We start from the raw sequence: 230,686 nt of genomic DNA on the forward strand, positions 1-230,686 counted from the left end.
AGTCGCAGTCCGCCAAGCCGCCCGCCTTGGCAAGGGTCGATCCATGCACGGTAGTTCCGCTGGACGAGCTGAAGACCTTCGGCGTGACCGGATCTGGAGAGGTTGTCGATCAAGGCATCGGCGAACCCGGCTGCGATTTCAACGCTGGTGACTTCCTGCTGACCATCTACAAGGCCGACGACAGCGACCTGGCCTACTGGCAAAGCCGGCGTGACAATTTCGGCATCTTTGAGCCGAACAAGGTCGGCTCCCACGACGGTATCAAGGCTGTGACGAGCGGTTCCGTGGGCCAAGGCTTGTGTCGGCAGATCATGGCCGCTGGCGGCGGCTCCGTGTCGGTGGCGATCAAGTACGACGCCGACAAGATCCAGAGCGACGACGCCACCTGCGCGAAGGCGTTGGAGATCGCGCGGGTCGTTGAGCCGAAGTTGCCGAAGTAGGGCCTGGCGAGGGGGAACGGCATGGGGAACTGGTTCACCGATGGGGCCAGGGAGTTAGGGGGCTCCGCCTCCGATCTGTGGGCCGGGATGACCGGCGGCGAGACGCGGGCCGAGCAGGCACAGCGGATGCGCCAGCAACTCTCGACGGCTGTTGGGCAGAAGCAACGCCAGGACCTCGCTCAGCAGCAGGGCCTGCAGATCCAGGGCAACGACCCGGCGTCGATCAGTCAGCACGACAACTGGAACGACTGGGATCAGGCGCGGCTGGCCAACCAGCTCAAGCCGTCGTTGCAGGTCGACCAGATCAACGCGTCCGGTCGTGCCTGGGTGACGCTCGGCGAGCAGATCGCCGAGATCTTCGCCGACCTGGATTCCAGGGCCCGCCAGGCCGCTGGTGACGGGATGCAGGGCCAGGCCGCCGAGGCCGGGCTGAACGCGGCGAAGCCGTTGCAGGACTGGGGGCAGCAGTTCGGCGACTCCGTGCGCGGGACCGGCCTGAAGATCCAGGAAGCCGGGGTCGCCGCCGGGCAGACCAAGTCGCAGCTGCAGCCGCCCGAGGACTACAACGGCACCCGCACCGCGATAGCATCCATGATCACGCCGGCGGGCGGCATCATGGATGCTGGCGCGCAGATGCGCGAGCGTGAGGAAGCCAACAAGCAGGCTCGGCAGATCGTGCAGAGCGTCTACACGCCCGGTTATACCGCCGTGGACTCCAGCACCCCGACGTTCCCGCCGCCGGTCGACCCGCTGAACCCTCCCCCGCCGCCCGACCAGGGCCGCGACACCCAGGGCATCTCCAGCAACACCCCGACCAGCACCGGCCGCACCAACACGGGAATCGGCAGCACGCCGAACATCCCGAACGTCCCCGGACCGTCCAACATGGACCCGCGCGGCATCGGTGACGGCTACCGCCCGCCCGCGCAAAGCGGCTCCCAGTGGGCGAATCCGCCCACCCCGACGATGCCCGGCCCTGGCCTGGCGCCCACTCCGCCCGGTGCGCAACCGCCCGGCGGCGGTTTCATCGGCGCCATGCCGCCCGGCGGTGGCGCGGGCGGCCCTGGCCTAGGCGGTCGCGGTGCCGGTGGCATGGGCGCAGGCGGGCGCGGTGCAGGAGGCTTGGGCGCAGGTGGCCGGGCTGGTGTCGGCGGTCCCGGCATGGGCGCGGGTGGCCGCGCCGGTGTCGGCGGACTGGGCGCTGGCGCGGGTGCTGCCGGTGCCGCCGGTGGTCGCGGCGCGGCCGGTGGCGGAGCGGGCGCAGGTGCCGGTCAACGCGGCAAAGGCAGCGAGGACCAGGAACACGATCGGCCGAGCTGGCTCGAAGAACAAGACGACATCTGGCTCGACAACATGCCCAGGACGGCGCCGCCCGTCTTCGGCGAATAACACTGGGGGTAACGCGTGTCAGAGCGATGGCTGCTGCCACCGCTGTGGTTCGACCTGTGCTGGGAAATCGGGAGATTCGACGAATACCCGTTCCCAATCGCGGTGCGCTCGCACGGCGCGACGCTCGAAGAGCGCGCCGTGCTCCGCCAACGAGCGCTGCCCGAGCTGCAGGCCGCCGGCCTGCTCGCCGGTGAGGGCCTCGCCCCGCGCTTCGCTCAGGTGCTCGCCCAGCTCGCCAAGCCGGGCCTGTGGATCGAAGGGCTCTGGATGCCCGACGACACCACCGAATCCCCGGCCCGGCTGCTGGCGGTGGCCACCGAAGAAGGCGCAGTGCTGCTCGTCCAGGACCCGGGCGAAACCGAGCAACACGGCGGCGACCTGCGAATCTCCGTGCATCCGCGGACCACTGCCGGCGCCGCAGCGGTCCAGGGCATGCCGCCGTCGCCGCCCGGAAAGCGTCCGCGCCTGGCGGTCCCGGTCGCAGATCTCGCGCCGCGCGACAACGCCGACGAAAGCTTCGAGAACGTCGACATGATGCAGTCCGCCGGTCCGAAGCGAGCCGCCCCGGCGGCCACGACGCTGCGCGCGATGACCGAGGAAAACCACCTCCGGGACGGCCAGTTCACCGCGAACCTCCGCGACCGGCTGGGCCGCACGTACCGCTCCCAAGTGCTGAAGTGGTTCGACGCCTTCGAACCGGACGGCCGCTACGGCCTGACCCAACAGCAACGCCCCGGCGTCGGCCCAGAACTCGTCCTCGCCCCACTGGGCCCGGCAGAACTCGGCGCAGCCCTGGAAAACCGGATCGCCGAAGTCCGCGCCGCCGGCTGAAAAGAGCTCCTGAGTGATTGTTCCGGTAAGAACCGGACCAACCGCTCACGAGCACCCTGATCACTTCAAACCGTCTGTGGGAGTCCGCACTCGACCGGGAAGTACGTCGACACCTCGATTCTCGCCGGATCCTCGAGCAATTCCTGCCGGAGCCGCTGCAGGCAGGCCGACGGTTCGCCACCCAGCGCCCGGCTCAGGTCCTCGAACACCTGCAGCGCCCGGGGCAACGCGCCCGACCGGTGGAGCGCGATCATCAGCAACGCGCGGATAGACCTGATCAAGATGGACATAGAGGGAGCGGAAGAGGACTGGCCCCGCATCAAGCAACTAGCAATAGAGGTCCACGAAACAAGGTCCGCACTAGACAAAATCCTGAAAACCCTGACGGCCAGAGGCTTCAAAGCAAGAACCCAAACCCCAGAAGAAGCCCCAAAAGGAATAGACAACAGAATAGTCTACGCAACACGCCCTGACGCCATCGGCCGACAGTCGAAGGCGTGCGGGAAACCGGACAGCGGTCGCGAAGCGATCAGCGGCTCGACAAGAACTGCTCGAACGCGGCCTTTTGAGCATCAGCATCACCGGAGCGGACGAACAGGGTGGAGCCGTCCGCGAAGTCCATCCGCAAGAACCCCGAGTTCGGGATGCTGCGGCCCAGGCGAACGGCGTGCATCCGAGCGATCCGCGCCAAAGGGACCTCGAAGTAGGAGACCGGCGCGTCTCCGGACTGCGACGAGATGCCTTCGGCCGCGCGCTGCACCTGGTGAACAACCGCCCTGGCCCGATCGAAGAATCCTCCGGCGGAGTGCGCTTCCGGCTCTGCCGCTGCGAGCTGCTTCCCCGCCACCACGACGGCCAGCCGGTGCGTGGTGAGGACTACGAACGCCTCACCAGGAACGTTCGCAATGTGGTCGCCGAACAGCGCGGCGTCGAGCTCCGGCGCGGCGGAGAGAACCCACCACATGATCGAGGGGTCATCCGCCCACTCATCGGCCAGGAACGCGCCGCTGGTGACTAGCTCGCTCGGGAGGGGCCAGTTCGGCGCTCCGACCAAAGACCTCCTGACCGCGGACATCGGGGCGTGCGGGACGTTGACCCGCTGAGCCACTACCGATCCCACGTACCCCTGGGACGGAAGCTGGATCCACAGGACGGACTCGCGCTCGGCCACCCAATGCTGTTCCAGAAGCGGCTTCCACTTCTCGCGCAACAGTTGCTGGTCCTGAAGCGTCAGATCAGCCACGATTCCCGCCGTTCGTCGCATCGACCATGGCACGTGCGCCCAGCGCCGAGTTCGCGTTCAGCACGAAGCCAGACCCGTCAGGCAGCAGGAGAGCGCAGTGCCGGACCTGGCCCGGGTACCTGGTGTCCCCAGCCAGCCGGCAGCCGGCGACGTCGCTCCGGGACAGTTCGAACCAGGCGAGCACCTCCTCGCCCCGCAGCGGCTCGCCAGGTTTGTTCTTCCCGAACTCCTCAGGGGCTCTCCCCACCAACGCGCGGCCCACGTCTCCCCAGCCCCGGCTGAGCTGGCGGATTCCGTCCGAAGCCCCTTCATCCTTCGGCTCCACGACGGGTACGAGCACGCCCAGCCGCGTAGGTGTCAGGACCCACAACTGCCGGTACGTTCCACCTCGCTCCGGTGATTCAGAACGGATGAGGCGCATCGCCGAACAATCCGGCATCGACCCGACAACGGTGAGATCCGGTGAACGCTTGGTGCTTCGCGGTCCCCGGTCGTCAGTGCCGCCGAACGCAGCGGTCAGAAGACCTGTGACCGCAGCGTCGCCGGCGGAAGCCACCGCCCGCCCGGCCGCACGGGCGAACCTGCTACCGGTGGTCTTCTTCGGGAACCCGTTCTCGTCGCACCCCGCCACTCGATAGGTCTCACCGACCTGCCACACGGCCCACAGGATCGGCTCACCTGCCTGGCACCACCACTGCCGGGCTACGAGCGCCGCTCCGAGCTTGCCCGACACCGTCACGATTCATCGTCTCCTCAGACCTGGAAGCCGCGTTCTTCCGCCGCCTTGCGGTCTTCATCGCTCGACGGGTCCACTGCCTTGTCGTATCCGTACTTGACGCCCTGCTCAACACCTTCCTGGAACACGGCCTGACTGCCCTGATGGATGACAGCGTCCTGCCACCGCGCTTCACCACCCAAGCCAAGCGTCCCCAGCCCGGCCTGCACGACATTCGCCGCCAGCGCTCGCTCGCCCGTGGCGCTCTCCAATTCCGGCTTCAAGTCACCGCTCAAGGTGGTCTTCAGGTTGCCGTGGCGGTCGGTTTGCGCAACCACCGTACCGTCCTCGCTGCGGACCGCCTGGTGCGAAAAGCGGTTCCCGGTGGTGGAGGCCATCGACGCGTTCTCCCGCGCTTCGTCGACTGCTTGCCGCGCCCTGTTCAACGCAGTCTGAGCGCCGGGTTCACCGCGCTGGACCGCCTCTTCCGCCTGTTTCAGAGCCTTCTGAGCATCACGGAGGTCGCCCGTATCTCCACGGGTGAGCGTCTTCGCCAACGGGTTGGCGTCGATCTTGCGCGCTGCCCATTGCTCGAGCTTGTTGCCGTTGCGCAGGCCGTCCATCTTCTCCACGACCTTGCGGAGCGGGCCTTTTCGCAACATCTGGAGCAGGTCTTCCAGCTTGGTGACAAGTGGCTTCAGCTTGTGCACCAGGTTCGCGACCTTGGTGCCCAACCGAGTTCCGGTGATCGCGACCTGGGAGGCGGTCAGCCCGGAGGCCGCACCGACGGAAGCGCCCGCCGTGATCCACGATGCGGCCAGCGCGGCGATCCACTCGATGATCAGGCCGATGACCAGTTCCTGGATGATGTCGATGACCATCTCGACGAACGCGTCGAACAGGTCCGCAGCGAGATCCAGCATCTGCTTGAGCCCGCGCACGTCGGTGGCGAACGCTTTCGTGCCATCGGTGAACTCGTGAAGCTGCTTGCGGAACGCGTCCCCGGCCTGGCCTTCCCAAACGGGCCGGGTCGCGTCGGCGCGCTGCTTCTCCTGCTCGCCCAGCTTCTCCAACCACTCGGCGACCTGCTCCCAGCCCTTTCCCGTACTGCGCATCTGCTCGGGGTCACCGATAGCCGGTTCCAGGACGAACTCGACGAGCGGGCTGATCACCAGCGAGATCAGGAATCCGAGACCGTTGTCGATGAACGACTGGCCTGGGCTGGTGACCAGCTGCAGCTGCTCCATGCGGGCGTTGACCGTCGCAATTGCGATGTCGGGCGGGTTGTCCGCCTTGGCCAGATCCTGGCCGGCCGAGACGGTGGACATGCCGTACCCGGCTGTCTGAGCCATGAAGCTCCGCTGCGGACCACCGGCGCTGTTGACACCTGCCAACGTGGCGGGTCCCGCGCCGGATGCCGCCATTCCGGCTATATCGATCTTGCCTAAGTTGTCGGCCTCGCCTCGGTCGGTCTCCGCGTAGTCCTTCGCGGATTCGCCCACTGCTTCCGAAATGTGCTGCATGAAGGCACCGGCCTGCTTCGCCAGGTCACGGCACTCCGCCAGCGATTCGAAGTAAGCAGAAGCGAGGAACTCCCCGATGGGCCCGAAGCAGTCGTCGCTGACCCGGGCCTGCTCGAGCACTGCGGAAAGCTGGTCGAGGTGCTGCGCTACACCTGCCGATCCCGTGCTGTGCGCCGAAAGCGCATCCGGCGCCACCTTCATCGTCACGCCGCATCACCGCAAGTACGAGTCGCCGCAATCGTCAGAGCGGACCGCCCGCCGCAGGGCGCCGGAATTGTCCTTTCCACGCGCCGAACCGCTTGCACGGCCCGCCCTTCGAGCCTCCGCACCATCCACGAGATGCGGTCCGATGGCTGTGCCACGATCCTCCCCCATACCTCTTCCGCCCCCATTGCGGACAGTGATGCTATCGATACAGAGGGGCGAACCAGGCGGCTTCGGAGGAAAACATCCTTGTGACACAATGCACCGCCCATGCGCGACTCTTTCGTTCGGCGCGCGGGCTGCGCCGGCCGGAAACCACGACGATCAATGGTCGATGCGCCCAGCTTCCACCCCAGAGGCAAGGCGCCGCGGATCCGCACTCTTCGAAAACAGATCAACCCAAAAGAAGAACCCCAGGCCACCGGCCTGGGGTTTGCGCTCCTCCGACTGGACTCGAACCAGTAACCCTTCGGTTAACTGGCCAGTCTGATTCTCAGTCGCCGTCGGTCGATCTAGCTGGGATGTTTGCAATCGTTCACGCCCTGAATCGGCATGATTCGGCCTGGTTCGGCCACGTTTATGGACCGTAAATGGACCATCGCTGGTGATCTTGACGCCCCAACCGCAAGAATCCCGGGTCTACCTTCGGATCGGCGCCGCACGCAATTAGTCTGCCCGACGACGGTGACGTGCACCGAGAAATCTCAGCGAACCTATACTGCGCCCGCTGTGCTCCACCGGACCCACCAGAATGCACCGGACCCAGGTCAATCTGATCATTCAATCGCCCGTGATGCCCACAGACTAAACAGCCTGGGCCATCACACCTTTTATCCACAGAGTTATCCACAACCGCACACGCAAGAGCCTGTGCAATCTCGGGAATTATCTCCAGCCGGAGCATGGTCAGCTGGAACACCGTCCACCACCGAGCACTCCCGGAGCAAGCTGACAGCCTGCACCGAACCGGCGCGAGCTGGCAGGTTTTCACGTTCCCAGCATCGGGTCCGGGTCGGCCTGCCACTGCACGGCCCGGGGGGGGCGCTGCCCGGTCCGCAGGAACTCGGCAAGGGCATCCTCGACCGCGTTCCGCGGCACCCACGCGTTCGCCGGCGGCTCGATGTTCTCGTCGCCCCAGTCGTCGCCGAGGTCCTCGCCCTGGCTGTAGTGCAGCGAGGTGTCCCGGTCGAAGTAGCTCATGGCCGCGTGCTCGGAGTCCCGGAACGCCACGACGAACTCGTGATCAGGGTTGCCGTTCCGCAGCGGCCGGTCGTGATGCGTAATCGCCGAGGACCCGGCCTCACCGCCGGCCAGTCGCTCCACTAGTGGGTGCACCGACGCAGTCGAGTCGACGTTGACCACGACCTCACCAGTCGGGTATGTCCTGAACGAGACCCCGATGTTCACCAGATTCCGTCCAGATCAGGGTCAGGTGCCCAGGTGACGCAGGTCGGCCGTTGCCTGGTGTGGGCGAACTCGCGCAGTGCCTCCTGAACCCGCGCGATGGGAACCTCGGCACCAGGAGACATCACCATCAAATGGCCGTCCATGGTGAAGTAATCGACGTGCTCAGTATTCGTGCCCTCAGCGGGCACGAGGCCGGACGTGGCGTCGAACCACATGAGCGCTCCGGTCGTGCCGCGTACACCGAGGGTCAAAGTGGGCGTGTCCTCGCCCGGCTCGTGCTTAAAAAACCAGGTCAGGCCAGCTTCAGGACCTTGGCGCTCTTGATCGTGTTCGGCGAGGCCGCGGATAATCTCCTCGATGTCCATGGCCGGCGTGAGCAGAACTTGCCCGTAGTTGAGAACGTCGGCCCCCGAATCGCTCATGCATGCCCCCTGTAGGTCTTGGAGAACGGCCTGCCGGCCTGGGTGGTGCCGTGAACCGTCAACGTAAACCCCTTTGGCAAAAATCGTTCAATCACTTGATCACACCCGGGCGGCTGCGTCGGCTGCGAACCACACGGAACATGGTTGATCACCAGCTCGCTGTGTTGCTTGCCGGTCTGCGTCATCATCGCGGCCACCTTCATCTCGACGTGGCTGCTGACGAACCTCGCAAAATGACGAGAGATCCCCACTTCGCGAGCACGAGCAAGAACCGCCGGCGTCCAGGTCTGATCGATACCCGAGACGAAACTACTAGTCACCAAGCCGTCGACGAAGCCGACTGTCTTCTCCCTGGCCTTCCCCTCCCGGACACGACGGGGTAGGACATCGACCACCGCCCCGGCCTCCGGCGGGTACTGGGACCCGTCCTTCGCTGTGACGTGCCGTGCCCGGCCACCGGCAGCCCCTGCGCTGGTAGCTGGAGCGCTGGGCTCCGCTGCACCAATGCTCTTGAGATACTCCGCGCAGGCATCACGTACCTTCCGGCAGATCTGCCATGCCCGGTCGATTTCCTCCCGCGCATCACCCAACGCGGCGATCACCGCGGCCAACTCGCCGTCGTTGGTCTCCAGAGCGAGTGGATGCAGCCCGGTGCCCGCCTCGTCGATGCACTCGCCGGCCACCTGAAACGCCTCCGGCGGCAGCTTTGCCATCGCCTCGCGAACCTTCGCCGCTACCGCCGCCACGTCGTCGCCCACACTGGCTGATATTCAGCGCGCCCCCTGACAGAACCCCTGCTCCGCGAGCAGGCGTCACCGATTAAGACGAGCGCGGATCACCCGAATAGCCTGCCGAACCTGACGAGGGTGGCGGCGTGGGGCACTAGTCCTACGACGTGGGGCGCTTCCGTCCTGTGCGAGCTTCGTGGATCGATTTCCGTAGCGCTGCTTCGAGGTCCGACACCGGCTCCGCGACCGCCTCAGCCTCCGACGGGCGGCCGGCCAGCTTGTCTGCGATCCGCGCTTCGATGGCGTCCCGGTAGCGGTCCCGCCACTGCTCCGGGTGGAGATCACCCGACATCGCCTCGACCAGCGTCCGGGCCATCTGCCGCTCGGCGGGCTGCGGCGCAGCCCCTGCCGGGGGCACGTGGTCCGAAGCGGGGTTGATCTCGTCCGGCCAGTACAACAGGTGCGCAACCAACAAGCTGCCTTCCGGGCGCAGCATCGTCAGGCGCTCACGTCCGCGCAACGAGACGGTGCCGAGCGCTGCGCGAGAGGTCTCAGCGAGCACGTCGCGCAGCAGGGCGTAGGCGCGTTCGGCCAGCTGCTCGGGGTGGACGTAGTAGGCGCGGCCCACGGCCACTGGATCAACCTGCTTGATCGGTACGAACTGTTGGACTTGCAGCCGGCGGGCGCTGGTGAGCGGGAGGTTGTCGAAGTCTTCGTCGGTCAGCTCGACCAGGCGGCCGGCGTAGTCGTAGGCGCTGGAGATCTCCGCGGGTGGAACTTCGCGGCTTTCGCGCTCGCAGAACTTCCGGTAGCGGATACGCCCGCCGCAGGTATGGACCTGGTGGAAGGTCACCGAGCGGTCCCGGGTTGCTCGGTGAAGAGTGCACGGGATGGTGACCAGCCCGAAGGTGATCGCTCCCGTCCAGACTGCGACCAATGCCCCACAACCTTCAGACGTTCCGGCTGTAATCGAGGGCTTGCCCGGGACGGGTCGTCGTCGATGGCCTTGGACTGACGGACCCATGGGTAGCGCTTCCTGCGGTTGAGCTGGGCCCTTCCGCCCCGGGCAAGCCAGCGCCGGCTTCCCGGCACAGCTGATCCTGAAACACCCCTCGCATGCGTGGCAGGGCACAACGTCACGAGCCCCGGCGCTCGCGGGCCGATCACCAACGACGAACACGCCTCCGCCCCGGTCACCGGGACGCGTCACCATCAATGCGAGGGAGAGGGACTGCCGCCTCGGTGGCTTGTGCCGGTTCAAATTGATGCGAAGCAGCGCGCCTCTCCAGGTCGATCGAGGGCCGTAGCGCTCTTACGGCGTGCGCCCGGCGGCGGGAGGCCCGGAAACCGGTGCTTAGCCTCCGGTGTCGCAACTGCGTCAGCTGACGCAGGGCCACCGGGTTCTCGCTCGTAACTGATCCCACCTCCAAGGGTCGCAACGCGCGGAAAGCGGAAGATCCGCGGCTGCTCGCGCGCGTATTCATCCCACCTCCAAGGTTTCGCCCACGGGTAGCGGGCGACCGGCGGGGCTTGACAGCCCCGCCGCGGTGGGCGAGGGCAGGGCTCGCCAGAAACACACGGCGGGTTGGCCCGGGACCGGTCACCTCTGCTCCATCCCCGCATCCCGGCATACGCGTGAGCTAGCAGGCGCTCTCAACGCGATTGCCGGGTTCCGGGGGCTCAAGGAGGGTTTGGAGTGCGGCGCGGGCGGGGGCTTCTTGTTCAATCGCATATCCGCGCGCGAGGCAGTGGGTTGCGAATTCTCCTACCGTGTCGTGGCGTTGTGCGGTTTTTGCGATGTGGTTTCGCGTCGCGGCGCTGAAGGGGTCTCCTGGATCGTGTTCGCTGCTGCCGATGTCGACGATGACGCGGTGTGTGTCGGGTGGGAGGCAGTCGTGGATGCGGGTGGCGATGCGGATGCCACCGAGGTCGGCGTCGGGGCAGATCAGGACGGTGTTGACGCTGTTGGCGGCTTGGTTGATCAGGTCGAGGAGTGGGTCTGGTGGTTGGCCGTGGCACCAGATCACGGCGGTGTCGGGGTGGGTGTCGCAGATGGTTTCGGCTGCTTGCCGGTTTTCGATGACTGCGAGAACACGGGTGCCTGGGGTGACTTCGAGGCTGACGGTTCGGTGGGCGGGGAGCCTGATGTCGTGTGGGCCAGGCCAGCCTGTCCAGTCGAGGGTGCGTCCGTCGTGGTGGGCTCGGATTGGGCCGCCGACACCGATGTAAGGGTTGCGGTTGACGCCGAGCAGAACCAGGGCTTCGGATTCGAATCCGGCATCGGCGAGGAGGCGGGGCAGGTCTTCGCGGGCTTTGGTGTTGTTGGCGTGGTGCTGGACGAACGCGCGAGGCCCGTCGTAGCTCCGTTCAGCGAGGAGGTCTTCGGCGGCGCGGACCAACCACACCAGCCGGGTCTCGGTCACGTGTGCAGCCAGGGCTGCGGCTGCGCCGGGCCATTCGCCGATCAGCGCGTCATGCAGTTCACCGGCGCGTTCCCGCAGTGTGTGTCGTGTGGCTTGCCGGGTTTGTTTGCCGGTGGCGTGGTGGTCGGTGAGAGCGGGGTGTGGGATCCATCGTCGGGGAGGTTGCTGGATGGCGCCGTTGCGGTAGTCATGTTCGACTGCGATGCATCCAGCGCGGGCCAGCGCGAAGGCAATGTCGTCGGTTCGGTCGCCGAATCTGCTGGTGATGGTGTTCCTGCGGCGGGGTGCGCTGGTGGCCCAGTTCCAGTCCGTGTCGCTGACAAGCCCCTCTGGTCGGTGTGGCGGGGCGGTGGGATGGGCGCGTAGGTGCACTCGCCGTACTTTGGGGCGGCCGGCGCGGTCGTGATCGAAGGTCCCGTCGGAACGGGTGGGCTGGGCGTAGGCGCGAAGACCGTCGGGCACGCCGGGGTGGCCGGGCAGGGGGAATTCGCCTTTGGGCTGTGGGGTTTCGGTCACGCCACGTTCTCACCGGATTCGTCGTCGATGTCGGTCGGGGTGTTGTTGGGCCGGTAGGAGGCAAGCCATTCGCGGAGGAGTTCGACGCGGGCGTGGTGGGTGTCGTCTCCGACGATGACGGGTGCCTCGTTGTAGGCCATGCTGTCGGAGCGTCGGCGTAGTTTGATGTAGAGGCCCGATGCTTCGATGGCGTAGCGCTCCATGTCGTCCTGCAGGGCACCGATGACGGTGATGTTGCGGTCGGCCCCGATTTGTTCGAAGAGAGCGACGGCTTCGCGGCGATGTTGTTTGCCGAGGTTGCGGCCGAGTTCGTCGAGGATGAGCAGCAAGGGCCGTTCTCCTCCGCCGGCGAGGGCGGCGGCGCAGACGAGTTTGACGGCTTTTTCGTCCATTTGGGCGGTGTTGCCCCGGAGGTTGTAGCCGGCCATGCGTTTGCCTTCGTCGCGCCGCCACTTCGGTGTGACGGTCCACCGCCAGGGCCGGTCGGGTTCGGAGGGTGGCTCGGGTTCGGGGTAGTCCAGTCCGGCGCCGTATCCGCCGTACTTCTGGTCGAGGCGGTCGAATTCGTCGCTGACTTTCTTCAGTTTCGCTTTGATTCCCTGGGCGAGCGAGGCGCGGTGTGCCCGCGAGGTCTGCTCGGCTTCCGCCAGTCCCCCGCGTGCGGCCTCGAGGTCGCCGGTGCGCTGGATGCGCTGGGTGGCGATCTGCTGCCGTTCGTAGCTGTCCTGCTTCTCGAATAGGGCGAGGTGGGTGCGTAGCGCGCGGATCAGGCTTGGCACCAAACGGATCCGTGTATCCAGGCCGCCGCGGTACCAGCGTTGTCCGATGAGCAGTTCCCGGATCTCCGATGGCATCTGTTCAGGTGGCGTGCCGTCGGGGAAGCAGCGGCGCACGACTTCGTTGACCTGGTGGCCGGCTTCTTCGTTCCAGGACGGCGTGGTGCGCTGTTGCTGCTCGGCGTCGAGAGACAGCAGGTACGTTTCCGCGGCCTGAGGCGAGTCGCCCCAGGCCGCCTGCCGATTGGGCAAGTCCAGGGCGAGTCGCTCGTCGGTGAGCGCGGTTGTACTTTCCGCGTTTCCGGTCAACTGGCGGTTGAGTCTGCCTTTTTCGCCAGTCAGATTCCCGATCAGCATGTCGCGTGATGTCCGGTCGCCGAGCGCTGTGGTGTAGGCGGCATACGCGGCATCCAGCAGCGGCTTCAGCCTGTTGCGGCGTTCCTCCCGGTCAGCGTTGACTTCCCGCTTTTCGGAGATGGCCTGTTCGATGTCGTGTGCCTGTTCGCCGGCTTGGGCTGCGTTGGTGCGTTCTCGTGCGCGTTCCAGCGTGCGGCGTGCTGTGGTGAGGGCTTCCTCGGCTTGGGTGAGGAGGTCGGCTTTCTCCTGGTGTTCGGTGCGGGCGGCGTCGATGCGGGCGGCTCGTCCGGTGATCGGTTCACGGAAGTCGCCGAGCACGATCACCCCTGCCGTCGCGTCGACGACGTCGGAGGTGTCCCCGGCCCGATCGGCGATCGCGGTCAGGAAGGCGGTGAGGTCGAAGCGTGGATCGGCGCACGTGGGGCCACCGGCGTCTACGGCGGGTGCCTGTTCTGGAGGCGAGTCGGCGATGACCAGCATCGTGCCCGGTCGGTTCACGAGTTTCTGCTGGGCGCGCATGGCGTGGGCGCGGGTGACGACGACGGCGCCTCGGTAGGGCGCGAGGCGGGGTTCCCAGCTGCGTCGCTGGCTGGTGGTGAGCTGGATGATGTCCAGGAGCGCGGCGGAGGGGATGTCGTCGTCGCGGAGGATGGCCAGCTCATGTGCGGCGAGGTCGTCGCCGGATTCGGCTGCTTTCAGCCGGGAGCGTGCTTGTTTCTCGGCGTCCTCAGCGACGCCCAGGGCCGTGAGCGCGTGCTCGACGGCGGTGTGGGCGCCGGTTTCTTCTTGCTGGGCCTGGGTAAGGGTGCGGCCGTCGGCGGCCCGTGCTTTCGCCACGAAGTCTCGGTGTTTGCTGGTCAGACCGTCCAGTTCCTGGGTGGTGACCCGCATGTCGGTGTCCAGTTGCCGGTCGCGTTCGCTGAGTTGATTCCAGCGGTTCTCCGCGTCCTGGAATCGGCGCTCGAACTCCGCATCGTCTTTCAGCGCGGCAAGGTCCCTTTCCACCTTCTCCAGCTGGGAGCGCAGCTGTCCGGCGCCGGTGTTGAGTTCTTCGAGCTCGACGCCGATGTCGTTGGCTCGGGCGACGCCGTCGACAAGATGACGGGCACAGCGGCCATGCCAGGCCGCCTCAGCGGCGCCGAGCAGGTGGCGTGCCTGATCGCGTTTGGCGATGCCGTCCTCGACCAGCGCCATGTCGTCTTCCCATTGCTTCAGGTCTTCTTCAGCGTCGCTGACCTGCCTGCGGTGGGTGTGTTCGGCGGACCTGAGTCGTTGTTCGTGTTCGAGTTCGCGGTCGAGCCCGGTGAGGGTGGCGATGGCGTCGAAGATCCTGCGGGGGTCCAGGTCGTTGAGGGGTTGTGCGAGCAGGTTGGCTGCCGGGCTGGAGCGCACCGAGGTCGACAGGAACGACACGCATCGCACATGCCCGCCGTAGAGGACCGTGGCAAGCCGGTTGGCGTGGAAATCGGTGCGCCCGTTGCTGGTGGGCAGGGCATCCCAGAGCTCGTCGACGCGGGCGGCACGTTCGGATTCGGTTGTGCCGTAGGGGACATGGAGTCCTTCCCTCCACCGCAGATGCAGGTGGGAGGCTTTGCGGTTGATCCGCAACCACACGCTCAGGGCGCTGGCCGACAGTTCATCGAAGGTGGCCGCGCGGGGGTCGGTGAACACGCCGATCACATATCCCCAGTCGACGTTGGACCAGCGGCCTTCCTGAGCGGCGAGTTCGGCGGTGAACAGCAGCTCGGCGGCACCACTAGCGCCGGTGGTCAGCCGCCATTGCTCGTCGGCGTGCAGCAGGCTGATCGCGGCGATCAGCGAGGATTTCCCGGCGCCGTTGGAATCTTTCGGGCCCTGGCCGGCGACGGTGATCAGCCCTTGGGGAACGACTGGGATGGGGTGGGTCGACAAGCGGGAGATGTTGACCATTTGCACGCCCGCGAGGACGCGCTCGCCGACGATGTCGAATGGGCCGGAGTCGCTGCCCGTCGTGGACCAGGTGTTGGGCGTCGTCACTGTTCTCCTCGGAAATGGGCGCGGCGGGTTCGGATCGTCGCTGCCAGAGGGCTCTCGGGCGCCGCGGCGAGGATCAGCTCCTCCTGCAGCCTGCGGCGCGCCACGGGTGTGAGCCGGTGCAACTGGGGGCCAGGCAGGTAAGCGGTTCCACCGGCCGAGCCGCGACCGCGGGTCGGTGCGAGCTGCACGAGCCCGGCTGCACGCAACCGCTGGAGAGCGCCCCGGACGTCGCCTTTGCCGAGCCGGGTGTAGCGCAGCAGCTCCTCCGCCGGCGTCGGCTGGGCCGAGGTCCAGGTGTCGCCGCTGATGACGCCTTGACTGCGTGGGATCGCCACCGAGTGGATCAGCACCAGCACCAGGACGGCGCGGTCGGTGACCGCAAGCGCATTCCATCCCGCCGCGGTGAGCTCGTCGGCGATGTCGTCGCGGTAACCCGAGGTCCATGCCGTGCCCACGGCGACCAGGGTCCGTCCGATCTGGTGTAGCAAGTCCTGCAGGGTGCGGCGCAGTGTCGCATCACGCAGCGCCAGCATCTGCGCTTCCGGCACCGGGTTGGCGCCGTATTCGACGGCGGCGAACGCGGCGAGGACCTCGTCGCGGTGTTGCTCGCTCAGCTCGGCCAGGAGGGGATCGAATAGCGGGTGCGGCCCGTCGGTGGTCATCGTGGTTCGTCGGCCTCCTGTCCGGCTGTGGCGGGCGGCAGCATGCGCCACAGTTCGCGTAATGCGCTCAGTTCCACCGTGTTCCAGGACGCGACGCGCGGTCCGAGCCGTATTGTCCGGGCCGGTTCGCCCCACAGCAGCCACCCGGCGGCGGCCAGGCGCCGGAGGGCCCCGATCACTGCCCGGTGAGCGGTGGTGTCGTCCCGGTTGGTGATCTGCGCGAAGACCGAGATCACGTCGTCTCTGGAGGCCGTGGCTCCTGGCCACACCGGCCCGGCTGGTTCGCGCCAGCAGCAGCGCACGCACGCGGCCAGCACGCGGGCGGTGTCGTTGGGCTGCTCGACGGCCGCCATTGGAATGCCCAGTTCCTCCGGGGCACCGGGGCGCGCGCCCTCGGGGAGCTCCGGGAGCAGCCACACCGCACTGACACCGGGTTCCACGAGCCGGACCATGCCCGACGGGAAGGCGCTGCTCGGGTCGACACGTTGTGGGCCGGCGGCGCGCACTCGTGCCCACCACAATGCGGTGTCGTTCACGCCTGCCCTCCCTGCACCGTCCGGGTCCGGCGGAAATGCCCATGGGAGGTCCACGATGGACTGTTTTCGGTGTCGATGCGTAGCCCGTCCTGCCACACGAGCTCGTAGTCCAGATCCGGATGGTGGTGGATCGCGGTGACACCGGCGAGGACCCGGCGCGCCGTCATCCAGTCGCCGGCGTCGTCGACGACCTCGGTCACGCTCACCAAGTCCTCTCCGCCAAGAAGCCGCTCGGCAAGCGTCTTGAGCTCCTCGATGTCATCGACAACACCTATGTCCGGATCAGGTGGGGTTTCGGTGTCATCCGGGCGTGGAGGCGGCACCCGAGTGGTGCTGACCTGACGCCCGGACTCCACCGCATCGAGCAAGGCGTGCGGCGAGAACCACGGGGCAGGCGCGTCGAAGACGAACTCGTCAAGTACGGCCGCCAGCATGTCGGGCCCGGAGTCACGGGCGAAGGTGCGCCACGTCTCCACCGGCAACAGCCCCAACCCCCTGGTCGTGCCGGCCTGCGCGAGCAAGCGGACCGCCGCCGCATCGACCGCATCGGCATACGCGGCAAGCGCGGTGCGCAACTCGGCGCAGTAACGGTCAAGTTCGGACCACCGGCGCAAGACGACGGCGTGCACGTCTTTGGCCTGGCCAATCAGGGACTCATTGCCCCACAGCAGCTGAGCGTTATCGCCGAGGGTCTCGGCGGTGCTGCTCGCAACTAGGATGGCCAGCTCATTACCCATCAGCCGGAACATCTTCGTGAGCCGCCGCACCGAGTCCAAACCGGTATCGGCCGTAGCGTTAGCACTCTTGACGTTCAGCTGCTCCAGACTGAGCAACTGGTGCAGCTCCGACTGCCCGCCCCGGGCAGCCATCCGCCGCAGGAACAGCAACATCACATACGGAGCCGACGCCGCCCGGTGGTGTCGCTCATTCGGGCGGTCGTTCACCCGGCTGATCGCGCCGTAGGTACGCAGCACCTCGAACCGGCGCGTCACCGTCTGCGCCTCCCACCGCCGGCACGCGGCGACCGCGTGTTCCACGGTCAGCCCGTCACTCCCGGCGTCGGCGAAAGCGTCCAAGATCGCTTCGTCGACGTCGAGGGTCGACGGGTCCACGATCATCGCGCCGGCCTCCCGCGCGAGTACCGCGAACACCTGCCGATACACCCGAAGCACTGCGGCCTCACCAGAAACATCATCCAGCGTCAGCTCCGCCGGCTCGCTCAACGCCACCCCCTCGGGTTCCGCACAGTCACACGCATTCCTTCTTCTCCGCCCTACAACAATGACTACCGGTCGTGCGCGCATTTGATGCTGACGACCGACTGTAGAAAGACTTCCCGACAAACCCAAGAAGAGAACAGATGCCCGAGCAGTAGTTCATGGCGCCAAAATGCGCCATATGGGCGATCAATACCAGACATAATTCATCCAAATAGAGCAACGTCTGTCTTCGGTCGGGAATTCGAGTACCCAGCCCTGTGTCCGACCCTGCCGTAGACGTGCAGCTCGCGGCCTGGTGTTACCGCGTAACTGGCTGGGATCGAGCACTATCGAGCATTTCCAGTACACGCCCTCCTTCCTCCCGTTCCGACCAGGGGGCACCGTAAGTGCGGACTGCCGCCCACCCGATGGCGGCGCTTTTCATTCAGGAGTACCGATGCCGCGGACCATCGAGCCCCAAAGCCTGACCTCGTGCACCGCTGGCATCATTCCCGCAGTTTCACGACGCCTGTATCTCAGTGCTAAGGACTGCTCGGGGTCGGGCGGGGCACGCCACTATTCGGACCAGGGCTCCGAAGCTACAGCCAGGCACAAAGGTAGAGCGTTGTAGCTGGTCACAGGGGTTCAGATTTGCTTATCCGCGCTGGGCGAGGGTGGGTGACCACAGCTGAATCGACCAGTGCGCCGATGTATGGACTGATCACCTCGGGATCGTGCACGAACGCGAGCCCGGTGAGCGTCACCGCACGCTCGCTGTGCGATCGCAAGGCCGGCGAGTCGAACCCGATAGTTGGCGCACCCGCGTGCCGCTGCTGCGTGGCGGAGCACTTGCGATCGAATCCGCTGGCGATGCTGTGTCAGCCGTGGCCTGGCTCAGGTTCCCCATTGGGCAGGCCTGAGCCGCCAGCGCGTCCGCTGTTCCTGGTTATTGAACCGATCCGAACCAGATGACATCGAGGTATCCCATGTCGACAGTGCTCATGGCCGGCTCAAGCGCCACGCGTAGCGCCATCCACGATGCATGTGGCGGTACGAATCCGATGCGGCGGGTGGTAGTTACCGGTGCTGCTGGGTTTATCGGTGGGCATCTCGTGGAACGGTTGGTCGATGCCGGGGTGCTGGTGATCGGCGTTGACCGGCGAGATCCGGACCGCGATGTCGCTGCCGCGGCGAACGTAGAGGCTGTCCGGGCGGCGCCGAACTTCGTGTTCGTCCCGGCTGATCTGGCCCACTGCGCGGCGGAATCGCTGGTGTTGGGCGCCGACGTGGTGTTTCACCTGGCCGGTGTGCCGGGGGTTCGGCCCTCGTGGGGGCCGGGGTTCGCGGAGTACGCCGAAAGCAACATCATGGCGACCCAGCGTCTGATGGAAGCGGCCGTGCGGTTGAAGGTCCCGCGAGTGGTGCTCGCGTCCTCATCGAGCGTGTACGGCCGGACCGGTGGTGCCGCGTCACCGGAGACCGCTGCGACGGCGCCGTTGTCGCCGTACGGGGTGAGCAAGCTGGCCGCCGAAACGCTGTGCCTGGCATACGCGCGGCGAAGCGACTCGGCGACAAGAGTGTCGGCGCTGCGCTACTTCACCGTGTACGGGCCGCGCCAGCGTCCGGACATGCTGATCGGTCGGGTGCTCTCGGCTGCAATGGGGGGCCCGCCCGTGCGGTTGTTCGGTGCGGGCGACCAGCGACGCGACTTCACCTTCGTCGACGATGCGGTGGCGGCCACGCTCACGGCCGCCACCGCCCCGGTAGCGGGCGTGTTCAACATCGGCGGCGGCCGAGCGGCCAGCGTCGTTGATGTTGTGCGCATCGCCGAAGACATCACAGGTACCCGCATCCCAACCCGCCCCGTCGCCGCCCGGGACGGTGATGTGCCCGCCACCTTGGCTGACCCGACCCGCGCTCGTGAGGAGCTGGGGTGGCAACCGCGGGTGAATCTGGTCGAGGGCATGACCCGGCACTGGCAGTGGCTCAACTCCGAAGCCGGGCGCGCCGAAGCCGCTTCCTGACGAAAGGACCTGATCAGTGCACACATTGTCAGCAGGCTCGGCCACCGAACTGTTCACCGTGGCCTGCCGTTGCCTTCGTACGCACGGTTCAGCGGTGGCGCCCCGTGGATTGGCCACCACTGAACTTCTCGGCACGCACCTGCACTTGACGCGGCCGCGGTACCGGTTCGTTGATGCGGCCCCGGCAAGGGTGATCAACGCCGCGTTCGCGGCCGCCGAGGCGGTCTGGATCCTGTCCGGATCCGACGAGCCGTGGATCTTCGACTTCAACAAGCGGCTGCGCCGTTTCACAGACCACGGCCGCCTGCAGGGAGCCTACGGGCCACGGCTTCGGAACTGGCAGGGACGGGATCAGCTGGACACGGTGCGGCGGGTGCTGGAAGAGGACGACCAGTCGCGGCAGGCGGTGATCCAGCTGTTCAACCCCGCTCGTGATTTCTCCGGCCACCGCGATGTGCCGTGCACCTTGGGCTATCGCTTCTACATCCGGTCCGGGCGGCTGGTCATGTTCACCACGATGCGCAGCCAGGACACGTGGCTGGGTTTTCCCTACGACATCTTCACCACGACCTTGCTGCAGGAGCTGCTGGCTGGATGGCTGGACGTCGACCTCGGCGAGTATCACCACCTGGTCGACTCGCTGCACCTCTATGACGACCACCTGACCTTGGCCGAAGCACTCGACATCCAGCCCGTCGACGGCCAGGCCGAGGCCGGGGCGCAGCTGGATCTGCGGGTGCCGTGGGAGGACTTCGACACGCTGCTGGCCCAGATCACCGCAGGGGAACTCGTGGGCCACGCTGGTTGGGATGACTTCGCGATCGTGCTGGCCAGCTACCGCCGCTGGAAGGCCGGTGATCGCGACAATGCCCGAGCGCTGCTGACCAGCTCGGATCAGCTGCTGTCGGCCGCGCTGCGCCGGTGGTACGAGCTGCTGGAATCCGAGCCGCACCGGATCGCGTCCGCACCGGCCACACCCAACGCACGCGAGAGGCTGGCATGAGCCGATCGGTTCCGAGCGTGGTGCTGGGGCTGTGCGCGTTCACGCACGACTCGGCCGCCGCGCTGCTGATCGACGGGCACCTGGTGGGTTTTGTTGAGGAAGAACGGCTTTCCGGCGTCAAACACGACCGTTCGTTTCCCCGGCACGCGGTGCAGTGGCTGCTGGGCGAGCAGGGCTTGAGCGTCGCCGATGTCGATGAGGTCGCCTACAACTTCGTGCCGGTCCGCTACCTGCCCGCCGCGCTCCCGGCCCCGGCGCGACTGGTCCGCGACCCTCGTCGGGCGATGGCGCGGTCGCGGTCGTTCGTCAAGGTCGCCGCCCGCACCCACGCCCGGCTGGGCGAGTTGCGCGCATGGTTCCCTCGCGCCGGGGTGCGGGCGATTCCGCATCACCGTGCCCACGGGCTGTACGCCTTCGCCGCATCCGGTGCCGACGACGCGGCCGTGCTCATCGTCGACAGCCTCGGCGAGACCGAGACCACCACGATCGCCTCCGCACACCACTCCGACGGTCGGCTGGTCTTCCGGCAGCGTGAGGCGCTCACCGACCCTGCCTCGCTGGGATACGTCTACGGCGCGGTGACCGAGCACCTGGGATGGCGCCGTGGTGATGAGGAAGGCACCGTCATGGCTCTGGCCGCACTGGGCGACCCGACCCGGTTCCGGCCGCTGCTCGCCGACGCGGTGCGCATGACCAGCCGCGGGTTCACCGTCGACCCGCGGCTGATCGCGCTGCGAGTGCTCTCCGGGCGCGCGCAGCGGCTGACTCCGGAATTCATCGCCCGCACCTGTCCACCTCGGCACAGTGACGAGCCGGTGACCGACGTGCACCAGGATCTGGCTGCGGCTCTGCAGGAGCGCACGGAGCAGATCATGCTGCGCCTGGCCCGGCGGGCGCGGCAGGCCACCGGAGCCTCCACGCTGTGCGTCGGCGGAGGTGTGGCGATGAACTGCGTGAGCATCGGCCGAATCGCCGACGCTGGAATCTTCGAGGCCGTGACCGTCCCGCCCGCACCCGGTGATTCCGGCACCGCCATCGGGGCCGCGCTGGCTTCCTGGCACCACCACAGCGGGCACATGGCCACCGGAGCCGGAAACGCCTGCTACCTCGGCCCAGCCTTCGGCGGCCTCACTCTGCCCACCACGCCACGGCCCGGCGCCCGCGCCCGACGGCTGCACCACCGAGCCCGCTACCTCGCCGAACAACTCGCCGCCGGCCGCATCATCGGGGTATTCACCGGAGCACTCGAAGCCGGTCCCCGGGCACTGGGCCACCGGTCCATCCTGGCCTCACCGCTGGATTCGTCGGTCGTCGACCGGCTCAACAGCACCGTGAAATACCGCGAGCCGTTCCGGCCGTTCGCGCCGGTCATCCTCGCCGACAAGGCATCCGACTACGTCCGCCTCGACGCACCCTCGCCGTTCATGTCACGAGCGCACCCCGTCACCGACTTGGCGCGGGAGCGGATCCCCAGCATCGTGCATGCCAACGGCACCGCTCGTGCGCAAACTGTCGATGCGGCCCAGAACCAGTTCCTGACCGAGGTGCTCACCGAGTTCGCCGCACTCACCGGCACCCCGGTGCTGATCAACACCTCGCTGAACGTCAAAGGCAAACCCATCTGCGGCACCCCGGAGATGGCGCTGGACTGCTTGGCTGAATCCGGAATCGATGCGCTGCTCCTGGAGGACTGGTGGGTGGTGCGCCAGTGAAGATCGGCTACAGCTTCTGGGGATTCCTCGGCGCCGGGATCACCGACACCCCAGACGGCGGGCGCAGCCACCGCCGCACCCTCATCGACGGACTGCGCGAGGCCGGGCACGACATCGTGTTCCTGCAAACCAACCGCGACCTCACCGAAGCCGGTACCGACCTGCGGCAGACCTACCGCTGGGACACCGGGTTCCCCGAGATCGACGCGCTGTTTCTGGAGTGGCGCTGGCCCATCGCGGGCCGCAACACCACCCCATGCGGCGCACCCGGGCACACCTGCGACCTGCACCGGCAACAGCAGCTGGTCGAGCATTACACGCAGCACGGTCTGCCGACCCTGCTCTGGGATAAAGACCAGCAACTCTCCGCCGACGACCCGTTACGCGGCCATTCCGCGGTACGGGTGTGTGAGCCAGCGCTGTACCCGAGTCCGGGGGCACACAGCCTGCTGTTCCCGGTCGCCGACGACGCGCTGGACACGGTTGACCCCTCCGAACTCGCGCGAGGCCGGAGGCCATGGCCGCTGTTGTATATCGGTAACCAGTACGGCCGTGACGAGGCGTTCGACACCTACTTCGCGCCAGCCGCCGCCGAGCACCACCACCAGGTCGCCGGGAAATGGACAGACACCGACCGGTGGCCGCACGTGCATTTCATCGGCCGGATCCCGTTCACCGCGGTGGACCCGATGTATCGCGACGCGTTGGCGACGGTGCTGCTGTTGCCGCCGCGCTACGCCGCCAACGGCCACATGACCCAGCGGCTGTTTGAAGCCGTCCTCGCCGGATGCCTGCCGCTAGCCCCGGCCACCATCCGCGGGGGCGAACGCTACGTGCCCGCCGACCTGCACATCACCAGCGGCCAGCACGCCACCGAGCTGATCAGCGAACTGCGCCTCACCGGGACATCTCGGCGCGCCGATCTCCTGGCCGAGTGCCTGCACCACCTGAAGATCTTCCGGCTACACCACCAGCTGGACGTGATCGACACGCTGCTGAGCCAGTCCCGACGGACACCGCCGTGACCGCCACGGTAAACACCGGGCAGAGAGCCCGACCAACCGGAACGGAGGACCATGCGCAAGATCATGATCTGCGGGTGCGGCGGCAGCGGCAAATCCGAACTGGCGCGCCAACTCAGCCAGCGACTCGGGCTGCCGGTGACGCACCTGGACACGGTGTTCTACGACGCCGACTGGAAACCCCTGGGCCAGGAGGCCTTCTCCGACAGGCAACGCACGTTGGTAGCCCGGCCAGGGTGGATTATTGATGGCAACTACGCCAGCACCATGCCGATCCGGCTTACCGCCGCCGACACCGTGATCTTCCTCGATCTCCCCGCGCTGACATGTCTATGGGGCATCCTGCAGCGCCGCCTCCAGCACCGCGGCGACGACGAACTGTCGCGTCACCTGCGTGGCCGGATCACCTGGGGATTCATCAAGTACATCCTCGGCTACCGGCGCACGATGCGTCCGAAGGTCGAAACCCTGATCGCCGAGCATGCCCGCGGCACGGCGATCACCCTGCGCTCCCGCCGCGAGATGCGCCGGTTCCTGCGCTCGGTGCCCAGCAACGGCGGACACTCCGACTCGGCGCGCGCATGAGCGCTAACCCGTTCCTGAGTGGGCAGCAGGAGCTGTACGGCACGAGCCAGCGGCTGGCCAGGCGCACTGGCGCGCTGCATGGCGCCAAAATCCAGGGCCGACCGGTGCCCGAAGTCATCAGCGAACTACCCGACCCCGAGCGAGCCCGTGCAACCGTGGTCGACGTTGGCTGCGGCCGCGGTTCCACCACCGCGCACTTGGCCCAGCGGTGGAACCCCGTGCTTCTGGCCGGCATCGACCTCTCCCACGCGTTGCTGGTCGACGCCCGCCGACGCCTTCCACAGCAGGCCCGTGCGCGGTTCTTACGTGCTGACTTTCACGCACTGCCCCTGGCCGAAGCCAGCGTGGACGTTGTGGTGGCGGCGTTCTGCCTCTACCACGCACCCCAGCCTCAGCGGGTCATCGCTGAGTTCGCCCGCTGCCTGCGACCTGGTGGCCAGGCAGTGCTGGTCACCAAGTCCGCCGACAGCTACCGCGAACTCGACGAGCTCGTCACCGCAGCAGGACTCGACCCACACGCCACGCGCCGGCCCAGCTTGTACGAGACGTTCCACAGCGGCAACGCCGAGCACATCACGACACACCACCTCGCCGTGCGCAAGACGGTCAACCACCAGCATGTGTTCCGCTTCCGCGATGCCGCGCACGCGGCGCGCTATTTGACCACCACCCCGAAATACGACCTCGCCGCGGACGAACAAGCCATCGCTACCGCACTTCATCCCCTTGTCGGCCAGTCCGGGGTGACCGCGACCTCGAGAGTTACTTACGTCCTGGCGGAGCGGCGATGACCACCCGGCGATTCATCAAGACCTACCGCGACGCCCACGCTGCGGACACCGCGCGCGAGCACTACCGATGGCTGACCGGCCTCAACGCCGGGATCGAGTACCCGGAAATGATCAGCGGGACCGACACGACCCTGGGCTTCGCCCACGTCACCGGACGGGCCGCCGAACTCGACGATCTCCCTGCTGTCGCCGCTGTACTGGGGCGTCTGCACCACGCCGCCCGCCGGGCAGGAATAGACCGGGCGCAGGTCAACTCCCGCTACATCACCCCTGGTGAGCTGTGGCTCGCCCCGTTCGCCGGACCCCGCCGCAAGCGGCTGCACCATCAACGCGATCAGACCCCGGACTCGCCACTGGATCATCAGGACATCGACGCATGGCTAGACCACGCCGCGCTGCTCCCTGCCGCGATCTACAAAGACTCCAACCCCCGTAACTTCCTCATCACCCCCGACCGCGGTCCCGTCCTGGTGGACTTCGACTCCCTGACGCTGGCGCCCGCCGGCTATGACCTGGCCAAACTCCTGGTCACCACCGGGATGACCTACGGCCGGCTCCCCCGCAGCGCCGCCGATGACGCGGTGGCCGCCTACACCCACGAACTCGGCGAACCCTGCTCCCACACCGAAATCGCTGTCTGGGCGGAGTTTCACGACCTCCTGACTCGCCGCTACCTCGGCCGCCACGGCTACCACCATCCGTGGTCGGCCGTACGCCCCTGGCCCGCGCACCACGTGACCAGCACACCTACCGAACGGAGCCGCTGATGCCCGTCACCACCGAACTGGTCCTTGCACGCCACGGCGAAGCCGCCTGCAACGTCGCCGGACTCGTCGGAGGCCCCCGCACCTGCACCGGGCTCACCGACCACGGCCGCGAGCAAGTCGCCCGCCTGGCCACCCGTCTCACGGGCGAACCCGCCTTCGACGCGCTCTACACCAGCCCCCGCCAGCGCACCCAAGACACCGCCGCCGCACTGGCCCACGCACTGAACCTCACCATCCGCACCGACGACGAACTACGGGGACTCGACCACGGCGCGGCCGACGGCTGCGACTGGACCAGTATCAAAACCCGCTTCGGTGGCCGCCCCCAGCGCTATCCGCACCAGCCGATCGCCGAAGACGCCGAAGCTTGGAACACCTACCTCGACCGCACCAGCCGAATCCTGGCCAGCCTCACCCACCGCCATGAGGGCCAGCGCATCCTCATCGCCGCCCACGGCGAGACCATCGAAGCCAGCTTCGCATTCCTTCTCGGCCTCCCGCACTCAGAAGCCGAACAACCCGGCATCGTCACCAGCCACGCGAGCCTGACCCGCTGGCAGCAACACCGCAACCGCTTCGGCCACACCGTGTGGATGCTGGCCGCCCACAACGACACTCAGCACCTCGCCGCTACCGCAGCGGAAACCGCGACCGGATGAACGACCAGAACCTTGAGCGTCTGCGCGCCCTCGCACGCTCCGCCGGCTACGACCCGGCCGACATCACCTCACCACCGCAGACGCATGCCACCGGCACAGTCGTGCGGATACGCAGCACCGAAACAAGCCTCATCGGCAAGATCCACCGATCCCGCACGCTCCACCAACGCGAGGTGAGCGCCTACCGCGAATGGACCCCGCACCTCGCCGACGCCGCGCCCCGGCTCCTGGCCGTCGATCCGGACCTGCCCGGGATCGTGATCACCGCAGTCCCCGGTCGGCCACTGGACGAACTCGACCTTCCCCAAGAAGCCGAACGCGCCGCATTCCGCCAAGCCGGGCACCTTCTCCGCCGCCTGCACCAGATCCCCGTCACCGGCCACGCCCCACAGATCACGTCCTACCTTGCTGAGCGTGCCGAACACTGGATCGCTCGCACCACGCTGCATCTCACCCGCCACGACACCCAGCGCATCCGGCACCACATGCAGCGACTCATGAAGATCACCACAGCACGCGTGACCGCATGCCACCTTGATTTCCAGCCCCGCAACCTGCTCTGGCATCCCGGCCAAGGACTCCGGCTCATCGACTTCGAACACGCACGCATCGACCTCGCGGCACGAGACCTCGTCCGCATGACCACCCGCCACTTCGCCCAGCGCCCCGACCTGAAAGCCGCCTTCTTCGCCGGATATGGGCCACTCAACGAATCCGATGCCGCAGTACTGGCCCACTGCACCGTCCTCGACGGCCTCACCACACTGGCGTACGGACACCGAAACTCTGACCCCGCCTTCATTCAGCACGGCCGCGCCTTGCTCAGCCCACTGCACCAGCCAACGCCCAGATGATTTCCGCTGGCAATCCCCTGGAACCGTAGAGACCTGGCGTGTAGAGATCTTGTGTTGAGCGCCGCGCCTTGGGACGGGCAGGGCCGCTGGTTCTGCCCGTGCCGCTGCCTGGTGCGAGGCCCCAGAGACGCCGAGGTCAAGGGCGGGCCGTGAGCCCGTCGCGTCAGCGATCGCGCAGCAACCCTTGAGGCCGGAGAAGCGGCTCCGTAACCTGCGGCGGACGACGTTGTACTCAGCGATGAACGTGGCGACCGCTCCGCTCGCCTGCTGGCGGATAGCGAAGCGCTGCTGGGAAGCAATCACCAGTGGGCAAGGGCAGAAACTCGACGCCGTGCTCGCCGAGTCAGGGCTCGGTACGGGAACGGTCTCAACTGCACACATGTTCGCTCTCACCGCAGCCGTGGACAAGGCCGAAGTCGCACTTCGCGGGCTTCTGTGACCTCAGTGGCCGGCAGACAGCCTCATCCCGATGTCAGGCCCCGTCGATCCCGGTCACGCTGGTCAGAGGCCAGGAGCCTCGATTAGCGGTAGTTCGTAGACGGCACGGTGTTTGCCTGGGCCTTTGTAGTTGGAGATGACTTCGATGCCGTTGATGGTGTGGTCGCCGGCAATGTTGGTGAATCCGATGCGTGTCCAGGTGCGGTGGGCAGCGGTGTTATCGGGTTCCGAGGTCAGGTAGAGCCGGTGGCACCCGAACCGATGTCCGGCATCGCGGACCGCTGTGATGAGCGCGGTGGAGATACCGCGTCGGCGGTGACCGGGGTTGGTGATGACGTCCTGGACGTAGAGATCGTCCGGGTGGTCTTGGCTGCGGAATGCGATCACGGCGCCGAGGAGTTGGCCGTTGTCGTCGGCAACGGGGCATGTGGTGGAGAAGAGGTTGGCGTAGAGCCAGTAGTCCGAAGCGGTGCGGGCCCGGACATAGGGCTCGCCCTGCTCCATCAGCTCCAGGATCGCGGGAATGTCGTCTTGGTGCAGCGGCCGAATCTTCATGATTGCCTTTCGGTCCGGTGAGCGAGTTGGACGATGCGTGCGGCGGCGCCGACCGGGTCGACGGCGTCAGCGACACTGCGCCCGACGATGAGGATGTCCCAGTCAGGACTGGTGAATACAGCGTGGTCGGTTGTGCTGAAGCCGCCGCTGACGGCGACGGGCAGCTGGGTCCAGGATCGGAGCGTGCGTGCGGCGTCGAGGGCAGTGGTGTTGCCGATGCCGAGATCGATGTTGGTGGTGATGGTGAACCCGTCAACTCCGGCGCGTTCCATCTCGGTGACCCATCGTTGGCTGGTGGCGTTCGGCGTATCGAGCAGGATGGGCACGCCGAGGCGTTGTCCGGCCTCGACGGCGGCGCTCACGCTGGCGATGGTGGCCGGGCCGATGAGCAGGACAACGTCTGCTCCGGCTTGGGCAGCGAGCACGACTTGATCGCGTCCCCAGTCGGCGGACATCATTTCGGCCACGATGGTGGCTTCGGGTACGGCAGCCTTGATCTGCTCGATACCGCCCACACCGACTTCCTTGATGAGGGGGTCACCAATCTCGATGTAGTCGGCTCCGGCCACGACAGCGGCTCGCGCAACCGTGATGGCGTCGTTGATGTCGCGCATGTCGAGGGCGATCTGCACCGCTCGGTGGTTCCGCGTTCGGCGGAACCGTTCCCGGCTGAGGCGGGGATCGCCATCGTTGTCGGAGTGGCCGCTACCAGCTGTGATACCTGCGGCTTCGTGCTGCACGAGCCAGCTGCCACTGCGCTGGGCGCGGTCTACGACGGCTTGCCTGATCTGAGGCGGCAGGGCCAGGTAGCCGGTGCGGGTTTCTCTCAGCACCATCAGGAGCGCGCGATGATCGTCACCGTCGTGTGTGGTGGGCACGTCGGCAAGGTCGGGCATGTGCAGGATTTCGAGCCGCTGCCAGCTGGGGCGGATATGGCGGGGGCAGCGGCGCCAGGCAGAGTCGGCTCTGATAGTCGCGAGCGCCGCGTGCACCAGTTCCTGCCTCGAGTGTCCCGGTCCGAGGTGGTCGAGGCCGCGGAGGGCACATTCACGAACGTGCCAGTTGTCATCGTTCAACAGTGTGGTGAGGTGTCGCTCGGCGAGTGGTTGGGGTGCGCGGGTGACGGCGGGTGCGACGGCGGCACGCACCTTGTAGTCAGCGTCGCGGACCAGTTGTTCCATGATGTTCAATCCGGGCGCACTCGCCGGGGCGTGATCGTCGCGGATTCCTTCGGCGAGTGCCGCCCGGACGCGCCAGTTCGGATGGCTCAGGAACGCTTCCATGGCGTTGCTGGTGGTGTCGGAGAAGAACAGGTAGAAGTGCCGTGCGAAGAAGGTCGCTTCGTCGCTTTCGCTCAGGTCGGCTGCATCCAGCAAGGCATAGGTGTCGGCGACATCGAAGGTGCGCTCGATGAATCCGGTGATCTCCGGCCAAAGTTCGGTGCCGAACTGACGCAGGAGTGCCAGCAGCCATGTGGTGCGTCCGTGGCCGAGCGCGGGGTGGAGTGCCCTGCTTTCGAGCAGGGCACGGCTCAGGCTGATCGAGCTTTCCTTGCTTGCTCGGTTCGCCACGGCGCGGAGGACTTCGGAGGTGGCGAAGTGGGAGCCGTCGGCCATGGCGAGCAGCAGTGGCACTGTCGTGGTCGTGGCGGTCGGAGCGGTGGCGACGTATTCCAGTAGTTCGGGCGCGCGGCCATCGAGGCGCTGGACGATCAGTTCGAAGATGCTGCGCGCTGCTCCAGAGACACTGGCCTGGGTCGCGAGTTCGTTGAGGAGCGCAACGGCCGCAACCGAACGTCCATGGTCCTGGAGTACGTCAGCGATGTAGGTACTGAGAAAGAATTCGCTCAGCACATCGTGGGTGAACTCGATGCGTCCGTGGGACAGGGTCCGCACAATGCCGGTCGCCGCACCTGGCGGCAGCGACGGTGGGCTCGTGCGGTGAGCGGGCTGCGGTATCGAGCTGAGCCTGATGTGAAGCTGACTCTGGCTCCATGCCAGTTCCGTCAGTGCGGCCATGACCGGCTGAGGGTCAGAGACGCCACTACCGATGATCGCACGCACGCAGCGGTCGAGAAGGGTGTAGGCGTTGAGGTCGTGTCCGGTTTTCTCCAGCGATGCGGCCAGCGCGAGTCGCATGTATACCGGGGTTCGCACCAGATGCCGGATTCCGGCCGGAAGACGTTCGAAGTCAGGAACCTCGGCCGAGCGTGCCTGGTCCCACCGGTTCTGAGCCTCGGCCGACGTCCACGGAGTCAGCTCGGTCCGGTGCGTGTCGCCTGTCTTGCCGGGCGCGGTGAACAGGGTCGCATGCAGTAGCGGGTACGCGGTGGTCTCGGGAACCGGCGGTGTGCGGACGGTGATCAGGAACCGCAGTGACGACGCGGGGACCTGCCGGAGTATCGCGTCGACCTGGCGTCCGATGACAGCGAATTCGTGGTGGCTGGAGATCCCGTCGATGACGACGACGCAGGGCCGAGATAGCGATTGACAGCTCGTCTCCAGGGTGAGCAGGGCGTCGTCTCCGCGCGGGATCGACGCGTAGCGCAGAATCTCGACGGCGACGTCCACAACGGTGAGATCCCAGCTCTCCGCCGTCAGCAGCTGGAAGTCGGCCTGCTCCGCGAAATGCCGCCCCAGGTAGTGGGTCAGCTGCGACTTGCCGGTTCCGGCAGCGCCCTTGAGCAGCAACACCCGCGCGGAGGAGTTGAGGAACGCTCGGACACCGCCGACGGCGTCCAGAGGCGGGCGATACAGCAGTGGTGACGCGGTGTCACCACTGAGCGAATCCAGCAGCATCGCGGTACGGGCCGTCGAACCTGCGTCGAGCTTGCCTGCGGCATGGCCCAGGCGACGATCGAAACGATCCCGGACTTCATCGGAAAGGCCGTCGAGTTCGCGGTTGAGCACTTCACGGGTCTCGTGATGCAGAGCTTTGCGGTGGGGGTTTTCCCAGTTCGCCACCGTGCTGTGAGCGAACCCGAGGTGCTCGGCGAAAGCACGCTGGCTGAGGTGTTGGACCTCCCGTAAAGCCTTTACCTCGCGTGGCGTCCATGCGATGTCGTGGGTCACGCAGGCGTCCTCCCAGTGGCCGAGCGAGGCGATCAGGCAGAACTCCAGCGTAACGGGGTGGCTACCAGCCGAGGTCGAGCAGTATCGAGCAGTTCCGGTACACCAGCTTCTTCCTCCCGCCCAGCCCAGCAGGCACGGTAAAAGCGGTCCGGCTGCCCACTTACGGCGGTGCTGCAGATCCAGGAGAACGGGTACACAGAAAACGGCGTCACCCATTATGAAATGAACGTCGTCTTCGATGCGACGCTGGTCGCCGAGGAGATCACGAGATGGGAAGAGCATCTGGAATTCTCCTGGCTGTCCACGGATTCACTGCCCGATACGGACCTGCGTCCCGGACCGTTCAAGCACGCACTCACGTCGGTATCAGCCGCCGTTCCGTTCTGGCGTCCCTGGCGACGCTGACCCCGACCTGCGCAGCGCGCATCGCCGGCCGCCGTGGGGGTGGTGGGCTGTTCTCGGTACGACAACCGTTTTGCCAGGGGGTTCTTCCGTCTTGCCGACCGTGACCCCCCCGCCTGGGGGAGCACATGAAACAGCGTTCACGCCGCTGTTCTGTGAGACCGTGGGCCGCCGACCGAGCCTCACTGTCCTTGTACGCCAAGCCGGGGATCTTCTGAATGAGCGGTGAGCGAATGCAGCAGCACAACGTCGCGCTGCCGGTTGTTGATCTAGTCCGTATCGGGGCCAGCGCGGGACGCGCGGTCGATGCGACATGCCCCTCGTCGTTGGCGTGGAAAGCACGGCCACGGTCACAGTCGGCGAGACGCTTTCCTGATGAGTACTGGGATGGTTTCGTTCTTCGCCCGGTGATGGACGCCGTGGACAGGGTCGAGTTCGATGGGGTCACCGCAGAGCAGGCCATCGCGGAAATCCGACATCAGAAGGAACGAAGGCACCCCGGGGTCATCGGCTATGCCGAACATGCGGCGCGCGTGTATCTGGAGTCGCACCAGCACGATGGGGTCGGCTTGAGGCCGGTCCGTGAGTTATGGGTGTCTCAGCGGATCACGCAGTCGGTGGTGTGGGAGCTGTATGCGTGGGGGCGCCGGTATGAATCGGTGGATGGCCGGTTGCGGGAGTTCCGGTTCCTGCGGCAAGGCGACGCACTGGTTGATGGGCGGGACGAGGCGACCGCGATTGCGATCGCTGCCTATGTCACCGCATTCGGTACCCCAGCGGTGTGGCCGAAGCCGTGGTCGGAACCGTTTCACCCGAGCGGCCGGACCGGTGCCGAGCACGTCCGCGTAGTCAGCGTGGGGTTGGCCGATGGTTCTGTGGAGCCGCTGTTCGAGGGGACCGCGGCCGATGTCGAGAACTATTTCGCTGAGCACGGCCGCAACCAGGTCGGCGAGATCGCCGCCGGCGGCGATGTGGTTCCGGGGTTCGGATGTGTGGGGTGCAAACGGGTCGCGGTGTGTGAAGGGCCGAGCCGGACCCCGGGGCTGCTGGGGCTCGAGGCCTCGCAGGGGCCGTTGCGGACGGTGTCGGTCTCCGGTCTCCGTTATTACCGCCGATGCCCGGCTCAGGCCTATCTGCGCTCCGTGCATCTGCCGCGCGCCTACGAATACAGCGGCGAAGCGGAACTCGGGCAGGCAGTGCACGCCTGGCTGGAAGAGGCGCACGAGGCCGGTCCGGACGCGTGCAGGTCGCGGCCTCTGCCGCCGCTGGGGACGGGCTGGTCCGCCGGGACATGGCAGGTCACCGGGGATCTGGCTGACGCCGGGGTCCGGATGCTGGCCCACCACGCTGAGGTGTGTCCCTTCCGTGAGGCACCGGAGATCGAAAGCGTCTGGCCAGAGCGGCGGTTGACGTTTTTCGATACCACCGCGCGGGCGATGGTGTTGGCGAAGCCGGATCTGGTGTACCAGGAAGCCGGGCAGTGGGTCTGGCGTGAGCTGAAGACGACCCAGAAGGCCAAGAGGTCTTTCACCGATCCGTTGTGGGAATTCCCGCAACTGGCACTCGGTGTGCTGGTTCTGGCCGCCGGGGCGCTCGGCCCTGGCGGAGCGGGCCGTGTCGAGCTGGAGATCCTGCGGCCGACGGGCGCGGACGTCGTGCTGATCGACCCCGGCGACGACGAGCGGGTGGAAACGGCCCGCACGGTGCTGCGTGAGCTGGCCGCGCCGTGGCGGGCGGATCGCACGTTCGAAGCGCGACCAGACGATCACTGTCAGTGGTGTCCGGTATCACGGTGGTGCCCCAGCTATCCCGGCCCAGATGCCGAGGGAAAGGATCATGACAGCGGTGCCAAGTCGGCAACAGCATTCGAACAATGAGTCCATTTTCGACGGTGAACCCCTGTTGAAGATGGTGGCCAGCGCGCTCGTGCGGCTCTCGCAGCAACCTGGCCCTTCCGAAGGTGTCTACGACGCCACCGTGCAGAGCACCTACAACCAGCTGGTGCTGCTGTGTGTGCGGAAACACCGCACTCCGCCGGGCAGTGTGCCGGACATGGTGCGGTGGGCTGCCACGCACCCGATCGGCGACGGCACATGGCCATGGACGCTGCCGGAGGACTTCGATCCGGCAGCCACGCTGGTCGACGCCCGGACACAGACCCCGACGCAGCAGTGCTGGGAATGGCGGATCCCTGCGCGCGACGTCGCCGCCGAGCACATCGAGAACCAGCTGATGCTCACGGCGATCGCCGAATGCCGGGCCGCTGGCGCACCGGAGTCCTACACCGCGTTCCGACGGCTTCTGATCGAACGGCCGGTGCTCACCGATGCGCAACGCGCCGCGTTCGCTGACGACTTGGACCTGGAACTGCTCCACCCCGTGATCAGCCGCTGCTACGAGCCGGCGCCCGCGTCGTATCTGCGTGACGGCGCGTATGCGGTGTGCGCGCGGTGCGGATGCTTGCTGGTGCCGGTGGGCCGGGACCGCTACGTCTGCGAGCTGGACCGGTGCCGGCGCGATCAGCATCCCCGTGTCGGTGCGACGCTGCAGGCCCGCAGGGGTGGTGGTGTGTTCCAGCTCAGCCGGCCGATGCGGATGTTCATCACCGGACCCGGCCTGGCGGAAACCGATCTGGAAGCCGCGCTGATCGAGCGCGGACTCCGGCCGCAGATGTGGCCCAACTTCGACGCCTATGACCTTCGGATCACTCTCCCGCGCGGGCGGGTGTGGGCGATCGATGTGAAAGACCGTGCCAATCCCGCGCTGCTGGGCCGCGGTGCGGGGCCGTTGCGGCCCGATCCGCCCTACGACGAAGGGTTTCTGGTCGTGCCGCAGTACCGGTTTGACGAGCGAGAGGACTACGCCCGGGTGTTCGCCCACCACCGCCCCGACACGGCCGGGCAGATCGGCCTGATCTCCGACACCGAGCTCCTGGCGCGGGTGGACCGGGAACTGCGCCGCACCGGCACCGACGAGGTCACCGCTGAGGGCACGGGGGTGGCGCATGCGTGAACGCAGTGGCTGGCACGCCCGGTTGCTGGGCCAGCTCACCCCGGTCTGGCCGGACACCCTCCCGGACTTTTCTGCGGGGCAGATGCTCGATGTGGAGCTCGGGCTCTACCTGCTGCGCTCGGCGATGCCGGGACACACCGCGCAGGACGCGTGGACGTTGTTCGGCGGCTACCCCTACAGCGAGGTGTTCGGGGCCCAGGCCGCCGACACGTCGCTGCGGGTGATGCGCGGTCGGCACTACCTGTGGGACATGCGGCGCCGCCGGGCATGGACCCGCGCGGTCGAGGCCTACCTGCGCGTTCCCGAGGAGCTGCGCGGATATCTCCTCGCCAGTGTCGACAGTGAGCCGACGCCGCGTGAACCAAGCCGCGCGCCGCACCGCTTCAAGGAATACGAAGCGCTGCTGACCACGCCGCCGAAGTTCGCCCGGCAACCGCTGCCGATGGCCGAGCCGGGTGAGTACGAGTTCTATGTGCGCGACCGGCGCTACTCGGTGGAGATCCCGGCGGAGCTGTTGGAGGGCATACCGGCGCCGGTCGGGCACGACCTCGACGGCTCCGTAGCCCGTGGCGGGGATCCGGTGGAGGTCACTTGGGCCGAGCTGGAACAGGCTGCGGCCTCGATGGATGCGATCGAGCAGAAGCTGCCCGGCAAACCCAACGAATGGGCACGCCGGCTGGGCCGGGTGCAGCTGCTGATCCGCGACGACGCCGCCGGTGAATTCACCGAGTCCGGGCGGCTGCGGATCGACCGGTTGATGAACCTGGTCGGCATGGTGGGCGCCGGGAAGTCGACGTTGCGCGACATCCTCGCGTTCTGGGCCGCCACCACGTCCGGGCGGCGCATCACCATCGTCGTCGGCGACGTCGCCGAAACCCTGGCAATCGTCGACCAGTTCACCCGCCTCGGCATCGATGCCGCCCCGGTGATCGGGCACTCGACACGCGAGCGCAACCTCGAACGCCTGCACCGGCGCATGGCCTCGGCCGGAGCCGACACGATGCTCGGCCACGACCACCCCAGCTTCGACTACCTCAGCAGTGCCTGCCCGCTGGACGCGCTACGCGGACTGGAAGCACGCCGTCCCCTGCGCATCGCTGAGGCCCCCTGCACCGCGCTCTACCCGGTGCAACCTCTCCCCTCGGACACCGACGATCTCCTCGGCGGGACCGGCACCACCGCCGGTTCGCGTGGGACGGGACGCCGGACACGGTACGGGTGCCCGTTGTGGTCGGTGTGTCCGCGTCATCATGCGGCGCGTCGTCTCGTCGATGCCCAGATCTGGGTCGCGACCCCGGCCAGCCTTGTCCACAGTGGCCTGCCACTGGCGTTGCAGTCCGAACGTCTCCGGCACCTGGAGGCGGCCTGCCGCCTTAGCGACCTGGTGATCGTCGACGAGGCCGACCGTGTCCAGATGCAGCTGGACCGCGCGTTCGCCCCGGCCACCACACTGGCGGGACAATCACCGAACTCGTGGCTGGACGAAGTCGCCGGCCACAAGGTCGCCGAGCTGGCGCGGAGGGGCCGGCTGCAGCTGTCGGCCGAGGACGTCGATGACTGGACCGGCGCCGTCGACACCGTGTCCGCGGCCACCGACCGCCTGTACTCCCTGCTCATCGGCACACCGCCGCTGCGCAGCTGGATCAGCGTGGACTACTTCAACGCGTGGACGCTGCAGGAATGGCTGATCCGGTCCTGGTTTCCCGACCTCACCCCACCCGACGGCCCCGACATCACGGGCTCAGCGTCACCGCAGCGGCAGGCCCGGATGAACCACATTCAGGCCGTGCTCGACCAGTTCCGCGACGATCCGCTGGAGGAGAAAACGCCCCGCGATGATGCCGATCGCATCACGCCGGCCGCGAACACCTTGGTGCATCTGACGTTGCAGCTGCTGCACGCCGACCGCGGCTCGCAGGTCCGCCAGCGGCTACGCACGGTGCTGCTCGACCTCATCGAGCACGACCCGGACATCGAAAAGGACCTGGAAACCCACGCCTCGCGCTTCGAGCTCACCCTCATCCTGGCCGCACTGCACCACCGGCTGGACCGGATGACGACGCTGTGGCCCCGGGTGGAGGCCGCGCTCAACCTCGAGGCCACGTCCAACGTCCTGTCCCGCCGGCCGCCCAAGGACTACGAGCCGGTCATCCCCGAATCCCCCATGGGCAACGTCCTCGGGTTCCAGTTCCAGCTCGGGGAACGCACCAGCGACGGCGACCAGAGCGGCGAGCTGCGGTTCTTCCGCTGCAGCGGCGTCGGCCGCGAACTGCTGCTGGCCCTGCCCGGTATTCCTGCCGTGGATGACCGGCCCGGACCGAACGTGCTGCTGATGTCGGCGACCAGCTGGGCCGGCACCTCGACCCGCTACCACGTCCATGCCCCTGTCGATGCCGTCCTGCGCCCGCACGGCGACGAGGTCGCCGCGATCCTCGGCACCACGATGCGCCCGCACTTCCTGTACTGGCCGGGCACCACAAGACCGTTGAAGCTGTCGGGAAGCGGTGTGGAGGATCGCGAGAAAGTCCTCGAGCAGATGCTCAACCAGCTCGCGATCCCCGACCGCAGCCTCGGCGATGCCCCGAGCATGCTCGACGCGGAACTGGCCGACATCGACGATGGCCAGCGACGCCGGATCCTGCTGCTCGTCGGTAGCTACGCCGAGGCCAAGCACGCGGCACGGCACCTCGATGCCATCCCGGAATGGAGCGGGCGGGTCACCCAACTCGTCTCCGACGACGCCGACCTCGACAACAGCTGGATGGTGCTCCGCCGCGGCGAGCTGACCAAATTCCCCGACACCGGCAGCGAAATCCTCGTGGCTCCCCTGCTGGCAGTGGAGCGCGGCCACAACATTGTCCTGCCGGGCGGCAAGGCCGCCATCGGCAGCGTCTTCTTCCTCGCCCGGCCGCACCCCCGCCCCGACGACATCGCGCTGGCCATTCACGCGATCAACGACTGGGCGGTCCGGCAGATCCGTGACCCCGCCCACCGCTTCCACGCCGACGCCCGAACCGCAGGCACCCCCAACCTGGCCGCCCTGGCCTTCCGCAAGCACGCAGGCCAGGAATGGAACCGGTTCCTCACCCGCCGGATGGCGTGGAGCAGCCTGACCCCGCAGGAGAAGATCAGCTTCACCTGGGACCAGCTGGTGGTCATGTGGCAGGTGATCGGCCGCCTGGTCCGCGGCGGAGTTCCGGCACGGGTGGTGTTCGTCGACGCCGCCTTCGCGCCCCGCCAGGCCGGTTTCCAGGCCGTGGACACCCCCGAGACCAGCCTGCTGGCCAGCATGCGCGCCGTCCTCGCCCCGTACTTCACCGGCGCCCCGGACACCACGCCGCTGGACCGCTCGCTCGTGAAAGCCCTCTACGAGCCGCTCTACCAGGCGCTCGCCGACCTCGACTGACCCGCGACCACGAAGGACACGCATTCCTATGGTGTTCAACGAAATCCAGCCCGCCACGTTCATTCCCGACCCCGGCAACGGAGCCTTCGAGGCCGATCTGCACACCCTGGCCTTCCCCGCGTCCTGGCGGGAACCGATCGTGGAGCTGTACAAGTCCGGCAAGGCCGAGGCAGCGCAGGCCAGGATCAAAGAAGTGCCGATCAGGTCGCTGAACTCGCTGATCCGCACTGTCGCACCGGATCTGGTCACCGTCGACGCCAACGCCTCGTTCGACGCGACCCAGCCGTGGCTCTACAGCCGTACCGACTACCCGCCCCGCCTGCTGTCCCGCCTGGTCTATGCATGGCTGCGCAGCCTGCAACCCAGCACGGAGGCCTTCCAGCGATTCCGGGACACCGCACGGACGCTCGATGTCGACAAGCTGCGCTGGCAGCCGGAAACGGTGAATCTGCTGGAGCACGAGATCTCACCGGGCGGGACCTGCATGCCGGCGTCCCGGCTGTACCGGCTCCTGCCGGAGATCCTCGCCGACCGCATCGCCGCGCAGGCGCCGTATGAATTCTGCGGTGAATACGTGCGCTTCCACCGCGTCGCAGTCGACACCCGCGCCGGTGGCGCCGAACTGATGTCCTGGCCGCCGCTGAAGCACACCACCAAGGTCACGGGCGCCGAGTCCCGCAAACGCTACGGCACGCACCGGGACTGGTACTACTCCGCAGTGATCGCGGTCTCGCTGCGCACCGTGCCGTTCTCCCCCATCCCCCGGATTCACCTGAGCACCCGGATCCGCCGGTGGGTGTCGGGCCCGGTGTCGATGTCCGGGACGCAACGCGTGTCCGCCTACCTGCTCACCCGTGAACCGTTGCTCACCGACAGCCCACAACCCGGCCGGTTCGCTGTCGCCCAGTTCGCCTGGAACCCCCGCACCCGCCAGATCGAATGGGCCCAAGGCGGCCCCGAAGGGATGCTCGCCCGCGTCAGTGCCATCGACGAGCTGCCCGCCGCCGACGTCTTTGCGAAAGAACCCGACACCTGGATCCCGGGCCGGGACGGAATCCAGGGTGCCGCCAGCCACCACACGATGATGGGCTGGCACGGCATCGGCGCCGGGCTCATGCCCGCCGAACGACGCCGCCTGACCGAATGGGCCGGTGCCGCGCTCGAGCCTGAATTCATCCCGGCACCCGTACTGACCCGCAGCACCATCAAGCAGAAACCGGCGAAGGTCCTGACCCCGAAGGTTTCCGTCCCGAAAAAGGACGCGACCGACGAGGAGATCGACGACGCCCTCGCCACCAATCGACTCATCGACCTCGACAACGCGGTCCTGCGTCGCGAGTACACGGCACGGGCACTCGACGGCCGGGACCTGACCGCGGTCCTGCTGTATCAGTCCGGGCACATGCGCCAGCAGCTCATCACCGCCGCCGAAGCCAGCCTGGGCCTTGCCGACTACCGGGAGGAAACCGGCCCAGAGGTGTGGAGCTGGGACACTCCCGATCTGCGCGTGCGCATTCACGCCCGTGAGCTCGGAGCCCTGGGCGCTCCACTGGGCAACGGCGAACAAACCCCGCGCAAAGGTCAAGAACACTTCGACGCCATCGGCTCCCGCCGGTCGGCGGTCGCCTCTCGCCTAGGTGACCTCGCCACCGAACTCGGAGAAGCAACGATCATCACCTTCGTGGAACTCGACGGCCGGAAGAAGTTCACACGGCGACGGAGCGACCCCAAATTCGCCATCCGGCTCGGCTGCGCCGATACCGGCATGGTCAGCCAGTTCCTCACACCTCGGGACCCGAACGATCCCGAGGATGACTCGGAGTTCCGCGCCGCTGCGGCATGGGCCGACGGGCTGCGCCAGCTGGGAATGCGGCTCGTCCCCGAGCACACGCTGGGCAACGACACGATCCCCGAGGGGCTCAACCAGCTCGCGTTCTGGCTCGTCAAACGGCAAGCCGCAGGCGAGATGGGCCGGGCGCAATTCACCCCGGTCGCGATCCTCATCCGCCCCGGGCACAAGTCCATCCTCGGCCGGACACCGGACACGGCCGGGTGGGTTCCCTACCCCCAGCTCCTCGTCGCACTCACCGGCCACATCCGCCCCGAGGACCTCGCCACCGCCGATCAGCAGACCAAAGCCGTCGCTGCCTTCGTCCAGAACACCCTCTACACCCTGCGCGGGACCCCGACACTCGTGGTCACACACGCACAGAACACCCGGACCCGGTGGCCGTGGCTGACCAACAGCGGCCTGCTCCCCAACCGCATCCAGCTCGGAAATGGCCCCGCCCAACGCCTCCGGCTGTTCGGCCAGAACCTCCGCATCGCCCGCATCGCCACCAGCGACCGCGATGAAACCCCGCAGTGGTGGGCACCCAAGACCGACCCATCAGGCGGCAAGTCGGGTGGCATCAGCAAGGGCTTGTGGAAACCGGCCGGCCACGATGAGAGCAACCGGATCTTCTACAGCACCAGCGACAAGCCCGGAACCCACACGCTCTCCGTGGAATCAACGAAACTCACCCACCGGATCACCCCGAAAGAGAAGGCGGAGATCCGCCCCGATAAGAACGCCTGGAACCCCGAACTCCTTCAGTTCGCCATGCTCGGCTTCCCTGATGCCACCGAAGCCGAGCAATGGGCCATGTTCCTTCACCAGCAACGATTCGCCGAAGACTACCGCGAGGCCCTCGGGCTGCCGCTGATCCAGCATCTCGCCGAACTCACCGACCAGTACGGACTCCCGCACGACGATGAGCCCGATGACGGCCCCGCCGGCAACGAGACCGAATCAGCCGCAGAGACCGCCTGAAACCACGCCCGGCGACGGCCGGCCTCCGGCAGAGCCGGACGTCGTGCGGTCACCTTCGGCATCCAGCAGGGGCCGGTTCGCGACACACCACTCGCGTGCCGGTCTCGACGGCATCCTGTCATTGCGAACGGGAGGATCAGAACCGCTGATGTCTCAGCAGCAGGCCCAGGCCACAGCCCCGACAAAATCCTCGGCAACCGATGATCGCGCCGCAGGGCGCCCGGGAACGCTGATCGGTGTCGATGACCTCGAACCCCCCCGGTGGGCTTCGGTCGATGAGCAGGTCGCCGACGCAAGCCTGTGGCAGACGCTGCGGGAATTGCCCGCCACGGCCTCGATCATCGTGCGCTTGTCCTGGGCCACCGCGCCGCGTTTGACGCTGCTGGCCGGCATCGTCCAGTTGCTGTCCGGATGCACGACCGCCTTCGGGCTGTTCGCCACCGCCAATGCACTGACCGTACTGCTGGAATCCGGCCCCACCCCGCAGCGGGTCATCGAATCGCTTCCGGCCATCGCAGTCGTAGTCGCCTCGTTCGCGCTGCGCGGGCTGCTGGACACCGCCGTCAGCGCCGTGCAGGGCACGCTGACTCCCCGGGTACGGCACGCCGCCCAAGATGAGATCAACACCGCCGTCGCCGGCGTCGCCCTGATCACGTGGGAAGACGCCGATTTCCGCGAGCTCGCCCGTCAGGGCGGCTATCACGGTGTGATGGCTACGGAAAACAGTGTCCGCAACATCGCCGAAGTCACCGCCTCCCTGGTGTCCCTGACCGCAGCTATGGTCACGACCGGGCTTCTCAGCCCCTGGCTGGTTCCGGTCCTGCTGCTAGCCACCGCCGCCGACGCCTGGGCAGCCATGACCAGCGCCAAACTCGGCTACCGCTCGTTTCTGAGCATGGTCTCCCGCCGGATGCGGCTGCACGTCGTCGAAAACCTCCTCGTCGCCCGCGATGTGGCCGCCGAACGCACAGCATTGACCCTGCACGATGTCCTGCTGACCGAGCACCGGCGCGTCGCCACCGACGTCACCAACGAAGCGATCCGCCTGGAACACCGCAAAAGCCTCGTCCGCCTACTCGGGCGCACTCTGTCCGGTACCGGCACCGCACTCGCCTACATCGTGCTAGGAATCCTGCTGTATCTGACGGTGATGCCACTGGCACTGGCCGGCGCCGCCGTAATGGCGATGCGCACCGCCACCTCCGCACTGAACAGCACCATGGTCGCGATCAACCGGCTCTACGAACACTCCTTCTACCTTCGCTTCTACGAAAAACTGCTCCACGAGGCACTCCAACACCACCCGCCGGTCTCGGAAATCACCGCACCACGCGACCCCGAAACCATCCGCCTGGACAACGTCTCCTTCACCTACCCCGGCCAAGACCAGCCGGCACTGCACAACATCAACCTGACCCTGCGCCGAGGCGAAGTAATCGCCCTGGTCGGCGAAAACGGCTCCGGCAAAACAACCCTCGGCAAAATCCTCACCGGCCTCTACCCACCCACACACGGCACCGTCTGGTGGGATGACGTCGACCTGGCCACCGCCGACACCCGCTCGGTCTACGAGCAGATCGCTGTGATCGCCCAGGAACCCGCACGCTGGCCCATGATCGCCGGAACCAACATCCGCATCGGGCGCCTGGACTGCGCCACACATGACGCAGCATGGCATGCAGCCGTTTCAAAGTCAGGAGCCGACGAAGTGCTCAACTCCCTACCACACGGCGAAAAAACGGTGGTATCCAAACAGTTCCGGCAAGGCCAAGACCTCTCCGGCGGCCAATGGCAACGCATCGGCGTCGCCCGCGGCATCTACCGTGACGCCGCTATCCTCGTCGCTGACGAGCCCACCGCCGCACTCGATGCGAAAGCCGAGGCACGCGTATTCGCTGGGCTGCAACACGCCACCAACATCAGCCGCTCAGCCAACAGTGACCGCGCCACCAGAACCACCGTGCTGGTCACACACCGCCTCGCCAACGTATCCCGCGCCGACCGCATCCTCGTTCTCAATCAAGGCCGCATCGTCGAGTCCGGCACACATCAGGAACTAATGGCGCTCGGCAGCCAAGGCCAGTATCACCAGCTGTACTCACTCCAAGCGCAGGCCTATCGAAACGCCGCCGATACCCAATGAAGTCGATCGCACCAACACACCACGGCCTCTCCAGGGTCGCCGCAAAAGCGACGCTCGTGGCGGCGAGCCAACACCACTACTAACGCCACAAGATCAGCGTCTAGTCGCGCCGCAGTTGTCCGTACGTATTGGTGGTGAGCTCTTGTGTCTGCGGAATATTCCGTACTTGCCAGACATCGAGCCCACCATGCTGGGCGGCGTAGTACTCCGCCGTTGCCGATCGCCGAACCGCACTTCGTGTGACGTGTGATGTGCACGATCTTGACTGCCACCGGGACTGCCGACATCGCTCAGGTCGAAGGTTGAGGAACTGTCGATGCGGCAGCGCTCGCACCGGAGTCGCTGGAAGGGGTACCGAGCAGTTGCCCCGGTACGCGACCCCGCACGATCAAGTCACAGGTAGGTCGAGGCCCTTGCGTAGCTCGTCGACTGCCAATCTGCGGTGCGAAATCGTGTTCTTGTACTCGGGAGTCATTTCAGCGTAGGTGAGCTTCTCCCCGTCGGGGATGAAGACTGAGTCGTAGCCGAAGCCGTTGGCGCCGCGGGGTTCGGTCGCCAACGTTCCGTGCAGCGCGCCGGTAAAGATTCGAACTCCCTCGGCGTCGGCGTAGCCGATCGCGGTGGTGACCGTTGTCCGACGGTCAGTCAGCGTTGCGGCCCACTCAAGAATGCCGGCCACACCACGTGCCTTGAGCAACCAGGCGATCAGGGCACCAGGGAACCCGTTCCAGGCATGGACGGTCAGCCCAGTGTCGTCGACGAGAACGGCGGTACCGAGTTTGCTGTGGGCGTTGGTGGCTTTGTGGAGCACAACGGCGACCACGTCGAGTTCCTGGATCTCTTCGAGGTCTATCTTGACTGCAGCGACGTCAATGCCGAGAAGGGCGCTGTATTCCCGAGCTTTTCCTTCATTGCCCGTGATGAGGGTTAGGGTGGTGCTGGTGCTCACGACGACTTCTCTCGGTTTCGATGATTTTCAGCCAGTGATTCCCAAAATGGGTCAAGCGGGCGACACGGTGTCGGGTTTGAGAAGGCGAGAGACTACCAGAGAGCGTTGTAGCCGCCGGAGCCGATTTCCAGCACACGCATGCCACGGATGATCTGGGCCTGCTCGAGCATCATCGCTTGGCTGTGCGGTGCGGACACCGAGCTGATCGTCGTGCCGTGTTCATCGAACTTGGTCCGTACGACGTCCAGAGCGTAGGCGGCCTCCAGCGACACCTCCGGCGCGAACTCGTGCCGCGGGACCGCGAGAAACGCCTGGGCGATCTCATCGCTGTGGAGAAAACCCCGTTCTCGCATCTCTGCGACCATCGCGACGCGGAGTTCGTCGACGGCGGGCAGGTCTGACACGGTGCTCACCCTGGTCACCTTGTCAGAGTGAGCCGACAACTCTGTCGCCTTCATCGCTTCCTGCTTCGTAGCTTCACCTCATCGGAGGTGTCGTGCGTCCGCTGAGCAGCGAATCGTGCTAGCGAACGCCACCGCCATTTTCGGAAGACGGTGCGCCAGCTGGGGTTGCCCACGGCGGTCCGAGCTGAAGTTCGCGTTGCTATACCTCGCTCGGCGATACGGACCATGTGCCTGGGCTAGCCGCATCTCGCCAGTCCGGTTGCTGCTGGTGTGCTGAGGCAATCCGGTTGGTCTTGTTGGGTGATGTCGTGCGGAACTTGATCGGATCGGTTGTGGTGGCGTGCTCGCCTGTGTGAGGCTCGTCCGCTGGTTGACCGAGTGTTTTGATGTCTGCTGGGGGTTGCGGGGTGGGTCAGATCGCGGTGGATTTCCGCGCTCTGGAGGAAGGCGAAGACGCGCTCCGGCGGGCGGTCGATGAGATCGATTTCCAGCTGACCGAGCTCGAGGGCGTCGTGGCACGGCTCCTGGGTTCGTGGAATGGTGAGGCGGCAGACGCTTACCAGGCCGCTCAGACTGAGTGGGATCAGGCCGTGGCGGCGATGCGGGAGACCGTGCGCGAGATGCACCAGCTCCTGGTGACCGCCCATGGCAATCAAGCCTCAGCGGTGCGTGCGAACGCCCACGTCTGGGAGGTCTGAAGCGTCGTGTCCGCACCTCTGCCTCCGCTGGCGCCGGCACCGGAGCCAGGTCCGGGGATCCCGGTTGATGTGCGTCCCGAGGACTACTACCGGGTCGCCCAGGATTTCGTCGACGGCCAGAACCAGGTCATGCGCAGCTACGAGGCCCTCACCCGTAGCCTTGGGGAGCTCAGTGGCGCGGCGGGCAATGACGAGCCCGCACAGAAGTTCTCCGAGTCCTACACCCCCGCAGTGCGCACCCTCTTCGCCGGGTTCGTGCGGATTCACGAGCTCCTGGGTGGAATCGCCCGAGGTCTCGCGATCTCTGCCGACAATCACCGCCGGGCCGACGCCGAGGCTGCCAGTGTCGACACAGGCGAGGGTTTCGCTCCACTTTGGCCGGACAAGTGTCCCGCCGCCAGCGAGCCTCCTCCGATTCTGGGCGATGGGGACACGAACCTGCTGGCCACGATCTCGGACTGGGTCAACCCCTACTACCCCAACGGCCACGTCGACAAAATGCACGACGTCGCCGCCGCGTTCGCCGCAGCACGTGACAGCCTCACTGACATAGCCAATGACCTACACGCCCGATTGCAGTCGCTGGCCAGCAACAACATCGCCGAAGACCTCGATGCGCTGGAGTCGTTCTGGCAGAAGGTCGCCGCCGGCGATAGCACACTCATCTCCGCACTACCCGCCACGTGTGATGCGCTGGCGAACAGTTGCAGCGACTATGCCATCTCGGTCGAACGCACCCGCAACACCATCGGCGACATCGTTGAGGAAACAAGCCTGGAGCTCGCCGTCGTCACAGGCATCGCGTTCGTCGCTTCCCTGCTGACCACACCGGTCGGGGGTTTTGCGGTGGAAGGCGGTGCCGGGGCTGCGGTCCTGGACGCCGCGGGTGTGCGGATGGCCGCAGTCGCCACGGAGTTCGTGATCGCCCTCGGTGGCGCGGTCACGACCGTGGTCGCAGTCGAAGCCAACGCCACTCTGGCCATGGCCATCAACAACACCCCCGACCCCAACGTCACCCAGACTGAAACCACCCAGGTCGGCGAGCGGGTCGGCACCGGTGAGACGAGCGCGCCGGAACTCAAGATCGACCGCAAGCAGATCGAGAAGAAATACGACCGGCATGCACCCGACTTCGGCGTCGACAAGCCACGCAGTAAAGAAGCATTCGACGAGTTCGAGAACGCCATCCGCGACTTCACTCAACGACCCGACCTCGAGCGCATGTCCGGCACCTACCGCGGAGACCCGGTGTTCTTCCAAGTCGACAAGACCACCGGACTGTTCGTCATGCAAAAACCCACCGGCGAGTTCCTCAGCGGCTGGCGACTCAACCCTGACCAGCTCACCAACGTCCTGACCAGAGGAAAGCTATGATGCCGCCAACACGGTGCGCCCACCAATGCAACCAGCCAGGAGCGAGAGCATGAGCAACGACGTCGCCGACTACGTTGGGCTCATCCGCGCGTTCACGTCGGGCAAGATCTCAGCGCCCCGGTTCGAGGAACAGTATATGGCGATGTTCAAGGCAGCGACCCGCCACTTCCCCGAACCCGTCTACGAGATCCTCAACGACCTGTTCCTCGACTGCGACGAATACGTCGCCGACCCTGACCTGCGCGACGAAGACGACCTCGACGACCAGCAACTCCACGAACGTGCGACCGAGGCCCTGACCAAACTGGAAACCGGCCGCACCACGAACTGAAGCCGATGCCGGGCACCGCTTGAACACGAAACGGGTTGGAGCACCAGCTCCGGTGGGGCCAGCAAGCGATCGACGGCAACGGCGACCTGACCGAGGACGACGTAGCCGCCTGCACCCTTCCCAGCATTTCGGCGGGCATGATCGGGAAAATAGCGGGTGATCTCCTACGGCACACTGGGCCGATTGGGGGAGAGCAGGGAGATGTGAACCACGTGCCCGAGATGAGAATCGAGCTACCCACCGTGCGTGCTGGCGATCTCGTGCGCGCCGGCCAGTGCTCGCCGCAGTGCCTTGTCGCAGCGGGGCAGGATCCGAACGAATGTGAGTGCACCTGTGCCGGCGCATTCCATGGCGTTCTGGCGAACGCCGAGGTCTCGACTGATCGAGACGTTCGTCCGTGGTGGGTCCGGTGCGACAACTGTGGTTGGTCCGACGCCGCGCTCCGCGAGGTCGTACCGGAGGTTCGAGCGGTGAAGTCAGGCAACGAGGTGTGGCAGCGGTGCCAAGCAGCAGGGATGCCCTACACGGTGATTAGACGATCAGGAAGGAGCTGGGTGTTCGAACTGGACCTCGCGCCACTCGGCTTCTCTGACGAGAAGATCGAGGCGCTTTGGGCACAGAGGCACGCAAACATCGTTGACAGACTTCTCCACCAGCTGCTCAGTACCGGCCGGATGACCAGCGCGACGCTCCCACCCGCCAGCTACGTGCACGGCAGCGGCATCCAGGACGAACCAGAAGCGCGTTTGATCGCAGGACTTGTCAATGACGGCTTCCTCGGTAATGACAGCACTATTCGCCGGGCGCTCACGATCCTGGACAACGACGCCGGGTGTTGACACTGCAGGACGACATCACCCGACGCCCCTTCAACACCAGCCACCCGCCGAGCTGCCAGATCCGTGGCCATTTGCTGGTCTGGCTCTGCGGAGTCCGCGGTTGGAGCTTCGCCCGGACGGCGACGGCAGGCTGCGCGAGTTGGCTGCTCGGCGCTCAGGATGCGCACCTCGGAGAGGAGATGCAAATGGGTTCCCCATGGACGGAAGAATGCCCCGATGAACTGTGCCACAACACGATGCAGTCGTATTGGCAACGACGGACCGAATTGCACCCCGACAACTGACGGCTCATGCTGCGTCCTTGGGCGACAGACGAGCTGAAGCCCCGTTTCCCGGATCAGGGCAACGGGGCTTCAGGCTTGCGAAAGGCTTACGACTTAAGGGAGTTGGGCGTTCTGAACGCCTGCCCACGCGGCTAGGCGCGCCACCGGATCTGCACGACGGCGTGCTGTCGCGAGGTTTCGGATCGTCTCGTGAACCATCGGGTGGTACTTGGCTTGCTGCGGAGCGATTTCCTTTGCTTTGTACAGGCTCTGGGTGGCCTTCTCATGATCGCCGTGCAGTAAAAAGCCTCGCGCTACGTCGATCCAGTGATGCCCGGATCGTTCACGCTGGGTATTCGTGGGGATCTCGAAGCGCTCGGAACGCTTCACCGCTTCAGTGCCGTCGAGCGCTTCAACTGCGAGTCCCACTGACCAGATGTTGACGTTCGTCGGCCCGAAGCACAGGCGGTAGTCATCGCGGTCGATTCCGAGCCGCTGGGCGGCTTCCTGGGCTTCCTGCCAATGGGCGTCAGCGCTGGCGAGGTTTCCGGATCGGGCAGCGGCCAGGCCGGACTTGAGGTGCAGGCTGCCCCACACGGCTATCGCCGGCGCATCGTCACCGCGGACTCGGTCTTCGATTCGCGCACGACTCTGTTCAAGCAGTCGGAGGGCGCTGCCCCAGTCGGCTGCACCTATCATCTCGCCTGCGCGTTGGTAGTGTCCAACTAGGACAGCGAGTTCGTCACCGCTGCGTTCGGCCGCCCACTCATAACGGTCAACCGCAAGCGACGACAGGTCGATGTAGCCGAGCTTGTATGCGGCCTGACTTGCCGCGTAGTACGCCTCGGCAAGCAGCCAGTACGCCTGCTCTTGATCGGTACCTGAACTACTCCAGGCCTTCGCCCGTAGTTCGGCCAGTAGGCCGGGAAGTTCAGCGCCGAGGGCGTCCAGATTGACTGCGTGACGGTGGCCGGATGCATGGGCGACAGCGGCGGCCAACTGATCCATTGGCCGGGGGCGAACCGACTCATCCGGTGGAATGTTGTAGGCCGCAAGCTCCCGCCTCAACGGCGGAATCGTGGAATGCACTCGGTGTTCGGCCCGGCTATGGCGGTGCTCAAAGGGTTGTCCGAGTAGGTCGGCGACCCCGGTATTCAGAGCCCGTGCCACTGCCGAGACGAAGGCTGGCGATGCTGGAGCCCTGCCCTGCTCAACCTTGCGAACAAGGGATGCGGAGAGGTTGGCCCTCTCGGCCAGGCGCTCCTGTGTAAGCCCTGCCAGCTTCCGTGATTGGGCGACTCGTCGTCCTATGCCGTCTTCTGGCTGGTCCATCACGCTGCCCTCCGGCTGTCGGTCGCGTGCTTACACGGCATTTTACCGCCTCCACCCCGGTCTCGATCTTTGTCAATTTTTTGTCAGTTCACGCCCGTGAGTAGTCATAACGTCACGGTTTGTATCTGCACGGTAGACCCACGGGGAGGTCGCCATGAACACAACGGAGCTGATCAGCACGCCAGCCGTTGGTCAGGATCGCGTGCTCCATCGGTAACAGGACCGCCGGCCGCGTTGTACCCCCAGGTGGCGTGGCCGGGCGATGAGGCGGGCGGCGCAGCGTCGAGTCCAACGGAGCTTCCAGGACTCCCAGACTCCGCGCGCCGCCCGCCGCCCCTCAAACAGATCGAGGTGAGCGATGACTCTGCAATCCCAACGCCTGTTCATCACGTGGTTCACGAGCGGCGCCGACGGCCGCAGCCATGCGGTCACCGACGAGGAGGCGACACAGGCATGCCACGGCGGGCGGGACGCCCGGGCAGTCTGCGGTCACTCGGTCACGCCGGTCTCGCTGATCGTCCCCCCAGGCGGACGTTGCCCTCGGTGCGAACTCTACGTTCGGGCCCGCGCCACGATGACCGGCTTCGATCTCCAGTCGGACCGGCGTCGTCATAGCCACCGCAAGTCGCTCTGGTGCGGCGTCTGCTCCACAGACGTTCTGGTCGGTCCGTCACTCCGTGTGCCCCCCGAACGGACTGGCCAGAGCCCGGCCACGGTGGGCCTGTCGCGGTGAACCCCCCGACACCGGCAGGCCCGCCGTGTACCACCACCCCAAGGAATGCTCATGCCGCCGACTCCATTCACCAGCGAAGAAGCCCCCCACCACGACGCCCTCCTGCGGGCGATTGACGCAGGGTTCCAATTCCTGCACCTGAGCGATGGCGAAGGCCAGGAGCTCGCCGCGATCTACGCCGAGCGGTGGTGCAGCTACGGCGTGGTCGAAAGCTTCACGATCCGCGGGATGAACGAAGCCAGCTCGGCGCGGATCAGAACCGAGGACTATCCGGACGGCGACCCGTTGTGGCAGCACACTGGGAGCGTCGAGGCGGTCATCACCGAGCTGCTGGCATTGCCGCCGCACGGTTTTCCCGGAGCGCCGACGATCAGCCGACGTAGGTTCAGTGGCCTGTTGCTGCTGCCCGGACCTCTCTGATGCCCGGTAGGCCGGTGGTCATCGTGGGTAGGCATGCGGCCGATCGGGCACCCGACGGCTTGGTAAGTGCCTGGTCCGGTGACCTCAGTGGCGACCTGCCGACGCAGGTCTTGCCGCAGGTGGAGGAACGCCCACTCCACCGGAGTTTTGCGGCGGCGACTCGACCGCAGCTGATGCAGATCTTCGAAGGACTGCGGCGGATTCTCTGAGCCAGCAGTCCGGGACTTCCTCCGGGCAGGCAACGGCGCCTGAACGGAGGTAGGCAGCGCTGGCAACTCGCGCCGGCGTGAACAACGAGCAACGAAAGGAGGGAAGCAGATGGGCGAGCAGAGCAACCTGGTGCTCGGCGTGAAGAACGTGTCGGTCGTACGTGACCGCGTGGACCTTTCGCACGGGGACCCGTCCAAGTCCGGCGGTGGCGACGGGCACGGCGATCAGGGCGGAGACGGGCTGAACATCCCGGAGTAACCGCGAAGTGACGGTGGGCAGACCGAGGCGCGCTCGTCGGTCTGCCCACCTTTCTTACAACTGGAGGGATTTGTGCACCACATTCTGATCGAGTCGATCGAGAAAGCATTGGGATGGAACGATTCTCGACCGCTCGGAACCGGGTTCGCTCATGGCCGCATGTGCGATCCCAAGGTGTGCCAACGGATACTGACGCCGACGCGTCTGCTGGATGTCATCATGCGCCGGGCGTTGGCATTTCCCCAATTCCGGGTGTTCCAGCACGGTGAAGAACTGCACCCGGACCGGTACCTGCGCAACACGGTGACCCGCCGTGGGCAGAGCTTGTCGATGGCGCGCATGGAACGTCTCTCGCGGTTCCTCACCGACGGCTGCACCGTCGTGCTGGACACGCTCGACTCGTTCGACCCCACGATGGAGATCGCCTGCCAGGCGTTGCAGTGGTGGTCCCGCGAGCTGGTGCAGGTCAACACCTACCTGACCACCGCCGACGCTGCGGGGTTCAATCTGCACTGGGACGACCATGACGTCCTGATCGTGCAGCTCGGCGGCGAGAAGTCCTGGGAGGTGCGCGGCACCAGCCGCGTTGCTCCGATGTACCGAGACACCAAACACTCCGGTGAGCCGCCCGAGGAAATCGTGTGGTCCGGCACTATGCGGGCCGGGGACGTCATGCACATCCCGCGCGGCTACTGGCACCAGGCCACCCGCACCGACCGGGCCGGCGACAGTGCGGGCTACAGCCTGCACGCCACGTTCGGCTTCGTGAAGCGCACCGGGGTGGACTGGCTGTCGTGGGTCGCAGACCGATCCCGCACCGACGAAGCGTTCCGGCACGACCTGGACCGCGACGGCGGCTCGGCCGCGCTCGCCGCGCGCGTTCCGCAGTTCCTGGCCGAGTACCCGCAGGAGGTGTTCCTCGCTACCCGCGAACAGGAGCGCCCATCGAGGCGGCACGTCAGGACGGGCGGGATGTTCGGGCCAATCACCGACGTCGTGTGCGTGACCGACTTTCCACCGCGCATCGACGTCACTGACTCCGCGGTCGAGGTCTTCGCGGTGGGCAAGCAACTGACCTTCGCTGCCAGGGCCGAACCGGCGCTGCGCCGGCTGCTGTCAGGTAACCCAGTGAACGTTCAGCAGGTCGCTGAGGCAACGGGAGTCGACGCCGCAGTGCTCGCCAGGACCCTCCTCGATGAGGGGCTGTGCGGCGAGTTGACCGACGAACTGGCAGCGGGCTACATCGGCGCGGGTTCACGCACCCCGTAGCTCAGCAAGGAGAACGTCCGCAGCCGCCCGTGCGGGTTCCGACAGGGGGGTCGGCGCTCCGCGACGGGCGGCAACCCGGATCGCGTTCGCGCACTGCAACAGTTTCGCGAGCTTGCCCGAACGGGTCTCCAAATCAGCGGCGAATTCGTGTTGAACCCGCGCAGCCAACTGGGGATCAGGCAGTGCCGACTGCCACAGAGTCGCGGCATCGTGCCCACGCGGAGCCGCGCCCCAGTCCTCCCAGTCGATGATGTGGCCCTCAACGGAGAGGTTTCCCCAATGCAGGTCCGTGTGCGCGGTCGTCCACTCGTCCACGACGGTATCGACGCCATCGAAGACTTCGTTGATCCTCTTGGTGAGGTGAGCTTGGCTCATACCGACCCGTTCGGTCGGGTGCGCCCCCAGCGCGGCCAGCGACTCACGCAAGCCCATCCACCATGGATCCGGAAGCGTCGTGGCCGTCGCAAGATCGCCCACCACAGGGGCGGTGATCAGCTCGACCTCGTCCACGCGCCACACGACATCCCTAGCCGGATCGGACCACGTAGCGCTCTGGAACCACTCGGGCTTCTTGACCCCACGAATCGTGGCCGCGGCTTCCAAGCCGATCCACACCGCGCTATTGATCCGCCACCGCTGTCGGCGTTCCACTCTCGCCCAAGTGCCGTTGCTGGTGCGGAACCCCTCCGTGGCCCCGTGTTCTCCGTACACCACGGACGACCGATCGAGCCGCACGTCCAACGCTCGTTCGGCACGGTCAAGCACGTCTTCGTGCCGGTTCTCACGTACGTCGAAAACCGCAGACGACTGCGTAGCCGTGACGACAGGGGCGGTGGTGTCGGCCATGCAGGTCAACGTACCAACGCAACACCACAACCGTCGCCCTCGGTTCTGACCAGCAGTAGTCCTTCAACTGCGGAGCGGCGTCAGGGGCCTCCGGCATGATCCCGCCCATGTCTGCCGTGGAGGACGTGGGCCAGGCACTTGGCATGGTGCTTGCCAAGCTCGCCGACGCGGCGGAACAAATCAACTTCGCTCTGCTCGCCTGGGACGAGGCCGAAGCTGGCCTCGCGGTGCTGGACGGAACCAACGACGTCGAGGCACAACAGGTTCTGGCGGAATACGGCGTGGCCTGTGACCAGCTCATGCAGGCGCAGCAGGTGCTTGGCCGCTGCTCTGATCAGATCAGGACGTACGGGAGCAGCATCGGAGCGAGCCCAGCGCCCACGACGGGTACTTCCTCCGGTAGTGCGCGTGCCAAACCTGACGGCCGTGCGCGTTCGGCCCCTCCTCGCCCCTCCGCCGATCTTCCTCGTGAGCAGCCTGCCGCGGCCGGTGCGTGGGACCATGTTGTCGGGGATGCGCCGAATCCGGCAGACATCCATCTCCCGGAACTTGAGGGAATTCACATCCTCGACGGCGGAGCTGATGATACGGGTGGTCATTTTTACGGCACGGGAATCCCGTTTAAGACCGAGTTCCCCGAGTCCTGGGACGACGCCAAGATCCTCGAATCGGTCGAGGATGTAGCCAAGAACCCGGACAGCCCGCCAGTGCTGTCCGATAGGAGCGGGAACTACAGAGTCCGCGGAACCAGGGATGGTGTGGAGATCGAGGGCTATGTGACCCCCGGTGGACAGGTCAAAACTGGTTTCCCCGTACGTGGCGAGGGCGTCGTTCAGAACGATAAGTTCGGCAACCCGCACCCGGTACTCTGAAAAAGTGAGCGGAGACCACACGACGATGGACACAGCCCAGCAGGCGGCCCTCGGGCTACTGGAACAGCTCTCCGATCGCCTCCCCAAGCGTCGGCTGGCCCCGTACCGCGCACTCGGTGAAGCCGGCGAGACGGCTCAGCTGCTCAACGAAATTTGCAAAATGCTGGTCGCTCGCCACACTGAAGTGACACCTGCAGAGAAGGAGGCGCTGACGCGGCTGCTGGATACCGTCCCTACCGGCGACTATGACTACCTCCGTAACCGTGACAAGACCTTGGCGGCGATCGAGGTCGCCGATCAGCCGCGGGTCGTCACCCATGAGGACCTGCGCAAGCTCAGTGCGGATTCGCATGCCCTTCTGGAGCGTCTGGCCGATCGCCTCCCACCAGACCGGCTGGAGGAGTACCGCACCCTGAGTCATGTCGGTGAGTGGTCGATGCTGGTCGACTTGTTGTCGGCGAGCCTGGTTACCCGGCAGATCCCGGTCAGCCCTTCCGAACGGGACGCACTCGCCGCTCTGCTGAACTGGTTCCGCCCGGCCGCGGTTACCGATCTCGCATACATCCGCGACCGCGAGAACACCCTCGCCTCGTTGAACGTCACCGACCAGCCCTGAGCGGCTTGGCAGCGACCTGCCGCGAGCCCGTTCTGGAAGCACCGCGAAAAGATCCCTGCCGAAGATTCCGGCCCGAATCTCTGCGTCAACAGCCAACTTTGAATGAATCAGCAACGTAGGTTCATTACGGAGTTGATCGCCGCTCGCTGGTCCTTGATGCGGACGTTGTAGCCCTCGGCGGCACGCCACGCAACCCCTAAGCCCGCCGAGAGCATCAAGAAGCCGAGGGAAGGAACCGCACCGTATTAGATCATCACAGGCAAAAAGGGCCCAACAGAGCTACCGGCCGCCGTTGGCGCACACCGCACTAACCCAACCTGATCAGCTGGTCATGCGGGCAGCATTCACGCCGTTCACCGACACCAAGGCTCCTGCAAGCCGCCCCTGGGAGGCTGCCGAGATCAGCGCGGCACGAAACCTAGCTTCATCATCACCGTAGCTGGCCAACCTAGCTCCTGTAACCAGCAGTACGACTCGGCGCCTGTCCCGCGCGGCCGACAACCACTCCTCCCCCAGCGGAACAGGTTTGGTTGCTTCCTGCCATGACCACCAAGTCCGACCAGGGCGTGTGATCGTCACCATTTGACTCTGCTTGACCCGCACCATCCACCGCAGTCGCTGCACCGGCGCCGGCCCAGGCAATTCGACCAGTGAAAACCCGCTTTCCCGCATCTCCGCCACACAGGAATCAGCCGGAGTTGCCGTTCCCTCTGACCACACCCTGAAATTCGCGCTCGGAACCACAATCACGGCCGGATACAGCACTCCATCGAGTTCAAGGCAGGTCGTGAACACCTCATCAGGCAGACCCGAACCACGAGCCTTGCCCGCCCGAGCCCATTCCTCGACCTCGCGTCGGCTATGTATCGCGCTAGGGCCGCACGCTGCGTGTACCCGCCCCAAAGCACCCAGCGTCCCCTCATTGTTGGCCAAGAGCACCACGGCCGAGGTCTCATCACGGCCCATGTCACCGGGCTGCCCGCACCGCAGACATTGATACATCGGGTGCTCGAACAACTCGCCGGAGCGCAACAGCGCCCGCTCATGATCGCTAAGCCACTCAGCGACCTCACCTGATACAAACGGCTCCACCCGCAAGATGGTGCCAGACCCCGACAGCCCAGCCATAGCGCGACGGCCATGCGGCACCTCGAAGGTGAGATCGGCCAGCGGATCGGATCGCCGGGAACTACCAGGCGGTGTCGCGACGGAATCCGCTGCTCCAGCACACGCGGTGTCGTCGTCGCGCTCACCATTGCTGCCTGTCAGCAACCGCGACCATCAGGTCGTTCATAAAGGCTCGGCCAAGCAGGCGAACCGAACCTGGGATTTCTTGGCGAGAACACACGTTGGTGCCCGGGAAGCATCCGCGCCAGGCACCAACAACGTGCGAATCTTAGTTTTGGTTCTCGTAGGCTTCGACGACCTCGGCAGGAATGCGGCCCCGGCCGGAAACCTGCATCCCCCGATTCCGGGCCCAATCTCGGATATCCTGGTTTCGTTCGCGGTCGGCCGCGGTCGGCCGCGGTCGGCGTCGTAGAGGGGTTGCCGGCCTTGGCGGCGGCGCTTGCGGCCACCGGTCTTCTGTGCGTTGGCCACGAAAGACGCCAGCGAGTCGCGGAGTTTGGCGGCGTTTTCGATGGACAGGTCAATTCGCGAAGATTCCCGGGTGCGTCTGTGCATGTCGGTGACCGGGTCGGCGAACCTCGTGGTGAACGCGTGGACGGCGGACATGGCAGACCTGATGAACATGCAGGACAGCCTCGAACGCCTGCTGCCCCAGGGCGGCATCCTGAACAGCTCGGTGATCCTGCGGACGCGCAAGCGGGTCGGTTGGCTGATGCACCCGGACGGCCGCTGCACCGGCGAGGTCATCCCGCTTTCCGGGCCGCTGACCGAGCTCCCGAGCTGAAAGCCGGGCGCGGGCGCGGAAAACGCCCCTGCGCCCGGGCGGTCAGACCTGGCCAGCGCCGGGGCGGCCGTTCTCGATCACGAAGCGGGCGCGGTCGCGGATGGGCGAACCGGGGGTCTCGACGTAGTCAATGACGCGGAAGTCGGCCTTCCACTCGGAATGCGTGATGGTGTTGCGGACGTAGCCGCGATTGCGGTTGATGAACTTGATGTGCGGGTTCTCCTGGAGCTGGACCGCGTCGGTGGGGTTCTGGTCGACGCCGTTGCCGTTGGAGGTGATCGAGGTGCCGACCAGCTCGGTGGCCACGGTCGCCGAAGCCGGGTCATCGAAGTCGGCCTTGATGTCGGCGACGTAGTTGGCGTGCACGTCGCCGGTGATCACGACCGGGTTGGAAGCCTTGGCCAGCTGGTCGCGCACGAGGTTGCGCTCCACCACGTAGTTGTCCCAGGCGTCGTCGCTGAAGGAGTCGTCGTCGCCCGCGGTGAAGTCGCGCTGCGAGAAGAAGACCTGCTGCGCCAGCACGTTCCAGCGGGCGGTCTGGCCGCCCAGGTTGCGCAGCAGCCAATCGCGCTGGTCGGCGCCCAGGATCGTGCGCTCGGGGTCCAGTCGCTTGGCCTGGTCCTGGAAGTCACGATACTGACGGGTGTCCAGCAGGTGGAAGTCCACCAGGTCGCCGAAGGCCAGCCGGCGGTGGATGCGGATGTTCGGGCCCGACGGGCGCTGCGTCGAGCGCAGCGGCATGTTCTCGTAGTAGGCCTGGAACGCCTCGGCGCGGCGCTGACGGAAGACCGCCGGGTCCTGGTCGGGCTCGCTGTCCGGCTGGGAACGGTCGCCGGCCCAGTTGTTCTCCACCTCGTGGTCGTCGAAGACGACCACCCACGGGAAGGCGGCGTGCGCGGCCTGCAGGTCCGGGTCGGTCTTGTACTGGGCGAGCCGCGTGCGGTAGTCGGCGAGGCCGAAGATCTCGCGCGCGGGTACGTGCGCGCGGCCGATGGTGCCCTTGGCGCCGCTCTCGTAGATGTAGTCGCCGAGGAAGGCGACCAGGTCGAGGTCCTCCTCGACCATGTGGGAGTAGGCGCTGAAGTGGCCGACGGGGTAGTTCTGGCAGCTGGCGAAGGCGAACGCGAACCGGTCGAGCCGCGCGCCGAAGCGCGGCGCGGTCTTCGTGCGGCCGACCGGGCTGAGCTCGCCGTCGACCCGGAAGCGGTAGAAGTAGTCGGTGGCGGGCTCGAGGCGGTCGAGCTCGACGTGCACCGAGTGGGCGGATTCCGGCCGAGCCATCTCGGTGCCGGCGGCCACGACGTGGCGGAACTGCTCATCGGTGGCGACCTGCCACTGCACCGGCACGATCCGGTCGGACATGCCGCCGAGCCCGTCCTCGGCGAGCGGGTTCGGGGCCAGTCGGGTCCACAGCACGACGCCGGAGGGCAGCGGGTCACCGGAAGCGACGCCGAGCGAGAACGGGGAGCGGATCGGCCTGACTCCCGCGCCGGGGGAGGCGCTGGCGACGGCACCTAGACCGGTGCTGCCCAGCGCTGCCGCGCCGAGGGCTGCCGTGCCGGCTAACAGGACCTTGCGGCGGGACGGGGTTGCTTGGCTGGGGCCGGGATTCTCTGACATGTGCCACCTGTTCGGCAGTGCGCGGTCCGCACGGCGTGCGTCCACGCATGATCGGGAAATTCGGACGAACGGTAGTTCCGCCAGATGGCCGACAGACGAACCAGCGTTGTCCCCCCGATGTACCTGAGGGGTAGGGACTGACGTCCCGCAGCGGGCAACCCCCAAGATCGCTGGCGGCTCATCCGCTGACGGGCGCGTCGACGTCCAGCGAGATGCCTGGCGTCGAGGGAGCAGGTGAACGCGTCCACTGAACGCCCGTGTCGTCCGTCTTCTGGTCCACTCCCGCCCCGGTTGACGGCTGCTTTCGCGCCGTTGACCGCGCCACCAAGTAACAGGGCGGCCGTCAGAAGGGCGATCCCCACGATCGCGCAGCGCGCTCCCCGGTGGTCAGGTTCGCAAGCGGGGTAACCGGGACAATCTCCCTAGTACTCCCACTCCTCGTACCTTTCGTCGTCTGCTGCCTGCTGCCATGCCCTTTCGATTTCGTTGATCACGTCGCCAATGCAGGCCCCGTTCAGCCACCACCAATGCATGAGCTCGATGTGCTCGGTTTTGGTGAAGAAGTGGACGAGGCGTTCGACGCCGTCGCCGATCCAGAGCGGACGCGCCCACGGCTTCAACTTCTCGACGGAACGTACCGCGCGCTCCTCGTGCGGATCAGCGACCGGGACTACCACGCCCGGACGCCTCTGGAGCGCCGAGTGCGTCCGGATCGCCGCGAGTGCCCGGCGATCGTGCTCATCCAATGCCGCCGTGCTCCCTCACCGATCGTTCCCAGCGGGCGCGGGAGTTCGCCCGCCAGCGCCGGATCAGCTTCCGGATTCGGCGGATCACCGCCGTCCCCGCACGAAGCTGAGGTGCTTGACGTGGGTCCGGGTCCCGGTCCGCTCGAACGCCTTGGCCAATCGGAGCGCGATGGACACCGACCGGTCGTGGCCGCCCTGGCAGCCAAGTGCGACCGTCACCAAGGGATGCCCTCGGGTCTCAGCGGCTGCGACCATCGGCCCGAGGACATCGAGCAGCGCGTCGAACCACACCGCAACGCCGTCCTGGGCGAACACCCACTCCTTCACCGGGGCGTCCAAACCGGACAGATCGTGGAACTCCGGCAGGTGCCAGGGGTTGGGAATCCAGCGGACGTCGACCGCGAGGTTCGCCTGCGGAACCGGCGTGCGGTTGAACCCCCAGGTGAGTACCTGCAACACGACTGGGATTTCTTCGCTCACCGGGTGCCGTCCACAACCATCACACCGGGGCAGCCCTCGTACTGGCATTTCCCCCGGCAGGGCAGCGTCCCGCCGTAGATCTCGGAGAACCCCAGATCGGCCAGCCAGTCACACCAAGTGTCGACCTCGTAGTCCCAGCGGGGCACATCGAACTCGCGGAAGCCGGGCGCGAGGTGGGAGAACACCAGCCGCCCGCCGGGGCGCAACCGGTCGGCGATGGCTGGGAGGAGCTGGTCAGGGTTGGTGAACCAGATTTCCCTATTGAATGTGCATGTTGATGCTGTTCGAGAAGGGAACTCAGTGGCGAGTTGGCGGGTGTTTTGGGTACCGCAGAATGCGACACGAGCCGGAGTGCGGCGGCGGTTGCTGAAGGGATGGGACGACTTGCCTGCCAGGGAAGAGCAGGTTGGGGTTCGGGCAGGAGACCCGGTTTTCCTGTCACCGGACCACCAGGTCGATCCTCTACTCACCCTGTACGGACAATCACGCAAGTTCCGTAGATACACCACGGAAACCCGCCGAAACTACGTCACGGATATCAGCTTGTTTCTCACGTTCCTGTGGAGCCGTGACCGAGCATGGACCGACGCCACACAGCGCGATCTGGAGGACTACGAGCACTGGCGCCGATTCGCCGAGAACAACCCCATCCAGATCGGCGGATCGAAGTGGGATCGAGAACTGGCGGCCTTGACCAATCTGTACCGGTGGGCGGTGGCGAATCGGCATGTCGCGCGCAACCCGGTTGCGATGAAACAAGTACTCGGTCGCGATGGGACGGTGTCGACCATGCCGCTGGCGAGGGCCAAGGATGCCCGGCGCAGCAACGTGCACTGGCTGACGCCACGAACCTGGCGGCGGTGGATCGACGTCGGGCTCCGGGGTCACACCCGCGACGGTGTGCCGGAACCGGGATGGATCGGTCGCCTGGAGGACCGAAACGTGGCGTTCGTGCGGCTGCTGACCAGCTCGGGCCTGCGCCGGGCCGAGGCCGGGTCGTTGCTGGCCTTCGAAGTGCCGACACGACGACTGGATGGTGGCCGGTACTACCGAGGGCAGGTCGCCGCTGAGGTGACGCGCTCGAAAAAGCCCAGGACGTTCTACGTTGCTGCGGACGCGATCGGCGACATCGAGACATACGTGGACTCAACGAGGGCCTGGGCCGTGAAGCAGGCCCAGAAGAAGGGCCGTTACGACCACCTGCCCGAGATACGAGTGGTTACCGAGGTCACCCGGCGGATCAAGCCGGTCGTGCGTTGGCGCAGCCGAGACGGCGTCGCCGGTGAGAGGGCACTCGACGACCTTACGGCCCGAGAGCGCATGGTGCTGTTCACCGAGGGCCCGCGGGGACCGGAGCCGCTGTGGCTATGGCTCAACGAGCAGGGCATGCCCTTCCAGATCCATTCGTGGGATGGGGTCTTCACCACGGCGAACCAGCGCTGTGCGCGGATCCTGACCCCACCGCGCCAGCAAGGCTTCGACCCGCACAAGGTCTATGCCCCGTATGCGACACCCCATTCGGCACGTCACAGCTTCGCCCTCTACATGTTGGTCGTGCTGAACACGCTCATGGACGAGAAATACGGGCTGACGCCGGAGGAACGCCGCGACTTCCGGCAGCTCTACGGGGACCCGTGGTTCATGGTGCAGAACCTGTTAGGACATGCCTCCAGAGAAACGACCGTGGACCGATATTTAGCTCCCGTGGCGGACTTGCAACTGCGGTCGATGCTGACCGGCGCCACCGAGACGATCACGGCACCAATGCCTGAACTGGATGCGGTGTTTGCCCGCATCGCGCGGGAATCGGTGGGCATCCAAGATCTTGACGACCGACTGCACCCCTCGGCTGGCGGCGCCGAGTGAGCCCCCGTGGACACAAGGCGTCCCTGCCGCCAGCCGACCACACCCGCCCCGAATATCTAGCTCCAGACGGGCTGGTCGTGCATCACTACAATCGCGACGGCCGGATCAAGGACTACGACTTCTCCACGCTACAGGCCGCCGGGCCGATGCAACGCTCGTTGGCCGCGCTGTTTGCTTCCCGCTGCGTCCCGCATCGCTGGTCTACCCACAGCACGTCCAGAACGTACTGGTTCTCTCTGGTGCCGTTCGTCGAGTTCTTGGCACGACAGAAACATCCGCCTCGCGACCTGGATGAACTCACCGTGGCCCAGGTGCGACAGTGGCGCGAGAACGCACTGAAGTCGGGCAGCACCTTCGCATTCCGCGTGATCGCCGGCCTGCTGCAGACGGATCCCCGGTTGCAGACGGGTCCGGTGGCCGACGAGCTCGCCAGGCGCGTGCTGAGGTTGCCGAGCACGACGCAGTCCTACAGCGAAGCGGAGTTCGACCGGATCGTGGTGGCAGCCCGTCGGACGTTTCGTACCGCACTGCTGCGGATCGAGGAGAACGCCCACCACCTGGCCCAATGGCACAATGGCGCCTTCACCGAAGGCAGTCTTGACTGGGTGCTGGGTGAAGGACTGGATACCCTGGCTCGCACCGCGGACCTCCCCAAATACACTGGGAAATCCAGTAGCCGAACCCTCATTGCCAAGTACGCCAAGGCATTCGACGGAAGCAACGCCATACGCACCTGGCAACGGCTGTTTCTTTCACGGACGGAAGCGACTGCGCTGGGAGTGCTGCTGCTGGCGGAGTACGGGTGGAACCTGTCGGTGATCAACAGCGCCAAAGTGCCTCGTGCGTCCCCAGACCCGGGAGAAGACGGCACCCCGACCTACCGCATCCCGCTGGAAAAGGCTCGTCGCGGCCCAGGCGAACACTATGAAACCCGGAACGTCACTGACGACGCCGCCGCCTCACGGGGACGCCTGATCACGCAGGCTTTAAGCGCTACCCGCTTCGCCCGCGCCATCGTCGAAACCCTCGCTCCTGGAACCGACCGCATGATCGTCTGGCGGTCCAATCGGGTTAGTCAGGAGAGCACAGATCAGGATCATCATCCACCAGTGGGCCCCTTCCGCTTCGGCGTCGCCGCCGCTTCCGGTGCAGATTGGGCACGGCTGGAGGGGTTCAGCGGCTCCCCGTTTCGCCGGGGGCGGCGAACGGTGATCGCACTGGACCGCAGGGAGGCGAGCCAGCATTCCCAGGACACCCACGACCGCGACTACGCCTTGGTTGACAAGCGAGTCCAAGCCGATTCAATCGAGGTCATCGCGGCCGGCGCTCAGGACGCCGCCGACCGCGCCCGCAGCGCTTTCCTGGTCGCCGAACTGCGCGAGGAGGTCAGTGCGACGGACGTGGAGACCGCCACAGCGGACTGCTCGGATTTCAACAACAGTCCCTACCCAGCGCCCGGTGGTGGCTGTGGCGCGTCGTTCCTAATGTGTCTGGCCTGCACGAACGCACACGTTCACCCGGGCCATCACGCCCGCTTGGCCCACTTGCACCGCGCACTGTCCAACCTCCGATCGGTCCTGGAGCCCGCAGCATGGGATGCCGACTGGGGCGACGCCCACGCCCGCCTTGAGGACCTCAAGGACAGGCTCGGGGAGGGCATCTGGGCCCAGGCGCTGTCCAAGGTCACCGATGCCGACCGCGACCTCATCGACCACCTGCTGACCGGAGCCCTCGACACGTGAGCACCGCACTGGAACCCGATCCCTACCGCCTACCCCTGCCCGCTCCGCACAGCCCGGTCGTCCTGCCTCACCTGGTCGCCCCGGTGCACGCTCACCTCAACGTCCGCTATTCCGACCCAGCCTGGTCGCTTGCCCCACTCACCGAGAACCCCAGCGCCAGTAAGAAGTCGATTCACTGGCGTCGCTGTCCTGACGTGTTCCGGGACGAGCTCCGCCTGGCGGCCTGGACTCTGATCAATGGCCAGCTGCGGCCGACGTTCCTCAAAGGCCGCGGTTCGAACCTGCGAGCTCGTCTGAGTCTCGGCGAAGTCCGCAGCACGATCGCGGAGTGGATACGCCTAGCGAGGTGGTTGGAGTCCCAGGGCATCCACAGCCTCATCCAGTGCGATACCGATGTCCTGCACGACTACGGACAACACCTTCTCGAGTCGTCCATCAGTCGGGCACGCGCACATTCGATCTTGATCGCAGTGACGCGGTTGTGGGCGTTCGACCAGATCAGCGCTCGCCCCAGCGGACTCGGACGACCACCGTGGGAAGAGCGCGGCGCCGACGACTACCTACCTGCGGCGACGCCCGCCGGCGGGGAGAATGCGACCGAACCGCTGGTCGAGCAGACCATGGGACCACTGCTGATCTGGGCGATGCGGGTCGTCGACGATCTCGCCGACGACATCCTCGCAGCCTGGACCGAGCGACAGCGCCTCATCCAGGCTTCCCGCACCAACCCCTCCACCCCTGCCGGGCTGGCCGCCCTGCACTCCTACCTCGACCCCCTGATCGCCGCCGGCGCCGCTCTGCCCACCACGATGCACCAGGGCAAGCACAAGCTGGCCCGCTCTTACATTGGCGGCGTCACCGGCGCATCGGTCAATCAGATGATGGTGTTCGTCAAAAAGGCAGGGCTGGTAGCCACGGCGAGACAACACCCAGGACCGTGTCCGCTGGACGTCCCAGTGACAGGCCGGATCGCAGGGAAGCCGTGGTGCGACGCGCTCGACTTCGGCGAAGCACCCGAGCTGCTGCGACACCTGGGAACAGCCGCGTTCATAGTCTGCGCATATTTGACCGGAATGCGCCCGGGCGAGGTCCTGGGCCTGCGGACCGGGTGCTGCCCCGATCCGGAACCCGACGCGGACGGCAAGGTCGGACGGCACCTGATCCGCAGCCACGAATACAAAACCGCCACCGACGAGCATGGCAATCACCAGTCCGCTGGCGCGGAACGCGAGGTCCCGTGGGTGGCCATCACCCCCGTGGTCAACGCCATCCGCGTCCTGGAACGCATGGTCCCTAACGGAGACCTCCTGTTCGACCACAACGCCCACGACCGGGCGAAGCCCGACACCGGCTCTATCAAGCCAGCCGCACTCCGGATACGGACCGACGACTTTGTGGCCTGGGCAAATAAGCAAGCAGCCGCACTCGGGTTGACCAGTGAGACCATTCCCGCCGATCCCCACGGCACCATCGGTACCGCCCGATTTCGCAGGTCTCTGGCCTGGCACATCGCTCGGCGTCCCAACGGCTTGGTGGCTCTCGCTATCCAGTACGGGCACCTGCGCACGATGGCCGTTACCGAGGGATACGGGTCGCGCAGCCGCCGCGGCATCCACGAGCTTATCGACATCGAGACCGCCCGCGCAGTTGCCGACACCGTGGCCAACCTCCACAACCACCTCGACACCGGCGGCGGTATCTCCGGGCCCGCGGCTCGACGCGCCATCAAAGCGGCAAACACCGCGCCGCGCTTCGCCGGCACGACCATGACCGCTACCACCGCCCGCCGCTTGCTGGCCAACGAAGACGCCATGATCTACGACAATCCACACGCCTTGCTGCTCTGCCACTACAAACGGGCACAAGCGCTGTGCCACCGCGAAGAAGTCAAGGACACCCCCAGCCTCGACCGCTGTGTCCCCGGCTGCGGCAACATCATCCGCACCGACCAGCACGCAACCCAGCTCCGCGCCCGCGCTGATGTCTTCGACGCGCGCGCCGCCCACACTCCCAAACCGGTCGGCGACCGGCTCCGCGCCAATGCCCGCAAGCTAAGCGCGTACGCCGACACCCACGACCGAACGCGAACCAGCCTCAATGGAGACGCCGATGACTCCCGTACCCGATGAACGTGACCGCATCCGCACTGCGATCCAGCGCATCTTGAGCGGTACACCTGAACGCTCCAACGGTGCACTCACCATCGTCGCCCTCGCACTGGAAGCCGACGTCCCCCGAAACGCTCTTACGCAACGACATCCCGATCTGAAAAGCGAGTTCTACACGAGAGTTCAGGAGCGCGGCGCCACATCTGATGTCGAAATCCGCCTACGAGCAGAGATTGCCAAGCTCAAGGAAACAATCTCCAACAAGAACAAAGAACTTGGTCAGCTCCGCGCCGATGTTCCCGCCCTCGTTCGAGTTGTCAACCAGCTCACGCTGGAGAACCAGCAGCTCCGGGACGCACTCGCGGGCTCCCGGTCCAACATCCTCCCGTTCATCAACCGGCAAACATCCCGTTCGAACGACTGACCATATCGCTGATCAGATGAAGGGCAGGCAAGGCATCACGGGAAGTGTCAGCTCGATCGACGGGCCTGGACAACCAGGGTACCCACGTGGTCTTTTGCAGGAGCAGGATCCACACGAGGCTGAACACTGACGAAACCTGTGCGGGGGTTTGCTCCCGCTCTGGCTGCCGCTGTCGACCTTGTTGTCAGCCTCCCGCGTGTTTCTTGCCGCGCCGGTGGCGCGCCGAGGCTCTACGGGTTCATGTCATCGTGGATCACTACTCGCGACAATTCGATCAAGCCGCCAGCTGCTTTCCAGTAGTGCAGGCGGCGTGCCGCTGGCGCGTTGCGCTGGACAGCCGCCCGCTGGCAGATTGCCCCATCGCCTCGGATTACGGGCCGTCCGCCGACGTCGCGCAGCGGGTGCGTGCCGTGGTCGTCTCGCCCGGTAAGGAGATCGACGACGACGTCAACGATCTTGGACGGATCCAGGCCTTCGATGCTCTGCAGCGTTTGCAGGAAGTCCGGCCCGATACTGTATGCGGGCAGCGGTCGACTCGGCTTCTCTGGTGCGGGAACTCGCCGTGCCCAGGAGAGGTAGACGTCATGGCGGAATTGCTCTGATGGGTCGGAGAAGAGCGCGCCCTCATCATGACGGTCGCCGCGGTGCCGTGCCCGCATCGAGTTGAGCTGTTTTTTCAGGCTTTGCTGGCGCTTCTCCCCGGTGCGAACTTGGGCACGAAGACGGTCCCGTTCCGCTTCGGCCTCAGCCAGCCGCGTTTCCAGCGTCTGGTTTCGCTGTTCGGGCTGGGCAGGCGCGGCTGCCTGGCCGCCGGGGATGTGGTCATGATCGCCGACGCAGGCCGCTGTGTGTACGTCGTTGATCAGGGCCTCGGTGGTTCGCGCGGCGTCGGCCGGCGTCCAGCACACCCGCAGTGCCGATCGGTACGGATCTTCGGCCCAGGCCAGATCGGTCGGGTACAGCCGTGCGGCAGCGCCGTAGATCTCGGTTCGTGTGGGCAGCAGCCGCGCGAGCTCCCACGTGACGGGACCGGTGGGAATAAGGTAGAGCTCTGCCAGATTCCCGATTTCGGCTGCTAAGAGCGCGAGGTCGGTCCACGGCTTGCAGTGGCCAGCGGGGGTGGAGACCACAACGACCGGCTTTGGCCGGTGGGCGGTCAGCAGCCATTCGCCGAGTCCGGCAGCCTGTTCGGTCGTGGCGACCGTGTGGATGGCCGGGTGGTGGCGTTGCTGGGCATCGCCCACCGGGTGTCCGGTAACGCGCGATGCCGGTGCGGCTGCTGGGGGTTCGGTGCTCTCGTGGGCCACCCGATGCTGGGTGGCCCACTGCGACTGGGTCGTGTTCGTGTTACTCATCGGAGGACGCCTGCTCGATGCCGTTCAGTTCGACCAACATCACGAACTTGCCGACGAGGTACTCCACCATCATGATCGCGCGGGGCAGCACGGCGGTGAGATGGTCAATGGTCGGCAGGCAGTCCGGGGCCGCCACGAGCATGTCGAGGCTGGCGCTGACCACGTCGTCGTCGCTAACGAGCAGGGCAGCACCCTTGCACGTGCTGGTGGTCTCGTTGCAGAGCTCCAGCAGCACGGCACGGTCCATGTCGCACGCGGCGAAGAACCGGGGAAGGGTCAGGTGAAGAAACTCGGGGTCGTCCTCGCAGAGGCCGATGGCGAACCAGAAGGGCTCCCGCTGGAAGGTCATCGCATGTTCGGTTGCCTCGGTCTCCAGCCCCAGGCGGTCGTGCAGGACGGTGCGGTAGCGATCAGCGAGCTGCTGCAGGGTCACGGTGTTGTGTCTCCTTGTTGATCCCGGCCGGGAAGTCCCGCGGCCTGCTTCCCAGCATCGACGGGTTTTTGGTCGGGCATCGGGAGACTTTCCCGCGGTTGGGGCCCCGCGGGTTGGGAAAACCAACGTGCGCCGCCGGGCGGCAGCGCCGTCCGGGTGCCCGTGCGGCGGATAGTGGTTGCCGGGAGCCTTGCTGGGATAGGTGGTTCGGCCGGTTCAACAGCGGTGGTCCACGGCGGTGGTCCACGGGACGTTGCCTTGCTGCGGGCGCGAGAACAGGGCTGAGGGCCCTGTCGCCCGGTGGCCGAGCAGAGGTATGAATTTCCTACCGCGGGGCACGCGGCTCCAACGGTGCTCCTGTGGATACACCAGGCACACCCGCTTCTGGAAGTGATGGGGCGGTGGTCGTATGCCGACCCTACGAGACCTCGCCGACAACCCGGTTCTGGATCTCACGGTGCGGTGTGGATCGGACGCTGCGCTGGACCGCGGCGTCGGTGTTGCGTATGGCAGCGATCTCCTTGACCCGACACCATTTCTGACGCGTGGCGAAGAGTTGCTGTTGCTCACCACTGGCGCGCACATTCCACGAAGCCGGTCCCCGAAGGCTAGAAAGCTTGTGCGGGACTACGTGCAGCGACTCAGAGACTTTGGTGTGGTCGGGCTGGGTTTCGGCATCTGCCTGTATCACCCAAGTATTCCGCAGGAGTTGTGCAGACAGGCCGAAGAGCGAAATTTCCCGGTGCTGGCGGTGCCCTACGATACGCCCTTCCAGGCCATTATTAAGACAGTGTCGCATGCGACCACCTCTGCCACCGACCACCTCGATACCAGTGATAGCCTGGCGGGCTCCTTGCATATTCTTACGAGGGAGGCGCTCAAGGGGGTCAACGCGCTGGCCGAGAGACTCCGCACGCTTCTTAACGAAGCCTCTGTTAACAAAGCCTCGGTGGTAGCCCTCGGGCCGGAAATGAACGTCTTGGCGAACTGTTCGCCGCGAACCGACGCGCAAATTGAGGAGGCGCTCAGGAGGGCTGCCATAAATTTGGAGCAGAATCCTGGCGGGCCGTGCCTCACTTGTATCGATGGCGACGAGTTCAGCACGGTGAAGTTGCGCAATCGCGATCAGACGTTCGGCTATCTCGCCATAGGGCGAGCTGTGCCCTTCACAGGTCCAGAATTCAAGGCCCGTGACCACGCCGTGTCCCTGCTTACGCTTAGGCTTGCGCAGGACGATGTCCTCAAAAACGCATACAATCAACTGCGCACGGCCGTGTTCCGGATGCTTCTTGCGGGTCAGCATGACGCCGCCCGCGACGTCGCGCAGGCGGCGTGGCGTAAGGATGTCCTACCAAGTGTTCGGGAGACATTCGTTCTCTATCTGGTCGCCGGGGACATACGAACGCGAGCCAATGTGTGCAAGAAGCTGCGCACAGTCGCGCTCGAGGGAAACCCGGTTTTCTTTGTCGATCGCCCTGATGAGGGGCGACTCTTGGTCGTCATCCGCAAGAGCCACACTTTCGCGCGCTCACGGTTGGAGGATTACGCCCGGAAACCTCAGGAGTACATGAGAGACCTCGGCGGGAAGATCACGCTTGGTATTTCGCAGCCGTGCCGATACCATGATTTCACGGAAGGGTACCGGCAGGCCGTACGCGCTGTGGAGTCCGGGCTTCATCTCGGAGTCCCGGTCACTCTTTTTTGTGATCTCGGCGCCCGATTCTTGACTGATTTGGTCAGGAAAGACAGTAAGGCGCAAGAAATGCGCGCTACGGCACGACGTCTTATTGAGCCTCTTATTCAGTACGACGAAGATCATCAGGTGGATTTGGTTAATTGCGTTCGGGTGTGGCTGGAACATAACTGCAGGACGTCAGCCGCGGCGAGGGCCTTGGGCTTGATCGAGCAGACGCTGGATCGGCGACTGCACTCGGCGAGCAACTCCCTGCGCGGCGTCGGGCTCGACCTGTACTCCCCGGCTGTGCGGGCGGAGTTGTGGTTCGCTTTCCAAATCTGCGACGGCGCTCCGGCTCCCTCAGATGGCTTCCTCCACCAGCTGATGGCCGCGCCGCGCGCAGCGAACAACCGCCAGTCCAGGCCGTAGAGGATGTAACTGCCACGGGGCACCGTTATCCATGGTGTCGGCCCGAGCTCCGTGGACAAGACGAGGAGCTCGGGCCGAGCGTATGCGAACCGGGGCCGTTGCGGCCGAGGGCTGCTACGAGATCGGTTCGACGATCACTTTCCGGTTGGCCGCCGCCCGCACGGGATCAAGCACACCAGTGGCGGAGTCCCGGTCAGCGAGGTAGCCGGGAAAGGCCGAGCCGACGCCGCGGGCCTCGACCCGATCGGCAGGCACCCGTAGGTGGGCAACCAGCAGGTCCCGCACCGCGGCCGCGCGGGTCTCGCTGAGGGCCCGTTGGCCCGCGTGGTCACCGACGTTCGCGCACGTGCCGGTAAGGCGCATGCGAGCACCGCTGTCGTTGATCGTCTGCGCGTACGGCGCCAGCACCTCCACCGCCAGCTGGGGGTCGCGGAACGCAGCCGAGTCCGGCCGGAAGCCGATTTCGCTATCGGCGATAGGCGGCAGAGCACGCGGATCCTGCGGGAACGACACCGGACGCGGAACGTCGACGACGGTCACGTGGGGCAGCTCACCAGAGAGGGCTCGATCGAGCGGGGGCGCCTGGATGAGGCGCGGGGTTCCGCCCCCGCGTTGGATGAGCTCGGTCCAGGTTTCCACGAGCGTCTCCCGATCGGGGCGCCGCAGACTCTCCTGCGGCGACCGGGTCTCTCCGAGCCCGATCAAGGTAACCGTGACGCCGTGCAGGCGGGGCAGCTGGTGCGCGCGTTCGAGCTTGTCGACCGTGTCCCTTGGGTGACTGGCGAGCACGCCGTCCTGCATGCGCAGTGCACCGGATGTCGACAGACCGGAGTCGATGACGACGATGCGTTTGTCGCCGGGCGCATCGGCCACAGCGCGGGCGCCCGTGTCCAGAGCCGCCAGGGCGTCGACTTCGGGGACCGCAGCGCGCACGGTCTCGATGCTCCGTCTCACCTCCGCCAGAGCGGCGGCTTTCGCCCTGTCGCGGACCCACTGGTTCTCGCCCGTGGCCTGCAGCTTGACGACCTTGGTGACCTTGGGAGCACCGTCGGCGACGATCACCGTGCCGGTGGATTCCGTGTCGATCGCCGCGGCGAGTTCGCTGCGGACGGCTTCGGTGACGCTAGGGGCCACGGTGTTGGCGTGGGCTCCGACGATGATCGCCAGCGCGCCGTTACGTGCGGGCTGCGGTGCTGGGGTGGCCCACGGGCCGACACCGCAGGCGGTCAGGCCGACGCCGAAGCAGCCAGCGAGGGCCACCGCAGTCAGGCGAGTAAGCCAGGTGGATGTCTTGTAACTCGTCACAGTTGTACCTCCTGCGCCGCCCAGACGCGGCGCCGGTCGTTAGGGGCTGGACGAGTTCCACATAAGCCGCACGGTGACGTGGCCGCCACGACGGTTTTCCCAACTCGATCCCGTAGGCAGTGGGGAACCACAACCCCCGTGTCGCCTTGTCTTTTGGCCTGATGGAGCTCGTACCCACCCGGTGGAACTGGAAGGAGATCCAGGTGGAAAGCAATGCACAGGTGCCACGGCCACCGAAGGCCCGCTGGGCCGCGGAGATAGGGGTGTGGTTCGCTGCCCGGCGCGCGGCCCGCTGCGGCGCGGACCCGGTGCGGGCGGCGGTGGATGCCAGCCTGGAGCGTGCGGCCGCAGATGGCCATCGCCGGGTCGGTCTCTGGCTGGCCGAGCGGAGCGCACCCCTGCACAGCGAACTGAGCACGGTGCGCGCAGACCTCGAAGCATGCCCGCAGCCGCCGAGTGATCGCCCGCCCCTGCCGGCCAAGCCCACCGAGACCGGCGACTGGGTGGGGTGGTCCGACCGATACCGCGAGGCGATCGAGCACCGGGCCGAACACGACCGGCTCGCCGCGCAGCGCCGGGAACTGCAACAGCGCGCGCACCGGATCGCCCAGGACCTCGATGCCCTGCGGATGATCGCCGAAAGGGCCTGCGAGGCGTTCACCGCGCGGGCCGAGGTGCTCAAGCAACGGGTTGCTACCGCTGTGGCGAGCCGTCGACCCGGTAAGAACACCAACCCGGCGCCGATGGAGGCGTGCCCGCTGACCAACGGGAACGGGCACCACGCGGGCCGCGGTCTCCGGCCGCTGGACTCGGCGGTATCGGAGTGACCTCTCCCGGTACCGGGGTCGCCGCCGGAATGACCGGGGCGACATTCACAGCGTCCCGCCGCCGGATCTGGCCGCGGGACGCCAACCACCTCGTCGACCGAAACCACTGGCAGCGGAACCACCGGCACGTTCCCGTAACCGTCGCACATCGAAAGGACGTGACATGACACGCAAGAACACCACCAACAGCCACGACTTTGATCCCTCCAATGTGGAGCTCGTGGCCGGTCCACCGGAAACCGACTACGAGATCGACCCCGCCAAGAAGCTTGATGAGATCACCCAGGTCGCCATCCAGGACACGGCGGTGCGCGACGTGGCGGGCCTGGCGCATGGTCACCCCACACTCGTCGACCGGATCATCGATGCGTGGGCTAACCGGCATCGCCACTATGTCGTGATCGCCGAGCAACGAGACGCCGAGCTGCTCGCCGGAGTGGAACGCGGCGCAGCAGCCCATGCGGCGGCCGCTGAGGTGCGCGCGGCGGCGCGCCGCGCTGACTTGGACGAACGGCACCGCCGTTTGGACCGTATGCGGGAGCTCGCCGGAATCGAAGCCGACCCACCCGACCGGGGACCTCGGTGGCGAAGCCGACTCGGAGACTGGGCGCTCTACCTTGCAGCTGCGGGCGCAGAAGTCGCGTTCAACACCTCCGCGTTCCAGATCATGCGGTCAGGCCCGCTGGAAACGTTCATGTATGCCGCGGCAGTGGTGTTGATCAGCATCCTGCTTCCGAAGATGATCGGGCACCTGATCGCGCGACTGCGGGAAGGCGGCCGCGGCCCCAAGATCGCGGCGATCCTCGGTCTCGGCGCAATGTGGGTGGGCACCGTGACGTTCGTAGCCGCGGTGCGCACCGCGTTCCTCCTGGCTCCCGCCCCCAGCGCCGACGGCGAAGCCGCCTCGTCGCTGGGGGCCCAGACAAACCTGGACGCAACGGTGCTGACCATCGGATGGATCATCACGGTGTGCGCGGTAGGCTTCGCCGTGATGGCCCATGTGGTCCGTCGTCACTGGCCCACCAAGCTGGCCGCTGAACAGGCTGGGCTCTTTGCGGTGCAGCAGCGCCTTGCCGACGAGACCGCCGAACTCGTCTTGTCCCAGAGGGCACATCGCGACGTGATGCAGCACCGCGCTGGCCTGGCAACGCAATACGCGGTGTACCGCGCGGCGATCACTGCCCTGGCCGTGCACATGAAGGCGGTTTTCCGCAGGACCCTGGCGCAGCAGGCACGGGACCCCAAGATCACCGAGATGCTCGAAATCCGGTTCCCTGCAACGGAGGGGGCGACATGATCTACTGGGTGTGGTCTTGGGTACGACGCGCCCGGCGCGGCGAGTGCGCCCATTGCGAGGCACCGTTGATGCCGTGCCGACGTTGTCGAGGAAACTGGCAGTCCGGATGCGAAATCTGTTGCCTGGGCAGAACGTGCCCAACACACCGCTCCTACTGGCTGGCCTAACCCCCACCAGCAGCACCGTCATTGTGGTGGTGGACACCGTCATCAACGGCAAGGTCGTCGAGACCGATGACGAAGTCCGCCGGATCGAACGCCTGCACCACCGCGCTAACGTGTTCCGGAAACTCGCAGACCAGCGCGACAGGCAGGAACACATTATGACAGCCAACGACCACGAAGACTTGGGAGCGATTCGCCACCGCCCCGGCCGTGCTGCTGACCGCGGTGCCGGACGGCGTCGACGCGGCCGCCGCGGCCACGATCGCCCGCAAGGACCTGGTCGCGCTGGGCATGCTGCGGACCGCCCGACTCGCACCGGATGAGATCGTCCGGCATCCGTCGGGGCCGAACGGCCGGCAGACGGCACCCCCGACGCCGGGGCACTGCTGCCCGGGATCCGCACGGTGACCGGGTTCTGTGGGTCTTCGCCGCGAGTGGCCCACTCGTCCGCAAACTCCTCTGCCATGCGCACCGCGCGTCGGCGTTAGTGCGGAAGACCGCAGCAAGCGACTCCCCTTCGATTATTGCGGTCCTCAAGATCTCAACACGCCGACTTGACAGGGAACCAGATCGCCCCGAACCTGGAGTAGATCGCGTCCACAGCGGCCGAATCGCGCTGGAGCCACGCGCGGGCCTCGTCCTGGACGAACTGGGCGGTATCGCCCTGGAAGTGGTGGTGGGCACTGGCCACCAGCTCTTGATCGCGATCGACGCCGATGCCGTGGACCTGGTAGGCCTGGCACAGGTACGCCAGGTGCGTGCCCCGGCCGCATCCGAGATCCACGATCTGTTGGCCAGGTTGGAGTCTCAGCAGCCGTTCGTCGACGTGGCTGGGCAGGTGGGTCCAGGAGAACTTGAATTGCATCACCGCGCCGCCTCCAGCATCAGGTCCCGGTAGGGCAGAGTCACAATGCGCAGCTCGTCCACGCCGAGCTGCCGCTCGATTTTCGCGAGCAGCGTGTTGGCGGCCTGGTGATCGATCGAGGTCACTTCGACCTCGACGAAGGTGCCAAGGCCCGTGATCTGATCGATCGCCACCACGATGTCGTTGCGCTCCGGGTGCCGGTAGAGGGTGCGAACCTTGGTCACCCGCACCAGTTCTCTCATGCCGATCAGGCGCAGCAGATCGTTGGCGTTCCCGGTCTGCCGGGCGGCGAGGGTCACGTTCGTCTCGCGCTTGGCGATGATGTCGTCGGCCGAATGGGTCTCGATGGTGGACGCGGGCTTGAAGGTGATCTCGCCGAATCCGTCCCGTTGGCGCACCCGCAGGCATTCGACGGTGGTCATGAAGTTCACGTCCGGCCGGGAGTAGTAGACGTCGGTCTCGGCCGTCGTCTGGGCCGGGCAGTAGTAGCGCAGCCCGGCCAGGCGCATTCGCAGCGCTTCCTCGGCTCCGTTGATCAGTACGCGTTTCCGTTCAATTTCGATCATGCGTTGGGTCCTTCGGTGATAAATACGGCGTGCCGGACCTGGATGGGGCGCTCGGCGGGCTGCTCAGGCCTGGAATGGGTGGCGGTGACGCTGATCGCCGCCCCAAACAGCGCCAGCACGAGCAGCCACAGCACCAGCCACACTGGGCGGCGCTCGTCGTACTCGGCGCGGACCATGCGGCGCGGCTTCACGGCTGCCTCGCCCGCGTCTCGATCAGCGCCAGCAACGTCGCGCGATGTCGGGGTCCTCTGGGGTCCACCAGCACGTTCTGGGAGCGGTTCAGCCCACATCAGCGGCCTGCTGCTTGATCTGCTCCTCGCCCTCAACGATGGCAGCGGCGGGTTGCCGCTGGTGTTCGTGGCCGGCGGTGCTCATTTCGCCACTTCTACGGAGTGGCTCGGGGCAACGATGCCGTCGGCAAGCGGACATCCTCGGGAGTGGACCTGAAATTCTGAAGAAAAGCCCAGTCGTGCAGCTGTCGACTTCACCGCCAGTTCGGTGCGGTCGACGACCAAAAGCCACTCCCGGCCCTCCTGGTTGCGCAATTCAAGCGTGGAATGAGCCAACTGGTATCGGATTCCATCCGTATCCGAGTGCGGCCAGCTTCGAAAACCATTCAGCAGCCGTACTCCTCTCGCCAGCCACGCAGGATCGATGTCGGGAATGGCTGCCCAGTAAAGGTCTCTGCCCAATGCGGACGTGATGGGTTCAGGCGGTACGTCACGATCGTCGATCTGGCTGGTCATCGCGATTCGTATCCTCCGTCGTGGTTGTCAGGATCTTGTGGGGCTTAGCGGCAAAGGAGCCCGGAGAAGAAGTGGAAGCTCGCGTCCCGTTCGCCCGCCTGTGACACGCTCGTCGCGGTGCGAGTCGGGCACGTGCGGTGCCCCGTCCACCGCCCTGGTTGCCAGTGCCCGGCTCAGAACAAGCGAGGAGGGCCTGAGGCGGGACTGCTGCGGTGGCCCGCTTGCCGTGCGCTCGGCGTGAGCCGCGCCGTGGTGCCGGATCGCGGTCACATGTTGGTCGGCAGTGAAGGCGAAGGCTCGTCCCGGTGCCCGTGCGGGGATCACGACGCCGGGGCTGGGCGCTCGACTCTGATCGTTGATCACGTGTTGGGTGCCACTCGCCAGATCGCGGTGGCGGCCACAGCGTTGGAGCGGCGGGCGACGTGCACAGACGGCAGCAGCTTTCCCGGCAGCCCACTACTGGTCGCTTGCCCACGCACGGCAGGCTCGCGGGGGTGCTGTTCGTTGCGGCGGAAGGCGGCGTGGGCGTGCGGGTCAGCACGCCGTGGCCAGAGGCCGCTCGGCGACCTGGAGTTCCGCGACGCACACGCTGCAACTCTGCTGCGCGCCGCAGTCGTCGCCAGGAGGCACCAAGTACTCCCCGCACATTCCGAGAATCACAGTTCTCGGAACTCCACTAGGCCCGTGGTCCAGGTACGGCATCGTCACGACATGGCCAGCGATGGTCTTCGGGTAATGCCGTCTCCGGCCTCCCAGCACGCTTGGGCACCTGATGAAGGCAGTGATAGCCGAGATAGGAAAACGCACGGGTCTCCTCGGGATCGGTTGGTTGAAGCCGACCGATATGGATTGCGCCGCAGCCGTAGTGATCAGGACTGCGTGCTGGAATCGGCGCGGGGCCTCTACCGCAGCTTTGGCAGAGCCACCTGGAAAACACCATGCCGTCAAGAGACCGCTACCGTAAGTGGCATCGTATGTAGCAACTTGTAACACCGGCTTGCTACAGGCTTGGGATTCTCTGGATGAACCCGCAAGCTGGAGTAGGAAACGGACGGATGGCCAGGGTCGGCAGTCGGAGAGCACCAGGTGGGGCTGTGCGCATCAGGGAGTTAAGACGCCACCGGCGTTGGACGCAGCAGCGTCTCGTCGACGAGTTGTACAAGTGCGCTCGTGAGCTGGGCATCCGTCTTCCCGAGCCTGACTCCATGCGTGTGAAGATCAGTCGCTGGGAGACCGGTCGCAACGTCCCCGAGGAGCTCTCCCGCGAACTGTTGTGCGCGGCCTTCGGGTGCAGTGAGCAGGATCTCGGATTTGACGAGAGCGCTGCACCGCTCGAAGGGCTTGGGCATCCGCCTGCCACCCACCGCGGCATCATTACGCCGGAGTCGTTGAGCATCTACGACTCTCTCCTTGAGCAGTATGCCCGGCTTGATGCCCTGGCTGGCCCCCGAGCGGCCATCGGGCCCGTACGAGAGCATCTGCGCAACCTCGAAGGGCTACTCGTGCAAGCCGACACGGCGCTGAAGGGCGCGGTAGCCAGGCTCGGCGCACGCTACACCGAGATGGCCGGATGGCTCGCCCAGGATTCCGGAGATCACGTAGCTGCGGCGAGCTGGTCGGCGAAGGCCGCCGGCCTCGCCAGCCAGGTCGATGACCCGTTGCTCACGAGCTATGTGTGGATGCGGAGGAGCAACGTCGCGACCGACGCCGGGTACAGCAGCCACGCCCGTCACGCCGCCGAAGGTCACGCCGCCGAAGGACTCCTGTTCGCCGAAGGAGCGCTCTCCCGCCCCGAACACCTTCCGGCCAACCTCCAGGCGCTGGCCTACCGGCAACGCGCCCACGCGCACGCACTCGCTGGCCAGGACAAGGAGGCGGACCGCGCCATCGACCACGCACTGGCGATCGCCGACCAGAGCGGCGAGGAGTCCGGCCTTGCGCCGTACTGCAGCTTGTCGTACGTGCGCTCCGAAGCCGCCTCCGCGATGGTGCGCCTGGGACGCCCGGACCGTGCGGTCGAGCTGCTCACTGACGCCCTGCTGGCCTGGCCGGCAGATCAAGCACGAGACCGAGGTATCGGCCTTGCCCGACTAGCACGCGCGCAGCTGCTTGCCGGGGAGCTCGATCACGCTTGCGCTCTTGGGCACGACGCGACCTCTGCCATCGAGTCCGCCGTGTCGGCCAGAGCTTTGTCCGAACTGGAAAGGCTCCGCGTCGCGCTCACACCGAAGCGCGACCGTGCCGCGGCGCAACTGTCCGACCGGCTCCGCCCCGTTCTATTGCGCTAAGGAGATCAACGGCGTGCACCTGCTCCCCACCACCACCGCGGCCGACGAACAGCGCCGCAAGGCCGATGTCGCGCTGCTCCCTATTGGCAGTTTCGAGCAGCACGGCGCGCACCTACCGCTGGCGACCGACTCGATGATCGCCCACTTCATCGCTACCCGGCTGTGCGACGCCTACGATCTGTTGCTCCTGCCGCCAATCACCATTTCCTGCAGCCACGAGCATGAAGGCCTACTGGCCGGCACTGTCTCGATCCGCGCCACTACGCTGCACGCCGCCATCACCGACATCGCCGTTTCTCTGGAACGCCAAGGGATTCGACGCCTTGCGCTCATCTCGGGCCACGGCGGCAACTACATCCTGTCGAACATCGCGCAGGAAGCTTCCGTATCCAGGTCGCGGCGAATAATCGTCTACCCCGGCAGCAGCGCCTGGCAAACCGCCCGCCAGGCCGCAGGCTGTGAGCTCACCGCGTCCCAAGATATGCACGCAGGCGAAGGTGAGACGAGCATCCTGTTGCACGCTGCCCCCTCACTCGTCCGCGATGGATACGAAACGGCCGACCACCGCGCCGACGAGCGTCCCGACCTGCTCCTGCACGGGCTTCGCGCCTACACCTCCACAGGCGTGGTCGGCCAACCCTCGCTGGCCAGCGCTCAGAAGGGCGCCGCCCTTCTCGACGCGTTCGTGAGCCAATTCGCCCCTCGCCTCGAGGAGTTGCGTAAGCCTATCCCCTGAGCAACGCCTGAGACTGCTTCAGCGTCGAACAAGACGACGGACATCCTCATCGCCCTACAGGATTGTGGGAGCACGGACGACTGCGCAGGAGGGCCGACATCGCTGCTGGCGTATCGGGCGCGCGCTGCGCACGCCGGCCAAGCGTGGGCGACCTACCGCATGCTAGATGTGACGTCGTGCCCCGGCGCGAACGGCATCACCCCGAACGCCGGGGACCTCAATGGCCCCGCCCATCGAACGATCCGCACCGCGGCAACCACACTGCCGATGTCCCAGCGCAGTTCCTGCCAGCTGAACGACGTCGGCTCTGAGCCGACGAACTCCGTCGCCACCTTGTCGCACCGGACGGAACCTCTGTCCAGGTGAGCTGCCAGCCTCGACCTTGGGGCTTCGGTGGCCCACGAGCCGCCATGGTTGCTCACCGGTTCGAGCGAATACGGTGATCGTCATTGTCGTGGCCGGTAGCTCTGAAGCGCAGCAACCACTTGCCGATCGTTGATCACCGCTGGACGAAGACTCGGCGCGATCGTCGCTCTTACCGAGACGATCTCGGTAAGACCGACTGCAGGTAGCACAAACGTGTGCTGCCGTCGTTGCGTGGACGCGGGCACACGACCGTCCGCATCAGTGACGGGCCAGGACAGGCCGCCATCGAATGGCCGCGCATACGGAACAAGCCGGGACACCCCGGCGTCGAAACCACGGACCAGGACGAGTGGCAGCTCAACACAATGACGACCAGCACGAGCAACCAGGAAAAAGGAGTATCCCACGCAATACCAAACACAGCCCCGTCTGGCACCTGCTCGACCAGGCCTTAGGCGACTGGGGGACAACCTGCCGCTCGATCGCCCTCATCCTCGGCACGCTCCTCCCCGTACTGATCACCCTGGTCCTCGTGCACGGAAGCCTGGCGACCATTGCGCCATGGCTGGCCGGGATCGGCACCATGCTCGGCATGTGCCGCTACACCAACAACCGATCAAGCAAGAAAGCAGGACCTCCTCCTGATCAACCGCCATAGAGCACATCTGTCGCACCGGGTTGTGAGCGCAATCCACCCGCCGTTGTCGGCGTACGCGGTCGACGCGGATCAGCCAGCCGGCACAGTCACGCTGCTTTGTTGGATCGGAGGACTCCTACGCGGCGGTGGCGCGCCCGCTGACCGAAGGGGACATTCGGATTCTCGTGGGTTCTCTCAGCCGCTACGGGAACCGGGACACGGTCAACTTCCCGCCATGACTTGGGATCGGCATGGAAAAACGCCCCGAATACCGGTGGATTCTCTCCCCGACGGCGCCGATACCGTGCCCCTGCTACTGCCAGCGGCGCTCGTTCACACACGGCTTCCCGCATCGCCGCACGCAACTGCCCGACCGCTGACTCAGTCAACGTCAGCGATCCCTGCACGGTCGGGGTCAGCCGGACGCCGTCCGGTGCGATGCCGATTTCGAGGTGCGCCCGGCGCCCATGCTGGTCACGGCAGGGCACCGACCAGATCCTCGGGTCCCGCTGTCACCGAAACCGGGCCAGCAACTCCAACACCGCACGCACGCTTGCCCTTTTCCTCATTGGGATCACACACCTTCACATCGAACGTGCTTCGTAGAGCGGTATGCGCGGCACTCTGAGCGATATCGGGGAGGCGGGTGTACCCGTGCGCCTCGGGGGGCGTCGACGCTCGGGACACCCGCCAGTTCAGGAGGCGCCTGCTGATGGCGGGCGCTGCTCTCCGGCGGCCCTGGCGTTGCCGCAACGGTGCGCGTGTACTCGTCGGTCGTCGGGTCGTTGGTCGGCCAGAGGATGTCCTGACGTCGCTCGTGCACCTCGTCGCCAATGTCGATCATTGCGCCGGAGCGGCGTACCGTCGCTTCCGGGGCCGGGGCTATACCAGGGCAAGCCATGCGTCAGATGCCTCCCCGGACAGCTCGCTTCCCCGCTCCACGACAGCCGCGGCCTCCTGGGCGAGCACCGCGAGAACCGCGACCGGCAACGCACGTGCCCGATCGAGGGCCGCGCCGAACCGGCGATCATCGCGGAGCGCGGCGCTGGTCAGGATCTCCGTCGTGATGTCGATCGCGGCCGCGAAGAGTCGCCGCTGGTCATTGGCGACATCGCGGAGGTTGAGCTGTGGACGGATCACCGCGTCGTCGCGCAGTTGCTCACGCGGCACGTGGCGCAGGACGACGTCGGCGAGGACACACGCAGCTTTACCCATTCCTACCGGCCCGTAGGTGAGCGTGACCTGGTGGAGCAGATCCACAGCCCGCGTGATGTCACCGGTGAGATATCCCCAGACCGCGGCGCGGACATGGGTATGGATGTTGCGTTCGGCCGCGGTCTCGTTCGCGTCTCTTCCGCCGGGAAAGTCCACAATGGTCACACTCTGGCAGCTCACGAGGCTCGGCAGTTCGCTGATGTCGTCGTTGGTCGCGTTGCTCATGACTGATCAGTTCTCCCGGTGACGGGCTTGCTTGCTGGGCTGGCCCACACGGCCTCGGCGGCGCTGGGGGTAGTCGCCTTGGCCGCGTGGGCCAGCAGGAGGTGCGCGGAGCGGTCGGATCGGCTCGCGTACGGGCTGGGACGCGAGCGGTTCCGCCTCAGACGTCGCGCACCGGGCGATCACACGGCGTTCTCACGTCGCGCCGTGTCGTGCTGCCACCTTCGCCGGAACGTGGTGACGAGCACCGTGGAACCCGGTGGCCCGCCCCGTGTCGGGGGGTACGGGGCGGACCACCGGAGACCTTGAGCCAGTACGAGGCGAGAGGGCTCGGCAATGGAAGACCTGGCGGGCAGCATGGCCCACGTACTGACGCTGACGCCGTCCCCTCGTCGCCAACGCCAGCGACGACTCTCGAATGCGGGAGTCATGTAGGCGTCCGCATTCCCGAGCCGTGTGGCGCATCTCGCCGGTCCCTGCCGACGTCGCCGGACACGCCTGCTGTAGCCTCCCGCCAACCATAGCTGACTCCTAAAATCGGCAATGTTTGATGTAGGATTAGTCTAAAATAGAATCTCCTAAGTTGCGAGTGATCCGATTGGGTGGTTCGCATCGACCGCTGCGCGTGACCGATACTGATGGGGCGACAGGCCACCCGCGGAGGCAGCTTCAGATGGCAATCACCAAGACAGTCCCGTTGCTGATGCTGAGCAACGAACTGAACCGGTTGAAGGCGGAGTCCAAGGTCAGCGACCCCGAGGCCGCACAGCATCTCGGCTGCGCCGCCACCAAGATCAACCGGATTCTGACGATGACGTCGAAGCCAACCGTGGGCGACGTCAAGCTCCTCGCCGAGAAATACGGCGCCAGCCCCGAGCTGGTCGAGGTGCTAATGGATCTTGCCCGCAACCTCGGAAGGAAGGGCGACTGGACCAGCTACCGTGCCGTGTACTCCGAATCGATGCGGCTTCTGGTTGACCTTGAACGCAGCAGCAGCCGAATCCGCCAGGTCCAGCCGGAGATCATTCCCGGGCTTCTCCAGACCGACGACTACATCCGCGCACTGCACGAGGCTCCAACACCGTTCGGAGTCAAATCGAACGTGGACGATGTCATCCAGGCTCGACGCGAACGTCAGTCAATCCTGACGCGTGACCACAACCCACCCATGCTGAGCTTCGTCCTGTCTGAATCATGCCTTCGGCGGGTTTACGGCGGACGGGACGTGATGCGCGGACAGATGCAACGGCTCCTCGAGACCGAGGAACGTCCGAACGTCCAGCTGCAGGTCTTGCCGTTCGACAACGTCAACCCGGTTGTATACACATCGTTGAATTTCTTGCTCTTCCACGTTCCGGGACGAGGGATCGCGTCACCGTTGAACTTCGCCTACGTCGAGCAGTACGACGACGCGCGCTACCTGGATGATCACGAGCGGGTCGACACCTACGAACAGCTGTGGAGCTACCTTCAAGCCGCTGCGCTGGGCCCGGTGGAATCAGCCGATTTCATCAGGAAAGTGACGGACGAGTACAAGTAACCCTCTACAGGAAAGGACACAACCACGCATGTACAAGCACGAGTACCTGCCCGACAGCGCGTTCGACGGCGCGCAGTGGCAAAAGGCGTCTGCGAGCGAGCCGGACAAGGGCTGCGTGGAGTTCACCAAGGTGGACAACGTCATCGCCATGCGCGACTCCAAAGTGGCCGACGGTCCGATTCTCCAGTTCACGGAGCACGAGATCGCAGCCATGCTCACCGGCGCCAAGGACGGCGAGTTCGACCACTTAATCTGACCCAGCATTCTGCGCCGAGGCGGTCACCGAGCAGACCAGCCCGGTGGGCTGGCGGCGGCCAGGAGCTCGACCTCTGCTGAGCCGATCGTCTCGGTGCAGAGCGGCGTGGTCGAGCATGTCTATGCCGACTCGCCGCGCAATCGCCGCCACCTGCTGACGCAGGCGACCAACAAGCTGTTGGCCGACTGGCACGGCTACCGGTGGAGCACGTCGCCGATCGACAGCCAAGGAGCACCAGTTCGGCCACGGGCTCATCGGATGTGTTGTTGGTTCCGCTGACGAGGCGGTACACCTGTCATGATGCCCGGCGCGTTGCCGTGTAGCTGTTGACGTAGCGTTGGTCGCGTTTGGCGCCGTACCAACGCGTGCTCGTACTCCTTAACCCCGCTCTGTGTCGATGAGGCCGTGTCGTCCCTCCGGCATGGCCGGGAGAATATGGCCAGGTGCAACCGGTTTGTCCGCTAGTTGCGGACAACCGGCCATGATCAACCGATTGGCCCTAGCCGGTCGGCGCCAAACCCATCCGGAACGCCAAGCCGCGCAATTCACGGCCGCCGGCATCACGTCGCGAACGCCGCAGCAAGTCCCCCACGGCTTCGCGGACAAACACGTCATTGCGCACCCGCTGAGGCGCCAAATCTTCGGCGCGCAGGATCGAGGCCAATCCGTCCTCGCGCGAAGCCGGGCCACTAGCCAGTTGCGCGCGCCCGAGATCGGCCCAGTACTCCGCTTGCCGGGATGGTGACGGGATCAGTTCCGGGTGGACGTCGCGGGCCACCTCCGCGACCCGGGGCCCGTCGCCGAGTTCGGTGGACAACGCGACGCGCCAAATCCCGACGTTCACCGTCCCGAACCACATGTACGCGAAGTTCCCCACCGGGCCGTCCAGGCGGTTCGCCATCGCCTCAGCCTCGGCGAGATGGGTGTTCATCGTGGCCCGATCGGCTTGAGCTGCCGAAGCCAGGGCAGCCGACAGGTGCAGCATTCCGGATGCCTGGAGGACGTCGGGGGCATCCAACGCACTGGAGATCTCCTCCGCGGCGAGCACACTGCGCTGGTACTGCTTTGAACGGCTCAGGCCGCCGGCAGCGTCACCACGCAGCCACGTCACATACCCCAGCCACTCCGGGGCCTCCAACTCCTCTGCGCACTTTTGGGCCTCGCGTGCCGCCAGCAGCGGCAACCCTCTGCCGCCGAGCCGTTTGGTCGTCCACGTGCACGAGCTGTAGCAGTGCAACAACCCCAACAGCGCCTCGCGTCGGTGCTGCGGTTCGCGAACGTACGCCGCGTGGAGCTCCCCCAGCAGTTGCGGCGCCAGCCGACCTTGGGCGGCGTAATCCGCGTGGACATGCATCAATTCCCGCAATCGCTGGACCTCGGCCGCCAATTCGGGCCACGGCCGAGCGGCCACGCCCGGATCATGTCCCAGCTCGTACTCCTCCAGCGCGGCCTCAATCGCTGTCAGCGCCTCGTGCGCCTCAGCGTCCAGCGGATCACTACGCGTCCAGGGCCGGCCAGTGAGTTCGGTGGGGCTGACTCTCAGCGCTGCCGCCAGCCGTTCCAATACGGCCCGCTTGCTGACCGGCTTCTCCCCGCGCTCGATCTCGGACAGATACGAACGAGATATGCCCGCAAGATCCGCCGTGGCTCGAAGAGTTATCTGACGCCAGCTGCGGATCTCACGAATCCGTGCACCAATAGCATCCTGCGGCTCCTCCACCGGTGCCACCTCCCCAACATTGCTGATCACTCCGACGGTACCGGTCCGAGGTAAATATCCGAGGTCGTCGGGGTCCCTAAACCATCGAGCTGCGCACGTGGGCGTGCATCACTGCCCTCATCCCACCCGTCGCTGGCCACCCGCACTCGCAGCTACTTCGGCCCCGGTGCTCGCTGACGAGACGAGTCTTCCACTGCGGCAGCTCGAACGCGTCCCGCAGTGACGTGTTCGTCCTTGCTGCAACGTTTGCGACGTGATGCCGACGGCCGTGAATTGCGCGGCTTGGCGTTCCGGATGGGTTTGGCGCCGACCGGCTAGGGCCAATCGGGTGATCACGACCGGTTGTCCGCAACTAGCGGACAAACCGGCTGCACCTGGCCATATCCTCCCGGCCATGCCGGAGGGACAACACGGCCTCATCGACACAGAGCGGGGTTAAGGAGTACGAGCACGCGGTAGATGTCCAGGTCCGGCGAGCCGGTACTTGATAACGAGATGGGGCTGTGCTCGGCATCCGTTCGGGACAGCTGAGCTGCGCGCTCTCAGCTGTTCCGAATTCCCCACCGCTGGGGAATGTGTAGCGCTGGTTCCTGTTGGTACCGACGCTACTCCATCTGGATTCGGAATGGAATTTTGGCTAAGGAGATCAGGATGTCAGCACCCCAGGACGGCCCCGAGTCTATTGGGGTGGACTTGAGTATCGCCAGTGTGGCGCGGATGTACGACTATCTCCTCGGCGGCAAGGACAATTACGCGGCCGACCGCGAGGCTGTGGTCAAGTTGAGGCTCGCCACTCCCGACATCGACGACGTCGCGCATCGGAACCGGATGTGGTTGCAGCGCGTGGTGTACTTCGCAGCCGCGGAGTTGGGGATTCGCCAGTTCCTGGATTTTGGAACCGGGTTGCCGACCCAGCGCACTGTGCATGAGGTGGCTCAGGAAATCCACCCGGATGTCCGAGTGGTCTACGTCGACAACGATCCTATTGTGCTGGCGCACGGCCGGGCGCTGCTGGAGGACAACGATCGGACGATCATGTTGGATGCCGACATGGCCCAGCCGGACACCGTCCTACGGGCTCCGGAGGTTCTGGATCTCATCGACTTCGGCGAGCCGGTCGCCGCGATCTACGCATCCGTGTTGCACTGCTTGCCCGATGAGGCGCACCCCTACGAGGTGGTGAAGCGCGTTCGCGATGCTCTCCCCTCGGGCAGCTGCCTGGGTCTGTCGCACTTGGAAAGTGAGGATCAGGCTGCTGCGGAGGCTCTGACGGAGAGCATGCGTAAGAGCACTCCCTACTGGGGACGGGTGCGGGACCGCAGCGAGATCGGCCGGTTCTTCGATGGTTTCGACGTCGTGGAGCCGGGGCTAGGGGACATCTCCGAGTGGTGGCTGGACATCCCGGCCGTCGAGCTGCCTCTGGCCTCGGATTACGTGCGCCCGTCCACTGCTAGCCCAGTCATCGAGTTCGGCGGTGCGGGCATCAAACGATGATGACGAACCGTTCCGACCGGCGGCGCCGGTCACGCTCTTACTCCGAGGACCAGACGAGTGTGGACGACGTTGTGGGCGCGGGTGTGCGCAGCGAGCGCGAACGCGACCGAGGTGGCGCGCATTCGAAGTTATCCGAGCCGGCACCGGGTGAGCGTGCTGATGTTGCTGCCGATGTACAGCGCCGGGCGCGGTGGGCGGCGGCGGTATCTGCGGTGGTCGTGGCAGGGCTGGGTTCGGGCTGTGCTCTCTACCTTCACCTTGCACATGGTTTGGTCGGGCCTGGTATCGGCGTTGGGATCGGCACCGCTGTGGCTGTCGGGGTGTTGGTGATTGTCCCGATCAAGGTGACTGCGGCCGTCGCCGCCGTTCAGTCTCGTCAGGACGCCGAGGCGATCGCACCGTCGCTTTTAGGCACGTCTGATCAGCAGCGATCGGTGCTGATCAATCTGTCGGTTCGACAGCAAGCGTGGATCGATCGGATTCGTGAGCTGTTGAACGAGTTGGTCGAGAAGACCGAAGAACCCAACGATCTAGACATGCTCTTCCGGCTCGACCACTTCATCAATCTGTACAGCCGTAACGCCGAAAATCTCGGGGCGCTTTTCGGCGAGCCGCCTCAGCGGCAGACGGATTCGCCGGAGGTCATGTATACGGTGCTGCGCTCCGCGGTGTGCGAAATCGAGCACTATGCCCGGATCAAGGTGGCTCCCCCGGATGATCGGCTCACCGTGCACGGTCATGCCTTTGTCGAGCTGGTGCACCTGCTGTCGGCGCTACTGGAGAACGCCACCGCGTTCTCCAAGGACGACGAGCCGGTCGGTCTGTCGGCCCGCGCCTGTCGGGCCGGTGTCGCGATCGAGGTGGAAGACAGGGGAGACGGCCTACACGACGACGACTACTCGCGGCTGAACGCATTGCTCGCTGATCCCGGTCAGATTGACTTGGGACAGCAACTCGGCGAGGACGGGCGCACAGGTCTGGCGATCGTGGCGGTCTACGCTCACCGCTTGGAGGCGCGGGTCGAGCTGCGCCGCAACAACTTCGGTGGCACCACCGCCGTCGTCGTGGTGCCGCAGCGTTTGCTCGGCACTCCGCAGCGTCCACAGCAGGCTCCTGCTCCCGCGGCCGGAAGCATTCGCCCCAGTGCGCCTCCCCCTGTTGACACGCCGCAGCCGGTGAAGCACGCGGCGGTGACCGAAGGCCACCGTGCGCCGAGGCCCGGCAGGCAACAGCAGGGGCCACCGTTGCCCAAGCGGATCCCGGATCGGGCGAACAGGGCAGGCGAGGAAGGCCGGCATCACTACTTCGAGGGGGATCTCCACAACGGAGGTCGGCCTGCTCTCCCCGTGCGCACGGGCACCTATTTGCCTGCTGCCCTGCACGAACCGGCCGCTGCAGACCGCAGGCATGTCAAAGAGCTGGATCCGGATCTGCTTGCCGATCTCACCGACGGCACGGACTGAGTCGACGGGGCCAACACCTCACCGGTCACACGCGAAGGAACCCGATGATGGACCACGACACGACATCACCCGCCAACTACGTGCACGAGCTTCTCCGGAAGGTGCCCAAAGCCCGCTGCGGGCTGGTGGCGTCCCGAGACGGACTGGCCATCACGGCCGTGAATCTGGACACCACTTCCGCGGCTCGGTTGTCGGCGACCGTGTCCGCGATCTTCTCGCTGGTCGGCCAGGCCGCCGTGGAGGCCGGTGATGGTGGCGGCGGCGACGTCCACCAGCTTCACGCCGAGGTCAGTAACAGCATCCTGTCCATCGTCGGGGCCGAGGGCAGTGTGCTGGCCGTGCTCTCTGACCTGGAGGTGAACCGGAAGGTGCTGGGCTTCGAGATGAGGAAGCTCGTGAAGGCCCTGCCGGAGCAGATGTCGACCCCGCCCCGGATGACCACGCCACCGACCACGTTGAGTGCCGGGTGACGATTGCGGTGCCCGAGGACAACCTGAGTGCGAGCGCCGGTGCGCGGGTGCGCCCCTACATCCGCACCGGTGGCCGGACCCGGCCCTCGGAGGACGCCATCGTAAGCCTTGATCTCGAAGCGAAGGTGTTCTCCACCCACCGAATCCCTCCGCAGCGCGTGGCGCCAGACCACCGTGAGGCGTTGCAGATCTGTGACCGTCCGCGCACGGTCGCGGAAGTCGCGGCGCGGCTACGCCTTCCCGTGGCGCTGGCGAAAGTACTGCTGCGGGGGCTCATCGACGTGGGAGCGGTGGCGGTGCGCGCGTCGACCACCTCGCGCTTCGCCCGTGACCGAGAGACCCTGGAGCGCCTTCATGCGGCCCTGCAGCAACTCTGATCCGAGCCCGCAGGCGACCGTCCAGTGCAAGATCATCATCTCGGGCGGGCTCGGTGCCGGCAAAACCACCTTCGTCTCAACGATCAGCGACATCCCGCCCCTGATCACCGAAGAGCGGTTCACGACCGCCAGCGAAGGCACTGACGACCTCGCCGGCTTGGAACGCAAGGTCACGACGACCGTCGCGATGGACTTCGGCCTTCTGGCCTGGCCAGAGCACAACATGGAGCTGTACCTGTTCGGCACGCCGGGCCAGCACCGGTTCTGGTTCATGTGGGACGAGCTGATCCGCGGCGCGGCCGGCGCGGTCGTGCTCGCTGACACCCGCAGGCTTGAGGATTGTTTCGGGCCCGTGGAGTTCTTCCTGCGACGCGGCCTGCCGTTCATCCTCGCCGTGAACGTCTTCGACGATGCCTACCGCTACGAGCCGGGCGAACTGCGGGATGCGCTCCGGCTCGATCCTGGCGTCCCGATCCTGTTCTGCGATGCACGCGAGCGCCACTCCGTCACAGGTGTCCTCGGCGGCGTGGTCGCACATGTCCTGAAACTGCTGACGTAGTCGGTGAAAGACTAAAGGAGTCCATGGTGAAGACCATGTCCATACGCGGTCTGGGCGCCTCGCCGGATGACCCCGAGAAGGCAGCAGGGGAGGAGGCAGCACGGCAGCACCGGCTGCGCGCGTTGGGGATCACTGCGCAGCCCGATCGCGAATTCGACGAGATTGCGCAAGGGCTGGCGCGCGCGCTGGGCACGCCCCACGCGATGGTCAACGTGTTTCTGGACCAGACGCAGGTCTTCATTGGGCTGCATACGCCGTCGATGCAGCACAGCTTGGTCCTACACGACACTGCGCGCATGTCGCGGATCATGTCCCGGGACAAGGGGTTTTGCCCGCTCACAGTGCGGCGCCGCGTGCCGCTGGCCATCAAGAATGTCTTCGGGGTCCCGCTGTTCGCCAGCAACGACGTGGTGGACCGATTCCAGGTCCAGACGTATCTCGGCGCCCCGTTGATCGATCACACCGGAACCGCCTTGGGCACGACCTGCGTCGTCGGCAACGAACCGCGCGACTGGCAGCAAAGCCACGTCGAGCTCATCAAATCAACGGCTCGCGACGTGCTGGATCTGATGTACCAACGGCGGCAGCGCTGACAGGCGGAGCGGCCTGACACCCCTGGTCGACCGCCCATGAACCGTTTCGCAGAACCGTGTCGTCGAGGTGATCAACACGGCGCCGCCCACCGGGTGGCCGTCGCGAGAAGTGAGGACGCTGATGCAGGACGTTGACGTGATTGCCCAGATTGACGCGTATTTCTGCACTCCCCGACACCGCCAGCTCCGCGACGATGTCCGGCGGTTCGCCCAGACCGAAATCGCACCCCATGTCCCCGCGATGGAAACGGACCAGCAGATCCAGTACGAGCTGGCGCACCGGATCGCAGCGCAGGGATGGCTTGGTCCCACCATCAGCGGAGAGTACGGAGGGATGGGCGAAGGACACGTCGCCAAGACCATCATTGACGAGGAAGTGTCCACCGTCAGCGCCCCGATGGGCGCGATGGTGCAAGCCTCCCAGCTCGGCACCGCCAAAATCATCCACTACGGCACCCCGGAACAGCGGCGGCGTTGGCTGCCCGCGATCGCCCGCGGAGACGTTCTGCCCACGATCGCTGTTACCGAGCCCACAAGCGGTGGCCATGTGCTGGGCATGACTACCTCAGCCCGGCGGGATGGTGACGACTACATCCTCAACGGCCGCAAGGTTTACGTGGGCAACTCCCATGTCGGCACCCTGCACGGCGTGGTCGCGCGTACCGGCGCCGGCAAGAACCTCACCGCGTTCCTCGTGGAAGCCGACCGCCCTGGGCTGACCGTCGCAGGCCTCGAACCCACGCTCGGACTGCACGGGTTCTCCTTCGGCGAACTGATCTTCGACGACTGCCGCGTTCCCACAGCGAACCGGATTGGCAGAGAAGGCGACGGCTGGAAGGTCGCCTACAGCAGCAGCATCACCTACGGGCGCCCCAACCTGACGGCGGTCTCACTGGGGATCCACCGAGCACTCCTGAAGGACACCGTCGCCTACGTGAAGAAGCAGCACCGGTACGGGCGACGGCTGGCCGATCTGTCGATCATCAAGGACAAAATCGGCAAAATGCGGTCCCACCTCATGACGTCGGCCGCAAACGCGTACCTCGCCGTGTCCATGCTGGACCGAGGCCTGCCTTGCGACACCGAGCTGATCAATGCCAAATATAAAGGCGTGGAATTGCTGCTGGAGTCAGTCCGCATCGCGGTCGACGCACACGGAGCAGCCGCACTGCTACGCCGAAATCACATCGAACGGTACCTCCGCGATGCCTTTCACATGCTCACCCCCGCTGGGACCCCTGAGATTCAACTACTACGCCTGGCTGAGGCCGAACTCGGCACAATGGCAGGACAGTGGTCAGAACAACTGGCCGACCGTATCGCCACTACACCTTCAGCTACTTTCTGACCACGCGCATGCACAGGTGGCGCGCTGCCCTTGCTGACGTACATGATTCTGCACCCCCACAGATCGCGACACAGCTGGTCCACGGTTCGGGCGGTAGCTCATTGATTATCCCGATGACCTCAGCACGCAAGACGATCCTAAATAATAACATTGATGCGATCGGAGCCCGAAAAGCTGCGGCCAGAGCCTGTGCAGTAGCTGTGACCCTGTCGGCCATTGACGTCATTGGCATGATTGCAAGCTTGGTTGCTCCGCCGCTGATCGAGAGCGAACCAAAGATCTGCATCGGGATCATTGCGATACCAGCGGGAATCATATCGATACTCGCCTCGTGGACTTCTTACTTCGTGGTCGCAAAGCGAACCCCGAGATAGAGGCGGCGATCGAGATCCTCGAACGCGCGGCCGCGCGCATGGACAGCATCGGCGCCCGGGCCCTGGAGGGCTACGCCGACGTCCTGATGCAGTTGTCCGACGCGCGTGACGCAGTCGGCCAGCACACCGTCGCGGTCGAGGATCTGGAGATCGCGCTCTCCATCATGCGCCGCGCGGCATCGCCGGCGTACGTCACTGATGTCCTCGCCCGCTTGGGGCGAGCCGCGGCAGCACTGGGTCACACCAGCGACGCGCGAACCCACTACCGCGAGGCCCTTGAGCTTTTCCTCGCGGTCGGCGACCACGCCAACCCCGACCGCATATCCACCGCCCTGGACGCTCTGGACGCCCTCCAACCCCCTCGCAATCACCATCGAGAAAGGCCATACCTTCATGACCATCCGTCTGCTGTCCGTTGATGTCGGCAAAGTCGTCGCCGCCGGCCGCAGCCTCCGCGCCGATCTGCGCGCAGCCTCGGACCTGCCAGCGGAGACCGTCGCGCACTGCGTGCGCTCGCGATTGCACGCCGCCCCGGAGATCACCCGTGACGTGATCGCCGCGGTGGCAGGCGATCTCTGCCTGTCTCCTGAGACGGTGGATCGGATCGTGCACGGCCAGGGCGACCTGCGTGTCGACCCGGCCGCCGTCACCGCACTGCGCGCGCTGCGGCGTTGGCGCCCGGAGCTGAAAATCGTGCTCAACAGTAACGTCTGCTCTGCGAGCGCACATCAAACAGAAGTTGTTGCCGAACGCTTTAAGGCTGTCATCGACGGCTACTACCGCTCCTACCAGACGGGGTATGTCAAGGGCCTGCATTACCAGGCTTTCACCCAGATCGCCCGCGACTTCAGGGTCAATGTCGACGAGATCGTCCACCTCGACGACAAGCCCTCCGAGGTGGACGCGGCCCTCAAAGCCGGCTGCCGGGGCATGCTGGTTAACCCTCGCCACACCCGCTCGCTTGCGAACCCTCCGGCGGCCGATGACCGGTTCCGCTCGGCAGCAACCATCCGCGATGCCGAACCGCTCCTACGGAAGTGGATCACTAAGGAGGACGACAAAAACCCGACTCTTGCGGTTCGGGGCCAGATGCTTATCCGGGATCAGGACGAGCGGATTCTGACCGTCAGAGCCCGCGGGCAGAAGAAGTCCTTCCTGCCTGGTGGGCGGTGCCACGACTACTTTCCGGAGGACCCAGCCCGCACCGCGATGCGGGAGGTCAAGGAGGAGCTCGGGATCATCCTGCACGCCGCCGTCAAGGACGTGCGTAATGTCGCGTGGTCGCCCGGGGACTCCCGCCGCGACGGGAGGAACAAGATCGTGTACACGGTCGATGGCGGGTACGTCGACCAGGATGAGATCACGATCGTCCCCAAACGCGACGAGGTCGAGGAATACCAGTGGGTCACGCTTGCTGAAGCAGAACAGCTGCTGCACCCACGTGAGCACGAACGGGTCCTAGACGTCCTTGAGCACAAGCGGCTCATCACCTTTCAGCAGTGAGAACCAGGGTGATGAGTAGCTTCGAACAGCACGTCGCCTTCCGACGGTCGGCCGCCGCTGACAACCCTTCTGCAGCACATCGCGGTGCTGGCGCTGACGGTCCTGCTCGCAACGGGGTGTGCAGAGGCTCCTGGTCCCGCAGACGACCGCTTCACGGCCCTGCCTCGCGTCTGCGACCTGATCTCGCCGGAGACGGCACGCCAGGTCCGCGGCGAGCCGGTGCAGATCAAGACGCTGCGCGTCGGGACCACCGGCTACTGCCTCTGGACGTTTCGGGACATGGCCACGGAAGGACCGCATCCGCTCGAGCGGGTCGCGTCACTACACGTGAGCCTGCACCGCAGCGCCGGTAGCCGTCTCGACGGCATCGCGTCTCGCGCGTGAAGTCGCAGCGAGAGCCGGCGGCGTCTGAAAGGCGCCGTCCTGGTCTCCCCTGGACCCTGCGTCACGCAGGGGTACTGCCTGCCCGATGACGATATTGGCGGTCGATCGCGCCGCCATGAAAGGTAGTCCGTAGTGGACAGTGTCGTGATTTTTATGGTTGCTGACGACGGCAGCGTCAAGCCTGGGTGTCGAGGCTGCGCGATCGGGTGCACAACTGCGCTGATCATGTACGCGCTCGCGGCCATGATCGCCGTGTATCTCTCCACGCGTTAACACAGCGCGGTACGCCGCTGCCACGCCGTCCGCTGGGCCCACGCCATCAGCGTCGCGTCCCGAGTGAGGATCCCGGCGTGGTCTACGTCGAGACCCAGATCAAGGCAGTGTGGTTCGAAGAGAAAGCTGAGATCGACCAGCACACGCAGGTCATGAACCACCTGCGTGCTCCCGCACTCCACCCGGAAAAATCAAGCGTGCTGATCGCAGACAAGCAGAAGGAGGTGTGACGATGCAGTGCTTCACCGTCTGGCGAAAGTTCAGCCGGTCGGCTCGATACCGTGACCGAACGTGAATCGAGTGGAGGCGACGAGGATGATCGACGCGGTGACATCACTGAGCAGGTCCAGTGATCGATCAGGACGGTGACGTGACGACCGTGCCAATCGACGTGGCAGCAAGGGCTTGACGGCGAAGAGCCAGGGGTGACAGTGGCAGATATCGATTTCGAACGACTTTTTGATGAGGTTCCGCGACACACTGACGCATTGATGGCTGCCTGGGGTTCCGACGGCGAGTTCGATGGAGCCTCGTATGAGCAGGCGCTGGTTGCGATGGGTGCGGAGGGACAGACTGGTTTCGTGCTCCTGGCCTGGGCTAGGTTGATTTTCTGCGCCTACGCCTCCAGCGAGATGCCGTTCCAGGGGTTCCGCGAGGACGGCACGATCGCGGAGGACGTCCTCGATCACGGTGTGCGGTTGGTCGAGGTAGCGCGCAGCGCTGACCTGAAACAGATGCTGCAACAGATGCAGGACACCTCCGCCGAGCTCGGCGACATGCGAATTCAGCCCTTGATCTACGCGATGGCCTGGAACGTCCAGCACCTGCTGACGCTAGCGGGCGGCCGGGAAAACGAGGCCCGAATCCTCGCGCTGGTTGAGCCGTGTGCGCGAATGGTCGACGTCGACGCTGTGATCGCTGCCGAGCCGATCACTTTCGCCCTAGCCTGCCTGTCACAGGGCCACTTCGCCCCCGCTAGGCAAGCTTTGGGCGCGTTGGCAGATGCGACCCCGCTGCCGCTGGTCATGACCACGCTCATCGCGATCGCGAGCAGAATCATGACCAACCCCGGCCCGCAGCTGATCGTCGACGAACACGGGGTTCCACTCTCGGTAGCCGGCCGTGGCGATCCGGGTACATCTCACGAGAACCGGCTGCTCCGCATGGCCACCGAAGGGATCCGTGCGGTGCAGGCTGGCGACAACGGCCGGGTCCGAGAGCTCGCGAGCTACGTCGGCACGCATTCCATCGGCGAGCAGGCTCAGCTGGTCTGGCAGCTCGCCGTCTCGCTGGGCTACAAGCTCGCGTCCCTGGACCGACCCGCAACCGACGTGAAAGGCCACCGGTGACAACGACGAACGCAGTCCGATTCGGAACCTATAATCTGCTCAACTACGCCGAATCCGACACAGCGGAAGCCATCGCCCGCTACGAACGCGTCCACGACGTTATCCGCGGCGCCAGCGTGGATGTGCTGGCGGTACAGGAGATCATCGCCGACGATCCTGCCAACGAGGATGACGGGCCGGGCAAAGCAGGGCTGGCAGGTAAGCGCCTGGCGCAGCTAGCTGAGGCCACCGGTATGGAGTACCAGCATTCCCCCGGCAAGCCGGCAATCGCGGTGGGCAACCACCGCTTCCACGTCGCTTTGCTGTGGAAGCCGGGTATCTCCCCTGCGGGTGGCTTCCGGGCATTCTCCGGCACCAACGTGTGGCATTCACTGGTCGCGCTGAACCTAGATGTCGGCGCTGCACGGCCGATCCAGCACGCCTCCTTCCATGCCACACCATTCGGCCGCTACCGCCGATCCGACGAATTCGAGCGAGTACTGTCGATCATGACCCGCCCGGACAATCGTCCTCCAGGGCTGATCGGGGCTGACTGGAACTCCGTCAGTGCCGACAGAGTGTTTCGACCGGGATGGATATCCGAAGACGACGGCGAACCGGACCGCTGGGTGTACTACGACCACGACCCCTACACCGGTCGCGGCCCCGACGGTCGCCGCAAGGAGTGGCATCACGACCTGGTGTACCAGACGAAATGGGAATACACCGCGACCGGCGAGCTCCGCTGGTGGGCCGACCGCGAACCCGGCGAGGTCCTCTACGCGGGTGGTCTTGGTCTGCGTGATGTTGCGGCCGCGCTCGACGCACCATGGCAGGCCACGGGCGGTCACTGGCCCGAAGGAGACCCGTTCGGCGAACGGCGCATAGACGCAATCCGGGTGACCCAGGATGTGATTCCAGCATTGCGGGCGTACAAAATCGCCGGCACCGACCTGGCATTCGATGCCTCGGATCATCTGCCGGTACTGGTGGATTACGACCCGACCGCGATCGAGTTGGAGGCATGAGTTCGGGTGGTCTGAGCGGGGTTGTTTCACCAGCCACTGTACGGAGGGCGTGGCTCGAGTCCGGTTCCGCGGCATCGAGTGCTCGATCACATCAGAGGCACCGTTGTCGCTAACTGGCATGAGCCGCAAAGAACACTGGCGCCATTGAGATCACCCACGTGAACTTCCCGAGACACCAAAGAAATAAGGAAGGGATACATGGACTGCTTCTTCGAACGATTTCCGGGCGCAACCTGGAAAACCCAGCAGCGCTTACACGTCTACGCGCTGCCCAACCAGGCAGTTCGTGACGCCGTGACGGAATACCACGCTCTCCTCGGCGACGACCCTATCAGCCAATACGGGCTCGGCCTCCAACCGGCCGATTTCCTACATTTCACCGTCCAGATGCTGTACAAGCATCGCAGCGAGGTCACCAACACCGACCTGGACGAACTCGTCACCCATCTCACCAAGCAGCTACGCCAGTTCGATCCGTTCACCCTGCGGATCGGGCCTCCTCAGGCCGGCGTCCACGCCGTCGAGCTCTGGATCGCCCCTGACGCCGACAAGACCTGGGGCGAGCTCGTCGACCACACCCGCACGGCCGTGACCACCGTATTCGGCTCCGACGCCCTTCCACCGCTAGGCCCCAACGCAGTCCCCCACTCGTCCTTGGGCTACGGGATCCGTTCCGGTGACTCCGGCGCAATCACCAACGCTCTGAAGAATATCCGTCGGCCGCTGACCGAGATCACCATCGACCAGGTACACCTCCTCGCCGTCACGCAGCATCCCGATCGCGGCTGCTACACCTGGGAACCGATCGCGGCGATCCCATTCGGGCAGTAGCTCGCCCCGCCATACACCGACGCGAAGGTATGATCAGCCGTCGTTCGCCTGTATGAACGAGGCAGCGGCGGCTGATTCAGCCAGAGCAGGAAGACACCCGCCGGGGTCTTTTCTGGCACGCCGACACAACGTTCGGCGAAAATGGTTGGCTTAACCGCTCGAGCAGATCTCAGTACCGCGCGGCGCGGCCCACGCCAACCTAGCGGCAGGACCGGTGGGCTGGGTCGTTCCAACCACACCAAGGGGCACACGGATAGGGACTGATACAGAGCCGAAGCTCAATGAGGGCGACACCTAACGCGGATCCCAACGCTGCGCCGGTATGGCCGGTTTATGGGTCTGGCCATGGCGGCGTTGTACCGTGGCCGAATGTCCGACCCGAAGTTTCGCGATGTCGTTGGCTGGCTGGCGTCGACCTTGCAGCTGCGCCCCGCGATCCTGGCGGGGTTTCCTCTGGAGTACACGAGCCACGCTGGCATTCTCTTCGTGTCCTGGCGCGGAGGGCCTACCGCCGACATGGTCGCCGCCGAGCTGGTCAAGTCGGCAGACCCGGATCTACCCGTGACGGTGAAACCGGTTCGGTCATCGGCTGCGTCGCTACACCTCTCCGTCGGCGACATGACGGTGTGCTTGAGTCCCCACGATCCCACGCCAGATCGGCTCTGGGCGCCTCGCGTCGGACAGCATCCCAACGACCGTCCGTGGCCGTGGCCGTGGACGCTGCGCGACGGTGGAGCTGCTTACGACACCGTGCTGTGGACCACGGGCAACGTGGAATCCGGCGGTGATGAAGTCGCGGTGGTGGTGCGTGTTTCCCCGTCAGCTGCCACTGCCGCTCATTCGTCCTGGTCCGAGAGCGGATTTTGTGTCATCGATGCCGACTATGACGTCCCGGACCATGCATCCACAGAAACGAAGCGCCTCTGGCGGCAGCGAACGACGAACGCCCACATTCGGCTGCGCTATGCCGCCACAGGCTGGAGCGACGCGGAAGCCGACGAATGGCTCGCGGGCGACGGTCCTCATCAACGCCGTCCCATGATCAGCGCCGTGCTGCTCGACAAGCGATGCATCATCCGGGTCGACGCAGGGCTCCGGATCGTAGCCGCCGTCGCCGACGGAAGTCCGTGGGTGTCCGCGCCCTGGGATGTGCTCCCTTCCGCCCTCTACAGCGCACTGAGCACCCGGGTCGCTGATCACCTAAACCCGCCCGAATTCTTGAATGTCCGGCGATACGGAGACGCCTGGAGCCAGGTGCGGTTCCAGCTTTCAAGCCAGCTTGTCCCCCCGGGCGAACACTCCTACGGCCCACCAAGGGTTTTCGAGTAACCCCAGGGACACCAGAAGCAGCGACCGGCGGTTATGACCCGGCGAACCCGACTGACCCGCGGCCGCGGAAGATGTCCAAGGACAGCCACCGCTCGACGTTGGGGTTCTCACCCGGCACCAGCCACGCTGGAACGCCGCGAAGCAGGCCCCGCAACGCCATGTCCGACGTTCTGCCCGAGGCCGGATCGAAGTGATCGTGGCAGGTGATGATCGGCATCACGTCATCGCTCCCGCCCACGAGACAACCTGCCAGCAGCCTCCCCGAGCCGGATCACGATTCCCGCGCACCACCCCTTCAGCGCCACGGCTGGTGCAATAACCACCACTTCGAGAGCTGACCACTGGACGCACATTTGTTGTGGCGTGGCAGGTTCAGGAGCACCAGGCGCGACGCGGCCGTGGCATTCCGGCCCGGGTACGGGCTGGTCGGATCCATGACTCAACTTTGATTTGCACTGAAATAATCGTGACAATAGAATATCGCCCGTCTTCCGGCGTCCCAACTTCCCGTCGTGCTGGCTATCCGTGATCAACACGTTGCATGAGCCAGGGATGTAAGCCATCGAATCATGCTGCCGTCCACTTCGATGCTTGATCTTCGTCGCCGTCGTGAAGGAGTTCCAGAAGGCGCGGTCGACCCTCACCTGAATCGACCGCGCCTGGTTCTCAGGCACTCGCTGCCTGGAAATGTTGGTTCACCAGGTTCTCGACCTCGGAGCTGACGGGAGGCGCATCATCAGCGGCCGCCCAAGCATGGGCGTCGTGTTCAGTGAGCCGTACGGCACCGGCGTTGACGACGGTGACAGACCAGGTGTGCTGGCGAGATCGTTTTCCACTGCCAGAAACGTAGTCGAAAGCACCGAGGTAACCCGTGATCTCGGCGATCTGGAGACCAGTTTCCTCCTGAACCTCGCGATGCAAGCCGGCGATGAGGCCTTCACCGGGCTCGACTTTGCCCGAGGGCAGCTCCCAGGTACCACCACGCCAGTCATCATCTGGACGTTGCAGGAACAGGACCTCTCCACCACGATCGATGACAGCACCGACGACTTGTTGCTGGATTCCGTCAGCATCGTCTCGTTCCGAGAGGGCGTTGATGTCAGGCAGGGTCATGTCGGCCGGTCCTCCATGAGGTAGTGGTAGTTGGTGATCACTTTCTCGAATGCGCGGATGTAGTCGTCGGCCAGGTGGTCATCGGCGTGCGGCACTGGGAGCTTGAGGGTGTTGCGATGCAGTCTCTCGGCGCGGGGGAACTGACCGGGCCCGTAGCGTGGCCACCCTTCAGGCAAGATCGGAAACAGCTCGTTGGGCGCATCGAAAATCGGGTGCTCGTTGAGGGGGCGCGTCGAGCCGGGCTGGTCGACTTCAACGCAACCTTCAGCGTGAAGCGCGGCGACCACCGCGCTGGCCGGCAGACCATCCAGTTCGTCCGGCCGAAAGACCAGAGCGAGTGAGTACCAGGACGGTTCGGTTTCGAGTGGGATATCCGGGACAGTAATGCCGGGCAGATCGCGGAGGGCGGCGATGATCCGGGTCGCGATCTTGCGCCGACCGGCCAGCCGCTGGTCGAGGTCCTCGAGCTGGTTGAGTGCTAGGGCGGCGGCCAGTGGGTGGATGCGGAGCTTGAGACCCATTCCGGTCACGGCGAATCGCCGAAGCGGGTGGTCAAGCGGGATTTCAGTGCGGCACCGCTTGTTGTATTGGCCGTGCAGCAGAACGCGGTAGTAGGTCTCGTCGTCGTCGGTGAGGACGAAACCACCTTCGCCCGCGGAGAGGGGTTTGGGACCGTTCATACTGAAGGCCGCGACAACGCCGTAGGCCCCGACCTTGCGCCCGTGAACGGTGGCGCCGTGTGCGTGGGAGCCGTCTTCGACCAAAGCAAGACCGTACCTGTCGGTGATCTCCTGGAGCTTGTCGATCTGGGCCGGCACGCCCCACATGTGCGTCACTGCGATGGCTTTGGTGTGTGGCGTGATGGCCGCTTCGATCTGTGCCGGGTCGATGTTGCCGAGCTCATCGCAGTCCACGAGCACTGGCTTGAGACGAAGGTGAAAGAGCGGGCTACATGTGGCGTGGAAGGTGTAAGCCGGGACGATCACCTCGTGACCATCGACAGCTCCGAGCGCGGCGAAGGATGAGTGCAGCGCTGCGGTCCCGGAACTGGTCAAGATAGCGTGGCGAACACCGAAGTACGCGGCAAGCCGCTCTTCCAGCTCTGCGATGACTCCGGAGCGGTCCGGAATCGAGACCGCTGTGTTGAGCTGGGCCACAACGGATTCTGCAGTCCTGCTGTCGATGGGTGGCCAGGGCACATGCGGGCCTGGACGGGTGACGGCTGGTGTTCCTCCGTGGATGGCCAGTGGGCTGTTCATGCGATCAGCTCCTTCGGGTTGACGAACCCTCGCGACGTCGCGGAGGCGTAGCAGGCTTCGATGAATGCGGCGTGGGCGAGGTGGTTTGCCGGGCCGGAGGTGTTGAAGCGCTCGCCGCGGAGGATGCGGCAAAAGTGATCAACCTGCGCTCGTGCGGCGGAAGGCCACGACTGCTCGCGGGCCAGTGACTCCACGACGTCGCCGTCCGGGGAAAGGCGGCGGACGCGACCGCGTTCGAGGACAACCGCGCCGCGTGTGCCGATCGCGCGGATGGTTTCGGTTTTCGGTGCTACGCACCGGGACAGCAGCGCATGGCCGAATAGCCCGGATTCGAAGCCGAATGCAATGGAGGCTGTGTCTTCGGCGTCGTAGTGCTGCTCGGGCCGGGCGGATGCCGAGTACTGGGCGAGGACCCTGTCGGGCATGCCGAAGTACCACAGCAGCATGTCGACCAGGTGGTATCCCATATCGATGATGCAGCCGCCGCCAGCCAGGCGCGATTGCCCGCGCCATCCAGAGGACGGGTCCACGCTCATGGTGTAGGCGGCATCGATCAGAAACGGTCGGCCGATCTGGTCGAAGAGCTGGAGAAAGCTCGTGTAGACCGGGTTGAACCGTCGCTGCAGCGTCACCATCAGCTCGATGCCGCCCTCTTCGCACACCGCGGCCAGTTCGCGTGCTTCACCGAGAGTCGGCGCGAAGGGCTTCTCCTTGAGCACGTGGACTCGGCGAGCCGCGGCGGCTCGGATGACCTCTCCGCCAGCGTGGTGCGGCACGGCGACCACAACGAAGTCCAGTGACTCCGCAGCCAGCATGTCGTTGACGTCCCCGTAGCCTGGTACGCCGTACTCGTCGACAACCTGGTCGACGCTGGTTTGATCAACATCGCACACCGCGACAAGCCCGGCCAGATCGCTAGCAGCGACAGCAGGCAAGTGGTCCTCCTGGGCTTGCTTGCCGAGCCCGACAACGCCGACACGAAGCCGCCTGCCAGCGTCGATTGCACGTGCGGCTCGCGCCTCCGGAATGGCCATTGTGGAGGATTGGTAGGACTCGGTGGGTTGGTCCTGATGAGCCAACCTGGGCATCACTCACCTCCATGACGTTGGTACAAAGAACTGCCATGACCAGACCGTGCAGCCAGGGTGTTCGCGTACCCTGAGTTCCGACTCACGGCGCATTCACGCACACGCACACCTCTCGCATGTTGGGACTTCTGGATGGCCAGGCACGAAGAAGCAGAGGCCGCGGCTGCACCCTGCGACGACGTTTTCGTTGCTGAATTTCGCCACTGGCGCGACGTACGCGGCTTGTCCCTATCCGCACTGGCTCGGCAGATGGGATACAGCCGCTCATACGTGTCGAAGGTTGAAAGCGGTAGCGAACACGCCTCACGCGAGTTCGCCCGCGCGGCCGAAGGCGCGCTCAACGCCGGCGGCGCTCTTACGAGGGCATGGCGAGAGCAGCACAGCAGGCAGACAGCCACGCCTCGCATAAAGGGCGGGTCTGTAGCATCCCCGCTCGCCTCCGACACTGCGGGCGAACTGGTCGTGGAGCACGACCACGCAGAGCTCTACTACGACCAGGGCGTCTACCGCGCGACGATGCGCCGGCGCTTGGTCAACAACGGCCAGCAGCCCATCACGCGCTACCTGGTTCGGATCTCGGTCGACCGGTTCCCCGGAGCCCCGGAACGCTCAAACCAGCTTTATCGTGACGATCCACTGACCTGGGACGAAATCGACCTCAAGGCGTGGCACGGCGACGACCGCGCCGAGCCCATGCGGTGGAGCGTCCAACACGATCGCGATGCCTTCAAAGAAGTCTGGTTGCAGTTCGCCAACGACACCGGCCATTTTCCGCTGTATCCCGGGGAAAGCACCTGGATCGAATACACCTACACCGTCAACGACATCAAGTGGGGCAACTGGTTCCGGCGCGCTGTGCGCCTCCCTACTCAGCGGTTGTCGGTCATGCTCAACTTCCCGGCAGAGCTCGATCCCGCGGTCTGGGGCCTGCACACCTCCATGACAGCGGAATCCATGCCGTTTCAGACGGCGATCGACACGCGGCACGACGGCGACCGCATGATCTACTCATGGTCTACAGAGGACCCGCCATTGCACGCCCGGTACCGGCTTGAATGGCACTTCCGCATCGATGTCCACGCCACACAGCCGCCGCCGCAGCCGAAGCCCAGCGAAACGATGGCAGCCCTGGGCATAGTGCAGGACAAAGACCCGATGCTGCGCCGACCCGCCCGCCCGTTCACGCTGCCTGACGAAGCCGAGGACGCAAGGCGCGTAGTCTCAGAGCTGCACTCAGCGACGCAGCGGGTCGCCAAAGCGCACACGTTCAGCAAAGGCATGGGCATCGCCGCACCCCAGATAGGCATCGAACGGGCCGCAGCCCTCGTCCGACCGCCTGGTAGCGATGACGCCATCACACTGCTCAATCCCCGGATTATCGAAACCAGCGATGACCGCGATCACCAGTACGAAGGCTGCCTAAGCTTCTTCGACGTCCGCTGCCTTGTCCCCCGCCCCCTCCAGATTCACGTCGAGCACCAAGACATCACAGGCGAACGGCGCATCACGATCTTCGAACGCGGCATCGCGCGCCTGGTAGCCCACGAAGTCGACCACCTCCACGGCGTCCTCTGCCGCGACCACCTCGAACCCGGAACCCAACCCATCACCATCGAGCAATACCGAGGTACCGGAACAAGCTGGCATTACCAAACTCCTGGCACCGGAAACTGATCCCGCCGCTTCAGGCAATTCGATCGACACGGGGATCGTGGTATCCCTTCTCCGGTACAAGTCGAGCCGGCGGCCAAGCTTGGCTTCGCTCCAGGTGCGCGAGAAGTTCGCACGCTAGGCATCGGATATCCGGCGTGCGCCAGAGACGCCTGGGCTCACGATCGATTGCCGCTCGGCGATCGCGTGCGCATACACCTCCCCAGATCCCCCAACTCACACCTTCGTCCACCTCGTGACAAAGGGCGATCATGAGGCATTCAGTGCGGACCGGGCAGCCAGCGCAAGCTTCGACCGCCTGGCGGCGCTGATGGGCGAGCCCGTCGGCACCGCGGGCGGGCTCAGGGAACCATGCGTCCTGGGCGGTGGACGTGGTGCAGCGCCCATAGCTGCGGACTCTCCATTCTTGTTCGCGAAACACAAGCGACCCCCGAAATAGTGACCATCGAGAACGAGCTGGCTCCCGTGGGACGGCAGTTCGGTGACGAGGCGAGCGGCGCTCGGCTTCGTGTGAACCACCGGTGCGTGAGTACGGGATCCGGGCAACCTCAGTCAGACGCCGACCCGGGTTGTCCGCTATTGAGGACTTGGAAGGTCGAAAGTACGCCGCCCCAGCCAGTGGGTCAACTCGAATGGTCTAAGGGCTTGCGCTTGTCCACTAAAGGGGACACCCTTGTAGGCCTGGAAGGGAGGTGTCCGATGCCGGAGGCCGAGTCGGGCAAGACGTTCGGGGAACAGCTGGAGCTGTTGTTCGACGCTGTCCGGCGTGAGGACGGCTCGGTGTACTCGAAACGCGAGGTCGCTGCCGCTGTCGGGTTGTCGAAGACCCACTTGTACAACCTGATCAACGGTGAGCGCGAGCCCAGTCACGCCACGGTCAAGGCATTGGCGGAGTTCTTCGGAGTGCAGCTGGACTACTTCTCAGACACTGAGCGTGGACGAGAGCTGGCCCAGCAGTACTCGCTGCTAGCGAAGTTCGGCGAAGGTAAGCTGCGCGCTCTCGCGCGAGGCGCGGAGAAGTTGTCGCCCGAGCAGTTAACCAGCGTGATCGAGTACATCGAGTTCCAGGCGAGCAGAGACCACCCTTCTCGGTGACAAGACGTTCTTGTCGCTGTCAGACCCAGCACCACGTAGGGACACTGGATCTCCGCGCTGCGCAGCAGCTGGCGTCGCTGCAGGTTCTTCGCACACCGCGACGAGCGACCACCCAGCAGCTTCGCTCGGTGGTAGTGCAGCCGATGCCTCCACCGTTGCGCACGGACGGAGGAAGCGCCCGGCGGCGATATGAGGTGATGCGCTGTGGAAGACCCTCAGGGCAAGGGCACAACAGCACGTAGATCTCGGCGTCGGCTGTTTGATCTGCGTACGCGCCGCGCTGGGGGTGAGGCCCGGCTTCGGCGCGCGCTTCGCAAGGAACTCGACGAGCTTGGCATCGTGGGCCCGACCGACATGGCTGAGGTCTGCCGACGTCTAGGAGCTCGCCGGGGAAAGCCGCTCAAGTTGTCGCCCTACCCGTTGGACGTACCCGGGCCGTTCGGCTTGTGGATCGCAACCCCCGTGGTCGACTTCATCCTCTACCAGCAGGAAACGACGAACGCCCACCAGCAGCACATCATCGCCCACGAACTTGGGCATATCATCAGCGGTCATTCCTCGGACGACGGTGACGAGGCCGGTTGGTACGAGTCCTTCCCCGACATCCCTCCGGACCACGTCCGCCGTGCGCTGCGACGTACGCACTACGAGACCGACCAGGAACGTGAAGCCGAAACCGTGGCGACCTTGCTGCTGGAACGCGCCGCAGTGCTCGAGCAGGTCTCTCTTCCTCCTCGAACGCCTCGAGCGCGGCGTGCTCAACAGGCGCTAGGCGAGCAACAGGACTGGCTGTGAGCCTGACGAAACTGGCCATCATCGTCGCCCTCGCGTGGTTCAGCTATCGGCTAGCCCGCTCGCCACGGGACCTCGCACTGCGCGCTGTGGTCGCATGCTTGTTCTGCCGCTTGTTCGCCGCGCCTTCGACCATTGCCGCTCTTCGCGAGCTCACAGGTGGTGCCCTGACGCCCAGTCTCGGCAAGCTGGTCATGAACATCGCGCTGAACGCCTCATGGTTCTTCCTGCTGCTCTTCTTCCTCTTCGCCGCTGCAGGAGGCACTGCTCGCGCGCGGCGGGAAACAACTCTGATGCTCGGCGCCTCGGCCTGCATGGCCTTAGCCGTTCTTGTCACTCCTGACGCAGACAACGCGTTCCCGACGCGCGGTGCGTTGCCGGTGACCTTCCAAGCACCGAGCGTTGCAGTCTTCTATCTCGTAGGCACGACCTACGTCGCCTACGCGACCGGATCAGCCGCAATGTGGGCGTGGCGCTACGCCGCTGAGTCCGGTCGCCGCACACGGGTTGGCCTTCAGCTCGCGGCCGTCGCCCTGGCTGGTGAAGCAGGCATCGCGGTGATCCGTGCCGGCATCGTCGTCGTCCGCTGGACAGGCGGCAACGTGCCGCCACCGTTCGCAAGTGCTGTCGACAGCCTGGTTCCCGTGGAGCTGCTGATCTTCGTGGTTGGCGTCTGTTGGGCTGGATTGGCAACCCGCATTTCGGCGTTCCGCGTCTGGGCCCGCCACCGGCGCATCTACCACCAGCTGTATCCGTTGTGGGCAAGGCTGCATGAAGTCTTCCCTGAAGACGCACTCGAGCGCAGCCCCAGGAGCCTGTGGCTCGATCGGCTTTCACCACGGCGCATACATCGCCGCTTCTGGCGCCGGCTGATCGAGATTCGTGACGGTCTGGTCCAGCTTGGCCCGCACCTTGCAGACTCCGGCTTCGATACCGATCGGCCCGCGCATCAACAAGTCGGCGTCTTCAAGGAGGCATTGCGTCGCCAGCGCGAGGGGGCACGCCCCAGCGGCCGGTCTGCGGTACTCATCGCTGCTCCCGACGGCCCCGACCTCGGTGCCGACATCGAGCAGCTCGTCGCCCTCGCCCAAGCACTGTCCAAGCAGACCATGCCCACATGACCCCCTTGACCAGAGAGACGGCACGATGAGACTTCTGATCACGGCTGAGCGCGTCTTGCTTGGTCCAGCCGGCCATCAGGTCGACGATGGCGCCATCCTGATCGACGAGAACACGATTCTCGCCGTCGGCCCTCGCCCCGAAGTCGAGGCACAAGCTGGCGGCGACGTTCGCCGGTGTGACTACCCGAACCACACCATCGTGCCAGGTTTGATCAACTGTCACGTGCACCTGGCGCTCGACGCTGGTCCTGCTCCCTTGGAGCAATACCTCGTCACCGAGGACCCCGATCTCTTGCTCGGCATGGCAGGTCGTGCGCAACAAGCTGCTCGGAATGGGGTCACGACCATCCGAGACCTCGGAGACCGCGGGGGCCTTGTCTTCCGTTTGCGGGATGCGATCGCTCGCGGCGAGCTAAGCGGGCCCCGCATCCTGGCGTCCGGTGCGCCACTGACCATTCCTCGTGGTCACTGCCATTTCTTCGGCGGTGAGGTCTCCGGCGAACACGAGATCCGCCAGCATGTCCGGGACATGGCCGACCGTGGGGCAGACCTCATCAAGGTCATGGCAAGCGGCGGCCACATCACCCCGGAATCGCCCCCGATGTGGGCGACTCAGTTCTCCGCGGCTGAGCTTCGGACCATCGTTGAAGAATCATCCAATGCGGGCCTGCCCGTCGCGGCACACGCCCACGGTTCAGATGCGATCGCTGCCGCGGTCGATGCGGGCGTCTCGACCATCGAGCACTGCACGTGGCTTCGAAGCGGAGGCGGCGGATACGACCAACGTGACGAGGTGGCCAAGCGCATGGCCAGCCAAGGCGTCTACGCCTGTATCGCATGGCCGCCGGACTGGCGGGGATTCATGGAACGCCTCGGAGCGGAACGCGCCGAGCAGATCGTCGAGCGGTTCCTATGGATGGACGAGCTGGGCATCCGCCTTGTGCCCGGCACCGATGCTGGCCTGCGAGGCTCAGGATTCGGCGACTACGTCGACGCCCTCGAACTGTATGCCCACATTGGATTCTCGAACGCCCAGATCATCGAGATGGCCACGGTAACAAGTGCTCAAGCTCTAGGAATAGGAGCGAGCGTGGGGCAGCTACAGCCCGGATACTCCGCAGACCTGACCGTGGTCGACGGCGACCCCCTCGTCTCTCTCGAACACCTCCGACACCCCCAGCTCGTGCTCGCCCGCGGACACGAGTTCCACTCCCCCATCCCCACCTGATCAGCTTCCAGCCGCCACAGACTCCGCCGACGGCGCTTCTGTTCTGACGTGCACATACCTTCGTTGCCACGTGTCAATCCTGTAGTGGGTGGACGTAGGTATCCTTCAGGCGCGTTTCGGCATTGCACGGTGTCTCGACGGGCTGGGTGGGGCGGTATGGCTGATCGTTCGATGGACGAGCTCATCCGTTTCTTGGAAGTGATGGCCCAGTTCGGCCGGAGGGCTTCCCAACGACATGTACAGCAATTCCGGTTCCTCACCATCGCCGAGCTGCTACTCGCTGAGGGACGCTTGTGGCACACGACCGTCGAACCCGAGCAGTTCGGTGTCACCCGCGGGCCAGAACGGGAGTGCTACGCCAATGCCATCCACGCCGCCGAAAGCAATCACGACCTCGTCTACGTCGAGGGCTTTGGTCTGCCGGCGGTGATGCCGCTGGGCACCGAGCACGCCTGGTGCGTCCCACGAAGCGACGATGGCGTTATCGACATGACATGGCCCGCCAACGACGGGCGCGCCTATATCGGCCTGCCCTTCACCGATGAGTTCCGCCGCAAGCTCCAGCACGAGACCGACCGCCTCCCCATCCTCTTACCGCATACCGAGGCTGGACGATCACTACTTCAGGACGGGCCGCCAGCCGACGCGATCATCGACATAGGCCGGCCCATCGCCGAGGTCTACGACGCTCGCTGCTGACACCTCCACATGTTCCGGAAGGTGCCGGTATGCTCGTTCGGGCGATCACGCGAGAGCCAGCCGAACGGGCGCGGAGTTGAGTATGGAGCCGGAGTTCCCGTGCCCTACCTGCGGGAAAACGCTGGCGTGGGACGAGATCGACCCTGACCTTGGCTTGGCGTGCGTGAATCCGCAGTGCGCGGCGCTGGGACTTACGCTGCCCGTCTCCCGAGTTCACGCCCATCAGGTGCGACGCGGTCGTGATGTCCCGGCGCCCGGTGCGGGCTGGCCACGCCCACGCCTCCCCGGGCATGGCGTCGACGGCGACATCGAACCGTTGCCGCATCCCTACGTGGCACCGGTCAGCCATGGGCGGGTCTGGCACAGGCTCGTCGACAGCGACCGAGTCCGGGAAATCCAGGAATCATGGGCATGCCAGGTATGCGGGCTGGCGCTAGACGAGGCCGCGTGGGTGTTCTGCAGCGAAACCGGCGAGGTTCTCACCGACGCCGCACTACACCGTCGGTGCCTCGTCTTGGCCCGCACCATGTGCCCACACTTGGCTGCCACTGGTTACCGAGAACTCGAGGTGCGACGCGGCGACCTTCTCGTCGACGACCACCATCCCAGCTCACGTGCCGCATGGACGGTCACGGCAGTGCCGAAGACCGCAACGCCTGGGTATGAACGTGTGGGACGAGCCTCGTCAGATGGCCGAGGCTCGTCCCAGGACTGAGAACCTCCAGCCCTCGTAGACCTTTCCGGGTTTCACGTGCCGGCTGTGACGTGGTGCTTCTGCCCTGCTTTCCTACGAGGAGGGTGGGGTCAGGCCGAGGCAGGCAGCGACGCTGCCGTGCACCCAGCCGGTGACTCCGTTGGTGTCGTCGGTCAGGTTGACCCACTCAGGAGTCGTGGGAGCCCCGCCGACGAACTGGTGCACACGGTAGGCGTGGGCCTTGTAGTAGACGCCGTCGACGGGCGACTTCAGATCCGCGGCACGATGAATGCGGGCACCATCCTGAATGGACAACGCTGTGCCGGGCGGGCAGGCACCTTCCGCGTGAGCTGTGCCGGTGAGTCCCAGCATCAGGATTCCCGCAGTCGCTGCCAGGTTCACCGCAGCGCTATACGTCTTTCGCATCGAACAGTCCTTTCCTAATCAGACCTGCGATCGGGAAATTTCGGCAATACAGAGGAGAAACGTCGCTGACAGGGATGCCTTGAAGGCGGATCCCAGCGGAAGGATTCCGCTGGAGCCGAGGGATTCAGCGGTGCGTCACAGCACGTGCAGGTGCGGGAATCCTTGGCGCGGCTCTTCCAAGTGCGGCAGCCCGCATGACCCGGCGATACAGTCGTCGCCGGGGGCGGCTTCGGCTGCGAGTGCTGTTCCGGCAGTAGACAGCGCGGCCACGGCTACGGCGATAAAAGCGGCTCGCACCCTGTTCGTGGCCGCCTTGTGACGACGCTGGTTTTCTTGGTTCATTTCGTTCTCCCTCTCTCATTTTTGGGCGCAGTTCTCCCCGGGCGAGAATTCGCCCTGGGCAGGTATGTGTTGGACGACCGGCGGTCGCTAGTTGGTGATGCGGAGGATGGCCGCGGACCAGGTCATGCCGACGCCGATGCCCAGCAAGGCGATGTGATCCCCGGCGGCGACGAGGCGTCGGATGAGGAGGTGGTGCAGGCCGACGATGTGGTCGCAGGCGCCCATGTGGCCGTAGCGGCGAGCAAGGAAGGCGCTGCTGCGTTCTTCGGGGATCCCGAGCGGCGCGAGGCAGTGCCGGTGAGTCAGCGGGGCGCCGTAGTGCGGGCAGAGCAGGAAGCGGATGTCGTCGAGTTCGATTTCGGCGTCATACAGCGCTTGCTTGACGACGGTGCTGACGGCGGCGGCGTTGAGGGTCTCGAGGCTGCCGGGGCCGCCGTGGGTGGCCAGCCAGTGGGCTTTTCGCTGGCGAAGCTGGATCGGTGGCCTGTAGGTATTTCCGTCGTACCAGCCGGTGTTTCCGCGGTGGAGACCTTCCAGCTGCGGTTGCGCGCAGGAGGCGGTGGAGATCAGCTCGGCCACGGCATCGTCCCGGGAGTCGCGTTGGAGTAGGACCGCGGCTCCGGCGTCGCCGTAGGTGATGCCAGGATCGGTTTGCCACCGGTCGAACAGCGGCGCATGGAAGGTGTCGCCGGCGGTGAGCAGCGCCGACCGGCCGGGCTGGCCTTTGATGACGTTGGTAGCCAATTCGAGACCGGCGACCATGCTGTTGGACATGCCGTTGACCGCCAGGGTCATGGTGGTGTTGAGCCCGAGCTGGTCGGCGACGAAGCAGTGGGGCGACCAGAAGTCGATGCCCGGGTCGTGGATCGTGGAGTGCAGATGTAGGTCCAGGCGGCGGTGGAAGCCACGGAGGGCTTGGCGTCCTGCGCGTATAGCGAGCTCCGGCCCGGTGCACTCTGGTGCGACAGCGAGAGAATCCTGGTGGTTCCGCTGCGCCTGCTGCGCGCTGTAGCGGCCGGCGCGGATGGCGTCGGCGGTGGGCATGAGGTCGCCGGTGACTGCTCCGATGCCGTTGATCGTGATCCCGTGGTGCCGCATACCCGATCACCTCGCCAGACGGGTCGCACTGGAGAGGCGCCCGGTAAACCACACTTCGCGGAACCCGTCGGCGCCGATCGAGCAGTCACGGCTGAGCGTATGAAAGACGGGATCGAGGGCCCGGTTGACGAAACCCAGGAAGACAGGCTTGGACGCGTCGGTGACAGCAGACAGGTGGCCCCAGTCCTCGCCGTCTTGCCACCGCAAGATAAACAGCGTTCGGGACCTGCTGGTTTCTCGCATGGTTCGCATGAGGGATCACTCCATTCCACGCACAGCGCGGCAGAAAAAAGAGAAACGGGGAGCCCGTTCAGGAAATCGCCTTCGCAGTGGAGGGATTTTCCGGGTTGTGGGTCTCGCCACCGTGACACTGGATCAAGCCTCGTGTCAGTTTTTGGCCCCACCCAGCCAACAGATACACCCATCCGAGTGAGCCCGACGCCCAGCACCTTGGGGCTTTCAACATCGAAAACCCCTGACACAGAACAAGATCACGACGAAACCTTGCTCCCCGGGACGTTGCGAACAGGCACCAGTAAATGGTTGCCCCGCCTGAGTCTTCACTCGAACGGGCGCATGATCCGGTTGACGGGGGCCAAAACCTGACACGAGGCGCGATCCAATGCCAGGCTCACTCGTCCCCGGACCGCCGCGACAAAACCGGCTCCCCTCGGACTTTCTCGCAGCCTGGTCCCCAGTTTCGGAGGTGACATTGTGGTGCCGACCCTTTCTTCCTCGCCTCACATCAGCAGTGGGCGGTGTCGTTCACGCGCCGACACTTTCCTGCCCTGTGCCGGTGGTGGCGGTTCTCGTCCTCGCAGGCATCGTGGTGGGCCCGCTGCTGGCGCGGGCGGTGCGGCCGTGGGTGGTGTGGTCGACACGGCCCTGGCCGGTCGCTGGGTTCAGCGCTGCCGGCGGCGCCGTCTCCTTCGCCGTGGGGTGCCGCTTCGCCACCGATCCCGTGCTCGTCGCTTGGTGGTGGTGGGCGATCTGCAGCGTGGTGCTGGCCTGGATCGACCTGTCCTGTCACCGATTGCCCCGCCCGTGGGTGATCACGCTGGCCGCAGGCGGCATCGCCGTGTTCACCGTCCACGCCATCACCGTCTCCTCCTCGACGGCGCTGCTGCGGTCGTTTTCCGCCGGTGTCCTGGTTCTGGCCGTTGGTTCGCTCGCCTACTGGCTCGCTCCGGGTGGGCTGGGCTACGGCGACATCACGTTGCTCGCCGCGATCGCGCTGTACACCGGATGGATCGGGTGGCGCACTGTGCTGGTGGGCATCGTCGCGTCGCTGCTGGTGCTCGGCGGGCTCGGCGGCCTGGCATGGGCGACCACGCTGCGTGGCCGGACCGCGCGCATCGCCGCCGGTCCCAGCCTGATTCTCGGCGGCTGGCTCGCCGTCCTGCTCTGACGTCGCTACCGCGAAAGGCCATCCCCATGAGCACCACGACACCCCTCGCACTCCGCCGCACGGTGAGCGTGGCGGTCTGCGCCGCAGGTGTTCTCGCGGCCGGGTGTGCGGCCACTCCGCCGCCCACCGCAACGCCCCCAGCTTCGAACATCGCTCCCCTTCCGGAGCAGGGCAGCGATGAGCAGGCAATCGAGCGCGCGTACAAGGATTTCTGGCGTGTGTCGTGGGTATCTGGCGGCGAACCCGACTCTGCGTGGGAAAACCGGCTGCGGGAGGTCACGGTGGGTTCGTTTGCCGACCACATCGCCTCGCGGGTGCGGCAGAAGCGTTCCGAGGGGACCGGGTTCTATGGCGCCATCACGCCCCGCCTGACCGACGTTCGTGTCGAGGGTGACCGGGCCACGGTCGTCGACTGCCAGGACACCAGCCATGCCGGCCAATCCGACCTGGCCACCGGCACTCCCAGGACGGTAGGCATTGAGCGCAATGCGACGCGGGCAACGATGGTCGAGGAAGCCCAGGGCATGTGGCGGGTGTCGCAGGTCGAGTTTCCCGAGGGTGAATGCTGATGCTCACCCGCACCCATCTCAAGCGCCTGACCATCACCACTCTGCTGGGTTTTGCTTATACGCCAGTTGTTGTCGCACAAGGCGATGTGAACGTGCAGCCTGATGACCTCGGGGATGATCTGTATGCCCACCCGGTGATCGAGATGGAAGCGACCAGTCCGGGGAAGCCGTCTGGCTCGAAGCCTTGGGGAACCGGCAGTTCCCGCCCAGGGTCTGTCGCTGCTGTGGCGCCGCCGGTCCCGATGTGCCCGACGTTGTTGTGCGATGCTCCGAATCAATCTGAGGATCCCGCGTTCCTGCTGGATTCCCAGCCGTTGTCGACGTGGTGCCTGGGTCCGTTGGACGAAGGGCATTGCCCCAGACCGCAACCTGCGGCAACCCCCTCCTCTGCCGGGGCTTCGCCGAACCCAGCTCACTTGGCGCAGCAGGCGGTACAGCGGTTGCGGCTGCCCTTGCCGGTACCGCGGCATTCGCCGGATCTGCGGTTGCGGGATGGCCGTTCTGCGACCGTGGTCGGTGAGCACACCTGGTTCTGGACTGACCGCGCGGACTGGCGTCCACAGCGTGAGCGGGTGCAGGCGGGGGCGGTGTGGGCGGAGGTCACGGCAGTTCCGGTCCGGTTGTCGATGTCACCGGGCGGTGGCCAGCCGGTGGAATCGTGTCCAGGCCCGGGAACACCGTATGACCGGTCCTTCGGGGTGCATGCGCCCTCCCCGGACTGCGATGTCATATACATGCGCTCCTCGATTGATCAACCCGGTGAGCAGGTCACCGCCGAGGTCTCGATCACGTGGCGAGTGGTGTGGCGGGGCTGGACTGGCAGTTCCCCCACTGGCGGTGAACTGCCCGCGATGACCTCCCGTGCTCAGTCCCGTTTCGCGGTGGTCGAGGCGCAGGCGCTCCGCGCTCACTGAATTCGTCTTACCGGCATCAATTTCTTTGTTCCGTGAATTCCTTGTTAGGGAGAGGTCTATGTCCAGCACCGGTACTTTCGGCATCACCACGTCGTACTCGCCCGGCCAGGGTGAGGCCACGACTGTTCCGGATGGGTCGCCGCGGATTCCGCGACGGCGACGCTGGTGGCTCCTGGCAACATCACTGGTTCTGGTGGTTGGCTCGGTGGGCGGAATGCTGACGGCCATTGCCATCGCCAGGGAGCGCGAGTCGATGCTGGTGCTCGCCCGTGATGTCGCGTGGGGTCAGCCGATTACGGACACTGATGTGACCACTGTGGAGCTTCCACCGGACGCACGCCGCTATGTGATTCCTGATTCCGACCGTGCTCGCGTCCTCGGCCGTGTCGCCGCGAGCAACCTGCGTGCCGGCCGGCTGCTGTCCCCCACGGATGTCACGACGCAGGCTGTGCCCGCTGCAGGTCAGCACGTGTTCGGGATTCGCTTGGAACCGGGGCACTTCCCGGCACGGGGTCTCGCCCCGAACGACCCGGTCGCCGTCCTCGCCCTCACACCGTCGGCCGACGCAACGGGCGACACGGTCGCGGCCGGTGGTGGGTTTCGCGCGCGGGTGGTGCAGGTGTCGCCTCCGGATGCCGACGGCGCGATTGTCGCGGACCTGCTCATTCCCGCCGAGGCCGCGGAGCGAGCCGGCGCTGCTGCAGCAGGTGGGGCGCTGGTGATGCTGCTGGGACCGAACCGCTAACGCTGAGGTTGTCACGTCGAGGGATGGGAGTTGTGTGATGGCTGTGATCACGATGTTGTCCGCGAAAGGATCGCCAGGGGTCACCACAGCGGTCGCTGCCTTGGCAACGGTGTGGCCGGGTCCGGGTCTGGTGGTGGATGCGGACCCGGATGGTGGTGATCTGCTGCCGGGGTGGGCCGGCCAGTGGTGGGTCGACGGGCGGTTGACGGCGGAGCGGGGCGTGGTGAGTTTCGCTGCCTCCACCCGGCATCTCACCTCGGTTCCCGCCGAGGGGCTCGTGGGTCATGTGCAGGAGATCCCCGACTCCGGCCATCTGCGGCTGCTGTCGGGCGTGACCAGCCGCGCCCAGGCCGGTGCCATCGGTGAGGACGGCTGGCGGCGGCTGGCCGGCGCGGTCCGTGACGTCACCACCGAGAACGGCCCGGACGTGTTGGTGGATGCGGGCCGGTGGGTGCCTGAGACACCGTGGCCGCTGATCACCGAGGCCGATCTCGTGCTGGTGGGGGTGCGGCCGAGCCTGCGGCACGTCTCGGCGACCCATCCGCTGCTCACAGTTTTGCGGGAGTTGGTGCCGTTGCACCGGTTGGGGGCGGCGGTGTCCGCGACCACGAGCCGGGAAGCCGACAGTGTCGCACGCGCGTTGGGCATCCCGGTCGGGCTGGAGTTGCCGGACGATCCGGCCGCCGCGCGTGCACTCTCGGACGGGTTCACGCAGTACCGCGAACCCCGCCCTTCGGGGCTGCTGCGTACCAGTCGCACCGCGGCTCGCCGCCTCCACCTTCGCCTCAACCCGCCGCCAGCCGGCACCACGGCACCGGCCTCCGCGGTGACGCTCGTGCGGGGTGATGCGGCATGAACGCGGAGAGCAACGGCCACCACGCCCCGCTAGGTAGGGAGCGGTCTGGGTTCGTTCCCGATCACCAAACGGTGCGGGCATTGCGCGCGAGGGTCGCTGGGCGCCTCCAGGCAGCGGGCGACACCGGGTCGCGGGAGCAGGCGGAGCTGGTCTCCGAGGAGATCACCGCCTGGTCCGTGCACCGTGCCTCTCGTGGGGATCCGCCGTTGTCCGAACAGGACGAGCGGGCGCTCGCGGCTGCGGTGCTGGCCGCGCTGGCGGGTTTGGGTGGGCTGCAACCGTTGCTGGAACGCGACGATGTGGAGAACATCCACCTCCACGGCCACGACCGCGTGTTCCTGGAACTGGCCGACGGCAGCCTGCAACGCTGGCCCCACCCGGTCGCCGCCTCGGATGCGGAGTTGCTGGCGCTGCTGGAAGCGATGTTCGCCCGGCTGGGGCAAACCAGCCGGGAGTTCTCCCCGGCACGGCCGATCGGGAACCTGCGGCTGCCCGCAGGCGGGCCCTTGGGAGCACGGTTGGCGGCGGTACGGGAGGTCACCGATCGGCCGCGGGTGGCCATCCGCCGCCACCGCCTCGCCCACACCACCCTCACCGACCTGCACCACCAGGGCAGCCTGGACACCAGGCTGCGGCATTTCCTGCAGGTCGCCGTCGCCGCCGGGCTCAACCTGCTGGTCACCGGTGGCCCGTCGACGGGCAAGACCACACTGTTGCGGGCGTTGTGCGACGAAATCCCGAATCACGAGCACGTCGTCACCGTCGAGGACGACTACGAACTCGGCCTGCACCTCAACCCGGCACGGCATCCGGTGGTCACGCCATTGGAGGCACGCACCGCCAACGCCGAAGGCGTCGGCGAGATCAGCCTCGACGACTTGCTCAAACAGACGTTGCGTCATTCCCCGGCGCGGGTGGTGGTCGGCGAGGTGCGGGGCGGGGAGATCACCGCCCTGCTGCGGGCGCTGGGCAACGGCGCCGCCGGCGGCATGGGCACGCTGCACGCGGTCTCAGCGCGGGTGGTGCCCGACCGGATCGCCGCGCTCGGCCAGCTCGCCACACCACCGCTGCCGGTGGAGGCCGCGCACCGGTGGACCGCCTCGGCGTTGGATCTCATCGTGCACCTCACCCGCCGCGACCAGGACGGCCGGCGGGAGCGGTTCGTCACCGAGATCGCCGAAGTCGGCCACGTCGGCGACGCCGCCATCCCCGATCTCACCACCCTGTTCGGGCCCCGCCCCGGTGACGCGCGCGCCATACCGGTGTGTCCGCCCAGCCCCGTATTGCTGACACGGCTGGAAGCCCACGGGCTCGACCGCAGCATCTTCGGGCACGCAGGCGGCTGCTGGGAGCACGACCAGGGTGGTGAGCGACCGTGATGGCAACATCAGCGACGGTCCTGTGTGGACTCTTGTTGTGTGTGGGAATTCTGCTCGGCGTCATCGCCGTCATCCCGCACACACCGAACCGGGACTCCCGCCGAGTAGCTCATCTCCGGGTTCTCCGGTGGCTACGGGTGAGCCGGCGTCGGCTGCTGATCGCGGTGACGGCGACGGGGGTGGTGTGGTGGGCGACCGGGTGGCCCGTGGCCGCAGGAGCCGCGATCGCCGCCGTCTACGGTCTGCCCCGGCTGCTGGCGCCGCGCAGCGACCGCGACGCGATCGCGCTGCAGGAGGCGCTGGCGGTGTGGACTCGCCGTGTCGGGGATCTGCTGGCTTCCGGTGCCGGCAGCTTGCACCAGGCGCTGGCCCGCTCCGCCGACACCGCACCCGACCTGCTCGCCGCCCCGCTGCGCCGGCTGGCCGCGCGGCTGTCGACTGACGGGCCAGAGCAGGCGCTGCGGGCTTTCGCCGACGAGTTCGCCGATCCCACGGTGGATGAAGTCGTGCTCGCATTGCTGCTGCGGCTACGGACCGGTGGGCGTGGCGTGGTGGAGATCCTGCACGCCCAAGCCGCTGCGCTGGACGCTCGCGCGGGGCTGCGGCGGGAGATTGAAGCCGACCGGGCGAAACCCCGCACCACCGTGCGCACCCTCGTCGGGATCACGGCTGTCATGGTCGCCGGTCTGCTGCTGGTTTCCCGCGGCTACCTCGCCCCGTTCGACAGCTGGACCGGCCAAGGTGTCCTGGCGATCGTGGTCGGGATCTTCGCACTCGCGTTGTGGCGGATGCACCGCTTGTCCACCACACCGCGCGGTACCCGCTACCTGGCTGCAGGTGAAGCACCATGACCACGATCCTCGTTGTCCTCGCAGCCGTGTTGGGTGTGGGACTGGCGGTCGGGGTACGTGCGGTCGCCGGGCCGGCGCCGATGGACCTCGCCGCAGCCTGGCACCACATCTGCACCCGCGCCCCCGGCGCCGGTCCCACAGTCGGCTGGCACGCCCACCGCAGGCGGCTTCTCGCCTGGCTCACCCGGCGCGCCGAACGGACACAGCACCGGTGGCTGGCGCTTCCGGTGCGCGACCTCAACCTCCTCGACACCACACCCGCGTCCTATATGGCGACGCGCCTGCGCTGGACGGCCTGCAGCATCGCCGCCGCGGCACTGTTCACCGCCGCGCCAGCAGCGGTGGGGATGGCGCTACCGCTGGGAATGTCGGTGGTGATCGTGCTCGCTGCTGGTGTGGTGGGGGCGATGGTGCCGGCCTGGCGACTCCGGGAGCAGGCGAGGGCGGCGCGGGAGGACTGCCGGCGGGTCCTGGCCGTCTATCTCGACCTCGTCGCTCACGAGCGCGCTGCGGGCCACGCTCCCGCACAGGCGTTGCGGGAGGCCGCCGGTGTGGGTGGGCACTGGCTGTTCCTTCGCCTGCGCCGCACGCTCGTCCACGCCGAGCACAGTGGACGCTCTGCGTGGGATGCGCTGCGTGATCTCGGTGACCGTATCGGGTTGCGCGACCTCGTCGCCGTCGCTGATCTGGCGGCCACCGCCGCCGACGGGGCCGCGATCTACACCAGCGTGACCGCCCACGCCGCCAGTCTGCGCTCCGCTGCGGTCAGCACCGACAAAGCCGACGCCAACGCCCGCACCGAACGGCTCACGTTGCCGGTCACCGCGCTCATGCTCGGCTTCCTGCTCCTCGTCCTCTACCCGACCATCGGCCGTCTCATCGCCGGATAAGACAGTATTTCGTTACGCATCAACCGGATTGACAGGAAAGAAGGCTCGTCATGTTCCTCTCGCGGCTTCATCACCACACCACCACCGCCGGCATGTTGCTGCTGGCCGTCTGGGTCGCCCTGGCCGGTCGCCTCACCTGCGACCGTGAGCGGGCGGCCCACTTCGACGACGAGGGGTCGGAAAGCACGGAGAAAGCCGTGCTCACCGCGATCGGGCTCACCATCGCTCTCGGTCTCGGCGCCGCGATCACGGCCGTTGTCTCGAAATATCAAGGCCAACTCCACTAACCCCTGGGCGCCCACCATGAGTACACGCCGTCGAGTCCCGACGTCACCACCCACGCTGAGACCGGATCGCGGCTCGGTTGCGGTCGAGTTCGCGGTGCTCGCTCCCCTGGCGCTGATCCTGCTCATGTCGGTCCTGCAGGCGGGGTTGTGGTGGCACACCCGCGCCCTGTGCCTGTCGGCCGCCCAGCACGGTGTCCACGCCGCCCGCACCGTCACCGGCACCGCCGGCCACGCCCATGCCGCCGCCACCGGCTTCCTCACCCGCGCAGCACCCCTGGCCGCACAACCGGCGGTGACCGCCGACGTCGACACCCGGTCCGTGACAGTGCGGGTCTCTGCCACCGCGCCCCAGGTCCTGCCCATTCCCGGCCTTGCCTGGCGCGTGGAGCAGGAAGCCCGCGCCAGCAAAGAACTGTTCACCACACCCAGGAGCCAGCCATGAACCACCACCGACGCGATGCGGGGTCCGCGAGCGTGGAACTCGCAGTCCTCACCCCGATGCTGCTCGCGCTGCTGGTGCTGGTCATCGCCGCCGGTCGCGTCGTCAGCGCCGACAACGCCCTCGAACACGCCACGACCGCCGCCGCCCGCTCGGCGTCCCTGGCCCGCACCCCCACCGCCGCGCACACCGCAGCCGCCGACACCGGAACACACGCGATGGCCGAGCAACACCTGGCGTGCGCGAAAACGCGACTGCACGTGGACACCAGCATGTTCGGCAACCGCGCGGGGCAACCCGGCCGCGTCACGGTCACCCTGAGCTGCGCCGTCCGGCTGTCCGATCTCACCGGCCTGCCCGGACTCCCCGGCACCATTGCCCTCCAGGCGAGGTTCGCAAGCCCAGTCGACCCGTACCGGACACGCTCATGACCCGCCACACCAAGCGGTCCCGGGAGGACGGGTCGGTCAGCGTGCTGGTCGCGGTGCTCGTGCCGTGCCTGCTGCTGATCGTCGCAATCGTGGTCGATGGTGCCGACCGGCTGCGGGTGCTGGCCCGCGCCGACGCGGTGGCCGCCGAAGCCGCCCGCGCCGCACTCACCGCGCTCGACACCCGCGGCGCCACCATCACCCTCGACACCCGCGCCGCCCTCGGCGCCGCCCGCCGCTACCTCGGCGCCACCGGCCACACCGGATCAGTCGTACTGGCAGGCGGCAGCACCGTGCACGTCACCGTGCACTATGCCGAGCCCGCCACGATCGGGCTGCTCTGGGACACCCACACCGTCACCGGCGACGCCACCGCCGGACTCGGCGTCGGCACCAGCACCCCCGGCGGCCTGCCATGACCACCCACACCTTCGCGGACCGGATTAGGGCGGTCGCGGCCGTGCTCGGACTCGCCGCCCTCCTCGCCGGGCTCCCCGTGATCCTGGCGTTCGCCGGCGACGTCCTCATCACCCTGCCGAACCTGACCTGGCCGGCCCTTGACAACTCGACGCTGGCACCAACACTTGCCGAACAACTGCGCCCCTGGCTGGAAAACACCTGGCACACCCTGCGTCTCGACCTCGGCGTCGACGGCGCCCTCACCCTCGCCCTGCTCGGCACCGGGTGGGTCAGCTGGTTCGTGATGCTCTGGTGGAGCGTGTGCGATCTCCTGCTCCTCATCCGCTTCGGCGCCGACGCCGCCCGGCAGAGGCTGGCGAGGGTCGGGCCTCGTGGGTGGATCACCGGCCTGGTAGCAGCCGCGATCGTCACCGGCACCCCGTCGAACGTCTCCGCCACACCGGTATCCCCTCCGGTGGCGGTCACCGCGCCCCAGTACCCCGGTGGTGTCGGGCCGGCGCCCCACGGCCCCGACACCACCATGCGGCTGGGTTCGGGCGGGTACCCCGACCTGCCCGAACCCAGCACCCCCGACACCATCGACGACGACATCCGCCCGGACTGCCCCCGCTACCGTGTCACCCGCGGCGACACCCTCTGGGGTCTGGCCGCACGCCACCTCGGCGACCCCCACCGCTGGCACGAGATCCTTGATCTCAATGCCGGCCGCATCGGCGACGGCGAGGACCTCCTCACCGGCTGGATCCTCCTGCTGCCGCCGGATGCCACCCACCTCCCCGCCCCCGTGGCCATCCCCGACGACGCGCGCTGGATCACCGTCCACCCGGACGACACCCTCACCACCATCGCCGAACGGGAACTCGGCGACCCCGATCGGTGGCGTGAGATCGCTGACCTCAACACCCACCACACCCAGGCGGACGGCCGAGTCCTGCGCGACCCGGACATCCTCTTTCCCGGCTGGCGACTCGCCCTGCCACCCACAACCGACCACGCGCCCCAGCCGGCACGTTCGGACAATGCGCCGGCTGAACCACCCACCAGAGACGACCTGGCATCGTCGCTGGAGAGCCTGGGGCCATCCGTCCCCGATGCGGCTGTTGGTCCAGTGCGCGGCCCAGGCGTGGAGATCGCGCCGGGTGTGTTCCTCGGTTTGGGGCTCGCCGCGGCCGCCAGCGCTGCGCTGATCATCGCGCGCCAGCGGCACCGCCGTACCCACCGTCCCGGAACCACTCCCCCGCCGGACTATCCGGTTCCACCCACGGTGTACCAACTCAAACTCGCCCATTCACTCGCCACCCAACCCAGCCTCGACACTGCCGAGCCCGTCGATGCCGGTCTCCCCGCGTGCGAGGAATCCGAAGAAACCACAACGGAACCCAGCGATGTGGACGTCGAGCTCGGCGTCGGCGAGACCGGTGACACCGTGCAGGTGAACGTGGCTGCGACCGGCGGCCTTGGCCTCACGGGACCAGGAGCCAAGGGGGCGATACGGGCTGTCGTCCTCGGCCTCCAGAACCACCGGCAGCGGGTGGTCGTGCAGCGAACCGTCGCGGATGCACTGTTCCCGAACCAGGCGGCGCTACCGCCGCCATTCGAGGTGACCGAGGATCTCGACACCGCCCTCGACGACCTCACCGCGAGCGACGGCCGACGGGGCGTGCTCGTGGTGTCCTCGCCCCTGCAACCTTCGAACGCGGGCCTGCGTGCCCGAGTGCACGCCGCGGCCAGCAACGGTGACCCCGTGGTGCTCGCCCTCGGGCGGTGGGATGCGGGAACGACACTCACCATCGACGCCAACGGAATCGTGGACTCAACGACCCCGGAAGCCGCAGCGGAGCATTTGCTGGGCGTTCGGATGTTCACCGCTACCCCGCACGCTGCCGACGACCTACTCACCCTCGCCCACCACGCCGGCCCCCACCCGCATCAGGCCACCGCGACAGCCCCGAGAACACCTGTGACTCCCGGATCACACGCGGCCGGTCACGACACGCCCCAACCCGCAGCTTTCCCACCAGAATCCACACCGGACACTGAAGAGAACAACCCATCCCCCGGCGACGGGGCCGCTGCCCGCCCAAGCACAGAGCACTCCGGGATCGGCAGGACACCGGACCCGAACGATGACGTATCCGACGCCGGTAGCGCGGTGCTGGCGTTGCGGGTCCTCGGGGATTTCGCCTTGTCCTGCAACGACGAGCCTGGCATCTGGCGGGACCTCTCCGCCGAGCTCGCGCCACGCCAGCGCGAGCTCCTCACCTACCTCGCCGTGCATCCCGATGGTGTTGCCCGCGACAGCCTCATCACCGACCTGTGGCACACCAGTCCCCCGGCACGCCCCACCAACGCACTCAATACCGCCCTCTCCCGGCTCCGCGCCACGCTCACGCACGTCACCCGCGGCAGGGCCGGCGACATCGTCGACACCCACAACCGGCACCTGCGATTGAACCCGGACTTCGTCAAAGTCGACTACCACCGGTTCGCCCACGCCGAACACAGCCTCCGCCGCACACAGAACACGACACAGCGCCTCGCCGCGCTACGCGAAATCGTGGATTCCTACCGCGGCGAACTCGGCGTAGGCATCGATTCCGAATGGATCCACGCCACCAGGCACGCCACGCAACGCACCGCGATCAACGCCATCAGCGAACTCGCCCGCCACCACGTCGCCGACGCTCCCCGACACACCCTGGAACTGCTGGAAACCGCCACCGGGTTCGACCCCTACAACGAACATCTCTACCGCGACATCATGCGACTGCAAGACCGTCTCGGCATCCACGACGGCATCCCCCGCACCCTCGCGCTCCTCGAAGCGCGGTTGCGGGACATCGACTGCGCACCCACACCAGAAACCCAAGCCCTTGCCACCGCACTGCAACACCGCCAGGCCCAGCACGTGATCCGGTCAGTTCCCCAACCGCCGACCGCCGACACGGGGATACGCCACGCCGGTCCAGTTCACCCCGCCGCACCACACCCCGGTTGACAACACCCCTGACCGGAGCGTCCATACCACTGGCCCTGGAAATCGAATTCACCAAGGAGGTAAACGGAAATGTCCCCAGTTGACCGTTCACTGCTTCACACACCACCGACACAGGAACTGCGCGCTCCCGGCCCACGGCCGCACCGGGCGCCGGCCCCGCCGTGCCCCTCACCTGCCGCGCGTACCCGGGTGACCTGCACCCTCGGTCCTCCGCCGCCGATGCGCATGCCCCGCAACACCGGCGGCATCGTCATCACCTCCACCGACCGAGACCCCCACCAGGCCCTCACCGGCTTCACCGGGGCCTGGAAGCCGAACCTCAGCCCCGCCGACCTCCCCGCAGGAACCGTTGTCCTGCAACTCCTGCCACCCGCCGACGGCGACGACCCCGATCTGGTCGACGTCTGGTTGTGGCTCACCCGCCGCGGACGCTGGCTGATGCTGGGCTGCTGGAAAAACGCAGGACCGGGATGGACCTACCGCGCCGCACCCCTGATCCACGCCGCCCTTCCCGCACCACAGGCCGGCACTGCACGCCAGGACACTACAAGCTCACCACGACTGCACGCCGTGCCTTCCCGCCGCACATAAAAGCCCGTCGCCATGATGAACCCGGCCAGCAGTGCCGACGGTCAGACCACCCCCCTGTGTCGAGGGGCGCTCTGACCGTCGGCAGAACAACAAGTCCACCTGGCTACGGCAGCGCCCTACTCGGCCAAGCAGGGCAGCTTGTCGAGCTGCTAGATCGATGAAAACTGCGGCGGCGCCAACTCAGGGGCACGCGTGGAATTCCGCGGTTCTTTCGGGGTGTGCGGTTCCACCACCGTGATCTCAGCCGGGGGCTCTGGATCGGTGTGGTCTGTCTGCTCCGAGGCAGGCTTGTGGCTGAGGTGCTCGCGGGTACGCTGGGCTGCCTCTCGAATCTGCGCTGTCAGGCCCCTGTTGGTCTCGCGGGCCCGGCGTTGATCGCGCTCGGCGCGCCGGTTCCCGCTGTGAGCCGGTTTCGGACGTGCGTGGGTGATGTAGCGCTGAAGCAGGGACCGAAGGTGCTGCGCGTGGTGGGCGTTGAGGTCGATCTCATAGACCACGCCATCCAAAGAGAACGTCGTGGTCTGCTCGGCGGGCGAGCCGTCGATGTCATCAACGAACTCGACCACGGTCTTTTCAGCCACAGCACCATCCAAACAGCAAGTCCAGAGATCCATTACAGGAGCCCCGAAGTCAGCAGGTGCTCCTTGCTGCGGAAGCATAGAACATCGCCTCCCGCAACAGCCAGCACATGTGACACACCGGAGAATGCCGCGACCGTAATCCACCCGGACGCGGCGCTCCGTGGTTTTCATCTCGGACGGTTGCCCTACAATCCGTTTCCGTACACGCGTCCGGAATTCGCGATACCGGACAAACGAAAGGAACCGCATGGCCGAGAAAGTCACCGTTCAGCTCGTCGACGACATCGACGGCACGCCCGCCGATGCCACCGTCGAGTTCGGGCTGGATGGAGTTGGTTACGCGATCGATCTGTCTCAGGACAACGCCGCCAGACTTCGGGACGCCCTGGCACGTTATGTTTCTAATGCCCGCCGGACCGGCGGACGTAAGCGCGCATCCGTCAAGTCCGGCACTACTGCCGCACCGCAAGCCCTGGACAAAGAACGCAATCAGGCCATTCGCACGTGGGCTCGCGAACAAGGTTTTCAGGTGTCCGACCGAGGCCGTATCCCCGCGGAGATCGTCGAAGCCTACGACAACGCTCGATAATCGAAGGCGGGGCCGCCGGCTGGCACGCCCGCGGCCCCGCCTCGCACCACGCGGCGGACGGCGGTGCCGCAGACCTGCGCCGGGGATATGGGGGTACATAGGGAGGATCACCAGGGGGATCCGCAGGAGGCGGCGCTTAGACAACCATCCCCTCAACGGCGGTCCCGCGCTGTGTAGCGTGCCTCACGGGGGATCAGCAGGTATCCCCGACTGGCCTGGCCACAGGCCGGGAGAAACATCGAGGCGGGCTGCCGGCCAGGCATCACGTCACGACACTCCAACCTCGCCTCCCACTGCCCAGTTCCCGATAAATATCCCCTCCTATCATTGTCTTTCATCTACTGTCATTAGATGCATTTCATGCCACCGCCTTCATTGATTCCACCGGCCGGCACATTGCAAATCGAATAACAATGCAGTGCGATTTCAAAATACCGACAGTTCGGCCCCTATTGGGTGATTCGAAAAGAGTCTTTAAAACGGGGCGTTATTTGTTGAATCGTGCGCGGCACAGAGCTATCTTTGAGCCATCACCGGGGGAACCGGGAAATCACCGAAATGCCGCCCCTGGCGGAGCTATGTTCACCGAGGGAGCTACCGTGCTGATGGCCGCGATCCAACCTGCCGCCGAATCCTGCGAACCGGACGATGCCGCCGAAACCGAGAAGCCGATTGTGTGGCCAACCGCCTTCGAAGGGGAATTGCACATGACACCGCCCGCCGGTTCGCCAGGAACCCCCACGCCCACTCCGGCACCCCCGGGTACGTCGGGGGGTGTGCGGTTGCGCAGTGGCGAGCTGCGGCGGATTGTCGCCGAATGCCTGGCCGATCACGCGGGAACGGAATTTACGCCGCGCGACATAGCTAAAAAGTTGGGCCGCTCGGCGGGGGCGGTCGGGAACGCGTTGCAGGTGCTCACCGATCGTGGCGAGGCCGAAAGGACCTCGTGGGCGCCGCTACGGTACCGGGCGACGGCCGCGACCGCCGGTGCCGCGACCGCCCCGAGCGCACCGGCGGCGAGCCCCGCCAAGGCCCCGCGCCGCCCCCGGAAAGCCGCACCCACGCCAGCCGCGCCGGAACCAGAAGCTCCACACCCGACTCCCGTGCCCCCGGAAGAGGAGCCCGTGTCGGGTCCGGTGACCCGCCCGAACGGGCAGACCTACCACCCCAGGCAATTGTCGGGGTTGCCGGATGTCACCGCGTTGCGCAAGCTACGCGCCGCAGGTGTGTCATCCCTGCTGTACGGGCCCCCCGGAACGGGGAAGACCTCGGTCGTCGAGGCCGCCTTCCCGGACCTGATCACCGTGCAGGGCGACGGTGACACGACGGTCGCGGACTTCGTGGGCGAATACACCCAGACCCCCGACGGCCGCTACGTTTTCGTCCACGGCCCCCTGGTCACCGCGATGCGGGAAGGCCGGTGCCTGTTCATCGACGACGCCACCCTGATCCCGCCCACCGTCCTGGCCGTGGTGTACCCCGCGATGGACGGACGCCGCCAGATCACCGTGAAAGCCAACGGCGGCGAAGTGGTGACCGCCGAGCCCGGTTTCTACGTCGTCGCCGGACACAACCCCGGCGTGCACGGCGCGGTCCTCACCGACGCCCTGTCGTCACGGTTCTCCGCGCAGATCCAGGTCTCCACGGACTTCGATTTGGCTAAACAACTGAAAATCGACCGCCGCGCGGTGCGCGTGGCGCGGAATCTCGCGACGCGCCAACGCAAAGGCGAGGTCCGCTGGGCCCCGCAGCTTCGCGAACTGATCGCGTTCGAACGGATCTCCGCCGTACTCGGCGCAGACGCTGCCGCCGCGAACCTCGTGGGTATCGCGCCGGAAGAGGACCGCGACACCGTCGCGGCGGCCGTGCGCGACGCGTTCGGCGCCGTGATCGAGCCGCTCGCACTCGGCGCACGGGTCTAACCAACACATTCCGCCACTTCGAAAGTCCTGGAAGGACGATCCCCATGAGTACGCATCTGATCACCGACACTGCTGTCGACAAGACCCGCCTCGATTCGTCCCGCGACGCCGTGTGGTTGCGCCTGTCCGCCACACTCACCGACGAGGTTCCGGTCATAGCCGACCGGGAAGACCTCCTCGTCACCATCGCGCCCGGGGCGGGGCACGGGTCGCCCGCCTGCTACTTCCCGCACCACGCCACGATCGAGATCGACGGCACCCACCTCGGCACAGTGGACCCCGCCACCATGACCCCCGACCGCCTCGGCGACCGCACCCGCTACGCCACCGCCTGGGGCCTGCTCACCCACGAATGCGCCCACGCCCGCCATTCCGTCTGGGAACCGCCCCGCGACGCGCCGCCCGGCGCGGTCGCCGCCGCGATGCTGCTGGAAGAATCCCGCATCGAGTCCGCCCAGATCCGCCGCCGCCCCGACGACCGGCACTGGCTGCGCGCGTCGGCCACCAACCTCATTCTCGCCGACACCCACGCGAACGACCCCACCCGCGCCCCCGGCATGACGCCGCACGCGGCCGCCCACGCGGCCGCCCTGCTGCTGGCCCGCACGGACGCCGGAATCCTCACCCCCGACGAAACAAAGATCGTCGGCGACGTTGTCGACTCGCTCCTGGGCACGTCAACGTTGGACGAGCTACGGGACGTGTGGCTGGCCGCCCACCATGTCGACGACGGCGACGCCGACACCATGATCGACCTCGGCCGCCGCTGGTGTGAAGCCCTCGGCACCGACCCAGATCTTCCCTCCCCCACAACCGGGGCAGGCGGCGAGGAAGCCACCCCGGGCAACATAGGGACTTCATCGCCTTTGGCCAGCGCCATCGCCGTGGCCGCCCGGAAAACCGCCGCAGCCGTCGCCGCCGAAGAGGCTCCCGCCGACCCCGCGACGGCCGAAGCGGACGCGGCAAACGCCGAACGACAGGCACAAGAAGACGCCGCGAAAGCCGCGCGGAAGGTCTTCTCCGCAATCGGCGGACCGCGTGCCGGGAAGACCACAATCACCGGGACACGGCCCCCCACAGGGCAGGAACGCGCTGCCGCGCGCCGCCTCGGTCGCGCACTGAGCACGGCCGGAATCCGCGACCGTGTGGCGACAAAGACAACCTCGCCCACACCACCCGGGCGGTTGCGGATGCGCGGCGCACTGGCCGCCGACGCGCAACGCGCCGCCGGTGCGCTGCCGACCGCCGAACCGTTCACCCGGACCACCCGACGTATCGCGCCCAGCCCACCACTGCGGCTCGGCGTCGCCTGTGACGTGTCCGGATCCATGCGGGCCTTCGCCGGGCCTGTCGCCTCCGCCGCCTGGATCCTCGGCCACGCCACCCACCACGCCCAGATTCCGGCCGCCGCCGCGACCGTGATCTTCGGGAACCGGGTGCGCGCCATCACCCACCCCGACTCCGCCCCCACACGCGTGACCGAGTTCGACGCCGACGACAACTACGAGGACATCCCGCGCGCCATCGACGCCCTCGACGGAGCCCTGAACCTCTACCGCCCCGGATCCGCGCGGCTGCTGGTCATCGTCTCCGACGGTCAGTTTCGGGACGACCCACGCGCAGAAGGACAGCGCCGCGTCGATCGGTTGCGCGCCAACGGATGCGCCGTGCTGTGGCTCGCACCCGACAGCCCCTGTGTGAGCCCACTGCACGGCGTCAGCGTTCACCCACTCGCCGATCCCACCGCCACCGCGCACGCCATCGGCCAAGCCGCCACCGCAGCCCTACGCGCCGCCCGATAGCCGCCCCGCCAGGTGGCCGGATACCCGGCCACCTGGCACCCGGTAGCCACTCCAAGCGAAAGCCAGCCCACGGCACCAACTGACCACAGTGGAAGCACCAGAACAGGAGAGAGCGTGACCGAGAACCATTTCAACAGCACCGACAAGATCCTGACCGAAGTCGCGGATATTACCTGCGCAGAACTCGACAACACCCACCCCGTCGACATCGTACTGAAGGTTATCGCAGAGAACCTCGCCCACCATCAGGACGCGGCCAAGTGCTTCGCCGCCAGCATCTCCCGCTACCTGCACGGCGTCGCCGACGGCAACCGTCACCTCTTCAGCCTCGCATCGTGTTCGGACTCGGGAAACTACGACGCGGCCATCGCGAGCATGCAGGCCCTGCGAGAACCTCTCTCGGCCGCGGTCTACGCCTACCGGCAGGCGCACCGCACCAGGCCCCGGGGAACCAACACCGCGACCTGAACCGAACACACTACGAATCCAAAGCGGAGAACCAGCCGTGTCGCACACCATCATTGTTGAAACCTGCCGTAGTACATGGGACTTCTACGAATACCAACGAATCGCACGCATCGCAGACCGGACGGTCCGCGTACGTATCCATCGCTATCTCGACACCTCTCAGAGCTACGCCGTCGCCGAAGTGCGAACCGACAATGTGACGTGGACCCACCTCACCGACGACGCCCCGGAGAACTGGCTGACAGCCACCAGACACCCCCGAACAAGCTGTATCTCTCCCACAGACGAGCTCGGCCACGCAGCCGACCGGCTTGTCCATCGTGCAGAAGCTATCCTCGCCAACCCTCCCGGAGTCAACCTCTCCACTACCGAGCTGGTTGCCACGCTGGACGCACTGTTCGCCACCACCTACGGCTACAACGGGGAGATCACGATCGAGTCCGACGACATTCAATGAGGTGATCTCAGTGAAATGGGGCGGGGTGTGGGAGGCGTGTGAGCAGGGGGTTGTGAAGACAGGACGTGGGGTCCTGGTAGAAGAAGGTCTCGCTACAAGATCATCTTCATTACCAAGGACCCCACGTGACTACCTATACTGCCACGCTCGATGTCGACGACGAACTCTGCCACTACCTCACGCGGCTGCTGGCCGCCGAACGCTCCCGGCGCCTCACCCCGCGCGGGCGGCGGGCGTTGACCCCGTTCAAACAAGCGGTTTTGGGGTTGCGGTGGTTCCTCGACCGCACCCCGATCCCGAAACTGGCCAGGGACAACAACATTGGCCGCGCCACCGGGTACCGCTATATCGACGAGGTCATCGACGTCCTCGCCGATCAGGCCCCTGACCTGCACGAAGCGCTCGAAGACGCCGCCGGGCAGGGGGTGGCCTACGTCATGGTGGACGGCAAACTGTTCAACACCGACCGCCTCGGCGAAACCACCGAGAACAAAAACGGCACCCTCATCGACCGGTGGTTTTCCGGCAAACACCACACCCAGGGCGGCAACGTCCTGATGATCACCGACCCCACCGGATTTCCACTGTGGACCTCACCGGTGGAACCCGGCAGTGTCCACGACAGCACCAGCGCCCAAGAGCACGTCCTGGGCGCCCTGTGCTGGGCCTATTCCGAACTCGACCTACCGGCCCTCGGTGACGGCGGATTCCAAGGCTCCGGAATCGGGGTGTTCACCCCGATCAAACACAGCAAAAGCGCCCCCCAGGGCTGCCCACTGGATATCGACAACAAAACCTACAACGCCCTGCTCAGAGGCCTACGCGCACTCTGCGAACGCGGCTTCGCCCTGCTCACCCAACGCTGGCACACCCTCCAACACATCACCGCCAGCCCCCGCAAAATCACCGCGATCGTCCAAGCCGCACTCACCCTCACCCGCCACGAACACGGCAAAATCCACTGAGATCACCTCAATGGGCACAGGCAAACGGGCATCCCCTTCGGTTTATCCCGCACACGGACGGCTCGATCACACTCACCAAAGCACACGAGAAGCAGTGCGCCTTCATCACCAGCTTCGGCCGCGAAGAATGCAGCGACTGCCCCACACCCTTGCTCAACGACAGGAACACCAGCGGCGGTCTTGTCCCATAAAATGTCCGACTACACCAGCCGGGGAGCCACGAGATGCCCGACACAGCCACATCCCCCGCACGCGCCCGTTCCGGGCTTGCCCTGCGCGCAGTCAACCTCGCACGGTCTCTGCGCGCAGCCGATCCAGACGGCTTCAACCACCGCCACGATGGCCCACCACAGTGGACTCGGTGGAAACGGCGCGCACGCGTGGCCCGTACGATCTCGGCCGCGCTGCAAGTCCCGGTGGCATGGGTGACCGTCACCGACGATGCCCACCGCACCTACCGCGCCCGAAGCGGCCCCGTCCCCGGTGACCTGATCACCGTCACCGACACATCACGCTCATGGCGGTTCATCCCCGACCTCACCACCACCGGCGACGGATGGCTCCTGATCGACGCCTGCCCCAGCTGCGGCGCGGACGTTCCGGCCGCCCGCATAGCCACCCTCGCCGACCTCGGCGACCACCTCGACCCCGATCACAACAAGGGACCCGTCGACGAGTTCTACACCGACCCCGGCCACCTACCAGGCTGCCAAAACATCCCACTACGGCACTAAAACCACGACCCCGGATCACCGCCCGCAACGCTGGACGCTCCCCGCGCACGTCGAATCCACGATCAGCGCCTCCAGTCTTCTACCGGGGATCCCGACGAATCCGCTGTGCCGAATCACCGGCGATCCAGCCCATGCGGATGCCACCGGGACGTCGCCGAGCACAGCGCACCCAGTCGGGCATAACCCTTCGGGGTCGCCTTGCTCTATCGGCCGGAAAGGCAGCGCTCATGCCAGTCCACGGTTCCCCATCATTCACTGCCCCAAATTCGACCGTGGCGCCAAGCTCAACGACCAACGCACCACAGGGCCAGGCTCCCTTCCGGGGGACTGTAAGTTCTGCGGTGTAACTGTCCACAGTGGAGGATGGTGCACCATGAGTGATCAGAGCAAGGACGCGTCGCTGCAGGTCTCGCCGGCGGTGGACCGGCAGGTGGTGGCCGAGCTGGTCAAGCGTGCCCAGGCCGATGGGGTGGCCATCGGTGGCGAGGGTGGGCTGATGCAGCAGCTGACCAAGATCGTGCTGGAGTCGTCGCTGGAGGGCGAGATGGACGCCCATCTGGGTTACGGCAAGCACGATCCGGCCGGTCGTGACGGCGGGAACTCACGGAACGGGACGCGGTCGAAGACGGTCCTGACCGAGGCCGGTCCAGTCGAGATCACCGTGCCCCGGGACCGGGATGCCTCGTTCGAGCCGAAGATCGTGCGTAAACGGCAACGCAGGCTGTCCGGGGTGGACGGGATCGTGGTGTCGCTGACCGCGAAGGGCCTGACCACCGGAGAGATCTCGGCGCATCTGGCCGAGGTGTACGGGGCGGAGGTGTCCAAGGAGACGATCTCGGTGATCACCGACCGGGTCCTCGACGGGATGGCGCAGTGGCAGAACCGACCACTGGAGCGGGTGTACGCGGTCGTGTTCATCGACGCGATCCACGTCAAGATCCGGGAAGGACAGGTCGCGAACCGGCCCGTCTACCTCGCGCTGGGTGTCACCGCGAGCGGGGAACGCGACATCCTCGGGCTCTGGGCCGGCGAGCACGGCGACGGCGAAGGCGCCAAGTACTGGCTGCGGGTGCTCACCGAGATCAAGAACCGCGGCACCTCCGACGTGCTGATGGTCATCTGCGACGGCCTGAAAGGCCTGCCCGAGGCGGTGACCACGGTGTGGGAGAAAGCGATCGTGCAGACCTGTGTCGTCCATTTGCTGCGCAACAGCTTCCGGTACGCCTCACGCAAGGACTGGCCGGCGCTGGCCAAGGACCTCAAGCCCGTCTACACCGCCCCCAGCGAGCAGGCCGCACTGGACCGCTTCGCCGAGTTCTGCGAGAAATGGGAGAAGAAGTATCCCGCGATCGTGCGGTTGTGGACCGCCGCATGGGCCGAGTTCGTGCCGTTCTTGCAGTTCGACGTCGAGATCCGCAAGATCATCTGCACCACCAACGCCATCGAGAGCATCAACTCCCGGCTCCGCCGCGCGATCAACGCCCGAGGGCATTTCCCCACCGAACAGGCCGCCCTCAAATGCCTCTACCTCGCCCTGATGGGCCTGGACCCCACAGGCAGGGGCCGAGGACGCTGGACCATGCGCTGGAAAGCCGCCCTCAACGCCTTCGACCTCGCCTTCGACGGACGCCTGTCCGCCGCACGCAACTAACCCAGATCATCAAACCCAGTTACACCCAAAACTGGACAGGCCCCCTTCCGGGGGCCTGGCCCTGCTACGTGATTCTTCCGTCGGTGAGTGGTTTAGCTGGCGGGCGCGTCGGTTTGTTTGGCGGCGAAGCGCTTGGGCTTGTCCTGCGTTTGCACTGCGTAGCCGTCGGCGACGAGCTTTTCGAGCGCGTTGTTGACCGCCCCGGAGGAGCGGTTGAGTGCTGTGCCGATGGCGTTGGGGCTGAATTCTTCGCCAGGGCGTTCGGTGAGGTAGTCCTCGACCATGCCGCGCAATTCACCCTTACTCAGGCGGGGCGCCTTGATGATTGGCCTAGGAGCATCGTCGACGCCGCCGGCCTCTCGTGCGTCTTCCGGGGATTCCTGTCCCTCTGCCTTAGATTCGTCGTTCAGCTCGAGGCTTTGCGACTGGCCTGCCTCGTCCGCGACGGCCGGTTCTGCCGGGGCGTCGTCGTGTGTGGGGGAAGCTACTCCAGGCAGTGGCGTGATCTGGTCGGTGTGGGTCATTGTCCAGCAGTCGGCGCTGCGTCGTCCGCCGTCGCCGATGCCGGAGATGCGGGTGACACTGCCGTCTTTGGCCCACGTTGCCAGGATCTTTCCGGCTGTGGAACGGCCGACTCCGGCAACTTCGGCGATGTCGGCGGTGGTGGCGCCCGGGTTGCCGTGGAGTGCGGCCCACACCTTGTCCTGGGATTCGGTGCGCGCGGGCACCGGGTTGCTATCGGTGTCGGCTGTGGGAACGGCTTTTAGGGGGCGCTGCTTGCCCGGGGTGCGGGCGTTGTCGTTCTTGCTGGGCATGACGGTTCCCTCCTGTGTGGGATGGGTGGTGGGTCATGCCCCCGGGGGCGGTGCAGCCCCCGGTGCGCTGCCGGTCGAGTGGGCTACACAGACATGGACGCTCCGTCGCCCCGGTTCTGTCAAGTTGGTTCCGCGCCAGGATAAACGTCTTATGTAGACATTCCTCCTATCGAGCATGCGGCCGCCGATCGCCGTCCCTTGGCCACGGTGTTGATCTGGTCCGGTGTCATGTCATTGGTTACAGAGGGACGGCGCTCCGTTCCGCTGGAAGAATTCGACCGGATCGGTTGGCTGCTCATGTTGTTCGATCTGGAAGTGCAGATGTGGTCCGGTTGATTCGCCTCGGTTTCCGACCTCGGCGATGAGTTGTCCTATCTGGACTTCTTGGCCTGGTTGGGCGTGGTTGCGGTTGTTGTGGCCGTAGATGGTGATCGTGCCGTCGGGGTGCTGGATACGGATCCACAGCCCGTAGCCGGTGGCAGGTCCTGAGTCGATGACGGTGCCGCCGCCGGCGGCGAGGATCGGGGTGCCGAGTGGTGCGGCGATGTCCAGTCCGCGGTGGAAGCCGGTGCCGCGTGGCCCGAAGCGTGAGGTGCATTGTCCGTGCACAGGCACAGCCCACTGTCCTGCTGCTGGTGTTCCGGTGCAGGTGTGTCCGTGGAGGGCGGTGGCGAGTTGTCGTGCTGCGGTTTCGTGGCGGGCGTAGGCGTGTGGGAATCCGGAGCGCTGGACTGTTTGTACGGCGTCGTTGATGTTCATCGCCGTCCAGTTGGGGACGGCGAGCAGGTGCCGGTAGAACTGTGTGGCGCTGTAGGTGGGGTTCAGGATTTGTTCTCGTGTGCCCCAGCCTTGGGAGGGGCGTTGCTGGAATAGGCCCAGGCTGTCGCGGTCGCCGTGGTCGAGGTTGCGCAGCCGGGATTCCTGGATGGCGGTGACCAGCGCGATGATCCATCCGCGTTCGGGGACGTTGAGCTGTTTGCCGACGGCGATGATGGTTGCGGCGTTGACGAGCTGGTCAGGCGTGTAGCCGGGCACGGCGGGTGTCTCGTTCCCGGCGAGTGTGCAGCGTGTGTTGTGGGTGCCGCCGAGGACCGTGGTTACGACGCCGGCGACCGCAGCAGCCATGAACACGATGAACAGGACAAGTCCGGCCACAACGGAGAGCACGGCCTTGACGAGGGCAGACAGGGCTGATCACCTCGACACTTGTCGAGGCTGGGATGGCGGGGGCATGGGCGCGGGCGGCGGCAGCACTCCTGGTGGAGCTGTGCCGGCCGCAGGGTCGGTCACCGTGCTGGCAGCGGGGAGGTTCCACACACTGGCGAGGTCGTGCAGCGGGTACCGGGCCTCGTCTCTGGTGGCAGTAAGCGGTGCCCAGACGGGTTCGGCGGGGCTGGGATGGCTGGTATCGGGGTTGAGGTGGTCGGCTGCGGCGGTGGCGACAGGAACAAGGCAGGGTTGGTCGAGGTCGCGCCAGGTGCGGTGGAGTTGGCGACGGACGGTGACTTCGCGGCGGCTGGTGGGCAGCCACACCAGGACGGGGGTGGTGATGGCTGTCGCGTTGGCGAGATGCGCGTAGCCGTGGATTTTGCGGGCGACGCGGGGCACGGTCTCGGTGCCGAGGTCGAATTCGAGGAAGAACTCGGCCTCGCCGGTGGGGGTGTGCCAGCGGCCGTAGGCGTCGGGGCGGACGAGGTCGCCGAAGTGGCGGGCGCAGCGGACCTCCGACCACCACGCGTGCAGGGTTTCCTCGGGGTGGTGGTGGGTGCGGGCGATGAGGGTGGTGAACCACTCGCTGATGCCGACGGTGTGGGCCAGGCGTTGGTGGTGGGCGATGCTCATGGTCCGGTCGCGGCGGTAGCCGAGGTCTTTGACGTCCAGGCCGTGTTCGCCGGCGAGGACGGCGGCGCCAGCGGGGCCGAGGACGTAGTGCATGGGTGCGGTGCCGAGAGCGATCGCGGGTTGGAAGCGGTCGAGGACCGACCATTGGAACAGCTCGCGCAGGCGCTGGCGGCCGGAGCGGAATGATGGGAACGCGCATGCGGTGATCTGGGTGGCGGTGAGCACGCGGTGTTCGTGCAGCATCCGGATGATCCATTTGTCGCGGGGTGTCAGCCGCCAGGCCAACGTGGCTTGATGTTCAACGGAGTTGGCGACGCGCGGGGTCGAGCGTGCGGGTTTGAGTCCGTGCAGCGCGCGCTGCCGAGTGGGTTTGGTGATCACGGGAAAGGCACCTCCAGACCAGAGATCATGGGCAGGCTGATATTTGCCACGACGAGCGCAGAGTCGCTTCGAAGGCTCATGTGGTGGTCAGGTGTTGCGGCGTGGATCCGAGCTGCGCGCCGGATGCTCGCCCGCGTCGGCTGGTTGTGGTGCCGGTGGGTGATGGGTGTGCCGGGCGATGCGGCGGATCTCTCGGGCACGTCCAGGGATCGGGGGCGGGAGGGGTTGGGTGACCAGGGTGAAGGGTTCGGCTTCGGCGCCGTGCAGGACCAGTCGCGCGGCGGCGTGGTAGACGTCCAGGTGCGCGAGGTCGTGGTCGGACAGGCGTGGTGTGGTGTGGCGGGCGAGTTCGCGGGCGTCTTCTGGGCTGGCGTTGAAGAAGATCTTGCTGCGGGCGTTGGTGGAGATTCCTTCCTTCAGCTCGCGTGGGAGTTGGCCGAGGTGCTGGTGGGCCAGGGTCATGGCGAGCCGGAAGCCGCGGGCTTCGGCGAGCATGTCTTCCATGGGGTAGGGCAGGTTGAGGAAGTTGTGGCATTCGTCGATGACCATGCCCGCGTCCCGCCGCTGGGCTTGCGGGATGGCGGCGCGGGCGGTGGTGGTCTGCCAGGTTCGTGCCACCACCAGTGATCCGATCAGCCGGGTGGTTTCCTCGCCGAGCGTGCCTTTCGGGATCCGCAGCAAACAGATTCCGCCGTCGAGGACCTGTGTCATGTCGATGGTGGACGGGCCGGCAGCGATGGCGTCGCGCACGAACGGCCGCAGCAGGAACGCGCGGAGTTTGTTCATCAGCGGCGAGATGACCTGGCTGCGAGAGGCGTCGGTGAGGTCCTCGTACCAGGACCAGAATCCTTTGAGGACCGGGTCGGTGACCGCGGCCGTGGCCCGGGCGCGGAAGGCGGGTTCGGCCAGCAGGGTGGGCAGGTCGGCGAGGGTGGCGGTGCCGTCCTGGGCGCGCAGGGTGAGGCACGCGGCGCGCATGACGTCGTCGGTGCGCGGGCCCCAGAACGCGGAGTACACCCGGCGGAACACCGACACCAGGTTGTCGACAGTGAGGTCGGTTTCACCACCATCCAAGGGGTTCAGGCAGGGTGGGCGGCTGCGGGCGTCGGCGTCGAAGAGCACCACCCGGTCGGCCGCGGTGCGGGGTAGTCGGGAGAGGACGTCGGTGACCAGGTCGCCTTTGGGGTCGATCACCACGAGGCCGCGTCCGGCTTCGGCGTCAGCGAGGATCATGGTGGCCAGCAGGGTGGATTTCCCTGAGCCGGTGGCGCCGAGGACGTGCAGGTGGTGCCGGGCATCAGCCACGCGCAGCGCCACGGGGCGGGACTGGCCGGTATCGGTGCTGCCCAGCGGCTTGGCCTGCGCCCCGGGGGTGACGATCCCCGGTGGAGGTGCGATGGCTTTCGCCCCAGCACGCTGAATCCCCGGAATCGACTCATCCGTCGGCACGTGCGCTAAGGCCGCGAGCTCCGGAACCGACAGCAGATCTCCTCGCCGCAGGCTCCGCTGGGCCATGGCGGAGTCGGGGTGCCGGAGGCGGCAGCGGGTGTAGTAGTTGTGGTCGGTGTAGGACGCGAAGGACGCTGCCAGGGCATGTGCCCGACCCCGCGCCGCGGCCTGTGTCGCGTCGACCTGGCTTGTGCTGGCGTCTCCGGGGAGGAGGGTGGCGACGGCGTAGCGGATGACGGTCTCGTACTGGCTGCCGCGTTGTTTGGCCACGATCGCGCGGTTGGCAGCGGAGTGCTCCAGCGTCACCTGCGGATCACGACTCGTCACGTCCCGGACGCTGCGGCCGCGGGTGGTGGCGCCGGGTGTGACGAGGTCCAGGATCCCGCCGGCGATGTGCGCCGCGGTGCTGCCGGTGTGGGTTTGCCGGGCTGTGCGACGGGCTTGTATGAGGCGGCGTCCGGTCACGGGGCGAGCGAGGATCTGCACGCAGGCATGCTCATCGCGATTCAGGCCGACGGGCGCCCCGATCAGCGCCCGGATCGGGTCGGCGTCGAAATCGGTCCGGATCGGCAGCGCATCGGGTCGCGCGAGACGAAGCTCGCCGCCGACAACGACGCTGCGCTGGCCAGTCTCGGCCGTGGGCAGGGGCGGCTCGGTGGGGTGGGTGCGAGTGTGCGCGCCAGGCCAGGCCGCCTCCACCGCCCGCTCGACCAACCCCGGGGGAATGACGCCGGGAACCCACAGCCGAATCTCTACGCCGGTGTGGGAGAACACGTACTCGCAGGCCACGTGCGGCTGCCCAGTAAACAGGCGTTTCCACCGTGGGCGCAGCACTCCGACGAGATGCGACCACAACGCCACTCCGCCGGCTGGATCGACTGTGGGTGGTGCCAGCACGGTCACGACGCGAGCGTTCTCAAGCAGGCGCTGGACGCAGCGACCGCGCCACCAGCGCCGCAGGACCATCACACCCACGAGCCCGACCACGACGCTGGGCACGGCGATGGGAGCGACGGCGCCGGCCCACTCGCGAACGTGGCCGAGGACAAAGCGCAAGGCGCCCCACGGGTCCCGCAGATAATCGTCGATCAATCCACCGGCAACGCTGGCCGGTACAGGCGGCAAGGCACGCATGCCGCACCTCCTCGAAGTGGCACGTCCGAATCACCCGACGCTGGTCCAGGTGTCAGAGTGGAAGGTGGATGTTGCCGGCATCGGCGCCGAACTCGTCACCTGTCAGCGGCGCCGTCGCGTCACCGACCTCGAAACTCGATGAGTCCATAGTGGAGTCTGTGTCGGCGAGTTCGGCCGGGTTGCTGGTGACCAACGCGTGTTCGGCGGGTGAGGCGACGGCGTGGAAGGCCACGCGTTGGGTTCCGGCGGCGAGCAGCCCTTGACCTTGGTCGGCCGCCAGCAGGAAGTGGCGTTCTCCCGCGGAGAGGTCGAAGGTGCGGGTGATCTCGTCGATAGCTTGCGGTGCCTGCCGCAGCAGGATCTGGGTGGCGGCGTTGGCGACGACGGCTTTGCCGAGATCGCTGCCGAGGACGTCGGCGGTGTCCTGAGTCGCCACGGTCAGCCCGGCCCAGTGTTTCCGGGATGCCTTGGCCATGCGGAACAAGAACTCCGCGCCCGCGGGTTGGCGCATCAGCAGCCAGGCTTCGTCGACGACGACCAGCCGTGGCCGGCGGAGCACGGGGTTGGCGACCCGTCGCCACACCGCGTCCAGCGTGAGCAGGGTGCCGATCGGTTTGAGTTCGTCGGGCAGGTCCCGTAGCGAGAACACCACGAGGTGCCCTTCGGGGCGGTTTGTGGTGGGCCCGTTGAGGAGGTCTTTGAACGCTCCGTCGACGTAGGGGTGCAGCCGCGCGGCCAGCTCTGCCGAAACCGGGTCACCGTGGGTGGTGAGGGTGTCGCGGAGGTCGCGGAGGATGGGTGCAGGGCGGGTCCAGGTGCGGGCGTCAGCGGTGATTCCGGCCCGGCGATAGGTGGCGGTGATCGCTTGGTCCAGCACGGCCCGTTCCCCCGCGCTCAGTGGCGCGTCGAGCAGGACGCTGATCACGGTGTGCAGGAACAGGCTGCGGCGCACGAGCGCGTCTTTCGGCGCGGTGCGCCTGCCGTCGGGCCCGGTGGTGATGGGGAGGTCGAAAGGGTTGAGGCGCACCCTGTCGGCGCCGAGGTGGAGGTAGGTGCCGCCGACGGCGTCGGCGAGGCGCCGGTATTCGTCTTCGGGGTCGATGACGGCGACCTCGATCCCGCGGTAGAGCGAGCGCAGTGTCTCTAGTTTGACGAGGTAGCTTTTTCCGGCGCCGCTGCGGCCGAGGATCACGCTGTTGTGGTTGTCGGCGTCGAAGCGATCCCAGTGCACCAGTCCTTGGCTGCCCACGTTGAACCCGTAGAGCACCCCGGTCGGCGCGGACACCGACGTCGGGTCGGCTGGGGGGAGGTCGGCTGAGGTGAAGGGGAATGCCGCGGCGAGGGCGCTGGTGTCGAAGGTGCGGCGCATCCCCAGTAGATCGAGTCCCATGGGGAGGGTGGACACCCAGCCTTGCAGGCTGCGGTAGGTGGCGGGCTTGGCGTCCAGCAGCAGCGACGCCGCCAATGCCCGGACCGCGGCGACCTCGTTGGTGAGCGCTTCTTCGGTGGTGGCGTGGACGGTGAGGTAGAGGCCGAGGCGGAACAGTCGGCCTTCGCCGCGGGCGATCCGGGCGGAGAGCTCGTAGGCGTCTTCGGTGGCCGCGTCCACCTGCGGGTCGGCGAGGCGGCCGTGTTCGGCGGTGTGCCGGCGGCCGGATTCCAGTTTCGCCAACTGGTTTCGCAGGCGGGTTGCGGCGGTCGTGGGGTCGATCGGCTCGACGTGCAGCGACACATCCAGCCGGCCCGGGTAGGTCAGCAGGGGCTGCAGCCACCCAGGGTGGACCTCGCGCGGGTATCCGGTGATCGCGAAGGATGAGACCCAGTCCCCGCCGACCTCCACATGCCGAGCCCCGATGCTCAACGCCTCCGGAGCGAACACCTCGGAACCTGCCGCGCCCCGCGGAGCGCGGTGCTGCGTGCGGGCCCTCATGCCGCTTGCCCCCACTCGTCCTCGTCGGCGACGGCATCGGTGTGCCGCGATGTCTCCGGGTGGACAGAGATGACGTCCTCCGCACCGGCCACACCAGTGAGGGCCGGCAGGACACGGTCGGGGTTGCAGGCGGCGGCCAGCACACAGGTCGCCTGCCCCGCATCCAGGGCCGTCACCACGATCCCGGCCGGCGCCAGCAGGTCCACGGCTTCGGTCAGCCGTCGCACCAGGCGTGCCTCGGCGGCCCGCCGCGCCGCCTCCCCGGCAGGGACGGTCCGCGTGGTGCGCTTGTGGCGCCGCCAGAGAGGAAAGGCCGGTTTCGTGGTGGCGTGTTCCAGAGGTTCACGCAGGACGAGCAGGACCTGGCGGCGCAGCAGGTCGGCGTGCTCGGCAAGATAGTTGAGGTAGTCGGCGTGTTCGGCCGCGGCGGCTTCCAGCGCGGGATGCGGCAATCCCCCGGCACGGTCGCGAAGATCGGCGATCTGCGCGGTCAGATCGAGACGTTCGGCGCGGACGAGGATCTGGATCGGGGCGGTCAGGGAATGCAAGTAGCGCCCGAAACCGGCTACCAGACTGCTTTGTTCGGCCGGAGTGCGGAGCGCGAAGTTGACCGTGGAGGCTACGGCCACGACCGCCAGACCGTCAGCGCCAAGATCCACCACACCGGTCTCCGCGACCGACGCGGAACGCACGCCGGTCGTGGGCAGCTCCACCTCCCCTAGTCGGGAAGCGTCCAGGTCCGGGCCGGAGGTGTGGTGCGCGCGGGCGGTCAGCCAGTTCGGGGCGGGCTGCACGCCTTCCGGGGCGGTGACGCGTCGGGCGGGGGCCATACGTTGGCGGAGGGCGGCCACGGCGAGCCGGTCCAGTGACACGCCGTCGCGCTGCCCGAGCACCAGGGCGAGGACGAGGGCTGCGATCGGCAGCGCCAGCGCCACAAAGACCGGGAGCGCCACCACGGTTCGCGTCGCCAGCCATCCGAGATACAGCGCCACGCCGGTGACGGCGAGGATGGCCAGTTGCCGCGCGGTCAGGTTCGCCAGGATCCGGTCTTCTCTGTCCACATCAGACGGAATACGGATGGGCTCGGTCATGTGGGATCACCTTCCGCGGGTGCCGGTGAAGCGGGCAGGTCGAGAGCAAGTTCAGGCTGGTCCGGGTCCGCTCCCGCAGGGCTCGCGCCGGCGACGGTGGTTGCGGGCCGGGGCCGGCTGCGGGTGGGACGCGGAAGGTCCAGCGGCAGGGCGTACTGGCCGTGTTTGTCGGGGCGAATGCCCTTGTAGGCCGAGGGCGCCGTGGGCTTCGGATCCGGTCGGCTTGGCCGGCGGGCGCGTGCCTGCGGGTGTACCTCACCGTTGGGTGTGAACAACGGGCGCTGCCCCGGCACCTGCACCGTCCGGGCGTCCTGCTGGGCAGGAGGCGGGGTGGGTGGTGTGGGAACGGATTGCGTGGTGAACGGTCCCACCAGCGGCAGCGGGTACTGCCCGCCCGGCGGGATCCGGGTGGGCATCGCGCCGGGGTTGCCCGGTTTCGATGGCAAAGCCTGCGGCCGCGGTCGGCCCGAGCGGGTGAACAGCGGCAGCTGCCCCGCGCCGGGCTGCGGTCCGGCCTCTGGACTGGGCGAGGGATCGGGGACGGCTCGGCCGGGATCGTGGCGGGCGTGGATCGGCAGCATGTGCTGCTCACCCGGGCGCGGATTCAGACGCATCGCGGACGGCCCCAACTCCGGCGGCAATGCCGAACCCACCGGCTTGCCATCGAGAGAAAACAGAGCCCCTTGCCGTCCCCCGGGCGTTCGCGGAGAGCGTGTCCTCGGGGCGGCTGCGGTGCGGTGCGGGAATGGCTGCCGCAGACGGCCCCGTGTGAGTCCGGTGAGCGGCAACAGGTATTGCCCGTCCGCGCCGGCACGCGGGTTCGCATAAGGATCCGGCGCAGACGACGAGGCAGCGCCGCGAGAACGCTGGTGTCCGGTCATGCTCGCCATGCCGCCCCGGATCAGCCCGAAGGTTTTGTAGGCGAGGAATCCTTTGATCAGCGAGCCGACGCGGGACCGGCCGCCGCCGCGAACGGAACTCAGGACCCAAAATGGGATCTTGATCAGGATGTAGCACATCGCGATAGCGACGAGAAAACTCGACATGCCCAACCACCCTTTATTCGGAGGGGGTGTTAGAACAGTGTGACTCCGCCGGGGAGGTAGAAGATCTTGATAGTGGCGATGAACGCCAGCGACTGACAGATCTGAATGGCCAGCAGCCCGCCGTAGACTTTCCACCACCAGAACGCGATCGATTCCAGCGGCGCCAGCGCATGACACATCAACACCAACGGCGCACCCACCAGAAGAATGACAGTCAACGCGACCCGGACAACATAGGACAGCAACACCACAATGATCATGACCACGAGCACCAGTGCCGTGAAAATGGCATACAGGTCGCTGTACTGCGCCTCTTCAATCGGCAGGTTTCCCCGGAGCGTGTCAGTGAATGCTTGCGCGGTCTGATCGATGCCCGCCTGATCACCACCGAGCACAGCCACCGAGAGGGCGTTGGCGAGTTCGATTCCTTTCCCACCGAAAAACAGCGACAAGTTCGCGGTGGTGAATCCCACAATCAGCCGGGGCAGGGTTTCTTTCAGCGAAGTGCGGGTCTGCACCGATTGGTATGCCATCACCACCAGCCCGGCGATCATCACCACCAGCACGGAACAGGCAATCATGATGCGTTGCGAGCTTCCCCAGACCTGCCCGACGACGGGAATCTCATCCAGCCTGGGCGTGACCAACAGTGAGGTGCCGAGCCAATCCAGCACGCTGTTGAGCGCGGAGGTGGCGAGGTCAGAAAAGAAGTCCCAGAACCAATCCGTGAGAAAGTGCTGCAGCCACGTGCCGTGATCCTCACTCTCCCCTGCGGGAACAGCAGGTGCCGTCGGCGCTACGGGAATGCAGTACTCCCCGTCACACGGTCGCGTCTCTACGGCCGGCGGTCTAGGAACTGGCGGAGGTGATTCCGTTGGTGGCGCGGTGGAGCTCGGGCTCGGGGGCTCACCCGCTGACGGTTGTGCGTGTGCGGTGATGGGGCTGCCGATCAGCGCGGACCACAACACCGCATTCGCCACGACAATGCGCCCGATGGCCAGGGGTGGGATCGACACGGTCGATCACATTCCCAGGATCTGCCGCAGGATCTCGACCACGACCGGGGCCAACGCGGTGAGCCCGAAGCCGATGCCGGCGCTTTTGAAAGCCTGCTTGGCCTTTTCCACTTCGCCGGGATTCCCGCCGGCCATCAAGTAGCGCAAGCCGCCAACGGTTAGGAACACCGTCGCCACCAACGCGAGAATGCCCATGATCCAGTTCCGGGCGTTGGTGAGCACAACCTCCAACGTGGGCGCCACAGCGAGCACATGTGTGGTCTCGGCCCATGCCGCCGACCCAGGCAGCAGCAGCCCGACAGCCACGATCTCGCCGACCAGAAGCCATCGGTGCTCCGATGGCCAGTGGGCACGCCGACGGCATAGGCGCCGGTGCAGTAGGGCGCGCGGGCTGGGCCGGAACTGGTGGGAGCGTGAAGGGATGGTCAGGCGCATCGGGGAGCCTCCTGCGTCGACGGAGCCGGCGACGAGATCGCGGAGGACGCGGCTGGTTGTCCCCCGCATCCCTGAACTCCGCTATCGCTGCCCCGCCGGGACACTCGTGCCCGGGATTTCTGCGCCGGCATGCCGCCACGACGGGAAATGCCAGCGGGCAGCTCTGCGGCGGTTCGTGCGGCCGAAGTGACGGCCAGGGTGTCCGCGACCTGCACGACGACGTCCCCTCCGGCGTCCCCGTCGGCGTTCTCTGCGCACAGGTAGGCCAGGAGTCGAAGCTCGGCACGTCGCCGGGTCTTCTTCACGGCCTCGTAGGTGACGCCGCGTTGCTGGGCAGCCTCCGCCAGCGGCAGGCCTTCCAGCCGAGTGGAGCCGATCAGCTCGGCTTCCTCCGCGGTGAGCACCGCGTCGGCGACGGCCCGGGCGAGCACGAAGTCCGGATGCCCCCACGGCTGGCTCGGCGGCGCCGACCGGAAACCACTCCCCGCCGGAACCGGCGCATCCAGAGCCTCACGAACAGTGGCGTGCCCGGCCCGGTAGGCCGCCCACCGCAACCGCAACATGATCCGCGGCCGACGCAGATCAATACGAGGGAGTTCGGCGAGAAACCCGGCGAGCACAGCAGCGTGAACGTCGGTGACATCGCCGGCGAACCGAGCCGACAAGCGCGCGGCGATCCGGGTCAACCCCGGCAACGCCACACCCACACAGCCGACCGTCCACGTCGCACCCTCGGTACGTGAGCGCAGCACCAGATGCGCCCACACCGCATCCCGCGTGCCCTGCCCGCAGCGACGGCGCAGCAACAGATCCCGCACCTCGTTCAACGGCAGCAGACGATCAGGCAACCCGCCGAACAAACGCCCATCCACGCAGACCGGATGCGGCCCCGTTACCAACCACGCGAACGCGGTCCGCGCCGTATCCAGCGGCATCCGGTCACGCCCGAAACCGTCACCCTTGAGAAGTTGACGCTCTCTGCCTCTGGCCATGTCGTGACTCCTTGCTGCGAGCCGAAACAACAACACAGCAAAGGACGCCACAGACACTGCTACCGAATTTCTACGGCGCTACTACCCAATTCACACGACACTACTACCGCCGATCTCCGCCGATTCCTTATCCGACCAGGCCACTGGCCGAGTCGCACCGTGAAGTCGATCAGACAGCGGTGTGCGACTTGATCACGCCTGCATGCCGGTAGTAGCCGGTACGCTGGGACAACGCCCTGCGGTAGTAGCCGTGTAGCAGCGCGATGACCATCCCCCGGCGCCGAGACCGTGCGGGCATCTCACGACGTTGAAGACCACGAACATGCTTGGACGGTTGCGGCGAAACGCACCGCACGCTAGCCCATTGCTGCACGCCTGCCGTAAGACCGCGGTGCGTATTCGTTACCACGCTAGACGTCCGTTTTCTCTGGGAGGAATACGGCGATGGCTTGTTTTTTGAGAAATCCTGCAGGCGCTGTCCCCAGCAGGCTTGTATTGCGGAGTTCAGGGATGTCACCAGCACCTCGGAGGCCTTCCATGAACCCACCCCACCAAACCCCACCGCCCGACCCTCGGCGGCCACACTCCCCGCGCTCGCCTCAGCCCGCGCACCCACGTGGCCGCGAGTCGGCCACCGACAGCACTACCCGGCCGCCGGCATCGCGGCGACGCAGCCCACGCACCCGCGCCGGTTCGAGCACGCCCGCCACCGTGTGGGCGTGCGTGCCGTCCCCGATCGCGGCCGACACCCCCTGGCCCACACCCATTCTGGAAAAGATCGTCACCTCCTTCACCACACGGCACGCAGAGGTCGTCCTGCTCGACCTCCAGACGGCCGCACAGACCGGCGACCGCATGGAGGGGCCCCGCTCTGGGCTCGGCGACGCGGCAGCAGCGCGGGATGCCCTTGACGATCTCGACCGCAACACACTCGTCGTCCACACCGTCGAGGTGAATACCGGCACCGCGGCGAACGGCTGGGCCGATCCTCCCGCCGCCCTGCCCGATGGGGAGGTCATTCGCCACGCGCCGCTCCTCGATGACCGCCTCGGTGGCGAGGGGCGCCGGGCGGACTTGGTCATCGCGACTCTGGCGCCGGAAGACGGGACGACGCGCCGTTGTGATCACCTCGCCCGAAGTGCAGCCCGCCTGCTGCGCACCGGTGGAATCCTCGCTGTGCTCACCCACACCGACACCACTGGCGGACGGCTCGTCGACCCAAGCGGGTCAGTCGTCTCCGCGGCACAAAACGCCGACCTGCTCTACCTCCAGCACATCGTCGCCCTGCTCACGCCGATCCAGGACGGACGCCTCCGCATCGACGCCGGCGACCGCCGTACCTCGTCCGCCCAGACGCCCGTGCACCTGGTGCCGCATCGCCGTGTTCACGCCGACGTCCTGATCTTCGCCCAACCACACGAGCACCCCAGCCCAACTCCACCGCACGACGGCTACGGCGCGGGAGCTCTCCGGTGACCCACGCCCGCCCTGCCGACCTTGGAAACCGCGTTGAGAAAGGCATCCCCGTGCGCGACACCCCCGATTACCACCGCGTCCCGCCCATGTCGCATCGCCTGCCCAGCACCACCCCGACCGGTCAGGCACCATCCGCGGTGTCGGTCTGGGCGACCGCCCAGTCCTCTCCAGCAGCGCAACGCAAGGGCCGCTACAGCCCCGAGTCCACCGCGCATCCCGCCAAAATGCTGCCGGCCGTGGCCGCCCACGCCATCGCCCACTACACCCAGCCCGGCGATCTCGTCCTCGATCCCATGTGCGGGATCGGCACCACCCTCGTCGAAGCCCTCCGCCTCGGGCGCCGTTCGATCGGCGTCGAATACGAACCCCACTGGGTCAAGGTCACCCAAACCAACCTCGACCTCGCCCACCACAACGGCGCCACCACCGTCGGCCGTGTCGTGCACGGCGACGCCCGCCAGCTCACTACCCTGCTGCCGCCCGAGCTTCACGGCCAGGTCGCGCTGGTCGTGACGTCACCTCCGTACGGGCCCTCCACTCACGGCCAGGTCACCACCGGTGCCGGTGGTGTCCATAAACATCACCACCGCTACGGCAACACCCTCGACCGGGGAAACCTCGCCAATATCGGCCACGCCCGACTCCTCGCCGGCTTCACCCGGATCCTCACCCACGCCGCCGTCTTCCTCCGCCCCGGCGGACACGTCGCGGTCACGCTGCGTCCCTGGCGCGAGCACGCCGAACTCATCGACCTGCCTGCCCACATCCTGACCTGCGGCCACCACGCCGGGCTCATCCCCACCGAACGCTGCGTCGCACTGCTGGCCCGCATCGCCGACCACGACCTCGTCGCCCGCGGCAGCTTCTTCCAACGCGACTTCATCCGCAAACAACGCGACGCAGGACTGCCCCTGCACCTCATCGCCCACGAAGACGTCCTCATCTTCACCAAACCGACGAACTCCTTGAGTTCGGGAAAACTGAATTCATTTCAGCCGGAACCTAAGCACTCGTTGGCGTCGATGCCGGGATCGCACACTTGGGCACACACGGAACCCATGGGCGTGGCGGCATGATCACCTCCGGAGCACCGGAAACACACAAAAAGCCAACTTCGGAACCGACGGGCCAGCTACCTCGACGCGCATGGAAACCTAAAGAGGTCGCCCAGCAACTCGGCATTCCGTACGAGACGGTACTCGACCTAATACACGCAAACAAACTCGGTGCCGTCACAGCTGGCCGCTACTACCTAGTGCCGGATTTTGAACTCGAAAGATTTCTTCGCACTACACAAAAGTCAGTGTAATATCGCGTCGACCGTTTCAACCTACCCCAAAAGGCGGCTCGACGATGGGGCGACCTCCGCTGCCAATCGCAACCTTCGGCAACATTAGATGCAAAAGGCTATCCGGCAACAAGTGGGAAGCGAGCACACGATTTCGCTTGCCCGATGGCAGCCAGAAACGCGTGCGACGCATCGGACAGACCAAAACGGCCACAGAAAACAAGCTCAAAGAGGCCCTATCGAAGCTCATCGATGAGGCCCGACGAGACGAACTCTCGCCTGACAGCCGCTTGACCTTCGTCGCAAAAAAGTGGCTGGAGGAAATCGAACATGAGGCCCAGATCGGAACACGTTCCACCAACGGTGCCAGAATTTATCGCAGTCACACGCACAACTGGATCATCCCGGCACTGGGAGAATTGCGTATGCGCCGCGAACTCACAGTGATGTCCTGCGAACGACTCATCGAAAAAGCTCGAAGCACAAACAGCTACGAGACAGCGAAGGGCGTGCGCGCCGTGCTCTCCGCGATCTGCGGATACGCCGTCCGACATAAGGTAATTGACTCCAATCCGGTCCGGTCCGCAAAGAGACTGGCACGAGGCGACGACGATGAAGCCAAGGAAGTACGAGCGCTTACCCTCCAGGAGCGGGAAGACCTCCTCGCAAAACTGGAGCAGCTGGCCGAACGCAAGTCGAAAGACACCCTCGGCCGAAGCCTCGGGGGCAGAGCCAAAGTCTGGCGAGATCTTCCCGACGTAGTGCGAGCGATGCTCGCCACCGGCGTACGCATCGGCGAGCTACTGGCATTGTCAGGGAAAGAAACAGATCCGAGCGGCCCAACCGTCGCAATTGACTACCACATCGTCCGCGTCACCGGCCAGGGGCTCGTTCGGGCAAGAAACCGAAAAGGAAACAAAGGTGGACTACTGCTGCAAGTACCGCTGTGGTCAGTGCCGATGTGGCAGCGCCGCATGAGTACCGATCCCAAAAATCCTCTATTTCCAGCCTGGGACGGCGGCTGGCTTGACCCAAGCAACATGAGCAAGCGAATCAAGGAAGCATTTACAGAATGCGGCTACGACTGGATCACCAGCCACACGTTCCGTAAGACAGTGGCCTCGGTTCTCGACGACGCTGGCCTGCCGATCGGCGATATCGCCGACCAACTCGGCAACACCCGCACCATCACCGAACAACATTACGTGCAACGCAAGGTGTCCAACAAGCGAACCGCAGCCGCACTGGAGCATGTAATCAGCAAGACGGCATGCTGAGTCTTGAGCAAGCCCGGGCGCCGGTCGTGGTGGGTCCCCCAAGTTGCTACCCCTCGTAGGGGCGATGCGGGCCTGCCACTCCCAGGCGCACCAGCGGACGCGTTCGCGTTGCTACCCTCATTACATCAGGATGCGGGCACGATGGCTGGCGGCCCGCATCCGCAGTTCGCGCCTGCTGTTGCTACCCCTCGTAGGGGCGATGCGGGCGTGAATTCCGGAGCGTAGACAGGCCCTTCCGTGACGTTGCTACCCCTCGCAGGGGCCGATGCGGGCCCGCCAACCAGTGAGGTCATGCCCGCCGGATATCTGTTGCTACCCCTCGCAGGTGCGATGCGGGCCGGGTACGCCGCGGAAGCTTTGACGGCTGTATTGATGTTGTTCGCGTTGCTAGCCCTCGTAGGGGCGACGCGGGCGATCAGCCGCAGGGCGCCGATGCCGGAGTCCTCGGCTTGTTGCTACCCCTCGTCAGGGCGATGCGGGCCCGGAAGCGGACAGAGGAGGAGAACCGGCGCATTGAGTCGCTACCCCTCGCAGGGGCGATGCAGGCCACCGGCTGGACCACCACCACCGCCCAACACCTCCTGTTGCTATCCCTCGTAGGGGCGATGCGGGCGTTGCCCGCGATGGCCTGGTGGACCACGGTGGCGTTGCTACCCCCTCGTAGGGGCGATGCGGGCCCTACGGGCTACCCCGCCGCGCTTGCACTCCGGACGTTGCTACCCCTCGTAGGGGCGATGCGGGCTTCCCCAAGCCTGGAGGCGCTATGCAGTCGTGACGCGTTGCTATCCCTCGTAGGGGCGACGCCGAAGAATTCGTGTTGCCACCCCTCGTAGGGGCGATGCGGGCACGACTTCGCCGACGCGATGTCCGGCCGCTACACCACGTTGCTACCCCTCGTAGGGGCGATGCGGGCGGGCCTGACCGTCGATCCCGTCGTGGGGGGCACCGAGTTGCTACCCCTCGTAGGGGCGATGCGGGCGTGATGACGTTCCCTCGGCGTATGTCGCCCGTGAAGTTGCTACCCCTCGTAGGGGCGATGCGGGCCGCTGGCGGCTGTCCCAGCCCAACACCTCTGCCTGCAGTTGCTACCCCTCGTAGGGGCGATGCGGGCCGTGCCATTGGACTGGCCGAACTTGACGCTGATCTGTTGCTACCCCTCGTAGGGGCGATGCGGGCCCGAGGGTAAATCTGCTGGTCGCAGCGCTGTTGATGTTTTCAAGGATCGGGTGGGTGCGGCGTTCCTGGGGTTTGACGGTTGGCGTGGGTGAGTTTCTGTTGCGCTTAAAGGATGTTGTGCGGCCGGTCGTCGGGTTTGCCCCAGGCTTGGCGTTGGGGTGTGGTGCCGGGTGGGAAGGTGTAGACGAGGATGTGGTCGTAGTCGGGGTCGATGTGCTGGCGGAGTTCCGATTCGAGGTAGACGATCTGGGCTTGGCTGAGTTCTCCTTCGAAGACGCTGTTTTGCATGTGGTGCAGGTATTTTCGGCAGGTTCGGAGGACTGCGGCGTTGCGTTCTGCGGCGGTGTCGTAGACGAGGATCGTGTACATCGTCGTCACCACCAGACACGGAAGGGCTTGTAGGGCTTGCCTTCCAGGCAGTGTCGGGTGAGGGCGAGTGCGTCGAGGTAGATGAGTTCGTCGTAGGTGACGTTTCGGCCGAGTTCGCGGTGTTTCACGGTGGTGGCAAGGTCGTCGCGGATGGTGGTGATGACGAGTGTGCGGCCGGCGTCGCTGAGCATGGCGTGTTTGGTGCCGCTGTCGAAGTGGTGTGGTTTGAGTTGGTTGCGTCCGGCGAGGCGCAGGAGGACGCGTTCCGCGAAGAGGGGTTTGAACAGTTCGGCGAGGTCGAGGGCGAGTGAGTGCCGGTGGCGTTCGAGGGTGCTGTGCAGGAACGCGACGCCGGTGTGTAGGGGTGTCAGGCGCAGGGCGGTGAGGACGCGCGCGTAGATCAGGCCGTTGGCGTAGCTGATCAACGCGTTTCCGGCGTTGGCTGGGGGGTGGCGGTGGCGTCCGGCGAGTTGGAGCCAGTCGGGGAGCTTGGTGTCGAGGGTTTCCCAGGCGCTGCGGCGGAAGTTGCCTTCGGCGGCCATGAGTTGTTCGCGGCTGGTGGCGGTTTTCAGTGTTGTTTTGAGGGTTTGGTAGGGCTCGTGGAGCAGGCGCCGGTCGATGGTCCAGCGGATGTTGAAGGCGGCTGCATCGACGATGGAGGCGGCGATGCGTAGCGACGCACCGTGGTCGGTCGCGAGGCGTGTTTGGCCAAGGACGGTCTGGCTGGAGGTGGCGGTGTCGGCCGGGAGCAGGGAGCCGGCGTAGTCGCCGTAGTAGGACAGGAAGTGGATGTTGATGCGGTATTTGTTGAGCAGGCTGATAATCGACGTGTTGAGGTCGACGTCGGCGGCAGCGATGATGTCGCGGACGTCGGTGATGGGGACGTAGGTGTGGTCGTGGCCCTCGCGTTCGATGCGGAGGCTGTTGTCGTGACGGCGGATTCGGCAGGGCGTGGTCAGCCAGTAGGTGCGTGCGGTCGCGGGCATGGTCAGGAGTTCCAGCAGTAGTCGCGGTAGGAGCAGCCGTGGCAGCGGGTGCGCTCAGATTTAGGAGGTGACGTTGGGGCGGTGATGACTTCGACGGCCCGGTCGATGTCGGTTTCGGCTCGGGTGTGTTCCTCTGGTGTGTACGGCAGGCGTTGAGTGCGGCGCGAGGCGTGGTAGTGCAGGATCGCGCCTTCGACGGTGATGCCGATGCGGTCGAGTTGGTGGCAGTAGTGGCGTGCTTGGGCGCGGTCGGCTGCGGTGGGTCGTGCTGAGTGTTTGATTTCGTGAACCCAGGCTTGCCCGTCGAAGTGGTCCAGGCGTGCGGAGCCGAGGTCGACCGGGCTGAACCGGCTGTAGGTGGTGTCGTGGAGCGCGGTGCCGAGTTCGACTGATTCGTTGAGGTGTTCGGGGCGGAATCCTCTTGCGTACAGCCATAGTTGCCGGGGGCAGTGGTAGAGGTACTTGATGTGGACTCCGCCGATGTCCTCGCGGGTGATCACAGGATTTCTCCTGGCTGGTAGTCGGTTGTGCCGAGGATCTCGGTCAGGCCCGTTGTCTGGTCGTAGACGCCGTCGATGACGTGGATGCCGAGGGCTTTGCTGAACTCGGCGTGGCGGCGGCAGTGGTCCGGCAGTGGGATGTGGAAGCGGCTGGCCAGCAGCCGGCCCTCGCGGGACTTGCCTTCCCGCAGTGCTTGAAGGTAGTCGTCCACGCGGTCGCTGAGGATCGCTTCGAACCCGTCGAACTGCTCGAAGAAGTCCTCTTTCAGGCGTGAGCGATCAGTGAAGGGCTCAGTGAAGGTCAGGAAGTCCTGGGTGAACTTGTCCCGGAATTCCCGGACCTTGTTCTCCCAGATGTCGCCCCAGGCGCTGGTGTAGAGCTTGTTGAGCCAATCTTGGGTTTCAGACTCGTCCAGGACCGTGCCGTCGCCGTGGGCGGAGAGCAACTCCCAGGTGTTTTGGGTCGGTTCCAGGTTGTAGACGCCGTCGGCACGTATCTGGTTTCCGCGGGCGGTGCGGTAGTCGGGTTCGTAGACCCACACCGATGCCGGTGGGCGCAGTCCGCGGCGGTTGATGCGTCCGAACCGCTGGAGAAGCGCCTCGAGTGTCGCCCCTGAGGTGTGCAGGACGGTGAGGTCGACATCCAGGGAGACTTCGGCGGCCTGCGTGGCCACCAGCAGTCCTGGGCGGGGTGCGGCGCCGGTCGAGGCGAACCATTCCGTGATCTCGGTTTCGACGCGGGCGCGGTCTCCGTTTTCGAACCGTGCGTGCAGCAACCATGCCGCTCGGGTGCCGTTCTCGTCCCGTACCGGGGCCAGATCCCGGAGCTGCTCGTAGATCGTGATGGCATCGGCGATGTTGTTGGCGACCACGAGCACCGCGTGGCCGCTCTCCAGGTCGTCGGCGATGCGCTCGAGGGTGTTCGGCGAGGTGAGGTGCTCGTCGCCGAGCTTCAGTCGGTGTCGTGGTGGGGCGGTGGTTGTGGCGAAGCCGTCGATTTCCTCGACAGTGCCGTGTCCCAGGGTGTCCTCCAGCAGCCCGGCGAAGCGGTCCGGAAGGGTCGCGCTGAGCACCCCGATACGTCCGCCGAGGTCGTGGGACCACAGTCTCATCATCGCCAGGATCATGCCCAGCCGCTGGGGTTCGTAGGCGTGCAGTTCGTCGAAGAGAAACACGCTGTTGGCGGAATCGAGCAGGGTGGCGGAGTCGGTTACGCCGGCGAATGCGGCGCGCAGGAGCTGGTACGGGGTGGTGACGCGCATCAGCTGCCGGTGCAGACGCGTGGCGTCAACCGCCTCCAGCGCCCTGGCCGGTGCGTCGTCGACGTCCTCGCCGAGCCGGTGGAGGTGGTAGACCCCGGCTTTGGAATGCAGGACACCGACCTCCCCTGGGCATACGGCACGAAAGCGGTCGGCCATGGCGTTGATCGAGGCGAGATACGGCAGCACATACATCAGCCGTGGCCGCCCGCCGCGCGTCTGCGCAATCTGCCGGACGGCTTCTTCCGCCCACATTGTTCCTGCTTCGGTCTTGCCGCTTCCCGTAGGAGCCCGCAGCAGCAGATGCGCCCGTTTCGCTGTACGGGCGTGCTGCTGGTGGGGGTGGAGAACGCGCATCTCATCGACGATGTCGGCACCAGTGGTGAGGGAGCGTAGGAAGGTGGCGGTGAACCCGTCGAGGGGGTGTGCGGTGAGCAGTTCGCCGTGTGCGGAGGCGACGTGATCGGCCAGGGTCACCGCGCCCTGCAGCAACACCAGCGGCAGGCCTGGTGGCGCAGTTGCCGGTGTCGGAGACGAATACGGGCCCCAGCGTGTGTTCAGCTCTGCCAGGAGCTCACCGACGGCGGCGAGCACATCCTCAGACGTCACCGCAGCAAGATCCGGCACCTCGTGGAGCAGCCCGTGGGCAGCGGCGCGCGCTGCGAACCAACGCAGTACCGCTCGCAGCACGTCGCGGTCGTCGGTGACGGTGAACCGGCTCTCCAGCTGCTCTCCTTCCTCGGCCACGTGAGGTTCCAGGATCTCCCGCTCGGGCTTGTCATGGTTCGTCAGCGGCCGGTGGTGGGTGGCCACGGCGGCTGCCACCCACAGCCGAAGCTCCGACGGCTCAGGCAGCAGCAAACCCACGGCACCGAGGGAGAGCACTTCATGCCTTTGCCGCCACGCATACTTCTTGCTTCCCGGATGCCGCACCTGCAGTTGGAATCCGGGATCGATCTTGCCGAAGTCGTGCAGCAACGCCGCCAGGACAACGGCGTGCCAGAACCAGTCCGGCACACCACGCAACCGTCCCACGCGATCCGCCACCGTCACTGCCGCTCCCAGTGTGGTGTCGCTGTGGACCGTCAGCGCCTCTCCCACCCCGGCCGGATCATCGGTGTCCGGGCTTTTCGCCCATATATCAGGGAACTCCGGCGACTCCTCGTCACGAAGGCCGGTCACGCGACTTCCTCCGCCAGGCTGGGGTGAATCTCGGGCAGCAGCACTACTCCACGACCATCCTCTGTAGACATTCCGGTGGGCAGGTGAGCGCGGCTGCCGTTGCGGTCGTAGCGGTAGGTGCCCCACTTGGTGCGGGAGCGGTCGAGGCTGATCGCAGTCGGAAGCCGCAGCATCGTGCCGTCGCCGCCAAGATCGCCTGAGACCACGGCGTGTCCCTGTGTGCCGGGCGTTTCATGCAGATCGATGTAGCGGGGGCGGGCTTCCGCGAGGTCCTGGCTGCGGCCGAGTTTCAACGGCCAGACCGGCCGCCGCAACGCCCGGTACCAGAAGTCGCAGTCCTCCACGAGCCACACCGTGAGCTCCACGCCCCACAGGTAGTCCCGGTCCTTCGGGGTTGCCTCAGTCCGCCGGCCCCGTTTGTCCAACGGGTGGAATGTTTCCAGGTCGGTGCCCGAGGACTGAGCGTGAAACGCCATCGCGAACCGCGTGGAGGGCTTGACCTTGTGCCAGCCGCCGGCCGCGGCGGCGAGCATCCCACCGACAGTGGACGGAGGTGGACACGGCAGGCCTACCTGCATCCCGAAGTACAGAGGATTACGGAAGGAGGCCACCGGCGCGGTGACGGTGACCTCCAACGCCTCACGACTCATACCGCATCCTCGAACCACACGTCGTGTTCGCCCTGCTCGATCTTGTCCGCCAAGCCCCGCAGCAGGACCCGCGGGTGGTCGAAACGCACGGTGCCGTCGGTGATGAGGTCGGCGAGTTCCTCCCGCGCCAGCTCGCGCTTCTCCCGCAGGAAGCCCGGTGCCCATCCGAGGAGGACAGGGCCGTCGAGCTCGTCGGCCCACGCCGTGATCTCTTCCCGCAGCACCCCGGTGTCCACCACCGTCAAGCCCGCCTCGGCGGCGATGACCCGGGTGAAGGGGTTGTTGCCGCCCTTCATCGGAGCCACCACGAACAGCGCCGGAGACCGCTCTCCGTAGTGGAGAGACTGTTTCGCTCCCCCACGCAGCTGCGCCAAGGTACGCAGCAGTACCGCGACTCGCCGACGCCGCTCAGCCAAAGGCAGCTGGATCGCCTTGGTGTCACGGAACTCCACCTCGACCGCCCCCTCGGCGCGCGCTTCCTCCAACGCCGCTACCGACAGGTCGGGGCGGTTCCCGCGGCCTTCGTATTCGAACGTCCCCACCCGCGGCAGGTCCAGCAGAATCGGGCTGGCCACGTCGGCGGTGTAGTGCTGGTGCTCGTGAAGCACCGGGTTGGCACCGATCTCGAAACCCCGGTTCATCGTGCCGAAATCCCGGGTGATCACCCGGGGCGCCACCGCCACCGCGGTCCCCACCGCCAGCACGGTGTCGCGGTTAAACGACTCGTTCTTCTCCGCGATCATGTAGCCGAACAGGTCGTCATCGAGGAACCGGTCCCCACGACCAGCCGTGTAGGCCTGCTGGTTCGTGCCCTTCCCCGACCGGTACACCGGCGACCGGGACTCGTCCGTAGGCAGACTGTCGCGCCACCACCGACGCAACGCCTGCGCCGACACATACGGGTACGTTTGGTTACCGACACGGGTGGACTTGACCATCGCGACGTTGTCCTCGCCACGGCCGTTGTTCGGTGCGCCGGCTTTGATCTCGATCGCCAGCATGCCTGCCAAGAAGGTCATTCTTCCTTGTCTCCATCCTCGGTCGGGGTGTTCTCAACGGTGTCGCGGGCGTCGGCAGCGTCTTCGTCGTCGGTGGCGTACCCGCGTTTATGCAGCTCGGCGATCACAGCGGTAAAGAACAGGTTCCGGTACAGCCACGCCTGATCGCCGTACTCGAAGAGCAGCTTGATCTGCCGCGGCTCGATGAACGGCTCACGCTGCTTGGCGAATTCCGCGGTCAACCACGCCACCGACTGCGTGTTGATCCAGCGCCGCAGCTCCCCTGTCCGGCGGTAGGCCACCGTGAACTTCTTCAACGACAGCGACTGCTCGTGGATCAGCTCAGCCGCACGGGCCCCCAACTGCTCGATCTCACGCAAATGTTGCTCTGGCATCCTCATCACCTCGGTGAGATAACTCGACAACAGGTCGAACAGGCCGCCGACAGAAGCGGGCACCCGCGGTGGCTTCGCCCCATCCACAGCCCCATGTACCGCAGCGGCGATGGTGTACGGGAACCTGGCCGGTTCGGTCAGCAGAAGCCGCGCCAAGCGCGCAGCCCCACTGACCTTGCGCGTGGTGCAGGCACGCTCAAGCTCGGCGTACGCCGCGGACCAGCGCGGTCTCAACGAGACGGTGCGCACCCACCGCGTCATCGACTGGCTGAGCTGGTACTCGGTGAACTCTTGCTCCTTGTTGGAGTTGGTGAATACCAGCAGCGACACATCCGAGGTCACCGTCGCTCGAGGCCGGTACCGGCGGATCCCTTCCAGCACAAGCTGTTCACGCTCGAACCCACCCGACGGCAACGCTGGTGGCCGGCCCCACGCCTGCTTCTGCGTGTACTCAACCTGCCGATATGTACTGGCAGCCAGGAAGTCATCATCCCAGCTGTGTACGACGGACAACCGTCCACGATGCACAAGGCACCCATGCGGAAGCGCGTAGAAACTCGCCAAACAGCCCACGCACAACGCCAATCCATCGTGTCCGGGAACCGTGGTGTTGCGGTACTCCGCCGACGCGGCCAGCACCACGTCGACCTTGCCGAAAAAGCCGCACGCCCGGCGCGCGCACAGCACACACGGCGCCTGCGGCCACTCCTCCGAACCCGGCGGCGTCCGCCACGCCTTCGTCGCCTCGGCACGCTCTTCGACAGACAGCTTCTTACGATTCGTCGTGTTCATCTTGCTGTTCGGCCAGAGCATGTAGCTCAGCGACAACCAGAAGGCACCCGGCTCCTTGGCATCGGGCATCCCGGCCATCTTCACCAGCGTGGCCGTCATCTCCTGCCACACCCCGCGAAACAGCGCCTCGTCGACCTCGCGCGGATGCGTCACTTGGGCCATCGCCGCCATCGCGAACGCGCCACACCGCTGCAGGGGGTGTGCTGTCAGCACCACCGGCTCGTCAACGAAGTCCTCCGGCAGGCGCGCCGGCACCCCGACCGCGCTCGTCCCGCTCACGGCAGCACCGCCCCGAACCCCGCGCTGGTCGCGACACCCAGCCCCCACGACCACAACGCCTGCAGCGTGGGCGGAGGGCCCGAGAGCTCTACATCGACCTCGGCGCCGACTTTCGCTCCCGCACCGACAGCAAACGACCGCTTCGGTCCCACCCGCGTCACCGACTCCAACTCCACAGCCGGATCCAGTCCCAGTGTTTCGGCCTTTCGCCGCAGGTTCTGCACGAAATAGACGTCCCACTCCGGCTCTCCCGGCAGCAACCACCGCTGACTCCGCACCCGGTTGCCGTCGTCGTCCCGGTCAGGCGGGCCCTTCACCACCACCGGAGTCACCGCGCGCAACACGGCAGAGCCGCCAGAAAACAGCGGCGGGAACACAGGAACCACCCGCCCGACCTGCAGGGCCACGCCACCCCAGTCCAGCATCCGTTCGCCGGCCAGACCCGCAGCCAGGGCATGCGCCACCTCGGTGAGCGGGCTGGAGAACTCCACCGTCCCCGCGCCCCCAGCTGCATACACACCGCGTCGTCCCCGAACCGCAGGAAACCGGGGAGCGCTATGACCGAACGGAACCATCCCGTACCGGCCCCATCCTTGGTCGTGAAGCGACGCCCCCAACTCCGGCGCGGTTTCCGACAAGACTCGATAAACAATGCCTCGCCCAGGACGCAACACCTCCCGCCACGGAATCTCCCGAGCCCGAGTCGTCACCTCCACCTGCAACCGCACACCACACCTCCCTTCAATCTCGATCACGTGTAATCCATCCCTACCACATGCTCGGTAGGAGTGATCTTTAGTTAAACATCTCGGAGATGCCTTCTGTGGACTCGGCCACGCAGCACCGCCGCGCGCTTCCTCCGGATAGCAGAAGGGGGCGACATCCATGTGGATGCCGCCCCTTCACAAACGCCCCTACTAGGGCCAATGAAGGCAACGCTAGATCAACGACGAGTCGAAATAACCCCTACGTTGCTACCCCTCACCAGGGACTCAGCCGATACCAGGCCACTGCCCAACTAACGCACGCGCGCTCACGCAGCAGCCTGCAGCCGACACCACTCTAAGCCAACATTCACCCGTTCAGCCCAGCCTGCACGCGAACATCTCGGTGGACGCCGCCACCAGTTTTCAGAGAACCTGCCCGACACACAACACAACCGGCCGACCGCTGAAACTCCCACGACGGTCGCGAAGCCACCGTGGAGAGACTCCGCCACAGCCAGCCTGTCAGTTGATCCACCTTCAAGTGCGCACCCGCACAGTGCCCGACGGGATGAAAGCCGCCAAGCTCCCCTCCGGCTGCCGTGGCGGCAGTCCCTCCGTACACGCCATCGCGACGAGCGTCCAGCGACTGCCGCTCCAGGGGCCTGCCAGACTCGGGTGAATGTCCGCACCCCGATCCGCTGGATAACGACCGGCTCCCGCTCGTCGGCGAGCGGCCATGGATCCCGCGCCCGCAGGTGGTGTAGCTGGCATGAGGTGATCGCGGGTTTCCGCAGTCGTGCCGTTCTGCAACGCCTGCGTCCTCGTGAGGACGTCAGAACACCAGCGCGCTGGCGCGGCCGGTCGCCGCTCACCCCGTCCACTGGTCCGGACGAACTTCCGGCACGAGCCGTTACAACCCCTCGTAGGGGCGATGCGTACCGCGGTGTTGGGCATCGGCGACGCCGTGGTGCTCAAGTTGCGACCCCTCGTAGGGGCGATGCGCACGCCAAGCATCTCGCCGCGTTCAGCCTGGCCGACATCCGATTGCGACCCCTCGTAGGGGCGATGCGCACCTCGTCCTAGTCGGCGTCCCGCTGTACCGGGATCTGTTGCGACCCCTCGTAGGGGCGATGCGCACCCGATCACGGCATGGGGGCAACGCGGTGAGCAACAGGTTGCGACCCCTCGTAGGGGCGATGCGCACGAGACCACGCTCGTCGTGTCCGAGCTGAAGGTGTTGGGGTTGCGACCCCTCGTAGGGGCGATGCGCACAGGATCACCGCCCCGGCGTGGCGCGGGCCGGTGAAGCGTTGCGACCCCTCGTAGGGGCGATGCGCACTGCACATGTCCACAGAGGTCCGGCCCATCGTGCTGGTTGCGACCCCTCGTAGGGGCGATGCGCACCGGGGGTCCTTCCGTCCGGTGCCTGGTACGTATGTGGTTGCGACCCCTCGTAGGGGCGATGCGCACTGCCCACCCCGGCCGAAACCATCGATCGCAGCTATCTGTTGCGACCCCTCGTAGGGGCGATGCGCACGCCGCGAGCCCGGACGCCTGGCTGGCCGAGCTCGCGTTGCGACCCCTCGTAGGGGCGATGCGCACCCGAGAGTAAAGCGTGATCGTTGCAGTTACACCCTCCAGTCGCAATGGGGCGGGCGCCGTTGAGTTAGAACCGTTCCGCACTCCTGTGGAGTTGCGTCGGCAGCTCGGTTGAAAATGGAGCGTTTTTGGACTGTTGATCTTGAAATCGGATACAAAAAGAAGAAGCCCAGGTCGTTGACCTGGGCTTTTGCTCCTCCGACTGGACTCGAACCAGTAACCCTTCGGTTAACAGCCGAATGCTCTGCCAATTGAGCTACGGAGGAATGTTTCGTTGTTGTCAGCCCTTGTCGCGCTGACATGACTACTCTAGCCCATGCCTCCCGAGCCCTTCACCGGACCCCCCACTTATTGATCCTTCTCCCGAAATCGCAGGTCAGCGGCGGTGCGCCACGACGAAGATGCGGCGGAACGGGAACCAGGTCGTGCCGTCGTCCCGCCTCGGGTACGCCGCCGCCAGGCGCGGCGCCAGCTCCGCCCGGAATTCCGCCCACTCCGCGTCGTCGAGCGCCGTCCGGACCGGCCGCAGGGCCGTGCCCGTGACCCACTCCAGCACCGGGTCCGCTCCGGTCAGCGCGTGGACGTAGGTCGTCTCCCAGGCGTCGACCTCCGCGCCGAGGTCGGAGAGCACGTCCGCATAGCCGGTCGGCGGCAGCACCGCGTCCGGGCGCAACACGCCTCTCACCTGGTCACGCCAGCGCGGCTCGGCGGCAAGCTCCCGGATCGTCACGTGCGACGGTGATTCGAAGTTGCCCGGCACCTGGAAGGCGAACCAGGCTCCGGCCGGCAGCTGGGGCAGCCAGCGCTGCAGCAGCTCCACGTGCTCCGGCACCCATTGCAGGACGGCGTTGCAGAGCACGACATCCGTGTCCGGCAACGGTTTCCAGTCCCGCACGTCCTCCTGCCTCGCGGCCACGCCGCGGGCTTGGGCCGCCGCGACCATCTCCGGCGATGCGTCCGTCGCCTCGACCGCCGCTTCGGGCCACCGGTCGGTCAGCAGCGAGGTCAGGTTTCCAGCACCGCAGCCGAGATCCACCACCCGACGCGCCTGGGACGCGCCGACCCTGGCCATCAGGTCGTGGGCCGGGCGGTCGCGGTGGTCACTGAACGACAGGTACTTCTGCGGATCCCACACGTCCACACCTCCGTAAACAGTACGCCCGTACTGTATATCCGAGGTGTGGTCGGTGTCGAGGGAAAGTCAGTCCCGCTCAGGGCCTTTCGCCTGCTGCAAGCGCTCCGCGACGGTCGCGGCGAACTCGGCCACCGCCGCTTCGTCCGCTCCCCGATCCGGCCGGACCTGCAACAGGATCCCGTCCCGGCCGGGCACCTTGCGCTGCACGAACCACGCTCCCCCGCCGGGCAGGTCCCGGTGGTGGCGGGAGCGGATGGACTGGTTGACGCGCTCGTGCACGACGTCGGGCAACCGGCTCGATCCCGTCAGTTCGAGCCGGCGACCCGGCAGGTCGCGCAGCAGCACCGCGTCGCCCGCCGCCCCGGCTTCCTCCGCCTCGATCACGGTGAGCACGCCGTTGTTCCAGGTCGCCTTGCTGAGCAGGTGCCAGCCGAGGCGGCGACCCTCCGGCAGCCACAACCCCAGGTGCGTGGCGACCAGCGCGCCATCGGCCGTCTTCGCCACCGCGAGGACCTGCTCCTCGGCGTCGAGCGTGCCGGGGAAGTCCGCCGGCACGTCGGCCGTGCCGCTCAGCCGCGCGACGAGCTGCCGCAGCCAGGCGATCACAGCGTCCCCATGGCCTGGTCCAGCAGCGCCTTGCGGTAGCCCTCCAGCGCGACCATGTCGCCGAACAGCGCGTTGTACTCCTCGGCGTCCTCCAGCGGCGACATCCGCTGCACCTTGGACTTGATGTCCGCGATCTGCCTGCTGACCAGCCGCTCCTGCAACCGGGCGATCAAGGCCGCGACGTAGCGCGGGTCCTCCTCCGACTGGTTCTCCAGCTTCTCCACCGAGAGCAGCGTGAGCAGACTGCGCGTGGCCTCGTTCTCGCACTGCTGCGACACCGCGTCCACGTACGCCGCGCCGGAGAGCCCGGACACCGTGCCGCCTGCGGCCAGCAACGCCCGGTGCAGCTCGGCGTACGCGGGCTCGGTGAACGCTTCCTCCGGCAGAGCGTCGTACAGCGGGCCTGCCAACGAGGGCACCTGAAGCGCCGCCTTCAGCGCCTCCCGCTGCAGGAACCGCGGGTCGTGCCGGGGCGGGCGCTTCGGGAGGTCGACGTCCATGCCCAGTGACTGCTGCGCCTCGTCCTGCCTCGGACGGCGCCGCGTCTGGCGCACTGGGGCGCCGGAGCTCTGCCGCACCCGGCGCACCACCTGGTTCTCGTCGTTCCAGCCGGCCCACCAGGCCAGCTTCGCGGCGTAACCGTCGCGGCGGGCCGGGTCCTTGATCTGCGCGACCAGCGGGACCGTGCGCTTCAGCGCCGCGACCCGGCCGTCGACGGAGTCCAGGTCGTATTCGGTGAGCAGGCTGCGGATGGCGAACTCGAACAGCGGCCGCCGGCGGGCGACCAGGTCGCGCACCGCCGCGTCGCCCTTGGCCTCCCGCAGCTCGCACGGGTCCATGCCGTCCGGGGTGATCGCCACGTAGGTCTGGCTGGCGAACTGCTGCTCGCCGTCGAAGGCCTTCAACGCGGCCTTCTGCCCGGCCTCGTCGCCGTCGAAGGTGAAGATGACCTCGCCGCGGAACGCGTCGTCGTCCATCATCAGCCGGCGCAGCACCGAGATGTGGTCGTCGCCGAACGCCGTGCCGCAGGACGCCACCGCCGTCGGCACGCCGGCCAGGTGCATCGCCATCACGTCGGTGTAGCCCTCGACCACCACCGCCTGGCGGCGCTTGGCGATCTCCCGCTTGGCCAGGTCGATGCCGAAGAGCACCTGCGACTTGTTGAAGATCGGGGTGGCCGAGGTGTTGACGTACTTGGCCTCGATCGGATCGTCGTCGAAGATCCGCCGCGCGCCGAAGCCGACCACGTCGCCGCTGAGGTCCTTCAGCGGCCACAGCAGGCGCCGGTGGAACCGGTCGATCGGGCCGCGGCGCCCCTCCTTGGACAGGCCCCCCTTGATCAGCTCGTCGAGCTCGAAGCCCTTCATCAGAAGGATCTTGGTGAGCTTGTCCCAGCCGGCCGGCGCGAATCCGCAACCGAAGCGCGCGGCCGCCGCCTCGTCGAAACCGCGCTGCGTCAGGTACTCCCGCGCCTTCAGCGCCTCCGGGGAGCGGAGCTGTTCCGCGTAGAACTCGGCGGCGATGCGGTGCGCCTCGACCATCCGGGCGCGCGTGCCGCGATCCCGCTTCGGGCCCGGCGTGCCGCCTTCGTACTGCAGCTGCAGGCCCACCCGGTCGGCCAGCCGCTCGACGGATTCGACGAAGCCGAGGTGCTCGATCTTCATCAAGAAGGCGATGACGTCGCCGCCCTCGCCGCAGCCGAAGCAGTGGAACGTGCCGTGGCTGGGCCGGACGTTGAACGACGGAGTCTTCTCGTCGTGGAACGGGCACAGGCCCTTCTGCGCGCCGCCGCCGGCGTTGCGCAGGGCGACGTATTCCCCGACCACATCGTCGATCCGGTTGCGATCGCGCACTTCGGCGATGTCGCTTTCCCGGATCCTGCCTGCCACGCACCCAGTCTAGGGGCATTGTGATCGTCACGTTCGAGGTGGCTTGCCGGTGCGGCAGAATCTCGGCTGTGCCCGCAACGAACACCGACCTGGCCACGGAATTCGACCAGCACCGGAGCCGGCTGATCGGCATCGGCTACCGGCTCACGGGCCGGATCGCCGACGCCGAGGACGCGGTCCAGGACGCGTGGCTGCGGCTGGCGTCGACCGACCGCGAGACGATCCGCGACCTGACCGGCTGGCTGACCACCGTGGTCAGCAGGCTGTGCCTGGACCGGATGCGCTCGGCCGCCGTCCGGCGCGAGCAGTACGTCGGGCCGTGGCTGCCGGAACCGCTGGTGACCTCGCTCGACGCGGACCCGGGCGACATCGTGGCGACCCAGGACGACCTGCGGATGGCGGCGATGCGGGTGCTGCACGAGCTGCCGCCGGACCAGCGGCTGGCGTTCGTGCTGCACGACGGCTTCGACGTGCCGTTCGCCGAGATCGCCGAGGTGGTCGGGTGCAGCGTGGCGGCCGCGCGGCAGCACGCGTCGCGGGCGCGGCGGGCGATGGCCGACGCCGACCCGCCGGAGCGGGTTCCGCTGCCCGAGCAGCAGCAGGTGCTGGAGGAATTCCTCACCGCGGTGGCGTCGAAGGACCTCGAAGCGATCACCCGGGTGCTGCACCCGGCGGTGGCGGTCTACGGCGACAGCGGCGGCAAGGCCCGCACCGCGCGGCGCCCGGTGGTGGGCATCGACAAGGTCGCCCGGTTCATCGTGGGGCTCATGGAGAAGTACGGCGACGGCCTGGTCGAGAACATCCGGCCGGTGATGGTGAACGGCGACCTCGGCGTGATGTTCATGGGCAACGACGCCGAGACGGCCGCCCCGCGGGTGTTCACCATGGCGGTGCGGGACGGCCGCCCGGCGGCGATCTTCGACATCGTCAACCCGGACAAGCTCACCCGCGTCCCCTGGTGACCAGCAAGCCGTGCGTGTTTTGGGGCGTTATAGCGCCCCAAAACACGCACGGCCTGGGTGACCAGGGGAAACGACCGGATCAGCTCGGGTCGGTGACGCGGGCCAGGAAGTAGAGGGCGCCCGTGGCCTGGTGGCGCACCAGGAACAGGAACGGCCGGTCCACCTCGACCCGGATCGGGTCCGGTTCCCGGACGATCGCGGTCAGCCGCATCATCACCGCCGTCGCGGCGGCGCCTTCGAGGCCGCTCTCATCGACTTCGAGCACTGCCTGGTGCACGACCGTCGAAACCCGCAACGGCTGATCGGTCAGCGGCGAGAAGTCCGCGTCGGGGGTGAAGAGCTCCTGCACACCGAGCGCGCCGAGCGACCTGGTCAGCTCGGCGTCGCCGGTGACGTCGAACTTCGGCAGGAACAACTCCACCCGCTGCTGCTCGACGGCCGAAAGGAGCCGGCGCAGTTGCTTGGCGTCGAGTTCCGGCTCCGCCGTCGCCAGGTCGGCGTCCGGCAGCAGCACCACGGCCTCGACGCCACCGGCCGCCGGCAGGCTTACGACCTGCCAGCCTTCGGTGGCGGCGTAGCCGAGGCGACGGGTGGCGCGCATGGTCGGCACGTCGCGGTCGCCCGCAGGGGCGTGGAACGGCCGCCGGTCGGTGGCCTTCTCATCGAACGCCTCCCGCCACGAAACCTTCAGGTAGAGGGCGTTGACCAGGGCAGCGACCGTGTCCGCGACCACCGAACCCGGGCTCAGCAGCTCGGGGATCAGATCTCGCGTCGTCTCCGCGACGTCGGCGTTGATCAGCTTCCGGGCATCCTCCGGGGCGGTCCGGAAGGGCGCGTTGCGCACCGCGCTACCCGGCCAGTCCTCCAGCGCGGTCAGGTAGGACTGGTGGATCGGGAGATCCGCGTGCGCCCACAGGGTGTTGGCCACCGCCAGCACGGGCGGCTCGGCGGACGGGCCGCCGGAGAGCTCGGCGGCGCCGCCGAGCAGCTTCAGCAGCCCCGCCGGGTCGTCGCGCAGCGCGGTCACCAGTTCGTCCCTGGTCTGACCGCCGGTCGCGGTCGCGGCCAGGCCGAGCGCGCTGGCCACCGAGTACGGCGACCAGCAGAACGGGGTGTTCGCCGGCGGAGCGAGCCGCCGGTGCAGGGACAGGCTGAAGTCGAGGTGTTCGCTCACGGCCGCTGGGCTCCGTTTCCGCGTCGGCTGGCTCGGGGCTGATCCCGAGTCTGCCAGCCGAACGGCCGACGGTGGGCGCGAGCGATTGGCGGGTTCTCGCCCGTTACGCCCTAACGGACGGATTCCTCGATGTCGGACAGGCCCATCAGGCGGAGTTCCTGGGCGATGTAGTGGGCCGCGCGCTGGGCCGCCGGGTCCTGCCACCGCAGATCCCGGACCCAGTCGGCCAGGTTGTCGGTGTTCACGTACGGCTCGCCGCCGACGACGAGCTTCTGGATGTAGTGCCGGTTGCGCATCGGGGTCTCCTTGCGACCCGGGTTTCGGGGCCGGGCCGCGGGCTGCACCGAACGGTCTCGGATCAGCCGGACGGGGATCGGGGGCGGTGCCGTCGGCGTTCGGGGCTCGCCGAGCAACACACTGAGTAAGAATTCTGGGGGCGAATCCCAGATCAACTCTCCCCTTTCGGATTAACGTCACATCTATTTGGACACGTTCCGTACATGCTTTCGATGCCAGGAGATCGCCTGCGCGTCCGTCAGCGACGAGACCTGGTCCAGCACCACCCGCAGCCGGGCCCGGTCGTCACCCGCCCGGTGCCAGGCCGGGGCCATCGCCGGATCCAGCGACTCCGGGGCCCGCTCGGCCAGCGCCCACACCAGCTCGGTCAGCAGCGCCCGCTGCCGCTCCTGCATGCGCAACCGCTGCGGGTCGCTCATCACGTACCGCAGCGCGACGGCCTTGAGCACCGCGACCTCCGCCACCACCGGCTCCGGCACGACCAGCTCCGCGCGGTAGCGGGTCAACGGCCCGGGCCCGAAGCGCTCCACCGTCCCGGTCACCGCCGCGGCCACGAACCGCCCGACCAGCTCGCTGGTGAGCCGCTTCAGCGCGATCTGCGCGCGGAACGTGCCGTCGTAGTCCAGCACCGCGTCCACCACCGGCCACCGCACCAGCTCCGCCGCCGCGTGGTCGAGCAGCCCCGCGGTGTCGCCCAAGCCGTTGCCCCAGAAGTGCTTCGCGGCCATCCGGACGATCTCCGCGCGCTCCTCGCCGCTGGTCAGCGAGCGCAGCGAGATCCGCCCCGACAGCACCCCGTCCTCGACGTCGTGCACCGAGTAGGCGACGTCGTCGGACCAGTCCATCACCTGGGCCTCCAGGCACCGGCGACCCTCTGGCGCGCCGTCGCGCAGCCACTCGAACACCGCCAGGTCGTCCGGGTAGGCACCGAACTTGGCCTCGCCCGGGCGCTTCGGCCACGGGTATTTCGTCGCCGCGTCCAGGCACGCGCGGGTCAGGTTCAGGCCGCGGCCGACGTCGTCCGAGCCGGCCAGCTTCGGCTCCAACCGGGTGAGGATGCGGAGGGTTTGCGCGTTGCCCTCGAAGCCGCCGCAGCCATCGGCCAAGTCGTTCAGCGCCCGCTCGCCGTTGTGCCCGAACGGCGGATGCCCGATGTCGTGCGCGAGGCCGGCGGTGTCCACCAGGTCCGGATCGGCGCCCAGCGCGGCGGCGATGCCCCGCCCGATCTGCGCCACTTCCAGCGAGTGCGTCAGCCGGGTGCGCGGCACATCGCCCTCTTCCGGGCCCACGACCTGCGTCTTCCCCGCCAGCCGGCGCAGCGCCGCCGAATGCAGGACCCGCGCCCGGTCCCGCGCGAACGGGTTTCGGTCGTCCGAACGGGCCTCGGCGGGCACGGCCGACTTCGGCGGCTCGGGCAGCAGCCGCCGCAGGTCGTGCGCGTCGTAGCCGGGCATGGCGCCCGTGGGGTCTCCGGAGCTCATCCCGCTCAGATTACGGTGCGAACCCGACGGACCACCGCATTCCGGCGGCGGTGCCGCGGCGTCGACCCACCCGGGTCATCAGCCCAGGCCGTCGCCGGCGATCTCCGCCGGCGCGTGCGTGAGCCGGTAGTACAGCAACGCGCCGGTTTCCCGGACGATGTACTTGAACTGGACCTCGCGGGTCTGCACCACGGGCCCGGACCGGGCCGGGGACGCCCACGCGTCGAGCCCGAAGTCGCTGGCCATCGTCCGCGCCCGCAGCGAGTGCCAGGGGTCGCTCACGATGAGGGCGCTCGTCCAGCCCCGCTGCTGGGAGATGTCGGCGACCGCCTGCAGGCTGCCCAGCGTGTCGCTGCCGACGTCGACGTCGACGATCTTGTCCGCGGGTACCCCGTTCCCGGTCAGCCACTTCTTGCTGGCCTGCGCCTCGGTGAAGGCGTCGCCGGGCAGCCGGCCGCCGACCGTGACGATGTACTGGGTCAGGCCGTCCTGGTAGAGCTCCAGGGCCTGTTCGAGCCGCGCGGCGAGCACGTCCGAGGGCTTGCCGTGGTACTGGGCGGCGCCGAGCACGACCACGATGTCCACCGGCCGCCGGTCGTCGGAGCGAGCCACCTGCCACACCCGGAACGCGGTGCCGCCGATCACCAGCAGCACCACCAGCACGGCACCGACCAGGACGCGTCCGAACACCCGGCCTGCGGGCCGGCGCCGGTGGGCGGCTCGATGGGGGCTCACGTTGGCATCCTCGCAGATCTTCGGGTCCGCCGGGGCAGGCCGGGCGCGGGAAATCCAACCGGCCCAACCACTTTCGAAAAAAACGGGCCGGTGGCGTCCGAGAACACCACCGGCCCGAGCCCGGATCAGCAGCCGAGGAGGCGAACCGCCAGGTACTCCTCCAGCTTGTCCATCGCCACCCGCTCCTGCGACATCGTGTCGCGCTCGCGGACGGTGACGGCGTGGTCGGACAGCGAGTCGAAGTCGATGGTCACGCAGAACGGCGTGCCGACCTCGTCCTGCCGGCGGTAGCGGCGGCCGATCGCGCCGGCGTCGTCGAAGTCGACGTTCCAGTTGCGGCGCAACTGCGCGGCGATGTCGCGGGCCTTCGGCGACAGCTCGGCGTTGCGCGACAGCGGCAGCACGGCCACCTTCACCGGCGCCAGTCGGCGGTCCAGCTTCAGCACCACGCGCTTGTCCACGCCGCCCTTGGCGTTCGGCGCCTCGTCCTCGTGGTAGGCGTCGATCAGGAACGCCATCATCGGCCGGCCGACGCCCGCGGCGGGCTCGATCACGTACGGCCGGTACCGCGAGTTGCTGGCCTGGTCGAAGTACGACAGGTCGATGCCGGAGTGGTTCGAGTGCGTGGTGAGGTCGAAGTCGGTGCGGTTGGCGATGCCCTCCAGCTCGCCCCACTCCTGACCGCCGAAGCGGAACCGGTACTCGATGTCGACGGTGCGCTTCGCGTAGTGCGAGAGCTTCTCCTTCGGGTGCTCGAACTCCCGCAGGTTGTCGCGGCTGATGCCCAGGTCGGCGTACCAGTTCATGCGCTGGTCGATCCAGTACTGGTGCCACTGCTCGTCCTCGCCGGGCTCGACGAAGAACTCCATCTCCATCTGCTCGAACTCGCGGGTCCGGAAGATGAAGTTGCCGGGCGTGATCTCGTTGCGGAACGACTTGCCGATCTGGCCGATGCCGAACGGCGGCTTCTTCCGCGCGGTGGTCATCACGTTGGCGAAGTTGACGAAGATGCCCTGCGCGGTCTCCGGCCGCAGGTAGTGCATCCCCTCCTCGCTCTCCACCGGGCCGAGGAAGGTCTTGAGCATCATGTTGAACTCGCGCGGCTCGGTGTACTGGCCGCGGGTACCGCAGTTGGGGCACGGGACGTCGGAGAGGTCGTCCTCGGCGATCTCCTTGCCGGTGCGCTCGGAGTACTCCTCGGCGAGCTGGTCGGCGCGGAAGCGGTGGTGGCAGGAGGTGCACTCCACCAGCGGGTCGTGGAAGGCGGTGACGTGGCCGGACGCCTCCCAGACCGGGCGGGGCAGGATCACCGACGAGTCGAGGCCGACGACGTCGTCGCGGCCCTGCACCATCGACTTCCACCACTGGCGCTTGATGTTGTCCTTGAGCTCGACGCCGAGCGGACCGTAGTCCCAGGCCGACCGCGTACCGCCGTAGATCTCGCCGGACGGGTAGACGAAACCACGGCGCTTGCAGAGATTGACGATCGTGTCGATCTGGTCGGCGGGCACGTTCACTCCGGAATCATCGCTGGACTGCATCGAACCAGCTGGTCGGGCTGGAGTTTCCCAGCGTACCGATCCCGGACCGGGTGACGTTCGCCCGGGCTGGCCACCCGGGCGACGCGGTGGCGCCGACGGGGCGCGCGGTATTGATGTGACAGGTCAGGCCGGGCGTACCCGTAGGATGGAGGGCGCGAAGCGTCCCCGCGCGCAGGTCACCGTTCGAGTGGCCTGCCCGACCGACGCCACCGCAGGCAGGCGACGCCGTGTGGAGGCCTCGCCGGAAAGGAAGCGATGCCCGCCGTCAGCCCGCAATCCGAGCCGACCCGGTCGACCGCGGGCTTGGACGGCCTCGACGACCACGTGCACTCCCCGGATCGGGACGCGCACCCGGTCCCGATGCGGGACCAGCGGATCCTGGTCGAGGCCGGCGAGCTGCTGCGGGCGCTGGCCGCCCCGGTGCGCATCGCGATCGTCCTGCAGCTGCGGGAGTCGGAACGCTGCGTGCACGAGCTGGTCGACGCGCTCGGCGTCGCCCAGCCGCTGATCAGCCAGCACCTCCGGGTGCTGAAGTCCGCCGGGGTCGTGCACGGCGAGCGGCACGGCCGCGAGGTCGTTTACCGCCTCGTGGACGAACACCTGGCGCACATCGTGGTGGATGCCGCAGCGCACGCGGAGGAGATCTCCGGCGTGCGGTCGCGCGGTTCGGCGCCACGTTCCATCGCACCCAACTCCCGACAGGAGACGGAGACAGCGTGACCACCGGCGAGGGTCCCACGGTCGGCGTACCGGGACTGCGGGCCACCAAGCAGCGAGCGGCGGTTTCGAACCTGCTGGACCAGGTCGACGACTTCCGCTCCGCCCAGGAACTGCACGAGGAGCTGCGGCGGCAGGGCGAGGGCATCGGCCTGACCACGGTCTACCGCACGCTGCAAACCCTGGCCGACGCGGGCGAGGTCGACGTGCTGCGCACGCCGACCGGCGAGGCCGTCTACCGGCGTTGCTCCAGCCACCACCACCATCACCTGGTGTGCCGGCACTGCGGGCGGACCGTGGAGGTGGCCGACCCGCCGGTGGAGAACTGGGCCGAGCGGATCGGCCAGGAACACGGCTTCTCCGACGTCAGCCACACGGTCGAGATCATCGGCACCTGCCCCGACTGCACCGCCCGCGGCCTCTGACGCCCTTCCAGACTCGTTCCGCGCAGCGGTGCGGGTAGTGGAACCTCGGAGGCGGCGCCCAGCCTGCGGGGTTGACCCGATCGTGCGATCCGGTCAGTACTCGTAGGTGTCCTGCGGAGCCGGGATCGGGCGGATCAGGATCGTCTCCAGCGTCGGGACGTAGTCGTTGGCTTCGGTGGCCGAGCCCGGCCGCAGCCTGCCGGTCACCTCGATCCACGTGTCCGCCGGGAGCTCCGCCGCCTGCGGCGGGGCCGCGAGCTCGACCTTCACCGGCGCCGCGTCCGCCGCGCAGCAGCTGATCCGCATCCTGGCGAGCTGCGTCGTCCCCGGCGTCAGGTGCACGACGAAGCCCTGCAGGCGCACCGCCCGGCCGTTGAGGGCGCCGCTTCCGTCCCAGATGGCGCGGGTGACGAACTCCGACACGCCCAGCAGCGGCGCCTGCTCGGGCGGCAGGTCCGGGAACAGGGATTCCCTCGGGGCCGCCGGCGCCGCCATCCGGTCGCGGGTCACCGAGTCCGAGCCGAGGGCCGGCGGCGCGATCAGGAAGATCGCGAACACCGGCAGCAGGAGCATCCACGGGCTGCGCGAACCGTGCTCGTGCTGCCCGGCCCCACCGGCCCGGATGTCGCGGACGATCGCGAAGATCGACAGCCCGATCATGACCACCCCGGCGATCACCAGCCACGGGAACAGCGCGGGCTTGACGTAGCGGAGGTAGCTGCCGCCCAGCGCGATCTTGAGCAGCGCGCCGCCCAGCAGCAGCAACAGCAGGTTCTGGGTTTCCCGGCGCATCACGAACCTCCCAGCAGCAGGGCGCCGACACCGACCGCGCAGCCGATCGCCACCACGAACGTGGCGGGCGCGAACCGGGCGGCGAAGCGGCGGCCGAAGGCGCCGGACTGCAGCGCGATCAGCTTGAGGTCGACGGCCGGGCCGACGACGAGGAAGACCAGCTTCGGGATCAGCGGCAGGCCCGGCATCGACGCGACCACGAAGGCGTCGGCCTCGCTGCACAGCGCGAGGACCACCGCGAGCACCGCCATCACCAGCACGCCCAGCACCAGCTGGCCGCCGAGCGACTCCAGCCAGGACGCGGGCACGACGACGTTGAACACCGCCGACGTCAGGCCGCCGAGCACCAGGAATCCGCCCGCCTCGACCAGGTCGTGCCGGGCCGACTCGGCGAAGACCACCCACCGGCTGCCGGAACCGTGGTGCGCCTCGACCCGGTGCAGCGCGCGCTCGGCGAGCCATTCCGCCTTGCCCAGCCGGGCCCAGAGCCAGCCCATCACGCACGCCGTCAGCAGCGAACCGAGGAACCTGGCCAGCACCATCAGCGGCTCGTCCGGGAACGCGACCACGGTGGACACCAGGACGATCGGGTTCACCGCCGGCGCGGCCAGCAGGAACGCGAGCGCCGCGGCCGGCGCGACGCCCTGCTGCATCAGCCGCCGCGCCACCGGCACCGAGGCGCACTCGCAGCCGGGCAGCGCCACCCCGGCGACACCGGCCACCGGCACCGCGGCGGCGGGGTTGGCGGGCAACCAGCGGCGCAGCGCTCCCGGCGGGACGAACGCCGCGATCAGACCGCTGACCAGCACGCCGAGCACCAGGAACGGCATGGCCTGGACGCAGACGGCGACGAACACCGTCGAGCCGGTGCGCAGCGCGGGGACGTCCAGCAAGGCGCTCAGCTGCCCCTGGAACACCGCTGCCACGACCAGCAGGCCGCAGAGCACCTCCAACGAGGTGATGACGGGGCGCCGCGGGCGCGGCGGGTCGGCGATCTCGGTCACCGGATCATCGTGCCAGTTCGAACTGATAATCGTTCGCACTAGGGGGTGAATCCACGCCCGCGCCCACTCGCCCCGAACCCATCACCCCTGCTCAAGCAGGGCATCGGCCACCGGGCCGCAAGCCCGGACCGACACACCGACGCGTCCCCCGGTCCCGTGACGGACCGCAATTTCAATGGAAATCGGACCTTCGATTTCCATTGAAATTGCGGTCCCCCGGTCCGGCGCCGCTAGTTGGTGGTGCCCTCGGGCTCGGCGAGGAGTTCGGTGCGCAGCTGGGACGCCGTCGCCACCACCAGCATCAGCAGGGTGCCCAGCGGCGCCGCCGCCATCCCCTCCGCCGGGAACGCGTAGCGCAAGGTCACGTCCATGCCGCGCTCGGTGCGGACCACCCCGAGCGTGCCGAACAGGCCCTGCCCCGCGCGCTCGGCGACCGACTGCGCGAGCTCGTCGGTCGGCGGCAGGTCCCAGGCGACCACGCAGGTCAGGCTCAGCACCGTCAGCCCGTCCGCGAGCTGCATCGCCTGCACCGCGCACGGGACATCGGCGTGCCGGAACGTGAGCGCGCCGTCGTCGTCGACGTGCACGTCGTGGTAGTTCTCCAGCGCTTCCTTCGCCGCGGTCAGCAACCGCGCGGTGGCTGCGGCCTCCTGGGTCATCAATTGCCCTCCTGGGCGGTTTCGGCAGACGCACCGGCCGCCGCCCGATCGATGGCCCCGCCGAACCGCCGGTCCCGGCGCGCGTACTGCTCGCACGCGCGCCACAGGTGCCGTCGATCCACGTCGGGGAACAGGGTGTCCTGGAAGACGAGTTCGGCGTAGGCCGACTGCCAGAGCATGAAGTTCGAGGTCCGCTGCTCGCCGGAAGGCCGGATGAACAGGTCCACGTCCGGCATGTCCGGCTGGTACAGGTAGCGGGCGATGGTGCGCTCGTCCACCCGGTCCGGGTTGATCTTCCCGGCCGCCACCAGCCGCGCGACCTCGCGCGCGGCGTCGCCGATCTCGGCCCGGCCGCCGTAGTTGACGCACATGGTCAGGTTCATGACCTCGTTGTTCTGCGTGCGGACCTCCGCGGCCTGCAGTTCGTTCACCACGCTGCGCCACAGCCGCGGCTTCCGGCCCGCCCAGCGCACCCGCACGCCCAACCCGTCGAGCTCGTCGACGCGGCGCCGGATCACGTCGCGGTTGAAGCCCATCAGGAACCGGACCTCGTCGGGGCTGCGCTTCCAGTTCTCGGTGGAGAAGGCGTACAGCGACAGCCACTTGACGCCGAGCTCGATCGCGCCGCGGGCCAGCTCCAGCACGACCGCCTCGCCGCGCTTGTGCCCCTCGATGCGCGGCAGCCCGCGCTCGTTGGCCCAGCGGCCGTTGCCGTCCATCACGATGGCGACGTGCTTGGGCACGAACTCCGGCGGCAACGCCGGCGGCTTCTCGCCGGAGGCGTGCGGTTCCGGCGTCCGCACGGTCGGGTCGTCCTTGCCCCGCCCACGGCGTCGCAACATAACTGGATTCTCCTTAGGACTGCTGGACGTGAGGGTTTCATTGTCCTCGCCCGGGTCGATCAGTGGCTCAGCGCCCGTCCTCGGCGGCGGCTACCAGCGCGGCATCGGCGGCCCGCTCCCGGATGAGCTCCGGCACGGTCCGCTCCACCAGCGGCAACGACCGCAACTGCCGTTCCATGTGCCACTGCAGGTGCGCCGCGATGAGGCCGCTGGCCTCCCGGCGGACCGGATTCGCGGTCGCCTCGGCGGAGGACCAGTCGCCGTGCAGCAGCGACTCCATCAACGGCAACGTGTGCACCGATGGCCGCACCGAACCGGCGGGCCTGCACTGGACGCACACCGCGCCGCCCGCCTGCACGTTGAAGGCGGCATGCGGGCCCGCCTCGCCGCAGCGCGCGCACTCGGTGAGCGCCGGCGCCCAGCCCGCGAAGGACATCGCCCGCAGCAGGAAGGCGTCCAGCACCTGCGAGGAGTCGCGCTCCCGCCCCGACAGCGCGCGCAGCGCGCCGATGGCCAACAAGTAGAGGCGCAGCACCGGCTCGCCCTCCTCCGCGGCCAGCCGGTCAACGGTCTCCAGCACCGCGCAGGCCGCGGTGTAGCGCTGGTAGTCGTCGACGATGTGAGCGCCGAAGGCGTCCACGGTCTGCACCTGGGTGATCACGTCGAGCGTGCGTCCTGTGTAGAGCTGCACGTCGACGTGGCAGAACGGCTCGACCCTGGCGCCGAACCGCGACGTCGTGCGGCGCACTCCCTTGGCAACTGCCCGAACTTTGCCGTAGCGCCGGGTCAGCAAGGTTATGATCCGGTCTGCCTCACCCAGCTTCTGCACCCGCAGGACGACTGCGGTATCGCGGTAGAGGCTCACCCACCCATCATCACACCCGTGGGCGACGGCATCGAAGCCGCGCGGAAGAATCACCGGGCATTCCGCGTCGAAAGGACGTCATGACCTACCCGTACGACCAGAACCCCTACCAGCAGGCGCCGATGCCGTACGGGCCGGGTTATCCGATGATGCCGCGGAACAACGGCATGGCGATCGCCTCGATGTGCGTCTCGCTGGCCGCGATCTTCACCTGCTACGGCGCCATCCTCATCGGACCGGTCGGCGCGATCCTGGGCCACGTCTCGCTGCGCGAGATCAACCGGAACCCGACGGCCTACACCAACCGCAGCATGGCGCTGACGGGCATCATCGTCGGATGGGTCGTGCCCGGCCTCTGGGCGCTGTTCATCACGTTCATGATCCTGGCCGCCACGGGAGTCCTCGGCACCGGCATCCAGAGCTCGTTCGACAACTAGACGTAGAGCGCGTCGAAGGGCGGGAACGGCAGGTTCCTGATCACCGACCAGACGGCGATCAGGACCAGCGCCACCAGCGGGGACCAGCGCCACTGCTCCCAGGTCGGGATCCGCCGGCCGCGCCAGCGGCCCAGCACCCAGGCGCCCCAGGTCCACAGGAAGAACGGGATGAACGCGACCGCCGCCGCGTTGAAGTGCAGCGCCGCCAGCACGTCGCCGTGCAGCAGGCTGTAGAACATCCGAGTCGCGCCGCAGCCGGGGCAGTCGAGCCCGGTCAGCCACTTGACCGGGCAGGGCGGCAGCGGGAATCCGGCGTCGGAGGTGGGATCGGCGGCGAGCACGATCCCGGCCGCCGCGCAGCCGAGCAGCGCGGTCGCGGCCGGGAAAGCCATCGTTCGAAGGCGCGCGGCGACCATCAGTCCACTTGCGCGGCGGCGAAGCCGAACACCGCGATCATGATCACGAAGTAGGCCACGAGCGCCAAGATGTAGAGGCCCAACAGGCTGGCGCCGACGATGACGGCGACCTTGCCCCACTTCTTGGCCTCGTTGGCGGACATCTGCGCCTGGTCGGGCAGGCCCTGGTACCAGAGCGAGTTGACCTGCAGCGCCTTGATCAGCGCCGGGATCCCGAAGGGCCAGCACACCAGGATTCCGGCGATGGCCCAGCCCAGGTTGTTGTTCATCGGCACGGGGGCGACGCCGAACTGCGCGGCGTAGGGGTTCGGCGCCATCGGCACCGGGTGGTGGACCGGCTGCTGAACCGCCGGTTGGTGAGCCATCGGCTGCTGGACCGGCTGGTCGAACTGCTGCTGGACCGGCTGGTCGACGGGCTGCTGCGCGATCGGCTGCTGTACCGGCTGGTCAGCAGGCTGCTGCGCGATCGGCTGGTCAGCAGGCTGCTGAACCGCCGGCTGCTCGGCCGGCTGCTGCGGGACACCGGTCGAGTCGGACGGTTCCGTCATTGTTCCCCCGGAGAAGTTGGCGCGCGTCGTTGCGGCCGGCGCTCACGCCGGCCGCAACGGCACGACTAGATCAGTACGAGGAGCTCACCGAGGCGGCGATGATCACGAAGAAGATCACGTAGATCAGGATGATCAGGACCCACCAGGCGGCGCCGGCGATGATGCCGATCTTGCCCCACTTCTTGGCGTCGTCCGCCGCGGCCTGGGCCTGCTGGTACTGGCCCTGGGCCCACAGGTTCTGCACCGAGGTGGCCTTGATCAGCGACGGGATCGCGAACGGCCAGCACAGGAAGATCGAACCGATGCCCCAGCCGATGTTGTTGTTCGGCGGGGCGCCGCCGGGCTGCTGCCCGTAGGGGTTCGGCTGGCCGTAGGGGTTCTGCTGTCCGTAGGGGTCGGGCTGGCCGTACGGCTGCTGGGGCATCGGCCCCGACGGCGGACCGTATCCGCCCGGCTGCTGACCGTACGGCTGCTGCGGGTTGGGCCCCGAAGGCGGGCCGCCATAGGGATTAGTCACGATTGATCCTTTAATTGTCGAACAAAAAGCCAGGTGTCCTTGCCCGTACGCAAAGAGTCCGGCCAGCAACGTACCTGAGACGTACTCAGGTCAGGGTCGGTTCCACGCATTCCGCGCCGAAGTTGTGATCAGAACCCCAGCTTGCGCAGTTGCTTCGGGTCGCGCTGCCAGTCCTTGGCGACCTTGACGTGCAGATCCAGGTAGATCTTGGTGCCCAGCAGCGCCTGGATGTGCTTGCGCGCCTGGGTGCCGACGGCGCGCAAGCGCTCCCCGCCGCGGCCGATGACGATCGACTTCTGGCTGGAGCGCTCGACGTAGAGCACCGCGTGCACGTCGATCAGGTCCTTGCGGCCCTCGCGGGGGATCATCTCCTCGATGGTGACGGCCAGCGAGTGCGGCAGTTCGTCGCGCACGCCTTCCAGCGCCGCCTCCCGGATCAGCTCCGCGATGAGCGTCGTCTCCGGTTCGTCGGTGAGCTCGCCGTCCGGGTACAGCTGCGGGCCCTCCGGCATCTGCGCCACCAGCAGATCGGCCAGCACGTCGACCTGGAAGGAATCCACCGCGGAAACCGGCACCAGGTCGGCGAAGTCCATCACCTGCTGCAGGTCCAGCAGCTGCTGCGCGACCTGCTCCTTGCTGACCAGGTCGGTCTTGGTGACGATGCCCAGCACCGGGGTGCGGCGGGCCACCTTCTTCAGCTGCTCGGCGATGAACCGGTCTCCCGGGCCGACCTTCTGGTCGGCGGGCACGCAGAACCCGACCACGTCCACTTCGGACCATGTCTCGTAGACCAGGTCGTTGAGCCGCCGCCCGAGCAGGGTGCGCGGCCGGTGCAGGCCGGGGGTGTCGACGATGATCAGCTGCGCGTCGGGCCGGTGCACGATGCCGCGGATGGCGTGCCGGGTGGTCTGCGGCTTGCTGGAGGTGATCGCCACCTTCGAGCCGACCAGACGGTTCGTCAGCGTCGACTTCCCGGCGTTGGGCCGGCCGACGAAGCAGGCGAATCCGGAGCGGTGCACATCTGCGGAGCTGGTCACCGCACCATTGTGACCGGCCCGCCCCGGCCACAGCACAGAGGGCGTCCACCCTCGGGGATCCCGAGGCCCGCGAGGCACCCGGTGACGCAATTTCAATGGAAATCGAAGGTCCGATTTCCATTGAAATTGCGGAAGTTGTCCACAGCCTCCGGCGTGTCGAGGCACGACACGCCGGAGGTCCGCAGTTTCCATTGAAACTGCGGACCAGGGCCGGAGGCCCGACGCCCTGGACCGGTGTCCGAGTGCCTCGGGGTGGCGAGGTTCCGGGGGAAGCCGGGTTACGCCTGGAGAACGCCTGCGACGGTGCCGGTGGCGTCCGCGCGGAGGATCTGCGCAGTGCGGGTGAAGTCGTGGACCGCCGCGACCGAGTCGGCGTCGACCGCGTCGGCGTCGGTGACGACCGCGGCCGCTTCGAGGCCCTCCGCGCCGCTGGCGACGGCTGCCGCCACCGCCGCCTGCAGGGCGGTCAGCCGCAGGGACGGCAGGGCGACCGTGCACGCCGCGTAGGTGCGGCCGTCGGTGTCGCGCACCGCCGCGCCCTCGGCCGCTCCGGTGCGGGCTCGGGACGACCGCGCGAGCGTGACGATCTTGGCGTCCTCCGGGTCGATCTCCTGCGGGGCCACCGCTTCGACGTGCTCAGCCACGGGCGTTGCTTCCCTCCTGGTCGGCACCGCGCAGCGGTGCTTGATCTGCGTTCACCGGGCGGACGAGCAGCGCGTTGATGCGAATCCGCCCGCGGTGGTCCTTGCCGCCCTCGGCGCGCAGCCGCAGGCCGGCGATCTCGGTCTCCGCGCCGGGCAGCGGCACGCGGCCGAGCCGCTGCGCCAGCAGCCCGCCGACGGTCTCCACGTCGGAGTCGTCGAGCTCCACGCCGAACAGCTCGCCGAGGTCCTCCACGGGCAGCCGCGAGCTGACCCGGACGGTGCCGTCGTCGAGCCGTTCGATCGGGCGGTGCTCCTCCAGGTCCGACTCGTCGGTGATCTCGCCGACGATCTCCTCGATGATGTCCTCGATGGTCAGCAGACCCGCGGTGCCGCCGTACTCGTCGACGGCGATGGCCAGGTGGCTGCGGGAGAGCTGCATCTCGCCGAGCAGCTCGTCGAGCCGCTTGGTGTCCGGCACGAAGCTGGCCGGGCGCATCAGCTCCGCCACCGTCGACCCGGTCTGGTCGCGGCCGGCGAGCACGGCGCTGGTCAGGTCCTTCAGGGTCACCACGCCGACGATGTCGTCGATGCTCTCGCCGATCACCGGGACGCGGGAGAAACCGGAGCGCAGGCACAGCGCCACCGCCTGCCGGGCGGACTTGGTCTGCTCGATCCAGATGATCTCGGTGCGCGGCACCATCACCTCGCGGGCGAGGGTGTCGCCGAGCTCGAAGACCGAGTGGATCATCTCCCGCTCGCCCGCGGCCACCACGCCGCGTTCGCCGGCGAGGTCGACCAGCTCGCGCAGCTCCACCTCGGTGGAGAACGGGCCCTCGCGGAAGCCCTTGCCGGGGGTGATCATGTTGCCGATCAGGATCAGCAGCCTGGTCAGCGGGTTGAGCAACCTGGCCAGCACCCGCACCGGCGCGGCCACCTTGAGCCCGATGCCGTACGGGTGCTGCCGGCCGAGGGTGCGCGGGCCGACGCCGACCAGCACGTAGGACGCCACCAGCATGATCAGCCCGGCGATCACGACCGCCCACGCCTCGGAGTCGGCCAGCCGCAGGGCCACCACGGTGACCAGCACCGTCGCGCCCATCTCGCACGCCAGCCGCAGCAACAGCAGCAGGTTGACGTGGCGGGGCCGGTCGGCGAGCAGCTGCGCGAACTGCTTGGCGCCGCCGCGGCCCTCGCGGACGAGTTCGTCGACGCGGGCCCGGGAGGCCACGGTGATGGCGGATTCGGAGGCCGCGAAGACCCCGGCCGCCAGCACCAGCAGCACCGCGATGATCAAGAACGCAGTGGAACCGGTCAAGTCCACCGCCGGCTCCCCTAGTTGGCGTTGGCCGGGCCGCCCTGCGGCGACTCCGGCTCGTCCAGCCCGACGGCGCCCAGCACCCGGGCGTCCGCGCTGCGCTGCGCCTCGGCCCGCTCGGCCTCGTCGCGTGCCTCGCGGTACTCGGCGAGGATGCGGTTCTGCAGGCCGAACATCTCCCGCTCCTCCTCCGGCTCGGCGTGGTCGTAGCCGAGCAGGTGCAGCACCCCGTGCACGGTGAGCAGGTGCAGCTCGTCCAGCAGGCTGTGCCCGGCCTTGCGGGCCTGGTCCTTGGCGAACGCCGGGCAGAGCACGATGTCGCCCAGCAGCGCCGGGCCGGAGCCCGCGGAGTCCGGGCGGCGGGCCGAGTCGTACTCGTCCATCGGGAACGACATCACGTCGGTGGGACCGGGCAGGTCCATCCACCGCTCGTGCAGGTCGGCCATCACGTCGAGCTCCACCAGCACGATGGACAGCTCGGCGAGCTGGCTGACGCTCATCTTGTCGAGGGCGAACCGGGCGACCGAGACGATGGTCGCCTCGGGCACTGCGACGCCGGATTCGTTGGCGATCTCGATGCTCATGCTCGTCCTCGTCGTTGCCCGTTGCGCCGGCCCGACCGGGCGTGGTCGTCGGCGTCTTCCAGGGCGTGCCAGCGGTCGTACGCGTTGACGATGTCGGTGACCAGCCGGTGCCGCACCACGTCGTGGCTGTCCAGCAGCGCGAAGTGCACGTCGTCGACATCGCCCAGGATGTTCTGCACGATCTTCAGCCCGCTGCGCTGGCCGCCGGGCAGGTCGATCTGCGTGACGTCCCCGGTGACCACGATCTTGGAGCCGAAGCCCAGCCGGGTCAGGAACATCTTCATCTGCTCGGGCGTGGTGTTCTGCGCCTCGTCCAAGATGATGAACGCGTCGTTGAGGGTGCGGCCGCGCATGTAGGCCAGCGGCGCGATCTCGATCGTGCCGGCCTGCGTCAGCCGCGGCACCGACTCCGGGTCGACCATGTCGTGCAGCGCGTCGTACAGCGGCCGCAGGTACGGGTCGATCTTCTCGTAGAGGGTGCCCGGCAGGAACCCGAGCCGCTCGCCGGCCTCGACGGCGGGGCGGGTGAGGATGATCCGGTTGACCTGCTTCGCCTGCAGCGCCTGCACGGCCTTGGCCATCGCCAGGTACGTCTTGCCGGTACCGGCGGGGCCGATGCCGAACACCACGGTGTGGTGGTCGATGGCGTCGACGTAGCGCTTCTGGTTGAGCGTCTTGGGGCGGATCGTCCGGCCGCGCCGGGACACGATGTCCAGGCTGAGCACGTCGGCGGGCGACTCGCCGTGGTCGGCCGAGAGCATCGCGACGCTGCGGCGGACGATGTCCGGCGTGAGTTGGCTGCCCTTGGCGATCAGCGCGATCAGCTCGGCGAACACCCGTTCGGCGAACGCGACCTCCGCGGGATCCCCGGACAGCGTCACCTCGTTGCCCCGGACATGGACATCGGCGGTGAGCAGGTCCTCCACGACCCGAAGGTTCTCGTCCCTGGATCCGACCAGCGTCAGCACGACGTTGTCGGGAACGGTCACCTTCGACTGCGCTGTCGCCTCTTGGGCTGCGGTCTGGGGGTGCTCTCCGGACTGGGCGGCGGCTCCACCCGCTGCAATACCGGCCACGTGTTTTCGGGCCTGCTTTCTGCGCGTTCGCGCGGGTCGTTCGGTCAGTTCTCCCTGGCGTCGATGGTAGTCCACCCGGCAATCAGATTGCCGCCGTCACCGCCACCTCGACGCGGCGGGGATCAGCCCCTGAGCGGCCCGCCGGTGAGCCCGCCGAGCGGTTCGCCGCCGAGGAGGTGCAGGTGCACGTGGAAGATCGTCTGGCCCGCGTCGGCGTTGGTGTTGAACAGCAGCCGGTAGCCGGATTCCGCGATGCCCTCCTGCTCGGCGATGTCGCGGGCGACGGTGATCAGCTCGGCCAGCAGCTCCGGGTCGGCGACGGCGAGCTCGGCGGCGTTGCGGTAGCGCTTCTTCGGCACGACGAGCACGTGCGTGGCGGCCTGCGGGTTGATGTCGCGGATGGCGATGACGCGGTCGTTCTCGCGAACGACGTCCGCCGGGATTTCGCGCGCGATGATCCGCAGGAAAAGGGAGTCCATGTCGCTCATGCCCGGAAGATTAGCCGAGCGGTCCGGCGCGGTTCGATCATCGCGGGGCCGGTTCCGGTCACATCCCCGGCACGCTGCGCCGCAACCGGGTCTGGGGGTTGTCCCGTTTGCGGCGCAGCTCTCGCCGGACCGAGGGGGGAGGTGTCCGGCGAGTGCTGGGGTCCGATGCCCCGTGCGGCACCGGTCGCGGCAAAACCTCACCGCGATCTTTCGCACACGAAGCGTATCGCTGCGTCAGCCGTTCGCGCTACGGATAGCCCAAAGTTTTTGATCTTCTTAGCGGTACGTGACCGCCGATCGCGCGGGATGACAATTTCGCGGGAAATTGATCTTCACCCGAATGAGCGTGGAATTCTCGCGAAATTGCACCCCGCGCAATCAGGACCAGCGGTCGGTGCGGGCGCCGAGGGCGCCGAGGGCGACCGCCGCGGCCGTGGAGGCGCGCAGGACCGTCGGGCCGAGGCGGACGACGTGCGCGCCGGCGTCGGCCAGGGCCGCGAGCTCGTCGCCGGTCACGCCGCCTTCCGGACCGACGATCAGGACGAGTTCGCCGGTTTCGGGCAGCTCAATGGACGCCAGCGGCGCGGTAGCCGACTCGTGCAGCACCAACGCCGCGTCGGCCCCGCGCACCAGCTCCGCGAGCTGCTTGGTGCTCACCGGCTCGTCGACCGGCGGCGTCCACGCCCGCCGCGCCTGCTTGGCCGCCTGCGCGGCCGTGCTGCGCCACCGCGCCAGCGCCTTCGCGCCGCGCGGGCCGTCGTCCCACTTCGCCACGCACCGGGCAGCGCGCCACGGCACCACCGCGTCCACGCCCGCCTCGGTGGCCAGCTCCACCGCTAGTTCCCCGCGGTCACCCTTGACCAGCGCCTGCGCCAGCCGGACCCGCAGACCCGGCTGCGGAACCTGCCAGGTCTCGGACACCGCGAGCTGCAGCGAGTCCTTCGCCGCGGCAAGCACTTCGCAGCGCGCCATGCCGCCCTGCCCGTCCGAGAGCAGCAGCTGCTCACCGACTCGCAGGCGGCGCACGGTGGCCGCGTGCTTGCCCTCCGGGCCGTCCAGCGTGGTCGCGCCGACGGCGGGCAGCCGGTCGACGGAGAACACCGGCAGCGAGGATTCCGACACTTCCGGCCTCAGCTCTCGTCTTCGCGGCGAACCGTGTGCGAAACCACTCGGTCAGCGGTGGCCGAACGAGCGGAAGCGGGAGAACAGCCCGTGCCGGCTGCCGTTGCCGTTGGCGGTCACCGTCGGCTCCGGCTGCTCCTCGCCGCGCAGCGTGGCGAGCTGGCGCAGCAGCTCGGACTGCGCGTCGTCGAGCCGCGTCGGCACCACGACGTCGAGGTGCACGTGCAGGTCGCCGTGCCCGCTGACCTTGCCGTTGGACCGCAGCTTGGGCAGGCCCCGGCCGGCGAGCACGTGCTCGGTGCCGGGCTGCGTGCCCGGCTCGACCGTGAGCTCCTCCTGGCCGCCGTCGAGCGTCTCCAGGGTGAGCACGGTGCCCAGCGCGGCCGCCGTCATCGGCAGCTCGACGGTGCAGTGCAGGTCCGCGCCGTCGCGGGTGAACCGCTCGTGCGGCAGCTCCTCGACCTCGACGAACAGGTCACCGGCCGGCCCGCCGCCGGGCCCGACCTCGCCCTCGCCGGCCAGCCGCACCCGCATCCCGTCGCCGACCCCGGCCGGGATCTTGACGGTGATGGTGCGCCGCGCGCGGACCCGTCCGTCGCCGCCGCACTGCTGGCACGGGTCGGTGATGACCTCGCCGAAACCGCGGCACACCGGGCACGGCCTGGACGTCATGACCTGCCCCAGGAACGACCGCTGCACGGACTGCACCTCGCCGCGGCCACCACAGGTGTCGCAGGTCGACGGGGCGCTGCCGACGCGCGAGCCGCCGCCGTCGCAGGAGTCGCAGAGCACCGCCGTGTCCACGGTGATGTCGCGGTTCACGCCGCTGGCGCACTCCTCCAGCGTCAGCTCCAGCCGCAGCAGCGCGTCCGAGCCGGGCTGGACCCTGCTGCGCGGCCCGCGGCCGCCGCCACCGGCGCCGCCGCCGAAGAAGGCGTCCATGATGTCGCCCAGCCCGCCGAACCCGGCGAAGGGATCTCCCATGCCGCCGCCGGCACCGCCGCCGTTGCCCAGCGGATCCCCGCCGAGGTCGACCACCTGCCGCTTCTTGGGGTCGGAAAGCACCTCGTAGGCGGTCGTCACCTCCCGGAACCGCTCCTGCGCGGCCTCGTCGGGGTTGACGTCCGGGTGCAGTTCCCGCGCGAGCTTGCGGTACGCCCGCTTGATCTGCTCGGGTGTCGCGTCCCTGGCCACCCCGAGGGTCGCGTAGTAGTCCCTGGCCACCTTCTCAGTACTTCCTCTGCTCGATCAACGAGTTCTCGCCGGTCAGACGTCGGTGAACAGTCACCGACCGACCAGGATCTCACCCACGTAAGCGGCGACGGCCCGCACGGCCGCCATGGTCCCCGGGTAGTCCATCCGCGTCGGACCGACCACCCCCAGGCCTCCCAGCACCATGCCATCCGAACCGTATCCGGTCGAAATCACCGAGGTCGTCTGCATCTCCTTGGCCTCGTTCTCCATCCCGATGCTGACCCGCACGGTCCCCGAGTCGCGGGCCGCGGCGAGCAGCTTGAGCACCACGACCTGCTCTTCGAGCGCCTCCAGGACCTGGCGCAGCGAGTTGGGGAAGTCGGCGACGTTGCGGGTCAGGTTGGGCGTGCCGCCGAGCAGCATCCGCTCCTCGGGGTGCTCTACCAGCGATTCGATGAGCACGCTGCACACCCGGATCAGCGCGTCGCGCAGCTCCGGCGGCGCCTGGTCGGGCAGCTCGGCCACCGCGGCGGAGGCGTCGGCGAGCCGCTTCTCGGCCATCGAGGCGTTGAGCACGTTGCGCAGCCGGGCCACGTCGTCGTCGGTGATCACGTCGCCGAGGTCGACCATCCGCTGGTCGACGCGCCCGGTGTTGGTGATCAGCACCAGCATCAGCCGCGCCGGGGTGATGGTGACGACCTCGACGTGCCGGACGGTCGACCGGGTCAGCGTGGGGTACTGCACCACGGCGACCTGCTGGGTGAGCTGGGCCAGCAGCCGCACGCTGCGGCGCATCACGTCGTCGAGGTCCAGCGCGCCTTCGAGGAACTTGTGGATGGCCCGGCGCTCGGCCTCCGTCAGCGGCTTGACCTCGTGCAGCCGGTCCACGAACAGCCGGTAGCCCTTGTCGGTGGGCACCCGGCCGGCACTGGTGTGCGGCTGGACGATGAAGCCGTCCTCCTCGAGCACGGCCATGTCGTTGCGGACCGTGGCGCTGGACACACCGAGGTTGTGGCGGTCGACGAGGGACTTCGAACCGACCGGTTCCTTGGTCGACACGTAGTCGGCCACGATCGCCCTCAGCACCTCGAACCGGCGTTCATCCGCGTTCACACGCCACCTCCTCCGCACCTCGGCAGCGGCCCGAAGACCGCAGCGCACGCGCTCAGCGCTCATACCCAGCGCTCATGCTCAGCGCCCGGGCGGCGCCCGGGTACCACCATCGAGTTTACGGTGTTCGTGCACCGGAGCCGAGAGCCGCGGGCGCGCGGCGGTAGCCTGCGGCCACGACGACGGGCGCCGGTCCGATCCGCCGGACCGGGCGGAGCACTCCCGCCGCGGCGGGGGTACCCGCAGGTGGACCAACCTCGGTGGGCGCCGGACTCGGCCGTTCGCCAGGAGGTGGCGTGATCTTCAAGGACGTCCGGGAGGGGCAGCCGTACCCCGACCACGGGCTGTCGCTGCGGGACTGGGCGAACGTGCCGCCGCGCCCGGTGCGGATGGAAGAGCTGGTCACCACGACGAAGGTGCTGCACCTGGACCGGCTGCTGAGCCCGGACTCGACGTTCTTCGGCGACCTGTTCCCGCACGTAGTCCGCTGGCACGGCGAGCTCTTCCTGGAAGACGGCCTGCACCGAGCGCTGCGATCGGCCCTCCACCAGCGCACGGTCCTGCACGCCCGGGTCTTCGACCTCGACGCCCTCCGCTGACCCGTTCTGCCGCAATTTCAATGGAAATCGAAGGTCCGATTTCCATTGAAATTGCGGAAATGGAAACCAGGTTCCGCCACGTGGAAGCATTGGTCGGACGGCCAGGACGGGCGGGGTGACTAGGTGGTCGGGTCGAGTCGGTGGGCTGGTCGGGTGGGTGGGCTGGTCGGGTGGGTGGGCTGGCCGGGTGGGTGGGCTGGCCGGGTGCATGGCCTGGTCGGCTGGTGGGCTGGTCGGGCTGGTCGGGGTGGATGGGCTGGTCTGGCCGGTTGGGCTGGTCGGGCTGGTGGGTGGGCTGGGCTGGCCGGGTGGGCGGGGCTTCTTCAGGCGAGCAGGCGTTGGACCACTCCGTCCGCGAGGAGGCGGCCTCGGTCCGTCAGGACGCAGCGGCCCGCCGTCAGCTCTTCGCGCTCCAGGAGGCCGTCCGCCGCCGCTTGCTTCGCCGCCACCCCGCCATGCTCGTCCAGCACTTCCACCGGAAGGCCCGTCGCCAGGCGGAGTTCCAGCATGATCCGCTCGATGCGCTGGTCTTCGGCGTCGAGGCGCTCCCGCCCCGCCGCCGGCGAGGCGCCCTCCGCCAGCACCGCCGCGTAGCGGGCCGGGTGCTTGACGTTCCACCAGCGGACGCCGCCGACGTGGCTGTGCGCGCCCGGCCCGGCGCCCCACCAGTCGCCGCCCTGCCAGTAGCCGAGGTTGTGGCGGCAGCGCGCAACGTCGTCGCGGGCCCAGTTCGACACCTCGTACCAGCCCAGGCCCGCCTCGCCGAGCACGCCGTCGATCAGCTCGTAGCGGTCGGCGAGCACGTCGTCGTCGGGCATCGGCAGCTCGCCGCGGCGGACCTTGCGGGCCATCGCGGTGCCGTCCTCCACGATCAGCGCGTACGCCGAGACGTGGTCGACCCCGGTGGACAGCACCGCGTCCAGCGAGGCCCGCAGGTCGTCGTCGGTCTCCCCCGGCGTGCCGTAGATCAGGTCCAGGTTGACGTGCTCGAAGCCGGCCGCGCGCGCCTCGCCGACCGCCGCGACCGCGCGGCCCGGCGTGTGCCGCCGCTCCAGCACCCGCAGCACGTGCTCGGCGGCGGACTGCATGCCCAGCGACACCCGGTTGTAGCCGGCCTCGCGGATTCCGGCGAAGAACTCCGGCGACGTCGATTCCGGGTTGGATTCCGTGGTGACTTCCGCCTCATCGGCGAGCCCGAACGACTCGCGGATCGCGGTCAGCACCTCGCCCAGCCGCTGCGCGCCGAGCAAGGATGGCGTGCCGCCGCCGACGAACACCGTCTCCGCCGCGGGCACCGCCTGACCGCCCGCCGCGAGCACCCCCGCGCCCAGCTCCAGCTCCGCGCGCAGACCGTCCAGCCAGCTGCCGAAACCCGCTGCTGAGCCCAGCTCGTCGGCGGTGTAGGTGTTGAAGTCGCAGTAGCCGCAGCGGGTGGCGCAGAACGGCACGTGCACGTACACCCCGAACGGCCGCGAACCCAGTCCGGTCAGGGCCTCGGGCGGGAGCGTTCCGTCGGCCGGGGCGGGTTCGCCGACAGGCAGTTGAGCAGGCACTCCACCACTGTCTCACCATGCGGATGGGGATGGACCGCCCGGTGAGCGCGTGGCACGCTGCGACCCATGGGTGCGACCTTGCCGAGGCTCTTGCTGGTCACACGCCGCTACGTGGACCTGCGGCGCGTGTCCAGCGCGCTGTGCCGCGCCATGGGTTGATTCCCGCTGCCGCGTTCTGCTTTGTCCAGTCGGCGCCGGGAGCGCCGAGCAGTGAGAACCGTCACCGACGACGGGAATTCCACGCGGCGCTGCCGCGCCCGAATCCCGGAGGTCGGACATGGTCCCCCCGACGGAAGCCCCTGCTCGCCCCGCCCGCAAGCGCAAGACGCGCGGCGAGGGCCAGTGGGCGCTCGGTTACCGCGAGCCGCTCAACGCCAACGAGCGCTCCAAGAAGGACGACAACCCGCTGAACGTCCGGCAGCGCATCGAGACGATCTACGCCCACGGCGGCTTCGACTCGATCGACCCGGCCGATCTGCGTGGCCGTTTCCGCTGGTGGGGGCTGTACACCCAGCGCGCACCGGGCATTCCCGGCGCGCGTACCGGCACGATCGAGCCCGAGGAGCTCGACGACCGCTACTTCATGCTGCGGGTCCGCATCGACGGCGGCGCGCTGACCACCGAGCAGCTGCGCACCATCGGTGAGATCTCGCAGACCTACGCGCGCGACACCGCCGACATCACCGACCGGCAGAACATCCAGCTGCACTGGGTGCGCGTGGAGGACATGCCGACGATCTGGCAGAGGCTGGAGGGCGTCGGGCTGTCCACCACCGAGGCCTGCGGCGACTGCCCCCGCGTCGTGCTGGGCTCGCCGGTGGCGGGCATCGCCGCGGACGAGATCATCGACGCCACCCCGGCGATCGACGAGATCGCCGAGCGGTTCATCGGCGACAAGTCGCTGTCGAACCTGCCGCGGAAGTTCAAGAGCGCGATCAGCGGCTCGCCGCGCTGGGACACCGTGCCGGAGATCAACGACATCTCGCTGGTCGGCGTCGTGCACCCGGAGCACGGGCCCGGCTTCGACCTGTGGGTCGGCGGCGGCCTGTCCACGAACCCGAAGCTGGCCGTGCGGCTGGGGGCCTGGGTGCCGCTGGGCGAGGTCGCCGAGGTGTGGCAGGCCGTGGTGCAGATCTTCCGCGACTACGGCTACCGGCGGCTGCGGCACCGCGCCCGGCTGAAGTTCCTGCTCGCCGACTGGGGCCCGGAGAAGTTCCGGCAGGTGCTGGAGGACGAGTACCTGGGCCGCGAGCTGGTCGACGGGCCCGCGCCGGAGACGCCGACCGGGCACCGCGACCACGTCGGCGTGCACCCGCAGGTGGACGGCAACTTCTACGTCGGCGCGAAGTCCGCGGCGGGCCGGGTCAGCGGCTCCACGCTGGTGGAGGTCGCCAAGGCCGCCGAGCGGGTCGGTTCGCGGCGCGTCCGCACCACCGTCGAGCAGAACCTGCTCGTCCTCGACGTGCCGCAGTCCGAAGTGGACGGTCTGGTCGCGGATCTGGGCGCGCTGGGCCTGCAGGCCGACCCGTCGCCGTGGCGGCGGAACGTGCTGGCCTGCACCGGCATCGAGTTCTGCAAGCTGGCCATCGTCGAGACCAAGGAGCGGGCGATCGCGCTGGTCGACGAGCTGGAGCAGCGGCTGGCCGACATCCAGGGCGACGTGACCGACCCGGTGACGATCAACCTCAACGGCTGCCCGAACGCCTGCGCCCGCACCCAGGTCGCCGACATCGGCCTGAAGGGCCAGATGGTGCCGGACGGCAACGGCAACCAGGTCGAGGGCTTCCAGGTGCACCTCGGCGGCGGCCTCGGCCAGGACGCCGGGTTCGGCCGCAAGATCCGCGGCCACAAGGTCACCTCCGCGGAACTCGGCGACTACGTGGAACGCCTCGTCCGCAACTACCTGGCGCAGCGCGGCACCGGCGAGCGCTTCGCTCAGTGGGTGGCGCGGGCCGAGGAGGACGACCTCAAGTGAGCCGGGCGACACCGTTCTACTGCCCGTACTGCGGGGACGAGGACCTCACGCCCGAGGCCGAGCCCGCGGGCGCGTGGCAGTGCGGCTCGTGCCTGCGGGTGTTCACCGTTCGGCTCGTGGGGTTGTCGCTCGGCGACCCGGCTGGAGGAAACGGAGACCGATGACTGCCGACACCACCACGAAAATCGGCGCGCGACGCGGCGACGAGGAGCTCCGCGCACTGGTCGAGGAGGCCGCGCCGCGGCTGGCCGAGGCCAGTGCGGAGGAAGCGCTGCGCTGGGCCGCCGACACCTTCGGCGACGGCCTGATCGTCGCGTCGAACATGCAGGACGCGGTGCTGGTCGACCTGGCGGCCAAGGCCAAGCCGGGCGTGGACGTGCTGTTCCTGGAGACCGGCTACCACTTCGCCGAGACCATCGGCACCCGCGACGCCGTGGCGCAGGTCTACGACGTCAGCATCGTCAACGCCGTCGCCGAGCAGACCGTCGCCGAGCAGGATGCCGCCGAGGGGCCCCGGCTGTTCGAGCGGGACCCGAACCGCTGCTGCTTCCTGCGCAAGGTGGTACCGCTGCGCAACACCCTGGCCCGCTACGAGGCGTGGGTGACCGGCGTACGCCGGGTGGAGGCCCCGACGCGGGCGAACACGCCGATCGCGACCTGGGACGAGCGCAACGGCCTGGTCAAGATCAATCCGCTCGCGGCGTGGTCCGACGACGACATGCAGCACTACATCGACGAGCACGGCGTGCTGGTCAACCCGCTGGTGGCGGCCGGCTACCCGTCGATCGGGTGCCAGCCCTGCACCGCCAAGCCCGCCCCGGGCGCCGACCCGCGCAGCGGGCGCTGGGCGGGCAGCGGCAAGACCGAGTGCGGACTGCACGGCTAACACATGTTTCCGGACTCGTTTCGCGTAGCGGTGCAAGTAGCGGAACCTCAGCGTCCGCCTGAACTGCGGGATCCCGGACTTATGTATGCCAATACACGGCGTGCGGGCTGTCCTCGCCAGGCGAACGCTGAGAACCCGCGGCGGTGCCAGCGCCGAGGGTGGGCTAAGCGGCTACGCCGCTTCAAGGACAAAGACAAAGCAGCCCCAGAACCCTGGGAGGGGACATGAGTGCAACCGATACCGAGGTCGAGTTGCCGAGCGATCCGGCCGAAGCGCCGCCGCAGGTGGACAACCTGGACGCGCTGGAGTCCGAGGCGATCCACATCTTCCGCGAGGTGGCCGGGGAGTTCGACCGGCCGGTGATCCTGTTCTCCGGCGGCAAGGACTCCACGGTGCTGGTGCACCTGGCGCTGAAGGCGTTCTGGCCGGCTCCGGTACCGTTCCCGCTGCTGCACGTCGACACCGGGCACAACTTCCCGGAGGTGCTGGCGTTCCGCGACGAGCTGGCGGAGCGGCACGACCTGCGGCTGGTGGTGGCGTCGGTGCAGGACTACATCGACGACGGCCGGCTGCAGGAGCGGCCCGACGGCACCCGCAACCCGCTGCAGACCACGCCGCTGCTGGACGGCATCAGCGAGAACCGGTTCGACGCGGTCTTCGGCGGCGGGCGGCGCGACGAGGAGCGGGCGCGCGCCAAGGAGCGCATCTTCAGCCTGCGCAACGCCTTCGGGCAGTGGGACCCGCGCCGCCAGCGCCCCGAGCTGTGGAACCTGTACAACGGCAAGCACCGGCCGGGCGAGCACGTCCGGGTGTTCCCGCTGTCGAACTGGACCGAGCTGGACATCTGGCGCTACATCCAGCGGGAGAAGATCGAGCTGCCGGAGATCTACTACGCGCACCGCCGCGAGGTGTACCTGCGCGACGGCATGTGGCTGACCTCGGGGCCGTGGGGCGGCCCGCGCGAGGGCGAGGTCCCGGCTTCCAAGATGGTGCGCTACCGCACCGTCGGCGACGGCTCCTGCACCGGCGCGGTGGAATCCGAGGCGTACACGGTCGACGACGTGATCGCCGAGGTCGCCGCCAGCCGCCTCACCGAGCGCGGCGCGACCCGAGCCGACGACCGCCTGTCCGAAGCGGCGATGGAAGACCGCAAGCGCGAGGGCTACTTCTGAGAAGAGCCGTCCGTGGACTCCCTTTGCGTAGCGGTGCGGGTAGCGGCCCCCCTGCGGGAATTGCAGACGCCGCCTCGGCTGTGGGATCCCCGACTCACGTATGACCAATACGCGGCATCGGGGCTGTCCTCGCCGAGAGCCCCTTCGGGCGGACGCAGTCTGAGAACCCGCGGCGGTGCAAGTTGCGAGAGCGGACTAAGCGGCTTCGCCGCTTCACAGAAAAAGATCGAACCGAAGTCAAAGCAGTCCGATGTTGTGAGCAGACGAACCAGCTGATCTGCGCTCACGACTCCAGCTTTCCGAGCCGAGCACTCCAAAGCCAGGAATGGGTTCTTCAATGACCGAGACGACCACCCGCACCGCACCGGACAGCGGCACCGAGGTGACCCTGCCGGTGCACAGCGATCTGCTGCGGTTGGCCACCGCCGGCTCCGTCGACGACGGCAAGAGCACCCTGGTCGGGCGGCTGCTGCACGACACCAAGTCGGTGCTGGCCGACCAGCTCGACGCGGTGCACCGGGCCAGCGCCGACCGCGGCCTGGCCACCCCGGACCTGTCGCTGCTGGTGGACGGCCTGCGCGCGGAGCGCGAGCAGGGCATCACGATCGACGTGGCCTACCGCTACTTCGCCACGCCGAAGCGCACTTTCGTGCTCGCCGACACCCCGGGGCACGTGCAGTACACCCGCAACACCGTCACCGGCGCGTCGACCGCGCAGCTGGCCGTGCTGCTGGTGGACGCGCGGAAGGGCGTCATCGAGCAGACCCGGCGGCACGCCGCGGTGCTGGCGCTGCTGGGCGTGCCGCAGCTGGTGCTGGCGGTCAACAAGATCGACATGGTGGACTTCGACGAGGCGGTGTTCACCCGCATCGCCGCCGAGTTCACCGAGCACGCCCGGGCCCTGGGCTACGGGGACGACACCGTGGTGACCATCCCGGTGTCCGCGCTGCTCGGCGACAACGTGGTCGAGCGTTCCGCGAACACCCCCTGGTACAGCGGGCCTTCGCTGCTGGAGCACCTGGAGAGCGTGCCGGTGGCGCCGGACCCGCACGATGCGCCGTTCCGGATGCCGGTGCAGTACGTGATCCGGCCGCGCACCGCCGAACACCCGGACTACCGCGGCTACGCTGGCCAGGTGGCGGCCGGTGTCGTCGCCGAGGGCGACGAGGTGGTCGTGCTCCCGGCCGGGCTGCGCACCCGGGTGTCCAAGGTGGACACCCCGAACGGCGCGAAGCCGCGCGCCGCCGCCGGGCACTCCGTCACGCTGCTGCTGGCCGACGACGTGGACATCTCGCGCGGCGACCTGATCGCCGCCGCGGACGCGCCACCGCGGGTGACCGACGAGCTCGACGCCACGGTCTGCTGGCTGGCGGAGAAGCCGCTGAACCCGGGCGCCAAGGTGCTGGTCAAGCACGGCACCCGCACGGTGCAGGCCATCGTCACCGAGCTGTCCGCCCGCTTCGACGAGCAGCAGCTGTCGAGTGTGGACGGTCCGGATTCGTTGCAGCTCAACGAGATCGGCCGCGTTCAGCTGCGCACCTCGGAGCCGCTGCCGGTGGACGACTACGCCGCGAGCCGGCGCACCGGCTCGTTCCTGGTGATCGACCAGTCCGACGGCACCACGCTGGCCGCCGGACTGATCGGCGTGCCGCTGGCACCGCTGGCCGCCGCATCGGAATGAGCCGCTCATGACCGCTCCACTGGTGGCCGTCGCGCACGGTAGCCGGGATCCGCGTTCGGCCGCGACGATCCACGCCCTGCTGGACGTGGTGCGCGCGGCGCGCCCGGACCTGGACCTGCGCGTGGCGTTCCTGGACCTCTCGGCGCCGCGGGTCGGCGACGTGCTCAACGCGGTGCACGGCGACGGGCACTCCGCCGCGGTGGTCGTGCCGCTGCTGCTCGGCCGGGCGTTCCACGCCCGCGTCGACGTGCCCGCGGCGGTGGCCGACGTGCAACGGCGCTATCCGCGGTTCCAGGTGCACGTTTCCGACGTGCTGGGGCCGGATCCGAGGCTGGACGGGGCGGCGTGGCGCCGGCTGGTGGACGAGGGCGCCGATCCGGAAGATCCGGAGCTGGGCGTGGTCCTGGCGGGCGCGGGCTCGTCGCACGCAGCGGCGAACCGTCTGGTGGCGGACGTCGCCGAGCGCTGGCAGGCGAGGGCAGCCTGGGCGGGCGTCGTCCCGGCCTTCGCAGCGGCCGCCGAACCGGACGTACCGGCGGCGATCGAGGCCCTGCGCGCCCGCGGCGCGCGCCGCTTCGCGGTCGCCTCGTGGTTCCTGGCCCCGGGCCTGCTCCCGGACCGGATCACCGGCCTGGCCCGCGAGCACGCGACCGACCCGCTGATCGCGGCCCCGATGGCCGACGACGAGGGCGTGGCGGACCTGATCCTCCACCGCTACGCCGAAACCCTCAGCGCCGCGCCCCTGCAACTCCCCGCAGCCCTGTGAGCCGAGAGCCCGAACGCCCAGCGGGGGGCCGCAACTCGGCCGTCCACTCGTAGACAAGATTAAAGGATCTCCTGACCCAGGCTTACATTCTGGGCGACCGCCTCGCCCAGCTGCGCAAAGCGGCCGGGCTGTCCCAGTCGGAGGTAGCCGCGCGGATGCAGGTCGGCCAGCCCCGCGTGAGCAAACTCGAACAAGGAGATCTGGCGCAGATCGAGGTCGGCACGGTCGAGCGCTACGTCGCTGCCCTCGGAGGACGCCTCAGACTCGTGGCGGACTTCGAAGATCACGACATCACCGTCTCGACGAACGAGCTCGACCACTCCGAAGGCGTGCTCGACTGCACCGAAAAGGCATGCATCTGAGCAAAAGTCGACAACTGGGTTGGCAGGGGCAACCTGCGGGGCATGATGTGGCCGTGTCATCCAGCTGGGTACACGAAAACCGGCAGCGACCCGGACACCCCCGACAGCCCAGGTCGCTGCCGGACCCGACTTGGCGGTGCGACCGATGAACCCGCAGCCGCACTTCATGGCGCGGGTCCGCGCCGAGTTCGCCCGCAGCGAGCAGGACAAGTCCTGCCACTTCTTCCCGCTGCCCGCCGACGGCCCGCTGCCGCCGATGCTCTACGCCTACTGCGGTTTCGGCATCCTCCCCGGCGAAGCCGAGGCGCTCGACGGCCCGGCGGGCATGCCCTGCCTGCAATGCCTGATGGCGGCCGCGCTCACCGACACCACCGCGTGAGCCGCCCGGCCACGCGACCAGCGGCGGGAGCGAAAATCAACACCTGACTCTGAGTTGTTCTTCCGAACACTAAGCTTCACCCCATGTGGTCATGAGAGAGTTGCTTGCCAGCGTCTGGACGGGGAACCGGCCGCTCCCTGTGTCCGTCGTACCCGCCAGGCCCGCGCTATCGAGTGACCGCCGGTGGGTGGGGGCGATCAATGCAAGGCTGGACGAGGAGTCGGGGACAACAGCGCGAGATGAACACGCAGCAGCCGAATCGACCGGTCATCACGCCGACCATGCGAGAACAGGCCATGAAGCAGCCGAACACCTGGCTGTACGTGGTCGACCCGATCTTCACCGATCCGAACGCCGAGGTGCCGCCGTGGGGCTTCATCGGCGGCTACCGGGTCGATGAGCAGGGCGAGATCACCGACGACTTCTCCCCCAACCCGAACTACCGGCCCTCGCCGGTCGCGCTGCGGCTGCCCGCGCCGACCAACGACGTCGAGCGGGCGCTGCAGCTGACCACCACCGGCTACGCCCAGGGGCACGCGCTGCTGACCGCGATGCTGGACGCCGAGCTGATCCTGTTCGCGCAGCCGCAGGGCAACGGGCTGTTCACGATGGAGCACGAGTCCGGCCGCCGGCAGCTGCAGGTGTTCACCTCCGAGGGTTTCCTGCCGCCGAACTGGACGACCTGGCAGCGGATGACCGGCCGCCAGCTGGCGACGCACCCCCTCACCGGCATCGACGTGCAGGTGAACCCGACCAGCCCGGTCAAGGCCCGGCTCCCCGCCGAGGACCTGGCCAAGGCCGCGGCCGCCGTGCCGCCGAAGGCGCCGGGCGTGCCGGTGCACTCCCCCGCCACCGGCACTCCGGTGGTCACGCCGCCGGGAGCCGCGCCGCAGCCGCCCGCGGCGCCGGCGCCGCCCGTCGAGCAGGCCCCGAAGCCGGCGGTGGATCCGGCCGAAACCGAGTACGGCCGCCGGTTCGTCGGCTCGATGCTGGCCGGCGCGATCGGCGACGCGCTCGGCGCGCCGGTGGAGTTCTACCCGGTGGACCAGATCCGCAGCCGGTTCGGCGCGATGGGCGTCACCGAGTACGACCGCGCCGGTGAGCAGCCGGGCGAGTTCACCGACGACACCCAGATGACGCTGTTCACGCTGGAAGGCCTGATCCGCGGGCACATCGCGACGCGCTCGACCGGCGCGGACAGCCCGCTGTCGGCGATCCAGCTCGCCTACCAGCGCTGGCTGCACACCCAGGGCTACGCGTGGATGCGCGCGGCCGGGCCGTTCACGATGAGTCACCCCAAGCCCAACGGCTGGCTGATCGACCAGCGCGACCTGTTCGTCGTGCGCTCGCCGAACAGCAGCTGCATCACCGCGCTGCGGGAGTTCGCCTCGGTCGGCGCGCCCGGCACGTTCGAGCGGCCGATCAACGATTCGCAGGACTGCGGCGGCGTCGTCCGGGCCGCCCCGGTCGCGCTGTGGTCGGACGACCCCAAGCAGGTCTTCGAGCTCGCCGCCGCGACCGCGGCCCTGACCTACTCGCAGCCCAACGGCTACCTGCCCGCCGGCGTGCTGGCCGTCGTGGTGCACCGGTTGCTGCGCGAGGAGACGCTGGAAGAGGCGGTGCGGCAGGCCCGCGAACTGCTCGTGCAGTACCACGGCCACGAGGACACCGACCGCGCGTTGCAGGCCGCCGAGGAGCTCGCCAAGCAGGGCAAGCCGAGCCCGGAGGAGCTCAAGGACACGCTGGGCGGCGGCTGGGCCGGGCACGAGGCGCTGGCCATCGCGGTGTGCGCGGCGTTGAGCACCGACACCGTCGCCGCCGCGCTGATGGTGGCCGTCAACCACTCCGGCGACAGCGACTCCACCGCCGCGATCTGCGGGAACATCGTCGGCGCCCGCTACGGTTCGACCGCCTTGCCCGGGGTGTGGCTGCGCGACCTCAAGCAGCGCGAGATCGTCGAGACGCTGGCCAAGGACGCGCTGCTGGAGTTCAGCGCGGCGCCGCCGACCGGCGACGCGTGGGCCTCGCGGTACCCGGCCGCGAAGGACATCTCCGACCTGATCTTCACCTCCGACCTCCCGCTGGTGGGTTCGGAACCGGTCGCCAAGCCGGCGGAAGCGGCGCCGGCGCCGGCCGCCGACGAAGCACCGGCCGAACCCGAAGCCGAACCGGACGTCCCCGCAGTTTCAATTGAAACTGCGGACCAACCGGAGGCCGAGGCTCCGCCGGAGGACACCGCACCCGCCGAACCCGAGGTGCCTGCGGTTTCAATTGAAACCGACGACCAGCCGGAGGCCGAGGTCACCGCGGTCGTCGACGTCGCCGCGGCGATCGAGGCTGTCGAGGCGGTGGAGGAACCGGTCGAAGCTGTCGTCGACCCCGCCGAACTCCGGCCGCACCGCATCCTGGGCTTCCTGCTCGGCGGCGCCGCCGGCGACGCGCTCGGCTACCCGATCGAGGACGACTCGCTGCAGGACATCCGCCGCAAGTACGGCGTGGCGGGGCTGACCGACTTCGTCGACGCCCACCGGCCCGGCGGCTCGATCAGCGACGAGACCCAGATGACGCTGTTCACGCTGGACGGTCTCATCCGGGCCAGCATCCGCCGCCGGCTCTTCGGCGAGAACGAGCCCACCACCCAGGTGCAGCACGCCTACCAGCGCTGGCTGCACACCCAGGGCTTCGACTGGCGGGAGGCCGGCGGGCCGCTGGCCGCGAACCCGCCGGACGGCTGGCTGATCAAGCAGAAGGGCCTGTTCGTCCGCCGCGCGCCCGGCACCACCTGCATACAGGCGTTGCACGGCTACGCCAACGGCAACAAGCAGGGCTCGTTCGCCAACCGCCTCAACGACTCGAAGGGCTGCGGCGGCGTCATGCGGGCCGCCCCGGCCGGGTTGTGGTCCGCCGACGCGGCCGAGGTGTTCCAGGTCGGCGCGATGACCGCGGTGCTGACCCACGGCCACCCCAGCGGCTACCTGCCCGCGGGGGCGCTCGCGGTGATCGTCCAGCAGCTGCTGGCGGGCCGGTCGCTGCCCGAGGCGGTGGACCGCGCGCTCACCGAACTGTCCACGTGGGACGGTCACGAGGAGACCAGCACCGCGCTGCGCCGGGCCATCGAGCTGGCCACCGCGGGCACCCCGACGCCGGAGCAGATCCACGAGGCCCTCGGCGAGGGCTGGTTCGGCGAGCAGGCCCTGGCGATCGCGGTGTGCGCGGCGCTGACGTACCCGGAGTCGTTCGCCGATGCCGTGATCCTGGCCGCCAACCACTCCGGTGACAGCGACTCCACCGCCGCGATCTGCGGGAACATCATGGGCGCGGCGCACACGGCGGACGCGATCCCGCAGACCTGGCGGGACAAGCTGGAGCTGCGCGAGGTCATCGAGGCGGTGGCCGGCGACGCGATCCAGGAGTTCGGCCCGACCCCGCCGACGGGCGCGGAGTGGCTGGAGCGCTACCCGATCGGCGACGTCGAGCCCGCCGCCGAGCCAGCGGTCGTGGAGCCCGCCGAAGCGGTCGAAGAGCCCGTGCCGGCAGCGGACACGCCCGAGCCGGTCGTGGAGGAGCCGGTCCAGGAAGTGCCGGAAGCCCCGGCCGTCGAGCCCCTGGCGGCCGAAATTCCCGCCGCCGAGCCCGCGGCCGAAGTTCCCGCCATCGATGTGCCCGCTGCCCAAGCCCCGGTCGTCGAAGCCGCCGCCGTCGAAGCCCCGGCTGCGGAAGTCGCCGTCGCGGAGGCGCCGGTCGATGCCGACGACGAGGCCGACGACGGCCTGTCGGACGAGGAACAGCAGCTGCTCAGCGTGTGGCGCAAGTTCCGCGACAACGGCGAGGGGAGTTCCGCCGACCTCACGCAGAGCCTGCAGAAACTGCTCGTCGAGGCCTTCGGCGCCGAACGCGCCGCCCAGCTGATCGGCGAGGCCGCGGCGGAGCCCGAAGCCGAGGTCGAGCCCGCCGCCGAAACGCAGGTGGAGCTCAGCCGGAGCGAGCGGCTCGAAGGCTGCGTGCTGGGCTCCGCGGTCGGCGACGCCCTAGGTGCGCCGTGGATGTTCACCGACCTGCGCAAGATCCTGCGCGAGAACCCCGAAGGCGTCCGGGAGCTCACCGAGCTCTTCGGCCGTCGCGGCTCGGCCACGGTGTACACGCAGCAGACCGCGTTCGTGCTGGACGCGCTGATCAGCTCGCACATCCGCTCGGCGCTGCGCGGGATCGCCGCGCACCGGCCGTCGATGGTGCGCCTGGCCCTGCTGCACTGGATGCACACGCAGGGCGCGCAGGTGTCGAACGAGGAGGTCGACGGTGTGCTCGTCGGGACCGAAGCCCTTCGTGCACAACGGTTCCCGGACGAGGCGACGCTGACGGCGTTGGCCCGCTTCGCCGACCGGCGCGACGTCCCCACCCCGGCCAGCCCGCCGAACGCGGCCCGGACAGCGGCCGCCACGGTGCGCGGGGCGGTGGTCGGCTTCGACGCCGCCGACGTGCCGCACGCCATCTCGCTGGGCGCGGAGATCGCCGTGATCACCCATGGCCACCCGGACGGCTTCCTGCCCGCGGGCGCGCTGGCCGGCCTGGTGTGCGCGCTGAACAGCGGCCAGACGCTCGTCGACGCCGTGCACGTGGTGCTGGCCGAGCTGGACCAGGTGGAAGGCGCCGAGAACACCGCGCAGGGCTTGCGCGCGGCGGTCCAGATCGCCGGCGGCGGACCGGCCTCTCCCACCAGCTTCGACGAGCTGGGCCTGGGCTGGAACGCGCCGGAGGCCCTGGCCATCGCGGTCGCGGCGGCGCTGTCGCATCCGAACTCCATCTCCGACGCGGTCTCGCTGGCCGCCACCCACGCCGGGAACACCGCGGCCACCGCAGCCATCTGCGGCAGCCTGCTCGGCGCCGCCCGGGGCGCCGCGGAGATCCCCGCGGACTGGGTCGGCGAGCTGGAGCTGCGGGAGGTCCTCGCCCAGCTGGTCGCCGACGAACACCGCGCCAGGACGGAGATCTTCACCGACGCGCCGGCGCCCGACTGGGCCGGGCGCTACCTCGGATAATCCATAGTGGACGAAATAGGTCTCGACGAGACGGAACGAGCGCTGCTGGCGGCGTGGCGGGAGGCGCGCGCGGCCAGCCGCCGCGACCCGGTGGAGCAGCAGCTGCTGGACACCTGGCGGCAGTGGCGGCGGCATCCCGCCACCAGGCCGCTGTGGGCGACGGCCCTGCAACACCGGCTCGCCGCGGAGACCCCGCCGGCACCCGCCACCGGCCTGGCCGATCGGGACGGCGCGCTGCCCGAGGCGCCGGGCCGGTTGCTCGGCATGCTGCTGGGCGGCGCGGTCGGCGAGTTCGTCGCGCTCGGGCGGGTCGGCGAGCGCACCACCGCCGTGCTCTTCGTCCTGGAGGGCTTGATCCGCGCGCACACCAACGCGCGGTCGACGGGCGACGGTGACCCGGTCGGTTCCGCCCTCGCCGGGCTCCAGCGCTGGCTGCACACCCGGGGCGTGCCGTGGCGCGACTGCGGAGCCGACACCGCCCAGCCGGGCGGCTGGCTGGTCACCGAGCCCGCGCTGCGCGGCACCGGCAGCGACGACCCGGCGATGCTCACCGCGCTCGCCCGGGTCGCCGCCGGGCACGCCGCCGGCTCCCGGCAGCAGCCGATCAACTCCTCGGACACGGCATCCGCCGTGCCGCTCGGCGCGCTCGCCGCGCTGTGGTCGGGCGATCCCGGCACGGTGTTCGCGCTCGGCGGCGATCTCGCCGCGCTCACCCACGGCCATCCCAACGGCCACAGCCCGGCCAGCGTGCTCGGCGTGGCGATGCTGTGGCTGCTGCGCGGGAACTCGCTGCAAACCTCGCTGCGGCAAGGGCTTTCCGGCTGGCAGACGGGACGCACGGCGCTGACCCGGGCCCTGCGGCTCGGCCGGCTCAGCCCTGCCGGATTCCGCCCCGGCCGGACCCACCTCGACGCGATGTCCACCGGGCGCAGCGGCCTGGACGCGCTGGCGATCGCCGCCCGGGTCGCCACGGCCTGCGAGGACGACTTCGCCGGCGCCGTCGAGTCGGCGAGCCTGCACAGCGCCGACGCGGCCGCGCTGTGCGGGCAGCTGCTCGGCGCTCTGCACGGCCCGACGGCGATTCCCCCGCGATGGCGGGAGGAACTGCCGATCATCGAGCTCGTCGAACGGATTTCCGGGGACGCGGCAACGGAATTCGGCCCGTACCCGGACGAGTCCGACCGGTGGCAGCGCCGCTATCCGACCACCGAATCCGCCGAACCCCAGGCACCGTCCACAACGGACTACCGCACCGGGCTGACCGCAGTGCCCCGGCTGGCCGCGTCCCGCGACCGGTTCCTCGGAGCGGTGCTCGGCTGCGCGATCGGCGAGGCGCTCGGCATGCCCATCGCCGCGGACAGCTGGGACGAGATCCGGGCCCGGCACGGCGCGGACGGCCTCACCGACTACATCCCGGCCGGCCACCCGTCGGGACGGCTCGGCAGCGACACCCAGCTCCTGCTGTTCTCGCTGGAGGGCACGATCCGGGCCAACGTCGCGCGCCGCACCACCGGCGCCGAGGACCCGGCCCGGCACATCCAGCACGCCTACCAGCGGTGGCTGCACACCCAGCACCTGAGCTGGCCGCGCGCGGCAGGCGAGTTCCTGGGCGGCACCCCGGAGCCGGACGGCTGGCTGGTGCGCCAGCGGGCGCTGTTCCAGACCCGCAACCCGGGCCGCACCATGATGCGCACGCTGATCGCGTTCGCCAAGGGCCAGCAGCGGATGGGCTCCCCGGACCACCCGGTCAGCGACTCGCAGGGCAGCAGCGCGATCATGCGGGCGGTGCCGGCGGCGCTGTGGAGCAACGACCCGGCGGAGGTCTTCCACGTCGGCATGCGAACCGCGGCGCTCACCCACGGCCACCCGGCGGCCTGGCTGAGCGCGGGCGCGCTGGCGTTCCTGGTGTCGCGGCTGATGAACGGCGAGCCGCTGGCCACAGCGGTCGATGCGGCGCTGGAGCAGCTCACCCCGCACACCGGGCACGAGGACGTCAGCCGCCGCATCTCCGCTGCGGTCCGGCTGGCCCGCAGCGGCCGCGTGCCGCCAGGTGATCTCGAACGCGCCCTGGGCGCCGGCTCGACCGCGGCCGAAGCGCTGGGCATCGGGCTGTACGCGGCGCTGGCCTGCGACGGGGACTTCGACGCGGCGTTGCCGGTAGCGGTGAACCACTCGGGCAACAGCGCCACGACGGGAGCGGTCTGCGGCAGCCTGATCGGCGCGGCGTCCGGCGCGGAGCGGATCCCGGAGCGCTGGACGGTGGAACTGGAGCTCTACGAGGTGATCGAGCGCCTCGCCCACGACGCGGTCCTGGAGTTCGGCCCCCGGCCGCCCGAGTGGGCCGACCGCTATCCCTCGACCTGATGGCCGCGCGGGCGGTGGACCCGAAGTGCGACGTTGCTCACTCGCCCGCCGCGGCTAACGACGGTTAACGTGCCTGTCATGGATGAGCTTGTGCACCTCGCCGTGGCCGACGGCATCGCCACGATCACGCTGGATTCGCCCCACAACCGCAACGCGCTGTCCGCGCAGCTGCGGCGTGAACTGCGGGACCACCTGAGCGCGGCGATCGCCGACGACGCGGTGCGCGTGATCGTCCTGGACCACACCGGCAAGGTGTTCTGCGCCGGGATGGACCTCAAGGAGTCGCGCTCGGCCGATTCCGAGAAGCAGGGCGTCAACGAGTTCCCGGCGATCCTGGAGCAGATCTGGACCAGCCCGAAGCCGGTGGTCGCCAAGCTCGCCGGCCCGGCCCGCGCGGGCGGCGTCGGCATCGTGGCGGCCTGCGACATCGCGGTCGCGGTGGACGCGGCGACCTTCGCGTTCTCCGAGGTGCGCATCGGTGTCGTGCCCGCGGTGATCTCGGTGACCGTGCTGCCGCGCCTCGACGCCCGCCAGGCGCACGAGCTGTTCCTGACCGGCGAGACCTTCGACGCCCGCCGCGCCGCCGAGATCGGCCTGCTCAACTCCGCCGTCGCCGCCGACGAGCTGGACGCGGAGGTCAAGCGCTACACCGACATGCTCGCCCTGGGCGCCCCGGGCGCGATGGCGGCCACGAAGGAGATGCTCATCGGCCAGCGCCCGTCGAGCATGGGCGAGGCGTTCGCCCAGATGCTGGAGCTGTCGGCGAAGCACTTCGCGGGCGAGGAAGGCCAGGAGGGCATGCGGGCCTTCGCGGAGAAGCGCAAGCCCGCCTGGGTGCCCGACGCCCTGAAGTGACGCTCAGGCGCCTTCGCCGCCGATCCGCTCGCGCCACGGCCCGCCGGCGAGCAGCCAGTGCGGAACGAGCTTGACCGGGAACGGGAAATCGGTGGCGAAGACGTCCTCGCCGAGAACCTGCTGCACCTCGCGATACTCGCCGTCTTCCAGGCGAAGTTCCACGATCCCGGGCTTCTCTTCCTCCGGAGTGATGATCCAGTACGCCTGGATGCCGAATTCGGCGTACTCGCGGCGCTTGGTGTGGTGATCGCGGAGGACGCTCTCCGGAGAAACGACCTCGACGGCGAGGAGCGGGGGACGCGTGAGGTGCGGCTCGTCGTCCTCATCGCGACGTACCAGCACGTCCGGAATGCGGTGGTGGGTTCGATCAGCGTTGAAATTGATACCGGCTCCCTGCAGGACCTCATACTCGTCAGGAGCCGAATCGGTGAGAAGGTACGCCAGCCTGTTCTCGATGCGCGAATGCTTCCGCGCCGGCGCAGGAGACACGTCAAGCCTCCCGTCGACCAGCTCGTAGCGGCGCCCGTCGTCGGGTAGCCGCTCCAAGTCGTCGACGGTCATCGGCACGTGCTGCTCGTCCGCCCGCATGTTCACGAGAGTCATACTGCCTCCTGTTCTGCACGGGAGCCAGTATTGCGAGGCGCTTCTGATCACCAATGGGCGATCAGGATCTGATCACGAATGGGCGATCAGGACCTGGTCAGCACCGCCGTGAACTCGCGGCCGCAGATCGGGTGCTCGGCGGCGTCGCGGAGCACCGCGTTGATCCGGCCGAACGCCTTCGGGTCGTGCTCCGCCAGCGCCTGGAAGCCCGACCAGACCAGCACGTGCTCGCCCTCCGGCAGCCAGGACAGGTCCGTCAGGCAGTCGTAGAGGGCGTCCAGGTTGCGGCCCGTCCACTCCGGGAAGTTCAGCACCGCGGCGATCCCGTCCAGGGTGGTCCGCTTGCTGATCAGATCGGAGCCGTCCAGCACGTGCGCGACCGCGCCCCGCTGCTCGGCTTCCTGCACGGCTTCGCGCGCAGTGATGTCGGCGGACGGCTGCTCCACCTCGCTCACCGTCGGCTCCTTCCGCACCCTGCTGGCCCACTTCGTCGCAAACATCGCACTCAACCCGCGGCGTCGACAACCACAAATGACTCGTAATGATCGCTCGTGTAGTAAAGCTCGGAATGGCTGCCGGTGACCAGCCGCCGGGCACCGCGATCTTGGGAACCCGGGGTCTTCACGGTGTACTCGTGGTAGTAACCCGACTTCTGCTCCGGCAGGACGCCTTCGCGGTTGCCGAACACCGAGCCGTCCTTGCCCGGGTACGGGAACGGGCCGCCCTTGATGATCAGCTGCCAGGTCTGCCCGGCCTCCGGCGGCAGCGTGGACAGCGCCTTGACCGGCAGGCCGGACTCGACACCGGGCACGGCCCGCTGCTGCGTCGCCGCGCCGGGATCGACGGCCACGTAGTCCCGGACGAACCAGCCGATGACGACCAGGGCGATCAGCCCGACCAACGCCACCGAGATGCGCTTGCGCGACGTCACGCCGCCGTCCCCTTCCGCCCGGTCTCGCCGTCCCGGCGGCCGACCGGGGGTTCCGCGTCGCGAACCCTCGTCAGCTTCGCGCCGAGGCGGTCGATGCCGCGGTCGATCACGCGGGCGAGCACCCAGCACAGCGGCAGCAGCACCGCCAGCACCAGGGTCACCTGCAGGGGGTAGACGAGCTGCACGAGCCACAGCTCGACGCCGTCGTACCACTCGACCAGCCACTCCAACACAGAGCGTCAGGGTACGCCCGGTCCGATGAAGCCGTGCGCCACCCCGGGTCCCGCCCGCAACTACCCCGCGTGCGCGTCTCCCGTGGCGCAGCACGATTTCGCGAGGAACCGACCACCACCAGGTGAAACAGTAATTCCTCGCGAAACCGGCATCGGGTCGTCAGCGCTGCTCGGAGTGCTCCCGGACGGACTTGATGATCGCGCCGAAGTCCAGGTCGCCGCCGCCCTCCTCGTTGAACCGCTGGTAGAGCTCGGTGGCCAGGCGGCCGATCGCGGCATCGGTGCCGCTCTGCTCCGCCGCCGAGGCCGCCAGCCTGAGGTCCTTGAGCATCAGCGCCGCGGCGAAGCCGGGCTCGTAGTCGTGGTTGGCCCGGCTGGTCTCCACCAGGTCCGGCACCGGGCAGTTGGTGGTCAGCGCCCAGCACTGCCCGGTGGAGATGGACGCCACGTCGTAGAGCGCCTGGTGCGACAGCCCCAGCCGCTCCCCCAGCACGAACGCCTCGCTCACCGCGATCATGGACGCGCCCAGGATGAGGTTGTTGCACATCTTGGTGACCTGGCCGTTGCCCGGTCCGCCGCAGTGGATGACCTTGCGCGCCATCGGTTCCAGCAGCGGTTCGGCGCGGTGGAAGTCCTCCTCCGAGCCGCCCACCATGAACGTCAGGGTGCCCGCCTCGGCGCCGGCGGTGCCGCCGGATACCGGGGCGTCGATCGAACCGAAGCCCGCCTCGGCGGCCCGCTCGTGCGCCTGGCGGGCATCCGCGACGTCGACGGTGGAGGAGTCGATGAGCAGGGTGCCGGGCTTCGCCGCGGCGAGCACGTCGTCGTAGCAGGCCAGCACGTGCTTGCCGCTGGGCAGCATGGTGATCACCGCGTCGGCACCGGCGGCGGCGTCGGCTGCCGACGCGACGGTGGTCACGCCGTGCCGGTCGGCGACCTCCAGCGCCGCCGGGATCAGGTCGAACCCCTGCACCGAGTGGCCGGCCTTGACGAGGTTCGCCGACATCGGGCCGCCCATGTGGCCCAGCCCGATGAATCCGATGACAGCCATTGTCATTTTCCCCTTCTGCGCTGGAACTTCCGTCAAGGCCGCCGCGGATCAGCCGAACAGCTCCGGCTCGTCCGCGACCGGTTCGAAGAACTTCTCCACCCGAGATTCGTCCACATCGGACAGCTGCGCGGGCGACCACTGCGGGTTGCGGTCCTTGTCCACCAGCGTCGCGCGCACGCCCTCGACGAAGTCGCCGATGCGCACGCACGCCATCGCCAGCCGGTACTCCTGGACGAGGGCCTCCTCCAGCGAGCCGTAGTCGCTGCGCAGGGCCTTCAGGGTGACCTTGAGCGAGGTCGGCGACTTCTGCCCGATCACCTCGGCGGTCTCGCGGGCCGCTTCCTCCGGCCGCTCGCGCAGGCGCCGCAGGATCTCCTCGACGCCGTCCGCCGAGTACGCGGCGTCGATCCACTCCCGCTGCGCGGCCAGCGAGGCCTCGGGCGCGGATTCGGAGAACTTCTGCAGCACCTCGTCCACCTCGCCGGTGGCCAACGCCTCGACGAGTTCCGGCAGGTTCGCGCTGTTGACGTAGTAGTCGGCGACTCCGCAGTAGATCGCGTCCGCGCCGCCGACCGGCGCACCGGTCAGCGCCAGGTGCGTGCCGAGCTCGCCGGGGGCCCGGGAGAGCAGGTAGGTGCCGCCGACGTCGGGGATGAAGCCGATGCCGACCTCGGGCATGCCGACCTTGGAGCGCTCGGTGACCACCCGGTGCGAGCCGTGCGCGGAGATGCCGACGCCGCCGCCCATGCAGATGCCGTCCATGATCCCGATGACCGGCTTCGGATAACCCGCCAGGGCCGAGTTGAGCTGGTACTCCTCGGTCCAGAACGCGGCGGGCAGCGACTCGTCGCCGGCCTTCGCCGCGTCGTGCAGGGCGCGGACGTCGCCGCCCGCGCACAGCCCGCGCTCACCGGCCCCGTCGATCAGGATCGCCCGGATGTGCTCGGCGGTGCGCCACTGCTCCACCGCCTGCGCCATCGCCCGGACCATCCCCAGCGTCAGCGAGTTGAGCGCCTTGGGGCGGTTGAGCGTGATCCGGCCGAGCGAGCCCTGTTCGCGAACCAGGATCTCGGGCTCCGTCATAGTGCGACTCCTGTCTTCATGTGCACGGACCGGCTTGCGTTTCGGTGCGCCAGCGGCCCCTCAGCACCCGCCTCGACACCCTCCTGCCGCAATTTCCATTGAAATCGAAGGTTCGATTTCAATGGAAATTGCGGACCACGCGACGTCGGGGTGGTGCTCGCGAGGCGCCGGACTTGCGTCGAGCACTGCGAACCTCCCAGTCCGTGCTGGTGCGCTGTCCACCCGAGGCCGCCGGCGGTCAGGCCGCCAGCAGTCCCCTGGAGATGATCAGCCGCATGATTTCGTTGGTACCTTCCAGGATCTGATGCACCCGCAGGTCGCGGACGATCTTCTCCAGGCCGTACTCGGCAAGGTAGCCGTAACCACCGTGGATCTGAAGTGCCTCGTTGGCCACCGCGAACCCCGCGTCGGTGGCCAGCCGCTTGGCCATGGCGCACAACCGGGTGGCCGCCGGGTCCTTGACGTCCAGCGCCCACGCCGCCCGCCACAGCAGCAGCCGGGCGGCCTCCAGCTCGGTGGCCATGTCGGCGAGCTTGAACTGCAGCACCTGGAACTCGCTGAGCTTGGCGCCGAAGGCGCTGCGTTCCCGCACGTAGGCGAGGCTCTTGTCGAGCGCGGCCTGCGCGCCGCCGAGCGAGCACGCGGCGATGCTGAGCCGGCCGCCGTCCAGGCCGGTCATGGCGATCCGGAAGCCGATGCCCTCGTCGCCGAGCCGCTGGGCGGCGGGCACCCGGACGCCGTCGAAGATCACCTGCCGGGTCGGCTGGGCGTTCCAGCCCATCTTCTTCTCGTTGGCGCCGAAGGACAGGCCCTCGGCGTCACCCTCGACGATGAAGGTGGAGATGCCCTTCGCGCCGGGCTCGCCGGTGCGGGCCATCACCACGTAGACGTCCGAGGTCCCGCCGCCGGAGATGAACTGCTTGACGCCGGTCAGCAGGTAGTCGTCGCCATCTCGGACCGCGCGGGTCTCCAGCGCCGCCGCGTCCGAGCCCGCGCCGGGCTCGGTGAGGCAGTAGCTGGCCAGGCGTTCCATCGAGCACAGGCCCGGCAGCCAGCGGGCGCGCTGCTCGGCGTTGCCGAAGCGGTCGATCATGCCCGCGCACATGTTGTGGATGGAGATGTAGGCGGCGATCGACGGGTCGCCGGCGGCGAGCGCCTCGAAGATCAGCACCGAGTCGAACCGGCTCAGGCCGCTGCCGCCGACCGACTCGTCGACGTAGATCCCGCCGATGCCGAGCTGCCCGGCGGCGCGCAGCGCCTCGACCGGGAAGTGCTTGGCCTGGTCCCATTCGATGGCGTGCGGGGCGAGTTGCTCGGTGGCGAACTCCCGCGCGGTCTGCTGGATCGCGCGCTGGTCCTCGGTGAGCTCGAACGGCGACACCGGGCCGGCCACGGCTGCAACGGACACGTCCACTCCCTTCCCCCTGATCGATTTCGCGCCTCCCGGCGCGGGTGCGGCGGCGATTTCGCACGAGATCGCCGCCGCACCCGCCCGGTTCAGTGCATCGTCGGAATGGTGAAGCTGGCGCCTTCCTTGAGGCCGGAGGGCCAGCGCGAGGTGACCGTCTTGGTCTTGGTGTAGAACCGGATCGAGTCCGGCCCGTGCTGGTTGAGGTCGCCGAATCCGGACCGCTTCCAGCCGCCGAAGGTGTGGTAGGCGATCGGCACCGGGATCGGCACGTTGACGCCGACCATGCCGGTGTTGACGCGGGAGACGAACTCGCGCGCCGCGTCGCCGTCGCGGGTGAAGATCGCCACGCCGTTGCCGTACTCGTTCTCGCTGGGCAGCCGGACCGCCTCGTCGTAGTCGGCGGCGCGGACCACCGACAGCACCGGCCCGAAGATCTCCTCCTGGTAGATCCGCATGTCCGGGGTGACGTGGTCGAACAGCGAGGCGCCCAGGAAGAAGCCGTCCTCGTGCCCGGCGAGCGTGAAGTCCCGGCCGTCGACCAGCAGCTTCGCGCCTTCCTCGACGCCGACGCCGATCAGGTCGCGGACCCGCTGCCAGGCCTGCTTGGTCACCAGCGGGCCGAAGTCGGCGGCCTCGTCGAAGCTGGTGCCGATCGTCAGCCGGTGCACCCGCTCGACGAGCTTCTCGATCAACGCGTCGGCGGTGGCCTCGCCGACCGGCACGGCGACCGAGATCGCCATGCAGCGCTCCCCGGCGGAGCCGTAACCGGCGCCGATCAGGGCGTCTGCGGCCTGGTCGAGGTCGGCATCGGGCATCACGATCAGGTGGTTCTTGGCGCCGCCGAAGCACTGCGCGCGCTTCCCGTGGGCCGCGGCGGTCGAGTAGATGTACTCGGCGATCGCCGACGAGCCGACGAACCCGACGGCCTCGATGCGCGGCTCGGTCAGGATCGCGTCCACCGCGGTCTTGTCGCCGTTGACCACGTTGAAGATCCCCGGCGGCAGCCCGGCCTCGATGAACAGCTCGGCCAGCCGCAGCGGCACCGAGGGGTCGCGTTCGGAGGGCTTGAGGACGAAGGCGTTGCCGCAGGCGATGGCCGGCGCGGCCTTCCACAGCGGGATCATCGCGGGGAAGTTGAACGGCGTGATGCCGGCGACCACGCCCAGCGGTTGCCGCAGCGAATACACGTCGATGCCGGTGCCGACGCTCTCGCTGTACTCGCCCTTGAGCAGGTGCGGGATGCCGACGGCGAACTCGACGACCTCCAGGCCGCGCTGGATGTCGCCCTTGGCGTCGGGGACGGTCTTGCCGTGCTCGGAGGCGAGCAGCCGGGCCAGCGAGTCCATCTCGTCGTTGACCAGCTGGAGGAACCGCATCAGCACCCGCGCCCGCTTCTGCGGGTTCATCGCGGCCCACGCCGGCTGCGCCTCGGCGGCGTTGTCGACCGCCGCCGCGACCTCCTCCGCCGAGGCCAGCGGCACCCTGGCCTGCACCTGCCCGGTGTTGGGATCGAACACGTCACCGAAGGACCCGGACGTCCCCGCCACGCGCTTGCCGCCGATGAAGTGCTCCAGCTCGTTGGTCATGTCGCAACGCACCTTCCGCCGAACCGGTCGGTAATTACTAGGAAACCAAACCTTTGGTACTCCAATCTTTCCCAGAAACGCGGCCAATGCAACAGGGTGCGCTGCGTCACAGGCCCGATCGGGCGGCGGTGAAGACCTGACGAGCGGGAGGAGGACGCGGACGACTTCCCACGCCGACCGCCGGCGATGCCGACGAAGATCGAGCGCAGCCCGGTCGAGCCGGCTGCCGCTCACGCCCGGAACGGCCCGCGCCCGGTCGGCGAGCCCAGCTTCGAGCCGCCCAGCGCGACGCCGGGCCTACCGCATGGATGATCTCCGCAGGAAGCGGGGCGCCATTGCCGTCGTCCACTCAGGACGATTTGAAGTACCTCTCCAGGATGCCTTCGAGGTCGGCGCTGAGCGGGATCTCGTCAGCCTCCGAGACCCAGGCGTACGCGTCGTGCTCGGTCAGCCGCACGCCTTCGGCCGTGGCGACGGTGACCGACCAGGTGTGCTGGCGGTTGTACGTGCCGCTGCGCGTGATGTAGTCGAACGCGCCCAGGTAGCCGGTGATCTCGGCGATGCGGAGGCCCGTCTCCTCGTCCACCTCGCGGTGCAACGCCGTGTTCAGGTCTTCGCCGGGATCGACCTTGCCGCCGGGGAATTCCCATTCTCCGCCTCGGGAATCCGTCTCCCGGCGGCGCACCAGCAGGACCTGCCCACCGGCATCGATGACGGCCGCGACGATCTGCTGCTGCACTCCGTCGGCGGCGTCTCGGCGGGCCAGATCGGCCACTTCGGCCAGGTGCATGCGGACCGTCCTCCTGGGCTTTTCGCCACCGTACCGGGCCGCCCCGACGCCCCGCACGTCCCTACGCGGCCGAAACCAGCAGGGCGGACATCTGCCGGACCACTTCCAGCGCCGCCGGGTCGAGCGAGTAGCAGATCTGGGTGCCGTCCCGGCGGGTTCGCACCAGCCCGGCCTCGCGCAACGTGCGCAGGTGGCCGGAGATCGTCGGCTGGCTCACCCCGAAGTACTCGGTGAAGTCGCAGGCGCAGATCTCGCCCTCGCGGCGCAGCCGGTCGAGCACGCCGAGTCGGATTGGGTGCCCCATCGCCCGGAACAGGCCGGCGGTGTGCGCCAGATCATCATCGCCCACCCGGCCATTGTATCGCCAATCTCCTATATAAAGAGAATCGGCATTTACCTATATAGGAGGATGGCGATGACGTCCGGTGTGAACGAACTGGTCCTGGAGGTGGCGGACCTCGACGCCGCCGAGCGCTTCTACACCGAAGTGCTCGGATTCCCGGTCATCGAACGCTGGGAAGGCGGGCACTGGCGCAACCGCGAAGCGGTGTGGGTACTGGCCGGCGGCACCAGGATCGGCCTGTGGAAGCCGGCTCTGGGCATAGCCCGCGCCCGGGGCGGCGTGCACGTCCACTACGCCCTGTCCGTGAGCGACGACGAGTACGACGCGGTCGTCGAGCGGGTTCGCGCGCGCGGCGCGCAGGTCGACGAGGTGGAGTTCGGCCCGGGCAATGCACGCTCGGCGTACGTGGCCGACCCGGACCACAACGTCGTCGAGTTCTGGACCTGGGATGTGAAGCAGGGCAGCCCCGGGGCGCCGAGCGCGATCAGCGAGGGCGTCTTCGGGGTCTAGCAGATCTGCGGGTCCTTCAGGCTGCCGCCGCAGCCCGAAGGACCCGCGGCCCGATCGGCGGCCGAACAGCGCGCCGCACAACGGCTTTCGCTTCAGGAACAACGACTTCGCGGCGGAGGAACTCCTTCGCCATCGGGCGTCGGCGAGCTGTCCACAAAGCACAACCGGCCCGGTCGAAAGCGCGTTCAGCCCTCGGCGGGCCGCTCGCGGCGCGCTGAGCAGGCCGGACGGGCTTACCCTGCAACGCATGCCCCCCGAGTCGCCGGACGTCTGGGCTATGGCCGACCTGGCCACGCCGTTCGCAGTCCGCACGGCGGCCACCCTCCGGGTGCCCGACGCGGTCAAGGACGGCCCGCTCCCCCTCGCCGAGATCGCGCACCGCTGCCGGGCCGAGGCCGATCCGCTCGGGCGCGTCCTGCGATTCCTGGTGCACCGCGGCGTGTTCACCGAACCCGAGCCCGACGTCTTCGGCCCCAACGACGCCTCGGAGGCGCTGCGCAGCGACCTGGCCGACGGCCCCCAGCCCTGGCTGGACCTCGACGGCGCCGTCGGCCGCGCCGACCTCGCGTTCGTCGAGCTCATCGAGCAAGTCCGCGGCCGCCACCCCGCCTATCCGGCCGCCTTCGGCCGGTCCTTCTGGGAAGACCTGTCGCACAACCCGCAACTGTCGGACTCGTTCGACGCTCTCATGGAGACCAAGACCTACGGGATCGCCCCGCTGATCGCCGTCGCGCACGACTGGAGCGCCTACGGCCGGATCGCCGACGTCGGCGGCGGCAAGGGCGTGCTGCTCGCCGAGATCCTCCGGGCCAACCCGAAGGCGCGCGGCATCCTGGTCGACCTGACGGGCCCGGCCCGCAGCGCCGCCGACTACCTGCGCGAACAGGGCGTCGGCGACCGCTCGGAGGTGGTCACCGCGAGCTTCTTCGACCCGCTGCCCATCCAGGCCGACGCCGTGGTGGTCTGCGACGTCCTCGGTGACTGGGACGACGAGGACGCCACCCGGATCCTGGAGCACTGCAAGCAGGCGATCGCCCCGGGCGGGCGATTGCTGATCATCGAACTCCTGCCGGACCGGGAGCGGATGGCGCTGTTCACCGAGATGGATCTGCGGATGATGATCTACGTCGGCGGCCGGATGCGCGATCTCGACCGGACCCAGCAGGTCGCGGAGGCCGCCGGGCTCGCCGTCGAGGACTTCACGCCGCTGGACAACGGCTACGCCATCGTCGAATGCCGCCCCGAGCGGTAGCGCTGCACCCTCGCGGCGATCGACTCCCGCCACTTCTCCGGCAGATCGGCGAGACCACCCGCGACGTGTTCGGCCAGGTCCCCGCGGTCCTGCATCTTCAGGGCGAACACCTCGGACACCTGCACCCCGTGCTCCGGCCGCGAGAGCACCTCGACGGCATCGCCTGCCGTGATCTCGCCCGGCTCCTCCACTGCCAGGTACGCACCGGTCCGGCCGTGCTCGCTGAACCGCTTGACCAGGCCCTTGACGTCCCAGAACCCGGCGAACACCCGGCACGGCGTGCGCGGCCCCGTCACCCGCAGCACGGCCCCACCGATCCGCCACCGCTCACCGATCACCGCGGAACTGCTGTCGCACCCAACCAGCGTGAGGTTCTCGCCGGCGTTGCCGGGGACCAGCTCGCGCCCCAGCTCCCGCGACCAGTACCGGAGCTCCTCGCTGTCGAACGCGTAGGCCGCCTGGTACTGGGCCCCGTGGTACTTCACGTCGCACACCGTGTCGCCGTGCACACCGGCTTGCTCGAACCGCACCGGTCCACCGGCCGGGCGCTTGTCGATACCGCTGCGCCCCACGCGCCCGGTCCAATCCCCGGTCTGCACCACCGCGAGGTTCACCGACTGCACAATCCCCATGGCCCCAACCTACGCGGACGGCCACCGGGGCAACCGAGCGAGTATCCGCTGGAAACGGCCCTGCCAGGCGGGCGCCACCCTGGGCACGGCGCCCGGAGCCGACAGCCCGCCCGGCGAGCGGCGCGGCGACTCCTCCGCTCACGTCGCCGAGCCACTTGCGCGCGGCTTCCTTGGGCCCTCCCCCTCCCCACCCCACCCGTTGCTGCCGCGCGGCAGTGTTCGGTTGATCGCGCCCGGTTTGCCGGGCGCGATCAACGCCGTGGTTGCAGCCGGGCGCCGGCCTGCTGCAGTGCCTGGCGGGCCTCCGCGGTCAGGCGGCGCACCAGTTCCGCAGCGGGCAGCGGGCGCGTTTGCGCGTAGGTTTGGCCCGCCCACAGCGACATCAGCTCCGCGTCGCCGGCCTTGCCCGCGGCACCTCGCATCAGCTTCGTCAGGTTGTTCAGCTGCGGGTACGCCGCCGGGGCGTCACCGTTGTCGACCAGGAATCGGTTCACCAGCCCCCGCGCCGGGCGGCCGCTGAACGCGCGCGTCAGCGCGGTTTCCCGTTGTCCCGCCGCGATTTCGGCTCGCTGCGTCGGCTGCGTGCCCGCCTCGTCGCACACCAGGAACGCAGTGCCCAGCTGCGCCGCCACCGCTCCCGCGGCCAGCACCGCCGCGACATCCGCGCCGTGCACCAGACCACCCGCCGCGATGATCGGCAGGTCGACCTCGGCCTGGATCAGCCGGATCGCCGCCAGCAGGCCGAACAGCTGCCCGCCGCCCGGTAGCGCCGGATCGTCGTCGAACACCGCGCGATGTCCGCCGGCCTCCATGCCCTGCACGCACAGCAGGTCCACTCCCACGTCCGCGGCAGCGCGCGCCTCTTGCGGCGTCGTGACCGTGACCACGACCTCGGAACCCGCCTCGTGCAGACGTTCCACAATGGACCGTTCGGGCATCCGAAGGTGAACGACACGACAGGGACGCGCTCGGCGATCACCACCTCCACCTTGGCCGGGTAGTTGTCGTCGTCCCAGCTCGGCGAGCCGGCTTCGGCCCCGTGCCGCGCGGCTGCCGCCGCCACCCGCGCCGGGTAGTCGGCGAGATCGAGATCCCGATGCTCGCCCGGGACGAAGAGGTTCACCCCGAACGGCTCCGACGTGAGCGCGCGCAACGCCGCGATCTGAGCGGTCAGCGAATCCGCCGACAGGTACCCCGCAGCCAGGAAACCGAGGCCGCCCTCGGCGCTCACGGCCGCGGCCAGTTCCGGCGTGGAGACGCCACCCGCCATCGGCGCGGCGATCAGGGGAATTCGTCGCTCTGCGATCATGTTTCGACGGTAATCCCGCCCTCACCACGAGCGCATCAGAGCATCGCGCACACCACAGCGCCGACCGCGCCGGACCGCCGTCCGAGGCCGCGGGATCAACATTGCGTGATCCGGCACTCTTTCAACGGCATTTCTCCTTTCCTTTGGGCATAACGGAGTTGAGGAGCTGATCGGAAAGGCACCCCCCATGCGAACCACCACGCGCGACGGCCTCGCGCTCCGCGCCGCCAGCAGTGCAGACACCCCGGCGCTGGCCGGATTGCTCAGCGCGTCATACCGCGACGAGCCCCGGATGGCAGCGCTGCTGCCGCTCGAAGCGCAGCGAGAAACGAAGCTCCGCGCACTGTTCTCCCTTCTTCTGACCCAAGATCATCTTGATCACGGCACCGAGATCGCCGAGCTGGACGGGCATCCGCACGCCGTCGCGGTGTGGGACCGGCCGGGCAGCCAAGCCGCGCCGCTCGGCCGACGCCTCATGCACCTCCCGGCACTGCTGTCGGTGTTCCGCTGGCGGCTTCCCGAGACCGCAAGGGCGATCCAGACGTTCAACGCCACCGACAGCCACCGGCCCGACGAACCGCACTGGCACCTGGCCGCCATCGGCACCACACCGGACGTCCGCGGTCGCGGCCTCGGCAGCGCCCTGCTGAAATCCGGACTGGCGCGTGCCGACGCCCACGACACCCCGGTCTACCTGGAAGCCACGGCGCACGCCGCCGTGGACCGCTTCGAGCGGTTCGGATTCCGCGTGATCCACGAATACCCGGTCGCCGGCGGCCTCACCGTTTACGGCATGTGGCGCCCGGTGGCCCGCTGACCTGCGAAGACCGCCTGTCAGGGTCGCAACCCGGCGACCAGATCGACCGGGGCGAACCGGACCGGGAATGGTCGTTCCGGCTCGAACAGCTCGTCGCCGACCACCCGCGCCACCCGCTGGTAGTCGCTGCCGCCGACCAGCTCCCAGGCAGTCACGGACGGCACCTCGAGATCCGGATCGACCAGCCAGAAGTGCTGGGTGCCCAGCCTGGCGTGGGCCGCCTTGCGCAGGCTGATGTCGTTCAACCGGCTGCTCGGCGATGCGACCTCCACCGCCAGCACCGGTGCGGCCCGCAGGTTCCGCATCGTCAGGTCGGCGTAGCGCGCGACCAGGACGTCCGGCCGCAACTCGGTCCACAGGTCCTGGCGCACCGCGAACGGCGCGGACAGCACCCGGTATTCGGGCGGACTAGCCCGGTGCAGCTGGACGAACAGCGCCCCGAGCGCCGCCTGGTGCGGCCAGCCCGGCGCCGGACCCACCAGCAGCTCGCCGTCGACGAGCTCGTACCGGCGACCGTCCTCCGGGAAAGCCTCCAGGTCCTGGACCGTGAACCGCCGCCCGCCAAGATCGATAGACATCACGTGCTCCCTCCGCTCGTGCGCCCCGAGGTTTCGGGGTCTCGCATATAAAGAGGAGCGAAGGGTCCGAACAGATACAGCCGGCGCCGATGATCACTGGATCGGGCAAGAAAAAAGTGGGCGGGAACCCGACGCCTGGGTTCCCGCCCACTCGCACCATCGCGATTTTCCGACACCCCGCCACAGGGCCGCTGGTGCGTCTAGGGCGTGGTCGGCGCACTGCCCGCGCGCCGACCACGGATTCAATTGGTCAGCCGGATCAGTGGAACTGGGCGGTCTCGGTCGAACCGGCCAGCGCGGTGGTCGAGGAGTCCGGGCTCACCGCGGTGCTGATCAGGTCGAAGTAGCCGGTGCCCGCCTCGCGCTGGTGACGGGTCGCGGTGTAGCCGCGGGACTCCGAGGCGAACTCGCGCTCCTGCAGGTCCACATAGGACGTCATGCCGTCCGCCGCGTAGCCCTTGGCCAGGTCGAACATGCTGTAGTTCAGCGCGTGGAAGCCGGCCAGCGTGATGAACTGGAACTTGTAGCCCATGTGGCCGAGTTCGCGCTGGAACTTGGCGATGGTGCTGTCGTCCAGGTTCTTCCTCCAGTTGAACGACGGCGAGCAGTTGTAGGCCAGCATCTGCTCCGGGTACTTGTCCTTGACGGCCTCGGCGAACCGGCGGGCGACCTCCAGGTCCGGGGTGGAGGTCTCCATCCAGATCAGGTCCGAGTGCGGCGCGTAGGCCAGGGCGCGGGTGATGCACGGCTCGATGCCGTTGCGCACCTTGTAGAAGCCCTCCGGGGTGCGCTCCCCGGTGACGTACTGCTGGTCGCGCTCGTCGATGTCGCTGGTCAGCAGCGTCGCGGCCTGCGCGTCGGTGCGGGCGATGACCAGGCTGGGGACGCCGGCGACGTCGGCCGCCAGGCGCGCGGCGTTGAGGGTCTTGACGTGCTGGCCGGTGGGGATGAGCACCTTGCCGCCGAGGTGGCCGCACTTCTTCTCGGAGGCCAGCTGGTCCTCCCAGTGCACGCCCGCGGCGCCGGCCGCGATCATGCCCTTCATCAGCTCGTAGGCGTTGAGCACGCCACCGAAACCGGCCTCGGCGTCGGCGACGATCGGCGCCAGCCAGTGGATGTCCTCGCTCTCACCGCCGGCGCCCTCCGGGTCCAGGGCCTCGGACCAGTTGATCTGGTCGGCGCGCTTGAGGGCGTTGTTGATCCGCCGCACGACCGACGGGACGGAGTTGGCCGGGTACAGGCTCTGGTCCGGGTAGGTCTCGCCGGCCAGGTTGGCGTCCGCGGCGACCTGCCAGCCGGACAGGTAGATGGCCTGCAGACCGGCGCGGACCTGCTGGACCGCCTGGTTGCCGGTCAGCGCGCCGAGCGAGTTGACGTAGTCGGTCTCGTTCAGCAGCTTCCACAGCCGCTCGCTGCCCTGCCGGGCGAGGGTGTGCTCCTCTCGCACGGAACCGCGGAGGCGGATGACCGTTTCGGCCGAGTGCGTGCGCTCGATGCCCTTCCAACGCGGGTTGGTGTCCCAGTCGCGCTGGAGTTCTTCGGTTGCCTGCTTCGCCTGCTCGCGGATGCTCATGATGTTCCCCTTCCGGGATTGCCCTGCGGCTTGTTGATCCCAGTCTTGGCCCTGATCCAGCGAAACACGACCAGAATTCCGGGGTAATTTTTGAATTTTTTCTGCTAGCATCAACGCCATGACGGAGTTCGCCACTGAAGAAGACCGCAATTTTTCAACGGAACACGACCTTCTGGTCTTCGGTCAGCGGCTGCGGCACTTGCGGCGCGCGGCCGGGCTCACCCTCGTCGAGCTGGGCGAGCGGGTCGGGCGCGCGCCGTCGCAGCTGTCGCTGCTGGAGAACGGCCACCGCGAGCCGAAGCTGTCGCTGCTGCGCTCGCTGGCCGATGCGCTGGGCACCTCTGTCGACGAGCTGCTGTCGAAGAAGCCGCCGAACCGGCGCGCCGAGCTGGAGATCGCCGTGGAGAAGGCCCAGCTCGACCCGCTCTACCAGCGGCTCGGCGTGCCGCCGCTGAAGGTCGGCAAGCGCGTCCCCACCGAAGCGCTGGAACACGTCCTCGCGCTCTACGAAGAGCTCAAGCGCCGCGAGACGAAGCAGGTCGCCACGCCCGAAGAAGCCCGCAAGGCCAACGCCGAGCTGCGCGGCATGATGCGCGAGCACGGCAACTACTTCCCCGAGATCGAGAAGACCGCCGCCGGCATCCTCGACAAGGTCGGCTACCACGGCGGCCCGCTGTCGGAGGGGCTGATCCAGTCGATCGCCACGCACCTCGGCTACGGGCTGCGGTTCGTCACCGACCTGCCCCGCTCGGTGCGCTCGGTGACCGACCTGAAGAACCGGCGGATCTTCCTGCGCCGCGAATCGCTGGGCATGCACAGCCCGCGGACGATCCTGCTGCAGACCCTGGGCCACCTCAGCCTCGGTCACCGGCAGCCCCGCGACTTCGCCGACTTCCTGCGGCAGCGCGTGGAGGCGAACTACTTCGCCGCCGCAGTCCTGGTCCCGGAGCAGACGGCGGTGCCGTTCCTGCAGGACGCGAAGGCCGAGCGCGACCTCGCCGTGGAAGACCTGCGCGACGTGTTCTCGGTGTCCTACGAGATGGCCGCGCACCGGTTCACCAACCTCGCCACCCAGTACCTCGACCTCGTCTGCCACTTCGTGCGCAACGACGAGACCGGCATCATCTACAAGGCTTACGAGAACGACGGGCTGGTCTTCCCCAGCGACCCGACCGGCGCCATCGAGGGACAGCGGATGTGCCGGTACTGGGCGGGCCGGCAGGTGTTCGCCTCCTCGGACCGCTACTCGACCTACTACCAGTACACCGACAAGCCCGGTGCCACGCACTGGTGCGTCGCGCACGTCGACCCCAGCCGCGGGCGGGACTTCGCGATCACCCTCGGTGTCCCCTACACGGAGTCGCGGTGGTTCCGGGGCCGGGACACCAACAACCACTCCAAGTCGAAGTGCCCGAACGGCGAATGCTGCCAGCGCCCGCCGTCGGATCTCGCGAGCCGGTGGGAAGGCATGGTGTGGCCGTCGGCGCGGGCGCACTCGCACGTGCTCGCCGCGCTGCCGTCGGACACCTTCCCCGGCGTGGACGAGGCCGACGTGTACGCGTTCGTGGAGGCGCACCAAGGCTGATCGCCGAGGGACATCCGCTGATGGGCAGCGATTTCGCGCGAGATCGCCGCCCACCGGACATCGCACGCACCCGCAGACGCCTAGACCGAGCGACGGCGGCCCAGCAGCTCCGACGGCACGATGCAGACCCGGAACGGCAGCTCCGCGTCGAACGCCTCTGGGCCGCTGGCCTTGGCAATCAACTGGTACTCACCGGCGTCATCGAGCTCGAAAACCGTAAGGCGCGGAACGAGCGGGTCGATCACCCAGTAGCTGCGCACGCCGAGCCGCTCGTAGGCAGCCTTCTTCGAGTTCAGGTCGTACAGCTTCGTGCTCGGCGACAACACCTCGACCGCCAGCACAGGGGCCGTGGGCAGGTTGGCCTCGGTCAAGTCCTCATCCCGCGCCACCAATACATCCGGCTGCAGCTCCGTGGTCACCGATGGCCGCACCGCGAACGGCGCACCCACGACTTCGAACTCACCCGGAGCCGCATCCTCAAGCACATGGTGCAGTCGGTATGCGACCTTCTGGTGCCTGAATCCCGGCGCCGGCGTCACGAGGAGCATCCCGTCGAGGAGCTCGTACCGGTGGCCATCATCGGGCATCGCCTCCAGGTCGTACACCGTGAACGGGCGACCCTGGACGATGCCGTGCGGACCGGTCGTCTCTGCCATAACCGACATGGTGCCCTCCTTTCCAGTCGGCGGAAAGTCAACCAGAGGACACCGACAGACAGTGATCAGACCAGCACGGAGCGCTACTTCTTGTCGCTACGCCGACGCCGCCGGGCACGACCTCGTCGCCGCTCCCGGGCACTTCGACGTGCTCGTCATGGAGAACTTCCTCGGCGACATCCTCAGCGACGTCGGTGCGGCGACCGTCGGCGGGCTCGGCATGTGCCCGTCCGGCAACATCGGCGACCACGCCGCCTACTTCGAACCCATCCACGGCAGCGCCCGCGATCGCCGGGCAGGACAAGGCGAATCCGACCTCGCAGATCCTCGCGGCCGCTCTCATGCTGGAACACCTCGGCGACCGGTCGACCGCGGCGCGCATCAAGGATGCCGGGCCCTCGTTCCCCGGCAGCCCTCGCCGTGAGTGGACGTGGTCATTCCTGGGCGAGTTGGTCGAGGTACTGGCCGACCAGGTGCAGGCCGGAACGCAGGGTCTGGGTGTCGTCGGCGAAGCCGATGCGTGCGGTGTGCTCGATGTCGAACGCGGCACCGGGCGTGAACATGACGCCGGCGTGCGCCAGCAGGCGGGTGCAGAACTCGTAGGAGCCGATGGGCGCGTGGTAGCGCAGCAGTGCGGTGGTGCCCGAGGCGGGTTTGACGTAGCTGACGTCGTCGCGGCCGCTGACCCACTCGTCGAGGATGGCGAGATTGGTGCGGGTGATGTGGCGGGAGCGGGCCAGGATCGCTTCCTTGTTCTCCAGGGCGACGCAGGCCAGGAGGTCGTCGAGGCGCCCGACGCTGATCGTGGTGTAGTCCCGGTGGGTGGCGACCGCTCGCAGCAGCCCGGTGGGGCCGACGATCCAGCCCAGGCGCAGTCCCGCCAGGGAGAAGGTCTTCGACATGCTTCCGGTGGAGATGCCGCGCTCGTACAGGTCGGCGATCGAGGTGGTGAACCCGTTGCCGTCTTGGTCGACGCCTCGGTAGACCTCGTCGCACAGCACCCACGCTCCGGCGCGCTCGGCGATCTTGGCGATGCGGTCCAAGCCGGTTTCGTCGATGAGGGCGCCGGTGGGGTTGTTGGGGTTGTTGACGGCGATGAGTTTGGTACCCGAGGTGACCAGGCTGTCGAGCTCGTCCAGATCGGGCAGCCATCCGTTCTCCTCGCGCAGCGGGAGGTGGTCGACGCGGGCGCCGTAGCTGCCGGGGATGGAGTAGTGCTGCTGGTAGGTCGGGACCACGGCCACGACGTGGTCGCCCGGGTCGACGAGGGTGGCGTGCGCGAGCGCGTTCGCGCCGATCGCCCCGTGGGTGATCAGGACGTTTTCCGGGCTCTGAGCCGCGTACAGGCCCGCGACCAGGCGGCGCAGGCGCGGGCTGCCTGGGATCGGCCCGTAGGTGAGCGGGGTGGCGTCCAGTTCGGCCAGCACTTCCTCGCGCCGGCCGGACAGGTCCAGCAGCTCACCGGTGGTGAGCGAGCGGACGCAGGTCTCGGCCAGGTTGTAGCGGCAGGTCTCCTCGTATTCGTTCATCCACTGCTCGACTGCGAACTCGCGGATCTTCACCTGGGCCGCCCCTTCGTCGTGTTGCCAACTCGCTCAATGGGCAACATATTGCTCATCTGAAGCTCGGGCAAGCCGCGTGTGCACTATGCTGCTCATCGTGAGCAGCGAGGCCGACGCCAGCAGCAGTGCCGCGCCCCAGTTCGTCACGCGCATCGGCGGGCGCATCCGGGAGCTGCGCAAACAGCGCGGCTGGACCGTGCAGCAGCTCGCCGGGGCCAGCACGGTCAGCCGACGGATGCTCACCCAGATCGAACTGGGCCAGGCCAACCCCAGCCTCGCTACCGTCGACCGCGTCGCACGCGCCCTGGACACCGACTTCGCCGCCCTGGCCCTGCCCGATGGCGACGTTGCGGGCGGGGAGACCGAAGGAACCCTGGTGTGGCAAGCCCCGGGAGGTAGTGCCGCGCTCCTGCTCGGCGCGACGCAGGATCCGCGGGCCGAACTCTGGCGCTGGACCCTCGCTCCCGGGGAACGCTACGACGCCGAGCCCGACCGACCCGGCGCGCAGGAGATCCACCACGTCCTCGCCGGCCGCCTGACCCTCGCGCTGGAAACCGGACCCCGAACGCTGGGGCCCGGGCAGAGCGCCGTCATCGCCAGCGACCAGCAGTACGCCTACCTCAACGAGGAGGCCGAACCCGTCGTCTTCATGCGGGTCGTCACCGGCGCCTGACCGGAAGGGCCTCGGAATCCGTGCCGCAGCGCCCCGCATTCGACAAACCGTTGCATGCCCCGAGCACTCGCGCGGTCGTCAGTCGCGTGACACGGCCACGCGGAAATTCTGCCAGCCGATGGCGTCATCGAGGGCTACGCGATCGAGGAGCCCGGTGACGAACCCGCTATTCCCGAAGGCGGCCGCGTCCTTTCCCCCGCGTGGGACTGAAGACCGCGCCCGACTCGCCGCCGATCGGAACTGATCCGCGATCGAGCACTGCGAAGCTCCAATGTGGACGACCATCAACCGCCGAGCACGCCGCGCAGGTATGCCTGCACCACCTGCGAAAGCTCCTCGACGCTGGCCGTACTGCCGGGCTCCGGGGCATCCAGCGACCGGCTGCCGATGACGCGGTCGAACACCAGCCCCTCGCACAGGCTGACCAGACCGGCGGCGGCGAACTCCGGATCGGATGCCCCCAAGGCGATCAGCAACTCGACGGCCAGCGGACGGGAGAACGCCGCCCGCGCGAGCGGCTCGTGCAGCTCCGCAGCCGCAGCCACCTCCGCCACGAGCGCATACCGGGCGATCGTGTCGCTTCGGCGGGGCCCGAGCATCCGGTCCAGCTGGACCGCGATTCCGTCGGCCGCGCCGCGAACATCCGGCGGCCGATCTGAGCGCGGGCCCGCGATCGCGTCGAAATCCGCCCTCGCCCGCACCGCCAGCCGCGCCACCGCAGCCTCCAGCAGCGCCCGCCTCGTCCGCATGTAGTACGACGTCGATCCTCGCGGCAGCTCCAACCGAGCATCGACGGCGAGGTGCGTCAACGCACGAACTCCCTGCTCCGCGACGATCTCGATCGCCGCATCTGCGATGCGCGTTCGGCGGTCCTGCTCACACATCGCCCAACCTCCCCGACACCACCCGTACTCTACATCCATAGAGCCTCTACGTTTGCAGAGTCGTGGGGAGGGAAGTTGACCGACCGAGCCGGAACACTGCGTGCGCGCTTCGACCTGGCGGCCGCGCAGCAAGGCTTCGAACTCGACGAAGCGCAACGACCGGTAGCCGACAAGCTCGCCGCGCTCGGCGCTGAGCTGCGGAAGCACTTCCACCGGCCGCGCGGGCTCTACCTGCACGGGCCGGTGGGGCGCGGCAAGAGCTTCCTGGTGAACACGTTCTTCGCCGAAGCACCCGTCCGCGGCAAACTGCGCGTGCACTTCCACGACTTCTTCGACCGGCTGCACCGCACCGCCGCCCGGCACCGCGCGTCGAGCGGATCGAGCGCGGTGGACTCGGCGGTGGCCGAGCTGCTCGACGGATGCCGACTGGTGTGCTTCGACGAGTTCCACGTGCACGATCCCGGCGACGCGGGGCTGATCACCCACCTGCTGCACGCCCTGCACGCGCGCCGCGTCACGCTCGTGACGACGTCGAACTACCCGCCGGCCGGGCTGCTGCCCAACCCGCTGCACCACCACTTGTTCCTGCCCGCCATCGAGCTCATCGAGGCGCACCAGGAAGTCATCACGCTCGCGGGCCCCACCGACTACCGGACCACCAACCGGCAAGGGCGCTTCGCCGAAGGCACCTGGCAATGGCCGGGGAGCGAATTCCCGCCGCCCGGCAGCGAGGAGCAGAGCACGCTGCTCATCAACGGCCGGAACCTCCGCGCACTGGCCGTGCGGAACCGGCTGGTGTGGTTCGACTTCCACGAGCTCTGCGCGACGCCCACCTCGACGCGGGACTACCTCGCTCCCGCCGAGCGGTTCGACACCTGGGTGATCAGCGGCGTGCCCAGGCTCGCAGACTGCGGACCGGACGCCCGCCAGCGCTTCGCCAACGTCGTGGACGTGTTGTGCGACAAGGACATCACCACGCACGTGCTGGCCGATCACAGCATCGCCGGAACGCTCGCGGACGGCACCGACGTCGCACGCACCGCCAGCCGGCTCGCCCTGCTCAGGCCGGTTCCGCTCAGCGAAGCGGCAACCGGCGACGCCGTTCCCGCGAGGCCGTAGCCGGCCTTCGGATCACGCGCGGATTCGCTTCCTGGCGTCGTAGTCCTGGCGGGCCCGCTCGACCTCGTCCAGGTTGACCGACCATTCCGCGAGCGCGGCGAAAAGAGGCGCCAGGCTGCGCCCGAGGTCGCTGATCTCGTACTCCACCCGCGGCGGGACCTCGGCGTAGTAGCTGCGCACGACGAGACCGTCCCGCTCCAGGGCGCGGAGCCGCTGGGTCAGCACCTTGGGAGTGATCGAGGTGATCCGGCGTTGCAGTTCAACGAACCGCTGGCGGCCGTACTCGTGGAGCGCCCACAGGATCGGCGTGGTCCACCGGCTGAAGACGATGTCGACCACCGGCGCGATCGGGCAGGCGTTCTCCGGAGCGACCTCTCCGCCACCGCGCCAACGTGTGTCCTCCCGCACATTTCCCCCTCTCGTCCAATACTTTCTTCTAGGTACCTACTAGCCCACCGATAGTAGCTTCGCCGAGTCAACGCAGGAACTCGGAAACGGAGCACGAAATGATCGTGGTGACCGGAGCGACCGGGAACGTCGGGCGGCCGCTGGTGCAGTCCCTCGTCGCGGCGGGCGAGGAAGTGGCGGCGGTGTCCCGGCGGATCTCCGCCCAGGACGTGCCAGCGGGCGTGCGGCACCAGCAGGCCGACCTGGCGGATCCGGCGGAACTCAAAGCCGCCGTCGATGGGGCCACTGCCCTTTTCCTGCTGACCTCCGGCGATTTCGCCGGAGCCGGTGGCAGCCTCGACACCGTCCTGGACGTAGCGCGGGCCGGCGGCGTTCGGCGGGTCGTGCTGCTGTCATCGCAGGGCGTCAGCACCGGGCACCACCCGCCGGTGTTCGAGGACGCGGTCAAGCGATCGGGCCTGGAATGGACCTTGCTGCGGCCGGGGAACTTCGCCTCCAACTCCTTCCAATGGGCCGAAACGGTCCGCGCGCGGCGAGCGATCGCCGCACCGTTCGGCGATGTCGGGCTGCCCGCCGTCCACCCGGGCGACATCGCCGAGATCGCCGCCATCTCATTGCGCGACGCCCGCCACGCCGGCCACTCATACGCCCTGACCGGGCCGGCGCCGATCACTCCCCGGCAGCAGGCCGCGGCGATCGGCGAGGCGCTGGGCGAGCCGGTGCGGTTCGTCGAGCAGACCCGGGCGGAAGCCAAAGCCCAGATGATCCGTTCCATGCCCGAACCGGTCGTCGACAGCACCCTCGACATCCTGGGCACGCCGGGTTCCCTGCAGCAGGTCAGCCCCGACGTCGAGCGGATCCTCGGCCGGCCTGCCCGCACGTTCGCCGAGTGGGCGGCGAACAACATCGCGGCCTTCGAGTGACCGCGACCAACACGATCTGAACCGCAACGGAGACAACACCTTGCCTGTCGCACGCGTTCTCGACTCGACCATGTTCTACCGGGAGACCGGCACCGGCGTGCCGATCGTCTTCCTGCACGGCAACCCCACCTCGTCATACCTGTGGCGGCGAGTCCTGCCGGCCGTGGGCGATCCCGGCCGGCGGCTGGCGCCGGATCTGATCGGCATGGGCGACTCGGGCAAGCCCGGCATCGACTACACCTTCGACGACCACGCCCGCTACCTGGACGCGTGGTTCGATGCGCTGGACCTCGACGCCGTCGTCCTCATCGGACACGATTGGGGCGGCGCACTCGCCTTCGACTGGGCCGCCCGACATCCCGGCCGGGTCCGTGGCGTCGCGTTCACCGAGACGATCGTGAAACCGATGTCCTGGCAGGAGTTCCCGGCAGCGGGCCGCGAACTCTTCCGCTCGTTCAAAACGCCGGGCGTCGGCGAGGAGATGGTTCTGGACGGCGACCTCTTCGACGGGCTGCAGGGCACCGTCGCCACCCCGCTCGACGCCGAGACCCTCGATGCCTACCGCAAGCCCTACGCCACCCGCGACAGCCGCCTGCCGCTGCTGCGCTGGACGCGTGCGATGCCGCTGGGCGGAGAGCCGGCCGACGTCACCGCCAGGGTCCGCGACTACGACGAGTGGCTGGCGACCAGCGCGGACGTGCCCAAGTTGATGCTCACCTTCGAACCCGGACCAGGAACGATGATGATCCCGCAGCTCATCGACTGGTGCGCCGCCAACATCGCCAACCTCGACATCGCCCACCGCGAACTCGTCGCCGGTCACCACACCCCGGAGGACCACCCCGAAGCGATCGCCACCGCAGTCGCGTCCTGGCTGGACGAACACGACCTGCGGACGGCATGACCGCGAGCGCTTTCGGCGCCACCGTTGAGCGCGTTGGGGTTCCCATGCTCAACCGGCCGCAACCAGCGCCCACATCGACTACTCGTGCGCGGCTCGGAACGCGTGCTCGGCGACGAGGTCGGAGTGCTGGTCGACGCCTAGGTCGACGCGCAGGCTGTGCAGTCGACCGGTGAACCGGTTGTCGACGGCCGCGTAGTCGTCGGTCACCGGCGAGGCGCGGTCTACCCCGATGTCGAAGGTCTCGTCGAATGCGAAGTAGTACGGGATCGTCGCATCGATCCGCCCGGCTGCGACCTCGTCACCATCGACCGACAACACCGCCGTACCTCCGTTGCCGACACCGCCACCGTCGTAGTCGAACCGCAGCCGGACCTCGTGCTCCCCGGCGGGCACCGACCGCGGCGCCCGCACCCGGTGCACCGTCAGCCCGAAGTAGTTGTAGGCGTAGCAGGGCCTGCCCTCGTGGAAGTAGAACGACCACCCCCCGAACCTGCCGCCCTGCGCCACCAGCACGCCCTCCGCGCCGTCGGCGGGAACCTCGACCAGGGCGGTCAGTTCGTGCGAGCGGTTCTTGACGTTCGGCGCCGTCTCCTCCGTCAACCGCCCGGCTCCCGCGTGGAAGGTGATCGAGCGGCGCTCGCCCATCAGATCCAACCGCCCGGCCTCCAACGGGTTCTCCCGCTCGGTCATCCGATCGTCCAGCGGCAGCACGTTGTGCTTCGCCGCCTCGATCAGGAACAACTGCTGGAGTTCCCGCAGCGTCTCCGGATGCTCTGCCGCCAGGTCGCGGGCCTGCGTCCAGTCCACGTTGGTGTCGTAGAGCTCCCACCGGTCGTCGTCGAACGAGCGGCGCGCACCGTCCTGCACCATCACCCACGGGGTGCCGTGCCTGGTCACCGCCATCCAACCGTCGCGGTAGATGCCGCGGTTGCCGACCATCTCGAAGTACTGCACCCGATGCCGGCCCGGCGCATCCGCGTCGTTGAAGCTGTAGAGTATGCTGGTGCCCTCGATGGGCTGCTGCGCAATGCCGTTGACCTCGACCGGGTGCGGCAGCCCCGCCGCCTCCAGGATGGTGGGAACGACGTCGATCACGTGGTGGAACTGGTTCCGGATCCCGCCCCGCTCGGCGATCCCGAGCGGCCAGTGCACGATCATCCCGTCCCGGATCCCGCCGAAGTGCGATGCGACCTGCTTCGTCCACTGGTATGGCGTGTTCATCGCCAACGCCCAGCCGACCGGGTAGTGCGCGTGCGTGGTCGCATCACCCAGCGCCATATCCTGCGAATTGATGAACTCGGCGCTGTCCGGGATGCCGCTGGCGAAGCGGTGCTCGTTGAGAGTCCCGCCCAGACCGCCCTCGGCCGAGGCACCGTTGTCCCCGAGGATGTAGACGAAAAGCGTGTTGTCCAGCTCACCCAACTCCTGCAAGGCGTCGACGAACCGTCCGACCTGGACATCCGTGTGCTCCGCGAAACCCGCGTAGAGCTCCATCAGCGAAGCCGCCGCGCACCGCTCGGAGTCCGACAGCTCGTCCCAATGCGGCACGCCCTCGGCCCACGGCGCCAGCTCCGCGTCCCGCGGCACCACACCGAGTTCCTTCTGCCGCCGCAGGGTGATCTCGCGCTGCGCATCCCAGCCGTGGTCGAACTTCCCCCGGTAGCGCTCCCGGAACTCCTTCGGCACGTGGTAGGGCGCGTGCGTGGCACCGAACGGCAGGTAGGCGAAGAACGGGTTGTCCGGTTTGAGGGCCCGCTGGTTGCGCACCCAATCGATGGCCTGATCGACGAGGTCCTCGGACAGGTGGTAGCCGTCCTCCGGCCCGCGCGAGGGCTCCACCGGATTCGTGCCGTCGAACAGCACCGGATACCAGTGGTTCATCTCCGCGCACAGGAAACCGTAGAACTTCTCGAAGCCCTCACCGGTCGGCCACCGGTCGAACGGCCCGGCGGCGCTCACGTCTCGCGCAGGCGTCTGGTGCCACTTGCCGAAGGCCGCCGTGTTGTAGCCGTTGCCCTGCAAGACCTGACCGATCGTCGCGGCACTCAACGGCCGGATGCCGCAGTAGCCGGGCGCGGCGCTGGCCATCTCGGTCGTGACGCCCATCCCGACCGAATGGTGGTTGCGGCCGGTCAGCAGCGCCTGGCGGGTCGGCGAGCAGATCGCGGTGACGTGAAACCGGCTGTAACGCAGGCCGCCGTCGGCCAACCGGTCCGCGGTCGGCATCTGGCACGGCCCGCCGAAGGCGCTCGGTGCGCCGAAACCCATGTCGTCGATGAGCACCACCACGACGTTCGGCGCGCCCTCCGGTGGGCGCAGCGGCTGCCGCGGCGCGAACGCCGGGCGTTGATCGCGCACGTCGAACGCGGTCGCGGACGGCGGCTCGGGATCCGGAATCGGCAACCGATCACGCGACATCTGCACGCCCTACCTCCCACGATTTCGACGCCGTACCAGCGAACCGGGCGCGGAGCATCGGAAAACACCAACCCCACAAGGCTTTCCACACCGCATGCTAGTGGGCGAACACCTGAACCCCAGCATTGCGGATGTGTCCCGGATCGCAAGATCCCGGCAGCATTCCTGGTCAGCCGGTATCAGTGGCAGTCAGACGTGGAAGATGGCTGTCTCATCCGGCGAGCGCGGGCCGAACCGCTGCGATCGCAACGCGGGACCACCCCTCGGTCGCGGCACATGGGTGCTGGCCGACCGCGACCCGGCTGCACTTCGCCAACCTCATCGACGTGCCGTACGACAAGGCCATCACCACCCGGGTGATGGCCGACCGCGGTTTCGCCGGAACGCTGCGGCGCGGAACCGACGTCGAACGGACCGCCGCCTCGCCCCGCTCCGCCCGCTGGCGGTGCCCTGAGCTACTTCTTGCCCTTGGCCTTGTCGTCCTTGGCCTCGTCGGTGGACAGCGCCGCCACGAAGGCTTCCTGCGGGACCTCGACGCGGCCGATGGTCTTCATCCGCTTCTTGCCTTCCTTCTGCTTCTCCAGCAGCTTGCGCTTCCGGCTGATGTCACCGCCGTAGCACTTGGCGAGCACGTCCTTGCGGATCGCGCGGATCGTCTCGCGGGCGATGATCCGCGACCCGATCGCCGCCTGGATCGGCACCTCGAACTGCTGCCGCGGGATCAGCTCGCGCAGCTTCGAGGCCATCTTCGTGCCGTAGGCGTAGGCGGCGTCGCGGTGCACGATCGCGCTGAACGCGTCCACCGGCTCGCCCTGCAGCAGGATGTCGACCTTCACCAGGTTCGACGCCTGCATACCCGACTCCTCGTAGTCCATCGAGGCATAACCGCGGGTCCGCGACTTCAGCTGGTCGAAGAAGTCGAACACGATCTCCGCGAGCGGCAGCGAGTAGCGCAGCTCGACCCGGCTCTCCGACAGGTAGTCCATCCCGGAGAGCTGCCCGCGCCGGCTCTGGCACAGCTCCATGATCGTGCCCACGAACTCCGACGGCGCGATGATCGTGCACTTGGCGACCGGCTCCAGGACGTCCTTGATCTTGCCCTCGGGCCAGTCGGACGGGTTGGTCACCACCAACTCCGACCCGTCCTCCATCTCCACGTGGTAGACCACGTTCGGCGCCGTGGAGATCAGGTTCAGGTTGAACTCGCGCTCCAGCCGGTCCCGGGTGATCTCCAGGTGGAGCAGACCGAGGAAACCGCAGCGGAAACCGAAGCCCAGCGCCCCGGAGGTCTCCGGCTCGTAGGTCAGGGCGGCGTCGTTGAGCTGCAGCTTGTCCAGCGCCTCGCGCAGCAGCGGGTAGTCCGTGCCGTCCACCGGGTAGAGCCCGGAGTACACCATCGGCTTCGGCTCGCGGTAGCCGCTGAGCGGCTCCTCCGCGCCCTTGCGCTCGGCGGTGATCGTGTCACCGACCTTGGACTGGCGGACGTCCTTCACCCCGGTGATCAGGTAGCCGACCTCGCCGACGCCGAGGCCCCCCGACGGCTTCGGCTCCGGCGAGATGATGCCGACTTCCAGCAGCTCGTGGGTCGCGCCGGTGGACATCATCCGGATCCGCTGCCGCGGGGTGATCTTGCCGTCGACCACCCGGATGTAGGTCACCACGCCGCGGTAGGTGTCGTAGACCGAGTCGAAGATCATCGCGCGCGGCGGCGCGTCGGAGACGCCCTTGGGCGCCGGGATCTGCCGCACCACCTCGTCGAGCACCGACCCGACGCCCTCACCGGTCTTGGCCGACACCCGCAGCACGTCCTCCGGCTCGCAGCCGATGATGTGCGCCAGCTCGGCGGCGTACTTGTCGGGCTCGGCGGCCGGCAGGTCGATCTTGTTGAGCACGGGGATGATCTGCAGGTCGTGCTCCATCGCGAGGTACAGGTTAGCCAGCGTCTGCGCCTCGATGCCCTGCGCGGCGTCGACCAGCAGCACCGCGCCCTCGCAGGCCGCCAGCGACCGGCTGACCTCGTAGGTGAAGTCGACGTGACCGGGGGTGTCGATCATGTGCAGCACGTGGTCGACGCCGTCGGAGGTCCACGGCAGGCGCACGTTCTGCGCCTTGATCGTGATGCCGCGCTCCCGCTCGATGTCCATCCGGTCGAGGTACTGCGCCCGGTACGCGCGCTCCTCCAGCACACCGGTCAGCTGCAGCATGCGGTCGGCCAGCGTCGACTTGCCGTGGTCGATGTGCGCGATGATGCAGAAGTTCCGGATTCGCTCCGGGGGCGTGAACGTGGTGTCGGCGAAACTGCTCACTCAGTGTTCCTCGCGGATGTCGACTGGTGCGGGGTTCACCCCATCGTCCCATGACACGCCTGGTACTCGGCGTCCAACTCCGGGTCATCCCCGATGCGAGCACCGGCTCCGGGCTGCTGAGCTGGTCCTATGGGTCATTTCGCCGGTTTCGCCCTGGATCGTGCGTTCGGTCACCCGCGCGGTCTGCTGGGTGCCGCGGGCGGCGCGCTGATGGCGCGCGGCAACGCGGCGGCCGAGCACCAGGTGGTGCGGTTGGCCAAGCTGACCGGCGCGGAAGATGTCCTGGTGATCGGGCCCGGGCCCGGCGTGGGGCTGCGAGCGGCAGGCGAGCGTGCGGCGCGGGTGGTCGCGGTCGAACCGTCGGCACCCATGCGGCAGGCATCCTGCCGCCGGTGCGCGGAGCTGCCCAACGTCGCCGTCGAGGACGGCACCGCCGAAGCGACCGGGCAGCCGGACGCCGCGTTCGACGTGGTGCTGAGCGTGAACAACGTCCAGCTGTGGCCGGATCGCGCCACAGCGCTCGCCGAGCTGCACCGCGTGCTCCGGCCCGGCGGCGTCCTGCTGCTGTCGACCCACGAGCGCTGGCTGCCCGGCGGCCGGGCCGGCCTCCACTCCGACGTCCAGGCGGCGGGCTTCGCCGACGTTCAGACCTGGGCCTGGCAACCGGACCACGGCACCGCCCAGGCCCAAACCCGGGCCATCCGGCCGGACTAGGGCCGCC

At 67.6% G+C, this 230,686-nt stretch carries 223 protein-coding genes, 1 tRNA gene, 3 pseudogenes and 1 CRISPR repeat array (1 of these 228 running past the window's edge); of the genes and pseudogenes, 117 read left to right on the top strand and 110 right to left on the bottom strand.

The features are described from left to right. The 3 genes in view from ACWEV3_RS00815 to ACWEV3_RS00825 are tightly spaced (at most 21 nt apart) and all read left to right on the top strand, a layout consistent with a single transcriptional unit that may run on beyond the window. Positions 1–440, top strand: the 3' portion of a protein-coding gene (locus ACWEV3_RS00815) for a DUF3558 family protein (RefSeq protein ID WP_452611874.1). It extends 106 nt beyond the left edge of the window; the window shows 440 of its 546 coding nt (coding positions 107–546); its start codon lies off the left edge, out of view; the stop codon is at positions 438–440. Between the two features lie 21 nt (positions 441–461). Further along, complete coding sequence (locus ACWEV3_RS00820; RefSeq protein WP_452611875.1) at positions 462–1,829, top strand: hypothetical protein; 1,368 nt, start codon at positions 462–464, stop codon at positions 1,827–1,829. 15 nt (positions 1,830–1,844) lie between these two features. Further along, the gene (locus ACWEV3_RS00825; RefSeq protein ID WP_452611876.1) at positions 1,845–2,660 is read left to right on the top strand and encodes an ESX secretion-associated protein EspG; all 816 of its coding nucleotides are present in this window, start codon (positions 1,845–1,847) and stop codon (positions 2,658–2,660) included. 65 nt (positions 2,661–2,725) lie between these two features. Here the strand turns inward: ACWEV3_RS00825 and ACWEV3_RS00830 are convergent, their stop codons facing one another. The 13 genes from ACWEV3_RS00830 to ACWEV3_RS00890 all read right to left on the bottom strand — a co-directional run bounded on the left by ACWEV3_RS00830 (position 2,726) and on the right by ACWEV3_RS00890 (position 17,411). Then, positions 2,726–2,950 (bottom strand): BTAD domain-containing putative transcriptional regulator, encoded by a 225-nt coding sequence (locus tag ACWEV3_RS00830; RefSeq protein WP_452611877.1) that lies wholly within the window; start codon positions 2,948–2,950, stop codon positions 2,726–2,728. Positions 2,951–3,189: 239 nt separating this feature from the next. Beyond that, a complete protein-coding gene (locus tag ACWEV3_RS00835; protein ID WP_452611878.1) occupies positions 3,190–3,903 on the bottom strand; it encodes a hypothetical protein in 714 nt (237 codons plus the stop codon). Continuing rightward, positions 3,896–4,642: a hypothetical protein gene (locus tag ACWEV3_RS00840; RefSeq protein ID WP_452611879.1), complete on the bottom strand. Its 747-nt coding sequence runs from the start codon at positions 4,640–4,642 to the stop codon at positions 3,896–3,898. The genes ACWEV3_RS00835 and ACWEV3_RS00840 overlap by 8 nt, the downstream gene beginning before the upstream one ends. 14 nt (positions 4,643–4,656) lie before the next feature. Beyond that, positions 4,657–6,342, bottom strand: coding sequence for a WXG100 family type VII secretion target (locus ACWEV3_RS00845; protein WP_452612228.1), 1,686 nt, complete (start codon positions 6,340–6,342; stop codon positions 4,657–4,659). 990 nt (positions 6,343–7,332) lie between these two features. Further along, complete coding sequence (locus tag ACWEV3_RS00850; protein WP_452611880.1) at positions 7,333–7,707, bottom strand: Imm1 family immunity protein; 375 nt, start codon at positions 7,705–7,707, stop codon at positions 7,333–7,335. Between the two features lie 41 nt (positions 7,708–7,748). Beyond that, positions 7,749–8,174 (bottom strand): Imm1 family immunity protein, encoded by a 426-nt coding sequence (locus tag ACWEV3_RS00855; protein ID WP_452611881.1) that lies wholly within the window; start codon positions 8,172–8,174, stop codon positions 7,749–7,751. Beyond that, positions 8,171–8,932 carry a DddA-like double-stranded DNA deaminase toxin gene (locus ACWEV3_RS00860; RefSeq protein WP_452611882.1) on the bottom strand — a complete coding sequence of 254 codons (762 nt, stop codon included), beginning with the start codon at positions 8,930–8,932 and terminating at the stop codon, positions 8,171–8,173. The genes ACWEV3_RS00855 and ACWEV3_RS00860 overlap by 4 nt, the downstream gene beginning before the upstream one ends. Positions 8,933–9,062: 130 nt before the next feature. Next, a complete protein-coding gene (gene ku / locus ACWEV3_RS00865; RefSeq protein WP_452611883.1) occupies positions 9,063–9,839 on the bottom strand; it encodes a non-homologous end joining protein Ku in 777 nt (258 codons plus the stop codon). A gap of 703 nt (positions 9,840–10,542) precedes the next feature. Further along, complete coding sequence (locus tag ACWEV3_RS00870) at positions 10,543–11,841, bottom strand: DUF2399 domain-containing protein (protein ID WP_452611884.1); 1,299 nt, start codon at positions 11,839–11,841, stop codon at positions 10,543–10,545. Continuing rightward, a complete protein-coding gene (locus ACWEV3_RS00875; RefSeq protein ID WP_452611885.1) occupies positions 11,838–14,990 on the bottom strand; it encodes a chromosome segregation ATPase in 3,153 nt (1,050 codons plus the stop codon). The genes ACWEV3_RS00870 and ACWEV3_RS00875 overlap by 4 nt, the downstream gene beginning before the upstream one ends. Then, positions 14,987–15,652 (bottom strand): hypothetical protein, encoded by a 666-nt coding sequence (locus tag ACWEV3_RS00880; protein ID WP_452611886.1) that lies wholly within the window; start codon positions 15,650–15,652, stop codon positions 14,987–14,989. Before ACWEV3_RS00880 ends, ACWEV3_RS00875 begins: the two co-directional genes overlap by 4 nt. Next, positions 15,649–16,188, bottom strand: a complete 540-nt coding sequence (locus ACWEV3_RS00885; protein ID WP_452611887.1) for a hypothetical protein — start codon at positions 16,186–16,188, stop codon at positions 15,649–15,651. Before ACWEV3_RS00885 ends, ACWEV3_RS00880 begins: the two co-directional genes overlap by 4 nt. Then, positions 16,185–17,411 (bottom strand): hypothetical protein, encoded by a 1,227-nt coding sequence (locus tag ACWEV3_RS00890; RefSeq protein ID WP_452611888.1) that lies wholly within the window; start codon positions 17,409–17,411, stop codon positions 16,185–16,187. Before ACWEV3_RS00890 ends, ACWEV3_RS00885 begins: the two co-directional genes overlap by 4 nt. 1,037 nt (positions 17,412–18,448) lie before the next feature. Here ACWEV3_RS00890 and ACWEV3_RS00895 point away from each other — a divergent pair. The 9 genes from ACWEV3_RS00895 (at position 18,449) to ACWEV3_RS00935 (ending at position 26,804) form a co-directional block, all read left to right on the top strand. Next, on the top strand, positions 18,449–19,411 hold the full coding sequence (locus ACWEV3_RS00895) for an NAD-dependent epimerase/dehydratase family protein (protein WP_452612229.1): 963 nt from the start codon (positions 18,449–18,451) through the stop codon (positions 19,409–19,411). 94 nt (positions 19,412–19,505) lie between these two features. Further along, on the top strand, positions 19,506–20,414 hold the full coding sequence (locus ACWEV3_RS00900) for a thymidylate synthase (protein ID WP_452611889.1): 909 nt from the start codon (positions 19,506–19,508) through the stop codon (positions 20,412–20,414). Then, entirely contained in the window at positions 20,411–22,126 is a 1,716-nt protein-coding gene (locus tag ACWEV3_RS00905; RefSeq protein ID WP_452611890.1) for a carbamoyltransferase family protein, read from the top strand. The genes ACWEV3_RS00900 and ACWEV3_RS00905 overlap by 4 nt, the downstream gene beginning before the upstream one ends. Then, on the top strand, positions 22,123–23,151 hold the full coding sequence (locus ACWEV3_RS00910; protein WP_452611891.1) for a hypothetical protein: 1,029 nt from the start codon (positions 22,123–22,125) through the stop codon (positions 23,149–23,151). Before ACWEV3_RS00905 ends, ACWEV3_RS00910 begins: the two co-directional genes overlap by 4 nt. A 51-nt stretch (positions 23,152–23,202) precedes the next feature. Continuing rightward, the gene (locus ACWEV3_RS00915) at positions 23,203–23,733 is read left to right on the top strand and encodes a DNA topology modulation protein FlaR (protein WP_452611892.1); all 531 of its coding nucleotides are present in this window, start codon (positions 23,203–23,205) and stop codon (positions 23,731–23,733) included. After that, complete coding sequence (locus tag ACWEV3_RS00920) at positions 23,730–24,524, top strand: class I SAM-dependent methyltransferase (protein ID WP_452611893.1); 795 nt, start codon at positions 23,730–23,732, stop codon at positions 24,522–24,524. Before ACWEV3_RS00915 ends, ACWEV3_RS00920 begins: the two co-directional genes overlap by 4 nt. Continuing rightward, positions 24,521–25,291, top strand: a complete 771-nt coding sequence (locus ACWEV3_RS00925) for a phosphotransferase family protein (protein ID WP_452611894.1) — start codon at positions 24,521–24,523, stop codon at positions 25,289–25,291. The genes ACWEV3_RS00920 and ACWEV3_RS00925 overlap by 4 nt, the downstream gene beginning before the upstream one ends. Then, on the top strand, positions 25,291–25,950 hold the full coding sequence (locus ACWEV3_RS00930) for a histidine phosphatase family protein (RefSeq protein WP_452611895.1): 660 nt from the start codon (positions 25,291–25,293) through the stop codon (positions 25,948–25,950). The genes ACWEV3_RS00925 and ACWEV3_RS00930 overlap by 1 nt, the downstream gene beginning before the upstream one ends. Then, complete coding sequence (locus tag ACWEV3_RS00935; RefSeq protein WP_452611896.1) at positions 25,947–26,804, top strand: aminoglycoside phosphotransferase family protein; 858 nt, start codon at positions 25,947–25,949, stop codon at positions 26,802–26,804. Before ACWEV3_RS00930 ends, ACWEV3_RS00935 begins: the two co-directional genes overlap by 4 nt. A 501-nt stretch (positions 26,805–27,305) precedes the next feature. On the opposite strand, the gene ACWEV3_RS00940 is transcribed toward ACWEV3_RS00935, so the two are convergent. Then, positions 27,306–27,797, bottom strand: a complete 492-nt coding sequence (locus ACWEV3_RS00940) for an N-acetyltransferase family protein (RefSeq protein ID WP_452611897.1) — start codon at positions 27,795–27,797, stop codon at positions 27,306–27,308. Then, complete coding sequence (locus ACWEV3_RS00945; protein ID WP_452611898.1) at positions 27,794–30,868, bottom strand: orotidine 5'-phosphate decarboxylase / HUMPS family protein; 3,075 nt, start codon at positions 30,866–30,868, stop codon at positions 27,794–27,796. Before ACWEV3_RS00945 ends, ACWEV3_RS00940 begins: the two co-directional genes overlap by 4 nt. A gap of 168 nt (positions 30,869–31,036) precedes the next feature. Here ACWEV3_RS00945 and ACWEV3_RS00950 point away from each other — a divergent pair, with 168 nt between their 5' ends. The 6 genes from ACWEV3_RS00950 (at position 31,037) to ACWEV3_RS00975 (ending at position 42,643) form a co-directional block, all read left to right on the top strand. Then, entirely contained in the window at positions 31,037–31,273 is a 237-nt protein-coding gene (locus ACWEV3_RS00950; RefSeq protein WP_452611899.1) for a hypothetical protein, read from the top strand. Positions 31,274–31,503: 230 nt separating this feature from the next. Continuing rightward, on the top strand, positions 31,504–33,147 hold the full coding sequence (locus ACWEV3_RS00955) for a PD-(D/E)XK nuclease family protein (RefSeq protein WP_452611900.1): 1,644 nt from the start codon (positions 31,504–31,506) through the stop codon (positions 33,145–33,147). Then, positions 33,107–34,282 carry a restriction endonuclease-related protein gene (locus tag ACWEV3_RS00960; RefSeq protein ID WP_452611901.1) on the top strand — a complete coding sequence of 392 codons (1,176 nt, stop codon included), beginning with the start codon at positions 33,107–33,109 and terminating at the stop codon, positions 34,280–34,282. Before ACWEV3_RS00955 ends, ACWEV3_RS00960 begins: the two co-directional genes overlap by 41 nt. Then, the gene (locus ACWEV3_RS00965; protein ID WP_452611902.1) at positions 34,275–37,688 is read left to right on the top strand and encodes a pPIWI_RE_Z domain-containing protein; all 3,414 of its coding nucleotides are present in this window, start codon (positions 34,275–34,277) and stop codon (positions 37,686–37,688) included. Before ACWEV3_RS00960 ends, ACWEV3_RS00965 begins: the two co-directional genes overlap by 8 nt. Before the next feature lie 28 nt (positions 37,689–37,716). Next, positions 37,717–40,500, top strand: a complete 2,784-nt coding sequence (locus ACWEV3_RS00970; protein ID WP_452611903.1) for a pPIWI_RE module domain-containing protein — start codon at positions 37,717–37,719, stop codon at positions 40,498–40,500. A 148-nt stretch (positions 40,501–40,648) separates the two neighbouring features. Then, a complete protein-coding gene (locus ACWEV3_RS00975) occupies positions 40,649–42,643 on the top strand; it encodes an ABC transporter ATP-binding protein (protein ID WP_452611904.1) in 1,995 nt (664 codons plus the stop codon). Positions 42,644–43,031: 388 nt separating this feature from the next. Here ACWEV3_RS00975 and ACWEV3_RS00980 read toward each other — a convergent pair whose 3' ends face one another. Continuing rightward, positions 43,032–43,592, bottom strand: coding sequence for a non-canonical purine NTP pyrophosphatase (locus tag ACWEV3_RS00980; protein ID WP_452611905.1), 561 nt, complete (start codon positions 43,590–43,592; stop codon positions 43,032–43,034). A 92-nt stretch (positions 43,593–43,684) separates the two neighbouring features. Then, positions 43,685–44,005: a hypothetical protein gene (locus tag ACWEV3_RS00985; RefSeq protein WP_452611906.1), complete on the bottom strand. Its 321-nt coding sequence runs from the start codon at positions 44,003–44,005 to the stop codon at positions 43,685–43,687. A gap of 398 nt (positions 44,006–44,403) precedes the next feature. On the opposite strand from ACWEV3_RS00985, the gene ACWEV3_RS00990 reads away from it, so the two are divergent. The 5 genes from ACWEV3_RS00990 (at position 44,404) to ACWEV3_RS01010 (ending at position 47,522) form a co-directional block, all read left to right on the top strand. Continuing rightward, a complete protein-coding gene (locus ACWEV3_RS00990) occupies positions 44,404–44,694 on the top strand; it encodes a WXG100 family type VII secretion target (protein WP_452611907.1) in 291 nt (96 codons plus the stop codon). Positions 44,695–44,763: 69 nt separating this feature from the next. Continuing rightward, positions 44,764–46,068 carry a colicin D domain-containing protein gene (locus ACWEV3_RS00995; protein WP_452611908.1) on the top strand — a complete coding sequence of 435 codons (1,305 nt, stop codon included), beginning with the start codon at positions 44,764–44,766 and terminating at the stop codon, positions 46,066–46,068. A gap of 49 nt (positions 46,069–46,117) precedes the next feature. Further along, the gene (locus ACWEV3_RS01000; RefSeq protein ID WP_452611909.1) at positions 46,118–46,399 is read left to right on the top strand and encodes a colicin immunity domain-containing protein; all 282 of its coding nucleotides are present in this window, start codon (positions 46,118–46,120) and stop codon (positions 46,397–46,399) included. A 35-nt stretch (positions 46,400–46,434) separates the two neighbouring features. Then, positions 46,435–47,238, top strand: coding sequence for a hypothetical protein (locus tag ACWEV3_RS01005; protein ID WP_452611910.1), 804 nt, complete (start codon positions 46,435–46,437; stop codon positions 47,236–47,238). Next, positions 47,232–47,522: a hypothetical protein gene (locus tag ACWEV3_RS01010; protein ID WP_452611911.1), complete on the top strand. Its 291-nt coding sequence runs from the start codon at positions 47,232–47,234 to the stop codon at positions 47,520–47,522. Before ACWEV3_RS01005 ends, ACWEV3_RS01010 begins: the two co-directional genes overlap by 7 nt. A 93-nt stretch (positions 47,523–47,615) precedes the next feature. Here ACWEV3_RS01010 and ACWEV3_RS01015 read toward each other — a convergent pair whose 3' ends face one another. Together ACWEV3_RS01015 and ACWEV3_RS01020 are read right to left on the bottom strand one after the other, a co-directional pair. Continuing rightward, positions 47,616–48,509 (bottom strand): helix-turn-helix domain-containing protein, encoded by an 894-nt coding sequence (locus ACWEV3_RS01015; protein WP_452612245.1) that lies wholly within the window; start codon positions 48,507–48,509, stop codon positions 47,616–47,618. Positions 48,510–48,650: 141 nt separating this feature from the next. After that, a pseudogene (locus ACWEV3_RS01020) lies at positions 48,651–48,833 on the bottom strand (helix-turn-helix domain-containing protein); the annotation flags it as partial. Positions 48,834–49,611: 778 nt separating this feature from the next. Between ACWEV3_RS01020 and ACWEV3_RS01025 the strand changes: the two are divergent. From ACWEV3_RS01025 to ACWEV3_RS01035, 3 genes are all read left to right on the top strand, one after another. Continuing rightward, complete coding sequence (locus tag ACWEV3_RS01025) at positions 49,612–49,986, top strand: hypothetical protein (protein ID WP_452611912.1); 375 nt, start codon at positions 49,612–49,614, stop codon at positions 49,984–49,986. A gap of 318 nt (positions 49,987–50,304) precedes the next feature. Then, complete coding sequence (locus ACWEV3_RS01030) at positions 50,305–50,454, top strand: hypothetical protein (protein WP_452611913.1); 150 nt, start codon at positions 50,305–50,307, stop codon at positions 50,452–50,454. Positions 50,455–50,526: 72 nt separating this feature from the next. After that, entirely contained in the window at positions 50,527–51,723 is a 1,197-nt protein-coding gene (locus tag ACWEV3_RS01035; RefSeq protein ID WP_452611914.1) for a JmjC domain-containing protein, read from the top strand. Here the strand turns inward: ACWEV3_RS01035 and ACWEV3_RS01040 are convergent. Continuing rightward, positions 51,709–52,569 carry a phosphotransferase gene (locus ACWEV3_RS01040; RefSeq protein ID WP_452611915.1) on the bottom strand — a complete coding sequence of 287 codons (861 nt, stop codon included), beginning with the start codon at positions 52,567–52,569 and terminating at the stop codon, positions 51,709–51,711. The genes ACWEV3_RS01035 and ACWEV3_RS01040 overlap by 15 nt on opposite strands. Before the next feature lie 107 nt (positions 52,570–52,676). On the opposite strand from ACWEV3_RS01040, the gene ACWEV3_RS01045 reads away from it, so the two are divergent. Both ACWEV3_RS01045 and ACWEV3_RS01050 read left to right on the top strand, forming a co-directional pair. Beyond that, positions 52,677–53,441, top strand: a complete 765-nt coding sequence (locus ACWEV3_RS01045) for an EndoU domain-containing protein (protein WP_452611916.1) — start codon at positions 52,677–52,679, stop codon at positions 53,439–53,441. Between the two features lie 25 nt (positions 53,442–53,466). Continuing rightward, a complete protein-coding gene (locus ACWEV3_RS01050; RefSeq protein WP_452611917.1) occupies positions 53,467–54,057 on the top strand; it encodes a hypothetical protein in 591 nt (196 codons plus the stop codon). 321 nt (positions 54,058–54,378) lie between these two features. Here the strand turns inward: ACWEV3_RS01050 and ACWEV3_RS01055 are convergent, their stop codons facing one another. Together ACWEV3_RS01055 and ACWEV3_RS01060 are read right to left on the bottom strand one after the other, a co-directional pair. Further along, complete coding sequence (locus tag ACWEV3_RS01055) at positions 54,379–55,149, bottom strand: hypothetical protein (RefSeq protein WP_452611918.1); 771 nt, start codon at positions 55,147–55,149, stop codon at positions 54,379–54,381. A gap of 304 nt (positions 55,150–55,453) precedes the next feature. Continuing rightward, a complete protein-coding gene (locus ACWEV3_RS01060; protein WP_452612230.1) occupies positions 55,454–55,546 on the bottom strand; it encodes an Lsr2 family DNA-binding protein in 93 nt (30 codons plus the stop codon). Between the two features lie 192 nt (positions 55,547–55,738). On the opposite strand from ACWEV3_RS01060, the gene ACWEV3_RS01065 reads away from it, so the two are divergent. Next, positions 55,739–55,969 carry a hypothetical protein gene (locus ACWEV3_RS01065; RefSeq protein ID WP_452611919.1) on the top strand — a complete coding sequence of 77 codons (231 nt, stop codon included), beginning with the start codon at positions 55,739–55,741 and terminating at the stop codon, positions 55,967–55,969. Positions 55,970–56,011: 42 nt separating this feature from the next. On the opposite strand, the gene ACWEV3_RS01070 is transcribed toward ACWEV3_RS01065, so the two are convergent. The 4 genes from ACWEV3_RS01070 to ACWEV3_RS01085 all read right to left on the bottom strand — a co-directional run bounded on the left by ACWEV3_RS01070 (position 56,012) and on the right by ACWEV3_RS01085 (position 59,021). Beyond that, positions 56,012–57,589 (bottom strand): alkaline phosphatase D family protein, encoded by a 1,578-nt coding sequence (locus tag ACWEV3_RS01070; protein ID WP_452611920.1) that lies wholly within the window; start codon positions 57,587–57,589, stop codon positions 56,012–56,014. Positions 57,590–58,011: 422 nt separating this feature from the next. After that, positions 58,012–58,335 carry a hypothetical protein gene (locus ACWEV3_RS01075; RefSeq protein ID WP_452611921.1) on the bottom strand — a complete coding sequence of 108 codons (324 nt, stop codon included), beginning with the start codon at positions 58,333–58,335 and terminating at the stop codon, positions 58,012–58,014. 84 nt (positions 58,336–58,419) lie between these two features. Continuing rightward, positions 58,420–58,794: a RapZ C-terminal domain-containing protein gene (locus tag ACWEV3_RS01080; RefSeq protein WP_452611922.1), complete on the bottom strand. Its 375-nt coding sequence runs from the start codon at positions 58,792–58,794 to the stop codon at positions 58,420–58,422. Between the two features lie 17 nt (positions 58,795–58,811). Then, positions 58,812–59,021, bottom strand: a complete 210-nt coding sequence (locus ACWEV3_RS01085) for a hypothetical protein (RefSeq protein WP_452611923.1) — start codon at positions 59,019–59,021, stop codon at positions 58,812–58,814. Between the two features lie 37 nt (positions 59,022–59,058). Here ACWEV3_RS01085 and ACWEV3_RS01090 point away from each other — a divergent pair, with 37 nt between their 5' ends. The 4 genes from ACWEV3_RS01090 to ACWEV3_RS01105 all read left to right on the top strand — a co-directional run bounded on the left by ACWEV3_RS01090 (position 59,059) and on the right by ACWEV3_RS01105 (position 64,955). Further along, positions 59,059–60,681 carry a site-specific integrase gene (locus ACWEV3_RS01090; RefSeq protein ID WP_452611924.1) on the top strand — a complete coding sequence of 541 codons (1,623 nt, stop codon included), beginning with the start codon at positions 59,059–59,061 and terminating at the stop codon, positions 60,679–60,681. 77 nt (positions 60,682–60,758) lie between these two features. Further along, positions 60,759–62,423 carry a hypothetical protein gene (locus tag ACWEV3_RS01095; protein ID WP_452611925.1) on the top strand — a complete coding sequence of 555 codons (1,665 nt, stop codon included), beginning with the start codon at positions 60,759–60,761 and terminating at the stop codon, positions 62,421–62,423. Continuing rightward, positions 62,420–64,552, top strand: coding sequence for an integrase (locus ACWEV3_RS01100; protein ID WP_452611926.1), 2,133 nt, complete (start codon positions 62,420–62,422; stop codon positions 64,550–64,552). Before ACWEV3_RS01095 ends, ACWEV3_RS01100 begins: the two co-directional genes overlap by 4 nt. Continuing rightward, a complete protein-coding gene (locus ACWEV3_RS01105; protein ID WP_452611927.1) occupies positions 64,533–64,955 on the top strand; it encodes a hypothetical protein in 423 nt (140 codons plus the stop codon). The genes ACWEV3_RS01100 and ACWEV3_RS01105 overlap by 20 nt, the downstream gene beginning before the upstream one ends. A gap of 230 nt (positions 64,956–65,185) precedes the next feature. Here ACWEV3_RS01105 and ACWEV3_RS01110 read toward each other — a convergent pair whose 3' ends face one another. Both ACWEV3_RS01110 and ACWEV3_RS01115 read right to left on the bottom strand, forming a co-directional pair. After that, on the bottom strand, positions 65,186–66,310 hold the full coding sequence (locus ACWEV3_RS01110) for a hypothetical protein (RefSeq protein ID WP_452611928.1): 1,125 nt from the start codon (positions 66,308–66,310) through the stop codon (positions 65,186–65,188). Beyond that, a complete protein-coding gene (locus tag ACWEV3_RS01115; RefSeq protein WP_452611929.1) occupies positions 66,303–66,743 on the bottom strand; it encodes a hypothetical protein in 441 nt (146 codons plus the stop codon). The genes ACWEV3_RS01110 and ACWEV3_RS01115 overlap by 8 nt, the downstream gene beginning before the upstream one ends. Positions 66,744–67,152: 409 nt before the next feature. On the opposite strand from ACWEV3_RS01115, the gene ACWEV3_RS01120 reads away from it, so the two are divergent. Next, complete coding sequence (locus ACWEV3_RS01120) at positions 67,153–68,847, top strand: PucR family transcriptional regulator (protein WP_452611930.1); 1,695 nt, start codon at positions 67,153–67,155, stop codon at positions 68,845–68,847. Positions 68,848–68,961: 114 nt separating this feature from the next. Here ACWEV3_RS01120 and ACWEV3_RS01125 read toward each other — a convergent pair whose 3' ends face one another. After that, positions 68,962–70,152: an OmpA family protein gene (locus ACWEV3_RS01125; RefSeq protein ID WP_452611931.1), complete on the bottom strand. Its 1,191-nt coding sequence runs from the start codon at positions 70,150–70,152 to the stop codon at positions 68,962–68,964. 203 nt (positions 70,153–70,355) lie between these two features. On the opposite strand from ACWEV3_RS01125, the gene ACWEV3_RS01130 reads away from it, so the two are divergent. Beyond that, positions 70,356–70,979, top strand: coding sequence for a hypothetical protein (locus tag ACWEV3_RS01130; RefSeq protein WP_452611932.1), 624 nt, complete (start codon positions 70,356–70,358; stop codon positions 70,977–70,979). Positions 70,980–71,142: 163 nt separating this feature from the next. After that, entirely contained in the window at positions 71,143–72,276 is a 1,134-nt protein-coding gene (locus ACWEV3_RS01135; RefSeq protein ID WP_452611933.1) for a hypothetical protein, read from the top strand. Positions 72,277–72,439: 163 nt separating this feature from the next. Here ACWEV3_RS01135 and ACWEV3_RS01140 read toward each other — a convergent pair whose 3' ends face one another. Next, complete coding sequence (locus tag ACWEV3_RS01140) at positions 72,440–72,640, bottom strand: hypothetical protein (RefSeq protein WP_452611934.1); 201 nt, start codon at positions 72,638–72,640, stop codon at positions 72,440–72,442. Positions 72,641–72,650: 10 nt separating this feature from the next. Between ACWEV3_RS01140 and ACWEV3_RS01145 the strand changes: the two genes are divergently transcribed. Beyond that, positions 72,651–72,848: a hypothetical protein gene (locus ACWEV3_RS01145; protein ID WP_452611935.1), complete on the top strand. Its 198-nt coding sequence runs from the start codon at positions 72,651–72,653 to the stop codon at positions 72,846–72,848. A gap of 133 nt (positions 72,849–72,981) precedes the next feature. On the opposite strand, the gene ACWEV3_RS01150 is transcribed toward ACWEV3_RS01145, so the two are convergent. From ACWEV3_RS01150 to ACWEV3_RS01165, 4 genes are all read right to left on the bottom strand, one after another. Further along, complete coding sequence (locus ACWEV3_RS01150; protein WP_452612231.1) at positions 72,982–73,305, bottom strand: class I SAM-dependent methyltransferase; 324 nt, start codon at positions 73,303–73,305, stop codon at positions 72,982–72,984. Then, the gene (gene cyaB, locus ACWEV3_RS01155) at positions 73,305–73,871 is read right to left on the bottom strand and encodes a class IV adenylate cyclase (RefSeq protein ID WP_452611936.1); all 567 of its coding nucleotides are present in this window, start codon (positions 73,869–73,871) and stop codon (positions 73,305–73,307) included. Before cyaB ends, ACWEV3_RS01150 begins: the two co-directional genes overlap by 1 nt. Continuing rightward, positions 73,868–74,062: a hypothetical protein gene (locus tag ACWEV3_RS01160; protein ID WP_452611937.1), complete on the bottom strand. Its 195-nt coding sequence runs from the start codon at positions 74,060–74,062 to the stop codon at positions 73,868–73,870. Before ACWEV3_RS01160 ends, cyaB begins: the two co-directional genes overlap by 4 nt. A 180-nt stretch (positions 74,063–74,242) precedes the next feature. Then, positions 74,243–74,617 (bottom strand): hypothetical protein, encoded by a 375-nt coding sequence (locus ACWEV3_RS01165; RefSeq protein WP_452611938.1) that lies wholly within the window; start codon positions 74,615–74,617, stop codon positions 74,243–74,245. Positions 74,618–75,822: 1,205 nt separating this feature from the next. On the opposite strand from ACWEV3_RS01165, the gene ACWEV3_RS01170 reads away from it, so the two are divergent. From ACWEV3_RS01170 to ACWEV3_RS01180, 3 genes are all read left to right on the top strand, one after another. After that, positions 75,823–76,905, top strand: coding sequence for a hypothetical protein (locus tag ACWEV3_RS01170; protein WP_452611939.1), 1,083 nt, complete (start codon positions 75,823–75,825; stop codon positions 76,903–76,905). Positions 76,906–76,918: 13 nt separating this feature from the next. Beyond that, positions 76,919–77,641, top strand: coding sequence for a creatininase family protein (locus ACWEV3_RS01175; protein WP_452611940.1), 723 nt, complete (start codon positions 76,919–76,921; stop codon positions 77,639–77,641). Positions 77,642–78,356: 715 nt separating this feature from the next. Further along, positions 78,357–78,665: a hypothetical protein gene (locus ACWEV3_RS01180; RefSeq protein ID WP_452611941.1), complete on the top strand. Its 309-nt coding sequence runs from the start codon at positions 78,357–78,359 to the stop codon at positions 78,663–78,665. 861 nt (positions 78,666–79,526) lie between these two features. On the opposite strand, the gene ACWEV3_RS01185 is transcribed toward ACWEV3_RS01180, so the two are convergent. Beyond that, a complete protein-coding gene (locus ACWEV3_RS01185) occupies positions 79,527–80,084 on the bottom strand; it encodes a hypothetical protein (RefSeq protein WP_452611942.1) in 558 nt (185 codons plus the stop codon). Between the two features lie 670 nt (positions 80,085–80,754). Here ACWEV3_RS01185 and ACWEV3_RS01190 point away from each other — a divergent pair. Beyond that, positions 80,755–81,621: a DUF5753 domain-containing protein gene (locus tag ACWEV3_RS01190; protein ID WP_452611943.1), complete on the top strand. Its 867-nt coding sequence runs from the start codon at positions 80,755–80,757 to the stop codon at positions 81,619–81,621. 28 nt (positions 81,622–81,649) lie between these two features. After that, positions 81,650–81,877 (top strand): DUF397 domain-containing protein, encoded by a 228-nt coding sequence (locus ACWEV3_RS01195; protein ID WP_452611944.1) that lies wholly within the window; start codon positions 81,650–81,652, stop codon positions 81,875–81,877. 499 nt (positions 81,878–82,376) lie between these two features. Here ACWEV3_RS01195 and ACWEV3_RS01200 read toward each other — a convergent pair whose 3' ends face one another. Then, the gene (locus ACWEV3_RS01200) at positions 82,377–83,597 is read right to left on the bottom strand and encodes a helix-turn-helix domain-containing protein (RefSeq protein WP_452611945.1); all 1,221 of its coding nucleotides are present in this window, start codon (positions 83,595–83,597) and stop codon (positions 82,377–82,379) included. Between the two features lie 651 nt (positions 83,598–84,248). On the opposite strand from ACWEV3_RS01200, the gene ACWEV3_RS01205 reads away from it, so the two are divergent. The 15 genes from ACWEV3_RS01205 to ACWEV3_RS01275 all read left to right on the top strand — a co-directional run bounded on the left by ACWEV3_RS01205 (position 84,249) and on the right by ACWEV3_RS01275 (position 96,951). Beyond that, a complete protein-coding gene (locus ACWEV3_RS01205) occupies positions 84,249–85,091 on the top strand; it encodes an SAM-dependent methyltransferase (protein ID WP_452611946.1) in 843 nt (280 codons plus the stop codon). Between the two features lie 59 nt (positions 85,092–85,150). Then, entirely contained in the window at positions 85,151–86,554 is a 1,404-nt protein-coding gene (locus ACWEV3_RS01210) for an ATP-binding protein (RefSeq protein WP_452611947.1), read from the top strand. Positions 86,555–86,598: 44 nt separating this feature from the next. Then, positions 86,599–87,024 carry a roadblock/LC7 domain-containing protein gene (locus ACWEV3_RS01215; RefSeq protein WP_452611948.1) on the top strand — a complete coding sequence of 142 codons (426 nt, stop codon included), beginning with the start codon at positions 86,599–86,601 and terminating at the stop codon, positions 87,022–87,024. After that, entirely contained in the window at positions 87,021–87,401 is a 381-nt protein-coding gene (locus ACWEV3_RS01220; RefSeq protein WP_452611949.1) for a DUF742 domain-containing protein, read from the top strand. The genes ACWEV3_RS01215 and ACWEV3_RS01220 overlap by 4 nt, the downstream gene beginning before the upstream one ends. Further along, positions 87,379–87,960 (top strand): GTP-binding protein, encoded by a 582-nt coding sequence (locus tag ACWEV3_RS01225; RefSeq protein WP_093267517.1) that lies wholly within the window; start codon positions 87,379–87,381, stop codon positions 87,958–87,960. Before ACWEV3_RS01220 ends, ACWEV3_RS01225 begins: the two co-directional genes overlap by 23 nt. Before the next feature lie 23 nt (positions 87,961–87,983). Further along, on the top strand, positions 87,984–88,553 hold the full coding sequence (locus tag ACWEV3_RS01230; RefSeq protein ID WP_452611950.1) for a GAF domain-containing protein: 570 nt from the start codon (positions 87,984–87,986) through the stop codon (positions 88,551–88,553). 121 nt (positions 88,554–88,674) lie between these two features. Then, entirely contained in the window at positions 88,675–89,901 is a 1,227-nt protein-coding gene (locus ACWEV3_RS01235) for an acyl-CoA dehydrogenase family protein (protein ID WP_452611951.1), read from the top strand. Positions 89,902–90,232: 331 nt separating this feature from the next. Beyond that, positions 90,233–90,694, top strand: coding sequence for a hypothetical protein (locus ACWEV3_RS01240; RefSeq protein WP_452611952.1), 462 nt, complete (start codon positions 90,233–90,235; stop codon positions 90,692–90,694). Continuing rightward, on the top strand, positions 90,669–91,778 hold the full coding sequence (locus ACWEV3_RS01245) for an NUDIX domain-containing protein (protein ID WP_452611953.1): 1,110 nt from the start codon (positions 90,669–90,671) through the stop codon (positions 91,776–91,778). The genes ACWEV3_RS01240 and ACWEV3_RS01245 overlap by 26 nt, the downstream gene beginning before the upstream one ends. 84 nt (positions 91,779–91,862) lie before the next feature. Continuing rightward, entirely contained in the window at positions 91,863–92,162 is a 300-nt protein-coding gene (locus ACWEV3_RS01250) for a hypothetical protein (protein WP_452611954.1), read from the top strand. A 206-nt stretch (positions 92,163–92,368) separates the two neighbouring features. After that, complete coding sequence (locus ACWEV3_RS01255) at positions 92,369–92,665, top strand: Scr1 family TA system antitoxin-like transcriptional regulator (RefSeq protein ID WP_452612232.1); 297 nt, start codon at positions 92,369–92,371, stop codon at positions 92,663–92,665. A 201-nt stretch (positions 92,666–92,866) separates the two neighbouring features. Then, complete coding sequence (locus ACWEV3_RS01260) at positions 92,867–93,784, top strand: hypothetical protein (protein WP_452611955.1); 918 nt, start codon at positions 92,867–92,869, stop codon at positions 93,782–93,784. Further along, positions 93,781–94,791, top strand: coding sequence for an endonuclease/exonuclease/phosphatase family protein (locus ACWEV3_RS01265; RefSeq protein WP_452611956.1), 1,011 nt, complete (start codon positions 93,781–93,783; stop codon positions 94,789–94,791). Before ACWEV3_RS01260 ends, ACWEV3_RS01265 begins: the two co-directional genes overlap by 4 nt. Positions 94,792–94,989: 198 nt before the next feature. Continuing rightward, a complete protein-coding gene (locus ACWEV3_RS01270) occupies positions 94,990–95,622 on the top strand; it encodes a 2'-5' RNA ligase family protein (RefSeq protein WP_452611957.1) in 633 nt (210 codons plus the stop codon). A 369-nt stretch (positions 95,623–95,991) separates the two neighbouring features. Then, positions 95,992–96,951: a hypothetical protein gene (locus ACWEV3_RS01275; protein ID WP_452611958.1), complete on the top strand. Its 960-nt coding sequence runs from the start codon at positions 95,992–95,994 to the stop codon at positions 96,949–96,951. 666 nt (positions 96,952–97,617) lie between these two features. Here the strand turns inward: ACWEV3_RS01275 and ACWEV3_RS01280 are convergent. Genes ACWEV3_RS01280 through ACWEV3_RS01290 form a run of 3 tightly spaced genes read right to left on the bottom strand, consistent with a single transcriptional unit; the run spans position 97,618 to position 100,411 of the window. Further along, positions 97,618–98,064, bottom strand: a complete 447-nt coding sequence (locus tag ACWEV3_RS01280; RefSeq protein WP_452611959.1) for an NUDIX domain-containing protein — start codon at positions 98,062–98,064, stop codon at positions 97,618–97,620. Further along, on the bottom strand, positions 98,061–99,323 hold the full coding sequence (locus tag ACWEV3_RS01285) for a DegT/DnrJ/EryC1/StrS family aminotransferase (protein WP_452611960.1): 1,263 nt from the start codon (positions 99,321–99,323) through the stop codon (positions 98,061–98,063). Before ACWEV3_RS01285 ends, ACWEV3_RS01280 begins: the two co-directional genes overlap by 4 nt. Then, the gene (locus ACWEV3_RS01290) at positions 99,320–100,411 is read right to left on the bottom strand and encodes a Gfo/Idh/MocA family protein (RefSeq protein WP_452611961.1); all 1,092 of its coding nucleotides are present in this window, start codon (positions 100,409–100,411) and stop codon (positions 99,320–99,322) included. The genes ACWEV3_RS01285 and ACWEV3_RS01290 overlap by 4 nt, the downstream gene beginning before the upstream one ends. A gap of 132 nt (positions 100,412–100,543) precedes the next feature. Between ACWEV3_RS01290 and ACWEV3_RS01295 the strand changes: the two genes are divergently transcribed. Next, complete coding sequence (locus tag ACWEV3_RS01295) at positions 100,544–102,085, top strand: peptide deformylase (protein WP_452611962.1); 1,542 nt, start codon at positions 100,544–100,546, stop codon at positions 102,083–102,085. Positions 102,086–102,095: 10 nt separating this feature from the next. Here the strand turns inward: ACWEV3_RS01295 and ACWEV3_RS01300 are convergent, their stop codons facing one another. Next, a complete protein-coding gene (locus ACWEV3_RS01300; RefSeq protein WP_452611963.1) occupies positions 102,096–102,503 on the bottom strand; it encodes a WhiB family transcriptional regulator in 408 nt (135 codons plus the stop codon). A 278-nt stretch (positions 102,504–102,781) separates the two neighbouring features. Here ACWEV3_RS01300 and ACWEV3_RS01305 point away from each other — a divergent pair, with 278 nt between their 5' ends. From ACWEV3_RS01305 to ACWEV3_RS01325, 5 genes are all read left to right on the top strand, one after another. Continuing rightward, positions 102,782–103,177: a helix-turn-helix domain-containing protein gene (locus ACWEV3_RS01305; protein ID WP_452611964.1), complete on the top strand. Its 396-nt coding sequence runs from the start codon at positions 102,782–102,784 to the stop codon at positions 103,175–103,177. 462 nt (positions 103,178–103,639) lie between these two features. Continuing rightward, positions 103,640–103,972 (top strand): hypothetical protein, encoded by a 333-nt coding sequence (locus ACWEV3_RS01310; RefSeq protein WP_452611965.1) that lies wholly within the window; start codon positions 103,640–103,642, stop codon positions 103,970–103,972. Next, positions 103,969–105,090 (top strand): MAB_1171c family putative transporter, encoded by a 1,122-nt coding sequence (locus ACWEV3_RS01315; protein WP_452611966.1) that lies wholly within the window; start codon positions 103,969–103,971, stop codon positions 105,088–105,090. Before ACWEV3_RS01310 ends, ACWEV3_RS01315 begins: the two co-directional genes overlap by 4 nt. Positions 105,091–105,115: 25 nt before the next feature. Further along, on the top strand, positions 105,116–106,318 hold the full coding sequence (locus tag ACWEV3_RS01320) for an amidohydrolase family protein (protein ID WP_452611967.1): 1,203 nt from the start codon (positions 105,116–105,118) through the stop codon (positions 106,316–106,318). Between the two features lie 171 nt (positions 106,319–106,489). Next, the gene (locus tag ACWEV3_RS01325; protein WP_452611968.1) at positions 106,490–107,017 is read left to right on the top strand and encodes a hypothetical protein; all 528 of its coding nucleotides are present in this window, start codon (positions 106,490–106,492) and stop codon (positions 107,015–107,017) included. A gap of 787 nt (positions 107,018–107,804) precedes the next feature. Here the strand turns inward: ACWEV3_RS01325 and ACWEV3_RS01330 are convergent. From ACWEV3_RS01330 to ACWEV3_RS01340, 3 genes are all read right to left on the bottom strand, one after another. Then, positions 107,805–108,137 (bottom strand): hypothetical protein, encoded by a 333-nt coding sequence (locus ACWEV3_RS01330; RefSeq protein ID WP_452611969.1) that lies wholly within the window; start codon positions 108,135–108,137, stop codon positions 107,805–107,807. Between the two features lie 429 nt (positions 108,138–108,566). Further along, positions 108,567–109,577: a ketoacyl-ACP synthase III family protein gene (locus tag ACWEV3_RS01335; RefSeq protein WP_452611970.1), complete on the bottom strand. Its 1,011-nt coding sequence runs from the start codon at positions 109,575–109,577 to the stop codon at positions 108,567–108,569. A gap of 6 nt (positions 109,578–109,583) precedes the next feature. Next, on the bottom strand, positions 109,584–109,820 hold the full coding sequence (locus tag ACWEV3_RS01340) for a hypothetical protein (RefSeq protein ID WP_452611971.1): 237 nt from the start codon (positions 109,818–109,820) through the stop codon (positions 109,584–109,586). A 553-nt stretch (positions 109,821–110,373) separates the two neighbouring features. Here ACWEV3_RS01340 and ACWEV3_RS01345 point away from each other — a divergent pair. The 14 genes from ACWEV3_RS01345 (at position 110,374) to ACWEV3_RS01410 (ending at position 122,352) form a co-directional block, all read left to right on the top strand. Beyond that, entirely contained in the window at positions 110,374–110,985 is a 612-nt protein-coding gene (locus ACWEV3_RS01345) for a prepilin peptidase (protein WP_452611972.1), read from the top strand. 26 nt (positions 110,986–111,011) lie between these two features. Next, the gene (locus ACWEV3_RS01350) at positions 111,012–111,554 is read left to right on the top strand and encodes a hypothetical protein (RefSeq protein WP_452611973.1); all 543 of its coding nucleotides are present in this window, start codon (positions 111,012–111,014) and stop codon (positions 111,552–111,554) included. Further along, positions 111,554–112,468, top strand: a complete 915-nt coding sequence (locus ACWEV3_RS01355) for a hypothetical protein (protein WP_452611974.1) — start codon at positions 111,554–111,556, stop codon at positions 112,466–112,468. The genes ACWEV3_RS01350 and ACWEV3_RS01355 overlap by 1 nt, the downstream gene beginning before the upstream one ends. Positions 112,469–112,526: 58 nt before the next feature. Beyond that, positions 112,527–113,213: an SAF domain-containing protein gene (locus ACWEV3_RS01360; RefSeq protein ID WP_452611975.1), complete on the top strand. Its 687-nt coding sequence runs from the start codon at positions 112,527–112,529 to the stop codon at positions 113,211–113,213. Between the two features lie 37 nt (positions 113,214–113,250). Then, positions 113,251–114,069: a hypothetical protein gene (locus ACWEV3_RS01365; protein WP_452611976.1), complete on the top strand. Its 819-nt coding sequence runs from the start codon at positions 113,251–113,253 to the stop codon at positions 114,067–114,069. Between the two features lie 71 nt (positions 114,070–114,140). After that, on the top strand, positions 114,141–115,448 hold the full coding sequence (locus ACWEV3_RS01370; RefSeq protein WP_452611977.1) for a CpaF family protein: 1,308 nt from the start codon (positions 114,141–114,143) through the stop codon (positions 115,446–115,448). A 137-nt stretch (positions 115,449–115,585) separates the two neighbouring features. Beyond that, positions 115,586–116,299: a type II secretion system F family protein gene (locus ACWEV3_RS01375; protein ID WP_452611978.1), complete on the top strand. Its 714-nt coding sequence runs from the start codon at positions 115,586–115,588 to the stop codon at positions 116,297–116,299. After that, positions 116,296–117,189: a type II secretion system F family protein gene (locus ACWEV3_RS01380; RefSeq protein WP_452611979.1), complete on the top strand. Its 894-nt coding sequence runs from the start codon at positions 116,296–116,298 to the stop codon at positions 117,187–117,189. The genes ACWEV3_RS01375 and ACWEV3_RS01380 overlap by 4 nt, the downstream gene beginning before the upstream one ends. Before the next feature lie 50 nt (positions 117,190–117,239). Beyond that, entirely contained in the window at positions 117,240–117,476 is a 237-nt protein-coding gene (locus ACWEV3_RS01385; protein WP_452611980.1) for a hypothetical protein, read from the top strand. Between the two features lie 16 nt (positions 117,477–117,492). Next, positions 117,493–117,918 (top strand): TadE family protein, encoded by a 426-nt coding sequence (locus ACWEV3_RS01390; RefSeq protein WP_452611981.1) that lies wholly within the window; start codon positions 117,493–117,495, stop codon positions 117,916–117,918. Further along, complete coding sequence (locus ACWEV3_RS01395; protein WP_452611982.1) at positions 117,915–118,346, top strand: TadE/TadG family type IV pilus assembly protein; 432 nt, start codon at positions 117,915–117,917, stop codon at positions 118,344–118,346. Before ACWEV3_RS01390 ends, ACWEV3_RS01395 begins: the two co-directional genes overlap by 4 nt. Continuing rightward, the gene (locus ACWEV3_RS01400; protein ID WP_452611983.1) at positions 118,343–118,762 is read left to right on the top strand and encodes a hypothetical protein; all 420 of its coding nucleotides are present in this window, start codon (positions 118,343–118,345) and stop codon (positions 118,760–118,762) included. The genes ACWEV3_RS01395 and ACWEV3_RS01400 overlap by 4 nt, the downstream gene beginning before the upstream one ends. Further along, positions 118,759–121,761, top strand: coding sequence for a LysM peptidoglycan-binding domain-containing protein (locus ACWEV3_RS01405; RefSeq protein WP_452611984.1), 3,003 nt, complete (start codon positions 118,759–118,761; stop codon positions 121,759–121,761). The genes ACWEV3_RS01400 and ACWEV3_RS01405 overlap by 4 nt, the downstream gene beginning before the upstream one ends. Before the next feature lie 225 nt (positions 121,762–121,986). Then, positions 121,987–122,352 carry a hypothetical protein gene (locus ACWEV3_RS01410; protein ID WP_452611985.1) on the top strand — a complete coding sequence of 122 codons (366 nt, stop codon included), beginning with the start codon at positions 121,987–121,989 and terminating at the stop codon, positions 122,350–122,352. A 149-nt stretch (positions 122,353–122,501) separates the two neighbouring features. On the opposite strand, the gene ACWEV3_RS01415 is transcribed toward ACWEV3_RS01410, so the two are convergent. After that, entirely contained in the window at positions 122,502–122,933 is a 432-nt protein-coding gene (locus tag ACWEV3_RS01415; RefSeq protein WP_452611986.1) for a histone-like nucleoid-structuring protein Lsr2, read from the bottom strand. A gap of 247 nt (positions 122,934–123,180) precedes the next feature. On the opposite strand from ACWEV3_RS01415, the gene ACWEV3_RS01420 reads away from it, so the two are divergent. The 8 genes from ACWEV3_RS01420 (at position 123,181) to ACWEV3_RS01455 (ending at position 131,521) form a co-directional block, all read left to right on the top strand. Next, a complete protein-coding gene (locus ACWEV3_RS01420; RefSeq protein WP_452611987.1) occupies positions 123,181–123,522 on the top strand; it encodes a histone-like nucleoid-structuring protein Lsr2 in 342 nt (113 codons plus the stop codon). A gap of 707 nt (positions 123,523–124,229) precedes the next feature. Then, positions 124,230–125,444, top strand: a complete 1,215-nt coding sequence (locus tag ACWEV3_RS01425) for an AAA family ATPase (RefSeq protein WP_452612233.1) — start codon at positions 124,230–124,232, stop codon at positions 125,442–125,444. Positions 125,445–125,488: 44 nt separating this feature from the next. Further along, entirely contained in the window at positions 125,489–127,246 is a 1,758-nt protein-coding gene (locus tag ACWEV3_RS01430) for a VWA domain-containing protein (RefSeq protein ID WP_452611988.1), read from the top strand. Positions 127,247–127,360: 114 nt separating this feature from the next. After that, positions 127,361–127,714 carry a hypothetical protein gene (locus tag ACWEV3_RS01435; RefSeq protein WP_452611989.1) on the top strand — a complete coding sequence of 118 codons (354 nt, stop codon included), beginning with the start codon at positions 127,361–127,363 and terminating at the stop codon, positions 127,712–127,714. A gap of 37 nt (positions 127,715–127,751) precedes the next feature. After that, positions 127,752–128,171, top strand: a complete 420-nt coding sequence (locus ACWEV3_RS01440; protein WP_452611990.1) for a hypothetical protein — start codon at positions 127,752–127,754, stop codon at positions 128,169–128,171. 125 nt (positions 128,172–128,296) lie between these two features. Beyond that, positions 128,297–129,136 (top strand): transposase family protein, encoded by an 840-nt coding sequence (locus ACWEV3_RS01445; protein ID WP_452611991.1) that lies wholly within the window; start codon positions 128,297–128,299, stop codon positions 129,134–129,136. Between the two features lie 380 nt (positions 129,137–129,516). Beyond that, positions 129,517–129,870, top strand: coding sequence for a hypothetical protein (locus tag ACWEV3_RS01450; RefSeq protein WP_452611992.1), 354 nt, complete (start codon positions 129,517–129,519; stop codon positions 129,868–129,870). A 373-nt stretch (positions 129,871–130,243) separates the two neighbouring features. Beyond that, on the top strand, positions 130,244–131,521 hold the full coding sequence (locus tag ACWEV3_RS01455; RefSeq protein ID WP_452611993.1) for an IS256 family transposase: 1,278 nt from the start codon (positions 130,244–130,246) through the stop codon (positions 131,519–131,521). Positions 131,522–131,613: 92 nt separating this feature from the next. Here ACWEV3_RS01455 and ACWEV3_RS01460 read toward each other — a convergent pair whose 3' ends face one another. From ACWEV3_RS01460 to ACWEV3_RS01510, 11 genes are all read right to left on the bottom strand, one after another. After that, entirely contained in the window at positions 131,614–132,336 is a 723-nt protein-coding gene (locus ACWEV3_RS01460) for a MarR family transcriptional regulator (RefSeq protein ID WP_452611994.1), read from the bottom strand. 231 nt (positions 132,337–132,567) lie between these two features. After that, the gene (locus tag ACWEV3_RS01465; protein ID WP_452611995.1) at positions 132,568–133,503 is read right to left on the bottom strand and encodes a M23 family metallopeptidase; all 936 of its coding nucleotides are present in this window, start codon (positions 133,501–133,503) and stop codon (positions 132,568–132,570) included. Between the two features lie 27 nt (positions 133,504–133,530). Then, positions 133,531–134,559 (bottom strand): replication-relaxation family protein, encoded by a 1,029-nt coding sequence (locus ACWEV3_RS01470; protein WP_452611996.1) that lies wholly within the window; start codon positions 134,557–134,559, stop codon positions 133,531–133,533. Positions 134,560–134,646: 87 nt separating this feature from the next. Next, positions 134,647–137,142: a helicase HerA domain-containing protein gene (locus ACWEV3_RS01475; protein WP_452611997.1), complete on the bottom strand. Its 2,496-nt coding sequence runs from the start codon at positions 137,140–137,142 to the stop codon at positions 134,647–134,649. 52 nt (positions 137,143–137,194) lie between these two features. Continuing rightward, the gene (locus ACWEV3_RS01480; protein WP_452611998.1) at positions 137,195–139,072 is read right to left on the bottom strand and encodes a VirB4 family type IV secretion system protein; all 1,878 of its coding nucleotides are present in this window, start codon (positions 139,070–139,072) and stop codon (positions 137,195–137,197) included. Continuing rightward, positions 139,069–140,163, bottom strand: coding sequence for a PrgI family protein (locus ACWEV3_RS01485; protein ID WP_452611999.1), 1,095 nt, complete (start codon positions 140,161–140,163; stop codon positions 139,069–139,071). Before ACWEV3_RS01485 ends, ACWEV3_RS01480 begins: the two co-directional genes overlap by 4 nt. Continuing rightward, a complete protein-coding gene (locus tag ACWEV3_RS01490; RefSeq protein WP_452612000.1) occupies positions 140,160–141,209 on the bottom strand; it encodes a hypothetical protein in 1,050 nt (349 codons plus the stop codon). Before ACWEV3_RS01490 ends, ACWEV3_RS01485 begins: the two co-directional genes overlap by 4 nt. A gap of 29 nt (positions 141,210–141,238) precedes the next feature. Further along, positions 141,239–142,225 carry a hypothetical protein gene (locus tag ACWEV3_RS01495; RefSeq protein WP_452612001.1) on the bottom strand — a complete coding sequence of 329 codons (987 nt, stop codon included), beginning with the start codon at positions 142,223–142,225 and terminating at the stop codon, positions 141,239–141,241. Between the two features lie 6 nt (positions 142,226–142,231). Then, entirely contained in the window at positions 142,232–142,660 is a 429-nt protein-coding gene (locus tag ACWEV3_RS01500) for a pilin (RefSeq protein ID WP_452612002.1), read from the bottom strand. Beyond that, complete coding sequence (locus ACWEV3_RS01505) at positions 142,651–143,709, bottom strand: hypothetical protein (RefSeq protein ID WP_452612003.1); 1,059 nt, start codon at positions 143,707–143,709, stop codon at positions 142,651–142,653. Before ACWEV3_RS01505 ends, ACWEV3_RS01500 begins: the two co-directional genes overlap by 10 nt. A 112-nt stretch (positions 143,710–143,821) precedes the next feature. Continuing rightward, the gene (locus ACWEV3_RS01510; protein WP_452612004.1) at positions 143,822–143,950 is read right to left on the bottom strand and encodes a hypothetical protein; all 129 of its coding nucleotides are present in this window, start codon (positions 143,948–143,950) and stop codon (positions 143,822–143,824) included. A gap of 425 nt (positions 143,951–144,375) precedes the next feature. On the opposite strand from ACWEV3_RS01510, the gene ACWEV3_RS01515 reads away from it, so the two are divergent. The 4 genes from ACWEV3_RS01515 to ACWEV3_RS01530 all read left to right on the top strand — a co-directional run bounded on the left by ACWEV3_RS01515 (position 144,376) and on the right by ACWEV3_RS01530 (position 147,693). Continuing rightward, positions 144,376–145,128, top strand: coding sequence for a hypothetical protein (locus tag ACWEV3_RS01515; protein ID WP_452612005.1), 753 nt, complete (start codon positions 144,376–144,378; stop codon positions 145,126–145,128). An 86-nt stretch (positions 145,129–145,214) separates the two neighbouring features. Beyond that, a complete protein-coding gene (locus ACWEV3_RS01520; RefSeq protein ID WP_452612234.1) occupies positions 145,215–146,204 on the top strand; it encodes a TRM11 family SAM-dependent methyltransferase in 990 nt (329 codons plus the stop codon). Further along, positions 146,201–146,437 (top strand): excisionase family DNA-binding protein, encoded by a 237-nt coding sequence (locus ACWEV3_RS01525; protein ID WP_452612006.1) that lies wholly within the window; start codon positions 146,201–146,203, stop codon positions 146,435–146,437. The genes ACWEV3_RS01520 and ACWEV3_RS01525 overlap by 4 nt, the downstream gene beginning before the upstream one ends. Positions 146,438–146,574: 137 nt before the next feature. Further along, positions 146,575–147,693, top strand: a complete 1,119-nt coding sequence (locus ACWEV3_RS01530; RefSeq protein WP_452612007.1) for a tyrosine-type recombinase/integrase — start codon at positions 146,575–146,577, stop codon at positions 147,691–147,693. 1,281 nt (positions 147,694–148,974) lie between these two features. On the opposite strand, the gene cas2 is transcribed toward ACWEV3_RS01530, so the two are convergent. The 12 genes from cas2 to dnaG form a co-directional block, all read right to left on the bottom strand. Continuing rightward, complete coding sequence (gene cas2 / locus ACWEV3_RS01535) at positions 148,975–149,238, bottom strand: CRISPR-associated endonuclease Cas2 (protein WP_452612008.1); 264 nt, start codon at positions 149,236–149,238, stop codon at positions 148,975–148,977. Between the two features lie 5 nt (positions 149,239–149,243). Next, positions 149,244–150,224 (bottom strand): type I-B CRISPR-associated endonuclease Cas1b, encoded by a 981-nt coding sequence (gene cas1b, locus ACWEV3_RS01540; RefSeq protein WP_452612009.1) that lies wholly within the window; start codon positions 150,222–150,224, stop codon positions 149,244–149,246. 2 nt (positions 150,225–150,226) lie between these two features. Then, a complete protein-coding gene (locus tag ACWEV3_RS01545; protein WP_452612010.1) occupies positions 150,227–150,724 on the bottom strand; it encodes a CRISPR-associated protein Cas4 in 498 nt (165 codons plus the stop codon). Further along, complete coding sequence (gene cas3 / locus ACWEV3_RS01550; RefSeq protein ID WP_452612011.1) at positions 150,721–153,165, bottom strand: CRISPR-associated helicase Cas3'; 2,445 nt, start codon at positions 153,163–153,165, stop codon at positions 150,721–150,723. Before cas3 ends, ACWEV3_RS01545 begins: the two co-directional genes overlap by 4 nt. Next, entirely contained in the window at positions 153,162–153,815 is a 654-nt protein-coding gene (gene cas5 / locus ACWEV3_RS01555) for a CRISPR-associated protein Cas5 (RefSeq protein ID WP_452612012.1), read from the bottom strand. The genes cas3 and cas5 overlap by 4 nt, the downstream gene beginning before the upstream one ends. Continuing rightward, a complete protein-coding gene (gene cas7i, locus ACWEV3_RS01560) occupies positions 153,812–154,816 on the bottom strand; it encodes a type I-B CRISPR-associated protein Cas7/Cst2/DevR (RefSeq protein WP_452612013.1) in 1,005 nt (334 codons plus the stop codon). The genes cas5 and cas7i overlap by 4 nt, the downstream gene beginning before the upstream one ends. A gap of 14 nt (positions 154,817–154,830) precedes the next feature. Continuing rightward, positions 154,831–156,279, bottom strand: a complete 1,449-nt coding sequence (locus tag ACWEV3_RS01565) for a hypothetical protein (protein ID WP_452612014.1) — start codon at positions 156,277–156,279, stop codon at positions 154,831–154,833. Next, entirely contained in the window at positions 156,276–156,770 is a 495-nt protein-coding gene (locus tag ACWEV3_RS01570; RefSeq protein WP_452612015.1) for a CRISPR-associated endoribonuclease Cas6, read from the bottom strand. Before ACWEV3_RS01570 ends, ACWEV3_RS01565 begins: the two co-directional genes overlap by 4 nt. Positions 156,771–157,895: 1,125 nt before the next feature. Beyond that, a CRISPR array of direct repeats spans positions 157,896–158,588; the repeat unit is 30 nt; unit sequence GTTGCGACCCCTCGTAGGGGCGATGCGCAC. Between the two features lie 190 nt (positions 158,589–158,778). Beyond that, positions 158,779–158,851 (bottom strand) — tRNA-Asn (locus ACWEV3_RS01575). 110 nt (positions 158,852–158,961) lie between these two features. After that, the gene (locus ACWEV3_RS01580; protein ID WP_452612016.1) at positions 158,962–159,720 is read right to left on the bottom strand and encodes a trans-aconitate 2-methyltransferase; all 759 of its coding nucleotides are present in this window, start codon (positions 159,718–159,720) and stop codon (positions 158,962–158,964) included. A 66-nt stretch (positions 159,721–159,786) separates the two neighbouring features. Further along, positions 159,787–160,326 carry a hypothetical protein gene (locus ACWEV3_RS01585; protein WP_452612017.1) on the bottom strand — a complete coding sequence of 180 codons (540 nt, stop codon included), beginning with the start codon at positions 160,324–160,326 and terminating at the stop codon, positions 159,787–159,789. After that, on the bottom strand, positions 160,323–162,215 hold the full coding sequence (dnaG, locus tag ACWEV3_RS01590) for a DNA primase (protein ID WP_452612018.1): 1,893 nt from the start codon (positions 162,213–162,215) through the stop codon (positions 160,323–160,325). Before dnaG ends, ACWEV3_RS01585 begins: the two co-directional genes overlap by 4 nt. A 68-nt stretch (positions 162,216–162,283) precedes the next feature. Between dnaG and ACWEV3_RS01595 the strand changes: the two genes are divergently transcribed. After that, entirely contained in the window at positions 162,284–163,177 is an 894-nt protein-coding gene (locus ACWEV3_RS01595) for a sigma-70 family RNA polymerase sigma factor (RefSeq protein WP_452612019.1), read from the top strand. Positions 163,178–163,256: 79 nt separating this feature from the next. Here the strand turns inward: ACWEV3_RS01595 and ACWEV3_RS01600 are convergent, their stop codons facing one another. From ACWEV3_RS01600 to ACWEV3_RS01620, 5 genes are all read right to left on the bottom strand, one after another. Beyond that, entirely contained in the window at positions 163,257–164,351 is a 1,095-nt protein-coding gene (locus tag ACWEV3_RS01600) for a serpin family protein (RefSeq protein WP_452612020.1), read from the bottom strand. A 110-nt stretch (positions 164,352–164,461) separates the two neighbouring features. Continuing rightward, positions 164,462–164,647, bottom strand: coding sequence for a hypothetical protein (locus ACWEV3_RS01605; protein ID WP_132489332.1), 186 nt, complete (start codon positions 164,645–164,647; stop codon positions 164,462–164,464). A gap of 183 nt (positions 164,648–164,830) precedes the next feature. Next, the gene (locus ACWEV3_RS01610; RefSeq protein WP_452612021.1) at positions 164,831–166,129 is read right to left on the bottom strand and encodes a deoxyguanosinetriphosphate triphosphohydrolase; all 1,299 of its coding nucleotides are present in this window, start codon (positions 166,127–166,129) and stop codon (positions 164,831–164,833) included. Positions 166,130–166,207: 78 nt separating this feature from the next. Continuing rightward, positions 166,208–166,864 carry a YdcF family protein gene (locus ACWEV3_RS01615; protein WP_452612022.1) on the bottom strand — a complete coding sequence of 219 codons (657 nt, stop codon included), beginning with the start codon at positions 166,862–166,864 and terminating at the stop codon, positions 166,208–166,210. Between the two features lie 125 nt (positions 166,865–166,989). Continuing rightward, the gene (locus ACWEV3_RS01620; protein WP_452612235.1) at positions 166,990–168,375 is read right to left on the bottom strand and encodes a glycine--tRNA ligase; all 1,386 of its coding nucleotides are present in this window, start codon (positions 168,373–168,375) and stop codon (positions 166,990–166,992) included. A gap of 285 nt (positions 168,376–168,660) precedes the next feature. On the opposite strand from ACWEV3_RS01620, the gene ACWEV3_RS01625 reads away from it, so the two are divergent. After that, positions 168,661–169,125 carry an ArsR/SmtB family transcription factor gene (locus ACWEV3_RS01625; RefSeq protein ID WP_452612023.1) on the top strand — a complete coding sequence of 155 codons (465 nt, stop codon included), beginning with the start codon at positions 168,661–168,663 and terminating at the stop codon, positions 169,123–169,125. Beyond that, positions 169,122–169,547: a Fur family transcriptional regulator gene (locus ACWEV3_RS01630; protein WP_358579831.1), complete on the top strand. Its 426-nt coding sequence runs from the start codon at positions 169,122–169,124 to the stop codon at positions 169,545–169,547. Before ACWEV3_RS01625 ends, ACWEV3_RS01630 begins: the two co-directional genes overlap by 4 nt. Before the next feature lie 93 nt (positions 169,548–169,640). Here the strand turns inward: ACWEV3_RS01630 and ACWEV3_RS01635 are convergent, their stop codons facing one another. From ACWEV3_RS01635 to recO, 5 genes are all read right to left on the bottom strand, one after another. Beyond that, positions 169,641–170,339: a TIGR03943 family putative permease subunit gene (locus ACWEV3_RS01635; protein ID WP_452612024.1), complete on the bottom strand. Its 699-nt coding sequence runs from the start codon at positions 170,337–170,339 to the stop codon at positions 169,641–169,643. Next, positions 170,339–171,343: a permease gene (locus ACWEV3_RS01640; protein WP_452612025.1), complete on the bottom strand. Its 1,005-nt coding sequence runs from the start codon at positions 171,341–171,343 to the stop codon at positions 170,339–170,341. Before ACWEV3_RS01640 ends, ACWEV3_RS01635 begins: the two co-directional genes overlap by 1 nt. 230 nt (positions 171,344–171,573) lie before the next feature. Beyond that, the gene (locus ACWEV3_RS01645) at positions 171,574–172,002 is read right to left on the bottom strand and encodes a hypothetical protein (RefSeq protein WP_132489322.1); all 429 of its coding nucleotides are present in this window, start codon (positions 172,000–172,002) and stop codon (positions 171,574–171,576) included. Further along, positions 172,002–172,844, bottom strand: a complete 843-nt coding sequence (locus ACWEV3_RS01650; RefSeq protein ID WP_452612026.1) for an isoprenyl transferase — start codon at positions 172,842–172,844, stop codon at positions 172,002–172,004. Before ACWEV3_RS01650 ends, ACWEV3_RS01645 begins: the two co-directional genes overlap by 1 nt. A gap of 67 nt (positions 172,845–172,911) precedes the next feature. Beyond that, a complete protein-coding gene (gene recO / locus ACWEV3_RS01655) occupies positions 172,912–173,709 on the bottom strand; it encodes a DNA repair protein RecO (protein ID WP_452612027.1) in 798 nt (265 codons plus the stop codon). An 80-nt stretch (positions 173,710–173,789) separates the two neighbouring features. Here recO and ACWEV3_RS01660 point away from each other — a divergent pair, with 80 nt between their 5' ends. Further along, a complete protein-coding gene (locus tag ACWEV3_RS01660; protein ID WP_452612028.1) occupies positions 173,790–174,146 on the top strand; it encodes a DUF4190 domain-containing protein in 357 nt (118 codons plus the stop codon). Here ACWEV3_RS01660 and ACWEV3_RS01665 read toward each other — a convergent pair. Together ACWEV3_RS01665 and ACWEV3_RS01670 are read right to left on the bottom strand one after the other, a co-directional pair. Continuing rightward, the gene (locus tag ACWEV3_RS01665) at positions 174,143–174,538 is read right to left on the bottom strand and encodes a DUF2752 domain-containing protein (RefSeq protein WP_452612029.1); all 396 of its coding nucleotides are present in this window, start codon (positions 174,536–174,538) and stop codon (positions 174,143–174,145) included. The two genes, ACWEV3_RS01660 and ACWEV3_RS01665, sit on opposite strands and share 4 nt — an antisense overlap. 23 nt (positions 174,539–174,561) lie before the next feature. Beyond that, entirely contained in the window at positions 174,562–174,927 is a 366-nt protein-coding gene (locus ACWEV3_RS01670; RefSeq protein ID WP_452612030.1) for a CD225/dispanin family protein, read from the bottom strand. On the opposite strand from ACWEV3_RS01670, the gene ACWEV3_RS01675 reads away from it, so the two are divergent. Next, positions 174,919–175,179, top strand: coding sequence for a hypothetical protein (locus ACWEV3_RS01675; RefSeq protein ID WP_452612031.1), 261 nt, complete (start codon positions 174,919–174,921; stop codon positions 175,177–175,179). The two genes, ACWEV3_RS01670 and ACWEV3_RS01675, sit on opposite strands and share 9 nt — an antisense overlap. Position 175,180: 1 nt before the next feature. Here ACWEV3_RS01675 and ACWEV3_RS01680 read toward each other — a convergent pair whose 3' ends face one another. From ACWEV3_RS01680 to hrcA, 10 genes are all read right to left on the bottom strand, one after another. Continuing rightward, a complete protein-coding gene (locus ACWEV3_RS01680; RefSeq protein ID WP_452612032.1) occupies positions 175,181–175,627 on the bottom strand; it encodes a CD225/dispanin family protein in 447 nt (148 codons plus the stop codon). Positions 175,628–175,755: 128 nt separating this feature from the next. Beyond that, complete coding sequence (era, locus tag ACWEV3_RS01685) at positions 175,756–176,664, bottom strand: GTPase Era (protein WP_452612033.1); 909 nt, start codon at positions 176,662–176,664, stop codon at positions 175,756–175,758. Positions 176,665–176,942: 278 nt separating this feature from the next. Beyond that, complete coding sequence (locus ACWEV3_RS01690; RefSeq protein ID WP_452612034.1) at positions 176,943–177,308, bottom strand: cytidine deaminase; 366 nt, start codon at positions 177,306–177,308, stop codon at positions 176,943–176,945. Then, the gene (locus tag ACWEV3_RS01695; protein ID WP_452612236.1) at positions 177,301–178,623 is read right to left on the bottom strand and encodes a hemolysin family protein; all 1,323 of its coding nucleotides are present in this window, start codon (positions 178,621–178,623) and stop codon (positions 177,301–177,303) included. Before ACWEV3_RS01695 ends, ACWEV3_RS01690 begins: the two co-directional genes overlap by 8 nt. A 17-nt stretch (positions 178,624–178,640) precedes the next feature. Continuing rightward, entirely contained in the window at positions 178,641–179,207 is a 567-nt protein-coding gene (ybeY, locus tag ACWEV3_RS01700; RefSeq protein ID WP_132489305.1) for an rRNA maturation RNase YbeY, read from the bottom strand. Continuing rightward, entirely contained in the window at positions 179,204–180,283 is a 1,080-nt protein-coding gene (locus ACWEV3_RS01705; RefSeq protein ID WP_358579803.1) for a PhoH family protein, read from the bottom strand. Before ACWEV3_RS01705 ends, ybeY begins: the two co-directional genes overlap by 4 nt. A 122-nt stretch (positions 180,284–180,405) precedes the next feature. Then, positions 180,406–180,771, bottom strand: a complete 366-nt coding sequence (locus ACWEV3_RS01710; RefSeq protein WP_358579801.1) for a histidine triad nucleotide-binding protein — start codon at positions 180,769–180,771, stop codon at positions 180,406–180,408. A 378-nt stretch (positions 180,772–181,149) separates the two neighbouring features. Continuing rightward, positions 181,150–181,893, bottom strand: a complete 744-nt coding sequence (locus tag ACWEV3_RS01715; protein ID WP_452612035.1) for a 16S rRNA (uracil(1498)-N(3))-methyltransferase — start codon at positions 181,891–181,893, stop codon at positions 181,150–181,152. Between the two features lie 51 nt (positions 181,894–181,944). Next, the gene (gene dnaJ / locus ACWEV3_RS01720) at positions 181,945–183,117 is read right to left on the bottom strand and encodes a molecular chaperone DnaJ (protein WP_452612036.1); all 1,173 of its coding nucleotides are present in this window, start codon (positions 183,115–183,117) and stop codon (positions 181,945–181,947) included. Between the two features lie 60 nt (positions 183,118–183,177). Then, positions 183,178–184,200: a heat-inducible transcriptional repressor HrcA gene (gene hrcA / locus ACWEV3_RS01725; protein ID WP_452612037.1), complete on the bottom strand. Its 1,023-nt coding sequence runs from the start codon at positions 184,198–184,200 to the stop codon at positions 183,178–183,180. A 293-nt stretch (positions 184,201–184,493) separates the two neighbouring features. Here hrcA and ACWEV3_RS01730 point away from each other — a divergent pair, with 293 nt between their 5' ends. Continuing rightward, positions 184,494–184,796, top strand: a complete 303-nt coding sequence (locus ACWEV3_RS01730; RefSeq protein WP_358579790.1) for a type II toxin-antitoxin system VapB family antitoxin — start codon at positions 184,494–184,496, stop codon at positions 184,794–184,796. A gap of 323 nt (positions 184,797–185,119) precedes the next feature. On the opposite strand, the gene hemW is transcribed toward ACWEV3_RS01730, so the two are convergent. Beyond that, on the bottom strand, positions 185,120–186,349 hold the full coding sequence (gene hemW, locus ACWEV3_RS01735; protein ID WP_452612038.1) for a radical SAM family heme chaperone HemW: 1,230 nt from the start codon (positions 186,347–186,349) through the stop codon (positions 185,120–185,122). Between the two features lie 66 nt (positions 186,350–186,415). On the opposite strand from hemW, the gene ACWEV3_RS01740 reads away from it, so the two are divergent. The 12 genes from ACWEV3_RS01740 to ACWEV3_RS01795 all read left to right on the top strand — a co-directional run bounded on the left by ACWEV3_RS01740 (position 186,416) and on the right by ACWEV3_RS01795 (position 201,825). Further along, complete coding sequence (locus ACWEV3_RS01740; RefSeq protein ID WP_328592488.1) at positions 186,416–186,508, top strand: putative leader peptide; 93 nt, start codon at positions 186,416–186,418, stop codon at positions 186,506–186,508. A 118-nt stretch (positions 186,509–186,626) separates the two neighbouring features. Further along, entirely contained in the window at positions 186,627–188,324 is a 1,698-nt protein-coding gene (locus ACWEV3_RS01745) for a nitrite/sulfite reductase (protein ID WP_452612039.1), read from the top strand. After that, positions 188,321–188,488, top strand: coding sequence for a hypothetical protein (locus tag ACWEV3_RS01750; RefSeq protein ID WP_177226753.1), 168 nt, complete (start codon positions 188,321–188,323; stop codon positions 188,486–188,488). The genes ACWEV3_RS01745 and ACWEV3_RS01750 overlap by 4 nt, the downstream gene beginning before the upstream one ends. Further along, complete coding sequence (locus ACWEV3_RS01755) at positions 188,485–189,210, top strand: phosphoadenylyl-sulfate reductase (RefSeq protein WP_452612040.1); 726 nt, start codon at positions 188,485–188,487, stop codon at positions 189,208–189,210. The genes ACWEV3_RS01750 and ACWEV3_RS01755 overlap by 4 nt, the downstream gene beginning before the upstream one ends. A gap of 224 nt (positions 189,211–189,434) precedes the next feature. After that, complete coding sequence (cysD, locus tag ACWEV3_RS01760) at positions 189,435–190,382, top strand: sulfate adenylyltransferase subunit CysD (RefSeq protein ID WP_452612041.1); 948 nt, start codon at positions 189,435–189,437, stop codon at positions 190,380–190,382. A gap of 337 nt (positions 190,383–190,719) precedes the next feature. Beyond that, a complete protein-coding gene (locus ACWEV3_RS01765; RefSeq protein WP_452612042.1) occupies positions 190,720–192,063 on the top strand; it encodes a sulfate adenylyltransferase subunit 1 in 1,344 nt (447 codons plus the stop codon). Between the two features lie 7 nt (positions 192,064–192,070). Then, complete coding sequence (locus tag ACWEV3_RS01770; protein WP_452612043.1) at positions 192,071–192,829, top strand: sirohydrochlorin chelatase; 759 nt, start codon at positions 192,071–192,073, stop codon at positions 192,827–192,829. Between the two features lie 89 nt (positions 192,830–192,918). Then, complete coding sequence (locus tag ACWEV3_RS01775; RefSeq protein WP_452612237.1) at positions 192,919–193,191, top strand: helix-turn-helix domain-containing protein; 273 nt, start codon at positions 192,919–192,921, stop codon at positions 193,189–193,191. Positions 193,192–193,336: 145 nt separating this feature from the next. Further along, a complete protein-coding gene (locus ACWEV3_RS01780) occupies positions 193,337–193,570 on the top strand; it encodes a hypothetical protein (RefSeq protein ID WP_452612044.1) in 234 nt (77 codons plus the stop codon). Between the two features lie 239 nt (positions 193,571–193,809). Next, positions 193,810–198,606: a type VII secretion system-associated protein gene (locus ACWEV3_RS01785; protein ID WP_452612045.1), complete on the top strand. Its 4,797-nt coding sequence runs from the start codon at positions 193,810–193,812 to the stop codon at positions 198,604–198,606. A 6-nt stretch (positions 198,607–198,612) separates the two neighbouring features. Further along, positions 198,613–200,970, top strand: coding sequence for an ADP-ribosylglycohydrolase family protein (locus ACWEV3_RS01790; RefSeq protein ID WP_452612046.1), 2,358 nt, complete (start codon positions 198,613–198,615; stop codon positions 200,968–200,970). 78 nt (positions 200,971–201,048) lie between these two features. Beyond that, entirely contained in the window at positions 201,049–201,825 is a 777-nt protein-coding gene (locus ACWEV3_RS01795; RefSeq protein WP_358576725.1) for an enoyl-CoA hydratase-related protein, read from the top strand. Between the two features lie 3 nt (positions 201,826–201,828). On the opposite strand, the gene ACWEV3_RS01800 is transcribed toward ACWEV3_RS01795, so the two are convergent. From ACWEV3_RS01800 to ACWEV3_RS01845, 10 genes are all read right to left on the bottom strand, one after another. Beyond that, positions 201,829–202,413 (bottom strand): Uma2 family endonuclease, encoded by a 585-nt coding sequence (locus ACWEV3_RS01800; protein WP_452612047.1) that lies wholly within the window; start codon positions 202,411–202,413, stop codon positions 201,829–201,831. 101 nt (positions 202,414–202,514) lie between these two features. After that, positions 202,515–202,883: a barstar family protein gene (locus tag ACWEV3_RS01805; protein ID WP_452612048.1), complete on the bottom strand. Its 369-nt coding sequence runs from the start codon at positions 202,881–202,883 to the stop codon at positions 202,515–202,517. A gap of 50 nt (positions 202,884–202,933) precedes the next feature. Next, complete coding sequence (locus ACWEV3_RS01810; protein WP_452612049.1) at positions 202,934–203,359, bottom strand: ribonuclease domain-containing protein; 426 nt, start codon at positions 203,357–203,359, stop codon at positions 202,934–202,936. Then, the gene (locus ACWEV3_RS01815; RefSeq protein WP_093271677.1) at positions 203,356–203,592 is read right to left on the bottom strand and encodes a hypothetical protein; all 237 of its coding nucleotides are present in this window, start codon (positions 203,590–203,592) and stop codon (positions 203,356–203,358) included. Before ACWEV3_RS01815 ends, ACWEV3_RS01810 begins: the two co-directional genes overlap by 4 nt. Before the next feature lie 160 nt (positions 203,593–203,752). Then, the gene (gene mmsB, locus ACWEV3_RS01820; protein ID WP_452612050.1) at positions 203,753–204,643 is read right to left on the bottom strand and encodes a 3-hydroxyisobutyrate dehydrogenase; all 891 of its coding nucleotides are present in this window, start codon (positions 204,641–204,643) and stop codon (positions 203,753–203,755) included. Positions 204,644–204,691: 48 nt separating this feature from the next. Next, the gene (locus ACWEV3_RS01825; protein WP_452612051.1) at positions 204,692–205,726 is read right to left on the bottom strand and encodes an enoyl-CoA hydratase/isomerase family protein; all 1,035 of its coding nucleotides are present in this window, start codon (positions 205,724–205,726) and stop codon (positions 204,692–204,694) included. A gap of 238 nt (positions 205,727–205,964) precedes the next feature. After that, positions 205,965–207,134, bottom strand: coding sequence for an isobutyryl-CoA dehydrogenase (locus ACWEV3_RS01830; protein ID WP_452612052.1), 1,170 nt, complete (start codon positions 207,132–207,134; stop codon positions 205,965–205,967). 89 nt (positions 207,135–207,223) lie between these two features. Beyond that, the gene (locus ACWEV3_RS01835) at positions 207,224–208,723 is read right to left on the bottom strand and encodes a CoA-acylating methylmalonate-semialdehyde dehydrogenase (RefSeq protein WP_452612053.1); all 1,500 of its coding nucleotides are present in this window, start codon (positions 208,721–208,723) and stop codon (positions 207,224–207,226) included. Positions 208,724–209,072: 349 nt separating this feature from the next. Then, complete coding sequence (locus ACWEV3_RS01840) at positions 209,073–209,513, bottom strand: NUDIX domain-containing protein (protein WP_452612054.1); 441 nt, start codon at positions 209,511–209,513, stop codon at positions 209,073–209,075. Positions 209,514–209,574: 61 nt separating this feature from the next. Then, positions 209,575–209,862, bottom strand: coding sequence for an ArsR/SmtB family transcription factor (locus ACWEV3_RS01845; protein ID WP_358576713.1), 288 nt, complete (start codon positions 209,860–209,862; stop codon positions 209,575–209,577). Between the two features lie 66 nt (positions 209,863–209,928). Here ACWEV3_RS01845 and ACWEV3_RS01850 point away from each other — a divergent pair, with 66 nt between their 5' ends. Further along, a complete protein-coding gene (locus ACWEV3_RS01850) occupies positions 209,929–210,366 on the top strand; it encodes a VOC family protein (protein ID WP_235883794.1) in 438 nt (145 codons plus the stop codon). A gap of 247 nt (positions 210,367–210,613) precedes the next feature. Then, positions 210,614–211,618 carry a methyltransferase gene (locus tag ACWEV3_RS01855; protein WP_452612055.1) on the top strand — a complete coding sequence of 335 codons (1,005 nt, stop codon included), beginning with the start codon at positions 210,614–210,616 and terminating at the stop codon, positions 211,616–211,618. Here the strand turns inward: ACWEV3_RS01855 and ACWEV3_RS01860 are convergent. Together ACWEV3_RS01860 and ACWEV3_RS01865 are read right to left on the bottom strand one after the other, a co-directional pair. Beyond that, positions 211,585–212,250, bottom strand: a complete 666-nt coding sequence (locus tag ACWEV3_RS01860; RefSeq protein ID WP_452612056.1) for an MOSC domain-containing protein — start codon at positions 212,248–212,250, stop codon at positions 211,585–211,587. The genes ACWEV3_RS01855 and ACWEV3_RS01860 overlap by 34 nt on opposite strands. Before the next feature lie 251 nt (positions 212,251–212,501). Then, positions 212,502–213,559 (bottom strand): annotated as a pseudogene (locus ACWEV3_RS01865) (NAD(P)H-dependent flavin oxidoreductase). A 187-nt stretch (positions 213,560–213,746) separates the two neighbouring features. Between ACWEV3_RS01865 and ACWEV3_RS01870 the strand changes: the two are divergent. Beyond that, complete coding sequence (locus ACWEV3_RS01870; RefSeq protein WP_452612057.1) at positions 213,747–214,376, top strand: GNAT family N-acetyltransferase; 630 nt, start codon at positions 213,747–213,749, stop codon at positions 214,374–214,376. 17 nt (positions 214,377–214,393) lie between these two features. Here ACWEV3_RS01870 and ACWEV3_RS01875 read toward each other — a convergent pair whose 3' ends face one another. Then, entirely contained in the window at positions 214,394–214,954 is a 561-nt protein-coding gene (locus ACWEV3_RS01875; RefSeq protein WP_452612058.1) for a Uma2 family endonuclease, read from the bottom strand. A 259-nt stretch (positions 214,955–215,213) separates the two neighbouring features. Further along, positions 215,214–216,527, bottom strand: coding sequence for an isocitrate lyase (gene aceA / locus ACWEV3_RS01880; RefSeq protein WP_452612059.1), 1,314 nt, complete (start codon positions 216,525–216,527; stop codon positions 215,214–215,216). A gap of 118 nt (positions 216,528–216,645) precedes the next feature. Between aceA and ACWEV3_RS01885 the strand changes: the two genes are divergently transcribed. Continuing rightward, positions 216,646–218,112, top strand: a complete 1,467-nt coding sequence (locus tag ACWEV3_RS01885) for a helix-turn-helix transcriptional regulator (protein WP_132489099.1) — start codon at positions 216,646–216,648, stop codon at positions 218,110–218,112. Between the two features lie 80 nt (positions 218,113–218,192). On the opposite strand, the gene ACWEV3_RS01890 is transcribed toward ACWEV3_RS01885, so the two are convergent. Next, positions 218,193–218,777 (bottom strand): Uma2 family endonuclease, encoded by a 585-nt coding sequence (locus ACWEV3_RS01890; RefSeq protein ID WP_452612060.1) that lies wholly within the window; start codon positions 218,775–218,777, stop codon positions 218,193–218,195. Between ACWEV3_RS01890 and ACWEV3_RS01895 the strand changes: the two are divergent. Beyond that, positions 218,776–219,100: pseudogene (locus ACWEV3_RS01895) on the top strand (isocitrate/isopropylmalate family dehydrogenase); the annotation flags it as partial. The gene ACWEV3_RS01890 and the pseudogene ACWEV3_RS01895 overlap by 2 nt on opposite strands. Positions 219,101–219,202: 102 nt before the next feature. Here ACWEV3_RS01895 and ACWEV3_RS01900 read toward each other — a convergent pair. Then, positions 219,203–220,330: an aminotransferase gene (locus ACWEV3_RS01900; RefSeq protein WP_452612061.1), complete on the bottom strand. Its 1,128-nt coding sequence runs from the start codon at positions 220,328–220,330 to the stop codon at positions 219,203–219,205. Positions 220,331–220,427: 97 nt separating this feature from the next. Between ACWEV3_RS01900 and ACWEV3_RS01905 the strand changes: the two genes are divergently transcribed. Beyond that, positions 220,428–221,003 carry a helix-turn-helix domain-containing protein gene (locus ACWEV3_RS01905; protein ID WP_452612062.1) on the top strand — a complete coding sequence of 192 codons (576 nt, stop codon included), beginning with the start codon at positions 220,428–220,430 and terminating at the stop codon, positions 221,001–221,003. 284 nt (positions 221,004–221,287) lie between these two features. Here the strand turns inward: ACWEV3_RS01905 and ACWEV3_RS01910 are convergent, their stop codons facing one another. Continuing rightward, a complete protein-coding gene (locus ACWEV3_RS01910) occupies positions 221,288–221,887 on the bottom strand; it encodes a TetR/AcrR family transcriptional regulator (RefSeq protein WP_452612063.1) in 600 nt (199 codons plus the stop codon). Between the two features lie 75 nt (positions 221,888–221,962). Between ACWEV3_RS01910 and zapE the strand changes: the two genes are divergently transcribed. Further along, on the top strand, positions 221,963–223,006 hold the full coding sequence (gene zapE, locus ACWEV3_RS01915) for a cell division protein ZapE (protein WP_452612064.1): 1,044 nt from the start codon (positions 221,963–221,965) through the stop codon (positions 223,004–223,006). A 12-nt stretch (positions 223,007–223,018) separates the two neighbouring features. Here zapE and ACWEV3_RS01920 read toward each other — a convergent pair whose 3' ends face one another. Beyond that, on the bottom strand, positions 223,019–223,414 hold the full coding sequence (locus ACWEV3_RS01920; protein ID WP_452612065.1) for a winged helix-turn-helix transcriptional regulator: 396 nt from the start codon (positions 223,412–223,414) through the stop codon (positions 223,019–223,021). 98 nt (positions 223,415–223,512) lie between these two features. Here ACWEV3_RS01920 and ACWEV3_RS01925 point away from each other — a divergent pair, with 98 nt between their 5' ends. After that, on the top strand, positions 223,513–224,337 hold the full coding sequence (locus ACWEV3_RS01925) for an NAD(P)H-binding protein (protein ID WP_452612066.1): 825 nt from the start codon (positions 223,513–223,515) through the stop codon (positions 224,335–224,337). Positions 224,338–224,377: 40 nt separating this feature from the next. Then, entirely contained in the window at positions 224,378–225,241 is an 864-nt protein-coding gene (locus tag ACWEV3_RS01930; RefSeq protein WP_452612067.1) for a haloalkane dehalogenase, read from the top strand. 78 nt (positions 225,242–225,319) lie between these two features. On the opposite strand, the gene ACWEV3_RS01935 is transcribed toward ACWEV3_RS01930, so the two are convergent. Together ACWEV3_RS01935 and lepA are read right to left on the bottom strand one after the other, a co-directional pair. Then, the gene (locus ACWEV3_RS01935; protein WP_452612068.1) at positions 225,320–227,659 is read right to left on the bottom strand and encodes an arylsulfatase; all 2,340 of its coding nucleotides are present in this window, start codon (positions 227,657–227,659) and stop codon (positions 225,320–225,322) included. Positions 227,660–228,114: 455 nt separating this feature from the next. After that, positions 228,115–229,965 (bottom strand): translation elongation factor 4, encoded by a 1,851-nt coding sequence (gene lepA, locus ACWEV3_RS01940; RefSeq protein ID WP_358576694.1) that lies wholly within the window; start codon positions 229,963–229,965, stop codon positions 228,115–228,117. Positions 229,966–230,094: 129 nt separating this feature from the next. Between lepA and ACWEV3_RS01945 the strand changes: the two genes are divergently transcribed. Continuing rightward, positions 230,095–230,679: a class I SAM-dependent methyltransferase gene (locus ACWEV3_RS01945; protein WP_452612069.1), complete on the top strand. Its 585-nt coding sequence runs from the start codon at positions 230,095–230,097 to the stop codon at positions 230,677–230,679. The last annotated feature ends 7 nt before the right edge of the window (positions 230,680–230,686 follow it).

The organism is Saccharopolyspora sp. NPDC003752 (assembly GCF_053605825.1).

Excerpts from the sequence above, each read along its gene's own strand:
- ACWEV3_RS00895 (WP_452612229.1), top strand. The coding sequence starts at position 18,449 with ATGCGGCGGGTGGTAGTTACCGGTGCTGCTGGGTTTATCGGTGGGCAT.
- ACWEV3_RS01605 (WP_132489332.1), bottom strand. The coding sequence starts at position 164,647 with ATGCGCAACCGGCACTACATCCAGAAGCTCGTCGTCGGCGGCGAGCCG.
- ACWEV3_RS01925 (WP_452612066.1), top strand. The coding sequence starts at position 223,513 with ATGATCGTGGTGACCGGAGCGACCGGGAACGTCGGGCGGCCGCTGGTG.
- ACWEV3_RS01855 (WP_452612055.1), top strand. The coding sequence starts at position 210,614 with ATGCCCCCCGAGTCGCCGGACGTCTGGGCTATGGCCGACCTGGCCACG.
- ACWEV3_RS01185 (WP_452611942.1), bottom strand. The coding sequence starts at position 80,084 with ATGAGCAACGCGACCAACGACGACATCAGCGAACTGCCGAGCCTCGTG.
- ACWEV3_RS01015 (WP_452612245.1), bottom strand. The coding sequence starts at position 48,509 with ATGGATCAGTTGGCCGCCGCTGTCGCCCATGCATCCGGCCACCGTCAC.
- ACWEV3_RS01235 (WP_452611951.1), top strand. The coding sequence starts at position 88,675 with ATGCAGGACGTTGACGTGATTGCCCAGATTGACGCGTATTTCTGCACT.
- ACWEV3_RS00905 (WP_452611890.1), top strand. The coding sequence starts at position 20,411 with ATGAGCCGATCGGTTCCGAGCGTGGTGCTGGGGCTGTGCGCGTTCACG.
- ACWEV3_RS01670 (WP_452612030.1), bottom strand. The coding sequence starts at position 174,927 with ATGGCTCACCAACCGGCGGTTCAGCAGCCGGTCCACCACCCGGTGCCG.
- ACWEV3_RS01785 (WP_452612045.1), top strand. The coding sequence starts at position 193,810 with ATGAACACGCAGCAGCCGAATCGACCGGTCATCACGCCGACCATGCGA.
- ACWEV3_RS01150 (WP_452612231.1), bottom strand. The coding sequence starts at position 73,305 with ATGCAATTCAAGTTCTCCTGGACCCACCTGCCCAGCCACGTCGACGAA.
- ACWEV3_RS00830 (WP_452611877.1), bottom strand. The coding sequence starts at position 2,950 with ATGTCCATCTTGATCAGGTCTATCCGCGCGTTGCTGATGATCGCGCTC.
- cas7i (WP_452612013.1), bottom strand. The coding sequence starts at position 154,816 with ATGCTGGCGATCGAGATCAAAGCCGGCGCACCGAACAACGGCCGTGGC.
- ACWEV3_RS01910 (WP_452612063.1), bottom strand. The coding sequence starts at position 221,887 with ATGTGTGAGCAGGACCGCCGAACGCGCATCGCAGATGCGGCGATCGAG.
- ACWEV3_RS01665 (WP_452612029.1), bottom strand. The coding sequence starts at position 174,538 with ATGGCTTTCCCGGCCGCGACCGCGCTGCTCGGCTGCGCGGCGGCCGGG.
- ACWEV3_RS01400 (WP_452611983.1), top strand. The coding sequence starts at position 118,343 with ATGACCCGCCACACCAAGCGGTCCCGGGAGGACGGGTCGGTCAGCGTG.
- ACWEV3_RS01405 (WP_452611984.1), top strand. The coding sequence starts at position 118,759 with ATGACCACCCACACCTTCGCGGACCGGATTAGGGCGGTCGCGGCCGTG.
- ACWEV3_RS01245 (WP_452611953.1), top strand. The coding sequence starts at position 90,669 with ATGACCATCCGTCTGCTGTCCGTTGATGTCGGCAAAGTCGTCGCCGCC.
- ACWEV3_RS01305 (WP_452611964.1), top strand. The coding sequence starts at position 102,782 with ATGCCGGAGGCCGAGTCGGGCAAGACGTTCGGGGAACAGCTGGAGCTG.
- ACWEV3_RS01380 (WP_452611979.1), top strand. The coding sequence starts at position 116,296 with ATGACCACGATCCTCGTTGTCCTCGCAGCCGTGTTGGGTGTGGGACTG.
- ACWEV3_RS01770 (WP_452612043.1), top strand. The coding sequence starts at position 192,071 with ATGACCGCTCCACTGGTGGCCGTCGCGCACGGTAGCCGGGATCCGCGT.
- ACWEV3_RS01835 (WP_452612053.1), bottom strand. The coding sequence starts at position 208,723 with ATGACCAACGAGCTGGAGCACTTCATCGGCGGCAAGCGCGTGGCGGGG.
- ACWEV3_RS01510 (WP_452612004.1), bottom strand. The coding sequence starts at position 143,950 with ATGCCCGCACGGTCTCGGCGCCGGGGGATGGTCATCGCGCTGCTACAC.
- ACWEV3_RS01365 (WP_452611976.1), top strand. The coding sequence starts at position 113,251 with ATGGCTGTGATCACGATGTTGTCCGCGAAAGGATCGCCAGGGGTCACC.
- ACWEV3_RS01420 (WP_452611987.1), top strand. The coding sequence starts at position 123,181 with ATGGCCGAGAAAGTCACCGTTCAGCTCGTCGACGACATCGACGGCACG.
- ACWEV3_RS00935 (WP_452611896.1), top strand. The coding sequence starts at position 25,947 with ATGAACGACCAGAACCTTGAGCGTCTGCGCGCCCTCGCACGCTCCGCC.
- ACWEV3_RS01520 (WP_452612234.1), top strand. The coding sequence starts at position 145,215 with ATGTCGCATCGCCTGCCCAGCACCACCCCGACCGGTCAGGCACCATCC.
- aceA (WP_452612059.1), bottom strand. The coding sequence starts at position 216,527 with ATGAGCATCCGCGAGCAGGCGAAGCAGGCAACCGAAGAACTCCAGCGC.
- ACWEV3_RS01340 (WP_452611971.1), bottom strand. The coding sequence starts at position 109,820 with ATGCGAGAAACCAGCAGGTCCCGAACGCTGTTTATCTTGCGGTGGCAA.
- ACWEV3_RS00940 (WP_452611897.1), bottom strand. The coding sequence starts at position 27,797 with ATGAAGATTCGGCCGCTGCACCAAGACGACATTCCCGCGATCCTGGAG.
- ACWEV3_RS01050 (WP_452611917.1), top strand. The coding sequence starts at position 53,467 with ATGGACACAGCCCAGCAGGCGGCCCTCGGGCTACTGGAACAGCTCTCC.
- ACWEV3_RS01885 (WP_132489099.1), top strand. The coding sequence starts at position 216,646 with ATGACGGAGTTCGCCACTGAAGAAGACCGCAATTTTTCAACGGAACAC.
- ACWEV3_RS01285 (WP_452611960.1), bottom strand. The coding sequence starts at position 99,323 with ATGAACAGCCCACTGGCCATCCACGGAGGAACACCAGCCGTCACCCGT.
- ACWEV3_RS01325 (WP_452611968.1), top strand. The coding sequence starts at position 106,490 with ATGGACGAGCTCATCCGTTTCTTGGAAGTGATGGCCCAGTTCGGCCGG.
- ACWEV3_RS01870 (WP_452612057.1), top strand. The coding sequence starts at position 213,747 with ATGCGAACCACCACGCGCGACGGCCTCGCGCTCCGCGCCGCCAGCAGT.
- ACWEV3_RS01215 (WP_452611948.1), top strand. The coding sequence starts at position 86,599 with ATGATGGACCACGACACGACATCACCCGCCAACTACGTGCACGAGCTT.
- ACWEV3_RS01135 (WP_452611933.1), top strand. The coding sequence starts at position 71,143 with ATGACACGCAAGAACACCACCAACAGCCACGACTTTGATCCCTCCAAT.
- ACWEV3_RS01045 (WP_452611916.1), top strand. The coding sequence starts at position 52,677 with ATGTCTGCCGTGGAGGACGTGGGCCAGGCACTTGGCATGGTGCTTGCC.
- ACWEV3_RS01800 (WP_452612047.1), bottom strand. The coding sequence starts at position 202,413 with ATGCGGGCGGACGAGCAGCACGTGCCGATGACCGTCGACGACTTGGAG.
- ACWEV3_RS01860 (WP_452612056.1), bottom strand. The coding sequence starts at position 212,250 with ATGGGGATTGTGCAGTCGGTGAACCTCGCGGTGGTGCAGACCGGGGAT.
- ACWEV3_RS01410 (WP_452611985.1), top strand. The coding sequence starts at position 121,987 with ATGCCCCGCAACACCGGCGGCATCGTCATCACCTCCACCGACCGAGAC.
- ACWEV3_RS01825 (WP_452612051.1), bottom strand. The coding sequence starts at position 205,726 with ATGACGGAGCCCGAGATCCTGGTTCGCGAACAGGGCTCGCTCGGCCGG.
- ACWEV3_RS00845 (WP_452612228.1), bottom strand. The coding sequence starts at position 6,342 with ATGAAGGTGGCGCCGGATGCGCTTTCGGCGCACAGCACGGGATCGGCA.
- ACWEV3_RS01645 (WP_132489322.1), bottom strand. The coding sequence starts at position 172,002 with ATGACCCAGGAGGCCGCAGCCACCGCGCGGTTGCTGACCGCGGCGAAG.
- ACWEV3_RS01425 (WP_452612233.1), top strand. The coding sequence starts at position 124,230 with ATGACACCGCCCGCCGGTTCGCCAGGAACCCCCACGCCCACTCCGGCA.
- ACWEV3_RS01610 (WP_452612021.1), bottom strand. The coding sequence starts at position 166,129 with ATGAGCTCCGGAGACCCCACGGGCGCCATGCCCGGCTACGACGCGCAC.
- ACWEV3_RS01460 (WP_452611994.1), bottom strand. The coding sequence starts at position 132,336 with ATGCCCAGCAAGAACGACAACGCCCGCACCCCGGGCAAGCAGCGCCCC.
- ACWEV3_RS01000 (WP_452611909.1), top strand. The coding sequence starts at position 46,118 with ATGAGCAACGACGTCGCCGACTACGTTGGGCTCATCCGCGCGTTCACG.
- cas2 (WP_452612008.1), bottom strand. The coding sequence starts at position 149,238 with ATGTACACGATCCTCGTCTACGACACCGCCGCAGAACGCAACGCCGCA.
- ACWEV3_RS01500 (WP_452612002.1), bottom strand. The coding sequence starts at position 142,660 with ATGCGCCTGACCATCCCTTCACGCTCCCACCAGTTCCGGCCCAGCCCG.
- ACWEV3_RS01385 (WP_452611980.1), top strand. The coding sequence starts at position 117,240 with ATGTTCCTCTCGCGGCTTCATCACCACACCACCACCGCCGGCATGTTG.
- ACWEV3_RS01295 (WP_452611962.1), top strand. The coding sequence starts at position 100,544 with ATGGCCAGGCACGAAGAAGCAGAGGCCGCGGCTGCACCCTGCGACGAC.
- mmsB (WP_452612050.1), bottom strand. The coding sequence starts at position 204,643 with ATGGCTGTCATCGGATTCATCGGGCTGGGCCACATGGGCGGCCCGATG.
- ACWEV3_RS01040 (WP_452611915.1), bottom strand. The coding sequence starts at position 52,569 with ATGGCCGACACCACCGCCCCTGTCGTCACGGCTACGCAGTCGTCTGCG.
- ACWEV3_RS01280 (WP_452611959.1), bottom strand. The coding sequence starts at position 98,064 with ATGACCCTGCCTGACATCAACGCCCTCTCGGAACGAGACGATGCTGAC.
- ACWEV3_RS01740 (WP_328592488.1), top strand. The coding sequence starts at position 186,416 with ATGGGTGCGACCTTGCCGAGGCTCTTGCTGGTCACACGCCGCTACGTG.
- ACWEV3_RS00915 (WP_452611892.1), top strand. The coding sequence starts at position 23,203 with ATGCGCAAGATCATGATCTGCGGGTGCGGCGGCAGCGGCAAATCCGAA.
- ACWEV3_RS01070 (WP_452611920.1), bottom strand. The coding sequence starts at position 57,589 with ATGTCAGAGAATCCCGGCCCCAGCCAAGCAACCCCGTCCCGCCGCAAG.
- ACWEV3_RS01330 (WP_452611969.1), bottom strand. The coding sequence starts at position 108,137 with ATGCGAAAGACGTATAGCGCTGCGGTGAACCTGGCAGCGACTGCGGGA.
- cas5 (WP_452612012.1), bottom strand. The coding sequence starts at position 153,815 with ATGAGTCGTGAGGCGTTGGAGGTCACCGTCACCGCGCCGGTGGCCTCC.
- ACWEV3_RS01875 (WP_452612058.1), bottom strand. The coding sequence starts at position 214,954 with ATGTCTATCGATCTTGGCGGGCGGCGGTTCACGGTCCAGGACCTGGAG.
- ACWEV3_RS01795 (WP_358576725.1), top strand. The coding sequence starts at position 201,049 with ATGGATGAGCTTGTGCACCTCGCCGTGGCCGACGGCATCGCCACGATC.
- ACWEV3_RS01335 (WP_452611970.1), bottom strand. The coding sequence starts at position 109,577 with ATGCGGCACCACGGGATCACGATCAACGGCATCGGAGCAGTCACCGGC.
- ACWEV3_RS01710 (WP_358579801.1), bottom strand. The coding sequence starts at position 180,771 with ATGAGCGACATGGACTCCCTTTTCCTGCGGATCATCGCGCGCGAAATC.
- ACWEV3_RS01430 (WP_452611988.1), top strand. The coding sequence starts at position 125,489 with ATGAGTACGCATCTGATCACCGACACTGCTGTCGACAAGACCCGCCTC.
- ACWEV3_RS01195 (WP_452611944.1), top strand. The coding sequence starts at position 81,650 with ATGTACAAGCACGAGTACCTGCCCGACAGCGCGTTCGACGGCGCGCAG.
- ACWEV3_RS00975 (WP_452611904.1), top strand. The coding sequence starts at position 40,649 with ATGTCTCAGCAGCAGGCCCAGGCCACAGCCCCGACAAAATCCTCGGCA.
- ACWEV3_RS01170 (WP_452611939.1), top strand. The coding sequence starts at position 75,823 with ATGCGTGTGAAGATCAGTCGCTGGGAGACCGGTCGCAACGTCCCCGAG.
- ACWEV3_RS01945 (WP_452612069.1), top strand. The coding sequence starts at position 230,095 with ATGGGTCATTTCGCCGGTTTCGCCCTGGATCGTGCGTTCGGTCACCCG.
- ACWEV3_RS01660 (WP_452612028.1), top strand. The coding sequence starts at position 173,790 with ATGACCTACCCGTACGACCAGAACCCCTACCAGCAGGCGCCGATGCCG.
- ACWEV3_RS00960 (WP_452611901.1), top strand. The coding sequence starts at position 33,107 with ATGACAGCGGTGCCAAGTCGGCAACAGCATTCGAACAATGAGTCCATT.
- ACWEV3_RS00820 (WP_452611875.1), top strand. The coding sequence starts at position 462 with ATGGGGAACTGGTTCACCGATGGGGCCAGGGAGTTAGGGGGCTCCGCC.
- cas1b (WP_452612009.1), bottom strand. The coding sequence starts at position 150,224 with ATGCCCGCGACCGCACGCACCTACTGGCTGACCACGCCCTGCCGAATC.
- ACWEV3_RS01275 (WP_452611958.1), top strand. The coding sequence starts at position 95,992 with ATGTCCGACCCGAAGTTTCGCGATGTCGTTGGCTGGCTGGCGTCGACC.
- ACWEV3_RS01890 (WP_452612060.1), bottom strand. The coding sequence starts at position 218,777 with ATGTCGGTTATGGCAGAGACGACCGGTCCGCACGGCATCGTCCAGGGT.
- ACWEV3_RS00970 (WP_452611903.1), top strand. The coding sequence starts at position 37,717 with ATGGTGTTCAACGAAATCCAGCCCGCCACGTTCATTCCCGACCCCGGC.
- ACWEV3_RS01780 (WP_452612044.1), top strand. The coding sequence starts at position 193,337 with ATGAACCCGCAGCCGCACTTCATGGCGCGGGTCCGCGCCGAGTTCGCC.
- ACWEV3_RS01025 (WP_452611912.1), top strand. The coding sequence starts at position 49,612 with ATGCTCATGCCGCCGACTCCATTCACCAGCGAAGAAGCCCCCCACCAC.
- ACWEV3_RS01455 (WP_452611993.1), top strand. The coding sequence starts at position 130,244 with ATGAGTGATCAGAGCAAGGACGCGTCGCTGCAGGTCTCGCCGGCGGTG.
- ACWEV3_RS00880 (WP_452611886.1), bottom strand. The coding sequence starts at position 15,652 with ATGACCACCGACGGGCCGCACCCGCTATTCGATCCCCTCCTGGCCGAG.
- ACWEV3_RS01395 (WP_452611982.1), top strand. The coding sequence starts at position 117,915 with ATGAACCACCACCGACGCGATGCGGGGTCCGCGAGCGTGGAACTCGCA.
- ACWEV3_RS01390 (WP_452611981.1), top strand. The coding sequence starts at position 117,493 with ATGAGTACACGCCGTCGAGTCCCGACGTCACCACCCACGCTGAGACCG.
- ACWEV3_RS01625 (WP_452612023.1), top strand. The coding sequence starts at position 168,661 with ATGCCCGCCGTCAGCCCGCAATCCGAGCCGACCCGGTCGACCGCGGGC.
- ACWEV3_RS01030 (WP_452611913.1), top strand. The coding sequence starts at position 50,305 with ATGGGCGAGCAGAGCAACCTGGTGCTCGGCGTGAAGAACGTGTCGGTC.
- ACWEV3_RS01850 (WP_235883794.1), top strand. The coding sequence starts at position 209,929 with ATGACGTCCGGTGTGAACGAACTGGTCCTGGAGGTGGCGGACCTCGAC.
- ACWEV3_RS01110 (WP_452611928.1), bottom strand. The coding sequence starts at position 66,310 with ATGAGTAACACGAACACGACCCAGTCGCAGTGGGCCACCCAGCATCGG.
- ACWEV3_RS01290 (WP_452611961.1), bottom strand. The coding sequence starts at position 100,411 with ATGCCCAGGTTGGCTCATCAGGACCAACCCACCGAGTCCTACCAATCC.
- ACWEV3_RS01755 (WP_452612040.1), top strand. The coding sequence starts at position 188,485 with ATGACTGCCGACACCACCACGAAAATCGGCGCGCGACGCGGCGACGAG.
- ACWEV3_RS01350 (WP_452611973.1), top strand. The coding sequence starts at position 111,012 with ATGAGCACCACGACACCCCTCGCACTCCGCCGCACGGTGAGCGTGGCG.
- ACWEV3_RS01165 (WP_452611938.1), bottom strand. The coding sequence starts at position 74,617 with ATGACCAGCCAGATCGACGATCGTGACGTACCGCCTGAACCCATCACG.
- ACWEV3_RS01205 (WP_452611946.1), top strand. The coding sequence starts at position 84,249 with ATGTCAGCACCCCAGGACGGCCCCGAGTCTATTGGGGTGGACTTGAGT.
- ACWEV3_RS01935 (WP_452612068.1), bottom strand. The coding sequence starts at position 227,659 with ATGTCGCGTGATCGGTTGCCGATTCCGGATCCCGAGCCGCCGTCCGCG.
- ACWEV3_RS00920 (WP_452611893.1), top strand. The coding sequence starts at position 23,730 with ATGAGCGCTAACCCGTTCCTGAGTGGGCAGCAGGAGCTGTACGGCACG.
- ACWEV3_RS01270 (WP_452611957.1), top strand. The coding sequence starts at position 94,990 with ATGGACTGCTTCTTCGAACGATTTCCGGGCGCAACCTGGAAAACCCAG.
- ACWEV3_RS01765 (WP_452612042.1), top strand. The coding sequence starts at position 190,720 with ATGACCGAGACGACCACCCGCACCGCACCGGACAGCGGCACCGAGGTG.
- ACWEV3_RS00925 (WP_452611894.1), top strand. The coding sequence starts at position 24,521 with ATGACCACCCGGCGATTCATCAAGACCTACCGCGACGCCCACGCTGCG.
- ACWEV3_RS01485 (WP_452611999.1), bottom strand. The coding sequence starts at position 140,163 with ATGACCGAGCCCATCCGTATTCCGTCTGATGTGGACAGAGAAGACCGG.
- ACWEV3_RS00965 (WP_452611902.1), top strand. The coding sequence starts at position 34,275 with ATGCGTGAACGCAGTGGCTGGCACGCCCGGTTGCTGGGCCAGCTCACC.
- ACWEV3_RS01480 (WP_452611998.1), bottom strand. The coding sequence starts at position 139,072 with ATGAGGGCCCGCACGCAGCACCGCGCTCCGCGGGGCGCGGCAGGTTCC.
- ACWEV3_RS01190 (WP_452611943.1), top strand. The coding sequence starts at position 80,755 with ATGGCAATCACCAAGACAGTCCCGTTGCTGATGCTGAGCAACGAACTG.
- ACWEV3_RS01745 (WP_452612039.1), top strand. The coding sequence starts at position 186,627 with ATGGTCCCCCCGACGGAAGCCCCTGCTCGCCCCGCCCGCAAGCGCAAG.
- ACWEV3_RS01230 (WP_452611950.1), top strand. The coding sequence starts at position 87,984 with ATGGTGAAGACCATGTCCATACGCGGTCTGGGCGCCTCGCCGGATGAC.
- ACWEV3_RS01225 (WP_093267517.1), top strand. The coding sequence starts at position 87,379 with ATGCGGCCCTGCAGCAACTCTGATCCGAGCCCGCAGGCGACCGTCCAG.
- cyaB (WP_452611936.1), bottom strand. The coding sequence starts at position 73,871 with ATGATCGAAATTGAACGGAAACGCGTACTGATCAACGGAGCCGAGGAA.
- ybeY (WP_132489305.1), bottom strand. The coding sequence starts at position 179,207 with ATGAGCATCGAGATCGCCAACGAATCCGGCGTCGCAGTGCCCGAGGCG.
- ACWEV3_RS00930 (WP_452611895.1), top strand. The coding sequence starts at position 25,291 with ATGCCCGTCACCACCGAACTGGTCCTTGCACGCCACGGCGAAGCCGCC.
- ACWEV3_RS01475 (WP_452611997.1), bottom strand. The coding sequence starts at position 137,142 with ATGCGTGCCTTGCCGCCTGTACCGGCCAGCGTTGCCGGTGGATTGATC.
- ACWEV3_RS01650 (WP_452612026.1), bottom strand. The coding sequence starts at position 172,844 with ATGTTGCGACGCCGTGGGCGGGGCAAGGACGACCCGACCGTGCGGACG.
- ACWEV3_RS00955 (WP_452611900.1), top strand. The coding sequence starts at position 31,504 with ATGCAGCAGCACAACGTCGCGCTGCCGGTTGTTGATCTAGTCCGTATC.
- ACWEV3_RS01120 (WP_452611930.1), top strand. The coding sequence starts at position 67,153 with ATGCCGACCCTACGAGACCTCGCCGACAACCCGGTTCTGGATCTCACG.
- ACWEV3_RS01065 (WP_452611919.1), top strand. The coding sequence starts at position 55,739 with ATGTCGGTGACCGGGTCGGCGAACCTCGTGGTGAACGCGTGGACGGCG.
- ACWEV3_RS01840 (WP_452612054.1), bottom strand. The coding sequence starts at position 209,513 with ATGCACCTGGCCGAAGTGGCCGATCTGGCCCGCCGAGACGCCGCCGAC.
- ACWEV3_RS01525 (WP_452612006.1), top strand. The coding sequence starts at position 146,201 with ATGATCACCTCCGGAGCACCGGAAACACACAAAAAGCCAACTTCGGAA.
- ACWEV3_RS01355 (WP_452611974.1), top strand. The coding sequence starts at position 111,554 with ATGCTCACCCGCACCCATCTCAAGCGCCTGACCATCACCACTCTGCTG.
- ACWEV3_RS01360 (WP_452611975.1), top strand. The coding sequence starts at position 112,527 with ATGTCCAGCACCGGTACTTTCGGCATCACCACGTCGTACTCGCCCGGC.
- ACWEV3_RS00855 (WP_452611881.1), bottom strand. The coding sequence starts at position 8,174 with ATGAGCGATTCGGGGGCCGACGTTCTCAACTACGGGCAAGTTCTGCTC.
- ACWEV3_RS01635 (WP_452612024.1), bottom strand. The coding sequence starts at position 170,339 with ATGCGCCGGGAAACCCAGAACCTGCTGTTGCTGCTGCTGGGCGGCGCG.
- ACWEV3_RS01320 (WP_452611967.1), top strand. The coding sequence starts at position 105,116 with ATGAGACTTCTGATCACGGCTGAGCGCGTCTTGCTTGGTCCAGCCGGC.
- cysD (WP_452612041.1), top strand. The coding sequence starts at position 189,435 with ATGAGTGCAACCGATACCGAGGTCGAGTTGCCGAGCGATCCGGCCGAA.
- ACWEV3_RS01490 (WP_452612000.1), bottom strand. The coding sequence starts at position 141,209 with ATGTCGAGTTTTCTCGTCGCTATCGCGATGTGCTACATCCTGATCAAG.
- ACWEV3_RS01105 (WP_452611927.1), top strand. The coding sequence starts at position 64,533 with ATGACTCCCGTACCCGATGAACGTGACCGCATCCGCACTGCGATCCAG.